The following is a 204,407-nucleotide window of genomic DNA, read 5'->3' on the forward strand; positions in this document are numbered from 1 at the left end:
GGTGGAGCTGCATGACAAAGTCATCGGGCATTATCTGAACATAAAACACTATCAATAAGTTGGAGTCATTACCGGCGTCATTAATAGCTTTAAAACCATCAAGATCCATAAACATTAGCGCGAAGCGTGAATCTTCGCGGTTGGCCTTATGTATGGCCTGGTCAAGACGATCTTCAAGCAAGATACGGTTGGGCAAACGCGTCAGCGTATCGTGCAAGGCGAGCTGCGCCAGTTCGCGATTCGCCTCGGCAAGGGAAGAGGCGAGCAGCGAAGTGCGGGCTTGCAGACGGGCATCAAACATGGAAACCAGCAGCGTGATGCCCAGAATGAATAGCGTCACCATGATAACCAACACCGCCAGCCAGTCAGTGTTGACGCCGCTGTGCATATCATGGGTGTCGTGAGGAAAATGAGCCGCCATCATGCCGGTGTAGTGCATTCCTGCAATAGCGATGCCCATGACTATCGCCGCGCCTGCGCGCAGCAACGCCATCTGGCCGCCATCACGGCGCAAATGAAAGGTTAGCCATAAAGCCGCGACCGAAGCCAGCAGCGCTATCGCCACAGAAAGCGCGACCCAGTGCCAGCTCCAGATAATTCCCGGCTGCACCAGCAATGCGGCCATACCGGTGTAATGCATCGCCGCGATGCCGCAGCCCAGCGCCAGCGAGCCTGGCAGCAGGCGGGAGGCTTTTAACTGATTGCCGCAAACCAGCCAGAGCGCAAAAAAAGAGGAGCCTATCGCAATCAGCATGGAGATGCCGGTAATAAGCGGATCGTAGCTAAGCGAAACAGGTAAATTCATGGCGAGCATACCGATAAAGTGCATCGCCCAGATGCCTATTCCCATCGCTATACTGCCGCCGACAAGCCAGACGCGCGCTGCCGTGCCGCTGCTGGTGGTGACTCTGGTCGCCATGTTCAGTGCGGTATAAGAAGCCAGAATGGCGACAATAAAAGAAATTACAACCAGGGCCTGGTCATAATGGCTAACCAGCATGGCGTTGTTATCCATAAGGGTCACAGCGTCTCGTAGCGCTAAATAAAAGAAACAGACATTGAGGAAAGCGCCGACATTATCATTGCCGCAAAAGGCGGGGAAGTGATTTAAGGCCCTTATTTTCAGATGGATTTGATAGATATTGCTAAAGGTTACGCTGCGCTGTGTAAAAAAATAAAATATATAATACAGGCAGCGTAATTTTATAAATTATCGAGGTGAGGAATGAGGAGAGTCAGCCTGATTAACGCTTTCGGCAAGTGGGGCGAGTAAGACCTTAACGATCTCGTAACGTGCTTCAGGCGTAAGGTAGTAAAACGCAGCAGAGGGTAAACGAGGTTCTGCATCCCAGCCGCGTTTCAGCGCGTTAAGCCAGCTATCAATATTTCTCATGATTTGCCTCCTTAGCAATGTAATAAGGCTAGGCCTGACAAACCCGGAATAATAGTGATGGTTTAGCTTAAAACTGTTCCGTATTTTTTACTGACCAACAAAAAAGGCGCTTCCCCATGCCGGTCAGCGCCTTTTTATTCAGCCATTCACTAAGCGAACTTAGTTCATGCCATATTTTTTCAATTTCTTACGCAGCGTGCCGCGGTTGATACCCATCATCAGCGCCGCGCGGGTCTGGTTACCGCGGGTGTATTGCATCACCATGTCCAACAGGGGCTGTTCTACTTCAGCCAGTACCAGCTCGTAGAGGTCGTTCACATCCTGACCATTCAATTGAGCAAAATAGTTCTTCAGTGCCTGTTTTACCGAGTCACGCAGGGGCTTTTGAGTCACCTGGTCCTGGGAGTTAACGGTAGAAACGGTCAGTACGTCAGAATTTACGCGTTGTTCGAACATAGTTCTGTCAGCTCTTTATTTCTGTTTACGCAAAATTTTCGAAGTATGCCTCCAACGCCTCCAGCTGTTCGCTGGCGTCTTCAATGGCGTTGAATGTGCGCCGAAACTGGTCATCCGGAGCATGTTCCTGGAGATACCAGGAAACGTGTTTACGCGCGATTCGGTACCCTTTTGCCTGGCCGTAAAAGTCATGCAGTTCCCGAACGTGCGCGCAAAGCAAGCGCTTTACCTCTGCCAGCGGCAGGGGGGGCAGCAACTCTCCAGTGTCCAGATAGTGCTGGATTTCCCGAAAGATCCAGGGTCTTCCCTGAGCGGCTCGTCCTATCATCAGGGCATCCGCCCCTGTATAGTCGAGCACTGCTCTGGCTTTAAGCGGGTCAGTAATGTCGCCATTCGCGATAACCGGAATGGAAACTTTCTGCTTAACTGTCCGAATGCTGTCGTATTCCGCGTTACCCTGAAACAGACAGGCGCGTGTACGGCCGTGAATGGTCAGCGCCTGAATACCACAATCTTCAGCCAATTGGGCAATCTCTGCACAGTTACGATTTGCCGGATCCCAGCCGGTGCGAATCTTCAGCGTTACGGGAACGTCCACTGCGTTTACTACCGCGGTAAGGATAGACTTCACCAAATCCGGGTATTGCAGCAGGGCAGAACCCGCCAGCTTGCGATTCACTTTTTTAGCCGGGCAGCCCATATTGATATCAATAATCTGGGCGCCGCTTTCAACGTTAATCCGTGCCGCTTCCGCCATCTCTTCCGGCACGCTGCCTGCAATCTGCACGGTGCGAATGCCGGGCTCATCTACATGGACCATCCGCAAACGGGATTTGTCGCTCGCCCAAACTTCCGGGTTAGAGGACATCATCTCCGAAACGGTTAACCCTGCTCCCATCTCGTAACACAGCGTCCTGAAAGGTCTGTCAGTGATGCCAGCCATCGGTGCTGCAATCAGGCGATTTCTGAGCTGGTGGTGTCCAATGCGCATGAGTTAAGAAATGACCATACTGTGCCTGCAAGGCGGCGTATATTACGCATTTTTTGCACGAGATGAAAGGCCAAACTTTGAACAATCGGCTGTTATAGATCAAAGAACAGGCGATGGGAAAAGTTCATCCCGATAATAATGCTTATAAATCATTTGGTTATTTGTATGGTTTAAATCTTAATTTCTTACGTTTGGCTTATAAGTTCTTTCATTTCGTCGGCTTTGCCACACGAAGGAAAGGGTCTTTTTGGCGGTTTTACAGCCGTTTAAAAGGTGTTTAGTGCGGAGTAACTCACATTTTAAAGAAAATAATTCGTGAAAAAGGGCGAGACGCAGCGTCTCGCCACAAGCGCATTATTCCTCAATAATCACGCGTCCATGGGCCGACTGGACCGGACGGTTGTTGTCGTGGTGCATGACGGATTTGAACTTATCAAGCTGTGCCAGGGAAAGGGTAAGCGGCTGCTTAAGCACAAGCCAGGTAACCCCTTCAGAGCAGGGGGGCGTAGTAAGCGAACCGCTAAAGCGATAATGCGTTTTATCTTCAGGAAGCAGTTTATTGATGTCCACACGGCTGTTCAGCGGCTGGCTGACTTCCGCTTTTGCCGGCATCGCCTGCCAGAGCTTTTCCAGTTCGCTGTTAGCTTGTCCGGTTTCAAACATCACGGCCACCACGGCAATTTCGCCAGCAGCGTTTTTATGCACCAGATGCATCTCCATCGCATAGTGTTTACCGTGTAGCGTGTTTTCACCTGGCGCGTGAAAGTGGAACTGCTGAAGCGTAAACGTCTCGCCGTCAACAGTCAGCGTATCCTGCGTATTCCCGGTTACGCTCGCCTGGATCGTATGGCCATTGTTCAGGATCGCGTTCGGTCCGTCGGTATAATGCGTTTTTAGCGGGTTCGGCTGCGCTTTAACAGTACGATCAATATCCACAGGCGACTGGTTCATCCCCTTCTGGCAAAGCGAATACTGCGGATCCAGTTCGCCCCAGTGTTCCGGCGCCCCTTCGCCTTCATAACTCCAGTGTGACGCCATAGCCATGGCGGGCAGCATGCTCAGAGCGAGCAGCGCTGATTTGATGTGCGTAGTCATAAAAATATTCTCTAAATAAATACTTCAATAGGTTAAATTCATGAAACTTATAATTTCACCCAGTAATTATAGGTGTTAAAGCGAAGGGGCGATGAATAAAAAAAGCGAAGCGAGGAAAGGCTGAAGGGAAACGGCGCAGGGCAGACCTGCGCCGGAATATCACTGTTTAATGCCGGTAATGCGGCACCACTCTTCTTTTTCAATAACCGGGTCGAGAACGAAAGTATCGGCGTAGGCTTCGCACACGCTTTGCGCCTGGCTTGCCAGAATACCTGAAAGCCCGAGCAGCCCGCCTTTAACCGGCAGCACGCTGATAAGCGGCGCCAGTTCGCGCAGCGGGCCTGCCAGGATGTTGGCAACGACTACATCGGCCTGCATATCGGCAGGCTGATCTTGCGGCAAATAGAGCTCAAGACGGTCGGAAACCTCGTTGCGCTCAGCGTTGTCGCGGCTTGCCTGAATCGCCTGCGGATCGATATCAATGCCAATGGCTTTTGCCGCGCCAAGCTTCAGCGCGGCGATGGCGAGAATGCCGGAGCCGCATCCGAAATCGATAACCGTCTTACCCGCTAAATCAAGGCCATCAAGCCATTGCAAACACAAAGAGGTGGTCGGGTGGGTGCCGGTGCCAAAAGCGAGTCCCGGGTCGAGCATCACGTTTACCGCGTTCTCATCCGGTACCGGACGCCAGCTCGGGCAGATCCACAGCCGTTCGCCAAAGCGCATCGGGTGGAAGTTATCCATCCACTCGCGCTCCCAGTCTTTATCTTCAAGCTGCTCGATTTTATGGCGGAAGCCTGCGCCGAGCAGCGGATGATTCTCCAGAATCGCTACAACTTCCTGCATGTCGGTTTCGGCATCGTAAAGGCCGATGACGTCGGTATCGCCCCACAGGCGGGTTTCGCCAGGCAGCGGTTCGAACACCGGCGTATCGTGCGTATCCTGGAAGGTAATGGATACTGCGCCGCTTTCCATCAGCGCATCGCTCAGCTCTTCGGCATTCGCTCCGGTAGTATTAATTTTCAGTTGGATCCATGGCATGGCAAAACTCTTTATTTATCAACAGATGAAACGGCTGCGGCTTGCGCGACAGGGCGACCAAAGCGGTTGCCCATAAGGAAAGCCAGCAGACTTAAAAGCAGGGACGGCACAATCGGATGAAAACCCAGATACTGTATTTTTAGCGTAGCCAAAAACGCGTACAGCACGGCGCCGACTATCATGGCGCACAGCGCGCCGGCGGCATTTGCGCGTTCCCAGTAAAGACCCAATACCAGCGGCCACAGGAAAACCGCTTCCAGGCCGCCAAAGGCCAGCAGATTAAGCCAGATGATCATTTCCGGCGGCCGCCACGCCGCTAGCAGCAGCAGGGCGCTCAGAATAAGCGTAATGACGGATGACATTCGCTTAAGCCGTTTTTCATTATGGATCTGATCCGGGCGCAGATTCAGCCAGAGATCTTTCACGATCGTCGCAGAAGACTGCAAGAGCTGCGCGTTAATAGTCGACATAATCGCCGCCATCGGCGCTGCCAGAAAGATCCCGGCAGCGACTGGCGGTAGCACCGTTACCATTAGGGTAGGGATAACCAAATCCGGCACTTTCAGATCGGGCAAGACGGCGCGGCCCAGCGCGCCTGCGAGATGCATGCCCAGCATCAGCACCGCCACTACAATGGTGCCGAGAATAATGCCGCGGTGCACCGCTTTGCTGTCTTTGTAAGAGATACAGCGTACCGCCGTATGCGGCAGCCCGATGACGCCGAAGCAAACCAGTACCCAGAAAGAGGCCATAAAAGATGGCGAGAGGATATCCTCCGCCCCCTGCGGCGTGACAAGTTTCGGGTCGATATGCTGTAATTTTTCAACCGCGCTGTGCAGGCCGCCCGCGGCGTGAACAATCCCCACCAGCAGCAAAATTGTTCCAAGCAGCATGACCAGACCCTGCATGGCGTCGTTAAGCACGCTGGCGCGAAAGCCGCCGAACGCGGTGTAAAGCGCAATGCTGATGCCAAAAATCAGTAAACCGGTTTCGTAAGGGATCCCCGCCGCCGTCTCCAGCAAGCGAGCGCCGCCGATAAACTGCACCGCCATGGCGCCGATAAAAGCTACCAGCAGGCTCAGGCTGGCAAGCCATACCAGCAACCGGCTCTGATAGCGCGCATAAAGCATGTCGTTAAGGGTAACGGCGTTATAGCGGCGAGCGAGAATAGCGAATTTTTTGCCCAGAATGCCCAGCGAAAGCCAGACGGCGGGCAACTGAATCATCGCCAGCAATACCCAGCCAAGCCCATATTTATAAGCGGCGCCCGGGCCACCGATAAACGAACTGGCGCTGATATATGTCGCCGTTAACGTCATCGCCAGCACAAAGCCGCCCATGGATCGGCTGCCGAGGAAGTATTCGTTAAGGAAGTTTCCCGTGGCGCGTTTGCGCATGGCGTAAAGCGACAGGCCGAACACCACCAGCAAATAGGCGACAAGAGGAAGGATCACTTCATGCTGCATCGTTATCCTCCAGCGGGATATCACGATAAATGTATTTCACCATCAGCCAGCAGAGCAGAATAAACAGCAGCGGCACCAGCAGGCAGGCCATTTCGAACCAGTGCGGAAGGCCCGTTATGCCTGTAGCGGAATCTGGTAAGTAAGCAGCCACTAACCATGCGGCGAGATAGAGAAGGGTCAGCCACAGCGCCCAGCGCGCCTCTTTATGGGCCTGAACAAAACGGTTGTCCATTTTTATCCCTTGTGACGTAAGAAAGCGGCGATTGTACCGCAGCAGCAGGGGGAGGCGACAAAAAATAAAGGCCAGCAAAAGCTGGCCTTTTCACAGTAAACCGGGCTTATTTTTCCTGTAGGCCCAGTTTTTTCTCCAGATAGTGGATGTTGGTGCCACCATGCTGGAAGTTTTCATCGTTCATGATGCGCGTTTGCAGATCAACGTTGGTTTTGATGCCGTCGATGATTAGTTCCTGTAGCGCGTTCCTCATGCGGGCAATTGCCACGTCACGGTTTTCACCGTAGCAGATGAGTTTGCCGATCATGGAATCGTAATACGGCGGAACCGTGTAGCCCGCGTAAATGTGCGATTCCCAACGCACGCCAAAGCCGCCCGGCGCATGGAAACGCGTGATTTTGCCAGGGCTTGGCAGGAAGGTGTTCGGGTCTTCGGCGTTAATACGGCATTCTACCGCGTGGCCTTTAATGGTGACCTCTTCCTGCTTAATGGAAAGCGGCTGGCCTGCTGCGATACGCAGCTGCTCTTTGATCAGGTCTACGCCGGTGATCATCTCGGTAACCGGGTGTTCTACCTGGATACGGGTGTTCATCTCAATGAAATAGAACTCGCCGTTTTCAAACAGGAACTCGAACGTACCCGCACCGCGATAGCCGATATCCACGCACGCTTTCGCGCAGCGCTCGCCGATGTAACGACGCAGTTCCGGAGTAATGCCCGGCGCTGGCGCCTCTTCCACCACTTTCTGGTGGCGGCGCTGCATGGAGCAGTCGCGCTCTGCCAGATAGATAGCGTTGCCCTGGCCGTCCGCCAGCACCTGAATCTCGATGTGGCGCGGGTTTTCCAGGTATTTTTCCATGTAGACCATGTCGTTGTTGAAAGCAGCTTTCGCTTCCGCACGGGTCATGGAGATGGATTGCGCCAGATCGGCGTCGCTGCGCACTACGCGCATGCCGCGACCGCCGCCGCCGCCGGAGGCTTTGATAATCACCGGGTAGCCGATGCGTTTCGCATGGGCGCGGTTTTTATCCATATCGTCGCCCAGCGGGCCGTCAGAGCCTGGCACCGTCGGCACGCCCGCTTTTTTCATCGCGGTGATAGCCGACACTTTATCGCCCATCAGGCGGATGGTGTCTGCTTTCGGGCCGATGAAGATAAAGCCGGAACGCTCTACCTGCTCGGCGAAGTTCGCGTTCTCAGACAGGAAGCCGTAACCCGGGTGAATCGCTACCGCGCCGGTAATTTCAGCGGCGGAGATGATAGCCGGGATGTTCAGATAGCTTTTTACTGACGGCGCCGGACCGATACATACGGTCTCATCCGCCAGCAGTACGTGTTTCAGATCGCGGTCCGCGCTGGAGTGCACAGCGACGGTCTTGATGCCCAGCTCTTTACAGGCACGAAGAATACGCAGTGCAATCTCGCCACGGTTAGCGATAACAATTTTATCCAGCATGTTCGCCTCGTTATTCGATGACAACCAGCGGCTCGTCAAACTCTACCGGCTGACCGCTTTCGACCAGAATCGCTTTTACAACGCCAGCTTTATCAGCTTCGATCTGGTTCATCATTTTCATCGCTTCAACGATGCACAGGGTGTCGCCCACGTTGACTTTCTGGCCTACTTCTACAAACGCTTTCGCGTCCGGGCTTGGGGTACGATAGAAGGTACCAACCATTGGGGAACGTACGATGTGACCACTGACTTCCGCTGCGGCTGGCGCTTCCATTGCCGGCGCGGTTGCCGGTGCGACAGCAGTAGACAGCGCAGGCTGCGGTTGCGGCGCATACATCGGCGCAGCATAAGCCTGCTGCATTACCGGAATGCCCGCATTGGCCGGCGCGCGGCTGATGCGTACAGACTCTTCGCCTTCAGAAATTTCCAGTTCAGCGATGCCTGATTCTTCAACCAGCTCGATCAGTTTTTTAATCTTACGAATATCCATGAGTGGGTTCCGTACTCTTTGTTTAGTGTGATTGTGACAGGCGTTTTACCGCCGTCTGTAGTGCATAGCTATAGCCGTCAGCGCCGAATCCGCAGATAACGCCAGCAGCGACATCCGAAAGGTATGAATGGTGCCGGAACGGCTCGCGGGCGTGCACATTGCTGAGATGGATCTCGATAAACGGGATACTCACCGCCAGCAGCGCATCACGCAGCGCGACGCTGGTATGCGTAAAAGCGGCCGGATTAATCAGGATATAGTCGACGTTGTCTTTAGCCTGATGAATACGGTCGATAAGCGCATATTCCGCGTTAGATTGCAGGTGATCGAGCGAAACATTTAGCGATTCAGCTTGCGCCTGAAGGCCGCTCACAATCTCATCCAGCGTCTGTTTGCCATACTTCTCGGGCTCACGGGTGCCGAGCATATTAAGGTTTGGGCCGTTCAAAAGCAAAATCTGAAATTTGTTCGCCATCGTGACGCTATCTCCTGCAATTCTCCGGTAAAAAACAAAATATACCTTCGTTGCGAGGTTGTCACCCTTAACGCCATTAAAATGGCCGGGCGAAAAACCAAAGTCGCACATTATAACGATTTCGTAGCAATTGGCAGCTAAATACTGGTCTTATCAGGGAAGATTATCAACCGGTATCAGCCAATCGATACCGGTTGATAACAGAAGTGGGGTAAATCGCACAGAACGCGGCTTTATCGCAACCACTGGCGAAACTTCTTATAGCGCCATGCCAGCAGTACAACTGCCATCAGCGCATAAATCAGCGGTTGCGGCGAGAGGATCTTTACCGACCACAGATAGTGAATGGGCGCCAGGATCGCAACAAGATAGACAAAGTTGTGCAAAGTTTGCCAGCGACGCCCTAGTTTACGCTGCGCCGCCTGGGTTGACGTAAACGCCAGCGCCAGCAAGATCAGCCAGCTGATAATGCCGAGCGTTAAATAAGGGCGGCTGACCAACTCCTGCCCGAGTAGCGCAAGGTTATTAATGCCCAGCTCAAGCAGCGAATAGCTAATAAGATGAAGCGTGGCCCAGGCAAAACACCATAATCCCAGCAGGCGTCGCGTGCGAATAAGCAGCGGTTGCTTCAGTAAGCGCGTCAGCGGCGTAACCAACAGCGTGGCGAGGAGCAGCTTCAGCGCCATCCGTCCGGTAAAATGCTGTATATCTTTGGCCGGATCGGCGCTGAAATAGCCCTGGCTTGCGGCATAAAAGAGCCAAACCAGCGGTAAAAAAGCGGCCAGATGCAGCGCCACTTTCAGCCAGACAATCTGTTTTGCCGTCAGACGCACTTAGAAATTCTCCCGTAGATCGAGTCCTTTATAGAGCGAAGCCACCTCGTCGGCGTAACCATTGAACAGAAGCGTCGGCTGTCGCTTCACGTCAAGCACGCCGCCTGAGCCAATAACCCGTTCGCTGGCCTGCGACCAGCGCGGGTGATCAACATGCGGATTCACGTTCGCATAAAAGCCATATTCGTCCGGCGCAGAGAGGTTCCAGGTGGTCGGCGGGCGCTCACGGGTCAGCTTGATGCTGACAATCGATTTGATGCCTTTGAAACCATATTTCCACGGCACGGTAAGCCGCACCGGCGCGCCGTTTTGCGGCGGCAACGCTTTGCCGTAGACGCCGACAGTAAGCATCGTCAACGGGTGCATCGCTTCATCTATTCGCAGCCCTTCAACATAGGGGTAATCCAGCCCGCCGCCGATAAAGCGGTCTTTCTGGCCCGGCATCTGTTCAGGCGCATAAAGGGTGGTGAACGCGACATATTTCGCCGCGCTGGTGGGTTCGACTTTTTTCAACAAGCTGGCGAGCGGGAAACCTATCCACGGCACCACCATCGACCAGGCCTCTACGCAGCGCATCCGGTAAATACGCTCCTCCAGCGGGAACAGCTTATGTAAATCGTCATGATCGAGCGTCAGCGGCTTCGCCACTTCGCCATCAATGGTGAGTTTCCAGGGGGTCGTCTGCAAAGCGCCGGCATTGGCGGCCGGGTCCGCTTTATCCAGCCCGAATTCGTAGAAGTTGTTATAGCCGGTGACTTTATCTTCCGGCGTGAGCGGCAGCTTCGCCTGCCACTGCGCGGGCCTGGTGAAATCCAGAGGCTGGCCGGCAGGCGCTTTCGGCCTGTCGTTGCCCTTGAACCAGTCCAGCAAATCCGCCTGGGCGACAGGAGGAAGCGAAAGCGCGGCGGCGCTGATACCCAGCGTTTTTAACACCTGGCGACGCTGCATAAAGAAAGCCGATTCGGCAGTGACATCGGCTTCCGTTAAATGGCTGACTTTTTTCATGACCGACTCTCTGGTGATACGAAATAAAGCTAAGCCTTAATCATGACAGGGAGTCGGTCAGCCTGCGAGGCATGCGGTTAAAATTGTGTAAAAAAATCTCTTACTTAATCTTTACCAGCGTACGGCCCTGCGCGGCGTTATTCATAATGGCTTCGGCGAATTTCGGCGCGTCCGCCAGCACGATTTCCGTGGCGCTTTGTTCGTAGAAGTCCGCAGGCAGATCCTGCGCCAGACGCTCCCAGGCCTGTACGCGGCGCGCCGCAGGCGTCATCACGGAATCGACGCCTTGCAGACGAACGTTACGTAAAATAAACGGCATGACCGTGGTCGGCAGCGCGAAACCGCCCGCCAGGCCGCAGGCCGCCACGCAGCCGCCGTAATTCATCTGCGCCAGCACTTTCGCCAGCACTTTGTCGCCTACGGTATCCACGGCGCCAGCCCAGAGCTGTTTTTCCAGCGGTCGGCTCTCGGCAAACTCGTCGCGGCTAACAATACGGCTTGCGCCGAGGCGTTTAAGATAGTCATGCGTGCTTTCACGACCGCTTACCGCCGCTACCTGATACCCCAGCTTGTGCAGCAGCGCTACCGCCGTGCTGCCAACGCCGCCGCTTGCGCCTGTTACCACCACTTCGCCGCTTTCCGGGCGGACGCCTGCTTCTTCAAGCGCCATCACGCACAGCATGGCGGTAAAGCCCGCGGTGCCGACAATCATCGCCTTACGGCCATCGAGCCCTGTTGGCATCGGCACCAGCCAGTCGCCTTTAACGCGCGCCATGTCGGCCAGCCCGCCCCAGTGGTTTTCGCCGACGCCCCAGCCGGTAAGCAGTACAGACTGGCCGGTGTGAAAACGCGGATCTTCGCTTTTACGCACGGTGCCTGCGAAATCAATGCCTGGCACCATGGGGAAATTACGGATGATTTTCCCCTTACCGGTAATGGCCAGCGCATCTTTATAGTTCAGGCTTGACCAGTCGATATCGACCGTTACGTCGCCCTGCGGCAGGGCGCTTTCATCAAGGGGCTTAATAGCGGCGAGCGTCTTCCCGTCCTGTTGTTCAAGAATCAAAGCCTGCATGCATTACTCCTCATTGGATCGCTGAAGATTGGAAAAAAAACTCTGAAGACTATACTCGCATATTGAAACGCTATGCCGACTTATCGCAAGAAAACCTCTGAACGCCCCGCCATGTTTGGTAGCATGCGCGACGGCCTTTTGTAGTTAGCGCTTACTATTACCTGGCAACGGTATTTTGCTGCGCCGTTTCGCTCGTACCATCAACCAACGGAGTTAACACAAGGATGCGATTAACGACGAAATTTTCTGCCTTTGTCACCCTGCTGACGGGGCTTGCCATCCTTGTCACGCTGCTGGGATGTTCGCTGAGTTTCTTTAATTCGATACAACAAAAAGTCGCCTCCCGCGTGGCGTCAGTCGCGTCTATTATCGATAACGACCTGGTTAGCCATTCGCCTGAAGCGCTGATGCATCGGCTGGACGAACTCATGGTGCCGGTCGATATCGTACGCATCGACTTCAACAGCGGCGCTGGCATGTTGTACAGCCATACGCGGGCGCAGAGCTATCGTCCGGCAGGCATTCAGCATCAGTATCGCAGCCTTGAGGTGCCGCTGATTAAACATCCTGGCATGTCGTTGAAGCTGACCTGGCAGGATCCGCTCGCTAACTACTATCGCTCCTTACTGACCACCGCGCCGCTGACTATTGCTATCGGTTTTATGGTGATCGTCATTTTCTTCGCGGTGCGCTGGCTTAAGCGCCAGCTTGCGGGGCAAGAGCTGCTGGAAACCCGCGCGGCCCGCATTCTCAACGGCGAGCGCGGCGTGCGCGTGCGCGGCAGCGTGCATGAATGGCCGACGCACGTCAGTAGCGCGCTCGATGTGCTGCTGTCAGAGCTTCAAAGCGCGGGCGAGCAGCGCAGCCGCATGGATACCCTTATTCGTTCTTATGCCGCACAGGATGTAAAAACCGGTCTCAGCAACCGGCTCTTTTTCGATAACCAACTGGCGACGCTGCTTGAGGATCAGGAAAAGGTCGGCACGCACGGGGTCGTCATGATGATCCGCCTGCCCGATTTCGACATGTTGCGTGACAGCTGGGGCAAAACAGCGGTGGAAAACTACCTCTTCACGCTCATTAATATGCTTTCCACCTTCGTCATGCGTTACCCCGGCGCGCTGCTGGCGCGCTATTTTCGCAGCGACTTCACCGTATTGTTGCCGCATCGCACCCTTAAGGAGGCGGACAGCATCGCCAGCCAGTTGCTCAACGCGGTTGATTCCTTGCCGCCCACCCGCATGCTTGACCGCAATGATATGTTGCACATCGGCATTTGCGCCTGGCGCAGCGGACAGACGACCGAACAGGTGATGGAGCATGCGGAAGTGGCAACCCGCAATGCCGTGCTGCAAGGGGGGAACGGCTGGGCGGTTTATGACAACTCGCTGCCGGAGAAGGGACGGGGCAACGTACGCTGGCGAACCTTGCTGGAAAGCGTGCTGCAACGCGGCGGCCCGCGCATTTATCAAAAACCCGCGGTGCTGCGCGACGGACGCGTGCACCACCGGGAGCTGCTGTGCCGGATTTTCGATGGCGAAGAAGAGGTGCTGGCGGCGGAATACATGCCGATGGTGCAGGCGTTTGGCCTGGCCGAGCAATATGACCGCCAGATAGTGGCGCGCGTCATGCCGTTTTTGCGTTTTTGGCCGGATGAAACGCTGGCCGTGCCGCTCACCGTTGAGTCGCTCATACGCCCGCCGTTCCAGCGCTGGCTGCGCGATACCCTGATGCAGTGTGAAAAATCGCAACGAATGCGCATTCTTTTTGAACTTGCTGAGGCAGATGTTTGTCAACACATCAGCCGCTTACAACCCGCTGTGCGGTTAATCAAAGCGCTGGGCGTTCGCATTGCGGTCGCGCAGGCGGGGTTAACCGTGGTGAGTACGGCTTATATTAAGGAGCTGGATGTGGAGATCATTAAGCTGCATCCGGGTCTGGTGAAAGGCATTGAAAAGCGCACTGAAAACCAGCTTTTCGCTCAGAGTCTGGTCGAGGCGTGCAACGGTACGCAAACCCGGGTTTTCGCTACTGGCATAAGAACCCGTAGCGAATGGCAGACCCTGGTGGAAAGGGGCGTGGCAGGCGGGCAGGGCGATTTTTTTGCCGCTTCCCAACCCCTCGATACAAGCGTGAAAAAATATTCGCAAAGATATTCGGTTTAGCCTGCCGTTTAATTTGTTTTCACGTAGAATAACGCGCGCTGCATCTCAAGGGGGCGAGCGTGCCTGCCGGCCGGATTGTCGCAGCATAACGAAGCCAGTTTTGTCTTCCTGCGCGTTTTATTTTATCCGCTCCGAAGCGCTCGCTTTTCAGCGAGCAGGCTGAGCGAGAGACGGTGAAGCGCAGGAGTCGAAAACTGCACTATTTTTCACCGATGCAGAACGTTTTTGCGCCTTGTCGCTGCATCGTGTGGTTGGTAAAGTAAGCGGATTTTATTTTTCCGCCCCAGCTTTCAGGATTATCCCTCAGTATGTTGAAAAAATTTCGTGGCATGTTTTCCAATGACCTGTCCATTGACCTGGGTACCGCGAATACCCTCATTTACGTAAAAGGACAAGGCATCGTGTTGAATGAGCCGTCCGTTGTGGCCATTCGTCAGGATCGTGCCGGCTCGCCGAAGAGCGTGGCTGCCGTGGGTCATGAAGCGAAACAGATGCTGGGCCGTACGCCGGGCAACATCGCCGCCATTCGCCCGATGAAAGACGGCGTTATCGCCGACTTCTTTGTTACCGAAAAAATGTTACAGCACTTCATCAAGCAGGTGCATAGCAACAGCTTTATGCGTCCGAGCCCGCGTGTGCTGGTGTGCGTGCCGGTTGGCGCGACCCAGGTTGAGCGTCGCGCCATCCGCGAATCCGCTCAGGGCGCCGGCGCCCGCGAAGTTTTCCTGATTGAAGAGCCGATGGCCGCCGCAATTGGCGCGGGCCTGCCGGTTTCCGAAGCGACCGGCTCCATGGTTGTGGATATCGGCGGCGGCACCACCGAAGTGGCCGTTATCTCCCTGAACGGCGTGGTCTATTCCTCTTCTGTTCGCATCGGCGGCGACCGCTTCGACGAAGCTATCATTAATTATGTACGTCGCAACTACGGCTCCCTGATTGGTGAAGCGACCGCTGAGCGCATCAAGCATGAGATCGGCTCCGCCTATCCGGGCGATGAAGTGCGCGAAATCGAAGTTCGCGGCCGTAACCTGGCCGAGGGCGTGCCGCGCGGTTTCACCCTCAACTCCAACGAAATCCTCGAAGCGTTGCAGGAACCGCTGACCGGCATCGTCAGCGCGGTAATGGTAGCGCTGGAACAGTGCCCGCCGGAACTCGCATCCGACATTTCCGAGCGTGGTATGGTGCTCACCGGTGGTGGCGCACTGCTGCGTAACCTTGACCGCCTGCTAATGGAAGAGACCGGCATTCCGGTCGTGGTGGCGGAAGATCCGTTGACCTGCGTGGCGCGCGGCGGCGGCAAGGCCCTGGAAATGATCGACATGCACGGCGGCGACTTGTTCAGCGAAGAGTAACAGCCGCAAGCAAGGGCAACTCCGGTTGCCCTTCTTGTTGGTTTGGGAATACGCATAGCCTATGAAGCCAATTTTTAGCCGTGGCCCGTCGCTACAGATTCGCCTTATTCTGGCGGTGCTGGTTGCGCTTGGTGTCATTATCGCCGACAGCCGCCTCGGTACGTTCAGCCAGATCCGAACGTACATGGATACCGCCGTCAGCCCTTTCTACTTTGTCTCTAACGGTCCCCGTGAATTGCTTGACAGCGTGTCGCAAACGCTCGCTTCGCGGGATCAGCTTGAACTCGAAAACCGGGCGCTGCGCCAGGAACTGCTGCTGAAAAACAGCGAGTTGCTGATGCTTGGGCAATACAAGCAAGAAAACTCGCGCCTGCGCGAACTGCTTGGCTCGCCGCTGCGTCAGGATGAACAAAAAATGGTCACGCAAGTGATCTCGACGGTAAACGACCCGTACAGCGATCAGGTGGTTATCGATAAGGGCAGCATTAACGGCGTTTATGAAGGCCAGCCGGTTATCAGCGACAAAGGCGTGGTCGGCCAGGTTATCGCGGTGGCGAAACTGACCAGCCGCGTGCTGCTGATTTGCGATGCTACCCATGCGCTGCCAATTCAGGTGCTGCGTAACGATATCCGCGTTATCGCCGCCGGCAACGGCTGTACGGATGATTTACAGCTGGAGCATCTGCCAGCCAACACCGATATTCGCGTAGGCGACGTGCTGGTGACGTCGGGACTTGGCGGCCGCTTCCCTGAAGGGTATCCGGTGGGCGTGGTTTCGTCAGTCAGACTGGATACCCAGCGCGCGTATACGGTTATCCAGGCGCGCCCGACCGCGGGACTGCAACGCCTGCGTTATCTGCTGCTGCTGTGGGGGGCCGATCGTCAGGGCGCTAACCCGATGACGCCGGAAGAGGTGCATCGCGTGGCGAATGAACGCCTGATGCAGATGATGCCGCAGGTGTTGCCTTCGCCGGATGCGATGGGGCCGCCTGCGCCCGTGCCAGCCCCCGCGACCGGCATCGCCACGCCTGCCGGCGGCAACGCCACGCCTGCCCCAGGCGCGGCGGCTCCCGCTTCCTCTTCTGACGTGGCGCCAGCCGCCCGGGGAGGACCGTAGTGGGAAGCTATCGTAGCCAGGGACGCTGGGTCATCTGGCTCTCTTTCCTTGTCGCGCTGCTGTTGCAGGTCATGCCCTGGCCGGATGACATTCTGGTCTACCGGCCAAACTGGGTATTATTGATTCTGCTTTACTGGATCCTGGCGTTGCCGCATCGCGTAAATGTCGGCACGGGTTTTGTGATGGGTGCCATACTGGATCTCATCAGTGGGTCGACGCTCGGCGTACGCGCGCTGTCGATGAGCATCATCGCTTACCTGGTCGCGCTGAAATTTCAGCTTTTCCGTAACCTGGCGCTCTGGCAGCAGGCGCTGGTTATTATGTTGCTCTCGCTGGCGGCCGATATTATTGTTTTCTGGGCAGAGTTTTTGGTTATCAATGTCTCTTTCAGACCAGAAGTGTTCTGGAGCAGCGTCGTGAACGGCGTACTCTGGCCCTGGCTTTTCCTGTTGATGCGCAAAATCCGTCAACAGTTTGCGGTGCAATAAGGGTTTTTATGACTGCGGTTTATCTCGCCTCTGGTTCGCCTCGTCGTCAGGAACTGCTCGCTCAGTTGGGCGTGACGTTCGAACGTCTCATCACCGGCCTTGAAGAAGTGCGCCGTGAAAACGAAAGCGCGCAGCATTATGTCTCGCGTCTGGCGCGGGAAAAAGCGCAGGCGGGCGTTGCAAAGGCGCCGCTCGATTTACCGGTGCTTGGCGCGGATACTATCGTCATCCTTAACGGCGAAGTGCTGGAAAAACCGCAAGATAAAGCGCATGCCCGCGCCATGCTACGCCAGCTTTCCGGCCAGACTCATCAGGTGATGACCGCGGTCGCGGTAGCGGATAAACGGCAGGTCATGGATTGCCTGGTGGTGACGGAAGTGACATTCCGCGCGCTGTCTGAGGCGGATATCAACGCTTATGTCGCAAGCGGCGAACCCATGGATAAAGCGGGTGCGTATGGCATTCAGGGGCTGGGCGGCTGCTTTGTCAGAAAGATCAACGGCAGCTATCACGCCGTGGTTGGTTTGCCGCTGGTCGAGACGTATGAACTGCTGAGCAATTTTAACGCCCTGCGTGAGGGATGAGGAAAAAATGACGGCTGAACTGTTAGTCAATGTAACCCCTTCGGAAACCCGGGTGGCGTATATCGATGGCGGTATTTTGCAGGAGATCCACATTGAGCGCGAAGCGCGCCGCGGGATCGTAGGCAATATCTACAAAGGTCGGGTGAGTCGCGTTCTGCCGGGAATGCAGGCGGCATTTGTAGATATTGGCCTCGATAAAGCCGCGTTTTTACACGCCTCAGACATAATGCCGCACACGGAGTGCGTGGCGGGCGAAGAGCAAAAAAACTTCACCGTGCGCGATATCTCCGAGCTGGTTCGTCAGGGCCAGGATCTCATGGTGCAGGTGGTGAAAGACCCGCTTGGCACCAAAGGCGCGCGCCTTACTACGGATATTACGCTGCCTTCCCGTTATCTGGTCTTTATGCCTGGCGCGTCGCACGTAGGCGTTTCCCAACGCATTGAGAGCGAAAACGAGCGCGAGCGGCTGAAAAAAATCGTCGCCGACTACTGCGATGAGCAAGGCGGATTTATTATCCGCACCGCGGCGGAAGGGGTATGCGAGGCGGATCTCGCCTCCGACGCCGCTTACCTCAAGCGCGTGTGGACCAAGGTGATGGAGCGCAAAAAGCGCAATCAGACCCGCTATCAGCTCTATGGCGAGCTGGCGTTGGCCCAGCGCGTGCTGCGCGATTTCGCCGTCGCGCAGCTTGACCGCATTCGCGTCGATTCACGTCTCACTTATGAAATGCTGCTGGAATTTACCGCGGAATATATGCCGGAAATGACCAGCAAGCTGGAGCACTACAGCGGCAAGCAGCCTATCTTCGATCTTTACGATGTGGAGAACGAAATACAGCGCGCCCTGGAGCGCAAGGTTGAGCTGAAGTCCGGCGGTTATTTGATAATCGACCAGACGGAAGCGATGACCACTATCGATATCAACACCGGCGCGTTTGTCGGCCACCGCAACCTCGACGACACCATCTTTAACACCAATATCGAGGCGACGCAGGCGATTGCGCGCCAGCTGCGGTTACGCAACCTGGGCGGCATTATCATCATCGACTTTATCGATATGAATAATGAAGATCACCGCCGTCGCGTGCTGCATTCGCTGGAGCAGGCGCTCAGCAAAGACCGGGTAAAAACCAGCATCAACGGTTTTTCACAACTGGGGCTGGTGGAGATGACCCGCAAGCGCACCCGCGAAAGCATTGAGCACGTACTTTGTAATGATTGCCCAACCTGTCACGGACGCGGTACGGTAAAAACCGTCGAAACCGTCTGCTATGAAATCATGCGTGAAATTGTGCGCGTGCATCATGCGTATGATTCCGACCGCTTCCTGGTTTATGCTTCTCCGGCTGTGGCGGAAGCGTTAAAAGGCGAGGAGTCGCACGCGCTGGCGGAAGTGGAGATTTTCGTCGGCAAGCAGGTGAAGGTGCAAATTGAACCGCTCTACAACCAGGAGCAGTTCGACGTGGTAATGATGTAACGCACGGCGGCTTCGCAAACAGAGAGTACCGCTACGGCGGATGACAAGGAGAGAAGGGTGAGGCGACTGCCGGGCATTTTGCTACTCACAGCCGCAACGTTAATCGTTATTGTCGCACTGCTGGTGAGTGGCCTGCGGCTCGTGTTGCCTCATCTGGACAGCTGGCGCCCGGCGCTGCTGGGAAAAATTGAAGCGGCGACCGGCATGCCGGTAGAGATCCGAGCGGTTGAGGCTTCATGGCAAAATTTCGGTCCAACCCTTGAAGCGCAGGATATCAGCGCGGGCCTGAAAGATGGCGGCGAACTGAGCATCAAACGCGTTACGCTGGCGCTCGACGTCTGGCAAAGCCTGCTGCACCTGCGCTGGCAGTTTCGCGATCTCACCTTTTATCAGCTTCACTTTCGCACCAATACGCCGTTTCAGCAGGATCAAAGCCGCGAAAAGCTGGAAACCAGCAAATTCACCGATCTCTTCTTTCGTCAGTTCGATCATTTCGATCTGCGCGACAGCACCATCAGCTTTATCACCCTTTCAGGCCAGCGCGCCGAACTGGCTGTGCCGCAATTAACCTGGGTAAACGGCAAAAATCGTCACCGCGCCGAGGGCCAGGTCAGCCTTTCAAGCTTTACCGGCCAGCATGGCGTTATGCAGGTGCGTATGGACTTACGCGACGACAACGGGCTGCTTAACAACGGCACGGTCTGGATGCAGGCCGATGATGTCGACGTTAAACCCTGGCTGAGCCAGTGGATGAACGAAAACGTGGCGCTGGATACCGCGAAGTTCAGCCTGGCGGCCTGGATGACGTTGAAAGATGGCGCTATCGCAGGCGGCGATCTCTGGCTGAAAAAAGGCGGCGCCAGCTGGCAGGGCGGCGGCGAAGCCACGCACCGTCTGTCGGTCGACAACCTGACCGCGCACGTGACGAAGCAGCAGGGCGGCTGGCAATTCGCCATCCCCGCCACCAATATCGCCATCGATGATAAACCCTGGCCGCGCGGCGCGCTGACGCTTGCGTGGATCCCGGCGCAGGATGTCGGCGGCGCGGGCAATACGCGAAGCGATGAATTACGCGTTCGGGCAAGTAACCTTGAGCTCAGCGGGCTGGATGGCCTGCTGCCGCTTGCCGCGAAATTTTCGCCCGCGCTTGGTGAAGTCTGGGCCAGCACGCAGCCGCACGGCTATCTGGAATCCGTGGCGCTGGATATCCCTTTGCAGGCCGCTAACAAAACTCGCTTTCAGGGCAACTGGAAAAACCTCTCCTGGAAACAGTGGAAGCTGCTGCCGGGAGCCGATCACTTTTCCGGTTCGCTCTCCGGCAGCCTTGAACATGGGCGGCTACAGGCGCAGTTAGCCGACAGCAAAATGCCGTACGAAACCGTGTTTCGCGCGCCGTTGGAAATTAAAAACGGCGTCGCGACGCTGGAGTGGCAAAAAGATGCAACCGGCTTTACGCTGGACGGCAAAAATATCGACGTGCAGGCGCATTCGCTCTGGGCGCATGGCGATTTTCGCTGGCAGCAGCTTGCCGGGCAGCAACCGTGGCTCTCTATTCTTGCGGGTATTCGCACCGGGGACGGCAAACAGGCCTGGCGCTACTTCCCGGAAAATCTGATGGGCAAATATCTGGTGGATTACCTGAGCGGCGCGATCCAGGGCGGTCAGGTCGATAACGCCACGCTGGTCTATGCCGGTAACCCGCACCACTTTCCTTATAAGCAAAACGACGGACAGTTCCAGGTTTATGTTCCCCTGCATAATGCGAAATACGCTTTCCAGCCCGGGTGGCCAGCGCTGGAGAACTTCGACATCGAGCTCGATTTTCGCAACGACGGGCTTTGGATGTCGGCCCCCGAAGTCAATCTCGGCGGCGTAAAAGGGCGCCATGTCGAAGCCGTCATACCGGACTATTCGCAGGACCGGCTCTTTATTGACGCCGATATCGCCGGGCCAGGCAAAGCCGTCGGGCCTTACTTCCAGCAGACGCCATTAAACGACTCGCTTGCCGCTACGCTTGAAGAACTCCAGCTCGACGGCGATGTGAATGCTCGCTTACATCTTGATATCCCGCTTGATGGCGAGCAGGTAACCGCAAAAGGCGATGTGGCGCTGAACAATAACTCGCTTTTCATCAAGCCGCTGGACAGCACGCTGCATAACCTTTCCGGCAAATTCAGCTTCGTTAACGGCAATCTCAAAAGCGAGCCGCTGCGCGCCACCTGGTTTAATCAACCGCTGAATGTCGATTTTTCCACCGAAGAGGGCAAGAAAGCCTATGACGTGGCGGTAAACATGAACGGCAACTGGCAGCCAACCGGCACCGGTCTGCTGCCGGAGCCGGTAAATAAAGCGCTCAGCGGCAGCGTGCCGTGGCAGGGTAAGGTTGCCATTACGCTGCCTTATCGCGGCAGCGCCAGTTATAAAGTCGATGTGAATGGCGATCTGAAAAATGTTAGTAGCCGCTTACCTTCACCGGCGGACAAACCCGCGGGCGCGCCGTTGCCCTTTAAGGTTAACGTGAACGGCGATCTGAAAAGCTTCGCGCTAACTGGCAATGTCGGAAAAGAAAGCCATTTCAACAGCCGTTGGCTGCTTAACCAGAAGCTGACTCTCGACCGCGCCATCTGGGCTTCTGATAGCCAGACCGTGCCGCCGCTGCCGGAAAACGCGGGCGTGGAGCTTAACCTGCCGGCTCTGGACGGGGCGCAGTGGCTGGCGCTCTTTAACCAGGGCGCGGCGGACAAAGTCAGCAGCGCAACGCGGTTTCCAGAAAGCGTGACGCTGCGTACGCCTTCGCTTGCGTTAGGCGGCCAGCAGTGGAACAACCTCAGCATTCAGATGCGCCCAACGCTGTCGGGCAAAGAGGTCAGCGCGCAGGGCCGGGAAATTAACGGCACGCTGGCGATGCGCGATAACGCGCCGTGGCAGGCGAATATTCACTACCTTTACTTTAACCCTGCCGCCAGTAAAAACAGCGGCTCGTCAAAAGCCGCTTCGCCGCTTGCAGGTATGGAGCGTATAGATTTCAGCGGCTGGCCAGACCTTCAGTTGCGCTGCGCCGAGTGCTGGCTGTGGGGGCAAAAATATGGCCGCATCGATGGCGATTTTAACGTGCGCGGAAATACGCTTGCGCTTACCGGCGGCCTGCTTGATACCGGCTTTGCCCGGCTGACCGCCCAGGGTGAATGGGTTAACAAACCGGGCGAGCTTCGCACGTCGCTCAAAGGCACGCTGAAAGGACAAAAGCTTGACGCCGCGACCAGTTTCTTTGGGCTGACCACGCCGCTGCAAGGTTCCTCTTTCAATGTGGATTATGACCTGCACTGGCGCGACGAACCCTGGCAACCGGACGAGGCGTCGCTGAACGGCATCCTTCATACCCGGCTGGGCAAAGGACAAATCGCCGATCTCGGCACCGGCCACGCCGGTCAGCTGTTGCGCCTGTTAAGCTTCGACGCGCTGCTGCGCAAGCTGCGCTTTGATTTCAGCGACACCTTCGGCGACGGCTTCTATTACGATTCCATTCGCAGCACCGCCTGGATAAAAGACGGCGTGCTGCATACCGACGATATGCTGATCGATGGGCTTGAAGCGGATATCGCCATGAAAGGCTCGGTCGATCTTCCTCGCCGTCGTCTTAATATGGAAGCGGTCGTGGCGCCGGAAATTTCCGCCACCGTCGGCGTGGCGACGGCCTTTGCGGTAAACCCTATCGTGGGTGCGGCGGTTTTTGCCGCCAGCAAAGTGCTCGGCCCGGTATGGAGTAAAATCTCCGTGCTGCGCTACCAGATAACCGGCCCTCTCGATAAACCGCAAATTAATGAAGTGCTGCGCCAGCCGCGGGCAAATAAGGCGCAATGATTTGACGCGGACAATGAATTGCCGCAAGCTCGATAGATATCACCATTGTCCTCGCCCGTCAGGGCGTAAGTCAGAAGAGTAGCGAAACGATGAGTCTGAACCTGGTAACTGAGCAACTGCTGTCTGCGAATGGCCTGAATCATCAGGATCTGTTTTCCATCCTTGGCCAGCTGTCTGAACGTCGTCTCGATTACGGCGACCTCTATTTTCAGTCCAGCTACCATGAATCCTGGGTTTTAGAAGACCGCATCATTAAAGACGGCTCGTGGAATATCGACCAGGGCGTCGGCGTGCGGGCGATCAGCGGCGAGAAAACCGGTTTCGCCTATGCTGACCAGATAAGCCGCCTGGCGCTGGAGCAAAGCGCAGGCGCGGCGCGCAGCATTGTGCGCGAAATGGGCGAAGGGCGTTCGCATACCCTGGGCGCGGTAGAACATAAATCGCTCTATACCTCGCACGACCCGCTGCAAAGCATGAGCCGGGAAGAGAAGCTTGAGATCCTCAAGCGTGTAGACAAGGCGGCTCGCGCCGCCGATACCCGCGTCCAGGAAGTGACCGCCAGCCTCACCGGCGTCTATGAGCTTATCCTGGTGGCGGCGACCGACGGTACGCTGGCGGCAGACGTTCGCCCGCTGGTGCGCTTATCGGTTAGCGTGCTGGTGGAGGAGAGCGGCAAGCGCGAGCGCGGCTCCAGCGGCGGCGGCGGCCGTTTCGGTTACGACTGGTTCCTTGAAGAAGAAGATGGCGACGTGCGCGCCGATGCGTGGGCGAAAGAGGCGGTGCGCATGGCGCTGGTTAACCTTTCCGCCGTTGCGGCGCCGGCTGGCACTCTGCCGGTGGTATTAGGCGCAGGCTGGCCTGGCGTACTGCTGCATGAAGCGGTGGGCCATGGTCTGGAAGGCGACTTCAACCGTCGCGGCACCTCTGTCTTCAGTGGACAGATGGGCCAACTGGTGGCTTCCGAACTCTGTACCGTAGTGGACGACGGCACCATGATGAACCGTCGCGGCTCGCTTTCGGTTGATGATGAAGGCGTGCCCGGCCAGTACAACGTGCTGATTGAAAACGGCGTGCTGAAAGGTTACATGCAGGACAAGCTCAACGCGCGCCTGATGGGCGTGGCGCCAACCGGCAACGGCCGTCGCGAGTCTTACGCGCATCTGCCGATGCCGCGTATGACCAACACCTATATGCTGGCAGGCAAATCCACGCCGCAGGAGATTATTGAATCGGTCGAGTATGGCATTTTCGCGCCAAACTTCGGCGGCGGCCAGGTAGATATCACCTCCGGCAAGTTCGTTTTCTCGACGTCAGAAGCTTATCTGATTGAAAAAGGGAAAGTGACGAAGCCGGTGAAAGGCGCGACCCTGATTGGCTCCGGCATCGAGGCGATGCAGCAGATCTCCATGGTCGGCAACGATCTGGCGCTGGATAACGGCGTGGGCGTCTGCGGCAAAGAGGGGCAGAGCCTGCCGGTAGGCGTGGGTCAGCCGACGCTGAAAGTGGATAAACTGACGGTAGGCGGCACAGCGTAAACCACGCGCGCAGGGCTCAATAACAAGGGGATACGTTTTAACGTATCCCCTTTTTTTAATCAGCGACCAGTAAACCTGCTTTACAGGCCTGGTAGCTCGCTATTCCGTGATGGACAAACTCTCGTTATCCAGTTGCAGCGCAATATAAAGCAAAATGCGATCGTCAAAGCTGTCCAGGTTCAGGCCGGTTATTTCCGAGATCCGCTTCATCCGGTATTCCAGCGTATTGCGGTGAATAAACAACGCCTTCGCCGCGAGGCTCGCCTGAAGGTTATTGGCATACCAGCCTTTCAGCGTGCGAAGCAGCAAGCCGTTGCTGTCCATCTGCTTTAAGCGAGCCACCGGTCGCGTCAATTCCTTTGCCTGCCAGTCCTCTTTAATGCTGTCCAGCAGCAGCGGCAAAATCAGATCTTTATAAAAATAGACGCGCTTTTGCGGCTGGTTGTTTTTGCCTACGGCCATGGTGGTGGAGGCGGTACGGTAAGAGCGGGCGATGCCGCCTGCGTCAGGAAAATAGTTACCCATGGCGAGACGGATTTTCAGGCGGCTTCGGCTGCTTATCTGCTCCATTAACGCATGCATATACTGCCGCTGTTCGTCAGGCGCCCACATGCCGCGCGCATTAAGCGCAGGCTTCAGCAGCACGATTTGCGTCATCGAAACAATCGCGATAAGCGGCGACTTTTCCGCCGAGGTCAACAGCGTCTGAAGCTGTTGCAGCTCCGTCATCGCCGTGTCGACCCCAAGCTGACCGCTGTCTATTTCCACCACCAGCGCCACGCGCGGCTGGCTGAGATCGATGCCCAGGCGGTGCGCCCATTCGCCCAGCATCGGCGATGTCTGTTCCGAGCGGATTAGGTTCAGCACCAGTTCTTCGCGCAGGCGTACGTCCCGCGCCATCATGTGCATAAGCTGCGCCTGCTCAAGCATCATTTCCGCCGTCATGCAGACCAGCTCGCCGTACTGGCGCAACTGGCCCGGGTCGCCGGTCAGGCCTATCACGCCGACGATATTGCGGTTAAGGTGCAGGGGCAGGTTGATGCCCGGCTTGACGCCCTGAAGATGACGCGTGACCGCGTCGTCGATATCCACAATCCTTCGCTGGGAGATGGCGAGCAACGCCCCTTCGTGCAATTCGCCAATACGTTCCGGATCGCCGCTGCCAATAATGCGGCCTTTACCATCCATCACGTTGATATTGCAGTCGATGATTTTCATCGTGCGGTCAACGATGTTTTGCGCAAGACGGGCGTCGAGATGGTAATCGTCCATAACATTTCCTGTACAGAATGGTTACATAATCTTAATGAGCATAACTGTGAAAATGTCGTACGGCATTGTGCAACTGCCCAGTGCGGGTAACTAAAAGCGAACTCTTCGGAGAACGTCACGTTTTGCGGCTTTGCCGCGAGCCGCCCGGGCAGACAAAAAGCCGGATGTCAAAAAAGCACATCCGGCTGAAGCACAGCGCGGTGTATCAGGTCACCGGCGCCGGGTTAAAGACCGCAAGCTGGTTGTGCAGCCCCCACTGGTCGGAAAAGGTTTTGCGTCGCCCGCTCGCCACGTCGAGCATAAAGTGGAACAGCTTCCAGCCGACCTGCACGATAGTTTCCTCGCCGGTGGCGATAGTGCCGGCGTTAATGTCCATTAAATCGAACCAGCGATTGGCAAGTTCCGTGCGCGTCGCCATTTTAATCACCGGCACCGCCATCAGGCCGTACGGCGTGCCGCGCCCGGTGGTAAAGACCTGGAGCGTAATGCCGGAGGCGACCTGCTGCGTGCCGCAGACGAAGTCGCTGGCGGGCGTGGCGGCGTAAATCAGCCCGCGTTTGGTCGGGCGCTGGCCCGGCGAGAGCACTTCGACAATGGCGCTTTTTCCTGATTTAGCGATAGAGCCGAGCGCTTTTTCCACCACGTTCGCCAGCCCGCCTTTTTTATTGCCGGGCGACGGGTTGGCGCTGCGATCGGTTTGCCCCATGTCGAGATAGTTGTCGTACCAGGCCATCTCTTCCAGCAGCCGTTTGCCTACCTCTTCGTTGATCGCGCGCGGCGTCAGCAGATGGATGGCGTCACGCACTTCGGTGACTTCAGAAAACATCACCGTTGCGCCGCAGCGCACCAGCAGGTCAGACGCGTAGCCCACCGCCGGGTTAGCGGTCACGCCGGAAAAAGCGTCGCTGCCGCCGCACTGCATGCCGACCACCAGTTCCGAGGCCGGGCAGGTTTCACGCTTGCGCTGATTAAGTTTCGCCAGGTGCTGGCTGGCCACGCGCAGAATATCGTCCACCATCGAGCGGAAGCCGACATGCTGCTCATCCTGCAATCGCACAATGCTTGCGGAATCGACGGCAATCGCCGCCACGTCTTCTGTGCCCTGCAACAATCTTTCCGGTTGCAGTTTTTCGCAGCCGAGGCCAATCACCATCACTTCGCCGCCAAAGTTAGGGTTCAGCGCGATGTTATGAATGGTGCGGATGGGGATCACGGCGGCAGGCGCATTAATGGCCACGCCGCAGCCATAAAGGTGGTTAAGCCCGACTACGCCGTCGACGTTGGGGTAAAGAGGCAGCAGATCGCGCTCGATAAGCTTAATCACATAATCCACCACGCCCGCCACGCAGTGCACGCTGGTGGTAATGCCGAGCAGGTTTTTGGTGCCTACGCTGCCATCGGCGTTGCGGTAGCCTTCAAAGGTATAGCCTTCCAGCGGCGGCAGCGGCTCCGGCACGCGGGTCGCCAGCGGCAGCGTGTTAAGCGGCGGTGCTTTCGGCAGTTCGACCAGTGATTCGTCAATCCAGCTGCCGCGGGGAATAGCCCGTACGGCATAACCGATAATTTCGCCATAGCGAACAATTTCGCCGTGGGCAGGGATATCTGTCAGCGCCACTTTATGCCCCTGCGGGATATGCTCGATCAACTCAAGCCCATCCGGAAAACGCGTGCCCGCCTTGAGCCCATTATCGTTGACAATAATTGCTACATTATCTTTGTCATCGACTTTTATATAAAAATTGCCCGTCTCAAGGTTTTTAATTTTTATATCAGTCATTGTCCAGTATTCTCCGAAGATTACGGTAAGGCGTTGCTTAAATAAAATGAACAATACGTATAAAGGCCCGCTTAAGATTAATAGTGTCAGGATTACCTTATTTCGAATGTGACGCCGATCACTGAAACTGGTCGCTATGCCCAACGCGCGGCGACTCTTTGCGGTTTTTGTGGAAGAAAGCGGCTGACCTTGTGCAGACAGACAAAAAAATGGCCTATAAAGTCGGTTAAATTGTGTGACCTTCTAATGATTAGCGCCGGGAGCGGCGTCTATACTGAGCTGCATAAAAAAGAGCAAAACCTGTGAAGGCCCGGTTATTGCTTTATCACAACGAATATCTACCGCTACCAGATTTACTTTCAGGCTGTACTCATACATGGGGAAATAAAATGTCTGTGCAATCAGAAGTGGCTGTATCCAGCAAAAGAGTCCCTACCCGATTTTATATATTGCTAACCATATTTATTGTTACCGCTATTAATTATGCCGACCGCGCTACATTATCTATTGCCGGTACGGAAGTTGCTAAAGAGCTACAGCTTGATGCGGTTTCCATGGGATATATATTCTCGGCATTCGGCTGGGCCTATTTACTGATGCAAATTCCGGGCGGCTGGTTACTTGACCGGTACGGCTCGAAAAAAGTGTATACCTGGAGCCTGTTTTTCTGGTCGCTGTTTACCTTCACGCAAGGTTTTGTCGACATGCTGCCGCTTGCCTGGGCAGGCATCTCGATGTTCTTTATGCGCTTTATGCTGGGTTTTTCTGAAGCGCCTTCATTCCCCGCAAATGCCCGTATCGTCGCGGCCTGGTTTCCGACGAAAGAGCGCGGCACCGCTTCCGCGCTGTTTAACGCCGCCCAGTACTTTTCGCTCGCTATTTTCTCGCCGCTGCTTGGCTGGCTCACCTTCGCGTGGGGCTGGGAGCATGTCTTTACCGTCATGGGCGCCATCGGCTTTGTGCTGACGCTGGTATGGGTAAAGTTTATTCATAACCCGGGCGACCATCCGCGCATGTCAAAAGAAGAGCTGGATTACATCAGCAGCAACGGCGCCGTAGTGGATATGGACCACAAAAAAGCGGACAGCCAGCAGAGCGGGCCAAAGCTGCACTACATCAAACAGCTTCTCACCAACCGCATGATGCTCGGCGTTTTTTTCGGTCAGTACTTTATTAACACCATCACCTGGTTCTTCCTCACCTGGTTCCCTATTTACCTGGTGCAGGAAAAAGGCATGTCGATCCTCAAAGTAGGGCTGGTGGCTTCGATTCCGGCGCTGTGCGGCTTTGCAGGCGGCGTGCTGGGCGGCGTGTTCTCGGATTACCTGGTGAAGCGGGGCGCATCGCTTACCTTTGCGCGTAAGTTGCCTATCGTGCTCGGCATGCTGCTCGCCTCCACCATTATTCTGTGCAACTACACCGACAGTACCGTGCTGGTTGTTTCGCTGATGGCGCTGGCGTTCTTTGGCAAAGGTTTCGGCGCGCTCGGCTGGCCGGTGATTTCCGACACCGCGCCGAAGGAAATTGTGGGTCTGTGCGGCGGGGTGTTTAACGTCTTCGGCAACGTCGCTTCTATTGTGACGCCGCTGGTCATCGGTTATCTGGTCAGCGAATTACACTCCTTCAATGCCGCGCTGATTTTTGTCGGCTGCTCCGCGCTGATGGCGATGGTGTGTTATCTGGTGATCGTCGGCGATATCAAGCGTATGGAACTGGCGAAGTAAGCCATACAGTCAGGGTCTGAACTCATTAAGGTTGAACAATGAACGATATTTTCCCAAATAAATTCAAGGCCGCGCTGGCGGCTCACCAGACGCAGATCGGTTGCTGGTCGGCGTTAGCGAACCCCATCAGCACCGAGATGCTGGGCCTTGCGGGCTTCGACTGGATTGTGCTGGACGGCGAACACGCGCCTAACGATGTCACTACGTTTATCCCTCAGCTGATGGCGCTTAAGGGCAGCCACAGCGCGCCAGTGGTGCGGGTGCCGACCAACGAGCCGGTGATCATTAAGCGTTTGCTGGATATCGGTTTCTATAACTTCCTCATTCCGTTTGTCGAGTCTGAAGAAGAAGCGGTGCTGGCCGTTGCCTCCACCCGCTACCCGCCGGAAGGCATTCGCGGCGTTTCTGTCTCCCACCGCGCCAATATGTTCGGCACCGTGCCGGACTACTTCGCCGCCTCTAATAAGAACATCACCATTATTGTGCAAATAGAGAGCCAGCAGGGCGTGGACAATGTCGACGCTATCGCCGCCACCGACGGCGTGGACGGGATTTTTGTCGGCCCAAGCGATCTGGCAGCGGCGCTGGGCCATCTTGGCAACGCTTCGCACCCGGAAGTGCAGCGCTGCATTCAGCACATCTTCGCCCGCGCCAAAGCGCACGGCAAACCGGCGGGCATTCTGGCGCCGGTGGAAGCCGACGCTAAGCGTTACCTTGAGTGGGGCGCGACCTTTGTCGCCGTCGGCAGCGACCTTGGCGTGTTCCGCGCCGCCACGCAAAAGCTTTGCGACACCTTTAAAAAGTAATTCGCTAATTAACGAGAGAGAGACGAGCTATGACGATGAAAGTAGGGTTTATTGGCCTTGGCATCATGGGTAAGCCGATGAGCAAGAACCTCATCAAAGCGGGCTATTCGCTGGTAGTCGCCGACCGCAACGCCGATGCGATTGCCGAGGTTATTGGCGCTGGCGCGGAAACGGCTGCGACCCCAAAAGAAATTGCCGGGCAGTGCGACGTCGTTATCACCATGCTGCCGAACTCCCCACACGTTAAAGAAGTCGCGCTGGGCGAGAACGGCCTTATCGAAGGCGCGCACGCAGGCCTGACGCTTATCGACATGAGCTCTATCGCGCCGCTGGCAAGCCGCGAGATCAGCGAGGCGCTACAGGCGAAAGGCGTGGGCATGCTGGATGCACCCGTAAGCGGCGGCGAGCCGAAAGCCATCGACGGCACGCTGTCGGTGATGGTGGGCGGCGATAAAGCGCTGTTCGATAAATACTATGACCTGATGAAAGCGATGGCGGGTTCCGTGGTGCATACCGGCGACATTGGCGCAGGCAATGTCACCAAGCTGGCAAACCAGGTGATCGTGGCGCTGAATATTGCGGCGATGTCGGAAGCGCTGGTGCTGGCGACGAAAGCGGGCGTTAACCCGGATCTGGTTTACCAGGCTATCCGCGGCGGCCTTGCCGGCAGCACCGTTCTCGACGCCAAAGCGCCAATGGTGATGGATCGCAACTTCAAACCGGGTTTTCGCATCGACCTGCATATTAAAGACCTGGCGAACGCGCTGGATACCTCGCACGGCGTGGGCGCGCAGCTGCCGCTGACGGCCGCGGTAATGGAAATGATGCAGGCGCTGAAGGCTGATGGCATGGGCACCGCCGACCACAGCGCGCTGGCCTGCTATTACGAAAAACTGGCGAAAGTCGAAGTCGCTAAATAGCGATGAAATAACGGCAAGGGCGCCGCTGGCGCCCGGTTATCTCCCCGGTCTGGATTACTTATGAAAATAGTCATTGCACCCGATTCCTGGAAGGAAAGCCTCTCCGCCGCCGACGTGGCGCAGGCGATTGAAAAAGGTTTTCGCGAAATATTCCCCCATGCCGACTACGTTCGCGTGCCGCTTGCGGATGGCGGCGAGGGAACGGTGGAGGCGATGGTCAGCGCGACCCAGGGCACGACTATCACCACGCGCGTGACCGGGCCGCTCGGCCAGCCGGTCGAGGCCAGATGGGGGATTTCGGGCGACGGCAAGACCGCGTTTATCGAAATGGCGGAGGCGAGCGGTCTGGCGCTGGTGCCGCCTGCTCAGCGTAACCCGCTGCTGACCACGTCGCGCGGCACTGGCGAGCTGATCCTTGCCGCGCTGGATCGCGGCGTACGGCACATGCTTATCGGCATCGGCGGCAGCGCCACCAATGACGGCGGGGCCGGCATGGTGCAGGCGCTCGGCGCAAAACTCTGCGAGGCGTCCGGGCAGGAGATAGGTCCCGGCGGCGCGGCGCTTGCGAAGCTTGCCCGCATCGATCTTTCTGCGCTCGACAGCCGGCTGCGGGAGTGCGATATCAAAGTCGCGTGCGACGTAACCAACCCGCTCACCGGCGAGCAGGGCGCCTCTTTTATCTTTGGGCCGCAGAAAGGGGCGGACCCGCAGATGGTGCGCGACCTGGATAGTTACCTGGCGCATTACGCCCGGGTTATTCATCGTGAGCTGCAAAGAGAGGTAGAGACCATCCCAGGCGCAGGCGCGGCGGGCGGCATGGGGGCGGCGCTGATAGCGTTTCTGAACGCAGAGTTGCGAAGCGGCATTGAGCTGGTAACCGAGGCGCTGCATCTGGAAAACCATATCCATAACTGCACGCTGGTGGTGACGGGAGAAGGGCGCATTGATAGCCAGAGCATTCATGGCAAAGTGCCTGTGGGCGTGGCGCGCGTGGCGAAGAAGCACCATAAGCCGGTTATCGGCATCGCCGGTTCGCTAACCCCGGATGTGGCGGTAGTCCATCAGCACGGCCTGGACGCGGTATTCAGCGTGCTTAACAGCATCGGTACGCTGGAAGAGGCGCTGCGCGACGCGCAAGACAACGTTTACCGTTCGGCGCGCAATATCGCCGCCACGCTGCAAGTGGGTATGAGCGTGACGGGAAAACAGAGCCAGCCGGTAAAAGAGAGCGAGACCGGCGTCGTTTAAGCGGCGCGGTTCAGGCTGGCGGCAATGGCGTTTGTGCGCCGTTGCCGGTCCCCCGCATCGCCTGGTACACCTGCGCCACTTTCACAAAGTAGTCGGTGAGATAGTTAATACACACCTGCACCTTCAGCGGCATTTTGTCTTTCTCGGTATAAAGCGCATAAACCGGCCGCGGGTCAGACTGGTAGCGCGGCAGTAAGATCTCAAGCTCGCCGCTGTTGATCTCATCGATCACCCACATCAGCGGCACGTAGGCGATGCCTGCGCCAGCTTTCACCCAGCGCGAGAGCGTCATCGGATCGTTGGTGACGAACCGCCCCTGCGGGATCAGGCGCGTTGAAATCCCCTCCGGCGCCACCAGTTCAAACTCGTTATCGGGCCTTACGCTGTATTCTAGCCAGGAGTGGCTGGCGAGATCCGAGGGTTTTTCCGGCGCGCCGTTCAGCGCCAGATAGCTCCTGGCGGCGCAAACCACCATCGGCATTGAGCCAAGACGGCGTGAAAAAAGGCTGGAATCCTGCAACGCGCCAACGCGAATCACCAGGTCCAGACCGTCGGCAATCAAGTCCGGTGCCGGAATGCCGGTCACCAGGTTTACCGTCAGCCCTGGATATTCGCGCAGCATATCCGCCGTCATGGCCGCCAGCACGTTCTGCGCCATGGTGGAAGAGCTGCCGATGCGCAGCGTGCCGATGGGCGTATTGTTAAACGCATAAAGCTGCTCGTGCACCTCGCGCACTTCATGCAGCATGCGCCGACAGCCCTGATAGTAAATACGTCCCGCTTCGGTCAGCCCGATGCTGCGGGTGCTGCGGTTGAGCAACTTAACCTGCAATTCATCCTCAAGTTTTGACACGGTCTGGCTGATAGAAGAGACGCTCATCTGAAGCTGTCGCGCTGCGCTGGTGAAAGAGCCAAGTTCCACAACCCTGGCGAACACCGACATGCGTTTTAGTCGTTCCATTATTCACTCTGGCTTAAAAGTGATTTAGATCACATATCATAGATAACTTATTATCAGTTACGTTAATATATTATTACTAAGATAACCAACGCCGCGCTCTCTTCCGGCCATCCAGGCCACCCGGTTGCGGTCTATCGTTAATAATCGTCGCCTGCATAGTAATCAGAGTCATCATGAGTCTATTTCCCGTTATCGTGGTTTTCGGCCTGTCGTTTCCGCCGATCTTCATCGAACTGCTCTTATCACTGGCGATTTTCTGGCTGGTGCGCCGCCTGCTGGTCCCTACGGGGATTTATGATTTTGTCTGGCATCCGGCACTTTTTAATACGGCGCTTTATTGCTGCCTGTTTTATTTAATATCGCGTCTGTTTGTCTGAGGTTGATGTGAAAACGCTAACAAGAACACTCTCCCGTACTGCGATCACCCTTGCGCTGGTCATTCTGGCCTTCATCGCTATTTTTCGCGCCTGGGTTTATTACACCGAATCCCCATGGACGCGCGACGCCCGCTTCAGCGCCGACGTGGTAGCCATCGCGCCCGACGTCGCCGGGCTGGTTACCGCCGTTAACGTCCAGGACAACCAGCTGGTAAAAAAAGGCCAGGTGCTGTTTACCATTGACCAGCCTCGCTACCAGAAAGCGCTGGAAGAAGCGGAAGCGGACGTGGCCTATTACAACGCGCTGGCGGGCGAGAAGCGCCGCGAAGCGGGCCGCCGCAACCGTCTTGGCATTCAGGCGATGTCGCGCGAAGAGATTGATCAGTCTAACAACGTATTGCAAACCGTGCTGCATCAGCTGGCGAAAGCGCAGGCAACGCGCGATCTCGCGAAGCTCGATCTGGAACGCACCGTTGTCCGCGCCCCGGACGACGGCTGGGTGACTAACCTGAATGTGTATGCGGGCGAGTTTATTACCCGCGGTTCAACGGCCGTCGCGCTGGTAAAACAGAATACCTTCTACGTGCTGGCCTATATGGAAGAGACCAAGCTGGAAGGGGTGCGCCCGGGCTATCGCGCCGAAATTACGCCGCTTGGCAGTAATGCCGTGCTGCACGGCACCGTTGACAGCGTCGCGGCAGGCGTGACCAATTCAAGCAGCACGCGTGACGATAAAGGCATGGCGACGGTGGATTCAAACCTTGAGTGGGTGCGCCTGGCGCAGCGCGTGCCGGTACGTATTCGGCTGGATAAACAAACCGGCAACCTGTTCCCGGCAGGCACCACGGCGACTGTCGTGATCACCGGCGAGAAAGACCGGGACCGCAGCCAGGAGACGCCTTTTAATAAACTGATGCATCGACTGCGCGAATTCGGTTAACCGCTATGGGCATTCTTTCTATCGCGCCGCAGCATCTGCGCTTTGCCATCAAGCTCGCCACCGCAATCGTGCTGGCGCTGTTTGTCGGCTTTCATTTTCAGCTGGAAACGCCGCGCTGGGCGGTGCTGACCGCCGCTATCGTCGCGGCGGGGCCGGCTTTCGCCGCAGGCGGCGAGCCCTGGTCTGGCGCTATCCGCTATCGCGGCATGCTGCGTATCGTCGGCACCTTTATCGGCTGTATCGCCGCGCTGGTGATTATCATCTCTATGATCCGCGCGCCGGTAGTTATGCTGCTGGTCTGCTGCATCTGGGCTGGCTTTTGCACCTGGATCTCCTCGCTTGTAAAGGTCGAGAACTCCTATGCCTGGGGTCTGGCGGGCTATACCGCGCTGATTATCGTTATCACTATTCAGACCGCGCCGCTCTCCACCCCGCAGTTCGCGGTGGAGCGATGCAGCGAGATTGTGATAGGCATTTTTTGCGCGATTGTCGCCGACCTGCTCTTTTCTCCGCGCTCCATCAAGCGCGAAATTGACCGCGAGCTGGACAGCCTGCTGGTCGCGCAGTTTCAGCTAATGCAGCTATGCATTAACCACGGCGACAGCGAAGAGCTGGATAAAGCCTGGGGCGCGCTGGTACGCCGCACCACTGCGCTGGAAGGGATGCGCACGAACCTGAATATTGAGTCGTCGCGCTGGGTGCGGGCCAACCGTCGCCTGAAGGCGCTTAACACGGTATCGCTGACGATGATAACCCAGGCCTGTGAAACCTGGATGATTCAGAACAGCCGCCCGGAAGCCATCGCCCCTGAGTTCCGCGAGCTGTTTGCCGAACCGGTGGAGACGGCGGCGGATGTGCACAAGCGCCTGAAGTTTATGCGCCGCGTCATGGCCTGGACTGGCGAACACGACACGCCTGTGACCCTTTACAGCTGGATCGGCGCCGCAACGCGCTACCTGCTGCTCAAGCGTGGCGTTATCACTAACGCGAAAATCAGCGTTGTGGAAGAAGAAATCCTGAACGGCGAAGCCGTGGTGAAGCCGGTATCGGCGGAGCGGCATCACGCCATGATTAACTTCTGGCGCACGACGGTCTCCTGTATTCTCGGCACGCTGTTCTGGCTGTGGACCGGCTGGACCTCCGGCAGCGGCGCGATGGTGATGATTGCCGTGGTAACCGCGCTGGCGATGCGTCTGCCTAACCCGCGAATGGTCGCGCTCGATTTCGTTTACGGCATGCTGGCGGCGTTGCCTCTGGGGGCGCTCTATTTTCTGGTGATTATCCCCAACACGCAGCAGAGCATGCTGCTGCTCTGCATAAGCCTTGCGCTGCTCGGCTTTTTCATCGGCATTGAGGTGCAAAAGCGGCGGCTCGGATCGATGGGCGCGCTGGCGGGGACAATCAACATCATTGTGCTGGATAACCCGATGACCTTTCATTTCAGCCAGTTTCTCGACAGCGCGCTGGGGCAACTGGTGGGCTGTATGCTGGCGATGATGGTCATTCTGGTGATCCGCGATAATTCGCAGGCGCAAACCGGCCGTACGCTGCTTAACCAGTTTGTTTCGGCGGCGGTGTCGTCGCTCACCACGAACAAAGCGCGCCGCCGTGAAAACCATTTACCGGCGCTCTATCAGCAGCTTTTCCTGTTGCTGAACAAGTTTCCGGGGGACGTGGCGAAGTTTCGCCTGGCGCTGAACCTGATTATCGCTCACCAGCGCCTGCGCGATGCGCCCATTCCGGTAAATGCGGATCTCTCTGCTTTCCACCGCCAGCTGCGTCATACCGCTGACCGGGTGATTGCCGCAAGAAGCATCGACAAGCGTCGCCAGACCTTTAAGCAACTGCTCGATGAGTTAGATATCTATCAGCAGAAGCTGCATGCCTGGGACGCGCCGCAGCAGGTGACAGAGCCGGTGAAACGGCTGACGGCGATGCTGCATAAATACCAGCACGCACTGACGGACCGCTGATTTCGCGCTTTTTCTCAACCAGACCGACGCCCAAAGCGTCGGTTTTTTTGTAGCTATACTTACGCAAGATAAAGTCAGGCAAGCGACAGGACATATGGTCAGGAGGAGAAAATGACGATGCAAAAGCTGGCGGATAACGCGCTTTTTCAGACAGGCTATCTGGTGGACGGCACCTGGCACACTACAGCGACCACCTTCGACGTGCTGAATCCGGCAACGGGCGACGTGGTGGCGAAAGTCGCCAAAGCGGGCAAAAAAGAGACCGAAGCGGCGATCGCGGCGGCAAGCCGCGCTTTCCCGGCATGGCGGGCGAAAACCGCGAAAGCGCGTTCAGAAATTCTTTATCGCTGGTATCAGCTGATTATTGAAAATAAAAGCTGGCTGGGCGAACTGATGACGAGCGAGCAGGGCAAACCGCGCAAAGAAGCGGAAGGGGAAGTGGAATACGCCGCAAGCTTTATCCAGTGGTTTGCCGAACAGGCTAAACGTGCGAATGGCGAAATTATCCCCCCGGTTAAGCCCGGCTCACGTATTCTGGCCACCCGCGAGCCGGTAGGCGTGGTGGCGGCTATCACGCCCTGGAACTTCCCGATGGCGATGCTTACCCGCAAGCTTGGCCCGGCGCTTGCCGCAGGCTGTACCGGGGTGATTAAGCCTGCCAACAACACGCCGCTTTCCGCCTTCGCGCTGCTGGCGCTGGCTAAGCAGGCAGGCGTGCCGGACGGCGTGCTAAACGCCGTAGCGGGCAATACGGCGGAAATCAGCGACGCCATCATGGCAAGCCCGCAAGTGCGCAAGATTTCGTTTACCGGCTCCACGGCCGTAGGCAAAACGCTGATGCGTAACGCGGCGGAAACCATGAAGAAGGTGTCGATGGAGCTTGGCGGCAATGCGCCTTATATCGTGTTTGACGATGCCGATATCGACGCGGCAGTTCAGGGCGCCATCGCCAACAAATTTCGCAACGCAGGCCAGGTGTGCGTGAGCGTAAACCGCTTCTTTATTCAGGATGGCGTTTATGACCGCTTCGTCAACCAGCTGGCGGAAGCGGTGAAGGCGCTGAAGGTCGGTAACGGCATGGAAGAAGGCGTGGTGGTCGGCCCGCTGATTGAGCAATCCGCCGTGGATAAAGTGCGCGAGCACGTTGAAGACGCCGTCGCGAAAGGGGCAAAAGTGCTGGCGGGCGGCAAACCGCACGAGCTTGGCGGCAACTTCTGGCAGCCCACTGTCCTGATTGACGCAAACGAAGAGATGAAGCTTTCTCAGGAAGAGACCTTTGGCCCGCTGGCGGCTTGCTTCCGTTTTAAAACGGAAGAAGAGGTTATCGCTCGCGCCAATAACACGCCGTACGGCCTTGCCGCCTATTTTTACACGCAAAACCTTCAGCGCGTTTTCCGCGTTTCTCAGCAAATCGAAAGCGGCATGATAGGCATTAATGAATGTGCGGTATCCACTGAGCTTGGGCCGTTTGGCGGCGTGAAAGAGTCGGGCCTGGGCCGTGAAGGCTCAGTGCTTGGACTGGAAGAGTTTATGGAAGTGAAAACCCTGCACCTTGGCGGGCTCTGAAACTGCGGGCGGCCATGGGTCGCCCTGATGCCGGTGACGCAGCATGAAAATTTATACCTTCGATTTCGATGAGATTACCGAGCAGGCAGATTTTTACCGGGAGTTTTGCCGGGCCTTTGGCCTTGCCAAAAATCAGGTGAGCGATCTGGATGCGCTATGGGAGAAGGTAACGCAAGGGGGGCTGCCGCTGCCGCTGGAGATAGAGTTTGTGCATCTGGGGGAAGAACAGCGTCGGCGCTACGGCGCGCTGATTTTGCTGTTTGACGAAGCAGAAGAGGAGCTGGAAGGTCAGCTCCGCTTCAATATTCGTCATTCAACATAAGGCAGGGCTTAAAAAGGCCCCTGCGAAAACAGGGGCAAGTCGTCGGACAAGACGACGAGGGTTTACTTGTAGAGTTCAGCAGTGGCGTGCCAGTGGTCGCCCTGAGTCAGTTCAGTGATACGGTAGCTATTGGCGCCTTGTTTTTCTGCTTTTTCAGCCAGCTGCTGGCGAATGTCCATCGGCGCGCCCGTTACCTGAGTAACAGATACGCTGCCCATCGGTTGAAGGTTCTGCGCCTGTTCGGCATTAACTTGTTGTACTGCGGCGCTGGCGCCAAAAGAGATCAGAGAAGCAAGGCTCAGCGCGGCGATGGTAAATTGGGTTTTCATTGTCTTAAATCCTCGTCAAAACACTCAACGGCCGGAAGGGGTGAAACGCTATTTTTCTGCTTAGGGCCGTTGCGTGCGGTTTATTGTTATTCAGAACGTTTATTTATAACGCTTTGCTTATTTGTAGAGCTCAGCGGTAGCGTGCCAGTGGTCGCCGGTACGCGCTTCGATAATGCGATAAGCAGATGCGCCTTTTTCCTGGGCTTTCTGGTCGAGCATATCGTGCATATCCATCGGAACGCCGCCGACGGCATCAACGGTTACCGTACCAATAGCCTGACGGTTTTGCGCCTGATCGGCACTGATAGAAGATGCTGCAAATGCACCGAAAGAAAGCATGGAAAGAACAGTTGCGGCTGCTACAGTAGATTTAATGTTCATATTGTTTACCTCGTCGTATTTATTATCACTGGTCACTGTTCCGTGACCCTCATCACAAAAACAAGTATACACTAGTCACCCAAAAAATTAATAACAAGCTAATGGTTTCCTATGAAACTTTGAGCTTGCAGTGATGGTTATTTATTACCGATCGTTATAAAAATGCTTGTTTTTCGATCATTTTTGGTTTTAAATACTTATTAATCAACAGGTTGCTGTAATTTTGCAATTTGTGCGGTTTATGATGTTCAATAGACTGGGTGAATGCTTTTTCGCAGACGAAGCGACTGGTTACTGGGGGAATGGCAGAAGAAATTAAAAGAGGGAAGGGAGCCTCCCGCTATGATGTAGCGGGAGGGAGCGGTTAAAGTTCCTGTTCAAACAATACCAGGATGGCTTCATAAAGCTCTTTTACCGTAAAACCGCGCGCAGGGGTGGTGAAGATAGTATCGTCGCCCGCGATAGTGCCGAGGATCCCTTCCGCTTTGCCGAGCGAATCGAGCAGGCGTGCAATAAGCTGGGCAGCGCCAGGGCTGGTATGAATAACCACAACCGCATCGTTGTAGTCGATATCCAGCACCAGGTTCTTCAGCGGGCTGGAGGTGGTCGGCACCCCAAGCTCAACCGGCAGGCAGTAAACCATCTCCATTTTTGCATTGCGGGTGCGCACGGCGCCGAACTTTGTCAGCATGCGGGAAACTTTAGACTGGTTGATGTTTTCAAAGCCTTCATCCTGTAAGGCCTGGACAATTTCGCCCTGAGAACTGAATTTTTCTTCTTTAAGTAAAGCTTTAAACGCTTTGACTAATTCTTCTTGTTTTGCGGAGCTGCGCATACGTCACCCGTGGTCAGGCCAATAATAACAACATTATTATGCATAAATTTGAATTTTTATGCAAATTATCTGCCATGGATGGGGCTGAAATAATGTTATGAAAGCGGCGGATTTTATCAAATTTTGTTATCGAGGAACATGCCTGCGTCACGACTCGAAAATAAGCGATAAAGTAAAACAATTGTTATCAAAATGATGTTGTTTTGCTGTCGCCAGAGGGTGTAATGTAACCGCCTGTTGATAAGTTGCTCCGGTAGTGACCCGGCGAATTCGGTCGTATCCGTGCTCCGGTTAAACCGCCGCATCGCTTTCAGTAAAGCGCGTCAGAAGTCGCAAACTGAAGGTCAGAAGATTGTACTCATTTCATCGATAAATGATTATGGTCGCCACCAATGGAGTAACGGCACACTTTTGCTCACCATAATAAGGAGTTTAGGATGAAAGTTGCAGTCCTCGGCGCGGCAGGTGGTATCGGCCAGGCGCTTGCCCTTCTACTCAAGACCCAACTGCCTTCAGGTTCAGAACTCTCTCTGTATGACATCGCGCCGGTAACGCCGGGCGTAGCGGTAGACCTGAGCCACATCCCGACCGATGTAAAAATCAAAGGCTTTTCCGGCGAAGACGCCACCCCTGCGCTGGAAGGCGCGGACGTGGTGCTGATCTCCGCAGGCGTGGCGCGTAAGCCGGGCATGGACCGTTCCGATCTCTTTAACGTGAACGCAGGCATCGTGAAGAATCTGGTTCAGCAGATCGCAACCACCTGCCCGAAAGCTTGTATCGGCATTATCACCAACCCGGTTAACACCACGGTCGCCATCGCGGCGGAAGTGCTGAAAAAAGCGGGCGTGTACGATAAGAACAAACTGTTCGGCGTAACCACGCTGGATATCATCCGCTCCAATACTTTTGTTGCGGAACTGAAAGGCAAACAGCCGACCGAGATCGACGTACCGGTTATCGGCGGTCACTCCGGCGTGACTATTCTGCCGCTGCTGTCGCAGATCCCGGGCGTGAGCTTCTCCGCGCAGGAAGTGGCCGATCTGACCAAACGCATTCAGAACGCCGGCACCGAAGTGGTGGAAGCGAAAGCGGGCGGCGGCTCTGCGACCCTCTCTATGGGTCAGGCGGCGGCGCGCTTCGGTCTTTCCCTGGTGCGTGCGTTGCAGGGCGAGCAGGGTGTGGTTGAGTGCGCTTATGTGGAAGGCGACGGCGAACACGCTCGCTTTTTCTCTCAGCCGCTGTTGCTGGGCAAAAACGGTATCGAAGAGCGTAAATCTATCGGCACCCTGAGCGCGTTTGAACAGCAGGCGCTGGAAGGCATGCTTGATACGCTGAAGAAAGATATCGTTCTGGGCGAAGAGTTCGTCAACAAGTAAGCGATAGCCTGAAAAGAAAAAACCGGAACTCAGGTTCCGGTTTTTTTATGCCTGCCGCTTAACTGGTGGCGGGATATTCCTGAATAGTCACTTCCAGTTTAATGCGGCGGTCGTTGCGCATGACTTCAACCGGAATCACCGAACCTGGACGAATTTCTGCAACCTGGTCCATGGTTTCCAGCGCAGAGATCGCAGGCTTGTTGTTTACAGAAACGATGACATCATTGACCTGAATGCCCGCACGCGCCGCCGGGCCGTCCGGCGCCACTTCATTGACCACAATGCCCTGAATCTGATCGATACCCGCGGCTGGCGCATGCAGCGGCGTGATTTCGCGCCCGCCGATGCCGATATAGCCGCGAATAACCCGGCCATCGCGAATGAGCTTTTCCATGATTTTCGTGGCGAGCTGCGTCGGGATGGCAAAGCCAAGCCCTTCCGGCGTTTCGCCATCGTTGCTTTTATCAAACGACAGGGTGTTGATGCCCATCATCTCGCCAAGCGAGTTCACCAGCGCGCCGCCCGAGTTACCATGGTTGATGGAGGCGTCGGTCTGTAAAAAATTTTGTCTGCCCGTAGGGTTCAGGCCGACGCGCCCTGTGGCGCTGATGATGCCCTGGGTGATGGTTTGCCCAAGGTTATAAGGGTTGCCGATAGCCAGTACGACATCGCCGATATGCGGCGCGCGGCGGGGGTTAATGGGAATGGTCGGCAGGTTCGCCGCATTAATTTTTAGCACGGCGAGGTCCGTCAGGCTGTCTGACCCGACCAACAGCGCTTCGAATACGCGTCCATCCTGTAGCGCGACGATTATCTGGTCGGCGTCATTAATTACGTGCTTATTCGTAATGATGTAGCCGCGCTGATCCATGATAACGCCGGAGCCGAGCGTGCGAATCTCCAGCTGGTTGCGCGCGCCATTACTGACGCCGCGATTATAGACATTCACTACCGCAGGCGCAGCGCGCTTTACCGCCGCGTTATAGCTGGCAGGCGTTTCATCGGCGCTGTCGTAAACCGGCGTGGATAAAGGGCTCACCTGACGCAGCGAAGGCATAATCGCCAGCAGTATTCCCGCGACGATAAGACCGAGCACAACAGGACGTAAGAACTTGAGAAACATGGGCATGGGTTAGTTAATCAGGGAGACGGTCGCAGCATAGCATGACTTATACGGACATCCCACGCAGGCGGGATGTCCATTTACGACTTTATTAACGCAGCAGTAAATAGATGCTTTCGCTGCCGCGCACAATATGAAGCGCTATGACGGCAGGTTTGCTCTCCAGTACTTTACGCATCTCAGCAATAGACTGCACGCGGTCGCGGTTAACGCCGATGATGACATCATCTTTGTGCAGACCAATCTGCGCCGCCGCGCTGCCTTTCTCCACTTCATCAATGGCGACGCCCTTCGTGCCGTCTTTCAACTGACCGTCGCTCAGCGTCGCGCCCTGAAGGGCTGGCGCAATCATCTCTGCGCTGGCGGAAGAGGTCGTGCTTTTATCCAGCGTCACTTCCACTTCCTGCGGCTTGCCGTCGCGCAGCAGGCCGAGCTTCACTTTGGTGCCCGGTTCTGTGGTGGCGATGCGCGAACGCAGTTCGGCAAAGCTGCTAAGCGGCTTGCCGTTCAGGCTGATAATCACATCGCCAGACTTGATGCCCGCTTTTGCAGAACCGGAGCCCGGCAACACCTCGCTGACGAAGGCGCCGCGCTGCACGTTAAGGTTAAACGCTTTAGCGATGTCGGCGCTCATTTCGGTGCCTTTAATGCCAAGCAGGCCGCGACGGATTTCGCCAAACTGAATAAGCTGGTTCGCCAGCGTCTGCGCCATATTGCTGGGGATAGCGAAGCCGATGCCGACGCTGCCGCCGCCCGGCGCCAGAATGGCGGTGTTGATGCCGATAAGCTCGCCGTTGAGGTTCAACAGTGCGCCGCCGGAGTTGCCGCGGTTGATGGAGGCGTCGGTCTGGATAAAGTTTTCCAGCCCCTCAAGGTTCAGCCCGCTGCGGCCCAGCGCCGAGATAATGCCGGAGGTCGCGGTCTGGCCGAGACCGAACGGGTTGCCGACCGCGACAGCGAAATCGCCTACGCGCAGGTTGTCGGAGTCGGCGATTTTAATTTGCGTCAGGTTAGTGGCGTTTTGCAGCTGCAACAGGGCAATATCGCTCTGGTCGTCGCTGCCGATAAGTTTGGCGTCGAATTCGCGGCCGTCGTTAAGCTGCACGCTGATTTTCTCAGCATGATTCACAACGTGGTTATTGGTAAGCACATAGCCTTTCGCCGCGTTAATAATGACCCCGGAACCCAGGCCTTCAAAAGGCTGCGCCTGCTGGTCCGGCAGCTCGTCGCCGAAATATTTTTTCAGCTCTTCCGGCACCTTCTGGCCCTCCGGGGCGGCAGTGCCTTCCACCTGCACGCTAACCACAGCAGGCAAGACTTTTTCCAGTACCGGCGCAAGGCTTGGCAGCGCAGCCTGGCCTGGAACTTGCGAAGGCAATGAAGCGACGGCCTGGAAGGGCGCCGAAAGAGATAACCCGACACTTAACGCTAACGCACTCAACAGCTGGGTTTGTTTTTTCATTGATGCGGCTCTCGCAACCTGGAAGAAGGAATGGATACCCAAAACGTACTGATATTATTGAATTCCCTTGCGGGTAACAATGGGGGCATAAGCCAGTGTCTGATTACTCTAATCATAGCCAGCGCGCAAAGAAAGCGGGCGCGAAAAACGCGCCCGGAAGAAAATTTTTACTGTCGGATCAGTCGCGGCGTGCGCCATTACGCAGCAGGCCGGACGCGCCTTCTGAATAGTCGCGCGGCATTTGCACCGGCGCCTGATCGTTGCTGGCTTCCGATTCCGCAAGTCGGTTGCGGAACGGGTTAGCCTCTGCGGACATTTCCGGCAGCAGGTTGCTGGAGCTCTTCGCCAGGTGCTGGTAAAGCTGGCGATAATCGTGCGCCATATTGTCTAACAGCTCAGCGCTGCGGGCGAAGTGGCTGACCAGTTCCTCGCGGTACTCTTCAAGCTCCGCTTTGTTCTTTTCCAGCTCGTATTGCAGGGCCTGTTGCTGGCGTAATTTGCGGTTGCCGAAACGCATGGCGACGGCACCGATGATAATGCCGACCACTAACCCGATTAGCCCATATTCCCAGGTCATGTACATCTCCCGTTGTCTTGTGTTTCCGTAGGGTGGTAACGGCGAGGCTTGCTTGTCTCGTCAGTGCCGTCGCCCAGTTATGCCACTATAACCGCTATTTCAGGAGAAGTGGAATCCTGCTGCGGCATGGCGTAGTGTAGAACGGCCTTTTTTTCGACAGCCGCGGCTCGCGGCGCACCGATATCCAGGGAATAACTATAACACCATGCAGAGTTTCTCTCCGACATCGCGCTATCAACAGGCTCTTAACGAAGGGTCGCACCAGCCAGACGAGGTACAACGCGAAGCGGTTAGCCGGCTTGATGCGATTTATCACGCGTTGACCGACGCTAAAAGCGCGCCAGCTGAAAGCGGCGGGCTGCTGACCAAAGTGGGCAAGCTGTTCGGCAAGCGCCCCCAGCCGCAAACGGTAGAGCCGGTACGCGGCCTTTATATGTGGGGCGGCGTCGGGCGCGGCAAAACCTGGTTGATGGATCTTTTCTACCAGAGTTTGCCGGGCGAGCGAAAACAGCGGTTGCACTTTCACCGCTTTATGCTGAAGGTTCATGAAGATTTAACCGCGTTGCAGGGCCATAGCGACCCGCTGGAAATTATCGCCGACCGTTTTAAAGCGCAGACCGATGTGCTCTGCTTCGACGAGTTTTTTGTCTCTGATATTACCGACGCTATGCTGTTGGGCGGCCTGATGCAGGCGCTCTTCGCGCGCGGCATTACGCTTGTGGCGACCTCCAATATTCCCCCGGACGAGCTGTATCGCAATGGGCTTCAGCGCGCCCGTTTTCTTCCCGCCATCGAGGCGATTAAGCGCTACTGCGATGTGATGAACGTCGATGCCGGCATTGATTATCGCCTGCGCACGCTGACTCAGGCGCACCTGTGGCTTTCGCCGCTTAACGACGAAACGAAAGGGCGCATGGAGCAGCTGTATGTTGCGCTTGCTGGCGCGAAACGCCAGGGCGAACCGGTGCTGGAAATTAATCATCGTCCGCTCCCCACGCTCGGCATGGAAAACCAGACGCTTGCGGTAGCGTTTCGCACGCTTTGCGTCGATGCCCGCAGCCAGCATGATTACATTGCGCTCTCCCGGCAGTTTCATACTGTTCTTCTTTATGATGTGCCGGTGATGACGACGCAGATGGAGAGCGAAGCGCGCCGTTTTATCGCGCTGGTGGATGAATTTTATGAGCGCCACGTAAAACTGGTGGTGTGCGCCGCCGCGCCGCTTATGGAGATTTACCAGGGCCAGCGGCTCAGGTTTGAGTTTCAGCGCTGCCTTTCACGCTTGCAAGAAATGCAGAGCGAAGATTACCTGAAGCGGGCGCATATGCCCTGAAATCTTCCCTGTTTGCAGCAGGAGTGAACGGCAAGCCGCAGAAATCCTGCTTTCTGTCACAAAAAGGGGTCGATCTTTATACGCGTCTTCTCTATAATCCTGCGACCCCACGTTACAAGAAAGTTTTTTTCCCGAAACTTTTATGTGCCGCGAAACATATCCGAGGGGGTAGGTTTACCGGACTTTGTCGTGTGAACCTCAACAGATTATAGGCGTTTGGGTGTTCACCAACGTGTAACTATTTATTTGGGTAAGCTTTTAATGAAAACTTTTACAGCTAAACCAGAAACCGTAAAACGCGACTGGTACGTTGTTGACGCGACCGGCAAAACGCTGGGTCGTCTGGCTACTGAACTGGCACGTCGCCTGCGCGGTAAGCATAAAGCGGAATACACTCCGCACGTTGATACAGGTGATTACATCATCGTTCTGAACGCAGAAAAAGTTGCTGTAACCGGCAACAAGCGTAATGACAAAATGTACTACCACCACACTGGCCACATCGGTGGTATCAAAGAAGCGACCTTCGAAGAGATGATCGCCCGCCGTCCTGAGCGCGTAATTGAAATCGCGGTAAAAGGCATGCTGCCGAAAGGTCCTCTGGGCCGTGCTATGTACCGTAAACTGAAAGTTTACGCAGGTAACGAGCACAACCACGCGGCGCAGCAACCGCAAGTTCTGGACATCTAATCGGGATTATAGGCAATGGCTGAAAATCAATACTACGGCACTGGTCGCCGCAAAAGCTCCGCCGCTCGTGTGTTTATCAAACCGGGCAGCGGTAAAATCGTTATCAACCAGCGTTCTCTGGAACAGTACTTCGGTCGCGAAACTGCCCGCATGGTAGTTCGCCAGCCGCTGGAACTGGTCGACATGGTTGAGAAACTGGATCTGTACATCACTGTTAAAGGTGGTGGTATCTCTGGTCAGGCTGGTGCGATCCGTCACGGTATCACCCGCGCTCTGATGGAGTACGACGAGTCCCTGCGTGGCGAACTGCGTAAAGCTGGCTTCGTTACTCGTGACGCTCGTCAGGTTGAACGTAAGAAAGTCGGCCTGCGTAAAGCACGTCGTCGTCCGCAGTTCTCCAAACGTTAATTCTGTTCTGCTCCGGCAGAATGGCATTATGCAAAAAACCCGGCTCAGCCCGGGTTTTTTTATTTCTGTTTTTCTTTGTTGTGCTAATGGCCTGAATTTACGCTCTTTTAGGGCAAATCGGGGATCCCTTCACCACAAACCCCGCAAAATCTGGTAAACTATCATCCAATTTTCTGCCCAAATGCTGGTAACTGTTCACGTTTTGGTCAATTAACAGACTGGGATGTCAGTACGGCAGGGAAGGGTAACCCATAAAGGCCGGTCGCCTTGCGGCTGGTAGCAGTATTTTTCTGAATATACCTGGAGGTTTTCATGGCTGTCGCTGCCAACAAACGTTCGGTAATGACGCTGTTTTCTGGTCCTACTGATATCTACAGCCATCAGGTGCGCATTGTGCTGGCTGAAAAGGGTGTCAGCTTTGAAATTGAGCATGTGGAAACGGATAACCTGCCGCAGGATCTGATTGACCTCAACCCAAATCAAAGCGTACCGACGCTGGTAGACCGTGAACTGACTCTTTGGGAGTCGCGCATCATTATGGAGTACCTGGACGAGCGTTTCCCTCATCCGCCGCTGATGCCGGTTTATCCGGTCGCGCGTGGTGAAAGCCGTCTGTACATGCATCGCATTGAGAAAGACTGGTACTCGCTGATGAACGTCATCGTGAGCGGTTCCGCACAGGAAGCTGACGCGGCCCGTAAACAACTGCGTGAAGAACTCCTGGCCATCGCGCCCGTATTTACGCAGAAGCCTTTCTTCCTGAGTGACGAATTCAGCCTGGTGGATTGCTACCTGGCGCCGCTGCTGTGGCGATTACCGCAGTTGGGCGTCGAACTGGTTGGCGCAGGCGCTAAAGAGCTGAAAGGCTACATGACTCGCGTATTCGAACGTGATTCATTCCTTGCCTCTCTGACCGAAGCCGAGCGCGAAATGCGTCTGCAAAGCCGGGGCTAAACCATGGATATGTCACAGCTGTCTCCACGTCGTCCTTATCTGCTGCGGGCCTTCTATGAATGGCTGCTGGATAATCAGCTTACGCCGCACCTTGTCGTGGATGTGACGTTGCCGGGCGTCTCCGTGCCGATGGAGTATGCGCGTGACGGGCAAATCGTTCTGAACATAGCGCCTCGCGCAGTAGGGAACCTGGAGCTGGCAAACGATGAAGTGCGCTTTAATGCGCGCTTCGGTGGCGTGCCGCGTCAGGTTGCGGTGCCGCTGGCTGCTGTTCTGGCTATCTATGCGCGTGAAAACGGCGCGGGCACCATGTTCGAACCGGAAGCCGCCTATGACGAGGCGGTAGCGAGCCTTAACGACGAAGTGGTTTCAGAAGAGCCGGAAACGGTGATGTCTGTTATCGACGGCGATAAGCCGGATCACGAAACGGGCGATGACAACCCGGATGACGATCCGCCGCCACGCGGTGGCCGTCCGGCGCTGCGGGTGGTGAAGTAAGAAAAACGGGGCCGCTGGCCCTGTTTTTGTTTGTCGCGCTCTCTCTCGTCTTACGGCACGTTCGTTATTTCATCTGTCCTCCCCCGTCAGCGCAAAAGTATCGGTGCGCCTGGCATTGTCGCTACTGATTTTTCCTGCTTTGCCTTTCATCTTTGCCGCATGGCGCACCGCACTTTTTCACCACGCATGTATGCTCTTCTTTCGCTATCGTCACTTGTTAAACCATGGCGCCCGCTTATGCTTTGGGGCGTCTCACCGTAAGGGCGCTGTTATGTCTTTGCTTGATAAAATGCATCACGCTATTGCCGCTCAGGGCGGGCTTATCGTCTTCTGCCAACCGGTACCTGGCAGTCCTATGGACACTCCCGATATCGTCGCTGCAATGGCGCTGGCTTCAGAGCAGGCGGGAGCAGTCGCCGTGCGCATAGAGGGCGTCAATAACCTTCGGGCTGTGCGTGCAGCGGTGAGTATTCCGGTTATTGGCATCATTAAGCGCGATTTAACCGATACACCGGTACGTATCACGCCATTTCTGGAGGATGTGGATGCGCTTGCGCAAGCTGGGGCGGAGATTATCGCTTTTGATGGAACCGATCGTAACCGCCCGGTTTCAATAAACGCTTTGCTGGAGCGTATTCATTTACATCATTGTCTGGCGATGGCCGACTGCGCGTCGTTGCAGGATGGACTTTATTGCCATCAGTTGGGCGCAGAAATTATTGGTACTACGCTTTCCGGCTACCTCAGTAGCGAAACGCCCGACGCGCCTGATTTGTCACTGGTAAGCGCACTGCATGATAGCGGCTGCCGGGTCGTTGCTGAAGGGCGTTACAACACGCCAGCGCTGGCGGCGCAAGCGATGCAACATGGCGCATGGGCGGTGACGGTAGGCTCCGCTATTACCCGGCTGGAGCATATCTGTCAGTGGTATTGCGACGCGATGCAAAAGGCGGCGGGTTAAGCGGCATCAACACCCCAGGCGTTGCTGGTGAAAGAAGAATAAAGCGCGCGCCAGGGCTACGCAAAAAAGACAACCGTTGAGTGCCTTAGCCAGGACCTTTAATGTACATCCCGCTATTAATATCGTCTTCATCACGCAGCATGAGCTGGTCGCAATCGTGAATGAGCATCTGTTGAGCCGCAAGATAGTTCGCCATAGAGACGCCGCTTTCCGGACGATAAGTTCCGGAGCGGGTTGAGGACCCGGGCCAGACGCGGGTTCACAATATAATTACTGTTTGTATCATTAGAAATTATTGTTTCTGCCTGTACGCAAGCTGGCGAAGATAAGGCAAGCAATGGAAAAAACGTTGCCATCATCTGCGCAAGTTTATTTTTTAAAAAATGCAGTTTTATTCATATACGACTTCCAGTCGAAAAGAGAAAGAGCCTTGCTGGCAAGCGAAAACATTAATTAATTGTTTTATAAAAGAAATTTCATGGCAGCAGATACGGAATTAATAAATGCGATAAATTTATTAATTCCCGCTTTCGGACAAAATAGCGTTCAGGGTGACAAACTCTTTAACCGGGGTTATTGGCTCATCTACCCGCCAGATAAAAAATCAACCTGTGCCGATAGAAGTGATAAAGAAGGGACGTACACAAAATAATAAGGGAAGCATTGTCGCTTCCCTTATTTCATTAACGTGGATGATTAAACTTCAAGGTAATTCATAATGCCGTCGGCAGCTTTACGACCCTCGGCAATCGCTGTGACGACCAGATCGGAACCGCGAACGATATCACCGCCAGCGAAGATTTTCGGGTTGCTGGTCTGGAAGGCATTCTCGCTGCCTTCCGGCGCGATAATACGTCCCTGAGAATCCAGTTCTACGCTGTGCTGCGCCAGCCATTCCATGCTGTGCGGACGGAAACCAAACGCCAGTACTACCGCATCGGCAGGCACCACATGCTCAGAACCGGGCACGATTTCCGCGCGACGACGACCCAACGCATCCGGCGCGCCCATTTCAGTACGCGCCATTTTTACGCCGCAGACTTTACCGTTGGCATTAATTTCAATGCCAAGAGGTTGTACGTTGAACTGAAACTCTACGCCTTCCTCGCGCGCGTTTTTTACTTCGCGACGGGAGCCTGGCATATTTTCTTCATCGCGACGGTAAGCGCAGGTAACGTGCGTTGCGCCCTGGCGGATGGAAGTGCGCACGCAGTCCATTGCGGTATCGCCGCCGCCCAGAACCACAACGCGCTTGCCTTCCATGTTTACAAACGGCTGTTGCGCATCTTCGCTAAAGCCCATGATCTGGCGAGTATTAGCGATAAGGAACGGCAACGCTTCATAAACGCCGGACGCGTCTTCATTCTCAAGCCCGCCGCGCATGGATTGATAAGTGCCGACGCCCAGGAAAACCGCGTCATAATCACTTAACAGCGCTTCAAGCTGTACGTCGCGGCCGACTTCGGTATTAAGTCTGAACTCAATGCCCATGCCGGTGAAAATTTCACGACGGCGGGTCATGACCTCTTTTTCAAGCTTAAAGGCCGGAATACCGAAGGTCAGCAGACCGCCAATCTCGGGATGACGGTCAAACACCACCGCTTTAACGCCGTTGCGGGTCAGCACGTCGGCACAAGCGAGGCCCGCCGGGCCTGCGCCAATAATCGCCACGCGCTTGCCGGTCTGCTTCACGCCGGTGAGATCCGGGCGCCAGCCCATCTCAAACGCTTTATCGTTGATATAGCGCTCAATGTTGCCGATGGTGACCGCGCCAAACTCATCATTCAGCGTGCAGGAGCCTTCACACAGGCGGTCCTGCGGACAAACGCGGCCGCACACTTCCGGCAGCGTGTTGGTCTGATGAGAAAGCTCAGCGGCTTCAAAAATACGCCCCTCGTTGGCAAGCTTCAGCCAGTTAGGGATGTAGTTGTGGACCGGACATTTCCATTCACAGTAAGGGTTGCCGCAGGAGAGGCAGCGGTCTGCCTGCGCCTTGGCCTGACCTTCCGAGAAAGGCTCATAGATTTCCACAAACTCAATTTTACGGATCTTCAGCGGTTTCTTTGGCGGATCAACGCGCTGCAAGTCGATAAACTGGTAAACGTTCTGACTCATTACAACCCCTTACTGCGCCTGCACCCGCAGCTCTGCTGCGGAACGACTACGGTGACCCAACAATGCTTTGACATCACTGGACTTCGGTTTAACCAGCGCGAATTTCGAGGCGAAAGCCGGCCAGTGGGCCAGGATCTCTTCGCCGCGCTGCGAACCGGTATGGTGAACATGTTCGGTGATGAGGCCGCGCAAATGCTCTTCATGAATAGCCAGTTCATCAACGCCCAACACTTCCACCAGCTCCGGGTTGACGCGTTTACGGAACTCGCCGTCTTCATCCAGCACGTAGGCGAAGCCGCCTGTCATGCCAGCGCCAAAGTTCACCCCGGTTTTGCCAAGAATGCAGACGATACCGCCGGTCATGTATTCGCAACCGTTATCGCCAATGCCTTCCACAACGGTGATGGCGCCGGAGTTACGCACCCCGAAGCGTTCGCCCGCGCGGCCTGCCGCATAGAGACGGCCTCCGGTTGCGCCATAAAGGCAGGTGTTGCCAATAATGCTCGCTTCATGACTGCGGAAAGCGGAGCCTACCGGCGGACGAATGGCGATTAAGCCGCCCGCCATGCCTTTGCCGACGTAGTCGTTGGCGTCGCCGGTCAGGTGCAACTCAACGCCGCCTGCGTTCCACACGCCGAAGCTCTGGCCCGCGGTGCCGCTGAAGTGCGCTTTGATCGGGTCGGAAGCCAGACCCTGGTCGCCATGCTTCTCAGCAATGTAGCCGGAGAGCGAAGCGCCTACCGAACGGTCAGTATTGCGGATATCAAACCAGAAGGTTTTGCTCTGCTTCTCATCCACATACGGCTTCGCCTGGTTCAGCAATTGCGCATTGAGCACGCCATTATCGAACGGCGGGTTGTGTTCGGTGCAGTAAACCGCTTTGCCCGGCAGCGGCTCGGCCGTTTCCAGCAGGCGCGCCAGGTCCAGTTTCTGCTGTTTCGCGGTAAAACCTTCCAGCTCTTTGAGCAACTCGGTGCGGCCAATCAGATCCACCAGACGAGTCACGCCAAGCTGCGCCATAAGTTCACGCGTTTCGCGGGCGATAAATTCAAAGTAGTTGGTCACTTTGAATGGCAGGCCGTGATAGTGGTTCTTGCGCAGTTTGTCATCCTGAGTCGCAACACCAGTCGCGCAGTTGTTCAGGTGGCAAATACGCAGGTATTTACAGCCGAGCGCCACCATCGGGCCGGTGCCGAAGCCGAAGCTCTCTGCCCCCAGGATCGCCGCTTTGATGATATCAAGGCCGGTTTTCAGGCCGCCGTCCACTTGCAGGCGGATTTTATGACGCAGGCCGTTAGCCACCAGCGCCTGCTGGGTTTCAACCAGCCCCAGTTCCCACGGGCAGCCAGCATACTTAACCGAGCTGAGCGGGCTTGCGCCGGTGCCGCCGTCATAGCCGGCAATCGTGATAAGGTCAGCATAGGCTTTCGCCACGCCGGTCGCGATAGTGCCGACGCCGGGTTCGGACACCAGCTTCACGGAGATCATCGCCTTCGGGTTGACCTGTTTTAAGTCGAAAATCAGCTGCGCCAGATCTTCAATCGAATAAATATCATGGTGCGGCGGCGGGGAAATCAGCGTCACGCCCGGCACCGAGTAGCGCAGCTTAGCGATATACGGCGTTACTTTATCGCCCGGCAACTGACCGCCTTCGCCCGGCTTCGCCCCCTGAGCGACTTTAATCTGAATAACATCGGCGTTAACCAGGTAAGCCGGGGTTACGCCAAAGCGGCCGGAAGCGACCTGTTTAATGCGCGACACTTTATTGGTGCCGTAGCGCGCCGGGTCTTCGCCGCCTTCGCCGGAGTTCGAGTTGCCGCCGATGCTGTTCATCGCCTCCGCGAGCGCTTCGTGCGCTTCCGGGCTCAGTGCGCCGATGGACATCGCCGCAGTGTCGAAGCGTTTGAAGAGATCGGTTGCGGGTTCTACTTCATCCACGCGCACCGCTTCGCCCTGCGGATTCAGCGCCAGCAGGTCGCGCAGCGTGGCTGCCGGACGCTCGTTTACGAGCTTCGCGTACTGCTGATAATCGCTGTATTCGCCGCTCTGCACCGCCTGTTGCAGCGTGCGCACCACGTCCGGGTTATAGGCATGGTATTCACCGCCATGCACATATTTCAGCAGGCCGCCTTGCTCCAGCGGCTTGCGCGCGAGCCACGCCCGCTTCGACAGGTTCAGCAGGTCTTGCTGGAAGTCGCCGAAGCCTGCGCCGCCGATGCGGCTGACCACGCCCTGGAAGCAGAGGTTTGAGACCTCATCATGCAGGCCCACCGCTTCAAACAGTTTGGAGCAACGGTAAGAGGCGATAGTCGAGATGCCCATTTTGGACATGATCTTGTAAAGGCCTTTGTTGATGCCGTTACGGTAGTTAAGCATCACGTTGCGGTAGCTTTTCTCAATCGCGCCGGTATCTACCAGCCGCGCCAGCGTTTCATAGGCGAGGTAAGGGTAGATAGCCGTTGCGCCGAAGCCCAGCAGCACCGCGAAGTGGTGCGGGTCACGCGCGCTTGCGGTTTCCACAATGATGTTGGCGTCGCAGCGCAGGCTTTTATCCACGAGGCGCGTCTGGATAGCGCCTACAGCCATTGGCGCCGGCACCGGCAGACGGTTTTTGCCGATGTTGCGGTCGGAAAGCACCAACAGCACCGTGCCGTTACGCACCATTTGCTCCGCTTTGTCGCACAGCGCTTTTACCGTTTCTTCAAGCGAGACTTCGGTCACGTCGAACGTGATATCCAGCGTGTCGGCGCGGTAGTGCGACTCTTCAAGCGTGGTGAGCTGTTTGAAGTCAGAATAAAGCAGAATCGGCGATTTAAAGCTCAGGCGGTGCGCCTGGCCTTCCGCTTCGCAGAAGACATTCATCTCGCGCCCGATGCTGGTGGCAAGCGACATCACATGCGCTTCGCGCAGCGGGTCGATAGGCGGGTTGGTCACCTGGGCGAACTGCTGGCGGAAATAGTCGTAAATGATACGCGGCTGGCTGGAGAGCACGGCGAAAGGCGTGTCGTCGCCCATTGAGCCGACGGCTTCCTGGCCGTTTTCGCCCAGTACCCGAATAACGGAATCCAGCTCTTCGTTGCTGTAATTAAATTGCTTCTGGTAGCTTGCCAGCAGGTCGTCGTCCATCTCGCGCGTGCCGACCTGGCCGTCCGGCAGATCTTCAAACGGCACCAGACGGCGAACGTTTTTCTCCATCCACTCTTTATAAGGGTGACGGCTTTTGAGGTCGTTATCGGTTTCCGCCGAGTGCAGGATGCGCCCGCCGCGGGTATCGATAACCATCAGCTCGCCCGGGCCGACGCGGCCTTTTTCCACCACTTCGTCCGGTTGATAATCCCAGATGCCTACTTCAGAGGCGCAGGTGATCAGTTTGTCTTTGGTAATGACATAGCGCGCCGGGCGCAGGCCGTTGCGGTCCAGGTTACAGGCGGCGAAACGGCCGTCTGACATGACGATGCCCGCCGGGCCGTCCCACGGCTCCATATGCATGGAGTTGAAGTCAAAGAACGCGCGCAGCTCCGGATCCATATCCGGGTTGTTTTGCCAGGCTGGCGGCACAAGCAGGCGCATGGCGCGCACGATATCCATACCGCCTGCCAACAGCAGTTCGAGCATGTTATCCATGGAGCTTGAGTCGGAGCCGGTCTCATTAACGAACGGCGCGGCGTCGTGCAGGTCGGGGATCAGCGGCGTTTTAAATTTATAGGTGCGCGCGCGCGCCCATTGACGGTTGCCCGTAATGGTGTTGATTTCGCCGTTGTGCGCCAGGTAGCGGAACGGCTGCGCCAGCGGCCAGCGCGGCACGGTGTTGGTGGAGAAGCGTTGGTGGAACAGGCAGATGGCCGATTCCAGACGCAGGTCCGCAAGGTCAAGGTAGAAGCGCGGCAGATCTGCCGGCATACAAAGGCCTTTATAGATGTTTACCAGGTTCGACAGGCTGCAAACGTAGAAATCTTTGTCATCCTGGAGGCGTTTTTCGATACGGCGGCGGGCGATAAACAGACGGCGCTCCATATCGCGCGGACGCCAGCCTGCCGGAGCGTTAACAAAAATCTGCTCAATGCGGGGCAGCGAGGAAAGGGCGATTTCACCTAACACGCCTTCGTTGGTGGGCACGTCGCGCCAGCCAACAATTGAGAGCGTCTCCTGCTGCAATTCTTCTTCGACAATGCGACGGCTACGGGCAGCCAGTTCCGCATCTTTATTTAAGAACAGCATGCCGACGGCGTAATTTTTCGCCAGACGCCAGCCGCGCTCTTCAGCGACGATGCGGAAAAAGCGGTCGGGTTTTTGCAATAACAGACCGCAGCCATCGCCTGTTTTGCCATCGGCAAGAATAGCGCCACGGTGCTGCATGCGGGCCAGTGCGTGAATAGCAGTACGCACTACCTTGTGGCTAGGTTCGCCTTCTATGTGGGCGATCAGGCCGAAACCACAGTTATCTCTCTCAAGAGATTTATCGTACAACATATAAGTGAACCTCCCCAGGCTCTGCGGGACCCCCTCCTGTTCAGCGGCGTGCGGGCGTAAAAAGGGTGTGGCGACGGGGTTGGCGTTAAAACGCGAGCCTCGCATGTCGCCCTCTTTTATCCTTTTCGCATCGATACACGGTCGTTGAGAACTTACTTAAGAGGGAATCTCAATTACTGCATAAATATGATGAGCAGAACACTCATCCAGAAAGCTTCCAGCGGATCCTCAACTTATCGGGAATCAGTATGCAGGTCAAATGTCATTCTTATTTATGCTGAAATGTGCTATGAGAACGTTAACTATTTGATCTTAATTGTTATTTAATGATTTTTACAAAGCGGGAAGCGGCCTTTGCACCAAAATGGAGTGTGATCTGTCTCACTATTGCTGCCGCCTGTAATCGCCGATGGTCACTGTGATTAGACGAATTGTCAGCGGAAAATGCTAAAAAATCGGCGTGCCTTGCAGGATGACACTGTTTTGTAGTTGCCGTCATATTATTTAAATAAAAGGCGGCGACATAAGGAAAAGTAATCAGCCGTAAGGTGATTGAAATTTCGTTTATTTTGAATAGTTATTCGGATTGAAAAAGGGTGCCGGGGCGCTTGATCCATATCATCGCCATTAAGAGGTAAAACTGGCAGGCTTAGCCCTTTTCTCAGGGCGGCCTTCCAGATTATGCAGTTACAGAAATTAGTCAATATGTTTGGCGGCGACCTTACGCGCCGCTATGGGCAAAAAGTTCATAAACTCACGCTACATGGCGGCTTTAGCTGTCCCAACCGCGACGGCACTATTGGCCGTGGCGGATGCACATTTTGCAATGTCGCCTCGTTTGTCGATGAAACGCAGCAATACAGGTCTATATCCGACCAGCTTGCTTGCCAGGCGAAGCGGGTAGACAGAGCAAAACGCTACCTCGCCTATTTTCAGGCTTACACCAGCACCTGGGCTGAAGTGCAGCAGCTGCGCGCCATGTATCAACAAGCGGTCAGCGAAGCGAGGATCGTCGGGCTTTGCGTCGGCACGCGCCCGGATTGCGTGCCTGAAAGCGTGCTGGACCTGCTCAGCAGCTACCGTGAGCAAGGATATGAAGTCTGGCTGGAGCTGGGGTTGCAATCGGCCCATGATAAAACGCTGCGTCGCATAAACCGCGGCCATAATTTTACGGCGTACCAGAAAACCGCGCGGCTGGAGGTGTGTTGTCACCTTATTGTCGGCTTACCCGGCGAAACGCGCAGCCACTGCCTTGAAACGCTCAGGCGCGTAGTGGAAACCGGCGTGGATGGCATTAAGCTGCATCCTCTGCATATCGTTACCGGCAGCATTATGGCGAAAGCATGGCAGGCGGGCAGGATAACGGGTATCGAACTCGATGAATATGTGGCGACGGCAGGCGAGATGATCCGCCATACGCCGCCGGAAGTGATCTACCACCGTATTTCTGCAAGCGCCCGTCGCCCAACATTGCTGGCGCCGTTGTGGTGTGAGAATCGCTGGACCGGTATGGTAGAGATAGACCGCTATCTCAATGCGCATGGCGCACAGGGCTCTGCGCTTGGCAGGCCCTGGACGCCACACTTTTACGTTCAACCCTGATCGTTAGCGCCACTTTTGGGTATTATTGAGCGGAATATCAGCGAAGGAACAATTCATGAAGCAAATCCGGTTGTTGGCGCAGTTTTACGTGGATCTCCTGGTCAAACTGGGCCTGGTGCGGTTCTCGCTTCTGCTGGCGCTGGCGCTGGTGGTGCTGGCGATGGCGGTGCAGATGGCAGTCACTATGGTGCTGCACGGCCAGGTAGAGAGCATCGACGTTATCCGCTCTATCTTTTTCGGCTTATTAATCACCCCCTGGGCTGTCTACTTCCTTTCCGTGGTGGTAGAGCAGCTTGAAGAATCGCGCCAGCGGCTCTCAAAACTGGTCGATAAGCTGGAAGAGATGCGCGAGCGCGACCTGAAGCTCAACGTACAGCTCAGGGACAACATTGCCCAGCTTAACCAGGAAATCGCCGAGCGCGAAAAAGCGGAGGCTGAACGCCAGCATATGCTGGAGCAGCTGAAAGTAGAGATGAAAGAGCGCGAAGTAACGCAAATCCAGCTCGAGCAGCAATCTTCCTTCCTGCGCTCGTTTCTGGATGCTTCGCCGGACCTTGTTTTCTATCGCAATGAAGACAAAGAGTTCTCTGGCTGCAACCGGGCGATGGAGCTGTTAACCGGCAAAAGCGAGAAGCAACTGATTAACCTTAAACCGCAGGATGTCTATTCGCCCGAGGCGGCGGAAAAAGTGATTGAGACCGACGAAAAAGTCTTTCGTCATAATGTTTCGCTTACCTACGAGCAGTGGCTTGATTATCCCGATGGCCGCAAAGCCTGCTTTGAGATCCGCAAGGTGCCTTATTACGACCGGGTGGGCAAACGTCACGGCCTGATGGGGTTTGGGCGCGATATTACCGAGCGTAAGCGGTATCAGGACGCGCTGGAGCGCGCCAGCCGCGATAAAACCACCTTTATTTCTACTATCAGTCATGAGTTGCGCACGCCGCTTAACGGCATCGTCGGCTTAAGCCGCATTCTGCTGGATACCGAGCTGTCCGCCGAGCAGGAAAAATACCTGAAAACCATTCATGTTTCGGCCGTTACGCTGGGCAATATTTTTAACGATATTATCGACATGGACAAAATCGAGCGGCGAAAAGTGCAGCTTGATAATCAGCCTGTCGATTTCACAAGCTTCCTTGCCGACCTTGAAAACCTCTCCGGCCTACAGGCCCAGCAAAAAGGCTTACGCTTTGTCATGGAGCCGTCGCTGCCGCTGCCGCATAAAGTGGTGACTGACGGTACGCGTCTGCGGCAAATTCTCTGGAACCTTATCAGCAACGCAGTGAAATTTACCCAGAAAGGGCAGGTGACAGTGCGGGTGCGCTATGAAGAAGATCATCTTCTGCGTTTTGAAGTGGAAGATTCCGGCATCGGCATTCCGCAACAGGAGCTGGATAAGATCTTCGCCATGTATTATCAGGTAAAAGACAGCCAGGGCGGCAAACCTGCGACCGGCACCGGTATCGGCCTTGCCGTCTCTCGTCGGCTGGCGAAAAACATGGGCGGCGATATCACGGTTTCCAGCCATCCTGGCAAAGGCTCTCTCTTTACGCTTACCGTTGAAGCGCCGCGCGTAGCGGAAGAGACGCAAGCGGAGCAGGTGGAAGAAGATATGCCGCTGCCCGCGCTGCACGTGCTGCTGGTGGAAGACATCGAACTCAATGTCATTGTCGCCCGCTCCGTGCTGGAAAAGCTCGGCAATAGCGTGGATGTCGCCATGACCGGCAAAGCGGCGCTGGAAACATTCACCCCTGGCGAATATGACCTTGTACTGCTGGATATTCAGCTCCCCGATATGACAGGGCTGGATATTTCCCGGGAACTCACGCGCCGCTATGCGAAGGACGATTTACCGCCGCTGGTGGCGTTAACCGCCAATGTGCTTAAGGATAAGAAAGAGTATCTGGATGCGGGTATGGACGACGTGCTGAGCAAACCGCTGTCGGTGCCTGCGCTCACGGCGATGATCAAAAAATATTGGGATACGCAACCGGACAGAAATGAGGACGACGCGATGAGTGAAGATAAGCACCAGACGTTATTCGATCTCCCTATGCTTGAACAGTATATGGAGCTGGTTGGGCCGAAGCTGATTCTGGATGGCCTGACGATGTTTGAAAAAATGATGCCGGGATACCTGAGCGTGCTGGAATCTAACCTGACGGCGAAAGACCAGAAAGGAATTGTGGAAGAGGGGCATAAAATCAAAGGCGCGGCAGGCTCCGTTGGGCTGCGGCACCTGCAACAGCTGGCGCAACAGATTCAGTCTCCGGATCTGCCCGCCTGGTGGGACAACGTCGGTGAATGGGTTGAAGAGCTTAAGCAAGAGTGGCCGCACGATGTGGCAGCGCTGCGTGCCTGGGTGAGCGAGGCTGAAAAAAAATGACCCCGGCTTAACCGGGGTGCGCGAAGACTGCGCCAACACCAGGGAAATGAAGGCATCGCCTGTTCTTGGTGTGGTTTTAGTACGTGGCGGGGCCTGAGAATTTGTTCCGCTCGTGCATAAGATAGCAAAAGTTAAAAGAATTGTTACGCGAATCAGTTAAATGTGTGAAGCATAGCGTCTAAATCACATTTTCTTATATTCTTCAATTGGTTAGCAAAAGGGATAGATCTATGAAGAAGATCGGCGTGGTGTTTAGCGGCTGCGGGGTTTATGACGGAAGCGAAATCCACGAGGCGGTGATTACGTTGCTGGCGATTGCTCGCAACGACGCGCAGGCGGTCTGTTTCGCGCCGGATAAACCGCAGACGGATGTGATTAACCATTTGACCGGCGAGAAAATGACAGAGAGCCGCAACGTGCTGGTTGAGGCGGCACGCATTGCTCGCGGTGAGGTGCGCCCCCTGGCGGATGCGCGCGCTGATGAGCTGGATGCGCTGATTGTGCCTGGCGGGTTTGGCGCGGCGAAAAACCTTAGCACGTTCGCCACCGGGGGCGCGGAATGCAGTATCGAGCCGACGCTGAAAGCATTAACGCAAGCGATGCACGTCGCAGGCAAACCGTTGGGTTTTATCTGCATCGCTCCCGCCATGCTGACTAAAATGCTTCCGGCGCCGCTGCGCCTGACTATCGGGACCGATATCGACACCGCCGAAGTCATTGAAGAGATGGGCGGCGAACATGTTTCTTGTCCGGCAGACGATATCGTGGTGGATGAAGACAACAAAGTCGTCACCACGCCAGCTTATATGGTCGCGAAGCGTATTGACGAAGCCGCGGCGGGCATTGAGAAACTGGTCGCTCGCGTGCTGGATCTGTGCGCATGAGAAAAGGCAAAGCATCGCTATGGCGAAAGGGATGGCGCTGGCTATGGCGCGGCTGCGCCGCCGTAGTGGCGCTGTGGATCGGCGGCATTTTGCTGTTTGGCCTGTTGCCTGTGCCGTTTTCCGCAGTCATGGCGGAACGGCAAGCTTCCGCCTGGTTTAGCGGCGATTTTGGCTATATAGCGCATTCTGACTGGGTGGGCGCCGACGACATTTCGCCATGGATGGGGCTTGCGGTAATTGCGGCGGAAGATCAGAAGTTCCCGGAGCACTGGGGGTTTGACGTCGCCGCCATCAAAAAAGCGGTTTCCCATAATGAGCGTCATGAGAGCCGTATTCGCGGCGCATCAACCATTTCACAGCAAACCGCCAAGAATCTTTTTTTGTGGGATGGGCGCAGCTGGCTGCGCAAAGGACTGGAAGCGGGGCTGACGGTTGGCATTGAAACGGTCTGGAGCAAACGGCGCATTCTGACGGTGTATCTGAATATCGCTGAGTTTGGCGAAGGCACTTTTGGCGTGGAAGCCGCAGCGCAGCGTTATTTTCATAAGCCAGCAAGCCGGCTTAGCGCTGCCGAAGCGGCCTTACTGGCGGCGGTATTGCCAAACCCGCTGCGCTTTAAGGCGGATGCCCCATCAGGCTATGTGCGCGCGCGTCAGGCCTGGATTTTGCGCCAGATGCGGCAGTTAGGCGGCGAGTCGTTTATGGCGCAACACAAGCTGCGCTAGCGAAACAGAATAAAAAGGCGGGTAAGCCTGAAGCTGCCCGCCTTTTTAACGCTTAAAAGCCGCGTCTTTAATCTTCATCGAACCCGGCTTTAAACAGCGCGATAACCGCCGACAGCGCTTCCTGTTCCTGCGGGCCCGTTGCTTCCACTTCAATCTGGCCGCCCTGGGCGGAATCCAGCATAAGCAGGGCGATGACGCTGCTCGCTTCCGCCTCGGTGCCTGCTTCATTACGCAACAGCACTTCTGCATCGAAGCTTTGCACCAGTTCAAACAGCTTCATTGCCGGGCGAGCATGCATGCCAAGCTTATTGGTTATCTCGACGGTCTGTTTTACGGTCATGATTTGCGTTTTTCCAGCGTACGATGGCGAGACTGGACATTCTTGCCGCGCGAGCGGAAATAATCAGCCAGCTGTTCTGCGATATAAACAGAACGATGTTTACCGCCGGTACAGCCGATAGCGACGGTCAGGTAGCTGCGGTTATTTGTTTCCAGCATAGGCAGCCAAAGTTCAAGGTAACTGCGGGTCTGGTAGATAAAATTATGTACTTCGGTATGACGATCAAGGAAGGCGGCGACGGGCTTATCAAGGCCGGTCATTGGACGCAGCTTAGGGTCCCAGTGCGGGTTCGGCAGAAAGCGAACGTCAAACACGTAATCGGCGTCGATAGGAATGCCGTGCTTAAAACCAAACGATTCAAACACCATGGTCAGTTCACGTTCGCGCTTACCAAGCAGACGCGTGCGAAGCATTTCGGCCAGTTCGTGCACTGACATCTCTGAGGTGTCGATAATTAAATCGGCGCGGGAGCGAAGAGGCTCCAGCAGGTTGTTTTCTTCATCAATGGCGCTTTCAAGCGAGAGATTGCGGCCAGAAAGAGGGTGCAGACGGCGCGTGTCGCTGTAACGGCGGATGAGCGTATTGCGATCGGCATCCAGAAAGAGTAACTGCGGAGAAAAAGCCTCCGGCAGGTTGTTCATCGCCTGTTCGAAGATCTCCGGCGATTCGGGCATGTTGCGCACATCGATACTGATGGCGGCGGAAATCTGCCGGTCCGCCAGCGTTCGCGCCAGCTCGGGCAACAACACCACCGGCAGGTTATCCACGCAGTAGAAGCCCATATCTTCCAGCGCGCGTAAAGCGACCGATTTACCGGATCCTGAACGCCCGCTGACGATCATCAGCACCATCTTCAGTCTCTCCCTGGTTTAGTACGGGCGACAGCCGCCCCTTTTAGTGAGCTTCGCAGCCCATTATTCACTTTGCTCACCGCCTTCGGTGATTATCTGGTACAGCTCTTCATCGCTTTGTGCGGCACGCAGACGGCGGCAGATGGTTTTGTCAGCCAGACGCCTTGCAACGAGCGAAAGCGTATGCAAATGGGTTTTGGTTTGATCCGCCGGCACCAACAGGGCAAAGAGGAGATCGACCGGCTGGTTATCGATGGCGTCAAAGGCGATAGGCGTTTCCAGTTGCACGAATACGCCTACCGCGCGCAGGGTATCTTCTTCAAGTTTACCGTGCGGAATGGCGATGCCGTTGCCGATGCCGGTACTCCCCATGCGCTCGCGCGTGAGGATCGCTTCAAACACCACCTGCTGAGGCAGGCTAAGCTGTTTTGCGGCAAGCTCGCTGATAATTTCCAGCGCGCGCTTTTTACTCTGGCAATGCACGCCGCTTCGGGTACATTCCTGGTTCAGGACATTGCTCAGTTGGAGAGCGGAATCATTATTCATCATAATTTCACCTAAGCATTCTCTGTGCTAACGGCCCGCTATTCCTCGAATAACGAGCCGTTAATACATCAGCCAAACGCCCGGACAATCAGTGTTGTTTCAGTTTATCTTTATGTTTAGTAAGTTGCCGCGCCAGTTTATCAATTAAACTGTCGATGGCGGCATACATATCCTGACCTTCCGCACTGGCATGAAGCTCGCCTCCGTTGACGTGCAACGTGGCGTCTGAGATGTGGGTGACCTTTTCCACTTTCAGCACTATGTAAACCTGGTTGATCCTTTCGAAGTACTGCTCCAGCTTGGCGAACTTCGTATTCACAAATTCACGAAGCGAATCAGTGATTTCGACGTTATGTCCAGTAATGTTGAGCTGCATAGTGTCTTCCTTATCGGTTGAGTCAAACCAGCTGCTTGCGCTGATTCGACGGCGGAATAGATAAAGACTCTCGATACTTCGCTACAGTACGGCGGGCCACCATGATGCCCTGGTCGGACAGCATAGAGGTCAGCTTACTGTCGCTCAGCGGCTTCGCGGGATTCTCCGCCGCTATTAATTTCTTCACCAGCGCGCGGATAGCGGTAGAGGAGGCTTCGCCGCCGCCTTCCGTATTCACATGGCTGGAGAAGAAATACTTCAGTTCAAAAATGCCCCGCGGGCTGTGCAGATACTTTTGCGTCGTCACGCGTGAAATCGTGGATTCATGCATTTCCACCGCCTGGGCGATATCCGCCAGTACCATTGGCTTCATGTACTCTTCGCCCTTTTCAAAAAAAGCCTGCTGCTGCTCGACAATGCAACGGCTTACGCGAAGCAGGGTGTCGTTACGGCTTTCGAGGCTTTTGATCAGCCATTTCGCTTCCTGGAGGTTGCTGCGAATAAACTGGCTGTCGGACTCGTTGCGCGCAGTGGTACACATTGCGGCATAGTGCTGATTGATTTTCAGGCGCGGAATGCTGTCGGCGTTAAGCTCGACTGTCCATCGGCCGTTGTGCTTACGCACTAACACGTCCGGAATGACATATTCCGGCTCGCCGGTCTGGATTGACTGGCCGGGACGCGGGTCGAGCGACTGAATAAGCGTGACGGCTTCTTTCAGCACCTCTTCTTTGAGCCGGGTAACGCGCATCAGGCTGCGGAAATCGTGGTTCGCCAGTAAATCAAGGTGCTCGCTGATAATAAGGCGCGCTTCATCAAGCCAGGGCGTTTCTCTGGCGAACTGCGAAAGCTGCACCAGCAAACAGTCTCGCAGGTCTCGCGCCGCCACGCCGACCGGGTCGAAGCGCTGAACACGCTTTAACACCGCTTCCACTTCCTCAAGGCTTATCTCTTCATCGCCCATGCTTTCCAGAATGTCTTCCAGCGCCACGGTGAGATAACCTGTTTCATCAACGGCATCGACGATAGAAGTGGCAATGGCGCGGTCAGTATCGGAAAAGGGGGTTAGCTCCACCTGCCACATCAGGTAGTCCTGCAATGACTGGGTGGTTTCGCCCTGATAGACCGGCAATTCGTCGTCCTGATAATCAACCCCGTTGCCGGAAGGCGTACCTGCGGTATAGACCTCTTCCCAGCTGGCGTCGAGCGGCAACTCTTCCGGCATCTCTTTTTGCTCGAGCGCCTCGGCGGTATCCAGGCCTTCGCTGCTTTGCGTTTCCTGAGTGGCTATCTCGTCATGAAATTCGGTTTGCTCAAGCAGCGGATTGTTTTCCAGCGCTTGCTGAAGTTCTTGCTGCAATTCCAGCGTCGACAGTTGCAACAGACGAATAGCCTGTTGCAACTGGGGCGTCATGGCAAGTTGTTGGCTAAGCCTAAGTTGCAAACCTTGCTTCATATTCAGAGCAAATTTCCTCAGGTGATAAAGATAAGTATACCTGTCATGGCAAGGCGCGACGCCGCGATGCAATGTCGCGGGCGCGCTGCCGGTTGCTCTACCCTATCAGAGTCTGAACTCTTCCCCAAGATAGACGCGCTTAACCTGTTCGTCTTGCAAGATAGCCTCAGGGGTGCCATGGGCGATAAGACGGCCCTGGCTTACGATATAGGCGCGTTCACAGACGGCAAGCGTTTCACGCACGTTATGGTCGGTAATCAGCACGCCCAGGCCGCTGTCGCGCAGGTGCTCAATGATGCGTTTGATATCGATAACGGAAATAGGGTCCACCCCGGCGAAAGGTTCGTCGAGCAGGATAAATTTCGGGTTGGCGGCCAGCGCGCGGGCGATTTCTACGCGGCGGCGTTCACCCCCTGACAGCGCCTGACCGAGGCTGTTGCGCAAGTGGTCGATATGAAACTCTTCCATAAGCTCTTTTGCGCGGTCTTCGCGCTGCTCGCTGGAGAGATCGTCACGGATTTGCAGCACCGCCATCAGGTTATCGTAAACGCTCAGACGACGGAAAATCGAGGCTTCCTGCGGCAGATAGCCGATACCACGGCGGGCGCGGGCATGCAGCGGCAGCAGGCTAATATCCTCTTCATCAATGATGATATTCCCGGCGTCGCGAGGCACTATCCCGACAACCATGTAGAAGGTTGTGGTTTTGCCGGCGCCGTTCGGACCGAGCAGGCCGACAATTTCACCGGATTTCACTGTCAGGCTTACATCTTCAACGACACGACGGCCTTTGTATGCTTTAGCGAGATTTTTCGCGATTAATGTTGCCATAAGAAGTTAGTTGCTCTTTTTCTGCGCTGGTGCCTGGGAGTTGTTCTTATCCTGCAACTGCGACGGCACCAGCACGGTGGTAACGCGTTTACCCTTCTCGCTGAAGGCCTGCATTTTTTGCTCTTTCACCAGATAGGTGATTTTGTCGCCCTGGATATTGCTGTCGAGCTGTTCCAGATAAGCTTTGCCGGTCAGTACGACAAAGTCGTTTTGCAACTCATAATGCATCTGCGAGGCATGGCCTTTCACCGGCTTGCCGTTGTCCTGCATCTGGTAAAACGTGGCTGGATTGCCGTAGCCGTCGATGACCTCTTTGCCTTCCTGGCCGCCCGGACGCGTGACCACGACCTTATCGGCATTGATCTTAATGGTGCCCTGGGTGACGACGACATTACCGGTAAAGGTGACGACGTTGCCCTGCATATCCAGCGACTGCTGATCAGACTCGATATGGATTGGCTGTTCAGTATCGCCGGTTACGGCAAACGTCGGGCAGCTTGCGGCCAGCAAAACGCCGGAAAGGGCGAGATTAAGGCTGAGTTTGTTTATTCTGAATTTCATACGAGGTTCTAACCTTTTCAATCAGCTCGGCATTTTTATTGCGTAAGTTTCCGCGCATTTTCAGGCCGCTGGAGTTAAAGCTGGTGCCATATAACGTGACGAGCTTATCCGATGAGACATCCTGAGTTATCAGGTTGATTTGCGCTTCGTCCGTCGTAATTTTGCGCAACTGCGAATCTGCGGTCAGTGCGTTGACCTCAACGTGACCATAAAGGTACAGCATCCGATCATTAGTCAGTTTGGCTTTATCTGCCTTAACTGACCAGGTCGGCGTCTTGTCGGCTTCCTGAGTATCGAAGGTGGTCATGACTGGTTGCGTAAACCAGGAGACGCCATCCGATGAATAATACTCAACATGCTGCGCGACTAACCGGTAATTCATTGCGCCTTCAGGACTGTAAACCAGCGTGCTGGAATGCTCGCTCTGGTAAGTCGGCTCGTTATCGTTTGTCGGCACTGGTCCGGTTTCATCCTGATCGGCGAGGTTAATGCCGATTAGCACTAACGCCGCCAGCGCCAGCAGAATGATCACCCAGCGTCTGGTTTTACTCATAAAGATTGCCCTTTGGCCTCATCAAGCTTGCCCTGCGCCAGCAGTAGCAGATCGCAGACTTCACGCACCGCGCCACGCCCGCCATGAATACGGGTAACATAATCGGCGCGCGGAACGAGCAACGGATGCGCATCAGCAACCGCCACGCTCAGCCCCACTTCCGCCATCACAGGCCAGTCAATCAAATCATCGCCTACATAAGCCACATTGTCGGGTGCCAGCGCCAGTTTTTCCAGCAAGTTACGGTAGGCAATTAATTTATCGGATTGCCCCTGGTAAAGATGCGTAATGCCGAGGGTTTCGCAGCGGTCTTCCAGTAGCTTTGCCTTACGGCCGGTAATAATCGCGACCTCGATACCGGAGGTCAGCGCGCAGCGAATGCCATATCCGTCGCGCACATTAAACGCCTTGAGCTCTTCGCCGCTATTGCCCATATAAATCAGGCCGTCGGACATAACGCCGTCAACATCAAGGATCAGCAGGCGAATCTGCTCTGCCCGCGCCATAACCTGCGCGCTTACCGGCCCGTAACAGGTTGCGATAGCGCCATCTGCGTTACTCATTCACTCTTTCCTTTCTTAAACCACGCCCGCGCGCAGCAAATCATGCATATGTACCACACCGAGCAACTGGTCGCCATCAGCCACCAGGACAGAGGTTATATGGCGCGACTGCATGAGATTCAAGGCTTCCACCGCCAGCGTGCCCGGCCGAATGCGGACACCGCCGCGGGTCATCACATCTACAATGCGCAATTTGTGTAAATCGACGCCCATATCGAAGACCCGACGTAAATCGCCATCGGTGAATATGCCTTCAATTTTCATCAGATCGTCGCAAATTACCGTCATGCCAAGGTTTTTGCGCGTGATTTCCAGCAGCGCGTCGCGAAGCGTGGCGTCTTTGCTGACCCGCGGGATTTCATCGCCGGTATGCATAATATCGTTCACACGCAGCAGAAGCTTGCGCCCCAGCGCGCCGCCTGGGTGCGAAAGCGCAAAATCTTCAGCCGTAAAACCGCGCGCTTTAAGAAGCGCCACGGCCAGCGCGTCGCCCATCACAAGCGTTGCGGTAGTGCTGGAGGTGGGCGCCAGGCCAAGCGGGCAGGCCTCTTTGGGGACTTTTACACAAAGATGAATATCCGCCGCGCGCGCCATGGCGCTTTCCGGGCGGCTGGTCATGCAAATCAACGGGACTTGCAAACGTTTTAGCACCGGGATAAGCGCGAGAATTTCATTCGATTCGCCTGAATTGGAGATAGCGATAACGATATCCTGCGCCGTAACCATGCCCAAATCGCCATGACTTGCTTCGCCAGGGTGCACAAAAAACGCGGGCGTGCCGGTGCTGGCGAAGGTCGCCGCCATTTTTTTGCCGATATGGCCTGATTTGCCCATCCCCATGACCACGACTTTGCCCTGGCAGTAGAACATGCTTTCACAGGCCTTGCTAAAATCTGCGTTGATATACTGGTCGAGCTGCGCCAGGCCTTCACGTTCAATTTCCAGCACTTCTTTTCCGGCCAGCTGGAAGTCAAAACCCGGCGGCAAATCTATCTGCGACATAATCTGTTTCCGATTCATCCTGTAAGACGAGGCGAGAGCCAAAAGAGCATCGCCATCCATACGACAAAGCCGCACAGCAACCCGGCGCCTGCTCGCTTGCCTATGTGACGCGCGCGCCGCCAGCAGAGCAGGGCGAAGATCACGCTGACCAGCAGCGTCACGCCATAATCCCGAGTAAAGAGCAGCGGATTGATTTCACCGGGCGCGAGTAAAGCCGTCAGCCCGGGCACAATAGCAATATTATAAATATTCGAACCGATGATATTACCGATGGCGATGTCATCTTCACCTTTACGCGCGCCGGCGATGGCGGTGGCAAGCTCAGGCAGACTGGTGCCGATGGCGATAACGGTAAGGCCTACCGTCAATTCGCTGATGCCGAAGCTATTGGCCAGTACGGTAGCGTTATCAATCACTATTTGCGTTGCTATCGGCATCATAATAAGCGCAACGCCGAGCCATAAAAAGGCGACCGGACGGCTGCCTTCACGCGGCAGTTCCGCCTGTTGTTCGCGGGTCAGGCTATCATTACCCTGACGTTCCGCCAGCCGGGCGACTTTAACGATGAGCCAGATATAGGCCGCCGCCATGCAAAGCAATATGCCGCCATCCAGCCGCGAGAGCATGCCGTCGTAAAAAAATAGGCCAGCCAGCGCGCTGACAAGCAGCATAATCGGCAGTTCGCGACGCAGCACGTCGGAGTGGACGCGAAACGGATGCAGCAGCGCCGCCAGGCCGAGAATCAACAGAATATTGGTAATATTGGAACCGAGGGCCGTACCCAGCGCAAGGTCGGCCTGACCATGCAGCGCGGCGGCGGTGGCCACCAGGATTTCCGGCAGCGACGTGCCGATACCGACAACGGTCATACCGATAATCAGCGGCGGTACGCCCAGGCTGCGGCATAACAGGGAAGCGGCGAACACCAGACGATCGGCGCTGTAGACAACTAAAAGTAAACCGATAATTAACAGCGCCGTAGCTAAAAGCATGCAAAGTCCTTTATTCAGGTATAATCGCCGGTCTACTTCGCCTGAAGCCCTGGCTGCGCACGGATCTTTTTGGGAAAGTACAAAATCCTAATTCTGACTTTATGCGCCCAAAAAGTAAAACAAATGCCAGCTTTCGCTAACCCTTGCGGCTAATTATCTGTAAAAATGTTCCGCTTGCGGAGAATAACCGCGTCATGCTGAATCATAACGCACTCAGTAAGGATAAATTGATGAGCCAGGCCGAGATGAATCTGGTGGACGTTCGCGGTGTCAGCTTTACTCGCGGTGATAGGTGCATCTTTGACAATATTTCTCTCACCGTGCCGCGAGGTAAAATCACGGCTATCATGGGGCCGTCCGGGATAGGCAAAACGACGTTGTTGCGCCTTATCGGTGGACAGATCCAGCCCGATCGCGGAGAGATCCTCTTCGACGGTGAAAACATCCCCGCCATGTCCCGCTCGCGTCTTTACGCCGTGCGTAAGCGCATGAGCATGCTGTTCCAGTCAGGGGCGCTTTTTACCGACCTGAACGTGTTTGAAAATGTGGCCTGGCCGCTGCGTGAACATACCCGGCTGCCAGGACCGCTGTTGCACAGTACGGTAATGATGAAGCTTGAAGCCGTAGGGCTTCGCGGCGCGGCGAAGCTTATGCCTTCAGAGCTTTCCGGCGGGATGGCGCGCAGAGCGGCGCTGGCGCGCGCTATCGCGCTGGAGCCCGATCTCATCATGTTCGACGAACCCTTTGTCGGGCAGGACCCCATTACGATGGGCGTGCTGGTAAAGTTAATTTCCGAATTAAACAGCTCGCTCGGCGTCACCTGCATCGTCGTTTCTCACGATGTGCCTGAAGTGCTAAGCATCGCTGATTACGCTTATATCGTGGCGGATAAACGCATTGTGGCGCATGGCAGCGCTCAGGCCCTTCAGGAAAATCAGGAGCCGCGAGTGCGCCAGTTCCTTGATGGAATAGCCGACGGGCCGGTGCCATTCCGCTACCCCGCCGGGGATTATCAGCAAGATTTGTTATCAGGAACAGGGAGTTAAACCACAGATGCTGTTGAATGCGCTGGCGTCGTTCGGGCGTCGCGGGTTAAAAGTGTGCGCTTCCTTTGGTCGGGCCGGACTTATGCTGTTTAACGCAGTGATCGGCAAACCGGAGTTCCGCAAGCAGGCACCGCTGCTGATGCGCCAGATTTATAACGTCGGCGTGCTGTCGATGCTTATTATCATCGTTTCCGGCCTGTTTATTGGCATGGTGCTGGGGCTGCAAGGCTATCTGGTATTAACCACTTACAGTGCTGAAACCAGTCTTGGCATGATGGTGGCGCTGTCGCTTCTGCGCGAGTTAGGGCCGGTGGTTTCCGCGCTGCTTTTTGCCGGGCGCGCCGGTTCGGCTCTGACTGCGGAAATCGGCCTGATGAAAGCGACAGAGCAGCTATCGAGCATGGAGATGATGGCGGTTGATCCGCTGCGTCGGGTTATCGCTCCGCGCTTCTGGGCGGGGATGATTACGCTGCCTCTGCTGACGATTATTTTTGTCTCTGTCGGCGTCTGGGGCGGCGCGCTGGTCGGCGTGAGCTGGAAAGGCATCGATGCAGGCTTTTTCTGGTCCGCCATGCAAGACGCCGTCGACTGGCGCCTCGATTTAGTAAACTGTTTGATTAAGAGTGTGGTGTTTGCCGTTACCGTAACGTGGATTGCGTTATTTAACGGTTATGATGCGATTCCGACATCCGCAGGGATCAGCCGGGCAACTACACGTACCGTTGTGCACGCATCGCTGGCCGTTCTGGGGCTGGATTTCGTGCTCACTGCATTGATGTTTGGGAATTAATTCATGCAAACGAAGAAATTTGAAATCTGGGTCGGCGCTTTTATGCTGGTGGCGCTACTGGCGGGGCTTTTCCTGTTCCTTAAGGTCGCCAATGTTACGTCAATGCGCACGGAGCCGACTTATCAGCTCTACGCGACTTTCGATAATATCGGCGGCCTGAAGGTCAGTTCGCCGGTACGGATTGGCGGCGTGGTCATCGGTCGTGTGGCGGATATCTCCCTTGATCCTAAAACCTACCTGCCGCGCGTAACGATGGATATTGAACAACGTTACGATCATATCCCTGATACCAGTTCTCTCTCTATTCGCACTTCTGGTCTTCTCGGCGAGCAATATCTGGCGCTGAACGTCGGGTTCGAAGATCCGGAGCTGGGAACTTCTATCCTTAAAGAGGGCGGAACCATTCAGGATACGAAATCCGCAATGGTGCTGGAGGACCTCATTGGTCAGTTCCTCTATAAAAGCAACAGCGGCGACAATCAGAATAGCGACAGTGCGCAAACGCCAGCTGCCGACCATACTGATTCGACGCCGCAGCCTGAAACGTCGAAATAACTCAGGAGAGAAAATGACTTTATTTAAACGCCTTTTAATGGTGGCAATGTTGGTTATCACACCGCTTGCCAACGCTGTAGACCAGACTAACCCGTACAAACTTATGAATGAGGCGGCAAAAAAAACCTTTGACCGCCTGAAAAACGAGCAGCCGAAAATCCGGCAGAACCCGAATTATCTGCGTGACGTTGTCGACCAGGAGTTGCTGCCGTATGTGCAGGTGAAATACGCCGGCGCGTTGGTGCTTGGCCGTTATTATAAAGAAGCGACGCCAGCGCAGCGCGAAGCTTACTTCGCCGCTTTCCGCGAATATCTGAAACAGGCTTATGGCCAGGCGCTGGCGATGTACCATGGGCAGACTTACCAGATTGCGCCCGAGCAGCCGCTTGGCAACGCCGATATCCTGCCGATCCGCGTGACTATCGTTGATCCAAACGGCCGCCCGCCGGTACGCCTGGACTTTCAGTGGCGTAAAAATAGCCAGACGGGCAACTGGCAAGCTTATGACATGATTGCGGAAGGGGTGAGCATGATCACCACCAAGCAGAACGAATGGAGCGACATCCTCCGCCAGAAAGGCGTTGAAGGCTTGACCGCACAGCTGCAATCTATCTCTCGTCAACCGATTACGCTGGATCAAAAACAGTAATGGCGCAAAAGTTTGCCTGGGAACGCAGCGGTGAAACGCTGCGTCTACAGGGAGCACTGGAAGAAGAGACGCTGGGGCCGCTGTGGGAGTCCCGTCATGAAGCGACTTCAGGGCTGCGAGTGATAGAACTGAACGGGCTGGAAAGGGTGGACACGTCGGGACTGGCATTGCTTGTTCAACTGGCCGCGCTGGTAAAGCAGCAGGGCGCTATGCTAAGGCTGGAAGGCGCAAGTGAAAATCTTATGACCCTGGCCAGACTTTATAACCTGCCGGAAAACCTGATGCCTTTAGCTGCAAGCTAATGTTTTCAGGACGTTACTAAAAAAGCCCCGCGGGCGAAAACTGCGGGGCTTTTTTGTTTGTTTAAGCGCGCGCCACTTTGCTCTAAGATGTTGGGCTGTTTTCACTAAACGACGAATCAAGAGCCCATGGAAAATCATGAAATCCAGTCAGTGCTGATGAATGCACTGCCCCTCCAGGAAGTCCACGTCTCCGGCGATGGCAGCCATTTTCAGGTCATCGCGGTGGGCGATCTGTTCGCCGACATGAGTCGCGTAAAGAAACAGCAAACGGTCTATGGCCCGCTGATGGCATTTATTGCCGATAACCGCATCCATGCGGTTTCCATCAAAGCCTATACCCCGCAAGAGTGGGAACGCGACCGCAAACTTAACGGATTTTGAGCTGTGGGCCGAGGCCGACAGTGAATACGATTGACTAACAGAGACTATTTTTGATGGATAAATTTCGTGTGCAGGGGCCTTGCCGCCTGAACGGCGAAGTGACGATCTCCGGGGCAAAGAATGCTGCGCTGCCGATCCTCTTCGCTGCGCTGCTGGCTGAAGAGCCGGTAGAGATTAAAAACGTACCAAAGCTGAAAGATATCGATACCACGATGAAGCTGCTAAGCCAGCTGGGTACGAAGGTCGAGCGTAATGGTTCGGTATGGATCGATGCGAGCAACGTTAATATTTTCTGCGCGCCGTATGAATTAGTAAAAACCATGCGCGCCTCTATCTGGGCGCTGGGTCCGCTGGTGGCGCGTTTCGGCCAGGGGCAGGTTTCACTGCCGGGCGGTTGCGCTATTGGCGCGCGCCCGGTGGATCTCCACATCACCGGCCTTGAGCAGTTGGGCGCGGAGATCAAACTGGAAGAAGGCTATGTAAAAGCCTCTGTGCAGGGCCGCCTGAAAGGCGCGCATATCGTGATGGATAAAGTAAGCGTAGGCGCTACTGTGACCATCATGAGCGCAGCTACGCTGGCGGAAGGCACTACGATTATCGAGAACGCCGCTCGCGAGCCGGAAATTGTCGATACGGCGAACTTCCTGAATACGCTGGGCGCAAAAATTACCGGCATGGGCACCGATCGCATTACGATTGAAGGCGTCGAACGTCTGGGCGGCGGCGTTTATCGCGTGCTGCCTGACCGCATTGAAACCGGCACTTTCCTGGTTGCGGCGGCTATCTCCGGCGGTAAAGTGGTCTGCCGTAATACCCAGCCCGATACGCTGGACGCTGTGCTGGCCAAGCTTCGCGAAGCGGGAGCGGATATTGAAATCGGCGATGACTGGATTAGCCTTGATATGCATGGCAAACGTCCGAAGGCAGTGAATGTGCGCACCGCGCCGCATCCGGCTTTCCCGACCGATATGCAGGCGCAATTCACCCTGCTGAATCTGGTGGCGGAAGGCACTGGCGTAATCACTGAAACTATCTTTGAAAATCGCTTTATGCATCTGCCGGAGCTTATCCGCATGGGCGCTCACGCTGAAATTGAAAGCAACACCGCTATCTGCCACGGTGTTGAAAAGCTTTCTGGCGCACAGGTGATGGCGACCGATTTGCGTGCTTCAGCAAGCCTGGTGCTGGCCGGTTGTATAGCTGAAGGTACGACGATTGTGGATCGTATCTATCATATCGATCGCGGCTATGAGCGTATCGAAGATAAATTGCGCGCACTGGGCGCTAATATTGAACGCGTGAAAGGCGAATAAGCGCTCACGAGATCACGCAATAAAAAACCGGGGCATGCCCCGGTTTTTTTAGCGCTGTCGAATCAAGAGAGAACGATCGATAAACTCATGTGTTTTAGGATCGTGATAGCGTGATGGCCAGATAACCCAGGGTTCGATCTCCAGGGCTTTGGCGATGAGAAGTTCGCCTTTAGGCCAGGGACGACTTAACGCGTTAGCCAGCGTTGAAGAACTCAGCCCAGCTTTTCGTGACTCAGCCGCCAGTGAAGTTCCTCTTTTACGTAAGCCGGCAATAATGTCAGCAGGATGCCAATCCTTAACTTTCAGTTCCATTTTTCCTCCCTGTAATAGCGGGTTGGCTGAAATAGCGCAACAACAGGAATGTACACTTATTGTGCTTATTTTTCTAAATGGTTCTTTTAAGCAGGTTGAATAATCAGAAATTTACCAAAATCTGTCGTGAGCGGCGCGGGAGGGCAGGTGAAGTAAGCCTGCGCGGAAAAAAATAAAGAAGCTTTCCGCGCCCTGGAGCGCGGAAAAGCGTTAGTAATCGCGTTGTACGGCGGTGTGGGCAAGCGCTATCAGCGCTTCGCGATGAAGGGTATCGGGTAAAATCGCCAGGGCCGAAATCGCTTTGTCCGCTTCTTCTTCGGCGCGCTTGCGCGTCCATTCAAGCGATCCGCAGGCGGCCATGGCGGCCAGTACAGGTTCCAGAAGATGGCGTCCGTTACCGTGCTCAATAGCTTCACGGATCATTTTGGCCTGCTCCGGGGATCCATTACGCATCGCATGCAGTAAAGGCAGCGTCGGTTTACCTTCGTTAAGATCGTCGCCGACGTTTTTGCCCAGACGTTCGCCGTCCGCGCTGTAATCCAGAAGATCGTCTATCAACTGAAAGGCGGTGCCAAGGTAACGACCATAGTCCTGCAACGCTTGCACCTGCGCCGGGCCCGCGCCTGCAAGGATCGCGGCGCATTGCGCAGCGGCCTCAAAAAGACGCGCAGTTTTGCTGTAGATGACCCGCATATAGCTTTCTTCGGTAATATCAGGATCGTTAACGTTCATCAGCTGGAGGACTTCGCCTTCAGCAATGACGTTCACGGCTTCTGACATCACTTCCAGCACAGGCAGCGAGCCAAGGCTCGTCATCATCTGGAACGCGCGGGTATAGATAAAATCTCCCACCAGCACGCTTGCTGCGTTGCCAAACGCCGCATTCGCGGTCGCTTTTCCGCGGCGCATGTCCGATTCATCCACCACATCATCATGAAGCAGGGTAGCTGTATGGATAAACTCAATCAGCGCAGCGAGCGTTACGTGTGCGTTCCCCTCATAACCCAACGAACGCGCAGCAAGTACGGCTATCATCGGGCGGATGCGTTTACCGCCGCCGCTGACGATGTAATAGCCCAACTGGCTGATAAGTTGCACGTCGGAATTGAGCTGCTCAAGGATAGTCGCGTTGACACCCGCCATATCTTGCGCGGTTAACTCATTAATTTTTTCTAAATTCATCGCAAAAGTCTGGCTATCGTCCTGTTTACCACAAGGCTGTAATGGGAGACGTAAGGGTAATGGATTGTAAATGTAGTACAGATTGTACCGGAAAAATGCAGCAGATAAACGCTACCGTAGGCGTTGTGCTTTTTTTCCGCATTGATTAACGATCAGACTTGTCAAAGCCTCCGGTTTTGCGTAATATTCGCGCCCTATGTGAATATTTATAGCGCACTCTGAAAATACAGAAACGTGCGCGGAAAGCGGAGTTTTATATGTACGCGGTTTTCCAAAGTGGTGGTAAACAACACCGAGTAAGCGAAGGTCAAACCGTTCGCCTGGAAAAGCTGGACATCGCAACTGGCGAAACTATTGAGTTCGCTGAAGTTCTGATGATCGCAAACGGTGAAGATGTCAAAATCGGCGTTCCTTTCGTTGATGGCGGCGTAATCAAAGCTGAAGTTGTTGCTCACGGTCGTGGCGAGAAAGTTAAAATCGTTAAGTTTCGTCGTCGTAAACACTACCGTAAGCAGCAGGGCCATCGTCAGTGGTTCACTGATGTGAAAATCACTGGCATCAGCGCTTAAGACAGGGGAGCAGATTAAATGGCACACAAAAAGGCTGGCGGCTCAACTCGTAACGGTCGCGATTCAGAAGCAAAACGCCTGGGCGTAAAACGTTTTGGCGGTGAAGCAGTACTGGCTGGTAGCATCATCGTTCGTCAGCGTGGCACCAAATTCCACGCAGGTACCAACGTAGGTTGCGGCCGTGACCACACTCTGTTCGCTTTGACTGACGGTAAAGTTAAGTTCGAAGTTAAAGGCCCGAAAAACCGTAAATTCATCAGCATTGTTGCTGAATAAGTTTTTCGCGTCCCGGTAACGGATAAAGCCCCGCAACGTGTTGCGGGGCTTTTTACATTCCACGGCCGGTAAATTTGCGCAGGGACCCAGGCATGAAACAGCAGGCGGGAATAGGCATTCTTCTGGCGCTCACGACAGCCATGTGCTGGGGAGCGCTGCCTATCGCGATGAAGCAAGTACTGACGGTGATGGCGCCGCCTACGATAGTATTCTATCGATTTCTGATGGCCTCTTTGGGGCTGGGTTTAATTCTTGCGCTGCGGGGGAAACTGCCGCCGCTGGGCATGTTTCGTAAGCCGCGCTGGCTGGTCTTGCTGGCTATCGCGACAGGCGGACTGTTCGGCAACTTTATTTTGTTTAGTTCGTCCCTGCAATATTTGAATCCTACGGCCTCCCAGGTCATAGGGCAGCTTTCGCCGGTTGGCATGATGGTGGCAAGCGTCATTATTCTTAAAGAGAAAATGCGCGGTACGCAGGTGATTGGCGCCATTATGCTGCTGTGCGGCCTGGTCATGTTTTTTAATACCAGCCTTATCGAAATATTCACGCGTCTGACGGATTACACATGGGGTGTGATTTTCGGCGTCGGTGCGGCCATGGTTTGGGTCAGTTACGGTGTGGCGCAGAAAGTATTGCTGCGTCGCCTGGCTTCGCAACAGATCCTGCTTTTGCTGTACACTTTATGTACTATTGCATTATTACCGCTGGCGGAGCCCTCGGTTATTTTTGCTTTGAGTCCGTGGCAACTGGCCTGCCTGATTTTTTGCGGCGTTAATACGCTGGTAGGATACGGCGCCCTGGCGGAAGCGATGGCGCGCTGGCAAGCGGCGCAGGTGAGCGCCCTGATTACGCTAACGCCGTTATTTACCTTACTGTTTTCAGATTTGTTATCTGTTGCCTGGCCCGACTTTTTCGCCAGACCGATGCTTAACCCGCTGGGTTATCTCGGCGCGTTTGTCGTGGTTGCGGGCGCGATGTATTCCGCCATTGGTCACCGTCTTTGGGGACGGTGGCGTAAAAACGAAGCGGTAGTCACGCTACCCCGTTCCGGCGAATGATTTACGGAGAAGTAAAATGAAGTTTGTTGATGAAGCAACGATTCTGGTCGTGGCAGGCGATGGCGGCAACGGCTGCGTGAGCTTCCGTCGCGAAAAATATATTCCTAAAGGTGGCCCGGACGGCGGTGACGGCGGTGACGGCGGCGACGTATGGCTTGAAGCGGACGAAAACCTCAACACGCTGATCGACTACCGCTTTGAGAAATCATTCCGCGCGGAACGTGGTCAGAATGGCCAGAGCCGCGACTGTACCGGTAAGCGTGGTAAAGACGTAACAATCAAAGTGCCGGTTGGCACCCGCGTTATCGATCAGGGTACTGGCGAAACCATGGGCGACATGACCAAACATGGTCAGCGTTTGATGGTTGCTAAAGGCGGCTGGCACGGTCTTGGCAATACCCGCTTTAAATCATCGGTTAACCGTACGCCGCGTCAGAAAACGATGGGTACGCCAGGCGAGAAGCGCGATCTACAGCTTGAACTGATGCTGCTGGCGGACGTGGGCATGTTGGGTCTTCCTAACGCGGGTAAGTCCACGTTCATCCGCGCGGTTTCGGCTGCCAAACCGAAAGTTGCTGATTATCCCTTTACCACGCTGGTGCCAAGTCTTGGCGTCGTGCGTATGGATAACGAGAAGAGCTTTGTGGTTGCCGATATCCCCGGGCTGATTGAAGGCGCGGCGGAAGGGGCAGGGCTGGGCATCCGCTTTCTGAAACACCTTGAGCGTTGCCGCGTGCTGCTGCACCTTATCGATCTGGCGCCGGTTGATGAATCCGACCCGATTGAAAACGCGCGCATTATTATCGGCGAGCTGGAGAAATACAGCGAAAGCCTGGCTAAAAAACCGCGCTGGCTGGTATTCAATAAAATCGATTTGCTGGATCGTGAAGAAGCTGAAGCGCGTGCGAAAGCCATCGCTGAAGCGCTGGGCTGGGAAGGAAAGTACTATCTTATTTCTGCCGCGAGCCAGCTTGGCGTGAAGGATCTCTGCTGGGATGTAATGCATTTCATTATTGAAAATCCCATCAAGCATGAAGAAGAGATTAAGCAGCCGGAAAAAGTCGAATTCATGTGGGACGACTACCACCGTCAACAGCTGGAAGAAATAGAAGACGAAGCTGAAGAAGAGTGGGATGACGACTGGGATGAAGACGACGACGAAGGCGTTGAGTTCATCTACAAGCGTTGAAAAAAGCCGGGGCGACCCGGCTTTTTTATTTGCTATCCGTTAAGGAAAAGCGCTTTCCTTAAACCGTCAGATCATTTTTCTGTGGCTAACCGGTATCCCACGCCACGTACCGTTTTGATACGCGCTTTGCCGAGCTTGCGGCGCAGGTTATGAATGTGCACCTCAAGCGTGTTAGAGCCGGTTTCTTCCTGGCAGCACAGTTTTTCAAGCAGGCTTTCCCGGCTGACAGTTTCTCCTGGTAAAACAGCCAGCCTCGCCAGAACCGCGAATTCACGCGGGGTAATTTCTATGTGCTGCGCTTTGAGAGTGACCTGCTGCGTTTCCAGATTCACCACTAAATCGTCGCTATGCAAAAGCGAAAGCGGTTCATCAACAGCGCTAATTTTCTGTGCTGAACTGTGCTGCAAAATGGATTGCACCCTGGCCCACAGCTCATCCTGCTCGAAAGGCTTGGTGAGGTAGTCTTCAGCGCCCGCATCAAGGCCATTAATGCGATCCGCCAGCGCGCCTTGCTCAGTGAGAATGAGCACCGGAGAACCTACGCCAGCGCGCCGCCACTGGCTAAGCAGCGCAATACCATTTTGATCGGGCAGGCTAAGATCGAGAATAATGAGACGGTAAAGCGCATGACGCACGAGCGCGTTTGCCTCTTCAGCAGACGCAACACAAACCACCTCATAATTTTTGTTAGCCAAGGCCAGCGCCATGCTTTCCCGCAATGGCAAATCATCTTCTACTATCAGCAGTTTCATAAGCTAATTGTTCTGATAAATATCCCTGTAAAGACGGCTTTCGAAGCGAGCCAGAGGCACGCGGCGAGTACGCTGGTCGGCAGGTTCTACGGCATATCCGGAAAGGTATTGTATAAATGCCATACGCTGCCCGCTGGCAGTGGTAATAAAGCCCGCGAGGTTGTAGACCCCTTGCAGTGAACCGGTTTTTGCGGACACTTTGCCGTCAACGCCTGCTTCATGCAGGCCTGCGCGATATTGCAGTGAACCGTCATGACCCGCCAGCGGCAGCATGGAAATAAAGTTCAGCTGACTGTCATTCTGAGCGATGTATTGCAGGACTTGCATCATTGTCGCAGGGGAGATGAGATTGTGACGCGATAATCCGGATCCATCTACTACGATACTGTTGCCTAAATCGACGCCTGCCTTCTGGCGCAAAATCTGGCGGACTGCATCCGCTCCTGCTCGCCAGGTGCCCTGTACGCCGTAGAAATTACGGCCAATCGTGCGAAATACCGTGTCGGCAATCATGTTGTCCGATTTCTTCAGCATAATTCTGAGTAAATCGTGCAGCGGTGCGGATTGTTTACTGGCGATGACCGTCCCGGGCTGACTGGCGAGCGTCTGGCGCAGCAGGGTGCCGCTGTAGCTAATACCCGCCTCTTTAAGCTCGCCCTTCAAAATGGCGCCGGCGTAACTGGCGCCATCCTGAATGGCGAATGCCAGAGGCAGCGGGTCCGCGCGCTGCGTCATACAGCCTGTTAAGGTATACCGGTTGAGATCCCCCGGTACGACATCCAGTTCGCAATACTGGGCCTCTGACGAGCCGCGCGGCAATGTACGCACCTGGCTGAACATCGTTACGGGGTAATAAGAAGCGATGCGGATAAAAGCGAGATCGTTGGCTTTTGGGGCGCTATAAAGCGAAACTGAAAAGCAGTTGCGATCGACAATCGCGGCGGCGGGCGGAGCGCTGAAGCATTGCGTCATGTCGTTCCATGGCCAGCCGGGCGCTTTATCATGACTCGCAAAAACCGAAGTATCTATCAGCACATTGCCTTCAATCTTTTGCACGCCGGCGCGCTTAAGCGCGGCCACCATATTGCGTAGATCCTGCCGTTTGAAGGTGGGATCGCCATCGAAGCGCGCAATAAGATCGCCTTTCAGAACACCGTCTTCTATCTTGCCGCGGCTTTCAAGAGATGTCGTGAAGCGATAGTCCGGGCCCAGCTGTAGCAAGGCCGCCAGCGCGGTGATGACTTTTTGTGTACTGGCAGGCAAGGCCATTTGTTGGCTGTGATAATCAATCTGCGGAGCGGAGGCACCGACTTTTTGCACCATCAGGGCGAGATTCGCACCGGCGGGTAACTGATTGATATATTCATCTACATTGGCGGCACTGGCATTCAACGCTACACTTGTGGTTAATCCGATGACAAATCTGGAAAATCGCATAATCTCGCGGTAACAACCTGAAAACGTGCCGTCATACTAAGGCGCTTCGCCCTGGAAAGTAAACGATGACCCCCAGGGAACTTCGGGTTAAAATACGTATCAAAATGCAAAACCGATGCTGACCTGGAGCTTAGTCTCCGGGTCAGTTTTCTTTTGTTTCTCGCCCGGGAAAAGCAGGATCGACCGGGCTGACGTGCAGCCGGAGCGGGCTGTGACCGTTTCGAACAGGACAGTGAGAGGTACAACAAATGCAACCTATTCCGATGACCTTACGTGGCGCAGAAAAATTGCGCGAAGAGCTGGATTTCTTGAAATCGGTTCGCCGCCCTGAAATTATCGCCGCTATCGCCGAAGCGCGTGAGCATGGCGATTTGAAAGAAAATGCTGAATATCACGCTGCGCGTGAGCAACAGGGTTTCTGCGAAGGACGCATCAAGGATATCGAAGCCAAGCTTTCCAATGCGCAGGTCATCGATATCACAAAAATGCCGAACAACGGGCGCGTGATTTTTGGCGCGACCGTGACAGTGCTTAACCTTGATAACGATGAAGAACAAACTTATCGCATCGTTGGCGATGATGAGGCGGATTTCAAACAGAACCTGATTTCTGTGAACTCGCCTATCGCTCGCGGCCTGATTGGCAAAGAGCTGGACGATGTGGTGGTTATCAACACCCCGGGCGGGCAGGTTGAATTTGAAATCGTGAAGGTTGAATACCTTTGATTTCTGCTACGCTCTGAAAAAGCGAAGCATTGTAAAGAAAGGAAAAAGGCCGCGAAGCGGCCTTTAATCAACAAACGGAGCGTGGCATTTTGCTCATTCGCATCTTAAAAAATATATTTTTGCTCAATTTAGCAGCGAAAATGTCTCTTTTAGCGAGGAAGTGAAATTTTACGTTCCGCAGTCGGGCGATAAAGCACCAGCGTTTTACCGATGACCTGTACATTACAGGCGCCGGTTTCACGCACGATGGCTTCCACGATCAAGGTCTTGGTTTCGCGATCTTCAGTGGCGATTTTCACCTTGATTAACTCATGGTGCTCAAGCGCTTGTTCAATCTCGGCCAGCACTCCCTCGGTTAAACCATTATTGCCAAGCATGACGACCGGCTTGAGCGGATGGGCTAACCCTTTGAGGTGCTGTTTTTGTTTAGTACTCAGATTCATCGTATTTTTTGCTTACGTTGGGATTGAAAACGGTTCATTCTACCGCCATCTCCCAAATATCGCCAAATGGCAACGTGGGTTTTTGAGCCTGCGGCTCACGATGAACCCGGATGGAATGTGAAATGACAGGTAAAAAGCGTTCTGCCAGCTCCAGTCGCTGGCTTCAGGAACACTTTAGCGATAAATATGTTCAACAGGCTCAGAAAAAAGGGTTGCGTTCCCGAGCCTGGTTTAAACTTGATGAAATACAGCAGAGTGACAAAATTTTTAAGCCAGGAATGACGGTAGTCGACCTTGGCGCCGCTCCCGGTGGCTGGTCACAGTATGTCGTGACGCAAATCGGGGGCACTGGCCGCATCATCGCCTGCGATCTTTTACCTATGGATCCTATTGTTGGTGTGGACTTCCTTCAGGGCGATTTTCGTGATGAATTAGTCATGAAAGCGCTGCTGGAGCGTGTAGGTGACAATAAAGTACAGGTTGTCATGTCAGATATGGCACCGAACATGAGCGGAACGCCTGCTGTCGATATTCCCCGCGCCATGTATCTGGTGGAGTTGGCGCTCGAAATGTGTCGGGATGTATTGGCACCGGGCGGAAGTTTTGTTGTGAAGGTGTTTCAGGGCGAAGGTTTCGATGAATACCTGCGAGAAATTCGCTCCCTGTTTACGAAGGTGAAAGTTCGTAAACCGGACTCTTCTCGTGCCCGTTCACGTGAAGTGTACATTGTAGCGACCGGGCGTAAACTATAGTACCCTGACGCTGTTTGTTAACACAGTTGTAATATGAGGTTAATCCCTTGAGTGACATGGCGAAAAACCTAATACTCTGGCTGGTCATCGCAGTTGTGCTGATGTCAGTATTCCAGAGCTTTGGGCCCAGCGAGTCGAATGGCCGTAGGGTGGATTACTCTACCTTCCTGCAAGAAGTGAATCAGGACCAGGTTCGCGAAGCGCGTATCAACGGACGTGAAATCAACGTTACCAAGAAAGATAGTAACCGATACACGACTTACATTCCTGTAAACGATCCCAAACTGCTTGATAACCTCCTGACTAAAAACGTGAAAGTGGTTGGTGAACCGCCTGAAGAACCGAGCCTGCTGGCTTCTATCTTCATTTCCTGGTTCCCGATGCTTCTGTTGATTGGGGTCTGGATATTCTTCATGCGCCAAATGCAGGGCGGCGGTGGCAAAGGCGCCATGTCGTTCGGTAAAAGCAAAGCGCGCATGTTGACCGAAGATCAAATTAAAACCACTTTCGCCGACGTAGCGGGTTGCGATGAAGCGAAAGAAGAAGTCGGCGAACTCGTTGAATATCTGCGCGAGCCGAGCCGTTTCCAGAAGCTGGGCGGTAAAATCCCTAAAGGCGTTCTGATGGTAGGCCCGCCGGGTACCGGTAAAACGCTGCTGGCGAAAGCTATCGCTGGCGAAGCTAAAGTGCCGTTCTTTACCATTTCCGGTTCTGACTTCGTTGAGATGTTTGTGGGTGTCGGTGCTTCCCGCGTGCGCGACATGTTCGAGCAAGCCAAAAAGGCCGCCCCTTGCATCATCTTTATCGATGAAATCGACGCCGTAGGCCGCCAGCGTGGCGCAGGCCTTGGCGGCGGTCACGATGAACGTGAACAGACGCTGAACCAGATGCTGGTTGAAATGGACGGCTTTGAAGGTAACGAAGGCATTATCGTTATCGCAGCGACTAACCGTCCGGACGTGCTTGACCCGGCGCTGCTGCGTCCAGGCCGTTTCGACCGTCAGGTTGTGGTTGGTCTGCCGGATGTGCGCGGTCGTGAGCAGATCCTGAAAGTGCATATGCGTCGCGTACCGCTGGCGCCAGATATCGACGCGGCAATCATTGCCCGCGGTACGCCTGGCTTCTCTGGTGCGGACCTGGCGAATCTGGTGAACGAAGCAGCTCTGTTCGCCGCACGCGGCAACAAGCGCGTGGTCTCCATGGTTGAGTTCGAAAAAGCGAAAGACAAGATCATGATGGGGGCGGAACGCCGTTCCATGGTGATGACGGAAGCGCAGAAAGAATCGACCGCTTACCATGAAGCAGGCCACGCTATCATCGGTCGTCTGGTGCCGGAACACGATCCGGTGCACAAAGTGACGATTATTCCGCGCGGGCGTGCGCTGGGTGTGACCTTCTTCCTGCCTGAGGGCGACGCGATCAGCGCCAGCCGTCAGAAACTGGAAAGTCAGATCTCTACGCTGTATGGCGGTCGTCTGGCTGAAGAGATTATTTATGGCGCAGAGCATGTTTCTACCGGCGCGTCGAATGACATTAAGGTAGCGACTAACCTGGCCCGTAACATGGTTACCCAGTGGGGCTTCTCAGAAAAACTCGGTCCGTTGCTGTATGCGGAAGAAGAGGGAGAAGTGTTCCTGGGCCGCAGCGTGGCGAAAGCCAAACATATGTCGGATGAGACGGCTCGTATCATCGACCAGGAAGTGAAATCGCTGATTGAGCGTAACTACAATCGCGCACGTCAGATCCTGAACGACAATATGGACATCCTGCACGCCATGAAAGATGCGCTGATGAAATATGAAACCATCGACGCACCGCAGATCGATGACCTGATGGCCCGTCGCGATGTACGTCCGCCAGCAGGCTGGGAAGATCCAGGCGCTAACAATAACGACAGCAGCGGTACGCCGCGCGCCCCGCGTCCGGTTGATGAGCCGCGTACGCCAAACCCAGGCAACACCATGTCTGAGCAGTTTGGCGATAAGTAAGTGGTTCATCGCGCACTGTCGCAGTAAATTAAAACCCCGGCTTGTCCGGGGTTTTCGTTTTTGTAAATCTTCACGTCCAAAGGACCAGCAATGAAACTCTTCGCTCAGGGTTCTACCCTCGATCTCTCACATCCTCATGTCATGGGCATCCTTAACGTCACGCCAGATTCTTTCTCTGACGGCGGCCAGCACAACACGCTGGTGGAAGCGGTAAAGCATGCCAATGCGATGATCAACGCTGGCGCAACTATCATTGATGTGGGCGGCGAATCAACGCGGCCAGGCGCGGCGGAGGTAAGCGTAGAAGAAGAGCTGGCGCGTGTTATTCCTGTCGTCGAAGCGCTGGCGCAGCGTTTTGAAATCTGGATTTCGGTGGATACCTCTAAGCCTGAAGTTATTCGCGAAGCTGCAAGAGTGGGTGCTCACATCATTAATGATATTCGCTCTCTGCAAGAGCCAGGCGCCCTTGCAGCAGCAGCCGAAACAGGTTTGCCGGTCTGTCTTATGCACATGCAGGGCGAACCTAAAACCATGCAGCAGGCGCCGCAGTATGAAAATGCTTTTGCAGAAGTAGAGCAGTTCTTCCAACAACATATTGCTCGCTGTGAAGCTGCCGGCATCTCACGTGACAAAATCTTGCTCGACCCGGGATTCGGTTTCGGTAAAAATCTCACCCATAACTATCAACTTCTCGCGCGAATTTGTGAATTTCATCACTTTGGATTACCGCTGTTGGTGGGAATGTCGCGTAAAAGTATGGTGGGTCAATTGCTTAATGTCGGACCCGATCAGCGCCTTTCCGGCAGTCTTGCGTGTGCAGTCATCGCGGCAATGCAGGGCGCACAGATCGTGAGGGTTCACGACGTAAAAGAAACCGTGGAAGCGATGCGCGTGGTTGAAGCTACACTTTCAGCGAAGGATAAAAAACGCTATGAGTAACCGTAAATATTTTGGAACTGATGGGATCCGTGGCCGCGTGGGCGACGCACCGATAACGCCGGATTTTGTTCTGAAGCTGGGTTGGGCCGCCGGGAAGGTTCTGGCACGTCATGGCTCAAAAAAAGTCATTATTGGTAAGGACACGCGCATTTCTGGCTATATGCTGGAATCTGCACTTGAGGCGGGGCTTGCTGCGGCGGGGCTGTCCGCCTCGTTTACCGGGCCTATGCCTACGCCAGCCGTGGCTTACCTGACGCGTACTTTCCGTGCAGAAGCTGGCATCGTCATTTCTGCTTCGCACAACCCCTTCTATGACAATGGCATCAAATTTTTCTCCATAGACGGCACCAAATTACCCGATGAAGTGGAAGAGGCCATAGAAGCGGAAATGGAAAAAGAGATCAGTTGCGTCGATTCCGCTGAGCTTGGCAAAGCCAGCCGCATTGTGGATGCCGCAGGGCGTTACATTGAGTTTTGTAAGGCGACTTTCCCTAACGAGCTCAACCTCAATGACCTGAAAATCGTGGTGGATTGCGCAAACGGCGCCACTTACCATATTGCGCCGAATGTCTTTCGCGAACTGGGCGCAAAGGTTATCACCATCGGTTGTGAGCCGGATGGGGTAAACATCAACGAAAAATGCGGCGCTACCGATGTGCGTCTGTTGCAGGAAAGGGTTATCGCAGAGAAAGCCCACCTGGGGATAGCGTTTGACGGCGACGGCGATCGCGTAATCATGGTCGATCATGCCGGTAATAAAGTGGATGGCGACCAGATTCTTTATATCATCGCGCGTGAAGGGCTGCGCCAGGGGCAGTTACGCGGCGGCGCAGTAGGTACGCTGATGAGTAATATGGGGCTTGAGGTCGCGTTGAAACAGCTCGGCATCCCCTTCATTCGTGCAAAAGTGGGCGACCGTTACGTACTGGAAAAAATGCAGGAAAAAGGCTGGCGCATCGGCGCAGAAAACTCGGGTCACGTGATTCTGCTGGATAAGACCACGACCGGGGACGGCATTGTAGCGGCATTACAGGTGTTAACGGCAATGGCGCGCAACCATATGAGCTTGCACGACCTTTGCAGCGGTATGAAACTCTTCCCGCAAGTGCTGGTCAATGTGCGCTTTACGCCAGGCAGCGGCGATCCGCTGGAGAACGAACGCGTTAAAGCGATTACTGCTGACGTGGAAGCTACGCTTGGCAATCGCGGGCGCGTGTTGCTGCGTAAATCTGGCACCGAGCCGCTTATCCGCGTAATGGTGGAAGGTGAGAACGAAGAGCAAGTTACAGAGTTCGCAAACCGTATTGCTGATGCTGTAAAAGCGGTTTGAGTGATAAGTGGTTAAAAAGGCGGCTTGAGCTGCCTTTTTTTTATCCGTTTCTGACGCTTTTGTCGCTTTTTTCCGCAGTTGATTCAATAACAAAAAAATGCCCTTGCACAGGGGATTCGCTTTCGTTAGTATTCACACCCGCTTCAGGAGGGAATGACAAAGACCTCCGCGCTATTGGTTTGAAGCAATTGGCTGCGGTTACCCCGCAAGGAACAGGTTGATTATGTACGAAGCTCTTTTAGTTGTTTTCCTTATTGTAGCGTTGGCCCTGGTTGGTCTGATTATGCTGCAACAAGGTAAAGGCGCTGATATGGGAGCCTCCTTTGGTGCAGGCGCTTCCGCCACGCTGTTCGGTTCAAGTGGTTCTGGTAACTTCATGACCCGTATGACAGCTATCCTGGCGACCCTGTTCTTCATCATCAGCCTGGTACTGGGTAACATTAACAGCAACAAAACCAATAAAGGAAGCGAGTGGGAAAACCTGAGCCAGCCAGCTAAGACTGAGCCGACTCAAAATACCGCACCGGCTCAGCCGACCAGCGATATCCCACGTTAATTTGTCAGCTTCAGCGCAGTAAACAGAGAACTGCGCACATAGTGCCGAGGTGGTGGAATTGGTAGACACGCTACCTTGAGGTGGTAGTGCCCGATTGGGCTTACGGGTTCAAGTCCCGTCCTCGGTACCAAATCCCAGCAAAATTTGCTTTTTTCACGTAATAGGCGTAGTATTTGCCACGTTTTCGGACGCGGGGTGGAGCAGCCTGGTAGCTCGTCGGGCTCATAACCCGAAGGTCGTCGGTTCAAATCCGGCCCCCGCAACCACTTTCCCTGAGAGTTGTTTTTCAAATAGACAGTGGAGAAGCTATACTTCTTCACTTCCGTTTTTGAAAAACTCTTCGGAAAGTAGTCCGGACCGCAGTTGCGGTTTACAGGGTTCAGTTATTAAAAGCCCCGATTTATCGGGGTTTTTTGTTATCTGACTAAAGAATAACTGGGCTATAGGCCCTTTTTTTATGTCCTGGGGGTGGGCTTGTCCACATTAGAGCAAAAATTAACAGAGATGATTACAGCACCAGTGGAAGCGCTGGGCTACGAACTCGTCGGCATCGAATTCATTCGCGGTCGCACATCGACGCTGCGCATCTATATTGATAGTGAAGATGGCATCACTGTTGACGATTGTGCTGATGTCAGCCACCAGGTAAGCGCCGTACTGGATGTTGAAGATCCCATCACGGTAGCTTACAACCTGGAAGTCTCCTCGCCGGGTCTCGAGCGTCCGCTGTTCACTGCCGAACACTACACCCGTTATATTGGCGAAGAAGCCGCGCTTGTGCTGCGCATGGCAGTCCAGAACCGTCGTAAATGGCAGGGCATCATCAAAGCCGTCGATGGCGAGATGATCACCGTAACGGTCGAAGGCAAAGATGAAGTGTTCGCGCTGAGCAACATTCAGAAAGCGAACCTGGTTCCCCACTTTTAATAGTCTGGATTGAGGCGAAGGCCCCCGATGAACAAAGAGATTTTGGCTGTTGTAGAAGCAGTTTCTAACGAAAAAGCGGTTCCGCGCGAGAAGATTTTTGAAGCGCTGGAAAGTGCCCTGGCCACGGCAACCAAGAAAAAATATGAACAAGAGATCGATGTTCGCGTAAGCATCGATCGCAAAAGCGGTGATTTCGATACGTTCCGTCGTTGGGTCATTGTTGAAGAAGTGACTCAGCCGACCCGCGAAATCACGCTGGAAGCGGCGCGTTATGAAGATCCGAGCCTGAATGTGGGCGATTACGTCGAAGATCAGATTGAATCTGTGACTTTTGACCGCATTACTACGCAGACCGCCAAGCAAGTTATCGTGCAGAAAGTGCGTGAAGCTGAACGTGCGATGGTGGTGGATCAGTTCCGCGAGCATGAAGGCGAAATCATCACTGGCGTGGTGAAAAAAGTAAACCGCGACAATATCACTCTCGATCTGGGTAGCAACGCTGAGGCGGTTATCCTGCGTGAAGATATGCTGCCGCGTGAAAACTTCCGTCCGGGTGACCGCATACGTGGCGTGCTTTACGCCGTTCGTCCGGAAGCTCGCGGCGCGCAGCTCTTTGTTACTCGCGCTAAACCGGAAATGCTGATTGAGCTTTTCCGTATTGAAGTGCCGGAAATCGGCGAAGAAGTTATTGAGATTAAAGCGGCGGCCCGCGATCCCGGTTCTCGCGCTAAGATTGCCGTGAAAACCAACGACAAGCGTATCGATCCGGTAGGCGCATGCGTCGGTATGCGTGGCGCCCGTGTACAAGCTGTTTCCACTGAGCTTGGCGGCGAGCGTATCGATATTGTGCTTTGGGACGATAACCCGGCTCAGTTCGTGATTAACGCCATGGCGCCGGCTGACGTGGCTTCCATTGTGGTTGACGAAGACAAGCACACTATGGATATCGCGGTAGAAGCGGGCAACCTGGCGCAGGCTATCGGTCGTAATGGTCAGAACGTGCGTCTGGCCTCGCAGCTGAGCGGCTGGGAACTCAACGTAATGACCGTTGACGATCTGCAAGCGAAGCATCAGGCAGAAGCGCATGCGGCCATCGATACCTTTACCCGTTATCTCGATATTGATGAAGATTTTGCCACGGTTCTGGTGGAAGAAGGTTTCTCCACGCTCGAAGAGCTGGCCTATGTGCCGATGAAAGAGCTGCTTGAAATCGAAGGCCTCGACGAGGATACCGTGGAAGCTTTACGCGAACGCGCCAAAAATGCGCTCACTACCCTGGCGCTTGCCCAGGAAGAGAGCCTCGGCGACAACAAACCTAGCGAAGATCTGCTGAGCCTTGAAGGTATGGATCGCACCCTGGCCTATAAACTGGCCGCACGCGGTGTTTGTACGCTGGAAGACCTCGCCGACCAGGGCGTGGACGACCTGTCTGATATTGAAGGCCTGAACGATGAGAAAGCCGGTGAGCTTATCATGGCGGCCCGTAATATTTGCTGGTTTGGCGACGAAGCGTAATAAACTGTAGCAGGAAGGAACAGCATGACTGATGTAACCGTAAAAGCGCTGGCCGCAGAGATTCAGACCTCCGTGGACCGCCTGGTACAGCAATTCGCTGATGCAGGGATCCCGAAGTCGGCTGATGATTCTGTGACAGCACAAGAGAAACAAACGTTACTGGCGCACCTGAACCGCGAACATGGTTCCGCGCCAGATAAACTGACGTTGCAGCGCAAAACGCGCAGTACACTAAATATTCAGGGTACCGGTGGGAAAAGTAAATCGGTACAGATCGAAGTCCGCAAAAAACGCACCTTTGTAAAACGTGATCCGCTTGAGGCTGAACGTCTCGCTGCGGAAGAACAGGCGAAGCGTGAAGCGGAAGAGAATGCCCGTCGTGAAGCAGAGGAAGCTGCCAAACGTGAGGCAGAGGAAAAAGCCAAGCGTGAAACCGCCGAAAAAGCGAAGCGCGAAGCTGAAGAACAGGCTAAACGCGATAACGCTGATAAGGCAAAACGCGCAGCTGCGGAAACGAGCAAAGTGAGCAATCAACAATCTGACGAAATGAGCAAAAGTGCTCAGGCGGAAAAAACGCGCCGTGAAGCGGAAGCCCTGGAGCTTAAGCGTAAAGCTGAAGAAGAGGCGCGTCGCAAACTTGAAGAAGACGCCCGTCGCGTAGCGGAAGAAGCACGCCGCATGGCGGAAGAGAATTCTGGCCGTTGGGAAGAGTCCAGCGAGCCCGAAGACACCAGCGACTATCATGTCACTACGTCACAGCATGCGCGTCAGGCTGAAGACGATAATGACCGTGAAGTTGAAGGTGGCCGTGGCCGTACCCGTACAGCTAAGGCGCCGCGTCCTAAGAAAGGCAACAAACATTCTGAGTCTAAAGCCGATCGTGAAGAAGCGCGTGCCGCGGTTCGTGGCGGTAAAGGCGGAAAACAGCGTAAAGGCAGCTCTTTGCAGCAGGGCTTCCAGAAGCCGGCGCAGGCGGTTAACCGTGATGTTGTGATTGGTGAAACCATCACCGTTGCTGAACTGGCTAACAAAATGGCGGTGAAAGGCTCTCAGGTCATCAAAGCGATGATGAAGCTGGGCGCGATGGCTACCATCAACCAGGTTATCGACCAGGAAACCGCACAGCTCGTTGCAGAAGAGATGGGCCATAAGGTTATCCTGCGCCGTGAAAATGAGCTGGAAGAAGCGGTCATGAGCGACCGTGATACTGGCGCTCAGGCGGAAGCTCGCGCGCCGGTCGTTACCATCATGGGCCACGTTGACCATGGTAAAACCTCTCTGCTCGACTACATTCGCTCCACGAAAGTGGCGTCTGGCGAGGCAGGCGGCATTACCCAGCACATTGGTGCTTATCACGTTCAGACCGACGATGGCATGATTACCTTCCTGGATACCCCGGGCCACGCCGCGTTTACCGCGATGCGTGCGCGTGGTGCTCAGGCGACGGATATCGTTGTACTGGTAGTGGCGGCAGACGACGGCGTGATGCCGCAAACTATCGAAGCTATCCAGCACGCGAAAGCGGCACAGGTGCCGGTAGTCGTAGCGGTGAACAAAATTGATAAGCCGGAAGCCGATCCGGATCGCGTGAAGAATGAACTTGCTCAGTACGGCATTATCCCGGAAGAGTGGGGCGGCGAAAGCCAGTTCGTACACGTTTCCGCGAAAGCCGGTACCGGCATTGATGACCTGCTGAACGCGATTCTGCTGCAAGCGGAAGTGCTGGAGCTGAAAGCCGTACGTAAAGGTATGGCGAGCGGCGTGGTTATCGAATCCTTCCTTGATAAAGGTCGTGGTCCGGTTGCTACCGTTCTGGTTCGTGAAGGTACGCTGAACCGTGGCGACATCGTGCTGTGCGGCTTTGAATATGGCCGTGTACGTGCGATGCGTAACGAACTGGGTCAGGAAGTGCAGGAAGCGGGTCCGTCCATTCCGGTGGAAATCCTGGGTCTTTCCGGCGTTCCGGCGGCAGGCGATGAAGTGACTGTCGTTCGTGACGAGAAGAAAGCACGCGAAGTTGCGCTGTACCGTCAGGGCAAATTCCGCGAAGTTAAACTGGCGCGTCAGCAGAAGTCTAAACTCGAAAACATGTTCGCCAACATGACCGAAGGCGAAGTGTCCGAAGTGAATATCGTGCTGAAAGCCGACGTTCAGGGTTCTGTGGAAGCCATCTCCGATTCGCTGCTGAAACTTTCTACTGAAGAAGTGAAAGTGAAGATTGTCGGCTCCGGTGTGGGTGGTATCACCGAAACCGATGCTACGCTGGCTGCTGCGTCTAACGCTATCCTGGTTGGCTTTAACGTACGTGCCGATGCATCCGCGCGCCGCGTAATTGAAGCAGAAAGCCTGGATCTGCGTTACTACTCCGTCATCTATAACCTGATCGACGAAGTAAAAGCGGCGATGAGCGGCATGCTCTCTCCGGAACTTAAACAGCAGATTATCGGTCTGGCCGAAGTGCGTGATGTCTTTAAATCACCGAAATTCGGCGCGATTGCTGGCTGTATGGTTACCGAGGGCGTGGTTAAACGTCACAACCCAATCCGCGTACTGCGCGACAACGTGGTTATCTATGAAGGCGAGCTGGAATCCCTGCGCCGCTTCAAAGATGACGTGAACGAAGTCCGTAACGGCATGGAATGTGGTATCGGCGTTAAGAACTACAATGACGTCCGTACTGGCGACATGATCGAAGTCTTCGAAGTCATCGAGATCCAGCGCACCATCGCCTGATAGCGACCGCGCGACAGCATTATCAGGGGGGCCATGTGCCCCCCGCTTTGTATGGAGAATTAATTATGGCGAAAGAATTTGGCCGCCCGCAGCGCGTGGCGCAGGAGATGCAAAAAGAGATTGCTATCATCCTGCAACGTGAAATTAAAGATCCGCGCCTGGGCCTGATGACAACCGTTTCTGGTGTAGAAGTCTCCCGCGATCTGGCTTATGCCAAAGTGTATGTCACCTTCCTCAACGATAAAGATGAAGCCGCCATTAAAGCGGGCATCAAAGCGTTGCAGGACGCCTCCGGTTTTATCCGCACGCTGTTAGGTAAAGCAATGCGACTGCGCATTGTGCCGGAGCTGACCTTTTTCTACGACAACTCGCTGGTGGAAGGCATGCGTATGTCCAACCTGGTGACGAACGTCGTTAAGCATGACGAAGCGCGTCGTGTTAACACGGACGACGACAAGGAGGAGTAATGAGTCGCCCTCGTCGTCGCGGCCGTGATATTCACGGCGTCTTGTTGCTGGATAAACCGCAAGGACTCTCCTCCAACGATGCGCTGCAAAAAGTAAAACGCATCTATAACGCTAACCGCGCCGGGCATACTGGCGCGCTGGATCCACTGGCGACCGGCATGTTGCCGATTTGCCTTGGTGAAGCAACGAAGTTCTCGCAGTACCTGCTCGATTCAGATAAGCGTTATCGGGTCATCGCCCGTCTCGGACAACGTACCGATACTTCAGATGCTGATGGGAATGTGGTGGAAGTTCGCCCGGTAGCGTTCAGCGATGAACAGCTCGCCAGCGCTCTGGACAGCTTTCGTGGCGACACGTTGCAAGTGCCGACCATGTTTTCGGCGCTAAAGTATCAGGGCAAGCCGCTTTACGAGTACGCTCGGCAGGGTATTGAGGTGCCTCGCGAGCCGCGCCCGATTACCGTCTACGAACTGCTTTTCATCCGCCACGAAGGTGATGAGCTGGAGCTGGAAGTGCACTGCTCTAAGGGCACTTATATCCGCACCATTATCGATGATCTCGGTGAAAAGCTGGGTTGCGGCGCACATGTCATATTCCTGCGCCGTCTGGCAGTGAGTAAATATCCTGTCGAACGCATGGTCACCCTGGAGCAGCTTAATGCGCTGCTGGGACAGGCGGAAGCGCAGGGTATTCCGGCAAGTGAGCTGATCGACCCGTTACTCATGCCGATGGATAGTCCTGCTTCGGATTATCCTGTGGTTAATATTCCGTTAACGTCGTCTGTTTACTTTAAGAACGGCAACCCGGTGCGTACGACAAATGCGCCGCATGCAGGACTGGTACGCGTGACCGAAGGCGATGAAGGCAAGTTCCTCGGCATGGGGGAAATCGACGAAGAAGGCCGCGTGGCGCCGCGCCGTCTGGTGGTGGAATATCCGGCGTAGCATTCTGGCTTGCCTTGCGATAAACCAGTGAGGCGAGTAGAATATTGCCGCTTAACGCTGTGCAAATTGGTTAACAATCGGCAGGCGTTAAACATGGGATTGCTGAATTAGAGATCGGCATCCTTTCATTCTTTTACTTTTGGAGTTTTAAAATGTCTCTAAGCGTTGAAGCTAAAGCTAAAATCGTTTCTGAGTTTGGTCGTGGTGCTAACGACAGCGGTTCCACCGAAGTTCAGGTTGCTCTGCTGACTGCACAGATTAACCACCTGCAGGGCCACTTTGCAGAGCACAAAAAAGATCACCACAGCCGTCGTGGTCTGCTGCGCATGGTTTCTCAGCGTCGTAAACTGCTCGACTACCTGAAACGTAAAGATGTTGCACGCTACACTGCGCTGATCGAGCGTCTGGGTCTGCGTCGCTAATTCTTGCGAGTTTCAGAAAAGGGGGCCTTTACGGCCCCTTTTTTCGACCAGGCGGCAGCAATTCTCTGGAAACTAATGTATTGTTGCTAAGAATGATCTTCATTGCAGAGGTTCGCGCGGCTAATGAGAGGCTTCATCCGCAAAGGCGGATTAGGGTTGTCATTAGTCGCGAGGATGCAAAGAAGATCGGGTATTGTCAGCACGGCCCTGGGCGTGCTGTTGTTCATTAAGAAAGGGTACAATTTTGCTTAATCCGATCGTTCGTAAATTCCAGTATGGCCAGCATACCGTCACGCTTGAAACCGGCATGATGGCACGCCAGGCGACAGCCGCCGTAATGGCGAGCATGGACGACACTGCGGTATTCGTTACCGTTGTGGGCGCTAAAAAAGCCAAGCCAGGTCAGGACTTTTTCCCGCTGACCATCAACTATCAGGAGCGTACCTACGCTGCTGGCCGCATTCCCGGCGGTTTCTTCCGTCGTGAAGGCCGTCCGAGCGAAGGTGAAACGCTGATCGCGCGTCTGATTGACCGCCCGCTCCGTCCGCTTTTCCCGGAAGGTTTCGTTAACGAAGTACAGGTTATCGCGACTGTCGTTTCCGTTAACCCGCAGGTTAACCCGGATATCGTGGCGATGATCGGCGCTTCCGCCGCGCTTTCTCTCTCCGGCATTCCGTTTAACGGCCCGATTGGCGCTGCACGCGTTGGTTATATCAACGACCAGTACGTACTGAACCCGACCCAGGAAGAGCTGAAATCCAGCAAACTGGACCTCGTGGTTGCCGGTACCGAAAGCGCTGTGCTGATGGTGGAATCTGAAGCAGAACTGCTGAGCGAAGACCAGATGCTGGGCGCTGTGGTTTATGGCCACGAGCAACAGCAGATCGTCATCCAGAATATCAACGACCTGGTGAAAGAAGCCGGTAAACCGCGTTGGGACTGGCAGCCGGAAGCGGCGAACGAAACGCTGAATGCGCGCGTTGCAGCCCTGGCGGAATCTCGCCTGAGCGACGCTTATCGCATCACCGACAAACAAGAACGCTACGGCCAGATCGACGCTATCAAAGCCGACGTCATCGCGGCTCTGCAAGCCGAGCAAGCTGAAGGCGAAGCGCTTGATGAAAACGAACTGGGCGACATCCTGCACGCTATCGAGAAAAATGTTGTTCGTTCTCGCGTGCTGGCTGGCGAACCACGTATCGATGGTCGCGAAAAAGATATGATCCGTGGCCTGGACGTACGCACTGGCGTACTGCCGCGTACTCACGGTTCCGCGCTGTTCACCCGTGGTGAAACGCAGGCGCTGGTGACGGCAACGCTGGGCACCGAGCGCGATGCGCAGAATATCGACGAACTGATGGGCGAGCGTACCGACCGCTTCCTGTTCCACTACAACTTCCCTCCGTACTCCGTAGGTGAAACCGGTATGGTGGGTTCGCCGAAGCGTCGTGAAATCGGTCACGGTCGTCTGGCGAAGCGCGGCGTACTGGCAGTTATGCCAGCGGCGGACCGTTTCCCGTACACCGTACGCGTCGTGTCTGAAATCACCGAGTCCAACGGCTCCTCGTCTATGGCTTCTGTCTGCGGCGCTTCTCTGGCCCTGATGGACGCAGGCGTGCCGATTAAAGCGGCTGTTGCAGGTATTGCCATGGGTCTGGTGAAAGAAGGCGACAACTTTGTTGTTCTGTCTGACATCCTGGGCGATGAAGACCACCTGGGCGATATGGACTTCAAAGTGGCGGGCTCTCGCGACGGTATCACTGCGTTGCAGATGGATATCAAAATCGAAGGCATCACTAAAGAGATCATGCAGGTTGCACTGAACCAGGCTAAGGGCGCGCGTCTGCATATCCTTGGCGTAATGGAACAGGCTATCAACGCGCCGCGCGGCGATATCTCTCAGTTCGCACCGCGTATTCACACCATTAAGATCAACCCGGATAAGATCAAAGACGTGATCGGTAAGGGTGGTTCTGTGATTCGTGCGCTGACTGAAGAAACCGGCACCACCATCGAAATCGAAGATGACGGTACCGTTAAGATCGCAGCGACCGACGGTGAAAAAGCGAAACACGCAATTCGTCGTATCGAAGAGATTACCGCTGAAATCGAAGTGGGCCGTATCTATAACGGTAAAGTGACCCGCATCGTTGACTTTGGTGCTTTCGTTGCCATCGGCGGCGGTAAAGAAGGGCTGGTGCACATTTCTCAGATCGCCGACAAGCGCGTTGAGAAAGTGACCGACTACCTGCAAATGGGCCAGGAAGTGCCGGTTAAGGTGCTGGAAGTCGACCGTCAGGGCCGTGTTCGTTTAAGCATTAAAGAAGCAACTGAGCAAACTCAGGATACCGCAGCAGCGCCTGCTGCGCCGGAAGCCGAATAAGGTTTGCCATTTAGCTCTCCGCAGTGATGCGGAGAGCTGTTTGTTACCGGGCAGGACGCCTTGTTTGCAGGCGGGGGACAGGACGTTCATCCAATTGTTGTCTTCGGGAGTAGGAAATGAAGCCTTTTTTGCGCTGGTGTTTCGTTGCGACAGCTCTAACGCTGGCAGGATGCAGCAACTCTGCCTGGCGTAAGAGCGAAGTCCTCGCGGTGCCATTGCAACCGACATTGCAGCAAGAAGTCATCCTGGCCCGCATGGAACAGATACTCGCAAGTCGGGCTTTAACCGATGATGAACGCGCACAGCTTTTATATGAGCGCGGAGTGTTGTATGATAGTCTTGGTTTGAGAGCACTGGCGCGGAATGATTTTTCACAAGCGCTGGCTATCCGACCGGATATGCCTGAAGTATTCAATTACTTAGGCATTTATTTAACGCAGGCAGGCAATTTTGATGCTGCCTATGAAGCGTTTGATTCTGTACTTGAGCTTGATCCAACTTACAACTACGCGCATTTAAATCGCGGTATCGCCCTCTATTACGGCGGACGTTACCGGTTAGCGCAAGATGATCTGCTGGCGTTTTATCAAGACGATCCCAATGATCCTTTCCGTAGTCTGTGGCTCTTCCTTGCTGAAAGCAAACTGGATGAGAAACAGGCCAAAGTCGCTTTGCAACAGCGCCTGGATAAATCGGACAAAGAACAGTGGGGATGGAACATCGTCGAATTCTACCTTGGCACTATTAGCGAAAAAACGTTAATGGAGCGCCTGAAGGCAGACGCAACGGATAACACCTCGCTCGCTGAGCATCTCAGTGAAACCAACTTCTATTTAGGTAAGTACTACCTAAGTCTGGGGGATAAGGACAGCGCCACGGCACTGTTCAAGTTAGCGGTTGCTAACAACGTACACAATTTCGTTGAGCACCGTTATGCATTGTTGGAATTAGCGCTCTTGGGCCAGGAGCAAGAAGACCTGGCAGAATCGGACCAGCAATAGCTGACGGACATCTATCAGCCCAAACATTTTTACAATGTCATCACCTTAGCGGGTGAGGGCTTTTTTGTTCGTTAAACCATCTACTTTGAGCCGGTTCACACTTTTCAATGAAATTTGCACAAAAATTTCACGATGAGTTATGTAGACTGGCCGCCACTGATATTGAGGCACACGTACTACATGGCTGAATTCGAAACCACTTTTGCAGATCTGGGCCTGAAGGCTCCTATCCTTGAAGCCCTTAACGATCTGGGTTACGAAAAACCATCTCCGATCCAGGCAGAATGTATTCCGCATCTGCTCTCTGGTCGTGACGTCCTGGGCATGGCCCAGACTGGTAGCGGCAAAACCGCAGCGTTCTCGCTGCCGCTGCTGAATAACATTGATCCGGACCTGCGCGCGCCGCAGATCCTCGTACTGGCTCCGACCCGTGAACTGGCTGTTCAGGTTGCGGAAGCCATGACTGAATTTTCTAAACACATGCGTGGCGTAAACGTTCTGGCCCTTTACGGCGGCCAGCGTTACGACGTACAGCTGCGCGCTCTGCGTCAGGGCCCGCAGATTGTTGTTGGTACCCCGGGTCGTCTGCTTGACCACCTGAAGCGCGGCACCCTGGACCTTTCCCGCCTGAGCGGTCTGGTTCTGGATGAAGCTGACGAAATGCTGCGTATGGGCTTCATCGAAGACGTTGAAACCATCATGGCTGAGATCCCGGAAGGTCATCAGACCGCGCTGTTCTCCGCCACTATGCCGGAAGCGATTCGCCGCATTACTCGCCGCTTCATGAAAGAGCCGCAGGAAGTGCGCATTCAGTCCAGCGTGACGACTCGCCCGGACATCAGCCAGAGCTACTGGTCTGTTTACGGCATGCGCAAAAACGAAGCGCTGGTGCGTTTCCTGGAAGCAGAAGATTTTGATGCAGCGATTATTTTCGTGCGCACCAAAAACGCGACGCTGGAAGTTTCCGAAGCGCTGGAGCGCAGCGGTTATAACAGCGCGGCGCTGAACGGCGATATGAACCAGGCGCTGCGCGAGCAGACCCTGGAACGTCTGAAAGATGGTCGTCTGGATATTTTGATCGCAACTGACGTAGCGGCACGCGGTCTGGACGTTGAACGTATCAGCCTCGTTGTCAACTACGACATCCCGATGGACTCAGAGTCTTACGTGCACCGTATCGGCCGTACGGGTCGTGCTGGCCGCGCTGGCCGCGCGCTGCTGTTCGTTGAGAACCGCGAGCGTCGTCTGCTGCGCAACATCGAGCGCACCATGAAGCTGACCATTCCGGAAGTCGAACTGCCGAACGCAGAACTGCTGGGTCAACGCCGTCTGGAAAAATTCGCCGCTAAAGTTCAGCAACAGCTGGAAAGCAGCGATCTCGATCAGTACCGCGCACTGCTGGCGAAAATCCAGCCGAGCGCTGAAGGCGAAGAGCTGGACATCGAAACGCTGGCCGCCGCGCTGCTGAAAATGGCGCAGGGCGAGCGTCCGCTGATCCTGCCGCCGGATGCGCCGATGCGTCCTAAGCGTGAGTTCCGCGAGCGTGACGATCGTTTCGAACGTCGCGGTGAGCGTGGCGAACGTAGCGACCGTCCGAAACGTGAGCGTCGCGACGCTGGCGAAATGGAACTCTACCGCATTGAGGTAGGTCGCGATGATGGTGTTGAAGTTCGTCATATCGTTGGCGCTATTGCTAACGAAGGCGACATCAGCAGCCGTTACATCGGCAATATCAAGCTGTTTGCTTCGCACTCCACGATTGAACTGCCGAAAGGCATGCCGACCGAAGTGCTGCAACACTTTACCCGCACGCGTATTCTCAACAAACCGATGAATATGCAGCTGATGGGCGATGCGCAACCACGTGGCGAACGTCGTCCGGGCGGTCGCAGCTTTGGCGGCGAAGGCCGTGAAGGTGGTCGTGGCGAAGGTCGTCGTTTCGGCGGTGAGCGTCGCGAAGGCGGCAACGGCCGTTTTGCCGGTGAACGTCGCGAAGGCGGCCGTTTCAGCGGTGAACGTCGTGAAGGCAGCCGCGGTCCGCGTCGTGAAGAGGGCGCCACCACAAGCCGCCGCCGTTTCGGCGACGCATAAGGCCAGCCGTTAAGCGCGTCTGACAAAGCGTAAAGTAAATAAGACAGCCCCGGTCTGAACGATCGGGGCTTTTTTTATCGGCAATGTACTCGTGTACTGGTACAATGCTGCATGCATTATTGCCGTTCAGCTACAGGAATCTTCATGTCGACTCTCGCTACCACGCGCGCCACGCCCTCTGTCTGGGGCGGCATTATTATCATCGCAGGCACCATTATTGGCGCCGGCATGTTCTCACTGCCGGTGGTAATGTCCGGCGCGTGGTTTTTCTGGTCGTTGCTGGCGCTGGGTTTTACCTGGTTTTGCATGCTGCACTCCGGGTTGATGCTGCTTGAAGCGAATCTTAACTACCGCATCGGCGCAAGCTTCGACACCATGACAAAAGACCTGCTGGGCAAAGGCTGGAATGCTATAAACGGCGCCTCGGTCGCCTTCGTGCTCTATATTCTGACCTACGCCTATATCTCAGCCAGCGGTTCGATTATTCAGCATACGCTCGGGGAAATGGCGATAAGTTTTCCGGCGCGCATGGCGGGTCTGCTGTTCGCGCTGGCGGTGGCTTTCATCGTCTGGCTGTCGACCCGGGCGGTAAGCCGCATCACGGCGATTGTGCTTGGCGCGAAGGTCATCACGTTCTTTCTGACTTTTGGCAGCCTGCTGGGTCATGTGCAGCCCGCCGTGCTTTTTAACAGCGCTGAAGCGCACGCCAGCTACACGCCTTACCTGTTAATGACGCTGCCATTCTGTCTGGCTTCTTTTGGCTATCATGGCAATGTGCCAAGCCTGATGAAATATTACGGTAAGGATCCGCGCACTATTGTCCGCTGTCTGACGGGCGGCACGCTGATTGCGCTGGGGCTTTATGTGGTCTGGCTGTTGGCGACAATGGGCAATATTCCTCGCCCGGGTTTTATCGCCATTGCGCAGCAGGGCGGCAATATAGATGTGCTGGTTGGGGCATTAAGCGGGGTCTTACATAGCCGCTCGCTGGATTTACTGCTGATCGTCTTTTCAAACTTCGCTGTCGCCAGTTCTTTTCTGGGCGTGACGCTGGGGCTGTTTGATTATCTGGCCGATTTATTTGGTTTTGATGATTCGCCGTTCGGGCGCTTTAAAACCGTGCTGCTGACTTTTGCGCCGCCGATGCTGGGTGGGCTTGTCTGGCCGAACGGCTTTTTATATGCGATTGGTTATGCCGGGCTTGCGGCGACTATCTGGGCCGCCATCGTGCCCGCGCTGCTGGCTAACGCTTCGCGCAAGCGCTTCGGCAGCCCGCATTTTCGCGTGTGGGGCGGCAAAGGGATGATTGTGCTTATCCTGCTGTTTGGCGTCGGCAACGCGCTGGTGCATCTGCTTTCCAGTTTTAATCTGTTGCCGGTTTATCAATAAAAAAGAGGCGGAATTCCGCCTCTTTTACTTTTACATCAGCTCTTCGCGCACCTGCATCGCCAGGTCAAAAGAGTGCAGTCGCGCGTCGTGGTCGAAGATCTGGCCGTTAACCATGATCTCATCCGCTTCAGTTTCCCGCAGCACCGAGAGCAGCCCGTGGCGCACTTTTGCTTTATCGCCCACCAGCGACATGCCCAGCGCCTGTTGTACGCCGTACTGCTCCGCCGGGCTCCAGAAACTGTCCATGCTTTCAATCGGCGGCGGCAACTGACCGGTTTCGCCGCGACGCAGCTTCACAAAAGCCTGCTGCATTGAGGTGAAGAGAAACTCCGCGTCGCGGTTGCTGTCGGCGGCGACAATGTTAATGCACACCGTGGCGTACGGTTTTTCCAGCCGCTCTGAAGGCTTGAAGTGGGTGCGGTAAAGATGCAGCGCCTGGAGGAGCATATCCGGCGCGAAGTGTGAGGCGAAGGCGAAGGGCAGGCCCATCTGCGCCGCCAGCTGCGCGCTGTAAAGGCTTGAACCCAGCAGCCAGACCGGAATTTTCGAACCGTGGCCCGGTACCGGGCGCACCGCCGGGTTCGGATCGCGGGCGTCAAACCACTCCACCAGTTCGTTAACGTCGCGGGGGAAGTTATCAATGTCGGCGCTCATATGGCGTCGCAGCGCCATCATTGTGCGCTGGTCGCTGCCCGGCGCGCGGCCCAGCCCCAGTTCAATACGGCCCGGATAAAGCGCATTCAGCGTGCCGAACTGCTCAGCAATCACCAGTGGAGCATGGTTTGGCAGCATTACGCCGCCTGAACCCAGACGCAGCGTTTGGGTATTCGCCGCCAGATAGCCAATAAGCACTGAGGTGGCGGCGCTGGCGATGCCGGTCATATTATGGTGTTCCGCCAGCCAGTAGCGGTGATAGCCGCGTTTTTCAGCGAGGCGGGCTAAATCCAGCGAATGGCGAAAAGCGTCCTGCGCGGTGGAACCCTGCGGGATCGGCGCGAGATCCAGCACCGAGAAGGGCACTACAGATTTATCAGACATAACGGCTCACTTTGTTACAGCATAGTCATCAGATTGAAGGTCTTCTTCCAGCCTGGCTGCCGGAGCGGATTTGTCCAGCGAGCCGCCAGAAAGCTGTACTTTTAATAGTGCAGCAAAATCCGCCGATTGTTGTTAACAAAGTGAGCCTTTTCTTACGGCTGCAACGCCAGTCCGGCGAGGCGTTTCCAGTAACCGTTGCAGTCGCTTTGCGCAGTCAGCGGCAACGGCGCGGCGCCCGACTCATTAGCCCGGAACGCTTTCAGGATCTCCAGCGTTTCCAGCCCCATCGGCGAAAGCCGCACGATATCCACCAGCCCCTGCATAGAAGCAAGCTCATTGCCGAGGTTATAGACATAGCCGCTCATGGTCTGGATGCCGTTCAGCACAAATACCTGCTGGTTTTCTTGCGAGTCGACGCGCCGCCCCTGCGGATACTTAATGCAGCACGTTTCGCATTCGTCTTTCGGGCGGTTTTCTGAGCGGGCGGTAAAGCAACGGGCAGAATAAGCGAGCGGCAGATGTCCATAGCTCAAGACTTCCACTTCAAATTGCCGACGAATGCCCAGCTCATCGCACTGCTGAAGCAAATTGCTGAGCCAGTCGCGGGAAAGCTCGACCGGCATACACCAGCGCACCATACCCTGCTTCAACAGCAGACGCAGGGTAACGGCGTTGTAGCAATTGAGCGCATGCCCGGCGACAAAAGGCAGCCTGCGTTCAGCAGCGAGGTTAACCGCGCCCAGATCGTTCGCTTCAATGAGAAATTCGCCGTTGTCTACATAACGTTTCAGCTCGTTAAGCTCTGAGGGCGCCTGCACCAGCGCAAGCGTGGAAAGCACCACCTGCTTGCCGCTGCCGGCGAGTGTTTTCGCCATCGCCAGCCAGTCGCCCGCTTTGGTTTCGCGGCGCTTGCTGCACACCGCTTCGCCCAGATAAATCACATCGGCGCTGCTTTGCGCCGCCGCTTCATAAAAGCGCTCCAGCGTCGCTTTCGGCCAGTAGTAAAGCACCGGCCCTAAAGAATATTGCATGACGACTCCTTTACTGCCATTTACGGTGATAAGCGCCAAGGGTGGTTTGCGTGCCTTCCGCCATCGCGCCCAGGGCGTCCATCCATGCTTGCTGCGGAACAAAGTTTTGCGGGTCCGCCTTGCAGCTATCAATTGCCTGACGCCATACTTTCGCCACCTGGCTTACGTAAGCCGGGCTGCGCTGGCGGCCTTCAATTTTTACCGAGGCGATATTGGCGGCGAGCAGTTCCGGCAGCAGCTCAAGCGTGTTGAGGCTGGTGGGCTCTTCCAGGGTGTGATAGCGCTGGCCGTCCACCAGGTAGCGGCCTTTGCACAGGGTGGGGTAGCCGGCGTTTTCCGACGCCTGGTAGCGGTCGATAAGCACGTTGTTAAGGCGTGATTCGAGGCCCTGCGGCGTCTGCTGCCAGCGGACAAATTTCGCGGGCGAACAGGCGCCTACGGTGTTGGGCGACTCGCCGGTAAGCCATGAGGAGAGATAGCAGCGGCCTTCTGCCATAATACAAAGGCTGCCGAAGGCGAAGACCTCCAGCGGCACTGGCGTCACGCGGGCTAACTGCTTTACCTGATGAATCGAAAGCACGCGCGGCAGAACAACGCGCGCTACATCGAAATGACGATGATAAAAGCGAATCGCTTCTTCATTGGTCGCCGATGCCTGCACAGAAACGTGGCGCTCCACGTGCGGATAGCGCGCGGCGGCGTATTCCAGCATCGCGATATCGGCGAGGATGAGCGCGTCGGCCCCCAGTTGGGCCGCCATATCTACGGCGCGTTCCCAGCGGGCGTAGCCGTCCGGGTGCGCAAAGGTGTTAATCGCGATATGCAGTTTGCGGCCATGCTGATGCACAAAACTCACCGCCTCCTGCAATTTTTTTTCGGTGAAGTTAAGCCCGGCGAAGTGGCGGGCGTTGGTGTCATCTTTCAGGCCGATATAAACCGCATCCGCGCCATGTTCAATGGCCGCCTTGAGGGCCGGAAGGTTGCCAGCGGGGCAAAGCAATTCCATAGGATTTCCTGACCAGTAGGATGGCTGCAAAGGTGCAGCAAAATTGTTAATGAAACGGGATTTTAGTTAACCTGCCCGCGACAATTTTTGATTTGAGGCAGTTAATGGCGTATTGATGGCATCTATAAAGGGGTAAGCAAACCCGCGTAAAGCTTGATTTGAGCCGCTATGTCACCTGCCTGATATGGCACAATAAACGGGACATTTTTATCAAGGAGTACCGCTCGTGTTGGATATACTGCGTTCGCGCCTGGTTCAGCTTGGCCCTTCTGTGATGAAAACGCCGGTGAAGCTGGCGCCTTTTATCCTTAAACGTCAGGTGCTGGAGCAACTGCTGGGATGGCAGTTTCGCCAGGCGCTGGAAGATGGCGAACTGGATTTCCTCGAGTCGCGCTGGCTTGGCATTGAGGTGCAGGATATTGGCCTGACCTGGTATACCTCGGTGGAGGACAACAAGCTCATCGTGCGTCAAAATGCTGAAGCAGATGTCACTTTTCGCGCTAATGCCGCCGATTTGTTGATGGTTGCGGCCCGCAAGCAGGATCCGGATACGCTCTTTTTCCAGCGTCGTCTGGTCATTGAAGGCGATACCGAGCTGGGTCTTTACGTCAAAAACCTGATGGACGCCATCGATCTGGACGCCATGCCGAAGCCGCTGCGCGTTATGTTGCTGCAACTGGCGGATTTCGTTGAGGCCGGGTTAACCGCCCCGCCGCAAACAAAAGTAACTTCCATAGGTGAGCCATGCTGATTCGTGTAGAAATTCCCATCGACGCGCCGGGTATCGACGCGCTGCTCAAACGCGCCTTTCAGGGCGAAGAAGAGGCGAATCTGGTGCGCGGGCTGCGTGAAGACGGGCAATTGACGCTGGGCGTTGTCGCAACCGATGATGAAGGACAAGTGGTCGGCTACGTCGCTTTCAGCCCGGTGAGCATTGAAGGCGAAGAGCTACAGTGGGTAGGGCTGGCGCCGCTGGCGGTGGATGAAGCCTGGCGCGGCCAGGGCATTGGCCGCCAGTTGGTCTATGAAGGACTCGACTCGCTCAATGAGTTTGGCTACGCGGCGGTTGTCACGCTTGGCGACCCGGCGTTCTATAACCGTTTAGGCTTTGAGCCTGCCGCTCGTTATGGCCTGCACTGCCGCTGGCCGGGTACGGAGGCGGCTTTCCAGGTGCACCGTCTCGCAGATGACGCCTTAAACGGCGTCAGCGGACGGGTGGAGTATCACGAGCATTTTAATCGCTTCTGAACCCCTGGCGTCTGGAGGTCTGCCAGCAGATCTCCAAACGCCATGCTTCCCGCCACCAGCGCCTCTTTCTGCGCTTTCGTCAGTTGCTTGATTCGGTACTCTGCGCGCAGCGCCTGTGAGCGGTCGCCTACCGGCGCGCTGAAAACCAGCGTGAGCTCGCCTTTGCCGCGCAGCGCCTTTGCCCCTTTTCCTGCCTGATGCTGTGTAAAGCGGCGCGCGACATCCGTAGTGATGCCGGTATAAAGGCGGTTATCCGCCGTGCGTATCAAATAAAGAAACCAGAAAGTCATAGCGATGCAGGGGAGTCAACGTGCCCGCACCTTACCACGCTTTGCTGTGATAGTCTTTCAGCCTTCAGAACAATGCAGGAGAGCGTATGGACGCCCTTGAAGCCATCAGCCGCTGGCTGGTTAAGCAACATGTCGTAACCTACTGTGTGGGACGAGAAGACGAATTATGGTGCGCCAATGCGTTTTACGTTTACGATAGCGAGCGCGTCGCCTTTTATCTTTTAAGCGATGAGAAAACGCGGCACGGGCAAATGGCAGGCGTGAAAGCGCGCATAGCCGGAACGGTAAACGGCCAGCCAAAGACCGTGGCATTAATCCGTGGCGTACAGTTTCGCGGCGAACTGCGGCGGGTGGAAGGGCCGGAAAGCGAGGCCTGGCGCGAACGCTACAACCGCCGCTTTCCGGTCGCCAGGGTGATGTCGTCTCCGCTCTGGGAAATTCGTCTCGATGAGATCAAGTTCACCGACAACACCATGGGCTTTGGCAAAAAGCTACACTGGTTGCGGGAGCCGTCAGGCGCCCAGCAGGCGTAACGCTTCCCGGTTAAAGGCGGGCAGGTCTTCCGGCGTGCGGCTGGTGACCAGCTGATCTTTGTCCACCACCACTTCCTGATCGTGAAATTCAGCGCCCGCATTTTTCACATCCACCACAATCGGCTTCACGGCGGTTAATTTACGCCCGCGGATCACATCCGCGCTAATCAGCAACTGCGGACCGTGACAGATAGCGAAAACCGGCTTGCCGGTGTTGATAAAGTCTCGGGTGAAAGTGACGAAACGGTCGTCGCCGCGCAGGGAATCCGGTGAATGGCCGCCGGGCAGTAGCAGGGCGTCAAAATCCGCCGGGCGGACTTCATCAATCGCTTTATCAATGGTCACCGTCGCTTCGCCCTGTTTGCCGGTCACGGTTTTGCCCGCTTCTTTTTCAATGGTGATAACTTCGTGTCCCGCTTTGCGGAACTCTGCTGCCGGAGAAGTAAATTCCGAATCTTCAAACTCGTCGGTGATCAAGACTGCAATCTTCTTGCTCATAATTCCTCCGTTGTTGTTATTCCAGATGTCAGTGGCTTAAGTGGTCGTTTTCGCCACAGATGGTGAATACTTAAGGCACGGACTATTAAGTCTGGTAGAAGGGCGCGACATTGCAAGGCAGAGAATTCTGCAAAGGGGGATGAGATGAGCCGAGTATTGATTACCGGGGCGACAGGGCTGATAGGCGGTTATCTGCTGCGGATGCTGGTGGAAGAACCGCGCGTAACACAGATCATCGCCGCCACGCGCCGCCCGCTGCCGCCAATGCGTAAAGTGCTTAACCCTCACGATCCGCAGCTTACCGACGTGCTGACGCAGCTTACCGACCCTGTCGATATCGTCTTTTGCTGTCTGGGCACAACGCGGCGCGAGGCTGGCAGCAAAGAGGCGTTTATTCTTGCCGACTATACGCTGGTGGTGGATACCGGCATCGCCGGGCTGCGTCAGGGGGCGAAGCATATGCTGGTGGTCAGCGCCGTGGGCGCCAACGCGCAGTCGCCCTTTTTCTATAACCGCGTTAAAGGGAAAATGGAAGAAGCGCTAAAGGCGCAGCGCTGGCCGCGTCTTACTATCGCCCGGCCTTCGATGCTGCTGGGCCAGCGGGAAAAGCAGCGCCTCAATGAATCTCTTTTTTCACCGCTGTTTCGCCTGCTGCCGGGCCGCTGGAGGGCTATCCACGCCCGCGATGTAGCGCGAGCCATGCTCAGCGAGGCGCTGTCGCCAGGGAGCCGCGAAGTCACCGTTCTTGATTCTGGTCAATTGCGCGAAAAGGCTGAGCAATCGTCCATCTATTGAGCTTTCCCAACCTGTGCCGCAGGCGTAGTATTGACGCCGCTTCTTTAACCTCTTCGTAAATTCCAGAGGAATGCTATGGCTGGTCAGTCTTCGTCTCTGGCGCTAAAACCCCACGCCTTGTGGAAACCTGCGCTTTTTTTTCTCGTCCTGATTGTTGGTTTATGGTACGTCAAATGGCAGCCCTACTACGGGAAAGCGTTTACCGCCGCCGAAACCCACAGCATTGGTAAATCGTTGCTGGCGCAGCCGGAAACCAATCCGCTTACTGCCGCGCTGGATTACGCGCTGGTCTATTTTCTGGCGGTCTGGAAAGCGGCGGTGCTCGGCGTATTGCTTGGCTCGTTGATTCAGGTACTTATTCCACGCGACTGGTTGATGCGCACGCTGGGGCAGGCGCGCTTTCGCGGCACGCTGCTTGGCACGCTTTTCTCGCTGCCTGGCATGATGTGCACCTGCTGCGCCGCGCCTGTGGCGGCAGGGATGCGTCGTCAGTCGGTTTCCATCGGCGGCGCGCTGGCTTTCTGGCTGGGCAACCCGCTGCTGAACCCGGCGACGCTTGTGTTTATGGGCTTTGTGCTGGGCTGGCATTTCGCGCTGGTTCGTTTGCTGGCGGGCGTGGTGACGGTGGTCGGCATCGCCTGGCTGGTGCAGCGTTCGGTCAAGGAGAGCGGCGCTGCGCCGCTTCCTCTGCCTGAACCGCAGGCGCAGCCGCAGGGCGCGTTTCTGACTCGCTGGGGCAAGGCGCTGTGGACGCTCTTCTGGAACACGATCCCTGTCTATGTGCTGGCGGTACTGGCGCTGGGCGCCGCCCGCGTCTGGCTCTTTCCCCATGCCGACGGCGAAGTGGGCAACACGCTGATGTGGGTGATTGCGATGGCGATAGTCGGCTGCCTGTTTGTGATCCCGACGGCGGCGGAAATCCCGATTGTGCAGACCATGATGCTGGCGGGGATGGGCGTGGCGCCCGCGCTGGCATTGCTGATGACGTTGCCTGCCGTGAGTCTGCCTTCGCTTATTATGCTGCGCAAAGCGTTTCCGGCGAAAGCGCTGTGGCTCACCGGCGTGCTGGTGGTTTGTTCAGGCGTGATTGTGGGAACGCTGGCGTTACTGTAAGCAGGGAAATCGCCCTCTCCCGGACAGGAGAGGGCGGATAAAGCGCTATTTGATGTAGGTAAAAGCTGTGGTGACGTGCTTAACGCCGCTGACACGGCTTGCCGTATCCGCCGCTGCGCGCCCTTCGCGCTCGGTCACCAGGCCAAGCAGGAACACTTCGCCATTTTCCGTCGTCACTTTCACGTTAGACGATTTTACCTGATCGCTTGCCAGCAGCTGAGAGCGCACCTTGGTGGTTATCCAGGTATCCGTAGAGGCGGTGCCAAGGCTAATCGGCTGACCGTTGCGGATCTCGTTATAAACCTCCGTTGTGCCTTCAACACCCATAGCGATTTGTTTGGCGCGGGAAGCCAGCTCGGTATTCGGCGCCTGGCCTGCCAGCAGCACTTTGCCTTGATAAGCGGTGACTTTCACCCGCGCTTCTTTCTTCAACTGCTCGTCTTTATCCAGCGCGCTGTTTACGCGCAGCTCAAGCGTGCCGTCATCCACCTGGGTGCCTACCGTACGCGGGTCGGTGGCGGCTTTGGTGCCGACCGCAGCCGTACCCACCACCGCCGCAGCGATGCAGCCCTGCAATAATAACGCGGTAATAAGGACAGCGAGGGGCTTAATGGCCTTCATGAATACTCCTTAATCATCCTGGTGTGGAAAAAGCGTGTTATCAATAAGATCGCACAGGCAGTTCACCGTCAGCATGTGCATTTCATGAATGCGCGCGCTGCGGTGGGAGGGAATACGAATTTCCACATCCTGCGGTCCGAGCAAACCTGCCAGCTCACCGCCGTCGTACCCCGTCAGGGCGACAATGGTCATGTCGCGAGTCACCGCCGCCTCGACGGCTTTGACGATATCCCGGCTATTGCCGCGGGTAGAGATAGCCAGCAAAACGTCGCCGGCATGCCCAAGCGCGCGCACCTGTTTGGCATACACTTCATCGTGCAGCCTGTCGTTAGTGATAGCGGTTAAGACCACGTTATCGGTATTAAGTGCGATAGCGGGCAGGCTTGGACGTTCGGTTTCGAAACGATTGATCATGCTGGCAGCAAAATGCTGTGCGTTGGCGGCGGAAGTGCCGTTGCCACAACAGAGAATTTTGTTGCCGTTCAGCAGCGACTGAACCAGCGTCATGGCCGCACGGGAAATGGCATCCGGGAGCGCCTCCGCGGCTGCTATCTGGGTTTGAATGCTTTCCGTAAAGCAGACTTTGATTCTTTCGAGCACGATTATCCTTTGCGTTGCGTGTTGTTATGAGCAGGTGGAAAACGCATCCACAATCCACTCGATTTCATTGCCGGTGAAGGCTAACACATCAAACCGGCAATCCACAGTATCAAAACTCGCATTGTGGCGGGCGAGCCACAAGCGGGCGGTTTGTAATAATTTCTGTTGCTTGTTACGGGTGACGCTGGCGGCGGCGCCGCCAAACAGAGAGGATTGACGATAGCGCACTTCCACAAACACCGTGACGTGCTGCTGTCGCATTATCAGGTCAATTTCGCCGCAGCGTTCACGAACATTGGCGGCGACAAAGCGCAGCCCCTGATGTTCAAGCCACTGACGCGCCTGGCTTTCCCAGCGCGCGCCTGCGGCCTGACGGCTTAGTTGACCGGAACGATTTGTCCTTGCTGGTATCTGAGCCACATCAACTTCCTGTTAATGACGCAATCCTGGTTTGCCGTCAGCGCGCCGGTATTACCGCTAATCTGGAAGCCGGGGACCTGACGCATTTGCGAAAAGTGGTTGGCAAGCGACCAGGCATCGACGCCCATGGCGTAGAGACGGGCCAGAGAATAATCGTTGTTCACGCTGGAAAGCGCCTGCTGCTGAAGAGAAGGGTTGCCGCCCGCGAGCATCGGGATTTCACTGTACTGCAACCCTTCCATTTCCAGGCGGAAATCGGGGCCGGCGTTGCTCTGCGCGCTACGGGAGCTGGCATAAAGCGCCGCGCCGCCGTGGCTGCCGTTGCGCATGGCGATCATCGGCTTGATCAGCGCCACTTCCTCCTGGGTTGCGACGATATAAACGGCGTCCACATTACCGCTGCTGCCGGCAGTAATCTGCGCATCCGTTGGCGGCGCCGGGATGGTCAGACCGCCGATTGTCACGCCCTGCTGCTGCGGCATGCTGGAAGAGACCGGGCTGCCGGTTAACGAAATGCCGGAGCCGCCATTAATGTTCATTTTCAGTTCAGAGACGGAGCCGAATTTTTGTTGCAGCACGGTGCCGCCGCCCAGATGCTGCCACTGTGCGGCAAACGCGTTAGTGACGCGATCGCCCAGCGCGCTGCGTGGAACCAGCACCAGCGGCGCGCGACGGCCTTCCTGCCAGATATGATCGGCGGCGTCGCGGGCTTCATCTTCCGGAGAAAGCGCGAAGTAGCAGATATTCGCGCGGTTCTGCACCGCTTCCGGCTGGTTAAGCGCCAGTACGTTCAGCGGCGTGTTGCTGCGAATAACTTCATCGACTTTATCTTTGAGCAGCGGGCCGACGACGATGCTGGCGCCATCCTGCTGCACCTGGCTGAGAATTTGCGTAAGCGGCTGTGAGCTGGTGTCGTAAACTTTGAGTTCCGCCGAAGGGTTTGCGGGCGTGGTCGCTGTCGCTGTCGCTTGCGGCGCCTGGTTCTGGTCTTGCGGGGCGGATTGCGCCGGGTCTTGCGTGACAGTCTGCGCTTGCGCTGCGGGCTGCTCTGCGCCTGGCTGGCTGGCGGCGCCGGGCTCCAGTGCCGGCTGTTCAGCGGCGGGTTCATGGGTTAAATCATTAACCGGCGCGCTGGCGGGGCTTGCCACGCCGTTTGCCGCGACAGGCTGCGCCTGCGGCGCGGAAACCGGGGCGGGCTGCGCTGCTGGCTGTTGTTGCTGCGCCGCTGGCTGTTGCTGCGCGCCCGCGCCGACCTGGGCGACGCCTGCGTTTTTCGCTGCCTCAAACCCCTGCTGAATGGCGCGGCCAAACACAGCCGCCTGGCCGTTTAATGGCAACAGCAAAGCAATTTTCTCTGTCGAGGCGGGTTTAAAGTTTTCGACGTTGGCCAACTGAGTCGGCAGCAGTTTCGCGCCGGGGTTTTGCGGGTAGCGCGTTTGCCAGTCCCTGATGCCCGCTTTCATCATGTTCGGATCGTTGCGGTTATCAAACCAGACGCGCTGTAAGTCGAGCCAACCTTGCAGGGTCTTTTCATCAGCGTTAATCACTAACGCGGCCGCCTGTTGCGGCGTCATCTGAGAGAGCGCCTGCCAGGTCGCATCAATATTTTTTTGCTTATCCGCGCCTTGCAGCAGCGGCTCCTGCGCTATCAGCGCGCGCAGCAGGGCGAGAGAGGGGCGACCCTGGCTTATCGTGATTTGCGCCTGATAGTAGCGCGCCTGCTGGGAGGGATTAAGGTCGGCTGGGTTGATGTTGCCAAGCAGCGTGCCGGCTGCGGCGAAAGCCTGTTGCGCCACTTTAAGTTCAACGGCCAGCAGAGCCTGCTCGCGGCGCTGTTCGTCGGTCAGCGTCTGCGGCAACTGATTAAACAGTTCCATTGCCTGCTGACTTTTGCCTTCCTTCAGCAGGGCACGTATGGCGAGTAATTGCCAGTTGGTCTTGCTATCATCTGCGCTCTGCTGCATCTGATGCAGGTAGTAGCCAGAATCCGCCTCTGTTTCTCCCTGCATGTGGGCGGCGGTTTGATCCGGCTTCTGGGTGCCACAGCCTGCAAAAAACAACGCTGCCAGCACAACGGGCAGGCAGCGCGCGGCTTTCGAACGAACAAATTTAGACGGTACCATACTGTATCCAGTGAGTTTTTTTATCGCTAATGTTCAATTTTAAATCGGCAATACGGACTAAACAATGAAACAACACGATTCGGCGGAGAATTCTCAAGGCCAGCTCTATATTGTCCCGACGCCAATCGGCAATCTCGGCGATATTACGCAACGCGCCCTGACTGTGCTGCAATCGGTCGATCTGATTGCCGCAGAAGATACCCGTCATACCGGCCTGCTGTTACAGCATTTCGCGATTAATGCGCGTTTGTTCGCACTTCACGACCATAATGAGCAACAAAAAGCGGAAACGCTGATCGCTAAGCTGCGCGAAGGGCAAACTATCGCGCTGGTTTCCGACGCCGGAACGCCGCTGATTAACGATCCGGGCTACCATCTGGTTCGCGCCTGCCGCGAGGCTGGCATTCGCGTGGTGCCGCTGCCGGGGCCCTGTGCGGCTATCGCCGCGCTTTCGGCAGCCGGCCTGCCTTCGGACCGCTTCTGCTATGAAGGCTTTCTGCCTGCCAAATCCAAGGGGCGTCGCGATGCGCTTAAAGCGCTTGAGCAGGAGCCGCGCACGCTGATTTTTTATGAATCAACCCACCGTCTGCTGGATAGCTTGCAGGATTTACGCGACGTATTAGGCGAAAACCGCTACGTGGTGCTTGCCCGCGAACTGACCAAAACCTGGGAATCGATTCACGGCGCGCCAGCAGGCGAACTGCTTGCCTGGGTGCAGGAAGATGAGAACCGTCGCAAAGGCGAAATGGTGTTGATTGTTGAAGGCTTTAAGGCGCAGGAAGAGGAACTGCCTGCTGACGCGTTGCGTACCCTGGCGCTGCTGCAAGCCGAGTTGCCGCTGAAAAAAGCCGCTGCGCTGGCCGCAGAGATCCACGGCGTGAAGAAAAACGCGCTGTATAAATATGCGCTAGAGCAGCAGGGATAAACGCCTGTAAGCAGGGTCGCCGTGCGGTATTCAACAAGGCGGCTCTGCTGAATGGGTATCAGACAATCTTCAACTCAACGCCGGTTTTCTTTAACGCCGCTTTGTCTTCCTCGCCGATCCCGTCATCAGTGATTACGCCATCGATTTTCTCTACAGGCAGAACCTGGTTAAAACCACGGCGGTTAAATTTAGTGGCGTCCAGCACAGCGATAACTTTATGCGCGGCGGCGGCCATAGCGCCACTGATGGAGTAGCCTTCATTAAAGGTGGTAATTCCGTTGGCGGCATCAATGCCATCGGCTCCTACAAACATCAGATCGGCGCTAATGCCTTGTAAGGAAAGCTGAGCGATAGCGCCGTGCATCGACAGCGTTTTATGACGTACCGTGCCGCCGCAAACCACCAGTGTAATATCTTTATTGTTTGCAAGCAGCGAGGCTGCCGGCAGGCTATTCGTGATCACGGTGATATTGGTCATTTTCGCCATCTCTTCGGCAATCAGCAGGGTGGTGCTGCCGCTATCAAGAATGATGGTCGTGCCTTCCTCGATCATAGCGGCCGCGGCCTGTGCGATTCGCTTTTTCGGATCGCTTGCCAGCTGATAACGTTCTTCCAGTTTAACCTCCTGAGCGTCACTTTCCGCGAGGTTGCTGCCTGGCTTCGCCGCGCCGCCGTGAAAACGGGTGACCAGACCTTTTTTTTCCAGCATTCGCAAGTCGGTGCGGATGGTCACTTCGGAAATGCCAAAAGCATTCGAAAGATCCAGTACCATAACGCTGCCTTGCTTATTAACCATTTCGATGATTTTGTTCCTGCGCTCAAAAGAGTTCATAGTATTTTGCCTGATAATTAACTGTTATCAGTGTAATCGAAGGCATGTGAAAGATGAACGAGCTCTTCCGAAAGGAAATGTGAGCCAGCGCAGATTGCTGGCTCATTATCTCAGGAAAACCGCAGCACTATTTTTCCTGGCATCGGCGTGCCGTTTAATGCCTGCACAGCATGGACAAAGCTTTCCGCATCACCCTGATGCGCAATAAGCGGCTCAAGGGTAATGCGTTTTTCTGACAGCAATTGCGCTGCCGTTCGCCACTCCTGGCCTGGCCAGGGCGCTGAATAATTCATCCAGCTGCCGATTAACGTCAGCTCTTTACGCAGGATGTTGCCAAAGACCGTGGCGGAAAGCGTCAGGTCATGATGCAGCGTGCCGACCAGGGCGACCTGAGCGCGAGGACCTGCAATTTCTATCGATAAAGAGACGGTCTGCGGAGTGCCTGCCGTTTCTACGACCAGTTGATTAAAACGGTCTTCAGCCAGCACAGCGCTTATCTCTTGCGCAGACATCGTCTTACTGTTAAGCGCATGCGTTGCGCCAAGCGATTTCGCCAGCCGGAGTTTTTCCGGGTTGATATCTATCGCCGTCACGCTTTTAGCTCCCAAAGCGCGCGCGCATTGCATCGCCAGCAAGCCTATTGTTCCCGCGCCGACAATAACGACGTTTTTATCTGCGCATCCTTGCGCCAGTTGAAAAGCGTGCAGCCCGACGGTAACAGGCTCGATAAACGCGCCTTTCTCAATAGCCATCTCTTTGGGCAAACGAAACAGGTTGGCGCGCTTAACCACAACATATTCGGCATGGCCGCCTTCGCTGCGCGATCCCACAAACTGGTAGTGTTTGCACAGCGAAAAGAAACCTTTCTCGCACTCGTGACAGGCGAAGCAGGGCAGCAGCGGAACGCAGGCGACGGCATCCCCAGGGGCGAGATCGCTAACCGCACTGCCGCATTGTTCAACGTAGCCGCTGAACTCATGGCCCAGCGTAATAGGGTAGTAATGCGCCCCCTTTGCGAAGATGCGGGGAATATCTGAGCCGCATAAACCGGAGCTGATAACTTTCACCAGCACCTCATTATCCGCTTCAATACGCGGTACCGGGCGCTCTTCAACACACACGCTGCCCTCAGTATGAATTACCACTGATTTCATTTTTCTCTCCGGAATAGTCAGGGGAGCACCGCTCCCCTCGGTTCACGAAAGGGTCTGGCTGGGTTCGGTGGCGGTTGCCTTTTCTACGGCGACGAAAGCACGGGCGCGACGCCAGGTAAGCAGCACGCCAGTGATATAGATAACGCCGATAACCACCAATCCGGTGATGTTCTGCCAGGTGCAAAGTTGGATCATCAGCCAGGTAACAGGCGAACCCCCCTGGTCCATAGAAGCGACCATCCCCCCTGCTTTAAGGGCCCCCGCGTTTGCAGCAAGCTGGGTATGCAGGCCGATGGTTTGCGTGGCAATCCAGAGCGTTATGCTCATAATGATGACGCCGGATATGAGCGTGCGGAAAAGATTGCCCTGATGCACCGCCACGGCCATGGCCACAAAGAAGCCGATGGTCGCGAGGTCGCCAAACGGCAGAACCTGGTTACCCGGCACGACAACGGCAATCAGGATAGTTAGCGGGATAAAAATCAGGCTGGCGGAAACTACTGAGGTGTGGCCCAGCAGCAGCGCGGGGTCGAGGCCAATTAAAAATTCCTGGCTGCCGAATTTGGCTTGCAGACGTTTTCGCGCCTGTTTGGCAATAGGCGTCAGGCCATCCATGATCGGTTTGATGACGCGCGGCATCAGCAGCATCACCGCCGCGGTTTTCACGGCCAGTTGCAAGACCCCCTTAACGTCATAACCCGCAAGAATGCCAATCACGATGCCCATAACAAATCCCACGGTGACCGGCTCGCCAAAAGGACCAAAGCGCTTTTGCACATCGTCGGCGCTAAAGTGGATGCGGTTAAGGCCGGGGATTTTTTCAATAACGGTGTCTACCAGTACGGCGATGGGGCCGAGATAAGCCGACGTGCCGTGTGGAATCGCCATTCCCTCCAGCCCGAAAAAGTCGCGGGTGTCTTTCGCAAACCAGTCGCCCAGCTTGTAAACAAAGGCGGCATGAATCGCGACGCCCAGAATGCCAATCCAGTAAGAGCCGGTTGCAAGATGCAGCATTGCGCCGGTAAACGTCATATGCCAGATATTCCAGATATCAACGTTGACCACGCGGGTCATACGGGTCAGCAGCATCGCCACGTTAACGGCAATCGCAATGGGAATGGCTACCAGCGCGATTTGCGAAGCCCAGGTCATCGGCGAAGAGCCAGGCCAGCCTACATCGACGACATGAAGATTGATCTCAAAATGTTCCGCCATGGCTTTCGCCGCCGGGCCAATTGAATCAAGCATCAGGCCAATAACGAGCCCGATGCCGACAAAACCGATGCCAATATGCAGACCCGATTTAAAACAGTCGCCGAGCTTCATTCCCAGCAGTTTCGAGAAAATGATAATGACCACCGGCAGCATAACGGTAGGGCCAAGGTCGAGGATGTAGCGCATGATTTCGCTAAACATGGCGTCACCCCATCAGCACAGTGAGGATTTTTTGCTGTAGCGCTTCGATACCCACGCCGGAAACAAAGGGCATGCCGTGCACCACAGGAATATTGCCAAACGCGCGGTCTACTTTCGCCGTCGTGCAGATGAGATCCGCGCCATCCATATAAGTTTCAATCTCGTTGACCCGGCACTGCACCAGGTCGAGTTCAATGTGGTGAGATTCACATAGCTCTTTAATTTCCTCTGCCGCCATCGTTGAGGTGGCGACCGCACCACCGCAGGCAACGATCACTTTACGTTTCATAGGGCACTCCTTTTATTATCAGTAGATTATGAAGGCTGAGCACAGCGTTCAGGTTCAAGGATGGTTCGCTGAAACTGCGCGGCCAGTTCATCGGCGGGGACATGAAGCAGCGCTTCCAGCACCTCGGGGTCTTGCAGCGTAGTGAATAAACGGCGCAGCAGCGTGAGCTGCGCCGTAGGGTTTTCAACAATCAACGCGATGATGAGCGAGACGGCTACCTCTCCGTCGTCATCAGCGCGCTGAAACGGTACTGACTTATCGGGCCGGATAAGGTAGATGGCCGCCGATTTCGCATGCGCTGCTTCGCAGTGAGGGATAGCGATGGCATGTCGTTCCAGCGCAATGCCAGTAGGAAAGGCGGCCTCCCGCTCCAGCAGTGCGGTGGGGTAGGTTTTATGCACCACCCCGGCGGCGAGCATCGCTTCGCCTATGTGTGCCAGCGCATGTTGGCTGTCAGGAAAATGGATACCGGTGCGAACAAATATCTGGCTCATTGATTTCTTTGCCTCAGTCAGCGGTGGGGGAGCAACCGTAGCGATAGGCGCGCAGAACGTCCTGAATTTTGTCGATAATCAGATTGTGCGGCGTGGCCATCAGCGTGCCGGCGTTGACGCTTTCAAATTGCCCCGGCAGAAACTGGCTGATAAGGCCTGGCGGCAGCGCCACCTCGTCCAGATTAGCGATAAGCCTTTCGACGCTCTGCTGAATGCGTGGATGCGGCCAGTAATAGCGGATACGGTCTGAGAGGCTGAAGTGAATATCGAACATCGTCTGGCGCCAGCCAGAGCGATAGTATTTTTTCCAGTATTCCGGCTCGTTGAGCATCACTTCATCAATCACTTCCAGCACATGGCTGCGCTGCTCCGGCGGAATCAGCGCTTTTTCCATATGCGCCAGACCAAAAATGGCTTCACGCAGCGCGAAAGTCAGCGCAGGCCCAACTTTGAGAATGGCGAAATGATCTTTAACCAGCGCACGGTAAGCGTGTCGCGTTTGATAGTCAGTGGAATGCGCTTCGTAGACTAACGGCGTCGGGTTAATCCAGCGGGCAAGCTCCTGCGTTGCATGGGACTGATAATGGATAATCTGGGTATGGTCAAACTCCACGCCGGGCTGCACTACGATAGCGATGACCCGGTTAAATGCCTCTTCCAGCCCCAGGCGGTAAAACGCATTACGGTGTGTTTCATAGGTTAAAGCGGCGTCTTCTACGCGCGTGACATGCACGCTGTTTATGGTGCTGGCTTCGCCGCCGGGTACCGGAACTTCCGTGCCGATAACGTATGTCAGACGCGCTTTTTGTTCAGGCGTCGCTGTCTGTTCTGCCGCTTCGCAGAGGCGGGCCGCCCGTGCCGCTACGGTTTGCGGATCCAGAGGCAGGGGATCGTCTGCACAAGACATTGATGCGTCCAGATGAATCTTGCTAAAGCCTGCCGCGACATAGGCTTTAATCAACGCGACCGATTTTTCCATGGCGGATTCGGCGCTTTCGTTCTGCCAGCAGTTAGGCCCGAGATGATCGCCGCCAAGAATAATACGATCGTGGGGAAAACCCAGTTTGTCGGCTATGCGCAAAACAAAGTGGCGAAACTGCTCTGGCTGCATGCCGGTATAGCCGCCATATTGATTCACCTGATTAGAGGTTGCTTCAATCAATACTTTTTTGTCTGTGCTCAAATCAAAACGCAGCGCGGCTTCTATCACCAGCGGGTGAGCGGAACAGACGGAGCAGATCCCTGTCTGGTCGCCTGCTTTGTGTCGGGTTATTACTTCCTGCATTTTCCCTCCGTTTTCGTTTAGCTTCATTGGCTTTTGTTTTTTTGACAAAGGCTATGCTTCGCTTTCGCGAACTGCCTCGTAAATTTCTTAAAAACTGCCAGGAAATGAGAAGAGCAAGCAGGCGGTGCGCTGTGCTTCAGGCATTCCCCTGTCGTTATCAGAGCTTGCTTTCGCAACCGCAGTGATGAATGACTTTTCGAACCACCTCTTTCATGGCGAGTTTCGCAGGCAGCATGTAGTGCCGCGGGTCGCTGGCTTGCGGGTATTCGTGGAAATAACGCTTAAGCTCTGCGGAAAATGCCAGCTTGAGTTCGGTCGCTACGTTGACCTTACAAACGCCAAGCGCGATGGCTTTTTGAATGTCGCTTGCAGGCAGGCCGGAAGCGCCATGCAGCACCAGAGGCACATCAACGGCGGCGCGAATATCCGCCAGCCGTGCAAAGTCCAGCTCAGGTTCGGCATGATAAAGACCGTGGGCTGTGCCTATCGCTACGGCGAGCGAATCAATACCCGTACGGGCGACAAACTCGCTTGCCTGCGCCGGATGGGTGTAGAACGCATCTTTGCTGTCAACGACGAGATCGTCTTCCTGCCCGCCAAGCCGGCCCAGTTCCGCCTCGACGCTGGCGTCGTAGCGATGGCAAAACGTCGCCACGCTTTTTACCAGCGCCACGTTTTCTTCAAAGGGGAGTTGCGAGCCATCGATCATTACCGAACGCACGCCAGCCATCACTTTGTGCTTGATATCTGAGAGCTTTTCATGGTGATCAAGGTGCACTGCCAGCGGGTGGTTATAATGGCGTGCCATATCGTTCGCGAGCGCCAGCAAGTTTCCCGTACCGGCATAAGCGAAGGTGCCGGGCGTGCCCGCGACAATCAGCGGAGCGCGCATTTCGCTGGCGGTTTCCACGACGACCTGCAAGGTTTCAAGGTTATGAATATTAAAAGCAGGCACGGCATAACCTTCTTTTTGCGCTTTCAACAGCAGTTTTTTACTGGAAATAACAAACATCCCTGACTCCTCTGTTTTCGTAATCTTTTGCTTCGAAGGAATGTATAACTTAACGAAAGTATTGGTTGTGATTTGAGTCGCAAAAGCGATTTATCGAAGAGTATCGAAAGTAAATGAAGATGGATTCTGAAAGCAGCGCGCAAAGAGAACGCGCCGTGCGTGACAGGGAAGCGCAAACCCTCTATACTCCTGCGCCGAAGCTGACCAGACAGTCGCCGCTTCGTCGTCGTCCCTTCGGGGAGACGGGCGGAGGGGAGGAAAGTCCGGGCTCCATAGGGCAGGGTGCCAGGTAACGCCTGGGGGGCGCAAGCCTACGACCAGTGCAACAGAGAGCAAACCGCCGATGGCCCGCGCAAGCGGGATCAGGTAAGGGTGAAAGGGTGCGGTAAGAGCGCACCGCGCGGCTGGCAACAGTTCGCGGCACGGTAAACTCCACCCGGAGCAAGGCCAAATAGGGGTTCACAAGGTACGGCCCGTACTGAACCCGGGTAGGCTGCTTGAGCCAGTGAGCGATTGCTGGCCTAGATGAATGACTGTCCACGACAGAACCCGGCTTACCGGTCAGCTTCACACTTTGAAAACCCCGCTACGGCGGGGTTTTGCTTTTTCAGGACGCAGTAAACAAAGCGTCATTCGCGATTGTCAGCATTGAATGTCGCGGCCTTGACCCATAACAAAGCGGCTTAAACTTTCGCCTCTCTATAATCGAGCCCGTTTAACTTTTACTGGTCTCAAGCGATGGCTTATCAACTTAACCTTAACTGGCCCGAATTTTTAGCAACTTACTGGCAGAAAAAACCTGTCGTCCTGAAGAACGCATTTAAAGACTTTGTCGACCCCATTACGCCAGATGAACTGGCGGGGCTTGCAATGGAGCCGGAAGTCGACAGCCGTCTGGTCAGCCTGAAGAAGGGGCAATGGCAGGCCAGTAACGGCCCGTTTGAACATTTCGACGGCCTTGGAGAAACGGGCTGGTCGTTGCTGGCGCAGGCGGTGAATCACTGGCATGCGCCTTCGGCCGAGCTGGTGCGTCCGTTTCGCGTGCTGCCAGACTGGCGACTGGACGACCTGATGATCTCGTTTTCCGTGCCGGGCGGCGGCGTAGGACCGCATATCGACCAGTATGATGTCTTTATTATTCAGGGCATGGGCAGCCGCCGCTGGCGGGTGGGCGATAAACTGCCCATGCGACAATTTTGCCCGCATCCGGCGCTGCTTCACGTTGACCCGTTCGAGCCGATTATTGATGAAGACCTTGAGCCGGGCGACATCCTTTATATTCCGCCAGGTTTCCCGCACGACGGCGTTACGCATGAGACAGCGCTTAACTACTCCGTAGGCTTTCGTGGCCCGAACGGCAGGGATCTTATCAGCAGCTTTGCCGATTACGCGCTGGAAAACGATCTGGGGGGCGAACACTATGCCGATCCGGATTTAACCTGTCGGGAACATCCGGGGCGGGTGGAGGGTTATGAGCTTGATCGCCTGCGGGGAATGATGATCGAGATGATCAACCAGCCGGAAGATTTTAAGCAGTGGTTTGGTCGTTTCATCACGACGCCGCGCCACGAGCTGGATATTGCGCCCGCCGAACCGCCCTATGAAACCGAAGAGATCGTCGAAGCGCTGAAAGGCGGCGAGATGCTGACGCGCCTGAACGGGCTGCGCGTACTGAATGTCGACGAAACGATTTTTATCAACAGCGAACGGCTGGATACCCAAGACCTGAACGCCGCCGACGCCCTTTGCCGCTACGCTTGTATCGGCAGACAACAGTTGGGCGACGCGCTGAATAACCGGGCGTTTATGGCTGAATTAACCGGGCTGGTTAATCAGGGCTACTGGTATTTCGACGAGTAAAAAAGAGAAGAAAACCCCACCGCAGCGCCGTGGGGTTTTTTATTATGCAGGCGTCAGTTGCGCGGCATGCTGTTGCAGTTCGCTGGCAAATTTTTCCTGCCAGTCCACAGGCGAAACGATACGGATCTCCGGCAACCAGTAACGCACCCAGCGGAACAACAGCTGCGGATTGGTAACCGAAGTGGAGAGGGTTACGCCGCCGTTGGGATGGGTGTGCGTTATCTGCTGGTGCGGGAAGAGAGCACGACGTTGCAGGTAGCCTGCCGCTTTTGGCGTGGCTTCCAGCACGACCGTTGTGCGCTCGCCAAACCAGATGCCATTTCCTTCATTGATGGCTTCAAGTCGAACGGCATCCACTTCGAACGTTTGCGGGTAAACCAGCAACCGCTGAATTTTCGCCAGTTCAAACGCTTTCATCCGCTCCGCTTCGCAGGCGGCGAGATACCAAAGCCCGCTCTGGTTAATCAGCTTATAAGGCTGCGCCAGCCGGGCTTTATTTTTATAGGTAAATCCGACCAGTTGATGTCTGGCGATAGCCTGCTTCAGGTCGTGAAGCAGGCCTTCAACCGTACTGTTATTGCGCGTGGTATTGCCTTTAATCAGCAGCGTTTCACGATGATTAAGCGCCTCGCGCAGCTTTTTGCCGTCGGCGTCGGGAAAGAGCTTAGCTACGTCAGTCAGCCGGGCGAACTCGCTGAGCTGCGAATAGCTCAGTCCTGGCTGAAGCGCCGCCGCCAGACGGTATTTCCCGGGCGCGATTTCGTCCACCAGGTGGGCGATGCGAGCAATATCCCGATAGGCAGTACGAGGCGTAATGGCGTAAGTCTCGCACAGCCAGCTTTTATCCAGCGTCTTCCCCTGGTAAAGCCGCTCAAAAATACCGGATAAACGTTCAACCAGAACCTGATGCTTCGCGGCTTTCGCTTCGCTGCTCATACATTTCCTTTTTTCTTTCGACAAATAAGACGGTCGCAGCACGTTTTCTGGCGTTAAAAGGATGACAGCGCCAGACGCCAGGCTACGTCACTCTTACGGTTTATCGTCAGGCAAGGGGGAAAAGATGAGGAATTTTTAGTTCTGTAAGAGAAACAGGCAAGCCGCCGCAGCGGCTGCCTGGGAAGAGATTACGCTGTCGCTTCTTCTTCAACAAGGCGCGCCTGCGCCTCTGCGACAATGGCTTCCAGCTCGCTGAGCATCTGCTCGTAGTGGAATTCGCGATGTTTGGGCAATGACGTATCGTGCATTGCCGTTGCCTTACTTTTCACTTCTGCTGTCATAACATACTCGCTGTGTACAAAACGGTGGTTTACACCGGTAAATCAATCAGTAACGCGCGCAAAGGCGTATCGGCGACAAGGGTCAGGTTCGCTTCGTCGCGAATAAACGCGCCGTCGCCGCAGGCAAGCGCCTCTTTCTCTTCAGAAGGCGTCAGCGCATGAAACTGACCGTGAATAGACTGCAAATAGGCGCGCGGCCCATGCAGCGTAAAATCAAGCTGTTCGCCTTTGCCAAGCTCGATATGGTGCAGCCACACCTGCTGGCGAAGCTGCAAGCTTTGTTCTGCGCCATCCGGCGAGGCGATAAGCTGGCGCGCGGCATTAGCCAGCGTCATCTTTTGCACGGTCGGGCTTTCCCGCTCCGGGCAGGCGTCGAGCCAGAGCTGCATGCGGGTCAGCGACTTATCCTTGCTCAGGTTATGCTCGCTGTAGCTAATACCCGGTTGGGTCGAAAGCAGTAATGCCTCGCCCGCCTTTGCCTGCACATGGTTGCCTTCGCTGTCGCGGTATTCCGCTTCTCCTTCCAGGATAAGGTTCAGAATATCCACTTTCGGGTAAGTGCGCGGCTGGAAAGCGGCGCCCGGCGCCAGAACTTCCTGATTAAGCACCCGCAGGGAGGCATAGCCCAGCAGTTTGGGGTCGAAATAGTGTCCAAAGGAAAAGGTATAGCGAGCTTGCAGCCATCCATAGTCAGCTTGCCCGCACTGTTTGGCTGTTCTCGTGGTAATCATCTTCTTGACCTCTCTTTACTTGCTTTTATGGTAAAGGTCTGGACGGTGCAATGTTAGCCAGTTAATCTGCTGCCTATGTTCAAATTTCCTGAATGAGAACCCGATGGCTAAAGAAAGGGCGTTGACGCTGGAAGCATTAAGGGTCATGGACGCTATCGACAGACGCGGCAGCTTTGCCGCCGCGGCGGATGAGCTGGGGCGCGTGCCGTCCGCGCTCAGCTATACCATGCAAAAGCTTGAAGAAGAGCTGGATGTGGTGCTGTTTGATCGCTCCGGCCACCGTACCAAATTCACCAACGTCGGGCGTATGCTGCTTGAGCGCGGCCGCGTGCTGTTAGAAGCGGCGGATAAGCTGACAACCGATGCCGAAGCGCTGGCGCGAGGCTGGGAAACGCACCTGACTATCGTTGCCGAGGCGCTGGTGCCCACGTCCACGCTCTTCCCGCTGGTGGAAAAACTGGCGGAAAAAGCCAACACGCAGCTCTCAATCATTACCGAGGTGCTGGCAGGCGCGTGGGAGCGGCTGGAGCAGGGGCGGGCGGATATCGTCATCGCGCCGGATATGCATTTTCGCTCCTCGTCGGAAATTAACTCCCGCAAGCTTTATAAAGTGATGAACGTCTATGTCGCCGCGCCGGATCACCCGATCCATCAGGAGCCGGAACCGCTTTCAGAAGTGACCCGCGTAAAATATCGCGGCGTGGCGGTGGCGGATACCGCACGTGAAAGGCCGGTGCTGACCGTGCAGTTGCTTGATAAGCAGCCGCGTCTGACCGTCACCTCGATAGAAGATAAACGCCAGGCGCTGCTTGCTGGTCTGGGCGTGGCGACCATGCCTTATGCGCTGGTTGAAAAAGATATCGCCGAAGGCCGGTTGCGCGTAGTCAGCCCTGAATACACCGGCGAAATCGATATTATTATGGCCTGGCGACGCGACAGCATGGGCGAAGCGAAGGCCTGGTGCCTGCGTGAAATTCCAAAGCTATTTTCAGCAAGGCGGTAAGCGAGCAGGGCGTCATTGCAGCGCAGGCGAAAGCAAACACTGTAGCGGCGTCGATGCTTTTCTGCCGTTCTGTCAGCGGGGAAGTTGCCGCCAAAAGAATAGTAACGCCGCATAGCGGCGGCGTCGGCGGGTCAGATGACCTGTTTAGGGTTAGGCCCGAAGCGGTTTTCGTCAGGCGTGCTGTCCTGGCAGTTAAACGCCAGTATGATGAGCCAGCCCACAATCGGGATAATAAGCAGCAGCAGCCACCATGCCGAGCGGTCCGTATCGTGCAGCCGCCGGAACTGCACCGCCCACCAGGGCAGAAACACCAGCAGGCCATAAATAGCGGTAAGAATGCCCTCATCGCCCGCCACGCGCAGCCCCAGCATTTTATCCACCATGCTGAGCACGCCGGTCAAAATGAGATTGACCAGCATGAACATCCAGTACTCTTTGCGACGCGCCCGGCCACGGAAGCCAACATAGTTTCTCAAAACTTTAAAATACCAGTCCATCATATGCTTTCGCCTCGTCTGAGCATCAATCGCTTGTTTTATAAGCGATAGTGAAAGCGTAGTCGTGAATTGACGACAGGTAAATGAGACGCGGGGAAGGAAAGCGGCGCCCGTGACGGGGCGCCGGAAAATTAGCGGAAACGTTCGTCGCGGCCGTGCGGCTCCTCGAGATCCTGCCACGGCCCGATGGAGATAATACCGGTCGGGTTGATGGTTTTGTGGCTGCGGAAGTAGTGGTGGCGGATGTGGTCGAAATTCACCGTCTCCGCGACGCCTGGCGTCTGGTAGATATCGCGCAGGAAGCCATGCAGGTTAAGGTAATCGCTGATGCGATGCTTATCGCATTTAAAATGGGTGACATAAACCGGGTCGAAGCGAACCAGCGTCGTCCACAAGCGGATATCCGCTTCGGTAAGGTGATTACCGGTAAGAAAACGGTGCTGCCCCAGAAGTTGCTCAAGCCGTGAAAGCGAGGCGAAAACGCCGTTTACCGCTTCGTCGTAAGCTTCCTGGCTGGTGGCGAAGCCCGCTTTATAGACGCCGTTGTTCACCGTGTCGTAAATCCAGCCGTTCAGCTCATCAATCTGGCTGCGCAGAGCCTGAGGATAATAATCCCCGGCGCGCGCGCCCAGCGCATCAAAGGCGGTGTTAAACATGCGAATGATATCCGCCGATTCATTACTGACGATGGTCTGCGTTTTTTTATCCCACAGCACCGGCACCGTTACGCGCCCGGAATAGTGTTCATCGGCGTGCAGATAAAGCTGATAAAGAAAATCGTTCTGGTAAAGGCTGTCGCCGGTCGCCTGCGGGAAGCTGTCGTCAAAGGTCCAGCCATCTTGTAGCATCAGCGGGTGTACGACCGAAACGCCGATAAAGGGTTCCAGCCCTTTTAGCTTGCGCATAATCAGCGTGCGGTGCGCCCAGGGACAGGCAAGGGAAACATAGAGGTGATAACGGTCTTTTTCAGCAGCGAAACCGCCTTTGCCGGTCGGCCCGGGTTCGCCATCGGCGGTGACCCAGTTGCGCCAGGCTGACTCGGAGCGTTTAAAGCGACCGCCGGTGGATTTGGTGTCATACCACGTGTCGTGCCAGACGCCGTCGATAAGTTGTCCCATTCAGTTCTCCTCCCGTTTTCCCGCGCTTTGCCTTTTGCGCAGCCTCAGGATAAATGTGAAAAGCGAGGAAGAAACTCCCCGCTTTTGATGATTTCAGTATAGAAGCCTTACCACTTTTTATTCAGTATGCGGTCGATGCTGAACGCGCCCGGACCGGTGATGGTCAGCAGCAGGAAGCCGCCTGCGATGGTCAGGTTTTTCATGAACATAATTGAGTTCGGCGCCTGAGAAAAATCGATATGGAAGAGAAACGCCGTCATCAGCGTAAACAGGGCGGTGATGATAGCCGTAGTACGCGTCAGGAAACCGAAAATAATGGCCAGGCCGCCGCCGAACTCAAGCAGGATGGTCAGAGGCAGAAAGAAACCCGGTACGCCCATCGCTTCCATGTATTGCTGTGTGCCTGCGTAACCCGTGATTTTGCCCCAGCCCGACACGATAAACAGAACAGGCATCAGAATACGAGCCACTAAAATACCAACATCTTCGAATTTTTTCATTTCTCTCTCCAGTACGCCCTCTGACAGGCGCTAACTTCAATTTATTGATTAAATGATGTTTTTTGTTTTAATTACCGAAGTAATCCTGATGGAGAGAATCATAAGCGGCAGAGAAAAAGATTGTTAGCAAGGAAAACTGTCAATCTTATTCAAATAAGATGAATGAGGTTTCGGGAGAGGGAAGGGCCTTCTCTCCCGCAGGAGAGAAAGGCTTAAGGAAGTTGCTTGTGCATGGTGTTTTTAAGCAAGCGCCATGCGCTCCAGCCGGCAAAGGCGCGTTTGCCCCAGCGCAGCAGGAAATTTGGATTACGAACGCTCCAGATAGCCATAAAGCTGCTGCCTACCAGCAGCCATGAACGCAGACTGAGAATGGTATTCCAGCCGCGGTCGTAGGCGCCGGTTGACTCCAGCCACTCGCGGCGGCTGGCGGAAAGATCCAGCCGCTGCTGCTGGATCTGGCTTAACAGGAACGCTTTACGTCTTTCACGTTCCTTATTACTCATGTCGGTCATCCTCAAGCAACGCACGGTCATTCGCCAGCTCGCCGCGGGTATGACGCAGCAGCGTCGACTGGCGTGATTTTTTCAACGCCCAGACCCCGCATATTATCGCCAGAAGGAACAACACGGCGGTGGTTGCGATAATCGCGTTAAGCCGATACTGCGGATCGACTGCCCAGATAATCAACACCATCAGGCTCATCAGGCCAAAAGCGGCGAACAGCATAGTCAGCCCTAACATCAGGAGCAGCTGGATAACGTTAGCTTTCTCTTCTTCCAGCTCCACCACGGCGAGACGCAGGCGGGTTTCCACCATCTCTACGATGATAGTCACCATGCGCTGACCTATGCCGAGAACGCTTTTTCCCGGACCCTGAGGCGGTACGTGACGAGTCTCAGCCATAATCAGCGACGCGTCAGCAGCATGCCCAGCACGACGCCCACCGCCGCGCCAATACCGACGCCGGTCCACGGGTTCGCACGAACATAATCTTCAGCCCGGGCCGCCGCTTCACGGGTCTGCTTCGCGATAATATCGCCGGTGTCGCTCAGCTGGGAGCGGGTATCTTTCAGCGCGCGTTCTGCTTTGCTGCGCAGCTTGCTCATCTCTTCTTTCGATTTATCGCCTGAGGAAGAGAGCACCTCTTCCAGCGTGTCAGCCAGCGATTTCAACTCAGCGCGCAGGTGATCTGTGGTTGTATCTTTCGACATAATTCTCTCCAGTGAGTGAGGGGTATCCATAAACTCAGTAGTCACGAGCTTTTACTGCTTTCAGCTCCTGCTCAGCCTCGTGAAGCTTCTGCTGGCGCTTTGCAATCTTATCCGCATCGCCTTTCTGTTTCGCCTCGCTAAGCTCCGCCTGACGTTCCGCCACTTCAGCCTCTTTTTCAGCAATCTCTTTGCGGTGATCGGCGCGAAGATCGCTGTCACGGCAATTGGCGCGCACTTCGCTTAGCGCTTTGTTCAGTCCATTAATGCGGCTCTGGTTGTGATGCTTCTCCGCATAGTGGATTTCACGCTGAATTTCCTGTTCCTTTTCCTGGCACAGGGAGGCGGCGTGGCTTGCCGTGGTGACTGAAAAAAGGGCTAATGTCAGTATGGTGCGGTAATGCATAGTGAAAACCTTCCTTTGTGTCACAGCGCCACTCAGGGCGTGTGATTATCCAGTTGCGTATTCTGCGCAGGGAAACCAAAGGGATGCGCTGACTTAAGCATAGTAAGTAATAGCGCAAACCCCAAAGTCAGTGAAAAGATTCAGATTAATAGAGAGGAACTAGCCAAGCTGGCGAAAATCATGGCGCAGGCGGTTAAGCCAACCGGGCGCCGGGGCGTCTTCATCCTGTTGAGCGATGATAAAGCCGCGCGGAAGGGAACGGTAGAGTACTTCGCGCGCAGCAGCGCTCTGATCGCTTGAGTCAAACTTTATCAACAGCGTATCGTTTTTCGGGGTGATGCTTTTAAAGCGGATGCCGTTGGCGTCCAGATGATGCCAGACGGAAAAGCCGTCAGGGATAACGGCGCCGCGCGCCGCCGCGCGGATCTCAAGGGTTGATTCTTGTTTTTGCATGACCATAAACAGAATGGCGCTCAGCGCCACCGCCGAGGCAATCAGCGTGACGCACAGTAATCTCAGGAAAGTCCTTTTCAACGCCATTCCTTAGCCCCGGTTTCCATGTTTTTTCTTCCATAACACCACCAGCGAGCCTATCAGGCCAAACACCAGTAGCACGACCGGCAGCAGCATCAGGCAGGACATCAGCGCGTCTTCATACTTCAAAAAGACGGGCGTTTTGCCAAGCAGATAGCCAAGCGTGGTGAGGATCAGCACCCACAGCAGGCCGCTTATCCAGTTAAAAAATTGAAAACGCGCGCTGCTCAGGCCGGAAAGCCCGGCGATGGTCGGCAGCAATGTACGGACGAACGCGATAAAACGGGCAATAAGCAGCGCGGAAAGCCCGTGTTTGTGAAACAGATGGTGCGCGCGCTGGTGGTAATGGGCAGGCAGATGCGAAAGCCAGTTTTGCACCAGTCGCGTATTGCCAAGCCATCGCCCCTGGATATAGCTAAGCCAGCAGCCCAGGCTTGCCGCTGCGGTTAACAGCAATACGGTTTGCGGATAGCCCATTGCGCCTTTGGCGATAAGCACCCCCACCAACACCAACAGACTGTCGCCAGGTAAAAACGCGGCGGGCAACAGGCCGTTTTCAAGAAACAGGATCATAAACAGCACGAAATAGAGCATGCCAACCATGGACGGATTGGCAAGGGTCTCGTAATCCTGGCTCCATAAGGCGTTAAGTAATTGGGTCAAAAGTTCCATTCAGTGTTCCTGGCAACAGCGGTTAAAGCCTATGGTTACAGTTGAAGCGAACAACACGGCGACAGAAATGAGTGTTTTTATATTATCGGCACGGCTGTACAGAATCTGATGCCTTCACGTTTCCTTGTGAACCTGGCACGGTGAGTGGGCACTTACCCGCTCAACCACAATTTGCGTCTAATTGTAACAAAGCCCAACGTTTTGCGTCACAGTATTTGTGCTTTGTTAAGGATTGATTTTGCTTACCGAAAGAGGGGGTGGCGAGGGTATTTACAAACGCTGACACTATATACGTTTTACTTACCCTCGGGAGAAGAGCGGCTATTTTAAGCCATTGGCGGCGGTATCGAGATGAACGACCGGATTTTCGGCGAAAAGATAGCGGTCGGCGTTAAATTCAAAGTCGTCGCTGGTTTCGTTGAACAGCATTTGTTTGGTGTTTTCCAGATGCTGCCACATGGCGACTTTCGCGCCGTGCGGATCTTTGCGAATCAGCGCCTTAAGGATTTTGTCGTGATCGTCGCACCAGTTATCCACGGTGCGCGCGTCGATATGCTCGTGTAATTTTTTCCAGTACGGGTTGTGCACGCGCTGAGTCCACATTTTTTCAACAATAGCGGCCAGCGCCGAGTTTTGCGTAGCAAGCGCGACTTGCACGTGAAACTGCAAATCCCATTCGGAGTCGCGAAAACATTGCTCTTTACGCGCCATCTCCTGGATTTCCATCAGCTTGATGATGTCTTGCTTCGTTACCTGAGTGGCGGCGAATTCGGCAATGTTGCTCTCAATAAGCTGGCGCGCCTGAAGAAGTTCGAACGGGCCGTAATTGGCGAACTCAAGCTGCTGCTCGTCGACAGCGTTATGGTACTTCGCCTGGCTTGAAATAACGTGAATGCCGGAGCCCTTACGCACCTCTACATAGCCTTCCACTTCCAGCATGATGATGGCTTCGCGCACGACGGTGCGGCTGACATTTTTTTCATCAGCAATAAAACGCTCGGCGGGCAACTTTTCGCCAACCTGATAAACGCCATCTTCAATACGTTTTTTGAGTTCAGCGGCAAGCTGTTGATAAAGGCGACGAGATTCGGTGAGCTCCATAAACCACTCCAGTGAACAGCAGGACTGCTTAGATTTGTTATACCACTTTAAGCCCCGGCGCTCCACAAAGCCATAATGAAAAAGCCGCCCGGAGGCGGCTTTCGCGACGATTATTTAAGGTTGTGTGACGGGGCCGCCAGTTCGCTGCTCCTGCACAAGCTCGGCGGCGGGTTTGTTTTTCAGTACCGTCCAGATGACCACGGCGCCCATCAGGTCGAACACCGCCAGTACGGCGAACAGCGGGCTGAAGCCGATGGTATCCGCCAGCGCGCCGACCACCAGCGCGAACAGGGTGCTCGCCGTCCAGGCCGCCATACCGGTCAGACCGTTGGCGGTCGCCACTTCGTTACGACCAAAGACGTCGGAAGAAAGGGTGATCAGCGCGCCGGAAAGGGACTGGTGAGCGAAGCCGCCGATGCACAGCAGGCCGATGGCAACATAAGGGCTGGTGAACAGGCCGATCATGCCAGGGCCGATCATCAGCAGAGCGCCCATGGTGACAACCATTTTACGGGAGACAATCAGGTTTACGCCGAACCAGCGCTGAAACAGCGGCGGCAGGTAACCCCCAACGATGCAACCGAGGTCGGCGAACAGCATCGGCATCCAGGCGAACATCGCGATCTCTTTCAGGTTAAAGCCATACACTTTAAACATGAACAGCGGGATCCAGGCGTTGAACGTACCCCAGGCCGGCTCTGCCAGGAAACGCGGCAGGGCGATGCCCCAGAACTGACGGGTGCCCAGGATCTGCCAGACTGACATTTTCTTGCCGTTATTGGTCTGATGCTGCGCTTCCTGACCACCAATAATGTAGTCGCGCTCTTCTTCAGTCAGTTTTTTCTGGTCACGCGGGTGTTTGTAGAAAATCAGCCATGCCATCGCCCAGGCGAAGCTCAGCACGCCGGAGATAATGAACGCCATTTCCCAGCTGTGCATGACGATAGCCCAGACCACCAGCGGCGGAGCAATCATCGCGCCGATAGAAGAGCCCACGTTGAAATAACCGACGGCAATAGAGCGCTCTTTCGCCGGGAACCATTCGGAACTGGCTTTCAGTCCCGCCGGGATCATCGCCGCTTCCGCCGCGCCCACCGCGCCGCGTGCCAGCGCCAGGCCGCCCCAGCTGCCAGCCAGCGCCGTCGCGCCGCAGAAGACCGCCCAGGTCACCGCGAAGAAGGCGTAGCCGATTTTGGTGCCGAGAATATCCAGAATGTAGCCCGCAACCGGCTGCATCACCGTGTAAGCAGCAGAATAAGCGGCGATAATATAAGAGTATTGCTGTGTGGAGATATGCAGCTCTTCCATTAACGTCGGCGCAGCCGCCGCCACGGTATTACGGGTGAGGTAGCCCAGCACGGTGCCCAGCGTTACCAGTGCAATCATGTACCATCGTAACCCTTTAATTTTACGCATTTTCAACCTCATCATTGTGTTCCCGACCGCGCTGAGCGCGCCCGGTTTAGCCTGACCAGTGGCGTTGTCTGTTTTTACGGGAAAGAACGTTCGGGAGAGACTCCCGATACAGCCCGACCCTGCCATAAGCGTTATGAATAAGTTCGGTATCCGTACCGGTAATTCCGGTGAATCTGCACCGGTAAAACATTCCGTGGGGTTATGTATCGCGACGGCAGCAAAGATAACTTGTCATACAGCTTGAAAAGTTGAGTGACATCACAAAAGCATTTTTCTTTGTAAGGGTACGTAAAGGCGGGCGGGAAGCCAGAACTGGCGCGGGCTGGAGCGTTATTTACTCCTAAAAAGGTAGATTATTTGTCAGGGTTTATTGATCTAACTCACGAAATTATCCTCCGTCTGTAGAAATTGGTGTGATAACTTTGTCAGCATCATGCTAACGCATCTGAATCACTCGCTCAGAGGAAGCATAAAATGACCCCGTTTATGACTGAAGATTTTCTGTTAGATACCGAATTTGCCCGTCGTCTGTACCATGATTACGCAAAGGATCAGCCGATTTTCGACTACCATTGCCACCTTCCGCCGCAGCAGATTGCAGAAAACTACCGATTCAAAAACCTGTATGACATCTGGCTGAAAGGCGACCACTACAAATGGCGCGCCATGCGCACCAACGGCGTGCCGGAGCGTCTGTGCACCGGCGACGCCAGCGACCGCGAGAAATTCGACGCCTGGGCCGCTACCGTGCCGCATACCATCGGCAACCCGCTTTATCACTGGACCCATCTGGAGCTGCGCCGCCCGTTCGGCATTACCGGCAAGCTGCTGTCGCCGAAAACCGCCGATGAAATCTGGGAAGAGTGCAACGCGCTGCTGTCGCAGGATACGTTCTCCGCGCGCGGCATCATGCAGCAGATGAATGTGAAAATGGTCGGCACCACCGACGATCCGGTTGACGATTTACGCCATCACGCCGCTGTCGCCAAAGACAGCAGCTTCAGCATCAAAGTGCTGCCGAGCTGGCGCCCGGACAAAGCGTTCAACATTGAACTGGCGACCTTTAACGACTACATGGCGAAGCTGGCTGAAGTGTCCGATACCGACATTCGCCGCTTCAGCGATCTGCAAACCGCGCTGGCTAAGCGTCTGGATCATTTCGCCGCGCACGGCTGTAAAGTTTCCGACCATGCGCTGGATGTGGTGCTGTTTGCGGACGCTAACGAAAGCGAACTCGACAGCATTCTGGCGCGCCGTCTGGCGGGCGAGTCGTTGAGCGAACATGAAGTCGCGCAGTTCAAAACCGCAGTACTGGTGTGGCTCGGCGCGGAATACGCACGTCGCGGCTGGGTGCAGCAGTACCATATCGGCGCGCTGCGTAATAACAACCTGCGCCAGTTCAAGCTGCTGGGGCCGGATGTAGGCTTCGATTCCATTAACGACCGCCCGCTGGCGGAAGAGCTGTCGAAACTGCTCAGCAAGCAGAACGAAGAGAATCTGCTGCCGAAAACCATCCTCTACTGCCTGAACCCGCGCGATAACGAAGTGCTGGGTACCATGATCGGCAACTTCCAGGGTGAAGGCATGCCGGGCAAAATGCAGTTCGGCTCCGGCTGGTGGTTTAACGACCAGAAAGACGGCATGGAACGTCAGATGACCCAGCTTGCGCAGCTCGGCCTGCTGAGCCGCTTTGTCGGCATGCTGACCGACAGCCGCAGCTTCCTTTCCTATACCCGTCATGAATACTTCCGCCGCATTCTTTGCCAGATGATTGGCCGCTGGGTGGAAGCGGGCGAAGCGCCGGCGGATATCGAGCTGCTGGGCGAGATGGTGAAAAACATCTGCTTCAACAATGCGCGCGACTACTTCGCCATTGAACTGAACTAACTACTGATTACATCAGGCCTTTGAGGTTGATATGCAATACATCAAGATCCATTCGCAGGACAACGTCGCGGTAGCGCTTGCGGATCTGGCGGAAGGGGCCAGCGTAACGATCGACGATCAGACCGTTACGCTGCGTCAACCGGTGGCGCGCGGCCACAAATTTGCGCTGCGCACCATCGCTCAGGGAGAGAACGTCGTTAAATATGGTTTGCCGATCGGCCATGCGCTGGCGGAAATTCAGCCAGGCGAGCACATTCACTCTCATAACGCCCGCACTAATCTGAGCGATCTGGACGAGTACAGCTATCAACCCGACATCCACGAGCTGCAAACGCAGGCGGGCGATCGCGAAGTGCAGATCTACCGCCGCGCCAGCGGCGAAGTGGGGATCCGCAACGAACTCTGGATCCTGCCGACGGTGGGCTGCGTGAACGGCATCGCCCGGCAGATCCAGAATCGTTTCCTCAAAGAGAGCAACGACGCGGAAGGCATTGATGGCGTCTTTCTTTTCAGCCATACCTACGGCTGCTCCCAACTGGGCGACGACCACATCAACACCCGCACCATGTTGCAGAACATGGTACGCCACCCCAACGCGGGGGCGGTGCTGGTCATCGGCTTGGGCTGCGAGAACAACCAGGTTGACGCTTTTCGCGAAACCCTGGGCGACTTCGACCCGCAACGCGTCCACTTCATGGTCTGCCAACACCAGGAAGACGAAGTGGAAGCGGGCCTTGAGCATCTGCGCGAGCTGTATGCGGCCATGCGTAACGACAAGCGCGAACCGGGCAAGCTCAGCGAGCTGAAGTTTGGCCTGGAGTGCGGCGGTTCTGACGGCCTTTCCGGCATTACCGCCAACCCGATGCTGGGGCGCTTCTCCGATTACGTTATCGCCAACGGCGGCACTACGGTGTTGACTGAAGTGCCGGAGATGTTCGGCGCCGAGCAGATCCTGATGAGCCACTGCCGGGACGAGTCCACGTTTGAAAAAACGGTCACCATGGTGAACGACTTCAAACAGTACTTCATCGCCCATAACCAGCCGATTTACGAAAACCCGTCGCCGGGCAACAAAGCGGGCGGCATTACGACGCTCGAAGAGAAATCGCTGGGCTGTACCCAGAAAGCGGGGCAGAGCCAGGTGGTGGACGTGCTGCGTTACGGCGAGCGGCTGCAAACGCCGGGGCTGAACCTGCTGAGCGCGCCGGGCAACGACGCCGTCGCCACCAGCGCGCTGGCGGGGGCTGGCTGCCACATGGTGCTGTTCAGCACCGGTCGCGGCACGCCGTACGGCGGCTTTGTGCCAACGGTGAAAATCGCCACCAACAGCGAACTGGCGGCGAAGAAACCGCACTGGATCGACTTCGACGCCGGTCAACTGCTGCACGGCACCGCAATGCCGCAGCTGCTGGAAAAATTTGTCGATGTGATTGTCGATATCGCCAGCGGCAAGCAGACCTGCAACGAGCGTAACGACTTCCGCGAGCTGGCTATTTTCAAAAGCGGCGTAACGTTGTAAAAGCTCGCCCCTCTGTTAGCATAAAACGGCGCTTCATTAATGGAGCGCCGTTTCTTTTGCCGCTAAGGACTCTTTATGACCGCGTATTGGCTGGCCCAGGGCGTCGGCGTACTCGCTTTTCTGATTGGCATCACCACCTTTATCAACCGCGATGAGCGACGTTTTAAAATGCAGCTCGCGCTCTATAGCGCCACTATCGGCGGCCACTTCTTCCTGATGGGAGCCATGCCGGCGGGGATGAGCGCTGAACTCAACGCGTTACGAACGCTTATCTCCATGCGCACCCGCAGCCTGTGGGTCATGGCCCTTTTTATCTTCCTGACGCTGACCCTGGGGCTGGTGAAGTTACGTCATCCTATTGAACTGTTGCCGATTATCGGCACCGTCGCCAGCACCTGGGCGCTGTTTCGCTGCAAGGGGCTGACCACCCGCTGCGTCATGTGGTGTTCTACCGCCTGCTGGGTCACACATAATTTCTGGCTGGGTTCGATTGGCGGCACGCTGATTGAAGGGAGTTTTCTGGTGATGAACGGGGTAAACATTATTCGCTTCTGGCGTATGCAGAAGCGGGGTATCGACCCGTTTAAGGTTGAAAAAGCGCTTACGGAGAAAGGGTAAAGGCTGGCGACAGGCGCCGCCAGCCGCAAAGGTTAATTACGCAGCGCGTTTTGCGCCAGACGCTGGTCTTCAGCCTGGCAGGCCGCCGCGGTGAAGATAACGTCGGTGGACGAGTTCAGCGCGGTTTCGCAGGAGTCCTGCAAGACGCCGATGATAAAGCCCACCGCCACAACCTGCATCGCTACCTCGTTCGGAATGCCGAACATGTTGCATGCCAGCGGAATAAGCAGCAGCGAGCCGCCCGCCACGCCCGAAGCGCCGCAGGCGCACAGAGACGCCACGACGCTCAGCAGCAGCGCGGTCGGCAGGTCCACCGCAATGCCCAGCGTATGCACTGCCGCAAGCGTCAATACGGTAATGGTAATGGCCGCGCCCGCCATATTGATGGTCGCGCCAAGCGGAATGGAAACAGAGTAGGTATCGCGATCCAGGTTCAGTTTCTCGCACAGCGCCATGTTCACAGGGATATTAGCGGCGGAACTGCGGGTGAAGAACGCCGTGACGCCGCTTTCGCGCAGGCAGGCAAAAACCAGCGGGAAGGGGTTGCGGCGAATCTTAATAAACACGATAAGCGGGTTAATCACCAGCGCGACCAGCAGCATGCAGCCGACCAGCACCACTAACAATTGCGCGTAGCCCCAAAGCGTCGAAAAACCGGTTGTGGCGAGCGTGGAAGCGACCAGGCCGAAAATACCGATCGGCGCGAAGCGAATCACCATTTTCACCATAAACGTGACGGCGTCGGACATATCGTTAATCAGGTTTTTGGTGGTCGCATTGGCATGGCGCAACGCGAAGCCAAGACCAATCGCCCACACCAGAATGCCGATATAGTTGCCTTTAAGCAGCGCATCCACCGGGTTCGAAACCATGCTCATCAGCAGGTCGCGCAGTACTTCCACAATGCCTGAAGGCGGCGTAATTTCCGTCGCGCCGGTGGTCAAATGCAAAGTGGAGGGGAAAAGAAAGCTAAACAGCACCGCCGTCAGCGCAGCGGAAAACGTGCCCAGCAGATAAAGCCAGAGAATAGGGCGAATGTTAGTTTTTTGTCCGTGTTTGTGGTTGGCGATAGACGCCATGACCAGCATCAGCACCAGCACTGGCGCTACGGCTTTCAGGGCGCCGACGAACAACGTGCCAAGCAGGCCGACCGCGACCGCGGCAGGCGTGGAAACCCAGGCGAGCAAAATGCCGAGCACCAGGCCAATAACGATTTGTTTTACAAGGCTGCCTTGCGCCAGGCGCTGCATCAGGCCCCGTGGTTGGGATTGCGTAGTCATGCGTATTTCCTTCAGGTGTGATGTCGTTGCATCCCGTTCGTTCTCTTGGGTAACGTTTAAGCAGGATGTAACAAAAGTTTGCATAGACGAGTATAGGGAAAAGCGATCCTGAAGAAAGGGATTAGTGCTGGATTTTGATAGTCGCTCCCGTTTTTTAACTGTCTCTTAACATTATTGTGACAGTATCAACATTTCTTGATTGGGGAAGAGAGCGCAAAGAAGGGTTCGCGACAGGATATTCTTCCCGCCGAAGCGGGAAGAAATAGCATAAAAGGCGGGTTATTCCGTTACGCCTTTTTTATCGTTGCGGTGATTAACCCAGGCGTTGATCAGCAGCGTCAGCGCCAGGATGCCGCCTACCACCCCAAGCGAGATGGCGATGGGAATGTGGTAGAAATCGACAATCAGCATCTTCACGCCGATAAACACCAGTATCACCGACAAGCCATACTTCAGCATGGAGAAGCGCTCTGCGACGCCCGCCAGCAGGAAGTACATAGCGCGCAGGCCAAGGATGGCGAACAGGTTAGAAGTCAGAACGATAAACGGATCGGTGGTTACCGCGAAAATCGCCGGGATGCTGTCGACAGCGAAAATGACGTCGCTCAGCTCTACCAGAATCAGCACCAGCAGCAGCGGCGTGGCGAACAGCAACCCGTTTTTACGCACAAAGAAATGTTCGCTTTCAATGCTGTCGGTCATGCGCAAATGGCCGCGTAGCCAGCGCACCATCGGCTTGTCGCCAATCCCCGCTTCGTCCTCTTTCGCCAGCGCCATCTTCACGCCGGTAAAAAGCAGGAACGCGCCGAACACATAAAGCAGCCATTCAAACTGCGAAATCAGCCAGCTACCGGCGAAGATCATAATCGTACGCAGCACGATAGCGCCCAGCACGCCATAAATCAGCACGCGGCGCTGCAACGCAGGCGGTATAGAGAAGTAGCTGAACAGCATCAGCCAGACAAAGACGTTGTCCACCGCCAGCGCTTTTTCTATCAGATAACCGGTGAGGAAGGCGAGGGCCTGCGTATCCGCGACCGCACGGCCTTCGGTTCCGGCGAGATACCACCAGAACGCCGCGTTAAACAGCAGAGAAAGTGAAACCCAGACGATGGACCAGACAGCCGCCTGCTTCATGGACATCGTATGGACGCCACGGCGGCCCTGAAGCAGAAGGTCGATAGCCAGCATAATCACGACGACGACCGCGAAACCGCCCCACAACAGGGGAGTGCCGACACTATTCATAGGCAAAATTCCTTAAAAACAAAAAAGGCTGATATCGGAAGACATCAGCCGTTCTGCTTTCGCTGCACAGACCTTGCCTTCCGGCAAGGTCTCACTTACAAACTGAATCCCGTCATACTGCGCGCCGCAGCGGCGTTGGCTGCGCTCGTTCACCCCAGTCACTTACTTATGTAAGCTCCTGGCGCTGGATTCAGATTGCCCGGCGACCGGAAGCGTTGCTTCGTAATGACGATCGGCCGGCAATGAAGTTACTCCCCTTTGCTGGTAACAAAATATGTCGAAATATTCAGGCGATCAATTTTGTCGCTCAGCATTTACATAGCTTTACCCCTTAGCGGCTGTCTGCCGGGAAAACCACGCCCGTTTGCGCGCGAATTTCCGTCAGCAATTTCGCTGTGATCAGGCTCACTTTCAGCGCCGGATGATCTACTTGGTTAGCGCTTACTAACCCAGCGAAGGTTTCCGCTTCGTAGAGCATGGTATTGATATGCTGGCCCTGAGTCAGTTCCTGCACTCTGCCGCCGCGCGGGATAAACGTCAGGCGCTGGCATTCCGAAAGCTTCTCGATAATCAGCGAACCCGCTTCGCCCTGAATCTCGCTTGGCAGCGTCGAGTCGCTCACTTTGGAGTGCAGAAGGGTGACGTCCGCGTCACCATAGCGCAGCACCACCGTACCGTGGGCGTCTACGCCGCTTTCCAGCAAACAGGCGGAAGCGATAACGGAATCCGGTTCGCCCCAGAGCGCCACGGCGGAGGCCAGGCAGTAAAAGCCGATATCCATGATGGAGCCATTGGAAAAAGCCGGGTTAAACGTGTTTGGGTTTTCGCCGTCCAGATAGCGCTGGTAGCGCGAAGAGTACTGGCAGTAGTTAAGCAACGCTTTGCGCAGCTTGCCTACTTTCGCCAGCGCCTGTTGCAGGGCGAGGAAGTTAGGCAGGCTGGCGGTCTTAAACGCCTCAAACAGCACCACCTGGTTTTCCCGCGCGCAGTCAATAACCGTTTGCGCCTCGCGCAACGTGGAAGCCAGCGGTTTCTCGCAAATGACATGCTTTTTATGGTTCAGGAACAGGCAAGTCTGTTCCGCATGCAGGGAATTTGGGCTGGCGATATAGACGGCGTCTATCGCATCGCTTTGCGCCAGCGCCTCCAGCGAGGTAAAGAGATGCTCAACCGGGTAATCGCTGGCGAACTGCTGCGCCTGCTCAAGCGTACGGGAATAAACGGCGGTAAGTTGGTACTTGCCCGTTTCATGGGCGGCATCAACGAACTGGCGGGTGATCCAGTTCGTTCCTACAACGGCGAAACGTATCATAGACGTCTGGTTGCTCCGAAGGCTGAATAACCGTCAGAGCGTAACATGCTAAAGCTTAAAAAGTAGCGGTCTGCCGCGCAGAACCGTTATTCCCCGCCATTATCGCAGGGCAGCTGTTTTTCCCGTCCGCGCCAATGCGGATGTTATCGCCGGAAAAATGGGGAGAGCGGTGCAGAAGCTTCGCGTCCATCAGCGCGCGTACCCGGGCGAAGCGCTCGCGAAACTGAGTATATTTACCGTGGCGGAAATCCAGATCTTCCGCATTAAGCCCAATGGCGTCTATCCCGTAATGTTGAGCCAGGTAAATGGCGCGCTGGTTGTGAAACGCCTGCGAGACGATAGTTATTTTTTCTTCCCCGAAAACGTCGCGGGCGCGCACTACGGAGTCGAGCGTGGTAAAGCCTGCGTAATCGCAAAAAATGGCGGCGGACGGCACGCCTTTATTGATGAGCGCTTGTCGCATCGCCGCCGGCTCATTGTAATCCGCGTGGCGGTTATCGCCGCTTACCAGCAGCCAGGAGGCTTTGCCGGAATGCCACAGCGCCGCCGCCGCTTCAATGCGCCGCGTAAAATAGCGGTTGCCAGGCCTTGCGCCGAGCACCAGCGCCACTTTTCGGGCGGGGATAGCCTGAGCGTCGTTAAACAGCCTTTTGTTACTCGCAGCGGTAACTTGCCGGTCGGCGTAAAAGACGAGGGCGATCAGCAGCGCGGCCAGGAGCAAGCAGAACATCAGAAAATAACGCAGAACCCGCAGGTGGCGGGAAAACATCCCTGTTAAGCGCATAGAAAACTCCATGTAGTACGCGGGTGTTAAGGTTGCAGGTATAACGGGGCGACAGAAACACAGCACGCCGGTGAAGGCTTAGCTGCCCTTCAACGCCTGGTGGGTCAGCCACAGGCGGGTATCAAACTCAAGCTGATGATACTGCGGCTCCATATGGCAACAAAGCTGATAAAAGGCTTTGTTATGCTCTTTCTCTTTCAGGTGCGCCAGCTCATGCACCACGATCATCCGCAAAAAATCTTCCGGCGCGCTGCGAAACACCGTGGCGACGCGGATCTCCGCCTTCGCCTTGAGCTTGCCGCCCTGCACGCGGGAGACGGCGGTATGCAGACCCAGCGCGTTTTTTAGTACATGAATTTTATTGTCATACGCCACTTTATTCACTGGCGGCGCACTGCGCAGATAGCGGTTTTTAAGCCCCTGCACGTAATCATAAAGCGCTTTGTCGGTGGTAATGGCATGCGCCTGCGGGTAGCGTTTTTCCAGTACGTCGCCAAGCCGGTTTTGCTCAATCAACTGGCGTACCTGGGCAAGCAGCGATTCGGGATAGCCCTGAAGATAGGTAAGTGCGGTCATGGCGGCCTCGGTGGGTGAAAAAAAGGTTTACTCGCAGGTGCAATTAAGGGATAAAACGCGCGGATTTTACCATTCGGGAGGGCCGATGAGCCAGGTGGACTTATTTAATCAAACACTCACGTTGCAGCGCTTTCCGCCGATGCCGGAAGAGACGCCGCTTCAGGCCTGGGAAGCGGCGGATGACTACCTGCTGCAACAGGTCGGCGAGTGCGACGGCCCGATCCTTATTTTCAACGACAGCTTTGGCGCGCTCGCCTGCGCGCTGGCGGATAAACGGCCGGTAAGCATCAGCGATTCGTTTATCGCGCAACAGGCCACGCGCCACAATCTGCGCCTTAACGACATTGACGAGGCGCAGGTTACCTTGTCAGACAGCCTGAGCCCGCTGCCTGAAGCGCCTGCGCTGGTATTAATTAAAATTCCAAAGCAGTTGGCCCTGCTGGAGCAGCAACTGCGCGCGTTGCGCCGCGTCGTTACGTCGCAAACGCGAATTATCGCCGGGGCGAAAGCGCGGGATATTCATAACTCCACGCTGGCGTTGTTTGAAAAAATTCTCGGGCCGACCACCACCACGCTCGCCTGGAAAAAAGCGCGTTTGATCCACTGTACTTTCAGCGAACCTGCGCTGGCTGACGCGCCAGAGACGCAAAGCTGGAAGCTCGATGGCACGCCGTGGCTCATCCATAACCATGCGAACGTTTTTTCCCGGTCGAGCCTGGATATCGGCGCGCGCTTTTTCCTGCAACATTTGCCAGAGAATGTGGAAGGCGAGGTGGTGGATCTCGGCTGCGGAAATGGTGTGATTGGCCTGCAACTGCTGGCGCAAAACCCGCAGGCGCGGGTGCGTTTTGTTGATGAGTCTTATATGGCGGTCGCGTCAAGCCGTCTTAACGTCGAAACTAACCTGCCTGATGATATGGCGCGCTGCGACTTTATGGTTAATAACGCGCTGACAGGCGTTGAGGCGGAAAGCTTCCACGCGGTGTTATGCAACCCGCCGTTTCATCAACAGCACGCCATCACCGACCATATCGCCTGGCAGATGTTTCAGGACGCCCGCCGCTGCCTGAAGTGGGGCGGTGAGCTGCGCATCGTCGGCAATCGTCATCTGGATTACTTTCGCAAGCTGAAGAAAATTTTCGGCAACTGTACGACGGTTGCTACCAACAATAAGTTTGTCGTACTCAAAGCGGTGAAGCTGCGCAAGAGTCGATAACCGGTAAGCGGAGCGCCGGGCGGGGTTCGCTTTCGTTAACCATGCCGGGGCAGTGAAGGGTTCCGTTCGCCGGAGCGTTGCATGCCTCTGCCAGCGTTCATCACGCGAACGTGTTAAGGAGGCCCCCTTAACAATCCTGGCTCGCGGCAGAAGGGCAGCCGCAAAAAAGCCACTCCCCATCAGCGGCGTCTGTTGGGCGCTGCGCGGCGGGGTTTGCTTTTGTTAACCATGTGGGGGCAGTGAAAGGTTCCGTTCGCCGGAGCGTTGCATGCCTCTGCCAGCGTCCATCACGCGAACGTGTTAAGGGGGCTCGCCGCCGCCCCCTTAACAATCCCGGCTCGCGGCAGAAGGGCAGCCGCAGAAAAAACACTCTCGTCAGCGGCGTCTGGGTGACCGGCTCGCCCGGCGGGGTTCGCTTTTGTTAACCATGTGGGGGCAGTGAAAGGTTCCGTTCGCCGGAGCGTTTCATGCCTTTGCCAGCGTCCATCACGCGAACGTGTTAAGGGGGCTCGCCGCCGCCCCCTTAACAATCCCGGCTCGCGGCAGAAGGGCAGCCGCAGAAAAAACACTCCCGTCAGCGGCGTCTGGTTGACCGGCTCGCCCGGCGGGGTTCGCTTTTGTTAACGATGTGGGGGCAGTGAAAGGTTCCGTTCGCCGGAGCGTTGCATGCCTCTGCCAGCGTTCATCACGCGAACGTGTTAAGGGGCCCCCTTAACAATCCCGGCTCGCGGCAGAAGGGCGGCCGCAGAAAAACCACTCCCGTCAGCGGCGTCTGGGTGACCGGCCGCGGCAGAAGGGCAGCCGCAGAAAAGCCACTCTCCATCAGCGGCGTCTGGTTGACCGGGCGGGTTTCGCTTTCGTTAACCATGCCGGGGCGGGCTATTTCTCCGGTCTGACGCACGGCCTGTTGGGGCTGCTATTACCTTAAATCTCCAGCGCCAGCCGCGTTCCCTGGGCGATAGCCCGGCGGGCGTCCAGCTCCATCGCCACGTCGCAGCCGCCAATCAAATGCACCGCTTTACCTGCCGCACGCAGCGGCTCCGCCAGTTCGCGCTGCGGTTCCTGGCCTGCGCAAATCACCACGTTGTCCACCGCTAACACCTGCGGCTCGCCGTTGACCCGAATATGCAGCCCTTCGTCATCGATACGCTCGTAGCTCACGCCCGGCACCATTTTCACGCCGCGGGAAAGCAGCGTGGCGCGGTGGATCCAGCCGGTGGTTTTGCCAAGCCCGTCGCCCGGTTTGCTCGCCTTGCGTTGCAGCATCACTATCTGGCGCGGGCTTTTCGGCAATTGCGGCCCTTCGGCGCGCAGACCGCCTGGCGCGCGCAGGCTGGTGTCGATGCCCCATTCCACGCAAAACGCCGCCAGGTTCTGGCTGGTGGGCTCGCCCGGCTGGCTCAGATACATCGCCGTATCAAAACCGATACCGCCGCAGCCGATAATCGCTACGCGTTCGCCAACCGGCTGCTTGTCGCGTAACACATCGAGATAAGTCAGCACGCTCGGGTGATCAATCCCTTCAATCAGCGGCACGCGCGGCGCAATGCCGCAGGCCAGAACCACCTCGTCGTAATCCGCAAGCGTCGCGCCGGTTGCCGGCTGATTAAGCCGCAATTCGACGCCCGTCACCTCCAGCATGCGGCGGTAGTAGCGCAGCGTTTCATAAAACTCTTCTTTGCCAGGAATTTGCTTCGCAATGTTGAATTGCCCGCCGATTTCGGCCGCTTTATCAAACAGCGTGACGGCATGGCCGCGCTGTGCGGCGTTCACGGCAAACGCCAGCCCCGCCGGGCCTGCGCCCACGACCGCGAGGCGTTTTCGCTGCACCGCGGGTATTATCGCCATCAGGGTTTCATGGCAGGCGCGCGGGTTAACAAGGCATGAGGTCACTTTGCCGGCAAAAATCTGGTCGAGGCAGGCCTGGTTGCAGCCAATGCAGGTGTTAATTTCTTGCTCGCGGCCCTGTGCCGCCTTGCTGAGAAGTTCGGCGTCCGCCAGGAAAGGGCGCGCCATCGATACCATATCGGCGTCGCCCGCCGCCAGGATTTGCTCTGCTACCGCCGGGTCGTTAATACGGTTAGTGGTGACGAGCGGGATCTTCACATGGCCGCGCAGTTTCCGGGTCACCCAACTGAAGGCGCCGCGCGGCACAGGGGTGGCGATAGTGGGAATACGCGCTTCGTGCCAGCCAATGCCGGTGTTGATAAGCGTCGCGCCTGCCGCTTCGATGGCCTGCGCCAGCTGCACCGTCTCGTCAAATGTCGAGCCGCCTTCCACCAGGTCAAGCATGGAAAGACGATAAATAATGATAAACGCTTCGCCCACGCGTTCGCGCACCGCTCGCACCACGTCAGTTGCAAAACGCATTCTGCGGGGGTAATCGCCGCCCCATTCATCTTCGCGCTGGTTCGTGCGCGCCGTGAGGAACTGATTAATCAGATAGCCTTCCGACCCCATAATCTCCACGCCGTCGTACCCCGCTTCGCGGGCAAGCGCCGCGCATTGCGCGAAATCGTTTATCAGCGCCAGGATTTCATCATGAGTCAGGGCATGAGGCTTGAAGCGGTTGATGGGCGCTTGTAAGGCGGAAGGGGCGACCGGATGCGGCTGGTAGCTGTAGCGGCCAGTGTGCAGAATTTGCAGGGCGATTTTTCCCCCTTCGCGATGTACGGCATGGGTCACCGCCTGATGCGGCGCAAGCTGGCTTGCGCTATTGAGCGTTGCGCCGCCTTCCAGCGCCACGCCGGAAGCGGAAGGCGCTATGCCGCCAGTCACAATCAACGCCACGCCGTGTCGCGCGCGCTCGGCGTAAAAAGCCGCCAGCCGTTCGGCGCCGTCGGGGCGTTCTTCAAGGCCGGTATGCATGGAACCCATCAGCACGCGGTTTTTTAGCTGCGTAAAACCAAGATCCAGCGGGGCGAACAGCGAAGGGTAGCTCATCATTACGCTCACTAATGTAAAATAATTGTTATGTGGTCGGATGAGTTAATGAATAATCTATCGGCTGATAAAAGGGAAAAGGGGGAGCGAATGATTGTGATGGGATTCAAACTTCACAGCGCGGGAATGTGAATACGCAAAGCCAAAGGCGGGTTAGCGCAGCGCCACCCGCCTCTGCGTACAAGATTAAATCCGCGCTGCCGCCTGCTTCGGCGCAAGCCCTGGCGCGCGCCACAGAGAGGTGGTCAGCCCGCTGTCCACCAGCCCCAGCTGGTCGGCATAGACCGCCTGCCACTTTTGCATCATCTGGTCGTAAAGCTCGCGATGCGCCGGGTTGGGCGTGAATTCGCGGCTCCACTGCACCAGCCGCTCGCCGGTGGCGGCAAGGTCGTCATAAAGCCCGGCTCCCACGCCCGCGGCGATGGCGCAGCCGAGCGCGGTCGCCTCTTTCACCACCGGCACCCGCACCGGCAGGCCGGTTACGTCGCTTAAAATCTGGCTCCAGAGCGCCCCTTTCGCGCCGCCGCCAGCAAAAACCAGCGAATCAAACGTCACGCCGGAAAAGCCGGAAATCTGCGCCAGGTTGCAGGCGGAGACTATCGCCGCGTTCTCTTCAAGCGCACGGAATAGCGTGGCTTTGTTGCATTTCTCCGGATCGATGGAGAGGTTAATAAACGACGGCGCGGCGTGATACCACTCTTTAAAATGCATGGCGTCGGAGAAAATCGGCATTACGCCGTGCGAGCCTGCCGGTACACGGCTCGCCATCTCTTCAAGCAGGGCATAGGTGTCGGTGCCGAGCCGTTCGGCAATCAGTTTCTCTTCGGCGCAAAAAGCGTCGCGGAACCAGCGCATGGTCAGCCCGGTGAAGAAACTGATGGATTCCGCCTGCACCATGCCGTGGATCACGTGCGGGTTAATGCGAATGTTCATCTCCGGGTCGGTGCGAATGGCGGGCAGGTTGACCACCTGCTGCCAGAAGGTGCCGCCGAGAATCGCCGTTTGCCCGGCGCGCACCACGCCCAGGCCAAGACAGCCAAGCTGCACGTCGCCGCCGCCCATCACCACCGGCGTGCCTTCACGCAGGCCGCTTTGCGCCGCCGCCTGCGCCGTTACGCTGCCTAAAAGCGTACCGGTCTCTTTTACCGGTGAGAGCATATCCGCGCGCAGCCCCGCCATATCCAGCAGGGCGGGCCGCCAGTCGCGGGTGTTGAGGTCGAGCATGCCGGTGGTGCCTGCGTTCGACGGATCTACCGCCAGTTCGCCGGAAAGCTTCGCCGCCAGCCAGTCGCTTATCATGGTGACGGTCGCGGCCCGGCGGTAAATGTCGGGGCGGTGATGAGCAAGCCAGAGCAGGCGCGGCATGGCGCTTAAAGCCAGCGTCTGGCCGGAAACCTGATAAACCTCCGACTCAAACTGGTTGTCATGAATTTCTTTTAGCTCCGCCACCTCCACGCTTGCGCGGGCATCCACGTTGGCGCAGGCCCAGATGGGGTCGCCGTTGCGGTCGTACAGCACAATGCCTTCGCGCATGGAACAACAAGCGATGGAAGCGATATCGCTGGCGTTAAGGTTGGCCTGCTGTAGCGCCTGGTGAATGCAGCGGCAGGCGAGCTGCCAGTTGGTGTCGAGGTCGAATTCCATGGAGCCTGGCACGTCCGCCACGCTCAGGTGCTTCCACTCCGCCTGGCCGACCGCTATCTGGCGGCCGGAAAGGTCGAAAATCACGGCGCGGATGCTCCCTGTTCCGGCGTCTAACGCTAAAAGATAACTCATCGACTTGCCTCGCTGTTGTGGCGGCGCGGCAAGCCGTGGCGTTTACCCCGCCAGGGCAAGCACAGCGCGCGCTGTCGCTTCTTCCGTCACCAGGCCGTTGATCCGCTGGCCCAATAGTGCGGCATAAATCGCATCCGCTTTCTCTTCGCCGCCCGCCACGCCGATGATAGTGGGCAGTTGCGCCAGCTCGTCGAGCGTGACGCCGAGCAGTTCGCGGTGGATCTCAAGCGCTTCCACTTTCTGGCCGTCAGCCTGAAGGAAGTAGCCAAGGATGTCGCCCACCGCTCCTTTACGGGCGAACATCAGCTGTTCGCCTTCGCTGATATAGCCCGAGCGCAAAATAGTGGCGTCGCGCTTCTGGTTGACCGAGCCGATGCCGACGACCGCTACGTCTGCGGCCGTTGCCGCGAGGATCACATCGCGCACGCTGGATTCGCGCTTGAGGATCCCGGCGACATCGGCAGAGGAGACCCGCAGCGGCGCCGGGATCATGCTGACACTACAGGCGGCGTCGAGCTGGCCGATGCCGGTCATATAAGGCCCTACGCCGCCGGATAGCGTCACCAGGCGGATCTGCTGCGAGCCGATAAAACCGCTTAAATGTTGCAGGCAGCTCATGGTGGTTTCGCCAAACCCCACCGCCAGTAGCTGGCCTGGCTGCAATACGCCCATTAAGGACTGCGCCGCGCCGATGCCAAGACGCGTGGTCATCGACGGCGTGTTCTGCGCGGGCAGCACGCGGGCAAGCTTCAGCCCGAAGCGCTCCGCCAGCGCCGTTTCCAGCGCCAGGCAGCCTTCATAGCGCGAATTGATCTGCACGCGGATCACCCCGGACTGCCGCCCTTTCTCCAGCAGGCGGGAGATCTTAAGTCGCGGCAAGCCGAGCCGCTCGCCAATATCGTTTTGCGTAAGCCCGTCGTGGTAATAAGACCAGGCGACCCGCGCCAGCAACTCTTCTTCCGCCATCGCCAGCCCGGCGAACCGTCCTTCTTCTGCTTTTTTCTCGCTCATAACTGAACTCTTATCAAAATTTAGATCATATGTTCGACCCTGCCCGGTGAGAATTTGTGAAGCGCCCGACAAAAAGATCATTTTGCCTGTGCTTTCCCAAGGAGCTGATCTAATGCGTGAAAGTGTGATCCCTGCACGGTTGTAAATATAGTTCACCGACTACGCTTTTGAACATTATTAAATTCAAAAATCTTTTGTTCAAATCCGGAGCGAAGATGATTAACCCAAACCCTCTGCTTGAAGCGCGCGCTATCAGTAAGCAATTCTCGGGCGTTCCGGTATTAAAAGGCATCGATTTTACGCTGCTGCCAGGCCAGGTGCATGCGCTGCTCGGCGGCAACGGGGCCGGGAAATCAACCCTGATGAAGATCATCGCAGGCGTAGAGACGCCGGACAGCGGCGAACTGGTGATTAACGGCAAAGCCTGGGCGCGCCTGAAGCCTTCACAGGCGCATGAGCAAGGCATTTATCTGGTGCCCCAGGAGCCGATGCTGTTTCCTAATCTCAGCGTGAAAGAGAACATTTTGTTTCGCCTTTCGCAAAAGCCCGACGCGATAGCGCGGCTGAACGAAAAGCTCGCGCAGCTCGACTGCCACCTTAACTTACAGGCCAGCGCCAGCACGCTGGAGGTGGCGGACCAGCAGATGGTGGAGATCCTGCGCGGGCTGATGCGCGAGGCGAAAATCCTGATCCTTGATGAACCGACCGCCTCGCTCACCCCAGGCGAAACCGAACGGCTGTTCCGGCAGATCCGCGCGTTGCAGGCGCTTGGCGTCGGCATTGTGTTTATCTCCCATAAGCTTCCCGAAATCCGCGCGCTGGCAAACCATATCTCCGTTATGCGCGACGGCGCCGTGGTGCTTGAAGGCGAAACCGCAATTTTGACTAACGAACAGTTAATTAACGCCATGACCCCGGTCAGCCGGGAACGTCAGCTTAGCGATACGCAGAAGCTCTGGCTGGCGCTGCCCGGCAACCGCCGCACCCAGCCGCAGGATTTCCCGGTGCTGCGCGTGGAGTCGCTTACCGGTGAGGGCTTTCTCGACCTGAACTTTGAAATTTACGCAGGCGAGATAGTCGGGCTTGCGGGGCTGGTTGGCTCCGGGCGCACCGAGCTTGCCGAAACCCTTTATGGCCTGCGGCCCGCCCGCGCCGGACGCGTCTGGCTTGAGAACCGCGAACTTGGCCGCGACACCACCAAAGCGCGGCTTGCGCGCGGGCTGGTTTATCTGCCGGAAGACAGGCAGGTTTCCGGGCTGTTTCTGGATGCGCCGGTGCGCTGGAACACGGTGGCGCTTAACGAACCTTCCCCCTGGCAGCAGCACCAGCGCGAGGCGGCGGTGGTGGAGCGCTATCACCGCGCCCTCGGCATCCGGCTTAACCATGCTGACCAGCCGGTACGCACGCTCTCCGGCGGCAATCAGCAAAAGGTGCTGCTGGCCCGCTGTCTGGAGGCGAACCCGCTGTTGCTGATTGTGGATGAGCCAACGCGCGGCGTGGATGTCTCGGCCCGCGCCGATATCTACCAGCTGATAAAAAGCGTCGCCGCGCAAAACGTGGCGGTGTTGATGATTTCAAGCGACCTCGACGAGTTTCCGGGGCTGGCGGATCGGGTGCTGGTGATGCATCAGGGGGCGCTCAGCGGCGAACTTGCCAAATCGACCGTCTCGGTTGAGAGAATGATGAAGCTCGCTTTCGGAGGAACTCACGTATGAAGACTTTGCTGCGTAACCGCGAGCTGAGCGCCTTTCTGGCTATTCTCGCCCTGTTTGTGGTGCTGGTGGCGCTTAACCACAGCTACTTCAGTCTGCAAACGCTGTCGATGATTTTCAGCAGCGCGCAAATCCTCATCCTGCTGGCGATGGGGGCGGCGCTGGTCATGCTGACGCGCAATATCGACGTTTCCGTCGGCTCCACGCTTGGGCTATGCGCCATCGCCGTCGGGGTGGCGCTTAATAACGGCTACAGCCTGCCGCTGGCCATGCTCTTTGCGCTGGGCATCGGCGCGCTGTGCGGCTTGTTCAACGGCGTGCTGGTGGTGGGGCTGCGGATCCCGGCGATTGTCGCCACCCTCGGCACGCTCGGGCTTTACCGCGGCGGCATGCTGCTGTGGACGGGCGGCAAATGGATTGAGGGGCTGCCCGCCAGCCTGAAAGCGCTTTCCGAACCGCTCGCATTCGGCATTTCGCCGCTGGGGCTGATGGTGCTGGCGCTGCTCGCGCTGGGCGCCTGGATACTGTCGAAAACCGCTTTCGGGCGCGATTTTTACGCGGTAGGCGATAACCTGGCCGCGGCGCGTCAGCTTGGCGTGGCGGTGAACCGCACCCGGCTGCTGGCGTTCACCTTCAACGGCATGCTGGCGGCGCTTGGCGGCATTATCTTCGCCTCGCAGATTGGCTTTGTGCCTAACCAGACCGGCAGCGGGCTGGAGATGAAAGCCATCGCCGCCTGCGTGCTCGGCGGCATTTCGCTGCTGGGCGGCACCGGCACGCTGATTGGCGCGTTTCTCGGCGCCTTTTTCCTCACGCAAATCGACACCGTGCTGGTGCTCTTTAAGCTGCCCGCCTGGTGGAATGATTTTATCGCGGGCCTGGTGCTGCTTGGCGTGCTGGTGCTCGACGGACGCCTGCGCCAGGCGCTGGCGCGTCATCAGCGGGCGCTGAAGTACAGCCGTTTTGTGCCAGGCAACACGGGGGCGAAAAACGTCACCCCTTTTCCCGGTCGCAAAAGCAAAAAGGAGGTGGCGTAAATGAAGCTTAACTGGGAAGGGGCGCTGCTCGCCCTGCTGGTGGTGGAGATCCTGCTGTTCGGCGCGTTCAACCCGCGCATGCTTGATATCAACATGCTGCTCTTCAGCACCAGCGATTTTATCTGCATCGGCATCGTGGCGCTGCCGTTGACGCTGGTCATTATCAGCGGCGGCATCGATATTTCCCTCGGTTCCACCATCGGCCTGTGCGCTATTGCGCTGGGGGTGATGATGCAGGCGGGGCTGCCGATGGCGGCGGCGGTGCCGCTCACGCTTGCGCTCGGCCTGCTTTGCGGGCTGCTGAACGCCGCGCTTATTCACTACACCGGCATTAGCCCGCTGGTGATCACGCTCGGCACGCTCTACCTCTACGGCGGCGGCGCGCTGCTGCTTTCAGGCTTCGCCGGGGCGACTGGCTTTGAGGGCATTGGCGGCTTCCCGGACGCCTTCACCGCCTTCGCCAACCTGACGGTTTTCGGTCTGCCGGTGCCGCTGGCGCTGTTTCTGGTTATCACGCTGCTTTTCTGGGTGCTGGCGCACAAGGCGCGCTTTGGCCGCCATCTCTTTTTGCTGGGGCAGAACCCGCGCGCGGCGCGCTACGCGGCGATGCCGGTAAACGGCATGCTTTACGGCGTTTATGGCCTGGTGGGGCTTGCCTGCGCCGTCGCCGCGCTGGTGCTGGTCTCTTATTTCGGCTCGGCGCGCTCGGATTTAGGGCGCGATCTGCTGATGCCTGCGCTGACGGCGGCGGTGCTGGGCGGGGCGAATATTTACGGCGGCTCCGGCTCCGTCATCGGCACGGCGGTTGCGGCGCTGCTGGTGGGGTATCTGCAACAGGGGCTGCAAATGGCAGGCATCGCCAGTCAGGTGTCGAGTGCGCTTTCCGGCGCGTTGTTGATTGTGGTGGTGATTGGCCGTTCGGCGAGTTTGCACCGTGAAACGCTGCGTGCGGCCTGGCGCCGCTGGCTGGCGCGACGCGGTGCGGTTAACCAATCAGGAGCTTAATGATGAAAACAGCAAAACGTGCCCTGCAACTGAGCGCCATCGTGCTGGCGCTGGGCGTCGCCTCGGCGCAGGCCGCCGACCGCATCGCCTTTATTCCAAAGCTGGTGGGGGTGGGCTTTTTCACCAGCGGCGGCAACGGCGCGATGGAAGCGGGCAAAGCGCTTGGCGTGCCGGTGACCTACGACGGGCCGACGGAGCCGAGCGTTTCCGGCCAGGTGCAGCTTATCAACAACTTCGTCAACCAGGGCTATAACGCGATTATCGTCTCCGCCGTGTCGCCGGACGGTCTCTGCCCGGCGCTTAAGCGCGCCATGCAGCGCGGCGTGAAAGTGCTGACCTGGGATTCCGACACCAAACCGGAGTGCCGCAGCATTTACATTAACCAGGGCACGCCAGCCCAGCTTGGCGGCATGCTGGTGGAGATGGCGCAGCAGCAGGTCACGAAACCGGATGCCAAAGTGGCGTTCTTTTACTCAAGCCCCACGGTGACCGACCAGAACCAGTGGGTAAAAGAGGCAAAAGCGAAAATCGCCAAAGACCATCCGCAGTGGCAAATCGTCACGACCCAGTTTGGCTATAACGACGCGACGAAATCGCTGCAAACCGCCGAGGGCATCCTGAAAGCCTACCCGGATCTCGACGCTATTATCGCGCCCGACGCCAACGCGCTGCCCGCCGCCGCCCAGGCTGCCGAAAACCTCAAGCGCACCAACGTCGCCATTGTCGGCTTCAGCACGCCGAACGTGATGCGCCCCTACGTGGAGCGCGGCACGGTAAAAGCCTTTGGCCTGTGGGACGTGGTGGAGCAGGGGAAAATCGCCGTCAACGTGGCGGATACGCTGCTGAAAAAAGGCGACCTGAACGTGGGCGACAGCATCGAGGTGAAAGAGATCGGCACGCTGAAAGTGGAGCCGAACAAGGTACAGGGCTACCAGTATGAGGCGAAAGGCAACGGCATTGTATTGCTGCCGGAGCGCGTGGTTTTCACCAAAGAGAACATCAGCAAATACGATTTCTGAGGAGGGAGCATGGCGGATTTAGACGATATCAAAGACGGTAAAGATTTTGGCCTCGGGCAGCCGCAACAGAACACGCCTTATACGTTAAAAGGCTGCGGCGCGCTCGACTGGGGCATGCAGTCGCGCCTTTCGCGTATCTTTAATCCGAAAAGCGGACGCACCGTGATGCTCGCCTTCGATCACGGCTACTTTCAGGGGCCGACGACCGGACTTGAGCGCATCGATCTCTCTATTGCGCCGCTGTTTGAGGAGACCGACGTGCTGATGTGTACGCGCGGCATTTTGCGAAGCCAGGTGCCGCCCGCCGCTAACCGGCCCGTGGTGCTGCGCGCCTCCGGCGGCAACTCGATATTAAGCGAGCTGTCCCGCGAGAGCGTGGCGGTGGCGATGGAAGATGCGCTGCGCCTGAACGTCTGCGCGGTGGCGGCGCAGGTTTATATCGGTTCTGAGTATGAACATCAGTCCATCAACAACATTATCAAACTGGTGGACGAGGGGACGCGCTACGGCATGCCGACGCTCGCCGTGACTGGCGTTGGCAAAGAGATGACCCGCGACGCCCGCTATTTCTCGCTGGCGAGCCGCATCGCCGCCGAGATGGGGGCGCAGTTTGTGAAAACCTACTTTGTGGAAGAGGGGTTTGAGAAGGTGACGGCGAGCTGCCCGGTGCCGATTGTGATAGCAGGCGGTAAAAAGCTGCCGGAGCACGAGGCGCTGGAGATGTGCTGGCGGGCGATTGACCAGGGTGCGTCAGGTGTGGATATGGGGCGCAATATTTTTCAGTCCGAAGCGCCGCTCGCCATGCTGAAGGCGGTGAAAAAAGTGGTGCATGAGAACCTGAGCGCCCGTGAGGCGTACCAGTTCTGGCAGGAGGAGAAAGCGCAGGGGGGCAGGGCATGAACGTAACGCTGGTGGAAATCAACATCAAGCCCGAGCGGGTGGATGAGTTTCTCGACGCCTTTCGCGCCAACCATGAAGGGGCGCTGAAAGAGCCGGGCAACTTACGGTTTGACGTGCTACAGGACCCGGACACGCCAACGCGGTTTTTTATTTATGAAGCTTATAAAGACGACGCGGCGGTGCTGGCGCATAAAGAGACGCCGCACTATCTGGCCTGCGTGGAAAAGCTGGAGGAGCTGATGTCTCAGCCGCGTAAAAAGCGCAGTTTTATCGGGCTGTTGCCGGAAGTGAAATAGGGAAAAGCGCTGCGCCGCCTTCGCGCCAGCCCTCTGCCTGCGGGAGAAGGCCGGGGAGAGCAAGCATTGCGCTCAAAGAGAGCCAGCCTGTTCCCTCTCCCCGGTGGGGAAAGGGGCAGGGTGAGGGGCATGCGGGTTAAGCATTGGGCGGCAGGTCATGACAACTCGCGTAGTCAGACAACGTTCAGCGCCGCCGGTTATTTCTGCGCTGCTTTTTGCGCCTGCTCCATCTCTTTTAACTTCTGCGCCGCCAGCTGCTGGTTCTGGCGCAGGTTTTCACTCGCCGCCACCAGAAATTCCGGGTGGTTCGCCAGATAAACCGATATCGCTTCGCCCAGCTTCTCCGGGTTGGCGGTGAAATAGTCCTCGGCGATTTTGCCGATTTGCGCTTGCTGATCCGCGCTAAAGGCGGCGGTGTCTGCCGCCTGGCTTAACACAGGCGCTGCCATTGCCGCCAGCAGAACCAGATTAGTGAAAGTGTGTTTCCTGAAGATCATGATGCGTACTCATTTAAGAAGAGAAGGGGTTGTTACAACCGGCATTACCCGGCCGTAATCATTGATGGATTGCCAGAAGAGCGGGCAACGTGCGTTACCTTTACACCAGTCCGTTTGCCGCGTGCTGAACGGGGCGACAACGCCCGGGTTATCAATGGTTTTGCCGTTAACCCGAAGCTGGAATAGCGTGACGTAATAAGGGGTTTTGTTTTCCACCCTTAACCCGCCAGCCGTCTGCTGCCAGACCAGCGCTTTATACGCCTGCTCCGGGTCGCCCGGCAGGCCGGAGGGGCGGTAAAACAGCTTGAGGCTTGAGCGCACCGCCATCTGTACGCTGTCTGCCTGGGTTTTTCCGGAAGGAATGGCCGCGATGCTTAAGGTAAAGAGCGATTCCCGGTCATTCGGCAGGTTATCGCCGGTCTGCACCAGCCGAAGGCTGTTTTCCCTTTCGCCGTGTAGCGCGAATAAAGGCGGCGTAACCGCAAAGGGAATATCGCGGGAAATGGCGTTTTCATTACCCGGCCAGCTATTTCCCGCTGAAATTTTCGAACTGATTAACCAGGTTTCCGGCGAGCGGTTTTTTACCGTCACGCTAAGGCTTTTTTTGTTTTCGGCGAAAATAAAGCGGGTGCCGCCAATAACGACACCAGCCTGTGCAACGCAAGAAAATATCAGCAGTAAAAAAACGAGGTTACGCATAAGTCAGAATAAACGTGGCCGACGCATTCGCTGTGCCTGCGACGATAGCGTCGCCGTTGGCGATATAGCGGGCATAAAAATTGAGCGTGGCTGAGGCCTGGTCTGGCGTCAGTGGAAATTTTACGCTCTCATCGCCCAGCGGAATTATGCTTTTATCCTGGTTATAAATCGCAATGCCCACCCCGGCGGCGGAAGCCGTGTCTGAAGTAATCGCCAGCAGGTCCGCATTTTTACTGTCTGGCGTGCCGTCAAAATGTACCGAGACGGTCTGGGCTGCTGCTGCGCAATTTTCCAGCTTAATAACAAAGGGTCTGTAATCAGAGCCATCGCCAACGTTATTAAATTGTTTGCTGGCCACGCTTCCCAGATCAACGGTAAAGTTTTTTGAATCCGGCGAGACGGCGCAGGTTGTTTCATTAATTTTACCGCTGACGTAAACCGTGCCGTCGTGAGCCTGTGCGGAGCAAATAAGTATTAGCCCCGACAGAAGTGCAGCGCACGCGCTTGTGATGAAACGTTTCATTGCCGCCTCTTACTGATAGGTCAGGTCGAAATACATTACGGCGGTGGCGTTGCCGGCCGTTACCGCAGATTTGGTGGATTTATAGCGTAAATAAAAATCCAGCGTGTTATCTCCGGCCTGTACGGGGTTAACGGTGGCATCGGTGTTATTAATGCTTACCGGCTGCTGATCTTTATTAAGGATCTGCACGCCGATGCCTGTCGCCATGGTATTTCCCGTGCCGGTATCTGAAAGCGCTAATAGCGTTGGGTCGTCACTGTCGCCCGTGCCGCTAAACCAGACTTTTGAGCCCGTCGCGCCGTTTCCGCAATCCTTTAGTTTTATCTGGAATTTGGTGGCGGCAGTGGTGGCGCCCACTGTAGAGAAATCCCGTGGCGTAAATTCTCCCAGGTTAACGGTTTGCTCGGCGCTTGCCGCATCCACATTGCAGGTCGGCGGCAATATGGTGCCGGTAAATTTCAGATTGTCTTCTGCGTTTACCGCCTGGCTGGCGGCCAGCAGCCCCGCCAGGCAAAACAACGTCATTTTATTAATAGCCATAGTGATCCCCTCTGCTTATGCGAAATCAACCCGCAAGGTGGCCAGGGCGCTAAATACGCCTTCCGCCGGGGCGTTACCGGTGGTGCTGACGGGGTACGCTTTCAGCGTCACGCTGGCATTACCTGATACATCCGTATTAAAAGGAATAATGCTGTTCGCATCGTTCGGTATAATCACGGCGCCTTCGGAACTGGTGACCACAACGCCAACGTCGGTATTGCTGCTGGCGATAGCCTGGTTATTCTGCGCAGACGGCGTCGCCTGTAGGCTTAATGTAAGGTTCACCGAGGCGCCGATATTGGTGCACTGAATCGGCACGTTAAACGTTTTATCGGTAAAGCCATTTGGCTTTTGCCCGGCCGTTTTGAAATCTGTACTCAGTAAATTGCCGAAATCTACCGTTACCACCTGGCCTGCGTTAATTACGCAGTTTTGGGGCACCACGACATTGCCTGTTATATTAATAACGCTCATCGGTTGCGGGCCTGGCGCTTCACCACTGACGGTATTTCCATACAAAGCAACAACGGTTTTAGAAAATGAAACGTTGCCGACAAAAGGTTTTCCAATATAAAGAGATAAACGTCCCATTGACCCAGAAGTATAGGGGTTAGAATCACCACAACCCCAGTTATCATACCAGTATTCATTCGAAACAGATGTAAAAGGTACATTAACGTATTTTTGCAAATAACCCTGTATCCATATTTTTGTTGCGACTTCAATATTATCATTCACTTTATAATACTGTTGAGCTCCGTCAAAATGCCCTAAAGGCAGATCTGTCTTTGCAGTGAAATATGTTGCGCCGAATGCTGTTCCAGCAGGACAGTCGCAAATCGCATAGTAATACTCTCCCAGATTCCAGGTAAAAGCATCGGGATAGCTCTGGCCGGCTTTATTTTCGTCGGGGCTGGTTATCGTTTTGGTACCAAAGTTATAATTATATATGTAGGGTGAGCCCATCGTGTTATGACAAGGCGCCGCCCAGCTTAATGAGCACCATAGCGATATCACTATTAGCGTAAATAATCTAACCATCTTAATTACATCCTACTTCCTGGCGTACCAGGGCTTGTTTGGTTTCAGCAATGGTGTAACGCGCCACGCACTGTTTATCTGCCGAGGCGCCCCACTTCACGTTTAAGATGCCCTCGCGCGCCAGGCCCGCCAGATAGGCTTCGCCGTTGTCGCCCACGATGGTGTCGCCGCCGCTGTCGCTGCGGGAAACCACGGCGCCAAAGGGAATCGGGTTGCCGTTATGCAGAATGCGCAGCAGCGCGCGCTCGCCCACGCGAGCTTTAAACTCCGCCCGCACCAGCGCCCCTTTTGTCGGCACCACGTTGGTCACCGCGTCGTCGATGTCCAGGTTATCCGCCAGCGAGTTGGTATCCAGCGCCATGCGGTTCTGCCGGTAGGTGGTGGCGAACGGCACGACCGCGTAGCCGCGCCAGTCGGTGCGAATACCGGGTTCCCCTTCTACCTTCACATCGTCCGCGCCGGGGGCGGCTATCAGTACGTTGGTGTCGCCCAGCGGCTGGCTCAGGGTGACGCCGTTCGGGTGAACCACCACGCCGCCGCTCAGGCCGTAGTTAACCTGCTGGTAGTCGCCGTTGTCGCTGTAGTTGTAGCCGACGTTGGCGTTGCCATAAGCGCCGTTGTATTGCATGCCCGCGGTGCCGCTGGTGCCAACGCCGTGGTTCTGATAACCCTGCTGGACGTTGTAGCTGAGGTTGTTGCCTTCCAGCAGCGTGCCGTTCAGACCGGCGGTTTGCGCCGTTTTGCCATGCTTATCGGTGTTGATGTTATAGGTGGCGTAAGTGCTGTTATAGCTGCGCGTCACGTCGCCGCCAGGGTGCAGCCACTGGCTGATCGGCAGTGAAATATTCAGCGCATAAATCTGGTCGCCTTCCGGCGCGCCCACGCCTTTGTTGTAGTTGTAAGAAAGGCTGTAGGTGATGCCTTTCACCGTGCCGCTATAGCCCACCTGCAACAGGGAATCTTTTTCATCAGTGTGCCAGTAGCTTTGCTGGCTGCCGGTCACAAACAGCGAGCCGAAGTCGTTCAACTGTTGTGAAACGCTCAGCTGGATTTTGCCGCGCTTGCTGTAATAAAGGTTGTAGTAATTCGCCCAGTCCGGCAGGTTGTCTTTCTTGCTGTCTGCCGGGTCGATGGTGTAACCGCGCATGTGCTTATAGGCGGTGTCATCCAGCGTATAGAAGCCCGACGTTGAATAGCGGTAGCCCAACAGCTGGAAGTTAGTGCCGAAATCGTTAAGCGATTTTGCATACAGGAAGCGTATCGACTGACCATCGTGCTTCGATTCATCCGCCAGCGTACTGCGCGCCTGGGTCACGTCCATGGAAATGGCGCCGAAGTTGCCCATGTTCAGGCCCGAGCCCAGCGCAAAAGCCGCGTAGTTGTTAGAGAACTGCGTGCCGCCGTAAATCGTAAAGCCGCGCGGCAGACCCCAGATAATCGTTCCCTGGCCGAATTTAACATCGTCCTGCTGGCTGCTGCTGCCATGGTACTCGGCAGCGGTAAGCGCATATTTAATACGGCCTTCGCGCTGCAACACGGGCACGGCGGAATAAGGCACCGAGTAGCTGGTTACGCTGCCGTCGGTCTCTTTCACCTCTACGGTCAAGTCGCCGCTGGAAGAGGTGGGGAAGAGGTCGTCGATGGCGAAGGCGCCAGGCGTGACGTAGCTCTGATAGATGACGTAGCCGTTCTGCTTGATGGTGACCTGCGCATTGCTTTTAGCGATGCCGCGAACGGTAGGCGCAAAGCCCCTCAGGCTGTCCGGCAGCATATTGTCATCGGAGGCAAGCTGTACGCCGCGGAACGGCACGCTGTCGAAGACATCCGACGTGGTATAGCTTTCACCCACGATCAGCGCGCTTTTCAGCGGCACGATAGCGCGTTCAACATAGGTGCTGATGTGCTCCCAGTCGCTCTTGTTTTGCTGGTTCGAACTGTTGTAGTTCCAGGATGACGCATCATGCAGGCGCCAAGAACCCAGGTTAAGCCCGGTATTCAGCCCAAGGAAATAGCTGTTGCTCGACGAGCCGCCATCGCTGCGGTCGCGGTTGTTTGAACCGGTGAACTGGTAGTTCAACAGCATGGCGTTAATGCCTTCATCCCACTGCTCGGGTGGAATATAGCCGCGGGCGCGGTTTTGCATCGCCGCCTGCGGGATGCTGATCTCCAGATGCTGTTTTTCAAAATCAAAAGTGGTGGACGCTGAAGGGATCGCTTTCGCGATATCCACGCAGCTCTCTTGCGGCGCTTTGGCGAGCGCCGGAAACGCCTGAATGTTAACGCCCATGGCGCTCAGCGCTTTCGGCGTTAGGCAGGCGACCAACCCGGTACCATCATTTTTACCCGCCGCGTTCGCTTTCGGCGCTTTTCCTTCCGCGCGCGCGTTGAAGACCACGTCGCGGCTTGACAGAAACACGCCGTTAAGCCAGACCTCAACGCGATAAGTGCCGGGCGCCTGGCCGTTGCCTTCAAAGCGCGACAGGTCAGCTACCGCGGCGGGGTCGTTGGCGAGAAATGCCGGGTTAAAATAGTTATCAGCGTATCCCTTGTGAGGAACCACCATGCCGATTAGCGCCAACGCTAAGGGTGAGAGGGAGAACGTTTTTAGTTGCTTTTGGTTAGTCCACTTCATGCGTTCGCACCAATAATTTGCTCTCAACCCGCGCAGGCTTGAGTCGGGGTATTAGCCCCATAATCGTTCAGCGTCTGGAAAGAGACTTTCCCGCTCTTTCCGCCAGGAATATCCACCGTCAGGCTGCCTTTCGGCGCGACCATGGAATTTGGCAGCTTTGTGCCGCCGGAATAGAACTGCACCAGCGTGACGTAATAAGGCGAGGGGTTGGTTAACATCACTTGATTATTCGCAACCTGGCAGCGCAGCGTTTTCGGCGATTCAATCGATGGCGTAGGTAAATTTTTAGGGCGCACAAATAATTTAATCACGCTCTGCGTGGCGATTTGTAAATTGCTGCCTGCCAGTTTTGATTTATCTACTGAAGGGATCGCTTTGCTGTTTAAATAAAAAACGCTTTCTCTGTCGGTGGGTAAATCTGCGCCGACATACATAATTCGCAGGATATTTTCTTTTTTCGGGTGCATGACAAAAAGCGGCGGAGTAATAATAAAGTCCGCTGATTTAGTGCCCGCAGCATTACTCACCCAGGACTGGATCAAAAAGGTAGTATTATCCGATGAGTTAGTCAGCGGTAATGAAACCTGTTTATCGCCCTGGGGATAAATAACGCGAGTCGCTCCTAGCGCAACGCCGCCGGCATGAGCGCAGGTGGCAGAAGCCAGAACGATAAACCCTGCTGCCATTAACTGGATTTGTTTAAGACGGATATTTTTCATTACTGCTTACTCATATATTACTGATAAAAAAGGTTGAACCATACCTGGGCGCTGGCATTGCCTGCCTTCACGGTTCGACTGGTCGACCGGTAACGGGCGGTGTAATGCAGCACGGTTTCCCCTTCCTGAATGGGGGCGTACCTTGCCGGCGCGGTATTAGGGATAATTAACTGGCCCGTGGCATCGGTAATGCCAATGCCAATGCCTTCGGCTGCCCCGGCGCCGTTACCGGTGCGGAACACCAGCAGGTCTTTGCCGTCGGTTTCACCAGAGAACATCACGCCAACGTTCTGGCTGACGTTGGTGGAGCAATCCTCCAGCTTGATGCGAAAGGGGTGAGGATCTGTCCACTCCCCAAGATCGGTGAAGCTGTTGCTTCGTACTTGTCCCATCAGGACTGTTTGATCCTGGCTATCCACCGCAACGGCGCACGCTGCATTAACCACTTCACCGAAAAAACGGACATCGCCATCACGAAATCCGCCGTAATCGGTTATGGCCTGTACGGGAAGCGAGAGAAGAAAACCAGATAAAATCAACGTGCTGCAAAGGTCGGGACGCTTTTTCTGCCGCATGACGCCTCCACTGCGAAAGGAGAAAAAACGGCTCCGTAAAAAACCGGAGCCGTGCAGCGCTCGCTGAGTTATATCAGGAATAAACCATGTTAAAGGTAGCGACAGCAGCAACGTTACCCGGTGTTGCGGCGGCGTCGGTCGCGATGTAATCCACGCTCAGCGGGATTACGTTCGAACCATCAACAAGCGTAACTTTGGAAGAGGTGTCGCCAATTGCCAGTTTGTTGCCGTCCGGTCCGTAGAGTTGCAGCGCAACGTGGCTGGCGGCGCCAGCACCGGCGGTGTTAGCGAGGGTACCGGCAACGTTAGCATCTTCCTGGCCGTTGAAAATTACCGCGGCGGCAGTGGCAACGGTAGTGTCACAGTCTTCCAGTTTGATGTTAAACGCTTCTTTCTGGTTAGCCGCAGAGCCCGCAGTAGCCAGACGGACAGTGCGCACCTGGCCCAGGGTCACGGTCTGGTCAACAGAATCGGCGGATACCGCGCATGCGGCGTTAACTACTTCACCTTTAAAATTAATGGTGCCGCCGTTAACCGTCACATCTGCCTGTGCAGCAGACATTACGCCGCCTGCCAACAGAGCCGTTACTACCATTGCTAAAACGTGCTTATTCATTTTCAATCTCCGTATAATATCTTGATAAAACTTCCATTAATTAGAAGATAAAAATCACGTCAATATTTATGGCGCAGACTTTTATTTTCCAGTGACTTAAAGCGGGCGGGTTGAATCGCGCTTTAAAAAATTAAATTTTAATTAAACGCAGGGGGGCGATTAACATTTAATTTTGCAGAGGCGAACAATTCATGCTCCTACTAAAGTGAGGTTATTTTCTCCAGGGGTTAAATTTTTTGCAATTTTATATTTAGTCTACAAATGGACAGGAGTAAAACAATAAAAGGAAAAGTGGTCTAATTATGGACTGGAATTAAGTTTGTTCTAATTTTGTGTATTGGTTGTTACTGAATGTTGCCTGGGGTGAAAGCAGCGTTATACGCAGCATTTATCTTATTCAGCGTTTGTTTTCAGGCGGTTATAATAACAGCTAATAACCACGGCGCTGTTCCGGAAATAGATTAAGTAATTAATTAAAAAAGTAATGTTCACGAGGGAATAATACGGTAGCTAAAAAAGCTTGCCTGTTGCGCTAATAAAACAGCCCCTCTCCTGGCGGAGAGGGGCAAAGATTACGCTTCTTCTACCGGCACGTTCAGCGCCGCGAGCGCAGTACGCGCCGCCTTAAGCACCTGCTCGCACTGCTCGATGGTCAGCGTGAGCGGCGGTTCAATGCGAATGGTTTTCGCGTTGTTTAAGGTGCCCGCTACCAGCACGCGCTGGCGGAACATTTCGCTGGCGAAGGTATAGCCTGTCTCGTTGTCACTAAACTCAATCGCCATCAGCATTCCCTGACCGCGCGCCTCCACGATCAGCGCCGGGAACTCCAGCGCCAGCTGGCGGAAACCGTCGAGCAGCATGTTGCCTTTTTGCTCCGCCTGTTGCGGCAGGTTCTCTTCCAGCAGTACATGAATGGTGGCGAGCGCCGCGGCGCAGGCCAGCGGGTTGCCGCCAAAGGTGGTGGTATGCAGGAAAGGGTTGTCGAAGAGAACGGAGAACACCTCTTCGGTGGCGACCGTTGCGCCAATCGGCATAACGCCGCCGCCGAGCGCTTTGGCAAGGCAGAGGATATCGGGCTGCACATTCTCATGTTCACAAGCGAACATCTTACCGGTGCGGCCCATGCCGGTTTGTACTTCATCAAGGATTAACAGCGCGCCGAATTCGTCGCAAAGCTGGCGTACCGCGGGCAAATAACCCGCAGGCGGCAGAATAACGCCGCCTTCGCCCTGGATTGGCTCGAGGATCACGCCTGCGATATCGTCTCCGGTCTTACGGCATTCCGTAAAGAGCTCGCGCATAGCGGCAATATTGCCATACGGCACATGGCGGAAGCCGGGCAGCAGCGGCATAAACGGCTTGCGGAACGCCGCTTTGGCTGTGGCGGAAAGGGCGCCGAGGGACTTGCCATGGAACGCGCCGCTGGCCGCCACGAACGTAAACTTACCGCGCGGGGCCTGGTAGGCTTTAGCAAGCTTCAGCGCTGCTTCTACCGATTCGGTGCCGCTGTTGCAGAAAAAGCTATACTTCAGTTTACCGGGCGTCAGCGTGGCGAGCGTTTTCGCCAGCATTGCACGTAAAGGATCAAGCAGTTCCTGGCTGTGCAGGGGTTGTTTAGCGAGTTGAGCTTGTACGGCGGAAACCACTGTTGGATTACGGTGCCCCACGTTAAAGATGCCGAATCCACCCAGGCAATCGAGGAACTCCTGTCCCTGGGTGTCGACAAGCGTATTTAACCCTCCCGCTTGCCACTCTACGGCTCCGTAATCCCCGCCGGCGGTTACAGATTTGCGATATTCTAAGAATCCTGGATTGACGTGCTGCTGAAAGTAATCATGAACCTCGCGGTTGAGTGTTTTCATCTCCTCATGCGACAGCGTTTGCTTTTCGATGAGATTCAGTGCGTGCGCGGTACAGGCAAGAGCCGAAGCGCTGTTAGGTAACCTGTTCAAAATATGCTCCTGGCGATCGCGTATCACATGATACCGATTTAAGTATTGCAGTCTTTACGCCACATCAGGGCCGTTAACAAAAATCGGGATAAACGCAAGGTAACCTCGCGATCGCGCGAAACTTAATCGCTTTGCGCAGAAAGGAACAAACTTTAATGCTGCGCGCCCGCTAACGACGCGGCAGGTAATAACGCAGCGGGTGCGCGATAACGGCGCGTTTTGCGCCAGCATGGTGCGTTACCCTGCGGCGCGGCAATTTACATTCATATATTGAATATAAACGTGCTTTTTTCAGTTTTGATAAATTTAATTATTCGCAAAATTAAAGTTTATATTTTATCCCGCCCGGCCGTTAATTGCGTTATTATCGCTGCCTCTCTTTTTTATTAATCCATAAAGCCAACGTAACGCTAACGTTGGCTTACGTTATTACGCTATGAATATTGCCGATCTGGATCTCGCGTTAATTGAATTAAGCGCCGCGCAAAAAGCGCATTTTGCATGGCTGAGCAAACTGCTGGAGCTAAGCCTGCTGGGCGGCGAGCCGGATGCGGATATCATTCATCCCCGCGCCCATCATCTGTGCCACTTCAGCCGCTGGCTGCGCAACCACCAGAACCAGCACGCCCAGCACAGCGGCTATATCAACGACATCGAAACCGCGCATAAAACCATGCACGATAACGCCCGGGAACTGATGTACGCAATCAGCCTCAGGTCGGTTAACGCGCCTGTGCTGCGCCATTTTTACCAGAGCCAGCAGGCGTTTATTGGCTGCATTGATAAATATCGTGAATGCTTACTGCTGTTCCGCAATATGCACGATACCCTGACCGGCCTGCCGTTGCGCCATTTGCTCTATCAGGATTTTGATTTTATTCGCGCCCGCTGTGAACGAAGCCAACAGGCGCTGTGGCTATTAATCATGGATATCGATCGTTTTAAATCCATTAATGACACCTGGGGACACAATGCCGGCGACGATGTATTACGCAGCGTGGCGGCGACATTAAAAAAGTGCGCCCGCAAAAATGAGCGTATTTACCGTTTTGGCGGCGAAGAATTTATTATGCTGCTGGAAGTGGCGGGAGAAAATGAAGCGCAGCAGGCGGGTTCCCGTATTTGTCATTATCTGGCGCGCCACCCGGCGGGTATTAAAGAGGATATTATCACCGTCACCGTGACCGGCGGATTAACGCGGGTCGGTGGTAATGAGACGTTGCATCAGGCCATCGGGCGCGCCGATAAAGCGATGTATTTTGGCAAAAATAATGGACGCAACCAGTGCGTGATGATCCACCAGAACGGCGATATACAGCAGCTAAAGTAAACGTAACCCGGCGCAATTAACGTAATAATTACGCAAGTAAATAGTGTCGACGCGGAACAATCGGCTAAATCCGCAGAAAAAATGCGGCTGATAGCACAAATTACGCGCTTTGCCGGACTTTATCGTTAAAGTAAATTCACGCAGCGCCGAAATAACAAGGCAGAAAAAATATTAACAATTGGATAACCTGCCTAAGGAAGCTGCTATGTCTTCACAGCCCCCCGTCACCCAGCGCGAGCTGACGCTGGATGACAATACCACCCTCATGTCTACCACCGATCTGCAAAGCTACATTACCCACGCCAACGATACTTTTGTGCAGGTGAGCGGCTACACGCTGCGAGAACTGACCGGCAGCCCCCATAACCTGGTGCGTCATCCTGATATGCCTAAAGCGGCGTTCGCCGACATGTGGTACACGCTGAAGCAGGGCGAACCCTGGACCGGCATCGTAAAAAATCGCTGTAAAAATGGCGACCACTACTGGGTGCGGGCAAATGCCATTCCGGTTGTGCGCAACGGTAAAACCACCGGCTATATGTCGATACGCACCAAAGCCACTGCCGAGGAGATTGAAGCCGTCACGCCGCTTTATAAGGCATTACGCGAAGGCAAAGCGAACCGTCGGCTCTATAAAGGGTTGGTGCTGCGTAAAGGGTGGCTCGGCACGCTGCCGACGCTGCCGCTGCGCTGGCGCGTGCGCGGCGTGATGAGCGCCATTTTTCTCGTCTGGTTCGCCGCCATGCTGCTTACCGGGCAGAGCGGCGGTTCGCTGCTGGTTTCCGCTATCGTTAGCGCCGTGCTGATGGCGCTGGGCTGCGCCGCGTTTGAATGGCAGATAGTCCGCCCGGTAAGCAACGTGGCGCGGCAGGCGCTGAGCGTGGCGACCGGCGAGCGCCAGAGCATTGATCAGCTCAACCGCGCCGATGAGATTGGCGTAACGCTGCGCGCCGTAGGTCAGCTTGGCCTGATGTGCCGCTGGTTGATTAACGACGTGTCAAGCCAGGTGGTCAACGTGCGCAGCGGCAGCGAAACGCTGGCCCGCGGCAATGACGATTTAAATGAGCGTACCCGCCAGACGGTGGTGAACGTGCAGCAGACCGTCGCCACCATGAACCAGATGGCGGCTTCGGTACAGAGCAACTCCGAAACAGCGGTCGCCGCGAATAAGCTTTCCAGCGCGGCGAGCGAAGCAGCCATGCACGGCGGGCAGGCGATGGAAACGGTGGTGAATACCATGGATGAGATTGCCGACAGCACCCAGCGTATCGGCTCCATCACCTCACTGATTAACGACATCGCTTTCCAGACCAACATTCTGGCGCTTAACGCGGCAGTGGAAGCCGCCAGAGCCGGCGAGCAGGGCAAAGGCTTTGCTGTAGTGGCAGGCGAAGTGCGCCATCTGGCGAGCCGCAGCGCTAACGCGGCGAATGATATTCGCAAGCTGATAGAAGCAAGCTCCAGCAAGGTGGAGTCCGGCGCGGTTCAGGTGCATGCGGCTGGCCGCACGATGCAGGATATTGTCAACCAGGTACAAAACGTGACGCAGCTTATCAGCCAGATAAGCCAGGCGACGTCGGAACAGGCTGGCGGCCTGGCCGATCTTACCCGCGCCGTCACGGAGCTGGATGCCATTACCCAGAAAAACGCAGGCCTGGTGGAGGAGAGCGCTCAGGTCTCTGCGATGGTGAAACACCGCGCCGCCCGTCTGGAAGACGCGGTCACCGTTTTGCATTAACCCTTTCGGGCGGCGCGCCGCCGCCCTTATTTTCCTTTTGTGCTTTTTTCTTCTTCACCACGGTTTTAAATAACCGCCCGCCATATTGTGAATTTATTATTTTAAAGTTGTTAATAAATCTTTAAATAAAAAAGCCCGCTTTACTCAACAGGCGCGTCAGCCCTGGCCCGGTAAATAATATACCTTATTTAAGTATGGCTAATTATTATTTGAGAAACCTTAAAATCATTATGGAAATAAATAAACTGGTCGATCAATAGCCAAAAATCAATAGATTCCAGCTATCAAAGCGAAGCGGTAAGCAAGAAAAAAACGATCAAAAACGTAAAGCCGGGCGGAATGTTACCGATAAACCTTCTGTCGCTCCCCTGTTCGGTGAATTGCCGCTTATCTGACCGCATTGTCTTGCGCGGCATTCCCGTTCCGTCAGCTTAATTAACCCGCTTAACGGAGAAAATATGTCTTTCCGCGATGTAAAAATAAGCACTAAATTAATTCTTGCCTTCGCTTTCTTAATTATTCTGCTGATTGTGAGCGCTTCTCTTTCACTGCTGAGCCTCAGTCAGGCGAATAACAATATTCAGGGCATTGTGAATAAGGATTATCCCGCCACGGTAAAAGCTAACCAGCTAATAGAAACCTTTCAGACTTTTGTCAGCACGCAACAGCTGATGCTGCTGGATGAAAATCGCCGTTGGGCGCAGGATTCGGAAAAGCAGCTTAACGCATTGAGCGCCCGCATTACCGCACTGCTTGCCGAGCTGCAAAAGAGCCTGCCGGATGAAGAGTCGCAGCGCGCCCTGGCGCAAATCCGCGAGATTCGCCAGCAGTACATTGACTCCCGTATGCGCATTCTCACTGCGGTGCAAAACAATAACCGCGACGCGGCGCTGGAGGAGATGATGTCCACCACGCTTGCCTTACAGCTCAGCTACAAAGAGAAAGTGCAGTCGCTGATAGCTATCCAGAACCACCAGATGGTTGAAGCGGGCGGGCATGTGGCGAAAAGTTACAGTAACAACCGCGCTATGCTGATTGGCCTTGCGCTGCTCTCTATCGTGCTCGGCACGGCTATCGCGGCGCTGATTATTCGCGCCATTACCGCGCCGCTCGGCGAGGCGGTGCGTTTTGCCGAAGCGATTGCCGAAGGGGATTTAACCCGCAGCGTAGAGACGCAGCGCCGCGATGAAACCGGCCTGCTGCTAAACGCGCTGATGGAGATGAAATCGCGGCTACAGGCGATTGTCGAAGAGGTGCAAAACGGCGCGGAAACCATTTCGTCCGCCGCTTCGCAGATTGTCGCCGGCAACCAGGATTTGGCCGCGCGCACTGAAGAACAGGCAAGCTCGGTAGAAGAGACGGCGGCGTCGATGGAGCAGATGACTTCCACCATCAAAAATACCTACGACAACACCAGTGTTGCGACAAAGCTCTCAACCGAGGCGGCCAGCACGGTGAAAAACAATGGTCAGATGATGCGCCAGGTGACGGATAAAATGCGCCTGATTAACGAGACCTCAAACCGGATGTCGGAAATCATTAATCTTATCGACGCCATCGCTTTCCAGACCAACATCCTCGCGCTTAATGCCGCCGTAGAAGCCGCGCGGGCAGGAGAACACGGGCGCGGCTTTGCCGTAGTGGCAGGCGAAGTGCGCCAGCTGGCGCAAAAAAGCGCCTCTTCGGCGAGCGAAATCCGTACGCTGATTGAGAACTCCACCAGCCAGACACGAGAAGGCATGGGGCTGGTTGAGCAGGCGAGCGGGCTGCTAAACGGCATGGTGACAAACGTGGAGGAGATGAACCATATCCTGCATGAAATCGCCCAGGCGAGCCGCGAGCAGAGCGACGGCATTACCCAAATCAATACCGCCATCGGCATGATTGACACCACCACGCAGCAAAACTCCAGCCTGGTGGAAGAGTCGGTCGCCGCCGCCGCGTCGCTAAACGACCAGGCGCATCAGTTAAAAGCGCTGGTGAAGGTGTTCCGTCTGCGCGCCGCCTGACCGGGGCGCTCTGAAGGCGCGGCCACATAAGCGTGGCCGCGTTGATGGCGCGCCAGTCAACCTGCGCCGTACTAATCCGGCCGACAGAATGCGCTTTGATGGCGCGCGCCGCGACTGCGCCCTGGCAACCCGCGGGGCATTATCGCTACGGGTTACTGCCCGGTGACGCCAGCAGCGCGTTAATCGGGCGCTTAACGTATAACAGCACGTTGATGCAGGGCTTCTTCAGGAAGCCCTTAATCGAGTTGTGAAATTTCCAGCGCGGTTTTGTCGAGCAGGCCAACAATCTTTTTCAGCGTGGCGGGTTCAATGGGCGCCTGGTTTACTTTCAAATCCAGCACCGCTTTCAGGTTTTCCAGCGCCCGTTTCATCTCCGGGTTCTTACGCAGTTCGTGGCCAATTATGCGGGCTTTTACGCGCGCATGGATATGCTCAAGGTGATCGCTGTTCTCTGCAAGCCAGGCTCGGCCTGTTTCTGTGATCACAATTTTTTTGCGCCCGCCTTCCTCTTCACTCAGTGAAATAAGCTGCTGATCCTGCAAAAAATCCAGCGTCGGGTAGATGACGCCGGGGCTGGGGGTATAGTTGCCGCCCGTTAACGCTTCTATCTCTTTAATTAATTCATAACCGTGGCTGGCGCCGCGGGTCAAAATATCCAGCATGACCAGGCGCAGCTCGCCGTGACCAAAGAAGCGCGGGCGGCGAGAGTGGCTCTCTTCATGCCCTCCATGCCCGTGGCGGCCACGGCGCAGGCCGTGCGCGTCGTTATGATGAGCGTGATAGTGATGAAAGTGTCGCATGTCTGTTTCTCATATAATTTAGATATATCTATTTATATCGAATAGTAAGGCTTTTGCAAATTTCACAAAGGTTAAAAGTATTAATATCCTACTACTTCATTGATTTTAATTTGTTTTTATTTGTTGATTGTCATTCTGTGCCGTGAAGCCAGCATGCTATCTAAAAAAAACTTGCAATGCTGCTTAATAGCAACCATTATCATTTACGACAATTTTAGATATATCGTAATCTCTTTACCTTCACACTGGCAGGTCAGACATGAACCAGGTTACTCCTTATCCGCAGCGCGTACGCAACGAACTGCGTTTTCGTGAAATAACCGTACTTAGCACGGAGCGCGTAAGCGGTTTTCAGCGCATTGTTTTTGGCGGCGAGTCGCTGGCGGGCTTTACCTCTCGCGGCTTCGACGACCACATCAAACTCTTTTTCCCGCAGCCGGGTACAGAATTTGTGCCGCCGCAGGTCACTGACGAAGGGATTGTCTGGTCTGGCGATGTGCGTCCGCCTTCGCGTGACTACACGCCGCTGTTTAACGCAGAGCGGCAGGAACTCACCATCGATTTTTACGTGCATGACGCGGGCGCGGCGAGCGACTGGGCGGTGAAGGCGAAGCCTGGCGATAAACTCTGTATCGGCGGCCCGCGCGGCTCGCTGGTGGTGCCGGAAAATTACGGCTGGCAGCTTTACGTCTGTGATGAATCCGGCATGCCGGCCCTGCGCCGTCGCCTGGAAACCTTAAGCGCGCTGAACAACGCGGTGAAGGTGAAAGCCATCGTTACCCTCAGCGACCCGGCGTTGAAAAGCTACCTGGCGCACCTGACGCAGTTTGATATCGACTGGGTTATCGGCCACGATGAACAGGCAGTGGCGCAGCGGCTGGCGGCCCTGAACGTGCCGCAGCAGGATTACTTCCTCTGGATAACCGGCGAAGGCAAGGTGGTAAAACGCCTGTGCGAGCCGTTTGAAGGCAAAGTGGACGCCCAACTGCTGCGCGCGCAGGCCTACTGGCACAGCAAAAACGACTGATCTCACAGCGGGGAAAAGCCGTACGCTTTTTCCCGCCAATACCCCTTCTTTTTTTAACGCTTCCGGACGTATAATCCCCGCCCTTTGCTACTTTTTAACCACTTTCCGGAAGCACTATGAGTTCCCTTAGCCTTATCCAGCCCGACCGCGATCTCTTTTCGTGGCCGCAGTACTGGGCCGCCTGTTTTGGCCCGGCGCCGTTTTTACCCATGTCACGTGAAGAGATGGATCAACTTGGCTGGGACAGCTGCGACATTATCCTGGTGACGGGCGACGCCTACGTTGACCATCCGAGCTTCGGCATGGCGATTTGCGGACGCATGCTGGAAGCGCAGGGCTTCCGTGTGGGCATCATCGCCCAGCCGGACTGGTCGGGCAAAGAAGACTTTATGCGTCTTGGCAAACCGAACCTGTTCTTCGGCGTCACCGCGGGCAACATGGACTCGATGATCAACCGCTACACCGCTGACCGCAAGCTGCGCCACGACGACGCCTATACCCCGGATAACGAAGCGGGCAAGCGCCCGGACCGCGCCACGCTGGTGTATACCCAGCGCTGTAAAGAAGCCTGGCGCGACGTGCCGGTTATCCTCGGCGGCATTGAAGCGAGCCTGCGCCGCACCGCGCATTACGACTACTGGTCCGATACGGTGCGCCGGTCGGTGCTGGTGGATTCCAAAGCCGACATGCTCATTTTCGGCAATGGCGAACGCCCGCTGGTGGAAGTGGCGCATCGCCTGGCGGCGGGGGAGGCGGTGAGCGAAATTCGCGACGTGCGCAACACGGCCATTATGCTGAAAGAGGCGCTGCCGGGCTGGGCGGGCGTTGATTCCACGCGCCTTGACACGCCAGGGCGCATCGACCCCATTCCCCACCCCTATGGCGAAGATTTGCCGTGCGCTGACAAAGGCAAGCCCGCCGTGCAGAAGCAGGAAGCCAAAGCGGTAACCGTGCAGCCGCCGCGCCCGAAGCCGTGGGAGAAAACCTATGTGTTGCTGCCATCGTTCGAAAAGGTGAAAGCGGACAAAGTGCTCTACGCGCACGCGTCGCGCATTCTGCACCATGAAACCAACCCCGGCTGCGCCCGCGCGCTGATGCAAAAGCATGGCGATCGTTATATCTGGATCAACCCGCCCGCTATCCCGCTTTCAACCGAAGAGATGGACAGCGTTTTCGCGCTGCCTTACCAGCGCGTGCCGCACCCGGCCTACGGTAAAAAGCGCATCCCGGCGTATGAGATGATTCGCTTCTCCATTAATATCATGCGCGGCTGTTTCGGCGGCTGTTCGTTCTGCTCTATTACCGAGCACGAAGGGCGAATAATTCAGAGCCGTTCCGAAGAGTCAATCATCAACGAGATCGAAGCGATTCGCGACACGGTGCCCGGTTTTACCGGCGTGATTTCCGATCTTGGCGGCCCGACGGCGAACATGTATATGCTGCGCTGCAAATCGCCGCGCGCGGAGCAAACCTGTCGCCGCCTGTCGTGCGTTTATCCGGATATCTGCCCGCATATGGATACCGATCATACGCCGACGATCAATCTCTACCGCCGCGCGCGCGATCTGAAGGGCATCAAAAAGATCCTGATCGCCTCCGGCGTGCGTTACGATCTTGCCGTAGAGGATCCGCGCTATGTTAAAGAGCTGGCGACCCATCACGTTGGCGGTTATCTGAAGATAGCGCCGGAGCATACCGAAGAAGGCCCGCTGTCTAAAATGATGAAGCCGGGCATGGGCAGCTACGATCGCTTCAAAGAACTTTTTGATACTTACTCGAAAGAGGCGGGCAAAGAGCAGTATTTGATCCCCTATTTTATCTCCGCGCATCCTGGCACGCGCGATGAAGATATGGTGAATCTGGCGCTTTGGCTCAAGCAGCGCCGCTTCCGTCTTGATCAGGTGCAGAACTTCTATCCTTCGCCGCTCGCCAATTCGACCACCATGTATTACACCGGTAAAAACCCGCTCGGGAAAATTGGTTATAAAAGCGAAGAGGTGGTTGTGCCGCGCGGCGATCGCCAGCGTCGTTTACATAAAGCGCTGCTGCGCTACCATGACCCGGCCAACTGGCCGCTGATCCGCGAAGCGCTGGAAGCGATGGGCAAAAAACACCTGATTGGTTCGCGCCGCGACTGCCTGGTGCCTGCGCCCACGCTTGATGAAATGCGCGAGGCGAAGCGCCAGAACCGCAACACCCGGCCTGCGCTGACCAAGCACACGCCGGTTGCGCATCAGCGCCAGCAGCCGGCGCTGAAAAAAACGCGCCGCGCGAAAGCGCAGTAAAAGAAACCCCTCTTCGGCGGGGTTTTTGTTGGCGATCAGTAAAGTCCGAGCAGTTTCCACCAGGCAAGGCCGAGCGTCAGAAAAATCGCCTGGTTAAAGAGGCTGATGACAAAACCGGCGCGCCACCAGACGCCGGTCGGCACGTAGCCTGCGCCAAATAAAATCGGGCCGCGCGCATGGGTGTACTGCGTGAGCGAACAGTAGAGGCTGCTGGTGAAGGCGAGCATCAGCGCCATGGGAGCCGCAGGAATATTCAGGTTCAGCCCCACGCCAAGAAACACCGCATAGAGCGCGGCGATCTGGGCGTTGCCGCTTGCAAAAAAGTAGTGCGTATAGAAATAGGCGGCATTGAGCAACAGCAGCACCAGCACCCAACTGGTGCCCTGCATCATATGGCCGATGCTGTCGCCAATCAGGTTGCCAAACCAGCCTGTAAAACCGAGTTTTTTCAGCTGGTTCGCCATCATCAGTAGCGCGGCGAACCAGATAAGCGTATCCCAGGCGCCTTTCTCGCTCTTCACATCTTCCCAGCTTAATACGCCTGAAAGCAGCAGCAGCGACAGCCCGACAAACGAGGCGGTGGTCGGGTCCACGCCGAGCTGGCCGCCAAAAATCCACAGCACCAGCAACGTGACGACGGTAGCAAGCATCAACCATTCGCCGCGTTTCATCGGCCCCATTTGTGAAAGCTCGTTTCGGGCGATGCGCGGCGCGTCCGGCGTGTGTTTGATTTCCGGGCGCGTGAGCCAGTAGACCAGCAGCGGCACCGCCGCCAGCGACGCCAGACAGGGAACCAGCGCGGCCAGGAACCAGCCGCCCCAGCTCAGGGACACGCCGGCGTTGGCGGCGAGCTTCACCGCCAGCAGATTGCCGGTGTAGCCCGTCATAAACAGCGCAGCGGTCACGTCGTTGACGTTGCCGATGCAGGTGATAAGAAAAGTGCCGATCTTTTTACGCGAATCATCCTCCGGGCGGGAGTCGAAGCTGCGCGCCAGCGAATCGGCGATGGGATAAATCACGCCGCCGCAGCGGGCGGTATTGCTCGGCATGGCGGGGGAGAGCACCAGATCGGCAAAGGCGAGGCCATAAGCCAGCCCCAGCGTACGCTTGCCCAGCAGGCGGATCATCTGTAATGCGATGCGCCTGCCAAGACCGGTTTTGATAAAACCGCGGGCAATCATAAACGCCACCACGATAAGCCAGATAAGCGAGCTGTTCAGGTCGCTTAGCGCCGTGGCGATGGCGTCGCTCGCTTTGGTGTCTCCTGCGGCATAAGTGAGCGCGAAAAGGGTAATGCCGAGGATCCCGACGGCGCCTATCGGCAGCACCCTGGCGACAATAGCCGCAATGGTGCCGACAAAAATAATGGCGGAGCGCCAGGCGGGAGCAGTGAGGCCCTGCGGCGGCGTAAGCTGCCAGAGCGCTGCCGCGCAGAGCGTAATAATGATTAACGGCAGCCAGCGTACCCCTGCCGGTGATGAAGTAGCCACAATCGTACCCCTATTTATGCAGATTATTGGAAGAGTTCAATCATTCGGCTCTTGAATAAAACCTTTTTAAACAAGAGGTTACTATTGTGCGCCGTGACCATTGTCGAATACAGATGAATGTTGTGGAGAAAGCGGAGAGTCAGAATTACGCCGGGGAAAGGTAAGCCTGATGGCGTGCGCCAGGCGAAAGAGATAAGCCTTTCTTCCGATGGTCATTATTTCGCCAGCTTATAGAACTAGAGGTATCTTGAACGGCTGGGGAGGCATCAATGTACCTTTCATGGTGGTTAATCGTGCCGCTGCTGCTGGCGGTGGTGGTGCTTTTTAAGATGGTTTCCCGGCTGTCGCGGGAGGTGGATAAGCTTGAAGACGCGCTGGAAGAGAGCAAAGGAAAAGTCGAGCTTTTCCGCCAGTATGCCCATCGTTTTAAGCTGGTTAACCTCAGGATGGCGGCGGGGCTTGCGCAGATAAGAACGCTTTCGCACAACCTGGCGGGCTGCGACGAAGCGGAAAAAGCGCGATTGTTAAGAGAGATTGACGAGGCGTTAGCGCGGGCGACCGAAGAGGAACCGTTCGTGGACAGAGAAACGCTGACCCTGCCCGCGACCGAAACGCCAGCCGAACCGAAGTTACAGACGCAGCAGGCGAGTGTTTAAGCGGGAATAAAAAAGCGCAGCCCGGGCTGCGCTTTTTGTCGGTTTTATCCGCCGAACTGATCCGGGTCCGGACCCAGGCGCGTGCCTTTATCCAGCTTCGCGATCTCGCCCAGCTCGTCTTTATCAAGACGGAAATCCCAGACGTTGAAGTTTTCCACAATGCGCGACGGCGTTACCGATTTCGGGATAACCACCAGCCCGCTGTCGAGGTGCCAGCGAATGACAATCTGCGCCGGGGTTTTGCCATATTTATCCGCCAGTTCACGGATCACTTTTTGGTCGAAGACCCCTTCGCCGCCCTGCGCCAGCGGGCTCCAGGACTCGGTCTGGATCTTGTGCGTGGCGTTCCAGGCATGGAGCTGGCGCTGTTGCAGCAGCGGGTGCAGCTCAATCTGATTGATAACCGGCGTGACGCCCGTTTCATCAATAATGCGCTGAAGATGGTTCACCTGGAAATTACAGACGCCGATGCTCTTCACCAGCCCCTGCTTTTGCAGCTCAATCATGCCTTGCCAGGCTTCCACGTAATGGTCGATGGCAGGAACGGGCCAGTGCATCAGATAAAGATCCACATAGTCGAGCTGGAGTTTTTCAAGGCTCTCCTCAAGCGCCTGTTGAGGACGTTGCTGATCGTCATTCCACAGTTTGGTGGTGATGAACAACTCGTCGCGCGGAACGCCTGCGCTTTTTAACGCTTTGCCAACGCCCTCTTCGTTTTTATAGGCCGCTGCGGTATCGATGGAGCGATACCCCACCTCCAGCGCCTTGTGAATGGCGTTCACCACTTCCTCGTTGCCCGCTTTCCAGACGCCGAGGCCGAGCTGGGGCATGATAGTGCCGTCGTGCAGCTTGATTACGGTTGGATTTGCCATGCATGTCTCCTTCTGAGCTAACACGCCGGGGAAACCCCGGCGAAAGTCACGTGAGATTAAGTCTGGACGAAATAGTCAAAAACGAAAGGCCGGAGACAAAAAGCTTAACGCGCCGCCTCGTAAATGCGGCGGCTGACATCAAGCGTAATGTCCTTATGCTCGCCAAGCTGAGTCATGCCGTGTTCTTCAAGTTTGGCAAGCAGCGCCGGGATGGTGCTGCCGTCAAGGCCGTAAGCGGAAAGGCGGGTCGGCGCGCCCATTTGTTCGAAGAAATCGCGCGTGGCCTGGATGGCGGCCTCGATACGCGCATCGCTGCTGCCTTCGCGGATATTCCAGACGCGCTCCGCGTACTGCAACAGCTTCTCACGCTTCTGCTCGCGCTTTTCGTTGAGCAAATTCGGCAGCACGATGGCGAGCGTCTGCGCGTGGTCAAGGCCGTGCAGGGCGGTCAGCTCATGGCCGAGCATATGGGTCGCCCAGTCCTGCGGCACGCCCGCGCCAATCAGGCCGTTCAGCGCCATGGTCGCCGCCCACATCACGTTGGCGCGTACATCATAGTTTTCCGGCTCTTTCAGCGCCTTCGGGCCTTCTTCGATCAGAGTCAGCAGCAGCCCTTCAGCGAAACGATCCTGCACGCTGGCGTTAACCGGGTAAGTCAGGTATTGCTCGATGGTGTGAACAAAAGCGTCCACTACGCCATTCGCCACCTGGCGCGGCGGCAGAGTATAGGTGTAAACCGGGTCGAGTATGGCGAAAACCGGCTGTACGAAAGGCGATCTAAACGCCTGTTTATCGCCGGTGGCGCGACGGGAGATAACCGCGCCCTGGTTGGACTCAGAACCGGTGGCGGGCAGCGTTAACACGGAACCCATCGGCACGGCGGCTTTGATGTCGCGACCACCCGTTTGCAGGATATGCCAGGGGTCGATTTCTGCCGGATAGTGCGCTGCCGCCGCAATAAACTTGGTGCCATCGAGTACCGAGCCGCCGCCGACCGCCAGCAAAAATGTCACGTTCTCTTTACGCACCACCTCAACGGCTTTCATCAGCGTTTCACAGGTCGGGTTTGGCTCAATGCCGCCGAACTCCAGCACGTCCATCCCTTCCAGCGCCTGGTAAACCTGATCCAGCACACCGGTTTTTTTCACGCTGCCGCCGCCGTAAGTCACCAGCACGCGGCTGCCAGCCGGGATCTGCTCGCGCAGGTCGGCAATGGCGTTTTTGCCAAACAAAATGCGGGTAGGCGTATGGAGATTAAAATTATTCATTATCAGATGCCCTCTTAACAGATAAAACGTGGCGGCCCGGGGCTGCCTGCTGGCGAGTATTGTCCGCCCGGGCAGACGAAAGGCTCAATGCTCATTCCTGCCTTTGTCTTGCCTGTTTCTCCATGCAGCTGGAGAAAACGACGCTTTTTAAGCACACTGTCAGTGCTGAAAAAGTTAAGCGGAGCAGCGTGAAATGCATCGTCAGGCTATCTGCCAGCAGCTGGCAGAAAAAATTAAGTTATTGAAGATGAATGGAGAAATTCCGGAAGGGCTAACGGAGGAGGTGCGGTTACTCTACGGCACTGAGCCTTATCCGCGCACGCCGGTGATGTACCAGCCGGGGATAATAATTCTCTTTTCCGGGCACAAAACGGGCTATCTCAACGATCGCGTTTTTCGCTATGACGCGAACGAATACCTGTTGCTGACGGTGCCGCTGCCTTTTGAATGCGAAACGTTCGCCACGCCGCAAGCGCCGCTGGCTGGCCTGCGTATTAATGTCGATCTGCTGCAATTGCAGGAACTGGTGATGGAAATTGGCGAGGATGAGCGCTTTCGCCCGGCTACGTCGTCAAGCGGCATTAATTCCGCCACGCTTTCTGAAGAGATCCTCTGCGCCGCCGAGCGGCTGCTTGACGTGCTGGAGCGGCCGCTGGATGCGCGCATCCTTGGCAAGCACATCATCCGGGAAATCCTTTACCACGTGCTGATGGGGCCGCGCGGCGGCGCGCTGCTGGCGCTGGTGAGCCGCCAGACGCACTTTAGCCTGATAAGCCGCGTGCTGCGGCGCATTGAATCGCAGTACACCGAAACGCTTTCAGTGGATCAACTGGCGGCGGAAGCGAACATGAGCGTGTCGGCCTTTCACCATAACTTCAAGGCGGTGACCAGCACTTCGCCATTGCAGTACATCAAAACTTTCCGGCTGCATAAGGCGCGGATGTTAATGCTGCACGACGGCATGAAGGCGAGCGCGGCGGCGCTGCGGGTGGGCTATGAAAGCGCCTCGCAGTTCAGCCGGGAGTTTAAACGCTATTTTGGCGTAACGCCGGGGGAAGATGTCGCGCGGATGCGCCTTTCGTCGGGGCTGGAGATGCAGCCCCGTTAAGCGTTGCCCCGCAGGGTATTGCGGGGCGGGAACCTCAGGCAGCGCGTTTTTTCAGCACCACAATCACGGCGCTAAGCAGGCCCACGACCAGCAGCACGACAGGCAGAACCATCAGAAATGTCATCACCTGGTCTTCATGGCGCTTCACGAACGGGATCATGCTCAGGGCGTAGCCGAGACTTGTCACCACGCCAACCCACAGCAGGGCGCTCAGCCAGTTAAAAAACTGAAAGCGACGGTTAGAGAGCCCGGAAATGCCCGCCATGGTGGGCAGCAGAGTGCGTACAAAGGCGAGGAAGCGCCCAACCAGCAGCGCCAGCAGACCGTGGCGATCGAACATGCAGGTCGCCCGCTGGTGGTATTTTTGCGGCAGTTGCGCCAGCCAGCCCTTCACCAGGCGCGTATTGCCAAGCCAGCGTCCCTGTATATAGCTCAGCCAGCAACCGAGGCTCGCGGCGGAAGTGAGGATAATCATGGTCGGCACAAAGTCCATTACGCCTTTAGCGACCATGGCGCCCGCAAGCAGCAGCAGGCTGTCGCCCGGCAGGAAAGAGGCCGGCAGCAGGCCGTTTTCCAGAAACAGCGTCGCAAACATCACAAACCAGACGACGCCGACAATATGCGGGTCCGCCAGCGCGGCGAAGTCGTGTTGCCAGAGCGCAGCGATAATATTTTGTATAACAGCCATGAATAATCCTGTGGAACAGCCTGTGTAGACTTATTGTAATCGCAAACGCCCGCAACATCTTGATGCAGGCGTAGTAAACGCCGGGATTTCTGTCAGCCTGGGTGTCCACATTATATTAAGGAATGTTATGCAATGCGCTGGAAACCTGCTTCGAGATCGGCAATGAGATCGCCGACGTTCTCCAGACCGATGTGCACCCGCACCAGCGTGCCGGTGAAATCCACGCCGCCGGCCGGGCGTAGCGCGGCTATCTCTTCGGGCTGGTTCGCCAGAATAAGCGATTCATAGCCTCCCCAGGAATAGGCCATACTGAAATAGTGGAAATTGTCGAGGTAGCTCGCAAATTCCGCCTCGCTCAGGCGCTTTTTCAGAATGAATGAGAAAAGCCCGCTGCTGCCGGTGAAGTCCCGTTTCCAGAACTCATGCCCTTTGCTGCCGGGCAGGGCAGGGTGATTAACACGCGCTACCTGCGGATGCTGCGAGAGCCATTCGGCAATTTTCAGGCTGCTTTCTTCATGCTGGCGCAGGCGTACGCCCAGCGTGCGTAAACCGCGACTGGTCATATAGGCGGTATCGGCATCAAGCATCTGACCCATCAGGTAAGCATTTTCCCTGAGTTGCGCCCAGCAGCGTTCGTTGGCGACCGCCGTGCCCACCATGGCGTCGGAATGGCCAATCAGATATTTCGTGCCCGCCTGAATGGAGATGTCCACGCCGAAATCGAGCGCGCGAAACAAAATGCCCGCCGCCCAGGTGTTATCGATCATGATAATGGCGTGCGGCGCCACGCGACGCACGGCTTCCACAATGGCGGGCACGTCGTGCACTTCCATGGTGATGGAGCCAGGGGATTCCAGAAACACCACGCGGGTGTTGGGCTGTATCAGGGTCGCGATATCCGCGCCAATAAGCGGGTCGAACCAGCTGGTAGTCACCCCGAGTTTACCCAGAATTTTTGTGCAGAAATCCTGGGTCGGTTCGTAGGCGCTGTTGGTCAGCAGAACATGGTCGCCCTGTTCGACAAAAGCGAGGAGGGTGTTGGCGACGGCTGCCGCGCCGCAGGGGAAAAGGGCGCAGCCTGCGCCGCCTTCCAGTTCGCACATCGCTTCCTGCAAGGAAAAGTGGGTGAGGGTGCCGCGTCGGCCATAGAAAAGCTCGCCCTTCGCCCGGTTCGCGGTCGCCTGTTTTTTCGCTTCCACGCTTTCAAACACCAGCGAAGAGGCGCGCTGAATAATGCTGTTAACCGATCCCTGCGTGTAACGTTTATTGCGCCCCGCGTTCACAAGCGTCGTCTCGATGTGCTTTTCTGTCATCTGGCTTATCCTGTTTGTACGTCTGGATGTCTGGACATACGTTAACACGGTTCTTTGCCGCTGGTGCGCCCGGCAATAAAAAAAGCGCAAAAATCGCCGCCCGGCCCGCTTTACTGCGTAAGCGCAAAGAAATTTTTACTGTGCCAGGGCATTCTGTAAATACTAATGAGAACTACTATCAATTCGGCGTCGTTTTGGTATTATTACGACAGTTTTGATGTTTTTTCGTCCTGGAGATGAAGAGTGGGAAATAATTTGATGCAGACGGATCTTTCCGTCTGGGGTATGTATCATCACGCCGACATCGTGGTAAAGATTGTGATGATTGGCCTGATCCTGGCGTCAGTGATCACCTGGGCTATCTTCTTTAGCAAAAGCGCCGAGCTGTTAAGTCAGAAGCGCCGTCTGAAGCGCGAGCAGCAAGAGCTCGCTTCTGCCCGCTCCCTGAGCGAAGCGCAGGAAAAGGCCGCATCTTTCCATAAGAAAAGCCTCAGCCAGCAGCTGATTAACGAAGCGCAAAACGAGCTGGAGCTTTCCGCAGGCAGCGAAGATAACGAAGGCATTAAAGAGCGTACCGGTTTTCGCCTTGAGCGCCGCGTCGCGGCTGTCGGGCGTCATATGGGCCGCGGCAACGGTTATCTCGCCACCATCGGCGCCATCTCCCCGTTCGTGGGTCTTTTCGGCACCGTGTGGGGCATCATGAACAGCTTTATCGGCATCGCCCAGACGCAAACCACCAACCTTGCCGTGGTAGCGCCAGGCATCGCCGAAGCGCTGCTCGCCACCGCGATTGGCCTGGTCGCCGCAATCCCGGCGGTGGTGATTTACAACATTTTCGCCCGTATGATTGGCAGCTATAAAGCCACGCTTGGCGACGTTGCCGCGCAGGTGCTGCTGCTGCAAAGCCGCGACCTGGACTTAGCCGCCAGTTCACAGGCTCATCCGGTGCGTCCGGCCCAGAAACTGCGTGTAGGTTAATGCCCCATGGCGATGCGTCTTAACGAAAACCTCGACGATAACGGCGAAATGCACGAAATCAACGTTACGCCGTTTATCGACGTAATGCTGGTGCTGCTGATTATCTTCATGGTGGCCGCGCCGCTTGCCACGGTGGATGTAAAGGTGAACCTTCCCGCCTCCACCAGCCAGCCGCAGCCGCGTCCGGAGAAGCCGATTTACCTGTCGGTGAAAGCGGATAAAACCATGTATCTTGGCAACGATCAGGTGACCGAAGAAACCATGATCAACGCGCTGAACGCGGCAACGGCCGGCAAGAAAGACACCACCGTCTTTTTCCGCGCGGATAAAACCGTGGATTACGAAACGATGATGAACGTAATGGATACGCTGCATCAGGCGGGATATCTGAAGATTGGCCTGGTAGGCCAGGAAACCACGAAGAAGTAATCTCGTGGAGCAGAAAAAGCGCGGCGCAAGCCGCGCTTTTTTTATGGCTGTTTTAAGCGGTAAAGGCAAAGAGAGGCTGCATGCGGCTGCGGGCGCTTATCCCGCAAGGGCAACAGCCCGTTACACTATGCGCTTCGGGCCGATGCCGTGCAAAAGCCCGGCTCTGATGCGGATGTGCAGGTTAGCTCAGGTGTTCGCCGCCCGTTACGCCGTGTACTTCGGCGGTCACGTAGCTCGATTCCTGGCTTGCCAGGTAAACATAAATCGGCGCCAGTTCCGCTGGCTGACCGGCGCGCTTCATTGGCGTCTGCTGGCCGAACTGCGGGATTTTCTCCTGCGGCTGCCCACCGCAAATTTGCAACGGCGTCCAGATTGGACCCGGCGCGACGATGTTCACGCGAATGCCTTTCTCCGCTACCTGTTTCGCAAGGCCGCGGCTGTAGTTCAGAATGGCGGCTTTAGTGGAAGCGTAATCCAGCAGGTGCGGGCTTGGCTGATAAGCCTGAATGGACGACGTCGTGATAATGCTGGCGCCCGGCTTAAGGTGCGGCAGCGCCTCCTGGGTAATCCAGAACAGCGCGAAAACGTTGGTGGCGTAAGTTTTCTGGAACTGCTCGCTGGTAAGATCGGCAATCTGCTCAACGGCGGTTTGCTTACCGGCAACCAGCGCCAGAATATCCAGTCCGCCCAGTTCCTGAATGGAGCGGCGCACCAGGTCGCGGGCAAACTGTTCGTCGGTTAAATCACCCGGGATCAGCACAGCCTTGCGGCCCGCCTCTTCAATCAGCTTTTTCACCTCTTCAGCATCTTCCTGCTCGGCAGGCAGATAGTTGATAACCACATCTGCGCCTTCACGCGCATAGGCAATAGCAGCGGCGCGGCCAATGCCGGAATCGCCCCCTGTTACCAGAGCCTTACGACCTTTGAGGCGCCCGCTTCCGACGTAACTCTGCTCACCGCAATCCGGTACCGGATCCATTTTCGCCTGTACGCCCGGCGCGGGTTGTTTTTGCTGAGGATATTCGCCGGTGTAGAACTGGGTGGTGGGGTCCTGAATTTTCGTCTGATCGTTTGCCATTAGATCGCTCCTCTGTTTGAAAGTCTCCCCTTAAGGGTAGTGCCTTCTGCTGTGCTGTCGAAAATTATCAGGATATTCCGGTAATCCCGGCCGTTCGGCAGGCTGACTCGTTTCTTCAGGCGAAAATGGCAACAGGCTGAAAGAGAATAAAAAAGCGCTACTGCATCAGGATTTTGGCGGCGCGTCAGGAACGATCAGCGCAGGAGCGGTAACGGGTTTTGAGTAAGTGGCGGACCAGGGCGCCTGAAGAGGTGGCGCGGGCGGGGGCGTCTCTAAGGCAGGCAGGTCTGCCGCGCCGGGAACAGGCGCCACAGGCTCAGCAGGCGCAACAGGCTGCGACGCCACCGCTTGCGGCGTAATGGCTGGGGTTGCCGCTGGCGCAGCAGCGCCAGGTTTCACCGTGGCGGTTTTACAGGTGCCGTCGGCAAGCGTTCGGCTCAGCATCAGCGTTTGCGCTTCCTGCGCCTTAATGTGCTGATAATTTGCCTCAAGTTGCACCATAATTTGCGATTTCAACTCAGGGTAGCGGCTGATAATTTCCATTATCACCGCGCCGTAGACTTCTTCTTTTACCCGCAGCGGATAAATGTCGCGGCGGTTTTGCCATTTAAGATTAACCAGCGCAGAGGGGATAGTGACCATCGCCCGCGTATACTCAGCAATGGCCAGATCGCGGGCATATATTAATGCCTGCTGATTCTGACTTAAGATAAATTTCTGCTCAACCTGTTTATCTAAAGCGAAATAAATATCGTTATTGCTTATTTCGGCCACGCCTGTTAATCCTCGAACTGATAAAATAGCGGCGTCGCTTTTTCCCGGGTAATGAGATTAAGCCAAATTTTATTACCGGCTTCGTTGATATGGGCCGTTTTTGCCGCTATCAGTTCCGCCAGTTCTTCCGCGCTTATGCTTTTATCTTCGACCAGGCCATTCAATACTTTAGCGAAAGTTTCGATTTTAACCACACAGAACAGGCGTTCTTTTATATGACGGTCATGTTCTTCAAGCAGCATGTTGCCGCTTTGGCCCGCTCGTGATTTACTGGTTAATATATCGCTTTCATAGTCGGCAAGGGTTGGCTGCCCTTTAGTTAAATTTTCACTGCTTTCATCGGCCGCCGGCTGCGTGTCAGGAGTGGGAATATGATAGCGCGCCGGCACAATATTGTCGGGCAACATAATAATATTTCCTTTAAAATCAGAAAGGTAAATTGGATGGCAGGGCGGTTTGCGTTGACAATAACATGCCGCAAAATTAAAATCAAAGAAAACGGAGCCTGCACATGAGCACTATTTTTTATTGTGTCATCACTCTGCTGTTACTTTTATGCGTCGTCCTTTTATTAATGAAAGAGAGCGAAAGCAATAATAGTGAAAACGCGGCTGGCGCGAACCCGCCTTCGCCACAAAACCGCCAAAAGGGCGAAGAGCATTTTTCCGTATTGCTTAATGCCATTACGCCTGGCTGGTACTGGCGCGTTAATCATGAATATAGCGATTTTATTAACGCGACTATTAAAAAAATGAGTTTTGAAGAACTTAACGCGACGCCGGGGTTATTTGAGGCGCAGCGTCGGTGCAGCAACCTTAATTCCGCAGTTTATAAATATTACGATAATTTAAAAAAGCGTTGTCTGAACGGCGAGTTAGTGATGTTCTCTGATATTGAAGTGCTGAATTTACGCCATTGTTTCCAGGAGTTTAGCATTGAGGCGTATCCTGCGCTGGTCGCTATCGTCTGGCCGCAGTACCAGCGCCCGCAGGTGACGCTTTCCGAGGTTTGACGGCGGCCAGGTTGCCTGGCGTTCACCTTTCTGCGTTATACTGAACTTCTTTTAAGTCATCTTTCAGGACGTTATGGAACGCTTTTTAGAAAACGCAATGTACGCCTCGCGCTGGCTTCTCGCCCCGGTTTACTTCGGTTTATCCCTGGCCTTGCTGGCGCTGACCATCAAGTTCTTTCAGGAAATTTTCCACGTTCTGCCAAACGTACTCACCATGGCGGAAGCCGATCTCATCCTGATGCTGCTGTCGCTGGTGGATATGACGCTGGTCGGCGGGTTACTGGTGATGGTGATGTTCTCCGGCTATGAAAACTTCGTTTCACAGCTTGATATCGCCGATCATAAAGAAAAGCTGAACTGGCTTGGCAAAATGGACGCCACGTCGCTGAAAAACAAAGTGGCGGCATCGATTGTCGCTATCTCTTCCATTCACCTGCTGCGGGTGTTTATGGATGCCAAAAACGTGCCGGACAACAAGCTGATGTGGTATGTCATTATCCACCTCACCTTTGTGCTCTCGGCGTTTGTGATGGGCTACCTCGATAAGCTCACGCGCCACGACCACTAATAAAAACCCACGGCCCGCGCCGTGGGTTTTGCGTTCTGCGCCCGTCTTATTTGTCTGACGAAGCCTGCCAGAGGTTTAACGCCCCATCCGCCACATGCTCGTCGATTTTCGCCAGCTCCTCAGCCGTAAATTGCAGGTTCGCCAGCGCCTGTACATTCTCTTCAAGCTGTTCGGGGCGGCTTGCGCCAATCAGCACCGACGTAACGCGCTCATCTTTCAGCAGCCAGCTTAACGCCATTTGCGCCATGCTCTGGCCGCGCTTTTGCGCCATTTCATTCAGCAGCCGCAGGCTGTTGAGGTTTTGCTCGGTCAGCATGTTTTCTGTCAGCCCGCGCGCCTTTTTGCCTTCATACTGCATGCGCGAGCCTTCCGGAATGCCGTTGAGATATTTGCCGGTCAACAGCCCCTGCGCCAGCGGCGTAAAGGCGATGCAGCCCGCGCCGTTGCGCTCAAGGGTATCGAGCAGCCCGCTTTTATCCACCCAGCGGTTCAGCAGGTTATAAGAGGGTTGATGAATCAACAGCGGAATTTTCCACTCGCGCAGCAGCTCCGCCATTTTTTGCGTGCGTTCGGGCGAATATGACGAGATGCCGACATAAAGCGCCTTGCCGCTCTGCACCGCCTGAGCCAGCGCCGAGGCAGTCTCTTCCATCGGCGTTCTTTCATCCACGCGGTGCGAATAGAAGATATCGACATACTCCAGGCCCAGCCGTTGCAGGCTCTGGTCAAGGCTTGCCAGCAGATATTTGCGCGAACCGCCGGCGCCGTAAGGGCCAGGCCACATGTCATAACCCGCTTTGGTGGAGATAATCAGCTCGTCGCGATAAGGGGCGAAATCGGTTTTCAGCAGACGGCCAAAATTCTCTTCCGCGCTGCCGGGAGGCGGACCGTAGTTATTGGCGAGATCGAAATGCGTTATGCCCAGATCGAACGCTTTATGCAGCAAAGCGCGCTGTGAATCCAGCGTGCTGCCGTGGCCGAAGCTGTGCCACAGGCCAAGCGACAGCGCAGGCAGCTGTAGCCCGCTGCGGCCGCAAAAACGGTACTGCATCCGCTCGTAGCGGGCGGGGTCGGCAAGGTACGGCATGGTTTCTCCTTGTATAGAGTCATTATTTGAAACGCCGTTTCTATATTAGCGAGTCACCGTCAGAGGACAAGCGCGCAGCGTCATACATTTGCCTGATAATTTGTCCGATTTTTAGGCAATTCCCGGCGCTTGTGCTTCGCTTATAGGGCCGAATCGCATACCAGAAAGGGAGCCGCCATGACCCGCCTGACCGCCAAAGACTTTCCGCAGGAACTGCTCGATTATTACGACTACTACGCCCACGGCAAAATCAGCAAACGCGAGTTTTTGCAGCTGGCGGCGAAATACGCCGTAGGCGGCATGACCGCGCTGGCGCTGTTCGACCTGCTTAAACCCAACTATGCGCTGGCGCAGCAGGTAGAGTTCACCGACCCGGATATCTATCCGCAATACATCCATTACCCGTCGCCCAACGGTCACGGGCAGGTGCGCGGCTATCTGGTGTTGCCAAAGAAAATGAACGGCAAAGCGCCGGCGGTGGTGGTCGTGCACGAGAACCGTGGCCTGAACCCGTACATAGAAGATGTGGCGCGCCGCGTAGCAAAGGCGGGGTTTATCGCGCTGGCGCCGGACGGGCTCTCCTCCGTGGGCGGCTATCCGGGCAATGACGATGAAGGGCGCGAGCTTCAGCAGAAAGTGGATCCGCAAAAGCTGATGAACGATTTTTTCGCCGCCATTGAATTCATGATGCAGCATGAAGGCGCGAGCGGAAAAGTGGGCATTACCGGCTTCTGCTACGGCGGCGGCGTAGCCAATGCCGCAGCGGTGGCTTACCCGGAACTGGCCGCCGCAGTGCCATTTTATGGCCGCCAGGCGCCTCTGGAGGAGGTTGCCAACATTAAAGCGCCGCTGTTGCTGCATTACGCTGAGCTGGATACCCGCATCAATGAAGGCTGGCCTGCTTACGAAGAGGCGCTGAAAAAGGCGGGAAAAACCTATGAAGCGTATATTTATCCAGGCGTAAACCACGGCTTTCATAATGACTCGACGCCGCGTTATGACAAAGCCGCCGCCGATCTTGCCTGGAGCCGCACCATCGCCTGGTTTAACAAATATCTGGTGTAAAAAAATGTTTTGCCCTGCCTGCGCTATATCGAGCGGGCAGGGAATAGTTACGTGAAGTTATTATGACAATTCTGTTTATTTCTGCGAAATAAGCCGAGTCTCAGCGGCACAAAAATCCCATTGTCTATACTAAAAGGCGCGTTTGGCCTGAGCCTGCTTTTTTATAAATTAAGGGAGAACAGAATGGAGATACTTCAGCAAACCAATTTCATACGGTTACTGACCTCGCCGTCATTCTGGACTAATGTGCTGCTGGTGGTGGTGATTACCGCAGTCACGTACTGGGTGGCAAATAAAATCCTGGCGGTATTGCATAAAAGAATCGCCAACTGGACGAAAGATCATGAGAGCGCCACGCTCTACCGCGTTTTTCTCGACGTTATCAGTAAAACCCGTAAGGCGTTAATTCTCGTTGCCGCCTTCTTATTCAGCCTGCAATTCGTCACGCTTTCAGACCGGCTGCATAGCCTGATTTCCCACGCCTGGTTTTTGGTGCTGGCGCTGCAAATCGCCATGTGGCTCGACCAGGCCGTTCAGTCATGGATGCGTAATTCGCTGTTAAGGCCGGGCCTGCACCGCAATCCGGTTACGCTTATCATTCTCGGGCTGATGATCCGCGCGCTTATCTGGTCGATTATGCTGCTTTCTATTCTGGCAAACGCCGGGGTAGATATTACCGCGCTGGTGGCGAGCCTTGGCGTCGGCGGTATCGCCATTGCGCTGGCGGTGCAAACCGTATTAAGCGATGTGTTTGCCTCGCTCTCTATCGGTATTGATAAACCGTTTGAAATTGGCGACTTTATTGTCTTTAACGATGTATCCGGCACCATTGAGCATATTGGTTTAAAAACCACGCGTATTCGCAGCTTAAGCGGCGAGCAAATAGTTTGCGCGAACGCCCTTTTATTGCAGCAGACTATTCATAATTACAAGCGTATGCAGACGCGCCGAATTGTATTTACCTTCGGCATCGCTTATTCCACGCCGCCGGATAAAATCCGTAAAATCGGCCCGATGGTTAAACGCGTTATTGAAAGTATTAAGGAGACGAAATTCGATCGCGCCCACTTCTCGGTATTTGATCAGGATCGCCTGACCTTTGAAGTGGTGCATATTCTTAATACAGCCGATTACAATCAATATATGGATATTCAGCAGGAAATTAACCTGCGCATTATGGAAGAGCTTGAAGAGTTAGGCGTTAAGCTTGCTATTCCGAGCCGGATTATTATTCCGGCAGAACAGCCGGAGGACGAGCCGCAGGAGCAAGAGCGCCTGCGCGCCTGAGGCCAGACCGTTGCCAGCATGATCCCGCCGACGGCCCCGTCGGCGGGAGAGGCTTAATTTACGATTGCCGCTTTGCTTACGCCGCCCTGTTCATCAAAAGCGATAGCGAGACGAAACTTGCCGCTGCCAGAAACCACTTTTTGCAGATTGTTTTGTAAGCCGAGGTATTCGATATCGAAGTTTGCCTGCGCATATTGCGCAGCGTTTACCGATTCGCTTACGGTTTGCATCAGCTTAAAGCGGCGTAATTCCAGCAGCTCATCACTGTTAAAGCGGGCGTTTTTCAACAGCGCTTCGCTACGGCTAACAATAGCGCTGTGCAAAAGCGCCATGATCTGCTGCCATCCGTCAGATTTAACCCGGAACTGACTAAAGGATTTACTGGTCGGATCAAGACAGGCGCCCAGGTAGTTCAACAGCAACGCCAGCTTAAGAATCAGGTTGTGGCGCAGCGCTAAAGCGTTAATTTTTTCAACGTGGGCGAGCAGGGCTTTATAGGTGTCGCCTGTACCGAAGCGGTCCGCATCCTGCTGGTTGTTAATGGCGTCTATAAGTGATTTAACGTCAAAGAAAAGATTGGATTGCCATTCGTTCGCATCCGTAACGGTGTCTTCAATCTTGTTTTTTATCTGTTGAGAAGTTTCCGTGTCGAAATCGCCGTTTTTCAGCTTAACGATAAGCCCTTGCAGATACTCAATGCGCCCATGAATTTTCGCTAACTTCTCGTTTTCAATGGTGGTGCGCAGGTCGCTAAGCGAGGCCTGAATATCATTAAGCGTGCGGTTTATATCCGCCAGATGAGACTGCGCCACGATAATACTGAGCAGTTGAAACGAGCCGGCAGCCAGCTGTTTTATCTTGCCGCCTTCGATAATCCGCGCTTTGCCGACAATCTTACGGCTGCCTTTATCCACCACATCGGCCAGGGTTTCGCCGGTTGTGGTTTGCATCATTTTATATGCGCCGCTCTCAAGCCCTTTTTTGATCTCCGGTTTGAAAAGCAGCTCAACGGTGCGGTTGGGGACACTGGCGTAACCGGAAAAGATTTGCCCGGCAAGATCGGCAACGCGGGATAACTCCCGGGGCTCGGTAATAAACTGACTGGCGTCATTCGGGAAAACATCCAGCGGCTGCGCAACAATAATGGGCTGCTGGTTTTCATTAAGGAGGGTGAGTCTGAGACTCTCTTCTTCATTCATTATTATGAGGACCCTGTTAAATGGCGGACAGCGGGGATGTACCCGTTAACGTCATTATCGGTAAGAAGTGCGTTTTATTTAGCGGAAAATGAACAGACCCCTGAAAGTAACCCGAATAAATGACAGGGGATGTCACCGCTGCGCCAGCGCCACGCCGTTTTTCCCTGCGTGCTTCACGCGATACATCGCCTCGTCGGCGCGCAGCAGCGCTTCGTTAAAATCATCTTCACCGCGCACCTCATGAATGCCAATCGACGCGCCAATCTGCGCGTTGCCGTTATCCAGCTCAAACGGGTCAAGCGCGGCTTTCAGGCAGCCGCGCGCCGCGCTCTCTGTAAGCGGATGGCGCAGGCTAAAAGGCAGCAGCAGGATAAATTCGTCGCCGCCGAGCCGGCCAATCTCCACGCCAGGCGGGCAGGCTTCGCGCATGCGCCCGGCAAGCTCAACCAGCACCATGTCGCCGCTGCGGTGGCCGAGCGTGTCGTTTACGTTTTTAAAATCATCGAGATCGATAAACGCCACGCAAAGCGGCCCCTGCTGCTTTAAGGTTTCAAAGCGGGTTTGCAGCGCATGGCGGTTGGTGAGGCCGGTTAGCGGGTCGTGGTTGGCAAGCTTTGCGAGCTGCGCTTCATACTGCTTCTCTTTCGTCATATCGATGTGGGTGCCGGTCACCTTCAACGGCTTGCCGTCGCTGTCCCATTCGCTGACGCGACCACGATCCAGCACCCAGGTCACGGTGCCGTTTTTGTGCTGCATGCGGTGCAACGCCTCATAAAACGGCGTGTTGCCCGCCAGATGGTTATAAAAAGCCGACAGCACCATTTCTTTATCTTCCGGGTGCAGATGCTCGCGCCAGACATCAAAGTGCGCGCTCAGCTCTTTTGGCTGATAGCCCAGCATCGAACCCCAGCGACGGTTGTAAATAATTAACTTGCCGCTGGGAATATCCAGCTGCCACAGGCACAGCCCGGTGCCGTCAAGCGCGGCGCTGAGCTTATGGCGGGCATCGTGCGCGATACGCTTTAGCCGGGCGTTGTGCTTTTTCAGGTTCTGGATCTGTTGTTTTAGCGCGAGTTCGGACATCTATAAAAATTGTGAATAAATAATGCCCATTTTTGGCAGGAGTGATTCAGCTTGTAAATATGGCGCGCGAAATAAGCTGGCCGTCCGGGCAAAAGCTACGCCCGGACGCTGCGCTCTCTTGCCGCCGTCAGCGCCAGCAGGATCAGCAGCGCGCCGCCCATTTGCGCCAGCGTCATGGTTTCGCCATACCACAGCGCCGAGAAAAGGGCGGCCCACACCGGCTCCATCAGCATAATCAGCCCGCCATTAGGGGAGTAAGCCAGCCGCTGGGCGTAGTTCTGCAATAAAAAGCGCAGGCAGGTGGGAATAAGAATGCTGAGCGCAAGCCACGTCCATGCGGGCGCGTCGAGCGCGGCGGGCCACGGCTCCAGCCACAGGCTCACCGGCAACGCCAGCAGTCCCACCGCCATCATCTGCATGGCGGCGAAGAGGACGACCGGCTGGTCGGCGGCGAAGCGGTTATTCAGACTAAAGTAGAAAGCGAAAATCGCCGCCGCGCCGAAAAACCAGAGCTGGCCCGCCTCAAGCCGCCACTCGCGAAAGCCGTTGCCGACCAGCAGCGCGATGCCGGGCAGGGCGATGAGCAGCGCGAGCCAGATGCGCCCGGAGAGCTTCTGGCGAAAAAGCAGCAGCCCGGCAAACGGCACCATTAGCGGCCCGAGACAGGTAAGAAACGCGCCGACGCCGAGCGCCGTGGTGAGGTGCAACGCCACAATCCAGCACATCATCGAACCGCAAATCAGGCTGCCGATGGCGAAAGCGGGCCACAGGCTGCGCCGCCACGCGCGGCGGTCGGCGGCAGGCGCGGCGAGGGCGAGCAGCAGCCCGCCCACAAGAAAGCGCACGGCGATAAAAAAGACCGGCGGCAGCGCGCCGAGCGCCTCTTTAGAGAAGATCCAGCCCGCCCCCGCGCAAAGCGTCACCAGCAGCAGCAGGCTTTCGCTCTTGCGTGCAGGCAGCATGGCCGCGCCGCCCCGGGCCATCATGCGAGGGCTTCGCGCAGGAACTGAATGCCCTGGCGCATCGGCGCCAGCGGCTCCTGCCAGTAGCGTCCGCCTGCGATCTCCAGCGAAAGCAGCCCGTTATAGCCGCCATCGCGCAGCGCCCCGAGATAGCTTTTCAGCGGCAGGCTGCCGTCGCCGGGGGCCAGATGGCCCGCTGGCGTGCCGTCAATAAAATGGCAATGGCGCAGCTTCGGCCCGAAAGCGGTGAGGTAATCTGTTACGCTGTCGCCGCCTACCGCCATACCGACAATATCCAGCGCCGCGTCAAGCGCGGGCGAGCTGACCTCGTTAACCAGCCCGGCCAGTTCGCGCACGGTGCTGGCAAGGTTGCTCTCGCGCGGTTGCAGCACTTCCAGCACCAGCGTCACGCCGCGCTTTTCAGCGCTGTGCGCCAGTGTGCTCAGCGCGTCCACCGCCCGGCGTCTCGCTTCGTCAGGCTCATCGTCTTCATAGCCCCAGCCCGGCGTCATAAACAGCAGCGGCGACTCAAGGCTTTCGCAAATCTCCAGGCTGCGGTGAAAATAGTTCATGCTGTAGGCCCGCTGCTGCGGGTTTTCAGCGGCGATATTCACCGGATAAACGCACTGTTCCGGCGTAAAGCAGGCGAGCTTCAGCTCGCGCGCCGCCAGCTCTCGCTTAAGCGACTGCAAATCTGCCTCCTGCACGGTGTCGATATGCAGGTGCGGCGCCACGCCCCAGAGTTCGAACCATTGCACGCCGAGGGCGGCGACATCGTCCAGGCAGCGGGTCAGACGGTAATGCGAATAGGTAAAGTTAGTGGCGCAGATATGGCTGGCGTTAAGCATGATTATTCCTCGCTGATGGGGTTGAGCACGCGTTGCAGAAACTCCCGGGTGCGCGGGTGAGAAGGGTTGGTCAACACCTGGCGCGCCGGGCCTTCTTCGGTCACGACGCCGCCGTCGATGAACACCACGCGGTCGGCCACCTCGCGGGCGAAGGCGATTTCATGCGTCACCACCACCATCGTCATCCCCTGGTTTGCCAGCTCGCGCATCACGTTGAGCACGTCGCCCACCAGCTCCGGGTCAAGCGCCGAGGTGGGTTCATCGAACAAAATCGCCCGCGGGCGCATCGCCAGCGCCCGGGCTATCGCCACGCGCTGCTGCTGGCCGCCGGAGAGATCCTGCGGCCAGGCGTGCGCTTTATGGTCCATGCCCACCTGCTTAAGCAGCGCCATGCCATATTCGCGGGCAGGGCCGGGACGTTCGCCTTTGACGTAAATCGGCCCTTCTGTGACATTTTCCAGCACCGTGCGGTGGGGAAAGAGGTTAAAGCGCTGGAAAACCATCGCCACCTCGCCGCGCACCTGGCTTAAGGCGTGAGCGCTGCCGTCCACCCGCACGCCGTCGAAAATAATCTCGCCGCTCTGGTAATCCTCCAGCCCGTTAATGCAGCGCAGCAGGGTAGATTTTCCGGAGCCGGAAGGGCCAATAATGCAGACCACTTCCTGACGGTTAATGGTTAAGTTAATGCCGTTCAGCACGTGCACCGCGCCGTAGCTTTTATGAACGTTGCGATAGTCAATCATCAGTGGCTCCGACGTTTATGCATGGCGTGTTCCACCCGGCGGCACAGCCACATCAGCGGCCAGCACATCACCAGGTAAAGCAGGGCGACCAGCGTGAAAACGGTGGTGTTCTGGAAGGTCGCCGAGGCGAGCAGCTTCCCTTGCAATGAAAGCTCCGCCACGGTGATGGTAGAGGCAAGCGAGCTGTCTTTAAGCATCATCACCATGGTGTTGCCGTAAGAAGGCCAGATTATTTTGATGGCCTGCGGCAGGATAATGCGGCGCATCATCAGCCGCTTTGACATGCCAAGCGTCTGCGCCGCCTCTATCTGCCCCTTGTCGATAGCCTGAATGCCGGCGCGAAAATCCTCCGCCTGGTAAACGGAATAGGCGATGCCGAGGCCGATAATGGCGGCGGTGAGCGCCGACATCTCAATGCCGATGTCGGGCAACACAAAGTAGATATAGAAAAGTTGCACCAGCATCGGGATGCCGCGCAGCACGTTGACCACCGCGCTGCTTACCAGGCGCAGCGGGCGGTTGGCTGAAAGGCGCATCAGCGCCCAGGCCAGCCCCAGCAGGGTCGAGAGGATAAGCGAGCAAAAGGTAACCAGTACCGTGTATTTCACCCCCTCCACCAGAATGGGAAGGGCGGTGGCGCTGAAGGTAAAAAAGTCGTTCATCGCGGTTCCTGTCACGGAGTATCAGGGGCTGTGCCCCTTGTTTTAATTAAGCTTCCACTTTTCCAGCAGCGCCGTAATTTCGCCGTTGCTCTGCATGGTGGCGATAGCCTCGTTCAGCTTCGCCAACTGCTGCGCTTCCTCTTTGCGCACCCCAAGCCCGAGCGAGCCTGGCAGCACCGGCTTGTAGCTTTTCACCAGCCGCACGTTGGGGTACTCGCCAAGAGAGAGGTAATAAGCCATCGACGGGGTATCGCCAAAGCCTGCCTTGATGCGCCCGGCGTTAACGTCTTTCATAATGCCGGTAAGGGTGTCGTAGGCTTTCACATCCCTGAAAATATTGGCCTGCTTGAGCGGCTCGATAAAAATGGTACCCATTTGCGCGCCGACGACCGCGCCCGGCAGCTCGTTGAAAGAGGTGTAATCTTTGGTGTCCTCTTTACGAACGATCATGCCTTCGCCGTAGCGGTAAACCGGTTCGGTAAAATCGATCACTTTTTTACGCGGCTCGGTGATGTACATACCGGTGGCGATCATGTCTATCTTGCCGGTGCGCAGCGCCGGGATAAGCGCCGAGAAATCCATCGCCTTAAACTCCACTTCATACCCCGCGTGCTTTGCGGCCTGGCGTGCGATATCCAGCATGAAGCCGTCAAGCTCGTGGGTTTTCGGGTTTAAAAAGGAGATAGGAATGCCGTTGGCTTCGGTGCCGACCACCAGCTTTTCGGCGGCGGCAGGTAAGGTAAAAGAAAGAGTGGCCAACAGCGCGACTGAACAGGCTAACGTTTTTATCTTCATCTCTTGCTCCACGTAAAAAAGGGTTATGGCCCGCCAGCGGCGGCGCGTTATGGCACGGCATGGTTACGGCTGTTGCTTCGCCTCCGGCGGCAGCGGCGTGAGCGGCACGCCGTAGCCGAATGCGCCGAGGCGCTCGCAGACTCGCGCTGAGGCGTGCGCCGCGCTGTGCGCAGCGTCCGCCAGCGCCACGCCTTGCCCCAGTTTCACCAGCAGGGTGGCGATAAACGCATCCCCCGCGCCCAGGCTGTCGACAATCTGCGTCGGCAGCGCGGGCTGGCGATAGCGCTCGCCCCGGTGACTGATAAGCGCGCCGTCCGCGCCCTGGGTAACCAGCACGGTGACGACGCCTGCGGCGTGCGCTTTTTCGATAAGCTGCGCAACGTCCTGCGGCGCGCTGCCGCTGCGCGAAAAGGTGGCGACCTGCACCCAGCGAAGCAGCGGCTCGGCCCAGGCGTCGTCGCGCGAACCGAAGTCGAACGAGAGCGGCGCGCAGGCGGCAAGTTCAGGCAGTTGCGTTTCCAGCCCGCTGTAATCGCTGGTGTGCAGCAGATCGAACCCTTGCAGCCACGCCAGATCTTCCTCGCTCAGGCGAAGCTGGTAGGGCGGCGGCACGGCGCCGACGAAGAAGCGGTTGCCTTCGGCATCGATATCTATCTGCGAAAGCGCATTAAAGCTGTCATTGACCCGCACGCGGCTGATATCCACCGCTTCTGAGCAGAGCGCATAACGGATAACGCCTGCCGGAATGTCATTGCCGGTGATGCCCAGGTAGGCCGCCTCGGCGCCTGCCATGCGGCCGAAAACCGCGAAGTTAAGCGCGTTGCCGCCTGCGAACATCCGGTCGCAGTGCAGGTAGCGGTCAATCACGTTGTCACCTACTCCACAAATTCGCATGGCGATTAATATTCCACTTTGTGCATATAACGACGGTCATCCAGAGAGTGGCCGGTACGGTGCTCCAGATGATCTGCAAGACGCGTGCCCATCAGCCCCAGCGCGATAGCCGCGAAGTGAGCCTTCACTTGCGGCGCTGCATCCGGCAAGGTGAAGCTGGCTGCGTCAAACACATGGACGTTTTCGGTATAGCGGCGAGCGAAGTCGATGGCGCGCTGCGTCATGGCGCGGCTGTCGTCGTCGGCGTGAAACACCACCAGGTGCGCGCCCGGCAGGATCATCTCAAAAGGGCCGTGGCAGAAATCGCCTGCCAGCACTGGCGTGGCGTTGCGCCACTGCATCTCCATCAGGTAGCAGTAGGAGAGCGTATAGGCTGCGCCATAGTTGGCGCCTGCGGCGGTGACGTAGATATCGCCGCCCCGGGCGATGGCGGCGGCGATGGCGTCGCCAGCGTTTTCCTGATCCTCAAGGAACCGTTGCAGCGCGGCGGGCAAGGCGGGCAGCGCGGCGCGCCAGGCGCTGAGATCCTGCCCCTCCACACGCTCCAGCAATTCAATCACCAGTTGCAGCAGCAGTAATTGTTTGCCGGGCGTGACGGTGCGCGGGCTGTGGTAAACCAGCGCGGTATCGGCAGTGTTGGCAAGCGGGGTGTTCAGTTCCTGGCTCAGGGAAACCACATAAGCGCCGTACGATTTGGCGAAATCCGCCGCCCGGGCTGTTTCCGGCGTGGCGCCGGAGTGGGAGGAGAGGATCACCAGCGACGTTGCTCCCAGGCGGGCAGGCGGCAGCGCCATAAACTCCGCTGCGTTCAGGTTCCACGCCTGAAGCTGCTTGCTGTGGCGGCAAAGCAGCGCGTGGGCATGTACGGAAGAGGAGAAGGAGCCGCCGCAGCCGACAAAATAGATATCTTTCAGCGGGCGAGAAGCGACCGCGTCGGCGATGCCGGCAATGGCATTTTTCTGCGCCAGCACTTTCTCAAGCGTTGGGATGAAATCCGCTTCCAGCGGGCGCAGCGGCAGTGAAGCTGTAGTGGTTTGCGTCATGTTGGGTTACCTGTCCGTCTCGGTTGTTATGGATGTGATAACGTTATCAGTCATGCTTTAAAAATAACCCGCGATTTACAGCAGCGGGTGGATTATCCTAAAATGAGAGAACGTTATCACACGGTGAATAATTCGCCGGTGTTAAAAAATTGTCAATGATCTTTTTCTTATGAATCCGCCGGAAATCGATAACCTCCGGGAAACCAAAAGCGGAGACGACAAAACGTCTTATGAACAAGAAAAATAACCGAATCACCGTGAAAGACGTGGCGCGCCAGGCGGGCGTATCCACCGCGGCGGCGGGCCGGGCGCTGGGGAATTACGGCTACGTCAGCGAAGAATTGCGCGAGAAAATCATGCGCGCCGCCGAAGAGCTTGGGTATGTGGCAAACCAGGTGGCGCGCGCCATGATAACCGGCAAAAGCCAGACTATCGGCGTGGTGGGGGCCGACATCAGCAACCCCTTTTTTGCTGAAGCGCTGCGCGGCATCAGCGATATCGCGCGCCGCCACGAGTTCGGCGTGCTGATCACCAGCAGTGACGAAGATGTGCCGCGCGAGCAGGAAGCGGTGCGCATTCTGCTGGAAAAACAGGTGGACGGGCTGATTGTTTCTCCTGCCGATATCAACAACTGCCGCCACCTTGACCAGGCTATCGCCCAGGGCATTCCGGTGGTTTTGCTCGACCGTAAGCTGCCCACGCTCGCCGCCGATGCGGTGCTTATTGATAACGTGCACGCCAGCCGCGAGGCCACCCGTTACCTGTTAGGCTGCGGACACCGGCGCATCGCCATCATCACGGAATTAAGTTCGGACTACGATACGCGGCTGGCGCTTGAGCCGGAGAGCTTCGCCACGATAAACGCCGACCGGCTTAACTCCAGCGGCGCGCGTCTGCTGGGCTACCTGCTGGCGCACCATGAGGCGAATGTGGCGGTGGATAAAACGCTGATACGCCGCACCGGTAAATATTGCGCCCAGCGCGCCTTTGAAGAGACGCTGGCGGTGCTGGAGGAAGCGTCGCCGACGGCCGTTTTTGCGGTAGACAACGTCATGACCCAGGGCGCCTGGCGGGCGGTGCGCGAGCGCGATATCGCCGTACCCGGCGCGCTTTCGTTCTTCGCCTTCGACGAACTCGACTGGCTGACACTCACTACGCCGCGCATCTCCACCGTCGCGCAGCCAATCCACCATATGGGCGTGCACGCCGCCGAATTACTCTTCCGTCGCATACGTGAGACAGATTTGCCCGTCTCATGGCAGACGTATCAGGTGGAGATGAAGCTTCGCGAGTCGGTGGCGACGGTGAAGGTGAACGTTAAAGGATAACGTTCTCTGCCGCCTTCGCCTGGTAAAGCGGGTTACGCCTCGCTTTTGTGGGTGTTAACCACCTGGCCGATGCCTTTGCCTTCAAGCGCCTCGTTCGGGTCGGCGAAGAAATCGATATTAAAGCAGGTTTCATCGGTCAACAGCTCAATGCGGTGCCAGTACTGCGGCGGACTAATGCCAAAATGCCCGGCCTCGATCACCACTTCGATTTCCGGCGTTTCGTCGTGCTCGCTGTTAAAACCGATGTATTTCACCGCGCCCGCCATCACCGAAAGGCGGCCATATACGCCTTTTTTGGTGTTGTGGTGGGTGAGCAGCGCCTGTGGCACCGTCTCTTTATTCCAGAACGGGGTGGAACGGGTGTGACGAAAATGGAAAGGGATTTGATGCGCCATGATCTTCTCCTCGGGAAAAAAGGCCCTGCATGAAGCCGACAGGGCAAGTATTGCAGACGCCCGCCGCCTGTGCGGGCAAGCTATGCCTGCGCCTTGCGGCGCAGCGAGGTTTCTACGTGTTCAGCGCTTTTAACAGCGCAAAGGCTTGCGGCATGCAGGCTTCGCTCACCACAAAGGCTTTAAGGTTGCCTTCGCCGTCGACGCCTTTCGCCACCATGCCTTCGCCTGCGAGCGTGATATGCCAGTCGAGATCCGTGCGGCGCGTATCGCCCGCCAGGTGCAGCGGCAACTCGGGTGTTTTCACTTTCACCAGCATAGCGGGCAGGTTCAGCGGCTGGCTGCCGCCCGCGAGGTTCTTCGCCGCTGTCATGGCGCTTAGCTGAGCAGGTTGCAGGAACGGCATAATCTGGCCGTTGATCTCCGCGCAGTCGCCCAGCGCGTAAATGTGCGGGTCGCTGGTCTGAAGCTGGCTGTTAACCACAATGCCGCGGTTTACCGTAAGCCCCGCCCGGCGGGCTAGGTCGATATTCGGGCGCAGGCCGATAGCCGCAATGGCGGCGTCTACCTCCAGCGTACGGCCGCTGGCAAGCGTCGCCTGTAGCTGGTTTTCCTGCTGTCGCAGCGCGGCCAGTTGCTGGTTGAACACCAGCTCGATGCCCATCTGCGTAAGCCTGTGCTGTAAGCGAGCGCTTACTTCCGGCGGCATAAGGGAGGAGAGCAGGGAGGCTGAGTTATCGACCACCGTGACCTGCTTCCCGGCGCGGCAGAAGTCCATCGCCAGCTCGCTGCCGATTAACCCGCCGCCCAGAATCAGCACCCGCTGCGCGTCACGCAGTTGCGATTCGCACGCCTGATATTCCTGCTGGCTGTTGAGCGTCAGCATCAGCTCACGCCCTTCAATCGGCGGCGCGATCGCGCTGGAGCCGGTCGCCAGCACTAATTTGTCGTACTGCCAGCTTTGCGCCTGGCTTTTCACCAGGCGGGCCTGCGGGTCGATTTCCGTCACCCAGGTGGCGGGAAAGAGCCGCAGGTTATATTGCTCGGCGAACTCCCCGGCGCGCTGGCGGGTTAAGTCATCCGCCCGCTGCTGCTGGCTTATCACATGGCTTAAGTCCGGCTTGTTGTATTCGTCCATGCTGTCGGCGGCGATAAGCGTGATCGCCACGTTCGGATCCTGCTTGCGCAGATTTTTCACCAGCTGGCGGGCGGCGAAGCCCGAACCGATGATTACAATGCCGTTTTTCATTGCGCCTCCACCGCCAGTTCTTCAAAGACCTCTTTGCCAAGCGAGCATTCCGGGCAGAGGAAGCTGTCCGGCACGTCGCTCCACGGCGTTCCGGGGGCGACGTTTTGCATCGGCTCGCCTTTTTCCGGGTCGTAGATCCACTGGCAAACGCTGCACTGCATGCAGCAACCGAGGTCGGCGCTTTGCGCCTGGGGCGCCGCCGTTTCAGGGATAGCGGCCTGAAGCGGCGCGGCGTCGGCGCTCACGGGCTGCGCTTTTTCCGGCAGCGGCGAGAGCGCCCAGGCACGCGCAATCTCCCGGCCATGTTCGCGGCAGGCTTCCAGCGCGTCGAGATCCGGGCGCCATTTGGCCTTCAGGCTCAGCGACATTTCAAACCCGGCGTCCTGCAAACGCGTGGAGAGACGGTCTACCGCGCCGCCGCTCCAGCCGTGGGAGCCGAACGCGCTGGCGCGTTTGTTGCGAAAACGCAGGCCGGTCATCTCTTCCACCAGGCCTGCGATCTTCGGCATCATCACGTTGTTCATGGTGGAGGTGCCGACCAGCACGCCTTTAGAGCGGAAGACGTTAGTAAGGATTTCATTTTTATCGCTGCGGGCGACGTTGAAGATTTTCACCGCCACGCGCGGGTCCACTTCCGCAATGCCCTGGGCGATGGCGTCGGCCATCATGCGGGTGTTGTTGGACATGGTGTCGTAGAAGATAGTGATGCGATCTTCCTGATAATCCGCCGCCCACTTCAGGTAAAGCTCGACGATTTGCGTCGGGTTTTCGCGCCACACCACGCCGTGGGAGGTGGCAATCATATCCACCGGCAGGTTAAAGCCGAGGATTTCGGTAATTTTCGGCGTCACCAGGCGGCTGAACGGCGTGAGGATGTTGGCGTAGTAGCGTTGGCACTGCTCGAACAGCTCCGCCTGGTCCACTTCGTCATTAAACAGGTGTTCATCGCAGTAGTGCTGACCGAAGGCGTCGTTGCTGAAAAGCACCGCGTCGCCGGTGAGGTAAGTCATCATGCTGTCCGGCCAGTGCAGCATCGGGGTTTCGACGAAGATAAGCTGCTTGCCGTTGCCGATATCCAGCGTATCGCCGGTTTTCACCACGTTGAAGTTCCACTCCGGGTGATGGTGGTGGCCGTTGATGGAGTCGATGCCGTTGGCGGTGCAGTAAATCGGCGTATCCGGGATGCAGTTCATCAGCTCGGAGAGCGCGCCCGCGTGGTCCTCTTCGGCATGGTTAATGATGATGTAGTCGATATCGGCAAGGTCGATTTCAGCGCGCAGGTTTTGCACGAAGTCGCGGCTGAACTTGTGGTCGACGGTGTCGATTAACACGTTTTTTTCTTCACGGATGAGGTAGCTGTTATAGCTGCTGCCTTTCAGCGTTTTGTATTCCGTGCCGTGAAAATCGCGTACTTCCCAGTCGCGCTGTCCAACCCAGTGAATATTATTTTTAACGTGAATAGCCATTGATGTATCTCCGCAGAATGTAAGCTTTGCGGGGACTATTACAAAAGGCGTGCCAGTTTTTTAAGTTCTTGTTATTAAAATATTTTTAAAATGATGGCATCACGCATGCTGTCATTTTGACGTTGTTAGAAATAGTCTTTTTGACACTGAAAATTGTCTTTTTGACTATTTTTCACTGCCAGTAAACCCGCCTTACTGGCGGGTTCGTTTCATAACGTTTTCAATCTGCCGTGAATGCCAGCGCCCCAGCACAAACACGGTGAAGGCTGCCCCCAGCAACGCGCAAAGCATGTCGGCCTGGGTATCCCATTCGTCGCCCTGGGTGCCGAGAAAATCGTCCGCGTCTTTACCCAACGCCAGCGCGACCCACCACTCAATCAGTTCGTAAAACGCGCTGATGGCGAGCGTGACGCAGCAGACCAGAAACGCCAGCATCTTCGCGCCCAGCCGGTAACCGCCGCGCGCCAGCACTTCCCGCGCCGAAAGCGACACCACCAGCCCCTGAAGCAGATGGCCGAAGCGGTCGTAGGGGTTGCGCGCAAGCCCCAGCCACTCCTGAACATAAAAACCAACAGGCACGCGAGCGTAGGAATACATGCCGCCGACAATAAGCGAAACGCAGCCGACAAAAATCAGCGAATAAAGCACAGGCGTAAGCGGGTAGCGCCTGGCGGTGGCCCAGAGAATGGGCACGATAATGAAAATCGGCATTACTTCCATCAGCCAGGTGAGCCTGCGCTCTGTCGTAAGGGCGGTGATAATCAACAGCAGCGCCAGCAGCGCCACGCCGGCGGTGAAATAAAACGGTCGGGATTTCATCAGCGATCCTTCACTAAGGTAAAAGTACTGTTTAGTTGAAAAGCGAGAAAAAACAACGTGGGCGGCGCGCAAACCCCGCAGCGATGCCCGCTTCGAATTGATAATGCTGGCTGGTGAGCAGCGTTTCGCCCACGCGGTTGGCTTCTTTCTTGCCTTTAATCGGCCGCGAAGCGTTACAGAGATCAAGCCGCTGCGAAGAGATGCCGGAGTCGCTTTTCAGGCCGCCCGGCGGGGATGATGGCAGGGGGGGATGGAGAATCAATGGTATGACGGGTACACATGACTACTGATGCTGATATCTGTTTTTATTAACTGTGTATTTATCTGGCTGGTCGTCGCCGCCTGCACCAGAAAAAACTCATAATGTGAGTAGCGGCGCGTTCAGCCCGCGCCGCTTTTGTCTCAATTAATCCCTGGCCGAAGAGGCCATCAGGTGAACCGCGTTAATATCAAAGAGCATTAATCCGTTGTTGTCGTTTTTTGCAAGACCGTATTATCAAAAGCACGTTGCGAGTGGTATTGCATATCCTGTGGAAAGGCGCTAACTGTCCAATAAGCTGTAAAGCAATCGTTTAAATTGTCGAAGCACGTAACCGCACGTTGTAGCTTTCAACCGCGTCTGCACAATCATGCGTCGGGATTGGTCTTTTTGGGGATGGATAAAATTCTGCTCACCAGAGGCTGCCATATGGTCACAAGCTTTACCCTCGTTCACGCTTCTGTTGATGCTCCTGCCCGTTTGCCTGATCAGGAATCTGAAGCGCAACTCTGACATCACATAAGGCTTGTTTCGCGGTTATTTAGCATCGGCAATGTGCGCTGCCAGCCCTGTCTGCTCCGGCGCGATATGATCGGCCAGCAGATGTTTGTCCGGGTAACTGCCCCCATTTTGTGAGCGAAAGGGGATCGGCGCGTCGTCAAACAGCCCTGCCAGTCGGCGGTAATGACTCCAACTTATTGATAGTGTTTTATGTTCAGATAATGCCCGATGACTTTGTCATGCAGCTCCAC

General features: G+C 55.9%; 202 protein-coding genes, 2 tRNA genes, 1 other RNA gene and 2 pseudogenes. 93 read left to right on the top strand and 114 right to left on the bottom strand.

Annotated features, from left to right (window positions below; all coding sequences use genetic code 11):
- Position 1: 1 nt before the first annotated feature.
- Positions 2 to 58: an IS1 family transposase gene (locus DW56_RS23075; RefSeq protein ID WP_003032489.1), complete on the top strand. Its 57-nt coding sequence runs from the start codon at positions 2 to 4 to the stop codon at positions 56 to 58.
- A gap of 15 nt (positions 59 to 73) precedes the next feature.
- Here DW56_RS23075 and DW56_RS00040 read toward each other — a convergent pair.
- The 14 genes and pseudogenes from DW56_RS00040 to acuI all read right to left on the bottom strand — a co-directional run.
- Positions 74 to 1,000: pseudogene (locus tag DW56_RS00040) on the bottom strand (MHYT domain-containing protein); the annotation flags it as partial.
- Positions 1,001 to 1,210: 210 nt separating this feature from the next.
- Entirely contained in the window at positions 1,211 to 1,393 is a 183-nt protein-coding gene (locus DW56_RS22225; protein WP_139152804.1) for a hypothetical protein, read from the bottom strand.
- 159 nt (positions 1,394 to 1,552) lie between these two features.
- Positions 1,553 to 1,849: a DNA-binding transcriptional regulator Fis gene (fis, locus tag DW56_RS00045; RefSeq protein ID WP_000462905.1), complete on the bottom strand. Its 297-nt coding sequence runs from the start codon at positions 1,847 to 1,849 to the stop codon at positions 1,553 to 1,555.
- 25 nt (positions 1,850 to 1,874) lie between these two features.
- Positions 1,875 to 2,840: a tRNA dihydrouridine synthase DusB gene (gene dusB / locus DW56_RS00050; protein ID WP_024552363.1), complete on the bottom strand. Its 966-nt coding sequence runs from the start codon at positions 2,838 to 2,840 to the stop codon at positions 1,875 to 1,877.
- Between the two features lie 354 nt (positions 2,841 to 3,194).
- Positions 3,195 to 3,935 (bottom strand): carbonic anhydrase, encoded by a 741-nt coding sequence (locus DW56_RS00055; protein ID WP_024552364.1) that lies wholly within the window; start codon positions 3,933 to 3,935, stop codon positions 3,195 to 3,197.
- 159 nt (positions 3,936 to 4,094) lie between these two features.
- Positions 4,095 to 4,976 carry a 50S ribosomal protein L11 methyltransferase gene (gene prmA, locus DW56_RS00060; protein WP_024552365.1) on the bottom strand — a complete coding sequence of 294 codons (882 nt, stop codon included), beginning with the start codon at positions 4,974 to 4,976 and terminating at the stop codon, positions 4,095 to 4,097.
- 11 nt (positions 4,977 to 4,987) lie between these two features.
- Positions 4,988 to 6,442 carry a sodium/pantothenate symporter gene (panF, locus tag DW56_RS00065; protein WP_024552366.1) on the bottom strand — a complete coding sequence of 485 codons (1,455 nt, stop codon included), beginning with the start codon at positions 6,440 to 6,442 and terminating at the stop codon, positions 4,988 to 4,990.
- Positions 6,432 to 6,674 (bottom strand): YhdT family protein, encoded by a 243-nt coding sequence (locus DW56_RS00070; protein WP_024552367.1) that lies wholly within the window; start codon positions 6,672 to 6,674, stop codon positions 6,432 to 6,434. The genes panF and DW56_RS00070 overlap by 11 nt, the downstream gene beginning before the upstream one ends.
- A 106-nt stretch (positions 6,675 to 6,780) precedes the next feature.
- Positions 6,781 to 8,130 carry an acetyl-CoA carboxylase biotin carboxylase subunit gene (accC, locus tag DW56_RS00075; protein WP_024552368.1) on the bottom strand — a complete coding sequence of 450 codons (1,350 nt, stop codon included), beginning with the start codon at positions 8,128 to 8,130 and terminating at the stop codon, positions 6,781 to 6,783.
- 10 nt (positions 8,131 to 8,140) lie between these two features.
- Positions 8,141 to 8,620: an acetyl-CoA carboxylase biotin carboxyl carrier protein gene (accB, locus tag DW56_RS00080; protein ID WP_024552369.1), complete on the bottom strand. Its 480-nt coding sequence runs from the start codon at positions 8,618 to 8,620 to the stop codon at positions 8,141 to 8,143.
- A 22-nt stretch (positions 8,621 to 8,642) separates the two neighbouring features.
- Positions 8,643 to 9,095, bottom strand: coding sequence for a type II 3-dehydroquinate dehydratase (gene aroQ / locus DW56_RS00085; protein WP_024552370.1), 453 nt, complete (start codon positions 9,093 to 9,095; stop codon positions 8,643 to 8,645).
- A 233-nt stretch (positions 9,096 to 9,328) separates the two neighbouring features.
- Positions 9,329 to 9,928 carry a protein-methionine-sulfoxide reductase heme-binding subunit MsrQ gene (msrQ, locus tag DW56_RS00090; RefSeq protein WP_024552371.1) on the bottom strand — a complete coding sequence of 200 codons (600 nt, stop codon included), beginning with the start codon at positions 9,926 to 9,928 and terminating at the stop codon, positions 9,329 to 9,331.
- Complete coding sequence (gene msrP / locus DW56_RS00095; RefSeq protein WP_024552372.1) at positions 9,929 to 10,933, bottom strand: protein-methionine-sulfoxide reductase catalytic subunit MsrP; 1,005 nt, start codon at positions 10,931 to 10,933, stop codon at positions 9,929 to 9,931.
- A gap of 100 nt (positions 10,934 to 11,033) precedes the next feature.
- Entirely contained in the window at positions 11,034 to 12,008 is a 975-nt protein-coding gene (acuI, locus tag DW56_RS00100) for an acrylyl-CoA reductase (NADPH) (protein WP_024552373.1), read from the bottom strand.
- 224 nt (positions 12,009 to 12,232) lie between these two features.
- Between acuI and csrD the strand changes: the two genes are divergently transcribed.
- From csrD to tldD, 8 genes are all read left to right on the top strand, one after another.
- A complete protein-coding gene (gene csrD / locus DW56_RS00105) occupies positions 12,233 to 14,173 on the top strand; it encodes an RNase E specificity factor CsrD (protein WP_024562170.1) in 1,941 nt (646 codons plus the stop codon).
- A gap of 308 nt (positions 14,174 to 14,481) precedes the next feature.
- Positions 14,482 to 15,525, top strand: a complete 1,044-nt coding sequence (gene mreB / locus DW56_RS00110; RefSeq protein ID WP_006818047.1) for a rod shape-determining protein MreB — start codon at positions 14,482 to 14,484, stop codon at positions 15,523 to 15,525.
- A 61-nt stretch (positions 15,526 to 15,586) separates the two neighbouring features.
- Positions 15,587 to 16,642: a rod shape-determining protein MreC gene (gene mreC, locus DW56_RS00115; RefSeq protein WP_024552375.1), complete on the top strand. Its 1,056-nt coding sequence runs from the start codon at positions 15,587 to 15,589 to the stop codon at positions 16,640 to 16,642.
- Positions 16,642 to 17,130: a rod shape-determining protein MreD gene (gene mreD, locus DW56_RS00120; RefSeq protein ID WP_024552376.1), complete on the top strand. Its 489-nt coding sequence runs from the start codon at positions 16,642 to 16,644 to the stop codon at positions 17,128 to 17,130. The genes mreC and mreD overlap by 1 nt, the downstream gene beginning before the upstream one ends.
- 8 nt (positions 17,131 to 17,138) lie before the next feature.
- Positions 17,139 to 17,714 carry a Maf family protein gene (locus DW56_RS00125; RefSeq protein ID WP_029697455.1) on the top strand — a complete coding sequence of 192 codons (576 nt, stop codon included), beginning with the start codon at positions 17,139 to 17,141 and terminating at the stop codon, positions 17,712 to 17,714.
- A gap of 7 nt (positions 17,715 to 17,721) precedes the next feature.
- Positions 17,722 to 19,191 carry a ribonuclease G gene (gene rng / locus DW56_RS00130; protein ID WP_024552377.1) on the top strand — a complete coding sequence of 490 codons (1,470 nt, stop codon included), beginning with the start codon at positions 17,722 to 17,724 and terminating at the stop codon, positions 19,189 to 19,191.
- 57 nt (positions 19,192 to 19,248) lie between these two features.
- Positions 19,249 to 23,052: an AsmA2 domain-containing protein YhdP gene (gene yhdP / locus DW56_RS00135; protein ID WP_024562171.1), complete on the top strand. Its 3,804-nt coding sequence runs from the start codon at positions 19,249 to 19,251 to the stop codon at positions 23,050 to 23,052.
- Positions 23,053 to 23,141: 89 nt separating this feature from the next.
- Positions 23,142 to 24,587 (top strand): metalloprotease TldD, encoded by a 1,446-nt coding sequence (tldD, locus tag DW56_RS00140; protein WP_024555073.1) that lies wholly within the window; start codon positions 23,142 to 23,144, stop codon positions 24,585 to 24,587.
- 99 nt (positions 24,588 to 24,686) lie between these two features.
- On the opposite strand, the gene DW56_RS00145 is transcribed toward tldD, so the two are convergent.
- Both DW56_RS00145 and garD read right to left on the bottom strand, forming a co-directional pair.
- Positions 24,687 to 25,859: a CdaR family transcriptional regulator gene (locus DW56_RS00145; RefSeq protein ID WP_024555074.1), complete on the bottom strand. Its 1,173-nt coding sequence runs from the start codon at positions 25,857 to 25,859 to the stop codon at positions 24,687 to 24,689.
- 205 nt (positions 25,860 to 26,064) lie between these two features.
- On the bottom strand, positions 26,065 to 27,636 hold the full coding sequence (gene garD, locus DW56_RS00150) for a galactarate dehydratase (RefSeq protein ID WP_029589704.1): 1,572 nt from the start codon (positions 27,634 to 27,636) through the stop codon (positions 26,065 to 26,067).
- A gap of 389 nt (positions 27,637 to 28,025) precedes the next feature.
- On the opposite strand from garD, the gene DW56_RS00155 reads away from it, so the two are divergent.
- The 4 genes from DW56_RS00155 to DW56_RS00170 are packed head-to-tail and all read left to right on the top strand — an operon-like array spanning position 28,026 to position 32,334.
- On the top strand, positions 28,026 to 29,360 hold the full coding sequence (locus tag DW56_RS00155) for an MFS transporter (RefSeq protein ID WP_024552583.1): 1,335 nt from the start codon (positions 28,026 to 28,028) through the stop codon (positions 29,358 to 29,360).
- 38 nt (positions 29,361 to 29,398) lie between these two features.
- Positions 29,399 to 30,166 (top strand): 2-dehydro-3-deoxyglucarate aldolase, encoded by a 768-nt coding sequence (garL, locus tag DW56_RS00160; RefSeq protein ID WP_029589705.1) that lies wholly within the window; start codon positions 29,399 to 29,401, stop codon positions 30,164 to 30,166.
- Between the two features lie 29 nt (positions 30,167 to 30,195).
- Entirely contained in the window at positions 30,196 to 31,086 is an 891-nt protein-coding gene (gene garR / locus DW56_RS00165; protein ID WP_024552581.1) for a 2-hydroxy-3-oxopropionate reductase, read from the top strand.
- A 60-nt stretch (positions 31,087 to 31,146) separates the two neighbouring features.
- Positions 31,147 to 32,334, top strand: coding sequence for a glycerate kinase (locus DW56_RS00170; protein WP_024552580.1), 1,188 nt, complete (start codon positions 31,147 to 31,149; stop codon positions 32,332 to 32,334).
- A 10-nt stretch (positions 32,335 to 32,344) separates the two neighbouring features.
- Here the strand turns inward: DW56_RS00170 and aaeR are convergent, their stop codons facing one another.
- Positions 32,345 to 33,295 carry an HTH-type transcriptional activator AaeR gene (gene aaeR / locus DW56_RS00175; RefSeq protein ID WP_024552579.1) on the bottom strand — a complete coding sequence of 317 codons (951 nt, stop codon included), beginning with the start codon at positions 33,293 to 33,295 and terminating at the stop codon, positions 32,345 to 32,347.
- A gap of 173 nt (positions 33,296 to 33,468) precedes the next feature.
- Here aaeR and aaeX point away from each other — a divergent pair, with 173 nt between their 5' ends.
- The 5 genes from aaeX to DW56_RS00200 all read left to right on the top strand — a co-directional run bounded on the left by aaeX (position 33,469) and on the right by DW56_RS00200 (position 38,473).
- Positions 33,469 to 33,672: a p-hydroxybenzoic acid efflux pump operon protein AaeX gene (gene aaeX, locus DW56_RS00180; protein WP_024552578.1), complete on the top strand. Its 204-nt coding sequence runs from the start codon at positions 33,469 to 33,471 to the stop codon at positions 33,670 to 33,672.
- Positions 33,673 to 33,679: 7 nt separating this feature from the next.
- Positions 33,680 to 34,612: a p-hydroxybenzoic acid efflux pump subunit AaeA gene (aaeA, locus tag DW56_RS00185; protein WP_024552577.1), complete on the top strand. Its 933-nt coding sequence runs from the start codon at positions 33,680 to 33,682 to the stop codon at positions 34,610 to 34,612.
- A 5-nt stretch (positions 34,613 to 34,617) separates the two neighbouring features.
- Positions 34,618 to 36,585 carry a p-hydroxybenzoic acid efflux pump subunit AaeB gene (gene aaeB, locus DW56_RS00190; RefSeq protein WP_024552576.1) on the top strand — a complete coding sequence of 656 codons (1,968 nt, stop codon included), beginning with the start codon at positions 34,618 to 34,620 and terminating at the stop codon, positions 36,583 to 36,585.
- 111 nt (positions 36,586 to 36,696) lie between these two features.
- Positions 36,697 to 38,151 (top strand): NAD-dependent succinate-semialdehyde dehydrogenase, encoded by a 1,455-nt coding sequence (locus DW56_RS00195; RefSeq protein WP_024552575.1) that lies wholly within the window; start codon positions 36,697 to 36,699, stop codon positions 38,149 to 38,151.
- 43 nt (positions 38,152 to 38,194) lie between these two features.
- Positions 38,195 to 38,473, top strand: coding sequence for a barstar family protein (locus tag DW56_RS00200; RefSeq protein ID WP_024552574.1), 279 nt, complete (start codon positions 38,195 to 38,197; stop codon positions 38,471 to 38,473).
- A gap of 62 nt (positions 38,474 to 38,535) precedes the next feature.
- Here DW56_RS00200 and yhcN (DW56_RS00205) read toward each other — a convergent pair whose 3' ends face one another.
- From yhcN (DW56_RS00205) to argR, 3 genes are all read right to left on the bottom strand, one after another.
- Positions 38,536 to 38,802 (bottom strand): peroxide/acid stress response protein YhcN, encoded by a 267-nt coding sequence (gene yhcN, locus DW56_RS00205; RefSeq protein ID WP_024552573.1) that lies wholly within the window; start codon positions 38,800 to 38,802, stop codon positions 38,536 to 38,538.
- Positions 38,803 to 38,919: 117 nt separating this feature from the next.
- Positions 38,920 to 39,183: a peroxide/acid stress response protein YhcN gene (gene yhcN / locus DW56_RS00210; RefSeq protein ID WP_024552572.1), complete on the bottom strand. Its 264-nt coding sequence runs from the start codon at positions 39,181 to 39,183 to the stop codon at positions 38,920 to 38,922.
- A gap of 364 nt (positions 39,184 to 39,547) precedes the next feature.
- The gene (gene argR, locus DW56_RS00215; RefSeq protein WP_024552571.1) at positions 39,548 to 40,018 is read right to left on the bottom strand and encodes a transcriptional regulator ArgR; all 471 of its coding nucleotides are present in this window, start codon (positions 40,016 to 40,018) and stop codon (positions 39,548 to 39,550) included.
- Positions 40,019 to 40,455: 437 nt separating this feature from the next.
- Here argR and mdh point away from each other — a divergent pair, with 437 nt between their 5' ends.
- A complete protein-coding gene (gene mdh, locus DW56_RS00220; RefSeq protein ID WP_024552570.1) occupies positions 40,456 to 41,394 on the top strand; it encodes a malate dehydrogenase in 939 nt (312 codons plus the stop codon).
- Positions 41,395 to 41,452: 58 nt separating this feature from the next.
- Here mdh and degS read toward each other — a convergent pair whose 3' ends face one another.
- From degS to zapG, 3 genes are all read right to left on the bottom strand, one after another.
- Entirely contained in the window at positions 41,453 to 42,517 is a 1,065-nt protein-coding gene (gene degS / locus DW56_RS00225) for an outer membrane-stress sensor serine endopeptidase DegS (protein ID WP_024552569.1), read from the bottom strand.
- A 91-nt stretch (positions 42,518 to 42,608) separates the two neighbouring features.
- Positions 42,609 to 43,979: a serine endoprotease DegQ gene (degQ, locus tag DW56_RS00230; protein WP_024552568.1), complete on the bottom strand. Its 1,371-nt coding sequence runs from the start codon at positions 43,977 to 43,979 to the stop codon at positions 42,609 to 42,611.
- Positions 43,980 to 44,157: 178 nt separating this feature from the next.
- The gene (zapG, locus tag DW56_RS00235) at positions 44,158 to 44,556 is read right to left on the bottom strand and encodes a Z-ring associated protein ZapG (protein WP_024552567.1); all 399 of its coding nucleotides are present in this window, start codon (positions 44,554 to 44,556) and stop codon (positions 44,158 to 44,160) included.
- Positions 44,557 to 44,761: 205 nt separating this feature from the next.
- On the opposite strand from zapG, the gene zapE reads away from it, so the two are divergent.
- The 7 genes from zapE to DW56_RS22585 all read left to right on the top strand — a co-directional run bounded on the left by zapE (position 44,762) and on the right by DW56_RS22585 (position 50,052).
- The gene (gene zapE / locus DW56_RS00240; RefSeq protein WP_024552566.1) at positions 44,762 to 45,889 is read left to right on the top strand and encodes a cell division protein ZapE; all 1,128 of its coding nucleotides are present in this window, start codon (positions 44,762 to 44,764) and stop codon (positions 45,887 to 45,889) included.
- Positions 45,890 to 46,150: 261 nt separating this feature from the next.
- Positions 46,151 to 46,579 carry a 50S ribosomal protein L13 gene (gene rplM, locus DW56_RS00245; protein ID WP_024552565.1) on the top strand — a complete coding sequence of 143 codons (429 nt, stop codon included), beginning with the start codon at positions 46,151 to 46,153 and terminating at the stop codon, positions 46,577 to 46,579.
- Positions 46,580 to 46,594: 15 nt separating this feature from the next.
- Positions 46,595 to 46,987: a 30S ribosomal protein S9 gene (rpsI, locus tag DW56_RS00250; protein ID WP_003025138.1), complete on the top strand. Its 393-nt coding sequence runs from the start codon at positions 46,595 to 46,597 to the stop codon at positions 46,985 to 46,987.
- Between the two features lie 312 nt (positions 46,988 to 47,299).
- The gene (gene sspA, locus DW56_RS00255) at positions 47,300 to 47,941 is read left to right on the top strand and encodes a stringent starvation protein SspA (protein WP_024552564.1); all 642 of its coding nucleotides are present in this window, start codon (positions 47,300 to 47,302) and stop codon (positions 47,939 to 47,941) included.
- A 3-nt stretch (positions 47,942 to 47,944) separates the two neighbouring features.
- Positions 47,945 to 48,439, top strand: a complete 495-nt coding sequence (gene sspB / locus DW56_RS00260; RefSeq protein WP_024552563.1) for a ClpXP protease specificity-enhancing factor — start codon at positions 47,945 to 47,947, stop codon at positions 48,437 to 48,439.
- A 271-nt stretch (positions 48,440 to 48,710) separates the two neighbouring features.
- Positions 48,711 to 49,400 carry an N-acetylmannosamine-6-phosphate 2-epimerase gene (locus DW56_RS00265; protein ID WP_024561926.1) on the top strand — a complete coding sequence of 230 codons (690 nt, stop codon included), beginning with the start codon at positions 48,711 to 48,713 and terminating at the stop codon, positions 49,398 to 49,400.
- A 478-nt stretch (positions 49,401 to 49,878) separates the two neighbouring features.
- Positions 49,879 to 50,052: a hypothetical protein gene (locus DW56_RS22585; RefSeq protein WP_159102098.1), complete on the top strand. Its 174-nt coding sequence runs from the start codon at positions 49,879 to 49,881 to the stop codon at positions 50,050 to 50,052.
- Positions 50,053 to 50,096: 44 nt separating this feature from the next.
- Here the strand turns inward: DW56_RS22585 and DW56_RS00270 are convergent, their stop codons facing one another.
- Positions 50,097 to 51,515 carry a glutamate synthase small subunit gene (locus tag DW56_RS00270; protein ID WP_024553039.1) on the bottom strand — a complete coding sequence of 473 codons (1,419 nt, stop codon included), beginning with the start codon at positions 51,513 to 51,515 and terminating at the stop codon, positions 50,097 to 50,099.
- 9 nt (positions 51,516 to 51,524) lie between these two features.
- Positions 51,525 to 55,985 carry a glutamate synthase large subunit gene (gltB, locus tag DW56_RS00275; protein ID WP_024553040.1) on the bottom strand — a complete coding sequence of 1,487 codons (4,461 nt, stop codon included), beginning with the start codon at positions 55,983 to 55,985 and terminating at the stop codon, positions 51,525 to 51,527.
- A gap of 681 nt (positions 55,986 to 56,666) precedes the next feature.
- On the opposite strand from gltB, the gene mnmL reads away from it, so the two are divergent.
- The 4 genes from mnmL (at position 56,667) to mtgA (ending at position 61,585) form a co-directional block, all read left to right on the top strand.
- Complete coding sequence (mnmL, locus tag DW56_RS00280; protein WP_024553041.1) at positions 56,667 to 57,587, top strand: tRNA modification radical SAM protein MnmL/YtqA; 921 nt, start codon at positions 56,667 to 56,669, stop codon at positions 57,585 to 57,587.
- Between the two features lie 55 nt (positions 57,588 to 57,642).
- On the top strand, positions 57,643 to 59,976 hold the full coding sequence (gene arcB / locus DW56_RS00285; protein WP_024553042.1) for an aerobic respiration two-component sensor histidine kinase ArcB: 2,334 nt from the start codon (positions 57,643 to 57,645) through the stop codon (positions 59,974 to 59,976).
- A 230-nt stretch (positions 59,977 to 60,206) separates the two neighbouring features.
- On the top strand, positions 60,207 to 60,860 hold the full coding sequence (elbB, locus tag DW56_RS00290) for an isoprenoid biosynthesis glyoxalase ElbB (protein ID WP_024553043.1): 654 nt from the start codon (positions 60,207 to 60,209) through the stop codon (positions 60,858 to 60,860).
- Positions 60,857 to 61,585, top strand: a complete 729-nt coding sequence (mtgA, locus tag DW56_RS00295) for a monofunctional biosynthetic peptidoglycan transglycosylase (RefSeq protein WP_024553044.1) — start codon at positions 60,857 to 60,859, stop codon at positions 61,583 to 61,585. The genes elbB and mtgA overlap by 4 nt, the downstream gene beginning before the upstream one ends.
- A 67-nt stretch (positions 61,586 to 61,652) precedes the next feature.
- Here mtgA and npr read toward each other — a convergent pair whose 3' ends face one another.
- The 11 genes from npr to DW56_RS00350 form a co-directional block, all read right to left on the bottom strand.
- Positions 61,653 to 61,925 carry a PTS phosphocarrier protein NPr gene (npr, locus tag DW56_RS00300; protein WP_024553045.1) on the bottom strand — a complete coding sequence of 91 codons (273 nt, stop codon included), beginning with the start codon at positions 61,923 to 61,925 and terminating at the stop codon, positions 61,653 to 61,655.
- Complete coding sequence (gene rapZ, locus DW56_RS00305; protein ID WP_024553046.1) at positions 61,922 to 62,776, bottom strand: RNase adapter RapZ; 855 nt, start codon at positions 62,774 to 62,776, stop codon at positions 61,922 to 61,924. The genes npr and rapZ overlap by 4 nt, the downstream gene beginning before the upstream one ends.
- A gap of 63 nt (positions 62,777 to 62,839) precedes the next feature.
- On the bottom strand, positions 62,840 to 63,325 hold the full coding sequence (ptsN, locus tag DW56_RS00310) for a PTS IIA-like nitrogen regulatory protein PtsN (protein ID WP_024553047.1): 486 nt from the start codon (positions 63,323 to 63,325) through the stop codon (positions 62,840 to 62,842).
- Positions 63,326 to 63,410: 85 nt separating this feature from the next.
- Entirely contained in the window at positions 63,411 to 63,698 is a 288-nt protein-coding gene (gene hpf, locus DW56_RS00315; protein ID WP_024553048.1) for a ribosome hibernation promoting factor, read from the bottom strand.
- Positions 63,699 to 63,720: 22 nt separating this feature from the next.
- Complete coding sequence (rpoN, locus tag DW56_RS00320) at positions 63,721 to 65,154, bottom strand: RNA polymerase factor sigma-54 (RefSeq protein ID WP_024553049.1); 1,434 nt, start codon at positions 65,152 to 65,154, stop codon at positions 63,721 to 63,723.
- Positions 65,155 to 65,259: 105 nt separating this feature from the next.
- Positions 65,260 to 65,985, bottom strand: coding sequence for an LPS export ABC transporter ATP-binding protein (lptB, locus tag DW56_RS00325; RefSeq protein ID WP_024553050.1), 726 nt, complete (start codon positions 65,983 to 65,985; stop codon positions 65,260 to 65,262).
- A 6-nt stretch (positions 65,986 to 65,991) separates the two neighbouring features.
- The gene (lptA, locus tag DW56_RS00330; protein ID WP_024561925.1) at positions 65,992 to 66,546 is read right to left on the bottom strand and encodes a lipopolysaccharide ABC transporter substrate-binding protein LptA; all 555 of its coding nucleotides are present in this window, start codon (positions 66,544 to 66,546) and stop codon (positions 65,992 to 65,994) included.
- Positions 66,515 to 67,099 carry an LPS export ABC transporter periplasmic protein LptC gene (gene lptC, locus DW56_RS00335; protein WP_024554637.1) on the bottom strand — a complete coding sequence of 195 codons (585 nt, stop codon included), beginning with the start codon at positions 67,097 to 67,099 and terminating at the stop codon, positions 66,515 to 66,517. Before lptC ends, lptA begins: the two co-directional genes overlap by 32 nt.
- A complete protein-coding gene (gene kdsC, locus DW56_RS00340; RefSeq protein WP_024554638.1) occupies positions 67,096 to 67,662 on the bottom strand; it encodes a 3-deoxy-manno-octulosonate-8-phosphatase KdsC in 567 nt (188 codons plus the stop codon). Before kdsC ends, lptC begins: the two co-directional genes overlap by 4 nt.
- 15 nt (positions 67,663 to 67,677) lie before the next feature.
- Positions 67,678 to 68,664 (bottom strand): arabinose-5-phosphate isomerase KdsD, encoded by a 987-nt coding sequence (kdsD, locus tag DW56_RS00345; protein ID WP_024554639.1) that lies wholly within the window; start codon positions 68,662 to 68,664, stop codon positions 67,678 to 67,680.
- Positions 68,665 to 68,678: 14 nt separating this feature from the next.
- A complete protein-coding gene (locus DW56_RS00350) occupies positions 68,679 to 69,656 on the bottom strand; it encodes a calcium/sodium antiporter (RefSeq protein WP_024554640.1) in 978 nt (325 codons plus the stop codon).
- 230 nt (positions 69,657 to 69,886) lie between these two features.
- Between DW56_RS00350 and mlaF the strand changes: the two genes are divergently transcribed.
- From mlaF to murA, 7 genes are all read left to right on the top strand, one after another.
- The gene (mlaF, locus tag DW56_RS00355) at positions 69,887 to 70,702 is read left to right on the top strand and encodes a phospholipid ABC transporter ATP-binding protein MlaF (protein WP_024554641.1); all 816 of its coding nucleotides are present in this window, start codon (positions 69,887 to 69,889) and stop codon (positions 70,700 to 70,702) included.
- A 7-nt stretch (positions 70,703 to 70,709) separates the two neighbouring features.
- A complete protein-coding gene (gene mlaE / locus DW56_RS00360; RefSeq protein ID WP_024554642.1) occupies positions 70,710 to 71,492 on the top strand; it encodes a lipid asymmetry maintenance ABC transporter permease subunit MlaE in 783 nt (260 codons plus the stop codon).
- 3 nt (positions 71,493 to 71,495) lie between these two features.
- Positions 71,496 to 72,047: an outer membrane lipid asymmetry maintenance protein MlaD gene (gene mlaD, locus DW56_RS00365; protein WP_024554643.1), complete on the top strand. Its 552-nt coding sequence runs from the start codon at positions 71,496 to 71,498 to the stop codon at positions 72,045 to 72,047.
- Positions 72,048 to 72,060: 13 nt separating this feature from the next.
- Positions 72,061 to 72,696, top strand: coding sequence for a phospholipid-binding protein MlaC (mlaC, locus tag DW56_RS00370; protein WP_024554644.1), 636 nt, complete (start codon positions 72,061 to 72,063; stop codon positions 72,694 to 72,696).
- Positions 72,696 to 72,998: a lipid asymmetry maintenance protein MlaB gene (mlaB, locus tag DW56_RS00375; RefSeq protein WP_024554645.1), complete on the top strand. Its 303-nt coding sequence runs from the start codon at positions 72,696 to 72,698 to the stop codon at positions 72,996 to 72,998. The genes mlaC and mlaB overlap by 1 nt, the downstream gene beginning before the upstream one ends.
- Before the next feature lie 126 nt (positions 72,999 to 73,124).
- The gene (gene ibaG / locus DW56_RS00380; protein WP_024554646.1) at positions 73,125 to 73,379 is read left to right on the top strand and encodes a BolA family iron metabolism protein IbaG; all 255 of its coding nucleotides are present in this window, start codon (positions 73,125 to 73,127) and stop codon (positions 73,377 to 73,379) included.
- A 53-nt stretch (positions 73,380 to 73,432) separates the two neighbouring features.
- Entirely contained in the window at positions 73,433 to 74,692 is a 1,260-nt protein-coding gene (gene murA, locus DW56_RS00385) for a UDP-N-acetylglucosamine 1-carboxyvinyltransferase (RefSeq protein ID WP_024554647.1), read from the top strand.
- A 48-nt stretch (positions 74,693 to 74,740) separates the two neighbouring features.
- Here murA and sfsB read toward each other — a convergent pair whose 3' ends face one another.
- Positions 74,741 to 75,004 carry a DNA-binding transcriptional regulator SfsB gene (gene sfsB / locus DW56_RS00390; protein ID WP_029697193.1) on the bottom strand — a complete coding sequence of 88 codons (264 nt, stop codon included), beginning with the start codon at positions 75,002 to 75,004 and terminating at the stop codon, positions 74,741 to 74,743.
- 210 nt (positions 75,005 to 75,214) lie between these two features.
- A complete protein-coding gene (gene ispB, locus DW56_RS00395) occupies positions 75,215 to 76,186 on the bottom strand; it encodes an octaprenyl diphosphate synthase (protein WP_024554648.1) in 972 nt (323 codons plus the stop codon).
- A 257-nt stretch (positions 76,187 to 76,443) separates the two neighbouring features.
- On the opposite strand from ispB, the gene rplU reads away from it, so the two are divergent.
- The 4 genes from rplU (at position 76,444) to cgtA (ending at position 79,278) form a co-directional block, all read left to right on the top strand.
- Positions 76,444 to 76,755 (top strand): 50S ribosomal protein L21, encoded by a 312-nt coding sequence (gene rplU / locus DW56_RS00400; RefSeq protein ID WP_024554649.1) that lies wholly within the window; start codon positions 76,444 to 76,446, stop codon positions 76,753 to 76,755.
- 18 nt (positions 76,756 to 76,773) lie between these two features.
- Positions 76,774 to 77,031: a 50S ribosomal protein L27 gene (gene rpmA / locus DW56_RS00405; protein WP_002434222.1), complete on the top strand. Its 258-nt coding sequence runs from the start codon at positions 76,774 to 76,776 to the stop codon at positions 77,029 to 77,031.
- A 92-nt stretch (positions 77,032 to 77,123) separates the two neighbouring features.
- Positions 77,124 to 78,089, top strand: coding sequence for a DMT family transporter (locus tag DW56_RS00410; protein WP_024554650.1), 966 nt, complete (start codon positions 77,124 to 77,126; stop codon positions 78,087 to 78,089).
- A 16-nt stretch (positions 78,090 to 78,105) separates the two neighbouring features.
- Positions 78,106 to 79,278: an Obg family GTPase CgtA gene (cgtA, locus tag DW56_RS00415; protein ID WP_024554651.1), complete on the top strand. Its 1,173-nt coding sequence runs from the start codon at positions 78,106 to 78,108 to the stop codon at positions 79,276 to 79,278.
- Between the two features lie 71 nt (positions 79,279 to 79,349).
- On the opposite strand, the gene DW56_RS00420 is transcribed toward cgtA, so the two are convergent.
- Together DW56_RS00420 and dacB are read right to left on the bottom strand one after the other, a co-directional pair.
- The gene (locus DW56_RS00420) at positions 79,350 to 80,030 is read right to left on the bottom strand and encodes a response regulator (RefSeq protein ID WP_024554652.1); all 681 of its coding nucleotides are present in this window, start codon (positions 80,028 to 80,030) and stop codon (positions 79,350 to 79,352) included.
- 3 nt (positions 80,031 to 80,033) lie between these two features.
- Positions 80,034 to 81,467, bottom strand: a complete 1,434-nt coding sequence (gene dacB, locus DW56_RS00425) for a serine-type D-Ala-D-Ala carboxypeptidase (protein ID WP_024554653.1) — start codon at positions 81,465 to 81,467, stop codon at positions 80,034 to 80,036.
- 248 nt (positions 81,468 to 81,715) lie between these two features.
- Between dacB and greA the strand changes: the two genes are divergently transcribed.
- Positions 81,716 to 82,192, top strand: coding sequence for a transcription elongation factor GreA (greA, locus tag DW56_RS00430; protein WP_024554654.1), 477 nt, complete (start codon positions 81,716 to 81,718; stop codon positions 82,190 to 82,192).
- 149 nt (positions 82,193 to 82,341) lie between these two features.
- Here greA and yhbY read toward each other — a convergent pair whose 3' ends face one another.
- Positions 82,342 to 82,635, bottom strand: a complete 294-nt coding sequence (gene yhbY / locus DW56_RS00435) for a ribosome assembly RNA-binding protein YhbY (protein WP_024554655.1) — start codon at positions 82,633 to 82,635, stop codon at positions 82,342 to 82,344.
- A gap of 122 nt (positions 82,636 to 82,757) precedes the next feature.
- On the opposite strand from yhbY, the gene rlmE reads away from it, so the two are divergent.
- The 18 genes from rlmE to mtr all read left to right on the top strand — a co-directional run bounded on the left by rlmE (position 82,758) and on the right by mtr (position 102,072).
- Entirely contained in the window at positions 82,758 to 83,387 is a 630-nt protein-coding gene (rlmE, locus tag DW56_RS00440; RefSeq protein ID WP_024554656.1) for a 23S rRNA (uridine(2552)-2'-O)-methyltransferase RlmE, read from the top strand.
- A 56-nt stretch (positions 83,388 to 83,443) separates the two neighbouring features.
- Positions 83,444 to 85,375, top strand: a complete 1,932-nt coding sequence (gene ftsH, locus DW56_RS00445; protein ID WP_024561924.1) for an ATP-dependent zinc metalloprotease FtsH — start codon at positions 83,444 to 83,446, stop codon at positions 85,373 to 85,375.
- Between the two features lie 90 nt (positions 85,376 to 85,465).
- Entirely contained in the window at positions 85,466 to 86,314 is an 849-nt protein-coding gene (gene folP / locus DW56_RS00450; protein ID WP_024552697.1) for a dihydropteroate synthase, read from the top strand.
- The gene (gene glmM, locus DW56_RS00455; RefSeq protein WP_024552696.1) at positions 86,307 to 87,644 is read left to right on the top strand and encodes a phosphoglucosamine mutase; all 1,338 of its coding nucleotides are present in this window, start codon (positions 86,307 to 86,309) and stop codon (positions 87,642 to 87,644) included. Before folP ends, glmM begins: the two co-directional genes overlap by 8 nt.
- Before the next feature lie 223 nt (positions 87,645 to 87,867).
- On the top strand, positions 87,868 to 88,200 hold the full coding sequence (gene secG / locus DW56_RS00460; RefSeq protein ID WP_024552695.1) for a preprotein translocase subunit SecG: 333 nt from the start codon (positions 87,868 to 87,870) through the stop codon (positions 88,198 to 88,200).
- Positions 88,201 to 88,243: 43 nt separating this feature from the next.
- Positions 88,244 to 88,330, top strand: a tRNA-Leu gene (locus DW56_RS00465).
- A 59-nt stretch (positions 88,331 to 88,389) separates the two neighbouring features.
- Positions 88,390 to 88,466: transfer RNA gene (locus DW56_RS00470), tRNA-Met, on the top strand.
- Between the two features lie 208 nt (positions 88,467 to 88,674).
- Positions 88,675 to 89,127 carry a ribosome maturation factor RimP gene (gene rimP / locus DW56_RS00475; RefSeq protein ID WP_024552694.1) on the top strand — a complete coding sequence of 151 codons (453 nt, stop codon included), beginning with the start codon at positions 88,675 to 88,677 and terminating at the stop codon, positions 89,125 to 89,127.
- 27 nt (positions 89,128 to 89,154) lie between these two features.
- On the top strand, positions 89,155 to 90,642 hold the full coding sequence (gene nusA, locus DW56_RS00480) for a transcription termination factor NusA (protein ID WP_024552693.1): 1,488 nt from the start codon (positions 89,155 to 89,157) through the stop codon (positions 90,640 to 90,642).
- A gap of 24 nt (positions 90,643 to 90,666) precedes the next feature.
- A complete protein-coding gene (gene infB, locus DW56_RS00485; protein ID WP_024552692.1) occupies positions 90,667 to 93,375 on the top strand; it encodes a translation initiation factor IF-2 in 2,709 nt (902 codons plus the stop codon).
- Positions 93,376 to 93,440: 65 nt separating this feature from the next.
- A complete protein-coding gene (rbfA, locus tag DW56_RS00490; RefSeq protein ID WP_024552691.1) occupies positions 93,441 to 93,842 on the top strand; it encodes a 30S ribosome-binding factor RbfA in 402 nt (133 codons plus the stop codon).
- Complete coding sequence (truB, locus tag DW56_RS00495; protein WP_024552690.1) at positions 93,842 to 94,786, top strand: tRNA pseudouridine(55) synthase TruB; 945 nt, start codon at positions 93,842 to 93,844, stop codon at positions 94,784 to 94,786. The genes rbfA and truB overlap by 1 nt, the downstream gene beginning before the upstream one ends.
- A 152-nt stretch (positions 94,787 to 94,938) precedes the next feature.
- Positions 94,939 to 95,208: a 30S ribosomal protein S15 gene (rpsO, locus tag DW56_RS00500; RefSeq protein ID WP_024552689.1), complete on the top strand. Its 270-nt coding sequence runs from the start codon at positions 94,939 to 94,941 to the stop codon at positions 95,206 to 95,208.
- Between the two features lie 244 nt (positions 95,209 to 95,452).
- Positions 95,453 to 97,591, top strand: a complete 2,139-nt coding sequence (pnp, locus tag DW56_RS00505) for a polyribonucleotide nucleotidyltransferase (protein ID WP_024552688.1) — start codon at positions 95,453 to 95,455, stop codon at positions 97,589 to 97,591.
- A gap of 116 nt (positions 97,592 to 97,707) precedes the next feature.
- Positions 97,708 to 98,592, top strand: coding sequence for a lipoprotein NlpI (nlpI, locus tag DW56_RS00510; RefSeq protein ID WP_024552687.1), 885 nt, complete (start codon positions 97,708 to 97,710; stop codon positions 98,590 to 98,592).
- A gap of 107 nt (positions 98,593 to 98,699) precedes the next feature.
- Positions 98,700 to 98,780 (top strand): protein YrbN, encoded by an 81-nt coding sequence (gene yrbN / locus DW56_RS23080; protein WP_110877623.1) that lies wholly within the window; start codon positions 98,700 to 98,702, stop codon positions 98,778 to 98,780.
- Complete coding sequence (locus tag DW56_RS00515; protein WP_024552686.1) at positions 98,773 to 100,683, top strand: DEAD/DEAH family ATP-dependent RNA helicase; 1,911 nt, start codon at positions 98,773 to 98,775, stop codon at positions 100,681 to 100,683. Before yrbN ends, DW56_RS00515 begins: the two co-directional genes overlap by 8 nt.
- 144 nt (positions 100,684 to 100,827) lie before the next feature.
- Positions 100,828 to 102,072, top strand: coding sequence for a tryptophan permease (gene mtr / locus DW56_RS00520; protein WP_024561922.1), 1,245 nt, complete (start codon positions 100,828 to 100,830; stop codon positions 102,070 to 102,072).
- Between the two features lie 30 nt (positions 102,073 to 102,102).
- On the opposite strand, the gene DW56_RS00525 is transcribed toward mtr, so the two are convergent.
- The 3 genes from DW56_RS00525 to ubiU all read right to left on the bottom strand — a co-directional run bounded on the left by DW56_RS00525 (position 102,103) and on the right by ubiU (position 105,147).
- Positions 102,103 to 103,110 (bottom strand): luciferase-like monooxygenase, encoded by a 1,008-nt coding sequence (locus DW56_RS00525; protein WP_024552684.1) that lies wholly within the window; start codon positions 103,108 to 103,110, stop codon positions 102,103 to 102,105.
- Positions 103,111 to 103,262: 152 nt separating this feature from the next.
- The gene (locus DW56_RS00530) at positions 103,263 to 104,141 is read right to left on the bottom strand and encodes a U32 family peptidase (RefSeq protein ID WP_024552683.1); all 879 of its coding nucleotides are present in this window, start codon (positions 104,139 to 104,141) and stop codon (positions 103,263 to 103,265) included.
- 10 nt (positions 104,142 to 104,151) lie between these two features.
- Positions 104,152 to 105,147, bottom strand: a complete 996-nt coding sequence (gene ubiU / locus DW56_RS00535; RefSeq protein WP_024552682.1) for a ubiquinone anaerobic biosynthesis protein UbiU — start codon at positions 105,145 to 105,147, stop codon at positions 104,152 to 104,154.
- A 226-nt stretch (positions 105,148 to 105,373) separates the two neighbouring features.
- On the opposite strand from ubiU, the gene ubiT reads away from it, so the two are divergent.
- Positions 105,374 to 105,898 carry a ubiquinone anaerobic biosynthesis accessory factor UbiT gene (ubiT, locus tag DW56_RS00540; RefSeq protein ID WP_024552681.1) on the top strand — a complete coding sequence of 175 codons (525 nt, stop codon included), beginning with the start codon at positions 105,374 to 105,376 and terminating at the stop codon, positions 105,896 to 105,898.
- The gene (locus DW56_RS00545) at positions 105,892 to 106,395 is read left to right on the top strand and encodes a GNAT family N-acetyltransferase (protein WP_024552680.1); all 504 of its coding nucleotides are present in this window, start codon (positions 105,892 to 105,894) and stop codon (positions 106,393 to 106,395) included. Before ubiT ends, DW56_RS00545 begins: the two co-directional genes overlap by 7 nt.
- Here the strand turns inward: DW56_RS00545 and DW56_RS00550 are convergent.
- Entirely contained in the window at positions 106,371 to 106,685 is a 315-nt protein-coding gene (locus DW56_RS00550; RefSeq protein ID WP_024552679.1) for a GIY-YIG nuclease family protein, read from the bottom strand. The genes DW56_RS00545 and DW56_RS00550 overlap by 25 nt on opposite strands.
- An 86-nt stretch (positions 106,686 to 106,771) precedes the next feature.
- Between DW56_RS00550 and DW56_RS00555 the strand changes: the two genes are divergently transcribed.
- Entirely contained in the window at positions 106,772 to 107,218 is a 447-nt protein-coding gene (locus DW56_RS00555; RefSeq protein WP_024552678.1) for a YhbP family protein, read from the top strand.
- Here DW56_RS00555 and DW56_RS00560 read toward each other — a convergent pair.
- Positions 107,198 to 107,716 (bottom strand): type 1 glutamine amidotransferase domain-containing protein, encoded by a 519-nt coding sequence (locus DW56_RS00560; RefSeq protein WP_024552677.1) that lies wholly within the window; start codon positions 107,714 to 107,716, stop codon positions 107,198 to 107,200. The genes DW56_RS00555 and DW56_RS00560 overlap by 21 nt on opposite strands.
- A gap of 144 nt (positions 107,717 to 107,860) precedes the next feature.
- On the opposite strand from DW56_RS00560, the gene DW56_RS00565 reads away from it, so the two are divergent.
- Both DW56_RS00565 and DW56_RS00570 read left to right on the top strand, forming a co-directional pair.
- On the top strand, positions 107,861 to 108,511 hold the full coding sequence (locus DW56_RS00565) for an NAD-dependent epimerase/dehydratase family protein (RefSeq protein ID WP_024552676.1): 651 nt from the start codon (positions 107,861 to 107,863) through the stop codon (positions 108,509 to 108,511).
- 75 nt (positions 108,512 to 108,586) lie between these two features.
- Positions 108,587 to 109,624, top strand: coding sequence for a permease (locus DW56_RS00570; protein WP_024552675.1), 1,038 nt, complete (start codon positions 108,587 to 108,589; stop codon positions 109,622 to 109,624).
- Between the two features lie 45 nt (positions 109,625 to 109,669).
- Here DW56_RS00570 and dolP read toward each other — a convergent pair whose 3' ends face one another.
- From dolP to DW56_RS00590, 4 genes are read right to left on the bottom strand one after another with little or no spacing between them, the layout of a single operon-like run.
- The gene (dolP, locus tag DW56_RS00575; RefSeq protein WP_024552674.1) at positions 109,670 to 110,245 is read right to left on the bottom strand and encodes a division/outer membrane stress-associated lipid-binding lipoprotein; all 576 of its coding nucleotides are present in this window, start codon (positions 110,243 to 110,245) and stop codon (positions 109,670 to 109,672) included.
- A 9-nt stretch (positions 110,246 to 110,254) separates the two neighbouring features.
- Positions 110,255 to 110,845: a DnaA initiator-associating protein DiaA gene (gene diaA / locus DW56_RS00580; RefSeq protein WP_024552673.1), complete on the bottom strand. Its 591-nt coding sequence runs from the start codon at positions 110,843 to 110,845 to the stop codon at positions 110,255 to 110,257.
- 24 nt (positions 110,846 to 110,869) lie between these two features.
- Positions 110,870 to 111,265, bottom strand: a complete 396-nt coding sequence (locus tag DW56_RS00585; RefSeq protein ID WP_024552672.1) for a YraN family protein — start codon at positions 111,263 to 111,265, stop codon at positions 110,870 to 110,872.
- The gene (locus DW56_RS00590; protein ID WP_024552671.1) at positions 111,223 to 113,388 is read right to left on the bottom strand and encodes a penicillin-binding protein activator; all 2,166 of its coding nucleotides are present in this window, start codon (positions 113,386 to 113,388) and stop codon (positions 111,223 to 111,225) included. The genes DW56_RS00585 and DW56_RS00590 overlap by 43 nt, the downstream gene beginning before the upstream one ends.
- A gap of 64 nt (positions 113,389 to 113,452) precedes the next feature.
- Between DW56_RS00590 and rsmI the strand changes: the two genes are divergently transcribed.
- Positions 113,453 to 114,313, top strand: a complete 861-nt coding sequence (gene rsmI / locus DW56_RS00595) for a 16S rRNA (cytidine(1402)-2'-O)-methyltransferase (protein ID WP_024552670.1) — start codon at positions 113,453 to 113,455, stop codon at positions 114,311 to 114,313.
- A 58-nt stretch (positions 114,314 to 114,371) separates the two neighbouring features.
- Here the strand turns inward: rsmI and DW56_RS00600 are convergent, their stop codons facing one another.
- From DW56_RS00600 to DW56_RS00630, 7 genes are all read right to left on the bottom strand, one after another.
- Positions 114,372 to 115,145, bottom strand: a complete 774-nt coding sequence (locus DW56_RS00600) for a DeoR/GlpR family DNA-binding transcription regulator (protein WP_024552669.1) — start codon at positions 115,143 to 115,145, stop codon at positions 114,372 to 114,374.
- Between the two features lie 110 nt (positions 115,146 to 115,255).
- Entirely contained in the window at positions 115,256 to 116,299 is a 1,044-nt protein-coding gene (gene gatD / locus DW56_RS00605) for a galactitol-1-phosphate 5-dehydrogenase (protein WP_024552668.1), read from the bottom strand.
- Positions 116,300 to 116,341: 42 nt separating this feature from the next.
- On the bottom strand, positions 116,342 to 117,715 hold the full coding sequence (locus DW56_RS00610; protein WP_024552667.1) for a galactitol-specific PTS transporter subunit IIC: 1,374 nt from the start codon (positions 117,713 to 117,715) through the stop codon (positions 116,342 to 116,344).
- Positions 117,716 to 117,719: 4 nt separating this feature from the next.
- Complete coding sequence (gene gatB / locus DW56_RS00615; RefSeq protein WP_024552666.1) at positions 117,720 to 118,004, bottom strand: PTS galactitol transporter subunit IIB; 285 nt, start codon at positions 118,002 to 118,004, stop codon at positions 117,720 to 117,722.
- Positions 118,005 to 118,030: 26 nt separating this feature from the next.
- Positions 118,031 to 118,498, bottom strand: coding sequence for a PTS galactitol transporter subunit IIA (gatA, locus tag DW56_RS00620; protein ID WP_029589706.1), 468 nt, complete (start codon positions 118,496 to 118,498; stop codon positions 118,031 to 118,033).
- Positions 118,499 to 118,511: 13 nt separating this feature from the next.
- The gene (gene gatZ / locus DW56_RS00625; protein WP_024552664.1) at positions 118,512 to 119,783 is read right to left on the bottom strand and encodes a tagatose-bisphosphate aldolase subunit GatZ; all 1,272 of its coding nucleotides are present in this window, start codon (positions 119,781 to 119,783) and stop codon (positions 118,512 to 118,514) included.
- Between the two features lie 157 nt (positions 119,784 to 119,940).
- On the bottom strand, positions 119,941 to 120,795 hold the full coding sequence (locus DW56_RS00630; RefSeq protein WP_024552663.1) for a tagatose bisphosphate family class II aldolase: 855 nt from the start codon (positions 120,793 to 120,795) through the stop codon (positions 119,941 to 119,943).
- 196 nt (positions 120,796 to 120,991) lie between these two features.
- On the opposite strand from DW56_RS00630, the gene rnpB reads away from it, so the two are divergent.
- Positions 120,992 to 121,368, top strand: an RNA gene (gene rnpB / locus DW56_RS01050) — RNase P RNA component class A.
- A gap of 165 nt (positions 121,369 to 121,533) precedes the next feature.
- Positions 121,534 to 122,655 carry a ribosomal protein uL16 3-hydroxylase gene (locus DW56_RS00635; RefSeq protein ID WP_024552662.1) on the top strand — a complete coding sequence of 374 codons (1,122 nt, stop codon included), beginning with the start codon at positions 121,534 to 121,536 and terminating at the stop codon, positions 122,653 to 122,655.
- 42 nt (positions 122,656 to 122,697) lie between these two features.
- Here DW56_RS00635 and DW56_RS00640 read toward each other — a convergent pair whose 3' ends face one another.
- The 3 genes from DW56_RS00640 to DW56_RS00645 form a co-directional block, all read right to left on the bottom strand.
- Positions 122,698 to 123,591 (bottom strand): helix-turn-helix transcriptional regulator, encoded by an 894-nt coding sequence (locus DW56_RS00640; protein ID WP_024552661.1) that lies wholly within the window; start codon positions 123,589 to 123,591, stop codon positions 122,698 to 122,700.
- A 188-nt stretch (positions 123,592 to 123,779) separates the two neighbouring features.
- Positions 123,780 to 123,932, bottom strand: a complete 153-nt coding sequence (locus tag DW56_RS22785; protein ID WP_204353490.1) for a hypothetical protein — start codon at positions 123,930 to 123,932, stop codon at positions 123,780 to 123,782.
- A gap of 29 nt (positions 123,933 to 123,961) precedes the next feature.
- Entirely contained in the window at positions 123,962 to 124,663 is a 702-nt protein-coding gene (locus DW56_RS00645; protein WP_024552660.1) for a pirin family protein, read from the bottom strand.
- A gap of 103 nt (positions 124,664 to 124,766) precedes the next feature.
- Here DW56_RS00645 and DW56_RS00650 point away from each other — a divergent pair, with 103 nt between their 5' ends.
- On the top strand, positions 124,767 to 125,666 hold the full coding sequence (locus tag DW56_RS00650) for a LysR family transcriptional regulator (RefSeq protein ID WP_024552659.1): 900 nt from the start codon (positions 124,767 to 124,769) through the stop codon (positions 125,664 to 125,666).
- A gap of 131 nt (positions 125,667 to 125,797) precedes the next feature.
- Here DW56_RS00650 and DW56_RS00655 read toward each other — a convergent pair whose 3' ends face one another.
- The 11 genes from DW56_RS00655 to DW56_RS00705 form a co-directional block, all read right to left on the bottom strand.
- Positions 125,798 to 126,163: a DUF805 domain-containing protein gene (locus DW56_RS00655; RefSeq protein ID WP_029589707.1), complete on the bottom strand. Its 366-nt coding sequence runs from the start codon at positions 126,161 to 126,163 to the stop codon at positions 125,798 to 125,800.
- Positions 126,164 to 126,294: 131 nt separating this feature from the next.
- Positions 126,295 to 127,281, bottom strand: coding sequence for a glutathione S-transferase family protein (locus DW56_RS00660; RefSeq protein ID WP_024552657.1), 987 nt, complete (start codon positions 127,279 to 127,281; stop codon positions 126,295 to 126,297).
- 107 nt (positions 127,282 to 127,388) lie between these two features.
- On the bottom strand, positions 127,389 to 127,781 hold the full coding sequence (locus tag DW56_RS00665) for a DoxX family protein (protein WP_024552656.1): 393 nt from the start codon (positions 127,779 to 127,781) through the stop codon (positions 127,389 to 127,391).
- A 212-nt stretch (positions 127,782 to 127,993) separates the two neighbouring features.
- Complete coding sequence (locus tag DW56_RS00670) at positions 127,994 to 128,284, bottom strand: YqjK-like family protein (protein WP_024552655.1); 291 nt, start codon at positions 128,282 to 128,284, stop codon at positions 127,994 to 127,996.
- A complete protein-coding gene (locus DW56_RS00675; protein WP_024552654.1) occupies positions 128,277 to 128,684 on the bottom strand; it encodes a phage holin family protein in 408 nt (135 codons plus the stop codon). Before DW56_RS00675 ends, DW56_RS00670 begins: the two co-directional genes overlap by 8 nt.
- Before the next feature lie 2 nt (positions 128,685 to 128,686).
- Positions 128,687 to 128,992, bottom strand: coding sequence for an ElaB/YgaM/YqjD family protein (locus tag DW56_RS00680; protein ID WP_024552653.1), 306 nt, complete (start codon positions 128,990 to 128,992; stop codon positions 128,687 to 128,689).
- A gap of 34 nt (positions 128,993 to 129,026) precedes the next feature.
- A complete protein-coding gene (locus DW56_RS00685) occupies positions 129,027 to 129,395 on the bottom strand; it encodes a DUF1090 domain-containing protein (RefSeq protein WP_024552652.1) in 369 nt (122 codons plus the stop codon).
- Positions 129,396 to 129,554: 159 nt separating this feature from the next.
- Positions 129,555 to 129,935, bottom strand: coding sequence for an EnvZ/OmpR regulon moderator MzrA (mzrA, locus tag DW56_RS00690; RefSeq protein ID WP_024552651.1), 381 nt, complete (start codon positions 129,933 to 129,935; stop codon positions 129,555 to 129,557).
- Between the two features lie 3 nt (positions 129,936 to 129,938).
- The gene (gene yqjA / locus DW56_RS00695) at positions 129,939 to 130,601 is read right to left on the bottom strand and encodes a DedA family general envelope maintenance protein YqjA (protein ID WP_024552650.1); all 663 of its coding nucleotides are present in this window, start codon (positions 130,599 to 130,601) and stop codon (positions 129,939 to 129,941) included.
- 321 nt (positions 130,602 to 130,922) lie between these two features.
- Entirely contained in the window at positions 130,923 to 131,702 is a 780-nt protein-coding gene (gene exuR / locus DW56_RS00700) for a transcriptional regulator ExuR (RefSeq protein ID WP_024552649.1), read from the bottom strand.
- A 114-nt stretch (positions 131,703 to 131,816) separates the two neighbouring features.
- Complete coding sequence (locus DW56_RS00705) at positions 131,817 to 133,118, bottom strand: MFS transporter (RefSeq protein ID WP_024552648.1); 1,302 nt, start codon at positions 133,116 to 133,118, stop codon at positions 131,817 to 131,819.
- A 474-nt stretch (positions 133,119 to 133,592) separates the two neighbouring features.
- Here DW56_RS00705 and uxaC point away from each other — a divergent pair, with 474 nt between their 5' ends.
- From uxaC to DW56_RS00720, 3 genes are all read left to right on the top strand, one after another.
- Positions 133,593 to 135,005 carry a glucuronate isomerase gene (gene uxaC / locus DW56_RS00710; RefSeq protein WP_024552647.1) on the top strand — a complete coding sequence of 471 codons (1,413 nt, stop codon included), beginning with the start codon at positions 133,593 to 133,595 and terminating at the stop codon, positions 135,003 to 135,005.
- Positions 135,006 to 135,036: 31 nt separating this feature from the next.
- Positions 135,037 to 136,524, top strand: a complete 1,488-nt coding sequence (locus tag DW56_RS00715; protein ID WP_024552646.1) for a UxaA family hydrolase — start codon at positions 135,037 to 135,039, stop codon at positions 136,522 to 136,524.
- A 75-nt stretch (positions 136,525 to 136,599) separates the two neighbouring features.
- A complete protein-coding gene (locus DW56_RS00720) occupies positions 136,600 to 137,142 on the top strand; it encodes a YgjV family protein (RefSeq protein ID WP_024552645.1) in 543 nt (180 codons plus the stop codon).
- Positions 137,143 to 137,174: 32 nt separating this feature from the next.
- Here DW56_RS00720 and sstT read toward each other — a convergent pair whose 3' ends face one another.
- From sstT to DW56_RS00745, 5 genes are all read right to left on the bottom strand, one after another.
- Positions 137,175 to 138,422, bottom strand: coding sequence for a serine/threonine transporter SstT (sstT, locus tag DW56_RS00725; RefSeq protein WP_024552644.1), 1,248 nt, complete (start codon positions 138,420 to 138,422; stop codon positions 137,175 to 137,177).
- 279 nt (positions 138,423 to 138,701) lie between these two features.
- On the bottom strand, positions 138,702 to 139,670 hold the full coding sequence (locus tag DW56_RS00730) for a TerC family protein (RefSeq protein WP_024552643.1): 969 nt from the start codon (positions 139,668 to 139,670) through the stop codon (positions 138,702 to 138,704).
- Between the two features lie 331 nt (positions 139,671 to 140,001).
- Positions 140,002 to 140,982: a Gfo/Idh/MocA family protein gene (locus DW56_RS00735; protein ID WP_024552642.1), complete on the bottom strand. Its 981-nt coding sequence runs from the start codon at positions 140,980 to 140,982 to the stop codon at positions 140,002 to 140,004.
- 55 nt (positions 140,983 to 141,037) lie between these two features.
- Positions 141,038 to 141,766, bottom strand: a complete 729-nt coding sequence (locus tag DW56_RS00740) for a SanA/YdcF family protein (RefSeq protein WP_024552641.1) — start codon at positions 141,764 to 141,766, stop codon at positions 141,038 to 141,040.
- A gap of 78 nt (positions 141,767 to 141,844) precedes the next feature.
- Entirely contained in the window at positions 141,845 to 142,342 is a 498-nt protein-coding gene (locus DW56_RS00745) for a M48 metallopeptidase family protein (protein ID WP_024552640.1), read from the bottom strand.
- A gap of 85 nt (positions 142,343 to 142,427) precedes the next feature.
- On the opposite strand from DW56_RS00745, the gene rlmG reads away from it, so the two are divergent.
- Positions 142,428 to 143,558: a 23S rRNA (guanine(1835)-N(2))-methyltransferase RlmG gene (rlmG, locus tag DW56_RS00750; RefSeq protein ID WP_024552639.1), complete on the top strand. Its 1,131-nt coding sequence runs from the start codon at positions 142,428 to 142,430 to the stop codon at positions 143,556 to 143,558.
- Positions 143,559 to 144,482: 924 nt separating this feature from the next.
- On the opposite strand, the gene DW56_RS00760 is transcribed toward rlmG, so the two are convergent.
- From DW56_RS00760 to lsrR, 3 genes are all read right to left on the bottom strand, one after another.
- The gene (locus tag DW56_RS00760) at positions 144,483 to 146,504 is read right to left on the bottom strand and encodes an oxidoreductase (protein WP_024554125.1); all 2,022 of its coding nucleotides are present in this window, start codon (positions 146,502 to 146,504) and stop codon (positions 144,483 to 144,485) included.
- Between the two features lie 183 nt (positions 146,505 to 146,687).
- Positions 146,688 to 148,277, bottom strand: a complete 1,590-nt coding sequence (gene lsrK, locus DW56_RS00765) for an autoinducer-2 kinase (protein ID WP_024554126.1) — start codon at positions 148,275 to 148,277, stop codon at positions 146,688 to 146,690.
- A gap of 42 nt (positions 148,278 to 148,319) precedes the next feature.
- Positions 148,320 to 149,288 carry a transcriptional regulator LsrR gene (lsrR, locus tag DW56_RS00770; protein WP_024554127.1) on the bottom strand — a complete coding sequence of 323 codons (969 nt, stop codon included), beginning with the start codon at positions 149,286 to 149,288 and terminating at the stop codon, positions 148,320 to 148,322.
- Between the two features lie 215 nt (positions 149,289 to 149,503).
- Between lsrR and lsrA the strand changes: the two genes are divergently transcribed.
- From lsrA to lsrG, 6 genes are read left to right on the top strand one after another with little or no spacing between them, the layout of a single operon-like run.
- Positions 149,504 to 151,003, top strand: coding sequence for an autoinducer 2 ABC transporter ATP-binding protein LsrA (gene lsrA / locus DW56_RS00775; protein ID WP_029697421.1), 1,500 nt, complete (start codon positions 149,504 to 149,506; stop codon positions 151,001 to 151,003).
- Complete coding sequence (gene lsrC / locus DW56_RS00780) at positions 151,000 to 152,037, top strand: autoinducer 2 ABC transporter permease LsrC (RefSeq protein ID WP_024554129.1); 1,038 nt, start codon at positions 151,000 to 151,002, stop codon at positions 152,035 to 152,037. The genes lsrA and lsrC overlap by 4 nt, the downstream gene beginning before the upstream one ends.
- Complete coding sequence (gene lsrD, locus DW56_RS00785; RefSeq protein WP_024554130.1) at positions 152,038 to 153,042, top strand: autoinducer 2 ABC transporter permease LsrD; 1,005 nt, start codon at positions 152,038 to 152,040, stop codon at positions 153,040 to 153,042. It begins immediately after the preceding gene.
- 2 nt (positions 153,043 to 153,044) lie between these two features.
- On the top strand, positions 153,045 to 154,061 hold the full coding sequence (lsrB, locus tag DW56_RS00790) for an autoinducer 2 ABC transporter substrate-binding protein LsrB (RefSeq protein ID WP_029697423.1): 1,017 nt from the start codon (positions 153,045 to 153,047) through the stop codon (positions 154,059 to 154,061).
- A gap of 9 nt (positions 154,062 to 154,070) precedes the next feature.
- Positions 154,071 to 154,961: a 3-hydroxy-5-phosphonooxypentane-2,4-dione thiolase gene (gene lsrF, locus DW56_RS00795; protein WP_024554132.1), complete on the top strand. Its 891-nt coding sequence runs from the start codon at positions 154,071 to 154,073 to the stop codon at positions 154,959 to 154,961.
- On the top strand, positions 154,958 to 155,257 hold the full coding sequence (gene lsrG / locus DW56_RS00800) for a (4S)-4-hydroxy-5-phosphonooxypentane-2,3-dione isomerase (RefSeq protein ID WP_024554133.1): 300 nt from the start codon (positions 154,958 to 154,960) through the stop codon (positions 155,255 to 155,257). Before lsrF ends, lsrG begins: the two co-directional genes overlap by 4 nt.
- 197 nt (positions 155,258 to 155,454) lie before the next feature.
- Here the strand turns inward: lsrG and DW56_RS00805 are convergent, their stop codons facing one another.
- From DW56_RS00805 to ygjG, 10 genes are all read right to left on the bottom strand, one after another.
- A complete protein-coding gene (locus DW56_RS00805) occupies positions 155,455 to 155,754 on the bottom strand; it encodes a hypothetical protein (RefSeq protein ID WP_024554134.1) in 300 nt (99 codons plus the stop codon).
- A gap of 9 nt (positions 155,755 to 155,763) precedes the next feature.
- Positions 155,764 to 156,453 carry a fimbria/pilus periplasmic chaperone gene (locus DW56_RS00810; RefSeq protein WP_024554135.1) on the bottom strand — a complete coding sequence of 230 codons (690 nt, stop codon included), beginning with the start codon at positions 156,451 to 156,453 and terminating at the stop codon, positions 155,764 to 155,766.
- Entirely contained in the window at positions 156,446 to 156,976 is a 531-nt protein-coding gene (locus DW56_RS00815) for a fimbrial protein (protein ID WP_024554136.1), read from the bottom strand. The genes DW56_RS00810 and DW56_RS00815 overlap by 8 nt, the downstream gene beginning before the upstream one ends.
- A gap of 9 nt (positions 156,977 to 156,985) precedes the next feature.
- The gene (locus DW56_RS00820; protein WP_024554137.1) at positions 156,986 to 157,516 is read right to left on the bottom strand and encodes a fimbrial protein; all 531 of its coding nucleotides are present in this window, start codon (positions 157,514 to 157,516) and stop codon (positions 156,986 to 156,988) included.
- Positions 157,517 to 157,531: 15 nt separating this feature from the next.
- Positions 157,532 to 158,557, bottom strand: a complete 1,026-nt coding sequence (locus DW56_RS21120) for a fimbrial protein (RefSeq protein ID WP_029697426.1) — start codon at positions 158,555 to 158,557, stop codon at positions 157,532 to 157,534.
- A gap of 1 nt (position 158,558) precedes the next feature.
- On the bottom strand, positions 158,559 to 161,189 hold the full coding sequence (locus DW56_RS00835) for a fimbrial biogenesis usher protein (RefSeq protein ID WP_051179247.1): 2,631 nt from the start codon (positions 161,187 to 161,189) through the stop codon (positions 158,559 to 158,561).
- Positions 161,190 to 161,212: 23 nt separating this feature from the next.
- A complete protein-coding gene (locus DW56_RS00840; protein ID WP_234409224.1) occupies positions 161,213 to 161,875 on the bottom strand; it encodes a fimbria/pilus periplasmic chaperone in 663 nt (220 codons plus the stop codon).
- A gap of 50 nt (positions 161,876 to 161,925) precedes the next feature.
- On the bottom strand, positions 161,926 to 162,483 hold the full coding sequence (locus tag DW56_RS00845) for a fimbrial protein (protein ID WP_024554142.1): 558 nt from the start codon (positions 162,481 to 162,483) through the stop codon (positions 161,926 to 161,928).
- Between the two features lie 73 nt (positions 162,484 to 162,556).
- Positions 162,557 to 163,099, bottom strand: coding sequence for a fimbrial protein BcfA (locus DW56_RS00850; protein ID WP_024554143.1), 543 nt, complete (start codon positions 163,097 to 163,099; stop codon positions 162,557 to 162,559).
- A 572-nt stretch (positions 163,100 to 163,671) separates the two neighbouring features.
- Positions 163,672 to 165,051: a putrescine aminotransferase gene (ygjG, locus tag DW56_RS00855; protein WP_024554144.1), complete on the bottom strand. Its 1,380-nt coding sequence runs from the start codon at positions 165,049 to 165,051 to the stop codon at positions 163,672 to 163,674.
- A 436-nt stretch (positions 165,052 to 165,487) separates the two neighbouring features.
- Between ygjG and DW56_RS00860 the strand changes: the two genes are divergently transcribed.
- The 3 genes from DW56_RS00860 to DW56_RS00870 all read left to right on the top strand — a co-directional run bounded on the left by DW56_RS00860 (position 165,488) and on the right by DW56_RS00870 (position 170,128).
- The gene (locus tag DW56_RS00860; RefSeq protein ID WP_024554145.1) at positions 165,488 to 166,381 is read left to right on the top strand and encodes a diguanylate cyclase; all 894 of its coding nucleotides are present in this window, start codon (positions 165,488 to 165,490) and stop codon (positions 166,379 to 166,381) included.
- 205 nt (positions 166,382 to 166,586) lie between these two features.
- A complete protein-coding gene (locus DW56_RS00865; RefSeq protein WP_029589709.1) occupies positions 166,587 to 168,119 on the top strand; it encodes a methyl-accepting chemotaxis protein in 1,533 nt (510 codons plus the stop codon).
- 458 nt (positions 168,120 to 168,577) lie between these two features.
- Complete coding sequence (locus DW56_RS00870) at positions 168,578 to 170,128, top strand: methyl-accepting chemotaxis protein (RefSeq protein WP_024554541.1); 1,551 nt, start codon at positions 168,578 to 168,580, stop codon at positions 170,126 to 170,128.
- Positions 170,129 to 170,364: 236 nt separating this feature from the next.
- Here the strand turns inward: DW56_RS00870 and DW56_RS00875 are convergent, their stop codons facing one another.
- Complete coding sequence (locus DW56_RS00875) at positions 170,365 to 170,928, bottom strand: PadR family transcriptional regulator (RefSeq protein WP_024554540.1); 564 nt, start codon at positions 170,926 to 170,928, stop codon at positions 170,365 to 170,367.
- A gap of 259 nt (positions 170,929 to 171,187) precedes the next feature.
- Here DW56_RS00875 and DW56_RS00880 point away from each other — a divergent pair, with 259 nt between their 5' ends.
- Positions 171,188 to 171,955 carry a siderophore-interacting protein gene (locus DW56_RS00880; RefSeq protein WP_024554539.1) on the top strand — a complete coding sequence of 256 codons (768 nt, stop codon included), beginning with the start codon at positions 171,188 to 171,190 and terminating at the stop codon, positions 171,953 to 171,955.
- 116 nt (positions 171,956 to 172,071) lie between these two features.
- On the top strand, positions 172,072 to 174,240 hold the full coding sequence (locus tag DW56_RS00885; protein WP_029589710.1) for a YgiQ family radical SAM protein: 2,169 nt from the start codon (positions 172,072 to 172,074) through the stop codon (positions 174,238 to 174,240).
- A 35-nt stretch (positions 174,241 to 174,275) separates the two neighbouring features.
- On the opposite strand, the gene DW56_RS00890 is transcribed toward DW56_RS00885, so the two are convergent.
- Positions 174,276 to 175,730 (bottom strand): DASS family sodium-coupled anion symporter, encoded by a 1,455-nt coding sequence (locus DW56_RS00890; RefSeq protein ID WP_024554537.1) that lies wholly within the window; start codon positions 175,728 to 175,730, stop codon positions 174,276 to 174,278.
- Positions 175,731 to 175,999: 269 nt separating this feature from the next.
- Here DW56_RS00890 and DW56_RS00895 point away from each other — a divergent pair, with 269 nt between their 5' ends.
- Complete coding sequence (locus tag DW56_RS00895; RefSeq protein ID WP_024561902.1) at positions 176,000 to 176,386, top strand: hypothetical protein; 387 nt, start codon at positions 176,000 to 176,002, stop codon at positions 176,384 to 176,386.
- A 44-nt stretch (positions 176,387 to 176,430) separates the two neighbouring features.
- Here DW56_RS00895 and dkgA read toward each other — a convergent pair whose 3' ends face one another.
- Both dkgA and yqhD read right to left on the bottom strand, forming a co-directional pair.
- On the bottom strand, positions 176,431 to 177,258 hold the full coding sequence (gene dkgA / locus DW56_RS00900; protein WP_024553952.1) for a 2,5-didehydrogluconate reductase DkgA: 828 nt from the start codon (positions 177,256 to 177,258) through the stop codon (positions 176,431 to 176,433).
- Between the two features lie 104 nt (positions 177,259 to 177,362).
- Positions 177,363 to 178,526, bottom strand: a complete 1,164-nt coding sequence (yqhD, locus tag DW56_RS00905; RefSeq protein WP_024553953.1) for an alcohol dehydrogenase — start codon at positions 178,524 to 178,526, stop codon at positions 177,363 to 177,365.
- A gap of 193 nt (positions 178,527 to 178,719) precedes the next feature.
- Between yqhD and DW56_RS00910 the strand changes: the two genes are divergently transcribed.
- A complete protein-coding gene (locus DW56_RS00910; protein ID WP_024561903.1) occupies positions 178,720 to 179,634 on the top strand; it encodes an AraC family transcriptional regulator in 915 nt (304 codons plus the stop codon).
- Positions 179,635 to 179,668: 34 nt separating this feature from the next.
- Here the strand turns inward: DW56_RS00910 and yghB are convergent, their stop codons facing one another.
- Positions 179,669 to 180,322, bottom strand: a complete 654-nt coding sequence (yghB, locus tag DW56_RS00915) for a DedA family general envelope maintenance protein YghB (protein ID WP_024553955.1) — start codon at positions 180,320 to 180,322, stop codon at positions 179,669 to 179,671.
- 125 nt (positions 180,323 to 180,447) lie between these two features.
- Positions 180,448 to 181,635, bottom strand: coding sequence for a cystathionine beta-lyase (gene metC, locus DW56_RS00920; RefSeq protein ID WP_024553956.1), 1,188 nt, complete (start codon positions 181,633 to 181,635; stop codon positions 180,448 to 180,450).
- A gap of 243 nt (positions 181,636 to 181,878) precedes the next feature.
- Between metC and exbB the strand changes: the two genes are divergently transcribed.
- A complete protein-coding gene (exbB, locus tag DW56_RS00925) occupies positions 181,879 to 182,613 on the top strand; it encodes a tol-pal system-associated acyl-CoA thioesterase (protein WP_024553957.1) in 735 nt (244 codons plus the stop codon).
- 6 nt (positions 182,614 to 182,619) lie between these two features.
- On the top strand, positions 182,620 to 183,042 hold the full coding sequence (gene exbD / locus DW56_RS00930) for a TonB system transport protein ExbD (protein WP_024553958.1): 423 nt from the start codon (positions 182,620 to 182,622) through the stop codon (positions 183,040 to 183,042).
- Positions 183,043 to 183,223: 181 nt separating this feature from the next.
- On the opposite strand, the gene DW56_RS00935 is transcribed toward exbD, so the two are convergent.
- The 3 genes and pseudogenes from DW56_RS00935 to DW56_RS00945 form a co-directional block, all read right to left on the bottom strand.
- Complete coding sequence (locus DW56_RS00935; RefSeq protein ID WP_024553959.1) at positions 183,224 to 184,120, bottom strand: SDR family oxidoreductase; 897 nt, start codon at positions 184,118 to 184,120, stop codon at positions 183,224 to 183,226.
- 363 nt (positions 184,121 to 184,483) lie between these two features.
- Positions 184,484 to 184,894, bottom strand: a pseudogene (locus DW56_RS21125) (cytoplasmic protein); the annotation flags it as partial.
- Between the two features lie 5 nt (positions 184,895 to 184,899).
- Positions 184,900 to 185,301: a hypothetical protein gene (locus tag DW56_RS00945; RefSeq protein WP_024553961.1), complete on the bottom strand. Its 402-nt coding sequence runs from the start codon at positions 185,299 to 185,301 to the stop codon at positions 184,900 to 184,902.
- A gap of 104 nt (positions 185,302 to 185,405) precedes the next feature.
- Here DW56_RS00945 and DW56_RS00950 point away from each other — a divergent pair, with 104 nt between their 5' ends.
- Together DW56_RS00950 and DW56_RS00955 are read left to right on the top strand one after the other, a co-directional pair.
- Positions 185,406 to 185,906 carry an ESA_00282 family adhesion-associated protein gene (locus tag DW56_RS00950; RefSeq protein WP_024553962.1) on the top strand — a complete coding sequence of 167 codons (501 nt, stop codon included), beginning with the start codon at positions 185,406 to 185,408 and terminating at the stop codon, positions 185,904 to 185,906.
- 73 nt (positions 185,907 to 185,979) lie between these two features.
- The gene (locus DW56_RS00955) at positions 185,980 to 186,474 is read left to right on the top strand and encodes a TIGR00645 family protein (RefSeq protein ID WP_024553963.1); all 495 of its coding nucleotides are present in this window, start codon (positions 185,980 to 185,982) and stop codon (positions 186,472 to 186,474) included.
- A 46-nt stretch (positions 186,475 to 186,520) separates the two neighbouring features.
- Here DW56_RS00955 and DW56_RS00960 read toward each other — a convergent pair whose 3' ends face one another.
- The gene (locus DW56_RS00960) at positions 186,521 to 187,561 is read right to left on the bottom strand and encodes an aldo/keto reductase (RefSeq protein ID WP_024553964.1); all 1,041 of its coding nucleotides are present in this window, start codon (positions 187,559 to 187,561) and stop codon (positions 186,521 to 186,523) included.
- Positions 187,562 to 187,738: 177 nt separating this feature from the next.
- Here DW56_RS00960 and yghX point away from each other — a divergent pair, with 177 nt between their 5' ends.
- Positions 187,739 to 188,626: a YghX family hydrolase gene (gene yghX / locus DW56_RS00965; RefSeq protein WP_024553965.1), complete on the top strand. Its 888-nt coding sequence runs from the start codon at positions 187,739 to 187,741 to the stop codon at positions 188,624 to 188,626.
- Positions 188,627 to 188,809: 183 nt separating this feature from the next.
- On the top strand, positions 188,810 to 189,913 hold the full coding sequence (locus tag DW56_RS00970) for a mechanosensitive ion channel family protein (protein ID WP_024553966.1): 1,104 nt from the start codon (positions 188,810 to 188,812) through the stop codon (positions 189,911 to 189,913).
- Positions 189,914 to 189,966: 53 nt separating this feature from the next.
- On the opposite strand, the gene DW56_RS00975 is transcribed toward DW56_RS00970, so the two are convergent.
- The 9 genes from DW56_RS00975 to DW56_RS01015 form a co-directional block, all read right to left on the bottom strand.
- Positions 189,967 to 191,112, bottom strand: a complete 1,146-nt coding sequence (locus DW56_RS00975; RefSeq protein ID WP_024553967.1) for a hypothetical protein — start codon at positions 191,110 to 191,112, stop codon at positions 189,967 to 189,969.
- A gap of 132 nt (positions 191,113 to 191,244) precedes the next feature.
- The gene (locus DW56_RS00980; RefSeq protein ID WP_024553968.1) at positions 191,245 to 192,195 is read right to left on the bottom strand and encodes a sensor domain-containing diguanylate cyclase; all 951 of its coding nucleotides are present in this window, start codon (positions 192,193 to 192,195) and stop codon (positions 191,245 to 191,247) included.
- Between the two features lie 95 nt (positions 192,196 to 192,290).
- Positions 192,291 to 193,181: a DMT family transporter gene (locus DW56_RS00985; protein WP_035889277.1), complete on the bottom strand. Its 891-nt coding sequence runs from the start codon at positions 193,179 to 193,181 to the stop codon at positions 192,291 to 192,293.
- Positions 193,178 to 194,005, bottom strand: coding sequence for a sugar phosphate isomerase/epimerase family protein (locus tag DW56_RS00990; RefSeq protein WP_029697168.1), 828 nt, complete (start codon positions 194,003 to 194,005; stop codon positions 193,178 to 193,180). Before DW56_RS00990 ends, DW56_RS00985 begins: the two co-directional genes overlap by 4 nt.
- A 2-nt stretch (positions 194,006 to 194,007) precedes the next feature.
- Complete coding sequence (locus DW56_RS00995; protein WP_024555310.1) at positions 194,008 to 194,748, bottom strand: amino acid ABC transporter ATP-binding protein; 741 nt, start codon at positions 194,746 to 194,748, stop codon at positions 194,008 to 194,010.
- Positions 194,748 to 195,410: an amino acid ABC transporter permease gene (locus DW56_RS01000; RefSeq protein WP_024555311.1), complete on the bottom strand. Its 663-nt coding sequence runs from the start codon at positions 195,408 to 195,410 to the stop codon at positions 194,748 to 194,750. The genes DW56_RS00995 and DW56_RS01000 overlap by 1 nt, the downstream gene beginning before the upstream one ends.
- Before the next feature lie 42 nt (positions 195,411 to 195,452).
- Entirely contained in the window at positions 195,453 to 196,205 is a 753-nt protein-coding gene (locus DW56_RS01005; RefSeq protein WP_024555312.1) for an ABC transporter substrate-binding protein, read from the bottom strand.
- Positions 196,206 to 196,268: 63 nt separating this feature from the next.
- Positions 196,269 to 197,099 (bottom strand): PfkB family carbohydrate kinase, encoded by an 831-nt coding sequence (locus tag DW56_RS01010; RefSeq protein ID WP_024561905.1) that lies wholly within the window; start codon positions 197,097 to 197,099, stop codon positions 196,269 to 196,271.
- A 5-nt stretch (positions 197,100 to 197,104) separates the two neighbouring features.
- Positions 197,105 to 198,142: an SIS domain-containing protein gene (locus tag DW56_RS01015; protein WP_024554959.1), complete on the bottom strand. Its 1,038-nt coding sequence runs from the start codon at positions 198,140 to 198,142 to the stop codon at positions 197,105 to 197,107.
- Between the two features lie 230 nt (positions 198,143 to 198,372).
- Between DW56_RS01015 and DW56_RS01020 the strand changes: the two genes are divergently transcribed.
- A complete protein-coding gene (locus DW56_RS01020; RefSeq protein ID WP_024554958.1) occupies positions 198,373 to 199,470 on the top strand; it encodes a LacI family DNA-binding transcriptional regulator in 1,098 nt (365 codons plus the stop codon).
- A gap of 32 nt (positions 199,471 to 199,502) precedes the next feature.
- Here DW56_RS01020 and DW56_RS01025 read toward each other — a convergent pair whose 3' ends face one another.
- The 6 genes from DW56_RS01025 to DW56_RS23085 all read right to left on the bottom strand — a co-directional run bounded on the left by DW56_RS01025 (position 199,503) and on the right by DW56_RS23085 (position 204,407).
- The gene (locus tag DW56_RS01025; protein WP_024554957.1) at positions 199,503 to 199,865 is read right to left on the bottom strand and encodes a DUF1971 domain-containing protein; all 363 of its coding nucleotides are present in this window, start codon (positions 199,863 to 199,865) and stop codon (positions 199,503 to 199,505) included.
- 112 nt (positions 199,866 to 199,977) lie between these two features.
- Positions 199,978 to 201,111 (bottom strand): NADH:flavorubredoxin reductase NorW, encoded by a 1,134-nt coding sequence (norW, locus tag DW56_RS01030; protein WP_024554956.1) that lies wholly within the window; start codon positions 201,109 to 201,111, stop codon positions 199,978 to 199,980.
- Positions 201,108 to 202,577, bottom strand: a complete 1,470-nt coding sequence (norV, locus tag DW56_RS01035; protein WP_024554955.1) for an anaerobic nitric oxide reductase flavorubredoxin — start codon at positions 202,575 to 202,577, stop codon at positions 201,108 to 201,110. Before norV ends, norW begins: the two co-directional genes overlap by 4 nt.
- Before the next feature lie 192 nt (positions 202,578 to 202,769).
- Complete coding sequence (locus DW56_RS01040; protein WP_024554954.1) at positions 202,770 to 203,399, bottom strand: DUF2238 domain-containing protein; 630 nt, start codon at positions 203,397 to 203,399, stop codon at positions 202,770 to 202,772.
- A 28-nt stretch (positions 203,400 to 203,427) separates the two neighbouring features.
- Entirely contained in the window at positions 203,428 to 203,658 is a 231-nt protein-coding gene (locus tag DW56_RS01045) for a hypothetical protein (protein WP_024554953.1), read from the bottom strand.
- A gap of 692 nt (positions 203,659 to 204,350) precedes the next feature.
- Positions 204,351 to 204,407 carry an IS1 family transposase gene (locus DW56_RS23085; RefSeq protein ID WP_003032489.1) on the bottom strand — a complete coding sequence of 19 codons (57 nt, stop codon included), beginning with the start codon at positions 204,405 to 204,407 and terminating at the stop codon, positions 204,351 to 204,353.

Origin of the sequence: Franconibacter helveticus LMG 23732 (genome assembly GCF_000463115.2) — a bacterium.
Taxonomy (GTDB): domain Bacteria; phylum Pseudomonadota; class Gammaproteobacteria; order Enterobacterales; family Enterobacteriaceae; genus Franconibacter; species Franconibacter helveticus.

Bases quoted from the DNA above. Each gene is read 5' to 3' on its own strand.
- rplU (WP_024554649.1), top strand. From the start codon at position 76,444: ATGTACGCGGTTTTCCAAAGTGGTGGTAAACAACACCGAGTAAGCGAA.
- DW56_RS00760 (WP_024554125.1), bottom strand. From the start codon at position 146,504: ATGATGAGCTACCCTTCGCTGTTCGCCCCGCTGGATCTTGGTTTTACG.
- garD (WP_029589704.1), bottom strand. From the start codon at position 27,636: ATGACTGATATAAAAATTAAAAACCTTGAGACGGGCAATTTTTATATA.
- DW56_RS00845 (WP_024554142.1), bottom strand. From the start codon at position 162,483: ATGCGGCAGAAAAAGCGTCCCGACCTTTGCAGCACGTTGATTTTATCT.
- DW56_RS00660 (WP_024552657.1), bottom strand. From the start codon at position 127,281: ATGGGACAACTTATCGACGGCGTCTGGCACGACACGTGGTATGACACC.
- DW56_RS00590 (WP_024552671.1), bottom strand. From the start codon at position 113,388: ATGGTACCGTCTAAATTTGTTCGTTCGAAAGCCGCGCGCTGCCTGCCC.
- degS (WP_024552569.1), bottom strand. From the start codon at position 42,517: ATGTTTCTCAAGTTCTTACGTCCTGTTGTGCTCGGTCTTATCGTCGCG.
- DW56_RS00200 (WP_024552574.1), top strand. From the start codon at position 38,195: ATGAAAATTTATACCTTCGATTTCGATGAGATTACCGAGCAGGCAGAT.
- aaeB (WP_024552576.1), top strand. From the start codon at position 34,618: ATGGGCATTCTTTCTATCGCGCCGCAGCATCTGCGCTTTGCCATCAAG.
- nlpI (WP_024552687.1), top strand. From the start codon at position 97,708: ATGAAGCCTTTTTTGCGCTGGTGTTTCGTTGCGACAGCTCTAACGCTG.
- DW56_RS00145 (WP_024555074.1), bottom strand. From the start codon at position 25,859: ATGGACGATTACCATCTCGACGCCCGTCTTGCGCAAAACATCGTTGAC.
- DW56_RS00975 (WP_024553967.1), bottom strand. From the start codon at position 191,112: ATGAATGAAGAAGAGAGTCTCAGACTCACCCTCCTTAATGAAAACCAG.
- exuR (WP_024552649.1), bottom strand. From the start codon at position 131,702: ATGGAGCTCACCGAATCTCGTCGCCTTTATCAACAGCTTGCCGCTGAA.
- rsmI (WP_024552670.1), top strand. From the start codon at position 113,453: ATGAAACAACACGATTCGGCGGAGAATTCTCAAGGCCAGCTCTATATT.
- zapE (WP_024552566.1), top strand. From the start codon at position 44,762: ATGCAGAGTTTCTCTCCGACATCGCGCTATCAACAGGCTCTTAACGAA.
- DW56_RS00835 (WP_051179247.1), bottom strand. From the start codon at position 161,189: ATGAAGTGGACTAACCAAAAGCAACTAAAAACGTTCTCCCTCTCACCC.
- DW56_RS00860 (WP_024554145.1), top strand. From the start codon at position 165,488: ATGAATATTGCCGATCTGGATCTCGCGTTAATTGAATTAAGCGCCGCG.
- mreB (WP_006818047.1), top strand. From the start codon at position 14,482: ATGTTGAAAAAATTTCGTGGCATGTTTTCCAATGACCTGTCCATTGAC.
- garR (WP_024552581.1), top strand. From the start codon at position 30,196: ATGACGATGAAAGTAGGGTTTATTGGCCTTGGCATCATGGGTAAGCCG.
- DW56_RS00560 (WP_024552677.1), bottom strand. From the start codon at position 107,716: ATGAGCAAGAAGATTGCAGTCTTGATCACCGACGAGTTTGAAGATTCG.
- aroQ (WP_024552370.1), bottom strand. From the start codon at position 9,095: ATGGCGAACAAATTTCAGATTTTGCTTTTGAACGGCCCAAACCTTAAT.
- DW56_RS00870 (WP_024554541.1), top strand. From the start codon at position 168,578: ATGTCTTTCCGCGATGTAAAAATAAGCACTAAATTAATTCTTGCCTTC.
- mlaE (WP_024554642.1), top strand. From the start codon at position 70,710: ATGCTGTTGAATGCGCTGGCGTCGTTCGGGCGTCGCGGGTTAAAAGTG.
- DW56_RS00705 (WP_024552648.1), bottom strand. From the start codon at position 133,118: ATGCGTAAAATTAAAGGGTTACGATGGTACATGATTGCACTGGTAACG.
- lsrR (WP_024554127.1), bottom strand. From the start codon at position 149,288: ATGAGCGAGAAAAAAGCAGAAGAAGGACGGTTCGCCGGGCTGGCGATG.
- npr (WP_024553045.1), bottom strand. From the start codon at position 61,925: ATGACCGTAAAACAGACCGTCGAGATAACCAATAAGCTTGGCATGCAT.
- rbfA (WP_024552691.1), top strand. From the start codon at position 93,441: ATGGCGAAAGAATTTGGCCGCCCGCAGCGCGTGGCGCAGGAGATGCAA.
- DW56_RS00960 (WP_024553964.1), bottom strand. From the start codon at position 187,561: ATGCCGTACCTTGCCGACCCCGCCCGCTACGAGCGGATGCAGTACCGT.
- lptC (WP_024554637.1), bottom strand. From the start codon at position 67,099: ATGAGTAAAACCAGACGCTGGGTGATCATTCTGCTGGCGCTGGCGGCG.
- DW56_RS00735 (WP_024552642.1), bottom strand. From the start codon at position 140,982: ATGATACGTTTCGCCGTTGTAGGAACGAACTGGATCACCCGCCAGTTC.
- kdsC (WP_024554638.1), bottom strand. From the start codon at position 67,662: ATGAGTAACGCAGATGGCGCTATCGCAACCTGTTACGGGCCGGTAAGC.
- DW56_RS00730 (WP_024552643.1), bottom strand. From the start codon at position 139,670: ATGAATAGTGTCGGCACTCCCCTGTTGTGGGGCGGTTTCGCGGTCGTC.
- DW56_RS00350 (WP_024554640.1), bottom strand. From the start codon at position 69,656: ATGCTTTTAGCTACGGCGCTGTTAATTATCGGTTTACTTTTAGTTGTC.
- hpf (WP_024553048.1), bottom strand. From the start codon at position 63,698: ATGCAGCTCAACATTACTGGACATAACGTCGAAATCACTGATTCGCTT.
- DW56_RS00715 (WP_024552646.1), top strand. From the start codon at position 135,037: ATGCAATACATCAAGATCCATTCGCAGGACAACGTCGCGGTAGCGCTT.
- garL (WP_029589705.1), top strand. From the start codon at position 29,399: ATGAACGATATTTTCCCAAATAAATTCAAGGCCGCGCTGGCGGCTCAC.
- murA (WP_024554647.1), top strand. From the start codon at position 73,433: ATGGATAAATTTCGTGTGCAGGGGCCTTGCCGCCTGAACGGCGAAGTG.
- DW56_RS00875 (WP_024554540.1), bottom strand. From the start codon at position 170,928: ATGCGACACTTTCATCACTATCACGCTCATCATAACGACGCGCACGGC.
- DW56_RS00865 (WP_029589709.1), top strand. From the start codon at position 166,587: ATGTCTTCACAGCCCCCCGTCACCCAGCGCGAGCTGACGCTGGATGAC.
- zapG (WP_024552567.1), bottom strand. From the start codon at position 44,556: ATGACCTGGGAATATGGGCTAATCGGGTTAGTGGTCGGCATTATCATC.
- lsrB (WP_029697423.1), top strand. From the start codon at position 153,045: ATGAAAACAGCAAAACGTGCCCTGCAACTGAGCGCCATCGTGCTGGCG.
- DW56_RS00950 (WP_024553962.1), top strand. From the start codon at position 185,406: ATGAGCACTATTTTTTATTGTGTCATCACTCTGCTGTTACTTTTATGC.
- DW56_RS00410 (WP_024554650.1), top strand. From the start codon at position 77,124: ATGAAACAGCAGGCGGGAATAGGCATTCTTCTGGCGCTCACGACAGCC.
- sspB (WP_024552563.1), top strand. From the start codon at position 47,945: ATGGATATGTCACAGCTGTCTCCACGTCGTCCTTATCTGCTGCGGGCC.
- metC (WP_024553956.1), bottom strand. From the start codon at position 181,635: ATGACAGAAAAGCACATCGAGACGACGCTTGTGAACGCGGGGCGCAAT.
- rlmG (WP_024552639.1), top strand. From the start codon at position 142,428: ATGAGCCAGGTGGACTTATTTAATCAAACACTCACGTTGCAGCGCTTT.
- sspA (WP_024552564.1), top strand. From the start codon at position 47,300: ATGGCTGTCGCTGCCAACAAACGTTCGGTAATGACGCTGTTTTCTGGT.
- yqjA (WP_024552650.1), bottom strand. From the start codon at position 130,601: ATGGAACTTTTGACCCAATTACTTAACGCCTTATGGAGCCAGGATTAC.
- DW56_RS00665 (WP_024552656.1), bottom strand. From the start codon at position 127,781: ATGAAAAAATTCGAAGATGTTGGTATTTTAGTGGCTCGTATTCTGATG.
- yhbY (WP_024554655.1), bottom strand. From the start codon at position 82,635: ATGAATCTGAGTACTAAACAAAAACAGCACCTCAAAGGGTTAGCCCAT.
- gatB (WP_024552666.1), bottom strand. From the start codon at position 118,004: ATGAAACGTAAAGTGATCGTTGCCTGCGGTGGTGCGGTCGCCACCTCA.
- DW56_RS00420 (WP_024554652.1), bottom strand. From the start codon at position 80,030: ATGAAACTGCTGATAGTAGAAGATGATTTGCCATTGCGGGAAAGCATG.
- gatZ (WP_024552664.1), bottom strand. From the start codon at position 119,783: ATGCAGGAAGTAATAACCCGACACAAAGCAGGCGACCAGACAGGGATC.
- lsrA (WP_029697421.1), top strand. From the start codon at position 149,504: ATGATTAACCCAAACCCTCTGCTTGAAGCGCGCGCTATCAGTAAGCAA.
- mlaC (WP_024554644.1), top strand. From the start codon at position 72,061: ATGACTTTATTTAAACGCCTTTTAATGGTGGCAATGTTGGTTATCACA.
- mtgA (WP_024553044.1), top strand. From the start codon at position 60,857: ATGAGAAAAGGCAAAGCATCGCTATGGCGAAAGGGATGGCGCTGGCTA.
- yhcN (WP_024552573.1), bottom strand. From the start codon at position 38,802: ATGAAAACCCAATTTACCATCGCCGCGCTGAGCCTTGCTTCTCTGATC.
- cgtA (WP_024554651.1), top strand. From the start codon at position 78,106: ATGAAGTTTGTTGATGAAGCAACGATTCTGGTCGTGGCAGGCGATGGC.
- ftsH (WP_024561924.1), top strand. From the start codon at position 83,444: ATGGCGAAAAACCTAATACTCTGGCTGGTCATCGCAGTTGTGCTGATG.
- DW56_RS00910 (WP_024561903.1), top strand. From the start codon at position 178,720: ATGCATCGTCAGGCTATCTGCCAGCAGCTGGCAGAAAAAATTAAGTTA.
- DW56_RS00670 (WP_024552655.1), bottom strand. From the start codon at position 128,284: ATGAGTAATAAGGAACGTGAAAGACGTAAAGCGTTCCTGTTAAGCCAG.
- truB (WP_024552690.1), top strand. From the start codon at position 93,842: ATGAGTCGCCCTCGTCGTCGCGGCCGTGATATTCACGGCGTCTTGTTG.
- lsrF (WP_024554132.1), top strand. From the start codon at position 154,071: ATGGCGGATTTAGACGATATCAAAGACGGTAAAGATTTTGGCCTCGGG.
- DW56_RS00170 (WP_024552580.1), top strand. From the start codon at position 31,147: ATGAAAATAGTCATTGCACCCGATTCCTGGAAGGAAAGCCTCTCCGCC.
- mzrA (WP_024552651.1), bottom strand. From the start codon at position 129,935: ATGGCGTTGAAAAGGACTTTCCTGAGATTACTGTGCGTCACGCTGATT.
- DW56_RS00850 (WP_024554143.1), bottom strand. From the start codon at position 163,099: ATGAATAAGCACGTTTTAGCAATGGTAGTAACGGCTCTGTTGGCAGGC.
- dkgA (WP_024553952.1), bottom strand. From the start codon at position 177,258: ATGGCAAATCCAACCGTAATCAAGCTGCACGACGGCACTATCATGCCC.
- mtr (WP_024561922.1), top strand. From the start codon at position 100,828: ATGTCGACTCTCGCTACCACGCGCGCCACGCCCTCTGTCTGGGGCGGC.
- yqhD (WP_024553953.1), bottom strand. From the start codon at position 178,526: ATGAATAATTTTAATCTCCATACGCCTACCCGCATTTTGTTTGGCAAA.
- accB (WP_024552369.1), bottom strand. From the start codon at position 8,620: ATGGATATTCGTAAGATTAAAAAACTGATCGAGCTGGTTGAAGAATCA.
- accC (WP_024552368.1), bottom strand. From the start codon at position 8,130: ATGCTGGATAAAATTGTTATCGCTAACCGTGGCGAGATTGCACTGCGT.
- DW56_RS00645 (WP_024552660.1), bottom strand. From the start codon at position 124,663: ATGATTACCACGAGAACAGCCAAACAGTGCGGGCAAGCTGACTATGGA.
- DW56_RS00945 (WP_024553961.1), bottom strand. From the start codon at position 185,301: ATGTTGCCCGACAATATTGTGCCGGCGCGCTATCATATTCCCACTCCT.
- DW56_RS00640 (WP_024552661.1), bottom strand. From the start codon at position 123,591: ATGAGCAGCGAAGCGAAAGCCGCGAAGCATCAGGTTCTGGTTGAACGT.
- DW56_RS00570 (WP_024552675.1), top strand. From the start codon at position 108,587: ATGGCTGGTCAGTCTTCGTCTCTGGCGCTAAAACCCCACGCCTTGTGG.
- DW56_RS01010 (WP_024561905.1), bottom strand. From the start codon at position 197,099: ATGCGAATTTGTGGAGTAGGTGACAACGTGATTGACCGCTACCTGCAC.
- tldD (WP_024555073.1), top strand. From the start codon at position 23,142: ATGAGTCTGAACCTGGTAACTGAGCAACTGCTGTCTGCGAATGGCCTG.
- DW56_RS00600 (WP_024552669.1), bottom strand. From the start codon at position 115,145: ATGAACTCTTTTGAGCGCAGGAACAAAATCATCGAAATGGTTAATAAG.
- DW56_RS01005 (WP_024555312.1), bottom strand. From the start codon at position 196,205: ATGAAGATAAAAACGTTAGCCTGTTCAGTCGCGCTGTTGGCCACTCTT.
- kdsD (WP_024554639.1), bottom strand. From the start codon at position 68,664: ATGTCGCAGATAGATTTGCCGCCGGGTTTTGACTTCCAGCTGGCCGGA.
- rapZ (WP_024553046.1), bottom strand. From the start codon at position 62,776: ATGGTGCTGATGATCGTCAGCGGGCGTTCAGGATCCGGTAAATCGGTC.
- mreC (WP_024552375.1), top strand. From the start codon at position 15,587: ATGAAGCCAATTTTTAGCCGTGGCCCGTCGCTACAGATTCGCCTTATT.
- yrbN (WP_110877623.1), top strand. From the start codon at position 98,700: ATGAAATTTGCACAAAAATTTCACGATGAGTTATGTAGACTGGCCGCC.
- DW56_RS00525 (WP_024552684.1), bottom strand. From the start codon at position 103,110: ATGTCTGATAAATCTGTAGTGCCCTTCTCGGTGCTGGATCTCGCGCCG.
- rpmA (WP_002434222.1), top strand. From the start codon at position 76,774: ATGGCACACAAAAAGGCTGGCGGCTCAACTCGTAACGGTCGCGATTCA.
- argR (WP_024552571.1), bottom strand. From the start codon at position 40,018: ATGCGCAGCTCCGCAAAACAAGAAGAATTAGTCAAAGCGTTTAAAGCT.
- dacB (WP_024554653.1), bottom strand. From the start codon at position 81,467: ATGCGATTTTCCAGATTTGTCATCGGATTAACCACAAGTGTAGCGTTG.
- mlaD (WP_024554643.1), top strand. From the start codon at position 71,496: ATGCAAACGAAGAAATTTGAAATCTGGGTCGGCGCTTTTATGCTGGTG.
- DW56_RS00885 (WP_029589710.1), top strand. From the start codon at position 172,072: ATGAGTTCCCTTAGCCTTATCCAGCCCGACCGCGATCTCTTTTCGTGG.
- DW56_RS00550 (WP_024552679.1), bottom strand. From the start codon at position 106,685: ATGACTTTCTGGTTTCTTTATTTGATACGCACGGCGGATAACCGCCTT.
- DW56_RS00810 (WP_024554135.1), bottom strand. From the start codon at position 156,453: ATGCGTAACCTCGTTTTTTTACTGCTGATATTTTCTTGCGTTGCACAG.
- elbB (WP_024553043.1), top strand. From the start codon at position 60,207: ATGAAGAAGATCGGCGTGGTGTTTAGCGGCTGCGGGGTTTATGACGGA.
- aaeX (WP_024552578.1), top strand. From the start codon at position 33,469: ATGAGTCTATTTCCCGTTATCGTGGTTTTCGGCCTGTCGTTTCCGCCG.
- lptB (WP_024553050.1), bottom strand. From the start codon at position 65,985: ATGGCAACATTAATCGCGAAAAATCTCGCTAAAGCATACAAAGGCCGT.
- sstT (WP_024552644.1), bottom strand. From the start codon at position 138,422: ATGACTACGCAATCCCAACCACGGGGCCTGATGCAGCGCCTGGCGCAA.
- ibaG (WP_024554646.1), top strand. From the start codon at position 73,125: ATGGAAAATCATGAAATCCAGTCAGTGCTGATGAATGCACTGCCCCTC.
- DW56_RS00565 (WP_024552676.1), top strand. From the start codon at position 107,861: ATGAGCCGAGTATTGATTACCGGGGCGACAGGGCTGATAGGCGGTTAT.
- DW56_RS22785 (WP_204353490.1), bottom strand. From the start codon at position 123,932: ATGACAGCAGAAGTGAAAAGTAAGGCAACGGCAATGCACGATACGTCA.
- DW56_RS00745 (WP_024552640.1), bottom strand. From the start codon at position 142,342: ATGACCGCACTTACCTATCTTCAGGGCTATCCCGAATCGCTGCTTGCC.
- dusB (WP_024552363.1), bottom strand. From the start codon at position 2,840: ATGCGCATTGGACACCACCAGCTCAGAAATCGCCTGATTGCAGCACCG.
- DW56_RS00990 (WP_029697168.1), bottom strand. From the start codon at position 194,005: ATGCTTAACGCCAGCCATATCTGCGCCACTAACTTTACCTATTCGCAT.
- gatD (WP_024552668.1), bottom strand. From the start codon at position 116,299: ATGAAATCAGTGGTAATTCATACTGAGGGCAGCGTGTGTGTTGAAGAG.
- dolP (WP_024552674.1), bottom strand. From the start codon at position 110,245: ATGAAGGCCATTAAGCCCCTCGCTGTCCTTATTACCGCGTTATTATTG.
- lsrK (WP_024554126.1), bottom strand. From the start codon at position 148,277: ATGAGTTATCTTTTAGCGTTAGACGCCGGAACAGGGAGCATCCGCGCC.
- panF (WP_024552366.1), bottom strand. From the start codon at position 6,442: ATGCAGCATGAAGTGATCCTTCCTCTTGTCGCCTATTTGCTGGTGGTG.
- DW56_RS00805 (WP_024554134.1), bottom strand. From the start codon at position 155,754: ATGATCTTCAGGAAACACACTTTCACTAATCTGGTTCTGCTGGCGGCA.
- gltB (WP_024553040.1), bottom strand. From the start codon at position 55,985: ATGTTGTACGATAAATCTCTTGAGAGAGATAACTGTGGTTTCGGCCTG.
- DW56_RS00265 (WP_024561926.1), top strand. From the start codon at position 48,711: ATGTCTTTGCTTGATAAAATGCATCACGCTATTGCCGCTCAGGGCGGG.
- norV (WP_024554955.1), bottom strand. From the start codon at position 202,577: ATGGCTATTCACGTTAAAAATAATATTCACTGGGTTGGACAGCGCGAC.
- acuI (WP_024552373.1), bottom strand. From the start codon at position 12,008: ATGCAGGCTTTGATTCTTGAACAACAGGACGGGAAGACGCTCGCCGCT.
- DW56_RS21120 (WP_029697426.1), bottom strand. From the start codon at position 158,557: ATGGTTAGATTATTTACGCTAATAGTGATATCGCTATGGTGCTCATTA.
- DW56_RS01025 (WP_024554957.1), bottom strand. From the start codon at position 199,865: ATGGCGCATCAAATCCCTTTCCATTTTCGTCACACCCGTTCCACCCCG.
- ptsN (WP_024553047.1), bottom strand. From the start codon at position 63,325: ATGATGAATAATGATTCCGCTCTCCAACTGAGCAATGTCCTGAACCAG.
- lsrD (WP_024554130.1), top strand. From the start codon at position 152,038: ATGAAGCTTAACTGGGAAGGGGCGCTGCTCGCCCTGCTGGTGGTGGAG.
- lsrG (WP_024554133.1), top strand. From the start codon at position 154,958: ATGAACGTAACGCTGGTGGAAATCAACATCAAGCCCGAGCGGGTGGAT.
- DW56_RS01000 (WP_024555311.1), bottom strand. From the start codon at position 195,410: ATGAACGACTTTTTTACCTTCAGCGCCACCGCCCTTCCCATTCTGGTG.
- DW56_RS00555 (WP_024552678.1), top strand. From the start codon at position 106,772: ATGGACGCCCTTGAAGCCATCAGCCGCTGGCTGGTTAAGCAACATGTC.
- glmM (WP_024552696.1), top strand. From the start codon at position 86,307: ATGAGTAACCGTAAATATTTTGGAACTGATGGGATCCGTGGCCGCGTG.
- yhcN (WP_024552572.1), bottom strand. From the start codon at position 39,183: ATGAACATTAAATCTACTGTAGCAGCCGCAACTGTTCTTTCCATGCTT.
- DW56_RS00530 (WP_024552683.1), bottom strand. From the start codon at position 104,141: ATGCAATATTCTTTAGGGCCGGTGCTTTACTACTGGCCGAAAGCGACG.
- DW56_RS00995 (WP_024555310.1), bottom strand. From the start codon at position 194,748: ATGATTGACTATCGCAACGTTCATAAAAGCTACGGCGCGGTGCACGTG.
- yghB (WP_024553955.1), bottom strand. From the start codon at position 180,322: ATGGCTGTTATACAAAATATTATCGCTGCGCTCTGGCAACACGACTTC.
- gatA (WP_029589706.1), bottom strand. From the start codon at position 118,498: ATGAGCCAGATATTTGTTCGCACCGGTATCCATTTTCCTGACAGCCAA.
- mdh (WP_024552570.1), top strand. From the start codon at position 40,456: ATGAAAGTTGCAGTCCTCGGCGCGGCAGGTGGTATCGGCCAGGCGCTT.
- infB (WP_024552692.1), top strand. From the start codon at position 90,667: ATGACTGATGTAACCGTAAAAGCGCTGGCCGCAGAGATTCAGACCTCC.
- DW56_RS00895 (WP_024561902.1), top strand. From the start codon at position 176,000: ATGTACCTTTCATGGTGGTTAATCGTGCCGCTGCTGCTGGCGGTGGTG.
- DW56_RS00125 (WP_029697455.1), top strand. From the start codon at position 17,139: ATGACTGCGGTTTATCTCGCCTCTGGTTCGCCTCGTCGTCAGGAACTG.
- mlaF (WP_024554641.1), top strand. From the start codon at position 69,887: ATGAGCCAGGCCGAGATGAATCTGGTGGACGTTCGCGGTGTCAGCTTT.
- DW56_RS00680 (WP_024552653.1), bottom strand. From the start codon at position 128,992: ATGTCGAAAGATACAACCACAGATCACCTGCGCGCTGAGTTGAAATCG.
- DW56_RS22585 (WP_159102098.1), top strand. From the start codon at position 49,879: ATGGCAGCAGATACGGAATTAATAAATGCGATAAATTTATTAATTCCC.
- DW56_RS00610 (WP_024552667.1), bottom strand. From the start codon at position 117,715: ATGTTTAGCGAAATCATGCGCTACATCCTCGACCTTGGCCCTACCGTT.
- DW56_RS00740 (WP_024552641.1), bottom strand. From the start codon at position 141,766: ATGCGCTTAACAGGGATGTTTTCCCGCCACCTGCGGGTTCTGCGTTAT.
- exbD (WP_024553958.1), top strand. From the start codon at position 182,620: ATGGCGATGCGTCTTAACGAAAACCTCGACGATAACGGCGAAATGCAC.
- norW (WP_024554956.1), bottom strand. From the start codon at position 201,111: ATGAAAAACGGCATTGTAATCATCGGTTCGGGCTTCGCCGCCCGCCAG.
- DW56_RS00675 (WP_024552654.1), bottom strand. From the start codon at position 128,684: ATGGCTGAGACTCGTCACGTACCGCCTCAGGGTCCGGGAAAAAGCGTT.
- lptA (WP_024561925.1), bottom strand. From the start codon at position 66,546: ATGAAATTCAGAATAAACAAACTCAGCCTTAATCTCGCCCTTTCCGGC.
- rng (WP_024552377.1), top strand. From the start codon at position 17,722: ATGACGGCTGAACTGTTAGTCAATGTAACCCCTTCGGAAACCCGGGTG.
- DW56_RS01020 (WP_024554958.1), top strand. From the start codon at position 198,373: ATGAACAAGAAAAATAACCGAATCACCGTGAAAGACGTGGCGCGCCAG.
- aaeR (WP_024552579.1), bottom strand. From the start codon at position 33,295: ATGGAACGACTAAAACGCATGTCGGTGTTCGCCAGGGTTGTGGAACTT.
- mlaB (WP_024554645.1), top strand. From the start codon at position 72,696: ATGGCGCAAAAGTTTGCCTGGGAACGCAGCGGTGAAACGCTGCGTCTA.
- fis (WP_000462905.1), bottom strand. From the start codon at position 1,849: ATGTTCGAACAACGCGTAAATTCTGACGTACTGACCGTTTCTACCGTT.
- DW56_RS00820 (WP_024554137.1), bottom strand. From the start codon at position 157,516: ATGGCTATTAATAAAATGACGTTGTTTTGCCTGGCGGGGCTGCTGGCC.
- rpsO (WP_024552689.1), top strand. From the start codon at position 94,939: ATGTCTCTAAGCGTTGAAGCTAAAGCTAAAATCGTTTCTGAGTTTGGT.
- prmA (WP_024552365.1), bottom strand. From the start codon at position 4,976: ATGCCATGGATCCAACTGAAAATTAATACTACCGGAGCGAATGCCGAA.
- secG (WP_024552695.1), top strand. From the start codon at position 87,868: ATGTACGAAGCTCTTTTAGTTGTTTTCCTTATTGTAGCGTTGGCCCTG.
- DW56_RS01015 (WP_024554959.1), bottom strand. From the start codon at position 198,142: ATGACGCAAACCACTACAGCTTCACTGCCGCTGCGCCCGCTGGAAGCG.
- DW56_RS00985 (WP_035889277.1), bottom strand. From the start codon at position 193,181: ATGATGGCCCGGGGCGGCGCGGCCATGCTGCCTGCACGCAAGAGCGAA.
- DW56_RS00630 (WP_024552663.1), bottom strand. From the start codon at position 120,795: ATGTTTGTTATTTCCAGTAAAAAACTGCTGTTGAAAGCGCAAAAAGAA.
- DW56_RS00635 (WP_024552662.1), top strand. From the start codon at position 121,534: ATGGCTTATCAACTTAACCTTAACTGGCCCGAATTTTTAGCAACTTAC.
- rpoN (WP_024553049.1), bottom strand. From the start codon at position 65,154: ATGAAGCAAGGTTTGCAACTTAGGCTTAGCCAACAACTTGCCATGACG.
- msrP (WP_024552372.1), bottom strand. From the start codon at position 10,933: ATGAAAAAAGTCAGCCATTTAACGGAAGCCGATGTCACTGCCGAATCG.
- DW56_RS00685 (WP_024552652.1), bottom strand. From the start codon at position 129,395: ATGCATTACCGCACCATACTGACATTAGCCCTTTTTTCAGTCACCACG.
- DW56_RS22225 (WP_139152804.1), bottom strand. From the start codon at position 1,393: ATGAGAAATATTGATAGCTGGCTTAACGCGCTGAAACGCGGCTGGGAT.
- rpsI (WP_003025138.1), top strand. From the start codon at position 46,595: ATGGCTGAAAATCAATACTACGGCACTGGTCGCCGCAAAAGCTCCGCC.
- ispB (WP_024554648.1), bottom strand. From the start codon at position 76,186: ATGAATTTAGAAAAAATTAATGAGTTAACCGCGCAAGATATGGCGGGT.
- yghX (WP_024553965.1), top strand. From the start codon at position 187,739: ATGACCCGCCTGACCGCCAAAGACTTTCCGCAGGAACTGCTCGATTAT.
- mnmL (WP_024553041.1), top strand. From the start codon at position 56,667: ATGCAGTTACAGAAATTAGTCAATATGTTTGGCGGCGACCTTACGCGC.
- DW56_RS00955 (WP_024553963.1), top strand. From the start codon at position 185,980: ATGGAACGCTTTTTAGAAAACGCAATGTACGCCTCGCGCTGGCTTCTC.
- ubiU (WP_024552682.1), bottom strand. From the start codon at position 105,147: ATGGAATTGCTTTGCCCCGCTGGCAACCTTCCGGCCCTCAAGGCGGCC.
- rplM (WP_024552565.1), top strand. From the start codon at position 46,151: ATGAAAACTTTTACAGCTAAACCAGAAACCGTAAAACGCGACTGGTAC.
- DW56_RS00055 (WP_024552364.1), bottom strand. From the start codon at position 3,935: ATGACTACGCACATCAAATCAGCGCTGCTCGCTCTGAGCATGCTGCCC.
- DW56_RS00815 (WP_024554136.1), bottom strand. From the start codon at position 156,976: ATGAAACGTTTCATCACAAGCGCGTGCGCTGCACTTCTGTCGGGGCTA.
- DW56_RS00195 (WP_024552575.1), top strand. From the start codon at position 36,697: ATGACGATGCAAAAGCTGGCGGATAACGCGCTTTTTCAGACAGGCTAT.
- DW56_RS00545 (WP_024552680.1), top strand. From the start codon at position 105,892: ATGCTGATTCGTGTAGAAATTCCCATCGACGCGCCGGGTATCGACGCG.
- degQ (WP_024552568.1), bottom strand. From the start codon at position 43,979: ATGAAAAAACAAACCCAGCTGTTGAGTGCGTTAGCGTTAAGTGTCGGG.
- DW56_RS00070 (WP_024552367.1), bottom strand. From the start codon at position 6,674: ATGGACAACCGTTTTGTTCAGGCCCATAAAGAGGCGCGCTGGGCGCTG.
- DW56_RS00720 (WP_024552645.1), top strand. From the start codon at position 136,600: ATGACCGCGTATTGGCTGGCCCAGGGCGTCGGCGTACTCGCTTTTCTG.
- arcB (WP_024553042.1), top strand. From the start codon at position 57,643: ATGAAGCAAATCCGGTTGTTGGCGCAGTTTTACGTGGATCTCCTGGTC.
- DW56_RS00840 (WP_234409224.1), bottom strand. From the start codon at position 161,875: ATGGCAGCAGGGTTTATCGTTCTGGCTTCTGCCACCTGCGCTCATGCC.
- DW56_RS00980 (WP_024553968.1), bottom strand. From the start codon at position 192,195: ATGTCCGAACTCGCGCTAAAACAACAGATCCAGAACCTGAAAAAGCAC.
- DW56_RS00935 (WP_024553959.1), bottom strand. From the start codon at position 184,120: ATGGCAAACGATCAGACGAAAATTCAGGACCCCACCACCCAGTTCTAC.
- rlmE (WP_024554656.1), top strand. From the start codon at position 82,758: ATGACAGGTAAAAAGCGTTCTGCCAGCTCCAGTCGCTGGCTTCAGGAA.
- lsrC (WP_024554129.1), top strand. From the start codon at position 151,000: ATGAAGACTTTGCTGCGTAACCGCGAGCTGAGCGCCTTTCTGGCTATT.
- DW56_RS00155 (WP_024552583.1), top strand. From the start codon at position 28,026: ATGTCTGTGCAATCAGAAGTGGCTGTATCCAGCAAAAGAGTCCCTACC.
- DW56_RS00880 (WP_024554539.1), top strand. From the start codon at position 171,188: ATGAACCAGGTTACTCCTTATCCGCAGCGCGTACGCAACGAACTGCGT.
- DW56_RS00655 (WP_029589707.1), bottom strand. From the start codon at position 126,163: ATGGACTGGTATTTTAAAGTTTTGAGAAACTATGTTGGCTTCCGTGGC.
- csrD (WP_024562170.1), top strand. From the start codon at position 12,233: ATGCGATTAACGACGAAATTTTCTGCCTTTGTCACCCTGCTGACGGGG.
- DW56_RS00270 (WP_024553039.1), bottom strand. From the start codon at position 51,515: ATGAGTCAGAACGTTTACCAGTTTATCGACTTGCAGCGCGTTGATCCG.
- DW56_RS00650 (WP_024552659.1), top strand. From the start codon at position 124,767: ATGGCTAAAGAAAGGGCGTTGACGCTGGAAGCATTAAGGGTCATGGAC.
- greA (WP_024554654.1), top strand. From the start codon at position 81,716: ATGCAACCTATTCCGATGACCTTACGTGGCGCAGAAAAATTGCGCGAA.
- DW56_RS00970 (WP_024553966.1), top strand. From the start codon at position 188,810: ATGGAGATACTTCAGCAAACCAATTTCATACGGTTACTGACCTCGCCG.
- DW56_RS00515 (WP_024552686.1), top strand. From the start codon at position 98,773: ATGGCTGAATTCGAAACCACTTTTGCAGATCTGGGCCTGAAGGCTCCT.
- nusA (WP_024552693.1), top strand. From the start codon at position 89,155: ATGAACAAAGAGATTTTGGCTGTTGTAGAAGCAGTTTCTAACGAAAAA.
- sfsB (WP_029697193.1), bottom strand. From the start codon at position 75,004: ATGGAACTGAAAGTTAAGGATTGGCATCCTGCTGACATTATTGCCGGC.
- uxaC (WP_024552647.1), top strand. From the start codon at position 133,593: ATGACCCCGTTTATGACTGAAGATTTTCTGTTAGATACCGAATTTGCC.
- folP (WP_024552697.1), top strand. From the start codon at position 85,466: ATGAAACTCTTCGCTCAGGGTTCTACCCTCGATCTCTCACATCCTCAT.